This is a genomic window from Allobosea sp. GW821-FHT10B12 (genome assembly GCF_059415545.1).
Genome location: NZ_JBWKNL010000005.1, coordinates 1 through 223,348, shown reverse-complemented (window position 1 = coordinate 223,348; position 223,348 = coordinate 1). Strand labels below are relative to the sequence as shown.

The window sequence follows — 223,348 nt, the reverse complement described above, 5'->3', positions numbered from 1 at the left end:
GCCCGCCAGACGTGGAGATCCCGGGTTCGTTCGCCGCGGAAGGTGGGGGCGATCCGGGGCCATGGGCCGGAGGACGGCGTCCTGGACGCGGCCTTCCGGCGATCTGCTAAATCGAAAGGGATCCCATCCATGGGTAAAGTTATTGGTATCGACCTCGGAACCACCAATTCCTGCGTTGCAGTGATGGAAGGGTCGACGCCGAAGGTCATCGAGAATTCCGAGGGCGCCCGCACCACGCCTTCGATCGTCGCCATCACGGATGACGGCGAGCGTCTGGTCGGCCAGCCGGCGAAGCGCCAGGCGGTCACCAATCCGGAGCGCACCTTCTTCGCCATCAAGCGCCTGATCGGGCGCACCTTCGACGATCCGATGACCAAGAAGGACATCGATCTCGTCCCCTACAAGATCAAGAAGGCTCCGTCTGGCGACGCCTGGGTCGAGGCCGACGGCAAGGATTACTCGCCCTCGCAGATCTCCGCCTTCACGCTGACGAAGATGAAGGAGACCGCGGAGGCCTATCTCGGCCAGCCGGTCACGCAGGCTGTCATCACCGTCCCGGCCTATTTCAATGACGCCCAGCGCCAGGCCACCAAGGATGCCGGCCGCATCGCCGGCCTCGAGGTGTTGCGCATCATCAACGAGCCGACCGCGGCCGCGCTCGCCTACGGCCTCGACAAGAAGTCGACCGGCACCATCGCGGTCTATGACCTCGGCGGCGGCACCTTCGACGTCTCGGTCCTCGAGATCGGCGACGGCGTCTTCGAGGTGAAGTCGACCAATGGCGACACCTTCCTCGGCGGCGAGGACTTCGACATGCGCCTGGTCGAGTACCTGGCGGATGAGTTCAAGCGCGAGCAGGGCATCGACCTGAAGAAGGACAAGCTCGCTCTCCAGCGCCTGAAGGAAGCGGCCGAGAAGGCCAAGATCGAACTGTCGAGCGCCTCGCAGACCGAGATCAACCTGCCTTACATCACGGCGGATGCTTCTGGTCCGAAGCACCTCGCCATCAAGCTCTCGCGCGCCAAGTTCGAGAGCCTGGTCGACGACCTGATCCAGCGCACCATCGAGCCCTGCCGCAAGGCGCTCAAGGATGCCGGCCTGTCCGCGGGCCAGATCGACGAAGTCGTCCTGGTCGGCGGCATGACCCGCATGCCGAAGGTCCAGGAGGTGGTGAAGCAGTTCTTCGGCAAGGAGCCGCACAAGGGCGTCAACCCGGACGAGGTCGTCGCCATCGGCGCCGCAATCCAGGCCGGCGTGCTGCAGGGCGACGTCAAGGACGTGCTGCTGCTCGACGTGACCCCGCTGTCGCTCGGCATCGAGACGCTGGGTGGTGTCTTCACGCGCCTGATCGACCGCAACACCACGATCCCGACCAAGAAGAGCCAGGTCTTCTCCACCGCCGAGGACAACCAGGGCGCGGTGACGATCCGGGTCTTCCAGGGCGAGCGCGAGATGGCGGCCGACAACAAGCTGCTCGGCCAGTTCGACCTGATGGGCATTCCGCCGGCGCCGCGCGGCATGCCGCAGATCGAGGTGACCTTCGACATCGACGCCAACGGCATCGTCTCGGTGACGGCGAAGGACAAGGCCACCAACAAGGAACAGCAGATCCGCATCCAGGCTTCCGGCGGTCTCTCCGAGGCCGAGATCCAGAAGATGGTCAAGGACGCCGAGGCCAACGCCGCCGAGGACAAGAAGCGTCGCGAGCTCGTCGAGGCCAAGAATCAGGGCGAGAGCCTCGTGCATTCGACCGAGAAGTCGCTGAAGGACTATGGCGACAAGGTTTCGGCCGCCGACAAGGGCGCGATCGAGACCGCGCTCGAGGCGCTTCGGACCGCGCTGACCGGCGAGGATGCCGAGGCGATCTCCTCGCGCACCAACGAGCTGATGCAGGCTTCGATGAAGCTCGGCGAGGCGATGTATGCCGCCAGCCAGGCCGAAGCGAATGCTCCCGAAGGCGCCGCTGCCGAGGAGCCGAAGAAGGACGACGTCATCGACGCCGACTTCAAGGACGTCAGCGACGACAAGGGCGACAAGAAGAAGAGCGCGTAAAGCGCGCTCGTCATCGGTCGTGACGGGATGGCCGGGCTTGACCCGGCCATTCCATTAAGGCGATGGCGTCGGCAGGACATGACTCGCTGGCCCGCGCAGGAAGCGCGGGGCGGCGCAGGGGCAGCTGGTTGAATGTCGAAGCGCGACTATTACGAGATCCTCGGGGTCTCCCGGACTGTGACGGAAGTCGAGCTCAAGGGCTCCTTCCGCAAGCTCGCCATGCAGCATCACCCGGACAAGAATCCGGGCGACAAGCAGGCCGAGATCAAGTTCAAGGAAATCAACGAGGCCTATCAGGTCCTCTCCGACGGCCAGAAGCGCGCCGCCTATGACCGCTATGGCCACCAGGCCTTCGACAATGGCGGTGGAGGCGGTGGTCCGGCCGACATGTCGGACTTCATGTCCGACATCTTCGAATCCTTCTTCGGCGAAGGCCGCGGCCGTGGCCCGCGCGGCGCCAATTCACGCGAGCGCGGTGCCGATCTGCGCTATAATCTCGAGATCGGGCTCGAAGAGGCCTATGCCGGCAAGAACGAGACCATCCGGGTCCCAACCTCGGTGACCTGCGAGGTCTGCTCCGGCACCGGCGCCAAGGCCGGCTCGAAGTCGCGCCAGTGTCCGACCTGCGGCGGCCATGGCCGCGTCCGCGCCAGCCAGGGCTTCTTCTCGGTCGAGCGCACCTGCCCGACCTGCAACGGCCGCGGCGAGATCATTGACGATCCCTGCACCGGCTGCCAGGGCGCCGGCCGCGTCACCCGCGAGCGCACGCTCTCGGTCAACATCCCGGCCGGTGTCGAGGACGGCACCCGCATCCGCCTCGCCGGCGAGGGCGAGGCCGGCCTGCGCGGCGGCCCGGCGGGCGATCTCTACATCTTCCTCTCGATCAAGCCGCACGCCATCTTCCAGCGCGACGGCGCCGACCTGTTCTGCCGCGTGCCGATCGGCCTGACTTCGGCCGCGCTCGGCGGCGAAATCGAGGTGCCGACGCTGAACGGTGAAAAGGCCCGGGTGAAAATCCCCGAGGGCACCCAGACCGGCAAGCAGTTCCGCCTCAAGGCCAAGGGCATGAGCGTGCTGCGCTCGCGCGAGATGGGCGATCTCTACATCCAGGTCCTGGTCGAGACGCCGCAGAAGCTGACCGCTCGCCAGCGCGAACTGCTGATGGAGTTCGAGCGCGAGAGCTCGGGCGCAACCCACCCCGAGACCGCCGGCTTCTTCGGCCGGGTCAAGGATTTCCTCGGCGGCCTCGGCGGTTCCGCCTGAGACGAAAAACGGGCGCCTCGCGGCGCCCGTTCTGTTTGATCGGAGCCGACCTGCAGGTCAGGCCTTGTCGATCACTTTCTTGACCGCGTCCTTGGCCTTGCCGACCGCCTGCTGGGCCTCGCCCTTGCGCTCCTGCGCGATGCCCTCGGCCTGAAGCCCGGGCTTGTTCAGCGCCTTGCCGGCGGCCTGCTTGACGTTGCCGGCGGCCTCGTTGGCCAGGCCCTTGATCTTGTCGGTCGTGCTGCCCATGGACGTTTTCCTTTCAGAGTGATCCGTGATCGGCGCCTCGGCGCCGGTTCGGATGGGAGAACGTCACGGCCGGGCTTTGGTTCCGTCCGTCAGGAGGTGGGCGCAACGCTCGCCGCGATCGCCCGCAGCGCCTGGCCTGTCGCTTCGTCGGCCGGAAAGAAGGTCTCCAGCGCCAGCTCGGACAGGGTGACGTCGACCGGCGTGCCGAACACGGTCGTGGTCGAGATCAGCGACAGCACGGTCTCGCCCAGCCGCAGCTCCAGAGGCACGACGATCGGCGGCTCCGCCTCCTCCTGCGCTTTGCCCTTGGCCATGGGCGTAGCCGGAACGGGATAGCTCAACAATTCCATCAGGAGCTCGGCGAGCAGCGGATCGGCGGTGGCGCGGATCTGCTGGCGCAGCCGGGCGATGAGATGGCCGCGCCATTCGGTGAGATTGAGGATCGCCGGCGCGATTCCGCGTGGATGCAGGCTGAGCCGGAGCACATTGACCGGCGGGCGCAGCAGGTCGGCATCCTCGACCCCTGCCAGCAGCGGCGCAATCATCGCGTTCGCCGCCAGCAGGGTCCAATGCCGGTCGACGGCGACGGCCGGGTAGGGCTCGTGCCCCTTGAGCAGGAGGTCGATCGCGCTGCGCGCCGCCTGGAGGCTCGGATCCTCCAGCGAGCGTTCGAGATAGACCGGTGCGTACCCGGCGGCGAGCAGGAGCGCGTTGCGCTCGCGCAGCGGCACGCCGAGATGCTCGGCGAGCAGCAGGACCATGTCACGGCTCGGGACCGAGCGGCCACTCTCGACGAAGCTGAGATGCTTCTGCGAGATCTCGGCTTCGAGCGCGAGGTCGAGCTGGCTGAGCCGGCGCAGCTGGCGCCAGTCGCGGATGAGATGCCCGATCGCGGGCTGCTGGTGCTTGTTCATGGCAGGCAAGCTAGCCGCGGCCGGGCTGTCTTCCAATTACCTCGCACTTAATCGACCAGCCGCCTGAGCTTCGTCAGCATGGCCTCCATCAGCAACCGCCCCGGACAAGACGGGGCCTGAACCGGAGAACGACCATGGCCTTCATCCAGTCCTCGCGTTTCCTGCGCAATGCTCTCGCCCTCGATGCCGCTGCCTGCGCCGCGACCGGTCTGCTGCTCAGCGTCGGCGCCGGCGCGCTCTCCGGGCTTCTCGGTTTTCCGGCGGAATTCCTGCGCGGCGCCGGCCTCGTGCTGCTGCCTTGCGCTGCCGTGCTGGCGTTCTTCGCCAGCCGGGCGCGCCTGCCGCGGCTCGCAATCTACGCGGTGATCGGCGTCAACATCCTCTGGATCGCCGATAGCGTGCTGATCCTGGTCGCCGGCTGGTTTGCGCCGACCACGCTCGGCATCGCCTTCGTCCTGGCCCAGGCCGCGGCAGTCGCCGTCGTTACCGAGCTCGAAGTGATCGGCCTGAAGAAGTCGGTTTCCGACACCGCCGGAGCCGAAGCCACGCTGCGCTGACCAGCCCCTTTCTCCAATCACGCCGCTGCGGCTCCCCCGCGGCGGTGTTCGCTTTGCGACGGCTTGTCACGAAACTGTCGCCTGTGCTCACTAGCCGGAAGGCCTGCCTCCTCACCCTGCGGAACAGGACCGTCCCATGCGCAAACCCCTCGTCCTTGCGGCTCTCGCGACGCTCCTCGCCGGCGGCACGGCGCTGGCCGAGCCGAACTTCAACCGCATCGCCACCTTCCAGGTGCCGCTGAACCTCCCGTCTGATCGCGATCCGTCGAAGAAGACGGTGTCCGAGATCATCGCCGCCAACGAGGCCGGGACCCTGCTCGCCTATACTGACGCTGAGCAGAAGGCGATTGGCCTGATCGACATCACCACCGCCAACGCGCCCAAGCCCGCCGGCTTCGTCCCGGTCGGCGGCGAGCCGACCTCGGTGGTCATCCTCGGCGAGCGCGCCTTCGCCGTCGTCGTCAGCTCCGGCGACAACTTCAAGGAGCCGGCCGGCCACCTCGCCACCATCGATCTGAAGACGAAGCAGGTCGTGGCCAAATGCGAGCTCGGTGGCCAGCCCGATTCGATCACGCTGACCAAGGACAAGGGCAAGCTCGCCATCGTCATCGAGAACGAGCGCGACGAGAAGCTGAACAAGGGCGACCTGCCGCAGCTTCCGGGCGGCAATCTCACGCTGATCGGTCTCAAGGATGGGCAGGCCGATTGCGCCACGAAGCAGGTCGTCGACCTCACCGGCATCGCCGCCGTCGAGCCGACCGATCCGGAGCCGGAATTCGTCGATGTCAACCTCGACGGCCTCGCTGTGGTGACGCTGCAGGAGAACAATCACATCGCCGTGGTCGATACGAAGACCGGCAAACTCGTCGCGCATTTCCCGGCCGGCACCGTCGACCTCAAGGGCATCGACAAGACCCGGGACGGTGAGATCAAGCCGGTCGAGGAGCTGAAGGGCCTGGCGCGAGAACCCGACGCGGTGCGCTGGCTCGACAATGATCGCTTCGTCACCGCCAATGAGGGTGACTGGAAGGGCGGCTCGCGCGGCTTCACGATCTTCCGCAAGGACGGCACCGTCGAATTCGACTCCGGCAATATGGTCGACCACATCGCCATCCGTCTCGGCCACTATCCCGAGCGCCGTTCGGCCGCCAAGGGCAGCGAGCCAGAGGGCATCGAGGTCGGCACCTATAATGGCGAGCGCCTGCTCTTCGTCGGGCTGGAGCGCGCCTCGCTCGTGCTCGTCTTCAAGGATGAGGGGCCGGGCCGGCCACCGCGCTATCTGCAGGCGCTGCCGGGCGGCATCGCGCCCGAAGGCCTGCTCGCCATCCCGCAGCGCAATCTCTTCGTCTCCGCCTCGGAAGCCGATCTAGGGGACAAGGGCGGCGCGCGCTCGGCCGTGACGATCTATGAGCGTAGCGAAGCTCCGGCCAGCTATCCGACCATCGCCTCGGCCGATGTCGACGGCGTTCCGCTCGGCTGGGGCGCGCTCTCGGGCCTTGCCGCCCATCCGGAGCTGCCGGGCCGGCTCTTCAGCATCACCGACAGCGCCTATACGCCCTCGCGCATCCTCGAGATCGACGCGACCAAGAAGCCGGCGACGATCACCGGCGCGATCACCGTGACCAAGGACGGCAAGCCCGCTTCGTATGACCTCGAGGGGATCGCGACCCGTCCGGGCGGCGGTTTCTGGCTGGCTTCGGAAGGCGCGCCGGAACGCAAGGAGAAGCCGACGGGGAACCTCCTGCTGCGCGCCTCGGCCAAAGGCGAGATCGAGGAGGAGATCGCCCTGCCGGAGGAGTTCGCCGCCAAGGCGACCAACCAGGGCTATGAGGGCGTCGCCGTCACCGGCACCGGCCAGGACGAGACGGTCTGGATCGCCGTGCAGCGCGAGTGGAAGGACGACCCCAAGGGCAAGGTCAAGATCCTGACCTACAAGCCTTTCACCAAGAGCTGGGGCATTCTCTACTACCCGCTGACGACGCCCGCCGCCGGCGCCTGGATGGGCCTCTCCGAACTGACCTATCTCGGCGACGACAGCTTCGCCGTGATCGAGCGCGACAATCAGTTCGGCGCCAAGGCGGTGAAGACGCTCGCGACCTTCTCGGTCAAGGGTCTGAAGCCGGCGCCGTTCGGCTCTTCGGAGATCCCGACCGTCGAGAAGAAGCTGCTGCGCGACCTGACGCCGGAGCTGATGAAGCTCGGCGGCTACGGGCTCGACAAGGTCGAGGGCATGGCGGTCGACAAGGAAGGCAGCCTCTTCGTCGTCACCGATAATGACGGCGTCGACGATTCCTCCGGCGAGACCCAGTTCTTCGCCTTCGGGAAGCTTGCGAAGTAAGACGACGCAACAAGAGGCCGGCGAGTGCTCCTCGCCGGCCTGTCGACCTCTTTGGGTATTTCTGCTCCGCAGCGTAATCCCGCTGCTCCAGCCTTGCTGTCGCTGCCGCTGCGTGCCCTACTCCTGCAAAAGGGGAGGCGGCGCATGACCCAAGGGGTTCTGTCACAGAGCAGCTCGCCCTCTCATGGCGAGCACCATGGCTCCATCCCGGCTTTGACGCTCGGCGCCCTCGGCGTCGTCTACGGCGACATCGGCACCAGCCCGCTCTATGCACTCAAGGAAGCGGTCCGGGCTGCGAGCGCTGGGGGCACCTTGCAGCCAGGAGCTGTGGTCGGCTGCGTCTCGATGATCCTGTGGGCTTTGATCCTGATCATCTCGATCAAATATTCGCTGCTGATCATGCGGGCCGACAATCGCGGCGAAGGCGGCATCATGGCGATGCTGGCTCTGCTCAAGGCGCGTCACGCGAAGCCCGGCACACCACGCGCCTATGTCCTCGTCGTCGGGCTCGTCGGCGCCGCCTTGCTCTATGGCGACGGCGCCATCACGCCGGCGATTTCCGTGCTCAGCGCCATCGAAGGCCTCAAGGTCGATGCACCGTTCCTGGCGCCGGCGGTCGTTCCGTTGACTGCCGCGATCCTGTTCTGCCTCTTCCTGGTCCAGAGCAAGGGCACCGGCTTCATCGGCCGGCTGTTCGGGCCGATCATGCTGCTCTGGTTCCTCGCTCTGGCGCTGCTCGGCATCCGGGGCATCCTGATGGCGCCGGGCATCCTGTCTGCGATCAATCCGTTCAACGCCCTCTATTTCATCACCCATACTGCGCCGGTCGTCGGTTTCGCCGTGCTCGGGGCGACCTTCCTGGCCGTGACCGGTGGCGAGGCGATGTATGCGGATATGGGCCATTTCGGCCCGAAGACGATCCGCCTCGCCTGGTTCGCAGTCGTGCTGCCGGCGCTGATGCTGAATTATTTCGGCCAGGGCGCTCTGCTGCTGATCCATCCGGAGGCAATCGAGAATCCGTTCTATCAGCTCGCCCCGGACTGGGCGCACTATCCGCTGATCGTCTTCGCCACAGCGGCCGCCGTCATCGCCTCGCAGTCGATCCTGACGGGCGCCTTTTCGCTGACCCGTCAGGCCGTGCAGCTTGGGCTGTTCCCGGCCGTCCGCATCAAGCACACGGCCCATGACCAGCAGGGCCAGATCTACATCCCGATCGTCAACTGGCTGATTTGCCTCGCGACCCTGACGTCGGTCTTCGCCTTCCGCTCGTCCGAGGCCCTGGCCGGCGCCTATGGCATCGCCGTTTCCCTGCTGATGGCCATCACCACCGGGCTGGCGGCGCTGATCGCGTTGAAATGGGGCTTCAATCCGATCCTCGTCGTAGCGGTCAACGGCTTCTTCCTGCTCATCGATCTCACCTTCTTCGCGGCGAACCTGCCGAAGCTGCACGAAGGCGGCTGGTATCCGCTGGTCCTGGCACTGGCGCTGACGGTGATCATGCTGACCTGGCGGCGTGGCCTCGCTTTGGTGGAGGCGGCGCGCGCTCGCCAGCGCGAGCCGGAGAAGGAGTTCCTGGACATGCTGGCGACGAAGCCGCCACTACGCCTGCCGGGAACGGCCGCCTTCCTGGCCTCGGCCGCGCGCGGGCTCCCGCTCTCGCTCACGCATTTCGTCCGTCACAACCACGCTTTGCACGAGCGCATTCTTCTGGTGACCGGCAAGCTGGAAGAGATTCCGCGCGTACCCGATGAGGACCGGGTCGAGGTGATCGAGCTCGCGCCCAGCGTTACGCGCGTCATCCTGCATTTCGGCTTCATGGAGACGCCGCACATCCCGAACGGCCTGCGTTGCGGTGTCGAGCGCGGCCTGCTGCCGGGCGTCGATCTCGGTGAGATGTCGTATTATATCGGGCGCGAGACCGTCATCCCGCGCGAGGAGATTGCGGGAATGGCGATGTGGCGCGAGGCGCTCTTCGCCTTCATGCAGCGCAACGCCGAGCGTTCCGCCGCCCATTTCCATATCCCGGCCAAGCAGGTCGTGGAGGTCGGGGTGGAGATCGAGATCTGATCGCTGCAGAAGCGGCCGGTGATCATCACCGGTCGGATCGGGACGTCTCGTCATTCCAGCCGAACGCCGGAATGACGAGGCGACACCGGAAGGTCGAGCCTTACAGTCCCAGCTTCTTCTTGCGCTGGCCGAGCGTGCGCAGGCGCAGCGCGTTGAGCTTGATGAAGCCGGCGGCGTCGCGATGGTCGTAGGCGACGGCGCCTTCCTCGAAGGTGACGAGGTCCTGATCGTAGAGCGAATAGGGGCTGGAGCGGCCGATGACGTGGACGCCGCCCTTGTAGAGCTTGAGCCGCACCTGGCCGGCGACGAACTCCTGGCTCTTGTCGATCAGCGCCTGCAGCATCTCGCGCTCCGGCGAGAACCAGAAGCCGTTATAGATCAGCTCGGCATATTGCGGCATGAGCTGATCCTTGAGATGGGCGGCGCCGCGGTCGAGCGTGATCGACTCGATGGCGCGGTGCGCGACGGCGAGGATCGTGCCGCCGGGCGTCTCGTACATGCCGCGGCTCTTCATGCCGACGAAGCGGTTCTCGACCAGATCGAGCCGGCCGATGCCGTTGTCGCGGCCGAGTTCGTTGAGCCTGGTGAGCAGCTTGGCCGGCGAGAGCTGGACGCCGTCGATCGCGACCGCATCGCCCTTGGCGAAGTCGATCGAGATCACGGTCGGCTTGTCCGGCGCGTCCTCGGGCGAGACGGTGCGCGAGAAGACGTAGTCCGGAACCTCCTGCGCCGGGTCTTCCAGCACCTTCCCCTCCGAGGAGACGTGCAGCAGGTTGGCGTCGATCGAGAACGGCGCCTCGCCGCGCTTGTCCTTGGCGATCGGGATCTGGTGCTGCTCGGCGAAGGCGATCAATTGCTCGCGCGAGCGCAGATCCCATTCACGCCAGGGCGCGATCACGTGCACGTCGGGCTTCAGCGCATAGGCGGTCAGTTCGAAGCGGACCTGGTCGTTGCCCTTGCCGGTCGCGCCATGCGAGACGGCGTCGCCGCCGACCTTCTCGGCGATCTCGATCAGCTTCTTGGCGATCAGCGGGCGGGCGATCGAGGTGCCGAGCAGATAGACGCCCTCATAGACGGCGTTGGCCCGGAACATCGGGAAGACATAGTCGCGGACGAATTCCTCGCGCAGGTCCTCGATGAAGATGTTCTCCGGCTTGATGCCGAGCAGCAGCGCCTTCTGGCGGGCCGGCTCCAGCTCTTCGCCCTGGCCGAGATCGGCGGTGAAGGTCACGACCTCGCAATTATAGGTGGTCTGCAGCCACTTCAGGATGATCGAGGTGTCGAGCCCGCCGGAATAGGCGAGCACGACCTTGTTCACGCGCTTGTCGGCCATGGACTGGTCTTCCTGCAGTGGCGGCACGGGGGCTCGTGCCTGGAGTAGAGAATGCGATCTTGCCGGCCGCATTTCGGACGTAACCGGGCACTATCGCAGGGTTCGGGGCGACGCAATCGGAACCTTCTGATCGATCTGGCGTCTTCCGCTGATGGGTTGCCGCCCGCACTGCGGGCGGAGTGATGTGTTGCTGGTTGGGGGTCAGATGCCGAATCGTCCTGTTCTGGATTTCTGGTACGAGTTCGCGTCGACCTATTCCTGCCTCAGCGCCCTGCGGATCGAAGAGATGGCGGACGCTGCCGGCGTGGCGGTGCGCTGGCGGCCCTTCCTGCTCGGGCCGATCTTCGCCGCCCAGGGCTGGACCAGCTCCCCCTTCAATCTTTACCCGAACAAGGGCCGCTATATGTGGCGTGACGTGGCGCGCCGTGCCGGCCGCAACGGCTTCGCCATCGTCCGCCCCGAGGTCTTCCCGCAGAACTCCCTCGTTGCCGCGCGGCTCGCTCTGGCCGGGCGCGAGGCCGGCTGGCTGCCGGTCTTCTCCAAGGCGCTGTTTCGTGCCCAATTCTGCGAAGGGCGCAATATCGCCGAGGAGGCGGTGCTGAGCGCGGCCCTGCGCGAAGCCGGGGCCGATCCTGCGAGTGCTTTTCCCGCCTCGCGCAGCGAGGAGGTCAAGGGCCGGCTCAAGGCCGAGACCGAGCTGGCCAAATCGCTGGGGATCTTCGGCGCGCCGACCTTCGTCACCGGCGACGGCGAATTGTTCTGGGGCGATGACCGGCTGGAAGAGGCGCTCACCTGGGCCCGAGACGGGCGCTAGCCGCCCGCCGGTGGCGCCGGCCGCGACCATGGCCCGTGTGCGGCGGAGGTCTCGGCGATCTCGGGCAATGTCTGGCGCTCGCTGATCTTCGGAGGGCCGGGCGGCGCTTCCGGCGGCAGGCGCCCGCCGGCGGTTTGCACCAGTGCCTGCACGCGCTTGGTGACGGAAGGGTGGGTCGAGAACAGGTCGGCGAAATCGTCCGGGTCGTTCTCGAAGCACATGTCCATCACGCCCGACGGGACATTGTCGATGTCGGCTCGTCCCGAGATCTTGAGCAGCGCCGAGATCATCGCGTCCGGGTTCTTGGTCAGCTCCACCGCACCGGCATCGGCGAGGTATTCGCGGGCCCGCGACAGCGACAATCGGATCAGCACGGCGAGCAGCCAGGCGACGGCGATCACCGCGAAGCCGAGGATGATCGCGAAGACGCTGCCCTTCTTGTCGCCGTCCGAGGAGATCCGCACCCGCCCGAGATTGCGGAACAGCACCTCGCCGACGAAGGAGATGATGCCGGCGATCACTACGGCGATCACCATCAGCCTGACGTCGCCATTGCGGATATGGGTCAGCTCATGGGCGATGACAGCTTCGATCTCGGCGTCGTTGAGCTGCTCGATCAGCCCGGTGGTCAGCGTCACCGTGAACTGCTTGTCGTTGACGCCGCTGGCGAAGGCGTTGAGCGCGTCGCTCTGGATGATGGCGAGCTTCGGCGTGACCATGCCCCGCGAGATGCAGAGGTTCTCCAGCATCCGGTAGAGCTTGGGCTGGGCTTCCCGCGTCACGCCCTCGGCGCCCGAGACCGCCTCGATCAGCGCGACGTTGATCCTGAAGCCGATGAAGACCCAGGCCGCCGTGCCGAGCGTGATGAAGGGCAGCCAGGACCAGAAGCGCTGGTTGACGAAGCTCAGTACCGTGCGCCCGCGCGGCACGCCGACATAGCCGTAGCCGACCAGCATCATGCCCCAGGCGGTCAGATAGACCATCAGGAAGAGCCCGATGATCAGGGCGATCGACCGGGTCCGGTTGTTGCGCTGATGGGTGTAGAGCCCGAAGGCTTCCCCCGGCATCGCCGCAGCTCCGTTATGACGCCCGTTGCGGGCGTGCTCAGAACTTCACGGTCGGTGCGACTTCGATCTGCGCCCGCGTCTCTTCGCCGACATCGAAGAATTCGCGCGGGCTGAAGCCCATTTGCGGCGCGAAGAACACGGCCGGGAAGGCCTGGATCGCCGCGTTGAACTCGCTGACCGCGTTGTTGAAGAAGCGCCGCGCTGCCGCCAGCTTGTCCTCGACATTGCCGAGATCCTGCTGGAGCTGCTGGAAGTTCGCGCTCGCCTTCAGGTCCGGATAGGCCTCGCCCAGCGCCAGCAGGCGGCCGACCGCACCCGTTAATTGCTGCTCGGCCACGGCCTGGTCGTGCGGTCCGGCGGCAGCCTGGGCCTGATTGCGCGCCTTGATCACCGCGTCGAAGGTCTCCTTCTCGTGGCTGGCATAGCCCTTCACGGTCTCGACCAGGTTCGGGATCAGGTCGTGGCGCTGCTTCAATTGCACGTCGATGTCGGCGAAGGCCTGGTTGACGCGCTGGCGCATCGCGACGAGGCCGTTATAGGTCATGATCAGCCAGACCACGACGACGACGATCAATCCAAGGACGACCCAACCCATGGCGTTCTCCTTCGGCTTAGGCGATCTCGCCGGCAACCTCGCATGAAGGGCGACGGTAGGGAAGGTGCTCGACGCGGTCTGTTTGGGCCGAGCGCATGCTTTGCGCCTGTGATCAGAACCGGATCGATCCCTCGTCTTTGAGCAGGATGGCGGGCCGCGCGCGGAGATTCGATTCCGGGGCTGCCGCTCCGGTTGACGACCGCAACGGGTCCCATGCTTCCACGGTTCCGAAATCCAGGCCCGTCAACGTCGTCAACCGAGCGACGGGCACCTGGGCAGCCTCGAAGTCCGCAAGCTCGGCGGGTGCGAAGCGCTCGGTCACCAGAGTGCTCAGCTGTTCGGCCTGGCTCAGCATGAAGGCGAGGGCGTGCGGCTTCTTATCGTCGCCCTTGACGATGATCACCTTCCAGAACGCCGCCGGTATGAAGAAGTCCTGTCCATACGGCTTGTCCTCGTCGTTGAAGATCGGGCCGTTGAAGACGTTCAGCTTGGAGCCGTATCCAGGGGCGAGCGCACTGACCGCATTCTCGAGGGTTCCCCACAGCTTCAGCCCGCGGCTCTTGGCGAGCGACGACTGATTGAAGATCTCGTGCTGCGGAGAGCAATTGGTCCAGTGGAAGGTATCATCGTTGGCGAGCTTCGCCTCGGCGGCGCTGGCTCCCCAGGCCGTGTCGTCGCGGCGGACGAGATGGCCCCTGTCGAGGGGGTTGGAGGCGTAATAGACGCCGCCGGCCTGCAGCCGTTGCTGGATGCGTGGGTCGAAGAACCAGTTTTCCGAGCCCTTTTCGCGCTTGTGCTGAAATGGCGCCGAGGCGTCGAGATTGCCGGCGGCGACATAGGCCAGGCGGCGCCTTGCGTTCATCAGCACGCTGAAATGATGATATCTCAGCTCGCCGGTGGGATCGTTGCCGACGGCGAGCAGAGGTCCGTGCCGGGCGTCGACGAGCTGCGGCAGCGGCACCTCGAAGCCGAGGAAGTCGCGGATATAGCCTGGCCGGTGGCGATAGTCCGGGTCGCCCGGGTCGGGGCGCGCCGATTCCATGAAATTGGCGGCGGGACCGACGCTCGACGATGTCTCCTTGGCATAGCCGTCGATCGAGATATCGATCCTGAGCGGCAGCACGATCGAGGCCGCCAAGGTCATGGGCGCCTCGCGTGAAGCCGGTGGCGGTTCGGGCGGCGGCGGGCGGCGGGGCGCCACCGGTGCTGCGTATGGCGGAGCCGGTGGCGGGTTCGGCGGCGGAGGCGGCGCCGATTCCGCCGCCCCCGACTCCGAGCCCGGCGGGCTCTGCGCCAGCCAAAGCGCCAGCAGGTCCTTGCGCCGCTGATCCTGCTGTGCGCTGGCGACCGGGAGCGCGCCGATCGTCTTGACCAGGCGGGAGGTCCTGATCCCCTCATTGCCGATCCAGACGATCCTGTCCTCGTCGTTGGCGCTGAGCACCTTGCCCTTCTCATCGACGAGCTTGCCGTCGGGGTTGGTCTTCGGCACCGACTGATGATGCAGCGCCACGACCTCCCATTGATCGTTGAACACCGGGCTGCCCGACGAGCCTTTCTCGGTGTCGGCATCATAGTGGAAGAAGCGCGTGTCGGCGGCGCCTTCGAACAGGTCGAGCAGCCGTGAGTTGCGGATTGCGATCTGCTTGAAGCGGCCCTTCGGATGCTGGATCACATTGACGGGTTCGCCGATCGTGATCTTGCCCTCCTCGGCGATCAGCGCGAGGTGGCCATAACTAGCCAGGGCCTTGCCGTTCTGCGAGGTGCCTTTGACCGCGCAGAGCGCGAAGTCATGTTCCTCGTCCACCATGAAGAACTCGTCCGGATCGAGGTCGAAGCCCTGCGCGATCTTCGGCGTGCCAAAGGTGTTGGCTTCGTAATCGAGCTCGAAATAGCTGCGCTTCGCGGTCTTGGCGTCCCCGAGCACATGCCAATTGGTGAGTATTATCCCAGGGCCGACGAGAAAGCCGGTTCCGTTGATCGCGCCGTCGGTCATGACCCGCCCGACGCAGGCCGCGGCCTGCAGGCCACGTTCGAAATATTCGATCGACAGGAAGTCGCGCGTCTCGCCGATCACGCGTTCGACGGCTTCGTCGGTGACATCGGCTGCCGTCAGCGCCGGCACCGAGATCGCCTCGCGGGCACTCTCGTCGTCGGCGGCGGCGCCGCGTTGCATGCGGGCTGCGACGAGCGCTTTCAGCCGCTCCATCCGTCGCTTCAGTCGCTCGGCGGTATCCGCCTTGGTATATTTGCCTTGCTCGGCAGCCTCGACCTGACGTTTGCGGGGCGTTGCGCGCTCGCGCCAGCGCGTGGCAGCTTCCAGCGCGGACTTCTGCTCTTCTTTCGACAGCATTTGGCGCCCCCTCCCGGCCATGGGAAGCTCAGCTTCCAGCAAGCATGCTTATGCAATTATTCTTATGCGATAGTAGGATGTGCAATTAATGATATATGTATGACGCAAGGGAAGGAAGAGCGCCATGGCCAAAATCTCGTATGAGGAGTTTCGCGCCAAGCTGATGGATCCGGCTGTTCCGGATCATGAAATCGCCCGCTACCTCAAGGCCGTGCCCGCTGACAGCGGCCCGTTCGATCCCGCCATCAGGCCGAATCCGACGGCCGTGGAGCTTGGTCCCGAGGCACGCTTCGAGATCGAGAGCGCGCTCAACTGGGCCAATGGTGTCGCCCGCTGGCGGCGCGAGCAGACCTTTCGGCAAAGGGTCGAGACCGAGAAGCTGCCGGTCCTGGTGTCCGAGGGCGACAGCTGGTTCCAGTTTCCCTTCCTGCTCGCGGATGTCATCGACCAGCTCGGCAGCGACCATCTGATCTGGAGCCTGGATGCGGCCGGCGATACCGCCCAGAACATGGTCTATGGCGATGCCGAGTACATGAAGAACGGTCTTCTGCGCATGAAGAAGCGCAAGGTCCGGGCTTTCCTGTTCTCCGCCGCCGGCAATGATGTGATCGGCGAGGATGAGCTGGGTAATCCGGTGCTGGCGACGCTGCTGAAGCCGTACAAGAAGGGGCAGGGTGCTGCCTGGCACATCGATCAGGCGCGCCTGTCGAAGATCCTGCAATTCCTCGAGCAGGCCTACCGCTCCGTCGTCGCCACGGTGCGGAAGGATTCGGATTTCGCGAAACTGCCGATCATCATCCACGGCTACGACTATGCGATTCCGGGCGGCTTCGACGGCGACAAGCGCGATCCGATCTGGGCGAAGCAGGACAAATGGCTCGGCAGCGCCATGAAGGCGAAGAAGATCCTCGACGTCGACCTGCAGCGCGAGATCATCCGTATCCTGATCGATGCGCTCTACGACATGCTGCTGCGTGTCGCTGGCGATTCCACAAAGACGTTCGTCCACGTCGCCGATGTCAGGAACACATTGAAGCTGCCAGATTGGGCGGATGAGATTCATCCGACCGATGCCGGCTTCAAGAAGGTGGCGAAGGTCTTCAGAGCGACCCTGGCCAAAGCCGGCGTGTGAGGTCCTGCGCCCGCAATTACGTTCAGGCAGCTTTTCCTGGTGCGATGGCTCCGGCCTGTGCGATCATCCTGACGGTCGCGATCACCGCGACCGCCGAGATCGCGGTGGCAAGCGAGAACAGCGCGCCGTAGCCCAACGTATCGGCGAGCTTGCCGGCCAGCATCGAGCCGGCGAGATAGACCAGCAATTGCGCGCAGGCGAGGATGGTGAAGTCGGTGCCCGGCTGGTCCGAGGTCGTCACCGCCATGAACAGCGAATAGAGCGCGACGATCTCCATATAGCGGATCAGCGTCTGGAAGCCGGCGGCGCCGAACAAGGGCCAGGCGCCGACGACGGCTCCGAGCGCATGGCAGGCGAAGAGCAGGAAGCAGAGCGTGCGCGCCGCCCCGAGCAGCGCCAGCACGAAGGCGATGCCCCGGCGCTTGACCAGCCAGGCGGCGATGGCCGAGCCGGCGAGGCCCGCCGTCGTCGCCGATATCCCGGAGAGATAGCCGATCTGGTTGAGCGGCACGCCGGCGTCGACGAGGTAGGAGCCCTCCATCGCCTTCACCAGGCCCTCGCTGGCCCGGTAGATCAGTGCGATCCAGAGGATCTGCCGTGCTTCCGGCCGACGGAGGAAGGCGCGGATCGAGGGGCGTTTCGCCGCCTCGCCCGGCGTCGGATCGCCCTCGCGCATCATCGCCGCCGCGACGAGCGGCAAGAGCGAGATCGCGGCGATGGTGACAAGCATGCCGGTCCAGCCGATATGATGGTGCAGGACGAGGCCGAGCGTGCCGCCGATGACGACGCCGAAGGCGATCGAGCCGCCCTGGATGGCGTTGCCGATGGCGCGGTCGGCTTCAGGCAGGTATTTCGCGGCATAGCCGTCGGTGGCGATGTCCTGCGTCGAGATCAGCAGCGAGGCGGCGAAGCCGATCGCGATGATCTTGCCGACATCGAGCGGCCCGACCGCGATCAAAGCGAGGATGCACAGGATCGTGCCGGTCTGGGTGATGAAGACCCAGCCGGCGCGGTGCGCCCGCGCGAACGGCCTGATCCGGTCGATCCAGGGAGCCCAGACGAATTTGATCACCAGCGGCAGGAGCAGAATGCTCATAGAACCGATGGCAGTGCGCGAGACGCCGGCCTCGCGCATGATCGGCGGCAGCGCCGCGACGAAGAGATAGGACGGGATCGCCTGCGCGAGATACAGGCCGCCGAGCACCGCGAAGAGCCGGTAGCGTGCCGCATTGCTCGCCGGTGCCGCGCCGATCGTCGCCTCGCTCGCGCTCATGCCGCTCTCCGGTGCTTCAGCAGGAAGGCGCGCCCCGCCGCCTCGTCGGTCTCCAGGCTGATCGGGAAGGGCCAGAGCCGGCGGAAGACATCGGCCATCGCCTCAGTCGCGCCCGGGCGCACGATGGCGCAGGCGCCGCAGAGCGTGCCGAACTGGGCCCGTGTCCGCTTGAACCAGAGCGCCTGCTCGCGCTCGCCGGCCTGCGACAGCTTGCGGCCGCCGCCGAAGACGGTGAGCAGGAGGAAAGGCTCCTGCCGCCGGCCGAGCTCGGCCAGCGCATCGAGATAGGCGCGCTCGTCATCGTCGGCATAGGGCGGCGCGAAACGCAGCGTCACGATGCCGTCGGCGTCGCTGTCGAGGCTGACCATGGTCAGAAGGTCTTGCGGAAGCCGAGCGTCACGGTGCGGCCCCAGGCATAGTTGGCGAGGTTGCGCACCGAGGTCGCGGTCGGATTCTGGTAGTTGCGATCGAACAGGTTGTTGACCGCGACATAGGCCTCGCCCTCGAGCACCGGCGCGGTGAAGGCGACGTTCATGGTCGCCGCGCCCTTCAGCCTGTTGCGGGTGCCGCGCAGATCGGTCGCGACGTCGCGGTCGGAGAAGGCCTCGCCCTCGAGGCGGAGCTGCATGCCGTTGGTGAAGCGGTAGCTGCCATAGAGCATGCCGCGATAGGGCGAGCCGATCCGGTTGTTCGGCAGGGCGCTGTCGAGCTTGCGGTCGCCATTGGTGTCGTAGCGGCCCTCGCGATAGGAGAGGACTGTACCGAGGGTGAACTGCTCGGTGACGGCGACGTCGCCGGTCGCCTCGACGCCCCAGATCCGCTCCTTTTGCTGCGAGATCGTGTTGCTCGCCTGGTCGAAGGTCACGCCCTTGCCGGAGGTGCTGATGAAGCCGGTCAGCGAGCCCTTGAAGATGCCGTGGCTGCCGCGGATGCCGAGTTCGTAATTGTTGACGATCTGGGCTTCCGGCGCGATCGAGGCATAGCTGATGCTGAGTCGGCTCGCTGGCAGGCAGTTCGGGGCCGCGACCGGGCAGGCGAAGGCGGTCGAGATGCCGGCGCGCCGGGTGAAGGCGCCGACATCCGGCAATGCGAAGCCCTGCGAGAAGCCGCCGAAGACCTCGCTGCTCTCGGAGAGCTTGACCGTCGCGCCGAGATTGCCGGTCCAGGCCTTGTAGTCGAACTTGCCGCCGGTGACGTTGAGCGCCGGCAGCACGAAGCTCTGGAAGCCCTGGGCGTTGTTGGCGGCGACGGCGGCATAGGCGGCCGGGCGGACATAATCGCTGACATCCAGTGAGAAGTACTCGTAGCGCAGGCCGCCACGCAGGGTGATCCGCTCGCCGATCGGGATCTGCAATTGGCCGAAGGCGGCACTCGTCGTCTGCTTCAGCGGCGTGAACACGTCCTGGCCATTGGTCAGCGTCTGCCAGGTCTTCTCCTGGCTGAGATCGCCACCCCAGGTGAATTTGGCGCCGGGCAGAATGCGATCGAGCGGCGTGTCGATCGTAAGGTTCACGCCGCCGCGCTGCGAATAGAGCGTGGTCTGGTTGTCCGGACTCGTCGGCGAAGCCGGGTTGAAGGAGTAGTAGACTTGGCTGTTGTAGGGGTAGGAGAAGGTCGAGTAATTGAAGCGCTTCTTGATGTCGTTGTAGTAGCCGAGCACACTGAGCTTGCCGAGGGCGAAGTCACTGTCGCTGTAGCGCAGCGAGACCGACTTGGTGTCCTCGATGACGTTCTGGCCAGTATAGAGCTGCGTCCGGTCCGGCCGGGCGAAGGGCGCGGCGTAGTTGGTCAGGTATTTCGGATCCTGGTCGAAGGCGATCAGCGAGCCCTGCAATTCGATGCGCTTGCTGGCGTCGAAATCGTAGCCGAGCTTGGCGAGCAGGTTGCCGGCCTTGTAGCGGTCGCCGCCGCCCTGGCCGAGCAGGCCGTCCGAGGGTAGTTCGCGCCCGGCGCCATCATAGGTGCGGCCGGCGCCGCGGGCGCTGCCGGAGATTAGGTAATCGATGCCGTTCGGGATCTTGCCGGAGACGGTGAGCGAGGCTTCAGGCGCCAGCGAGCGGCCGAGCGCCTGGGTGAAGCCGCGCACGGCGGTGTTGACCGTCACCCGCGGCTTGCTGCCGTCGGCTGGCGTCTTGGTGATGAAGTTGACCGTGCCGCCGGTCGCTCCGGCGCCGTACAGGCTGGAGGCGCCGGCGACGACCTCGATGCGTTCGACCGTGTTGAGGTCGATCAGCGAGAGGATGCGCGAGACGTCGCGCAGCGGCGTGTTCATCGGCACGCCGTCGATCAGCACCAGGAGGTCGCGGCCGCGATAATTCTCCGAGGCGCTCGACACCGTCTGCGTCGACATCGAGTAGCCCGGCACCAGCTTGCCGAGCGCCGCCGCGGCGTTCGGGCTGAACTTCAGTTGCTCCTCGATCTGCGCCCGGTCGAGCACCTGGATCGATTGCGGCGTCTCGGCCGTGCTGCGCTCGGTGCGCGCCGCCGTGACGGTGATCGTGTCGAGATCGATCACATTGGACTGCGACTGGGACGACTGCGCCACCGCTGCCGAGGCGCAAAGCAGAGCCGGCAGGCTGATGGCGAGGGAAGCGCGCTTGCTCATGAAGACACCTGTCGTCGTCGGTCCGGACCGGTCTCCCGAGCGAGAGCGTATCGCCTGGGGTCTTTCGATCTGAAGTTGTGGTGCCGTTTCGATCTTAATTTAGAACTAGAATAAACTAGCTTTATTCATTGACCTCTACGGCGAAAAACTCTCGATGCGTTGTGTTCTTGCGATCTCTAAAGTTATATCGAAAGCATCATCTTGGACTTGCGCGAACGCGCCATGGGACAAAAGCGAACTCCGATGCGCGACGATGTGGCTGTGGCAGCGCTGCAACGGTCTGCCGGCGCGAAAGTCGCCGAGGGCGAGACCTTCGCGCCGTTCTGGCTGGTCTCGGGCGAGGCCGCGCCCGAGGAAGTCCGGGCGATGGCGCACAGGGTCTTCGGGCATGTGCCTGATGGCGATGACATCCGCGCCGAGGCTGCCCTGCCTTTTGCCGCCCGCAGCATGCTGACGACGCGGCCCGACATCGGACTGATGTCGTGCTTTTCGCCGGCGACGCCGTGGATCTGGCCGGCGCGTCAAGGCGGGCACGAGCCGCGCTATGTCCTCGTCCGCCCCTCCGATGGCCGTTGCGTGATCGAACAGGCGGGCCGCCGCATCTCGCTGCGGGCCCGCGATGCCGCGGTCGTCGATCTCGCGCAGGAGACGCGCTTCACCCTGGTCGAACTCGGCCGCATCGATCTGATTGCGCTCGATCCGCAGCGTTTACCGGCGCTGGCGAAGCTCGCTCACGATGAGCTGATGCAGGCGATCCCGCGGGGCAATCGCGGCCTGCAGGTGCTGGCGCATTACGGCGCGCTGCTGCTGCGCGGCCTCTTCCCGCTCAACTCGGCGCCGCTGCGCGATCTCGCCATCGGCCATGTCCACGACCTGATCGGCGTAATGCTGGCCGACCGCAGCGCCCCGCCGGTGACAGCGACGCCGCGCCGTGGCGGCCGGCTCGCCGCGATCAAAGCCGATATCGAGACCAGGCTGGAGCGGCGCGAACTCTCGATCGACATGATCGCCGGGCTCTACGGTGTGACCCCACGCGCCATCCAGAAGGCCTTCGGCGCGGAGGGGCGTACCTTCTCCGACTATGTGCTCGAGCGCCGGCTCGAGCGCGCCTGGCTCAAGCTGATGTCGGCCGAGGACGACGCCATCACGATCAGCAGCGTCGCCTTCGAGGTCGGCTTCGGCGATCTCTCCTATTTCAACCGCAGCTTCCGCAAGCGCTTCGGCCGCTCGCCCTCGCAGGTCAGGGCCGGCTGACAGTCTCTACTTAGGCGAGACCGGCGCATTCTCGGCGAAGGCTGGAACGGCGCGGCAATGGCCGGCGATCTCGGCAATGTTCGGCCATTGCGCGGCATCGAGCCCGATGCGGGTGGCGCCGACCGTCTGCGGGAACAGCACGACATCGGCGATGGACGGCCGGTCGCCGACGACGAAGCGGCCGGTGCGCCGCCGCGCGATCAGCGCTTCGACGGCAGAGAGCCCCTCGCTGACCCAGTGCCGGTTCCAGCTCGCGATCTCCTCGGGTCCGACGCCGGGAAGGCTCCTCAGGCGGGCGCCGACGCGCGGCGGCAGCAGCGCGTGGATCTCGGCTGCGATGGCGAGAGCGACCGAGCGGGCGAAGGCCCGCTGCTCCGGCTCAGCAGGCAGCAGCGGCGGCTCCGGAGCGATCTGGTCGAGATAGTCGATGATCGCCAATGACTGCGTGATCAGCCAGCCATTGTCGGTGAGCAGTGCCGGCACCAGCCCCTGTGGATTGAGCGCGCGGTACTCGGGCGTCCGGCTGGTCGCTTCGTCGCCGAAGATGGTGATGCGCTCCTCCTCGACCTTGAGACCCTTGAGGGCGAGCGCGATGCGTACTCGCGCAGTCGCCGACGAGACTTCGTTGACATAAAGCTTCATGGTTTCCTCCCGTTCTTGTCTGGATTGGCGGCTGGGTCAGCCGAAGGTGAAGGCGTAGGCGCGCACGCCGGGATCGAGGAACTCGATGCTGAAGTCGCGGGGCTTCACCGGCCCGTCCTGGCGGACCAGCTGGTAGAGCCGCTCGTCGCTGATCGTGCCGTAGCCGTCGGCGTCGATATCGGCGCCATGGGCGCTGCCGGGCGCGGCACCGTCGATGGTGACGCGGAAGCGGACCGGCGGGCCGCCGGGCGCGCGGCCCATCACCAGATGCAGGTCGCGGGCATGGAAACGATGGTTGATCCGCGCGCCCGCCTGCTGCGACGCCGCGAACTCGCCTGCAACGGTCCAAGTGCCCGAGAGGCTCCACTGGTTGAGGCGCGGCGAGGTGGCCGCTTCATAGCTGGCCGGCGCATCGGCCCTGATGCCGCCCGGCGAGGCGAAGCCGTTGCTGCGGGCATGGCCGAGATAGGTCTCGGGCGAGCGCAGATTGGCGAAGTCGGGCGCTCCCTGCGCGCCTTCGGCCGAGACCTTGGCGACGCCAGGCTCGACCTTGCCGCCGGCCTCGGCGAGCAGCGACTGGATCACCTTTTCGGAAGCGGCGTAGTCGCCCTCGCCGAACTCGTGATGCCGGGTGCGGCCCTGCGCGTCGATGAAGTAGCGGGCGGGCCAGGCGCGGTTGCTGAAGGCGCGCCAGACCGCATAGTCGTTGTCGATCACGACCGGATAGCTCACGCCGAGCGCGGCGACGGCCTTGCGCACATTGCTCGGGTCCTTCTCGAAGGCGAATTCGGGCGTGTGCACGCCGACCACGACGAGGCCGCGATCGCGATACTTCTCGGCCCAGGCCCGGACGTAAGGCAGCGAGCGCAGGCAGTTGATGCAGGAATAGGTCCAGAAATTCACCAGCACGACCTTGCCGCGCACGCTTTCGGCGGTGAGCGGCTCGCGGTCGAGCCATTGCTTCGCACCGAAGAGCGGCTTGGCGGCCGGCTGTGCCTGCGCGGTCGTGACCAGGCCGGGCATGCTCGGCGAGGCCAGGTCGATCAATCGCTGCTCAAGCGCGACGGTGGTTGGTGCCGAGAGGCGGGTGAGGACGCTGGTGTCGAGGCCGAAGGCGATCGCGACGCTGCTCGCGACCACCGCAAGACCTAGGCCGCGCCTCACGGGTTCGAGAAAAGCAGCCGGTCGCCGGGCCCGCGCCAGCAGCCGGTTGCCGAGCAGCAGCACGGTGGCGAGTGCGGTGACTGCGCCGGCGGCATAGGCGAAGAGCAGCAGCGCGGTGCTGAGGCTCGGCCCGCCAAGGGCGGCGCCGGCCAGGATCAGCCCCAGCACCGGCCCGGCGCAGGGCGTCCAGAGCAGGCCGGTCGCGACGCCGAGCAGAGCGGAGGACGCTGGCCGCAGATCGGTGCGGCTTTCCGCGCCCGCCAGGCGCGTCAGCTTCTCGCCAAGCGCAGTCAGCGGCGCGGCGAGGCGCGCTGCCAGCGCTGGGAACAGCAAAGCGAGCCCGAACAGGGCGACGAAGCCGAGCGCGATGCTGCGCCCATGGCTGTTGAGCGCGATCGCCCAATTGCCGGCGACGGCGGCGAGGCTTGCGACGCCTGCGAACGCCAGGGCCATGCCAAGCAGCATCGGCAAGGTGCTGCTACGGAAAGGCTGGCCGGCGCGCGTCAGCACGAAGGGAAGGACCGGCAGGATGCAGGGGCTGGCGATGGTCAGAATGCCGGCGAGATAGGCCAGAACGAAGTTCACGGATGCGTCTCCTCGACAGGCGATTGTCAGGAACGGGCTGCGCCGCGCCGGGGCGGCGGGTTCGACGACACGACCGGGGCGGAGCCGTAGCTGCGCGGGCCGGTGAAGGCGCTGCAGGCCATGGCGAAGCTCGTCGCTGCAGCCAGCATTGCCGCCAGGAGCAAGCGGCGCGGGGCGGGAACTGTCTCGGCCTGCGCTTGTGCGAGCGCCTTGGCGGCCGATGGGCCGGTGCGGGTCATGGCGTGCTCCATCAGTTAACTATCGAGCGATTAGATCGCTCGACAAATAAACCAGCACAAAGCGCCGCTCAATCGCTTGAAAATAAATCGTGCGTCAAATATCTGTGAGCGATCCTTTGCCGGGAGGCTTGCGTGATGGGCGATTCAGGACAGGCGGCTGAGCAGGCCGGCGCCGACAGGCTGCCCGGGCTCGACGAGTTCCTCTGCTTTGCGGTCTATTCGACCAATCTGGCCTTCAACCGCGTCTACAAGCCGCTGCTCGACGAGCTCGGGATCACCTATCCGCAATATATCGCGCTGGTCGCGCTCTATAAGGAGGCGGACCAGACAGTCGGCCAGCTCGGCGAAAAACTCTTCCTCGATTCCAGCACGCTGACGCCGCTGCTGAAACGGTTGGAGGCGATGGGCGCCGTGACGCGCCAGCGCGACCCGCAGGACGAGCGCCAGGTCCGCCTCAACCTGACGGCGCAGGGAAAGGCCCTGCGCGAGCGGGGCAGGGCGGTCCGGGTCAGCATGCAGCGCGCGACGGGTCTGGCTCCTGAGGAGCAGCGCCATCTGCGCGAAGCGATGGTGCGGCTGCGGGGAAATCTTACCGCAGCCGAGCATGACGGCCGTTCCTGACCGGCATTGACGTCAGGCGGCGACGGCAGCCAGGCCGAGCGCCGGCTGGATTTCGGCCAGGATCTCGTAGGAGCGCTTGCGGGCGGCATGGTCGAAGATCGCCGAGGCGACGATCAGCTCATCCGCCTTGGTTTTCTCGATGAAGGCCTGCAATTGCGCCCGCACGCTCTCGCGCGAGCCGACGAAGGAGCAGGCCAGCATGCGCTGCGCCTGCGCCTTCTCCGGGCCGGACCAGTAATCCTCGATGTCGTCGATCGGCCTCGGCAGCAGGCCGCGCCGGCCGCGCAGCATGTCGGCGAAGCGCTGCTGCACCGAGGTGAAGAGGTGCTGCGCCTCGGCGTCGGTCTCGGCGGCGATGACGTTGCAGCCGACCATGGCATAGGGCCTGTCGAGCTGTGCCGAGGACTGGAAGCGCTCGCGATAGACGGCAAGCGCATCCATCAGCGCGTCCGGCGAGAAATGCGAGGCGAAGGCATAGGGCAGGCCGAGCACGGCGGCGAGCTGCGAGCCGAACAGGCTGGAGCCGAGGATCCAGAGCGGGACATTGGTGTTGGTGCCCGGCACCGCCTGGATCACCTGGTCCGGCTGCAATGGCCCGAGCAGCGCCTGCAATTCGAGCACGTCCTGCGGGAAGCGTTCGGACGCGTCGGCCTCGCGCCGCAGTGCCCGCCATGTCCGCTGGTCGGTGCCGGGCGCACGGCCGAGCCCGAGGTCGATCCGGCCAGGATAGAGCGTCTCCAGCGTGCCGAACTGCTCGGCGATCACGATCGGCGAATGATTCGGCAGCATGATCCCGCCGGCGCCGACGCGGATCGTCTTGGTCCCTTCGGCGACATAGCCGATCGCGACCGAGGTCGCGGCGCTGGCGATGCCGGTCATGTTGTGGTGCTCGGCCAGCCAGAAGCGGGTGTAGCCGAGTTTCTCGGCATGCTGGGCGAGGTCGCGGCTGTTGTGGAGGGCGTCTGCTGCGGTCGAACCCTCGGCGATGAAGGCGAGGTCGAGGATGGAAAGCGGGAACATCAGGCTTTTCCCTTGCATCGCGCCGGCTTGGCGCCGGGCTTCGCCGCGAAAGATCGGCAGCCTTCCGGCGGCTCGCAAGGCCGCTGCGCGCATGCACGACCGGCTTTTGGCGACGTGAGGTTCCGTACGCTCGCCCGTATCGTCCGAGAGGAGAGCAGCGATTTTGGTTGCGCAACTTGCAACTGGCAGCGGAAATCGCTAGGTCAGCCTCGTCCGAAGGGCCGTGATCGATCACAGCCGGGGGCGGCCGAAATGGCCGGCTCCCGTTTCGTGTTTGGAAAACGGCCTATTGGATGCGGATCGGCCCCTGCGGCCAGGCGCCGCCGTCCACGGGACGGCAAGCTCCATGAGTGGAGCACCGCGCGGATCGATCCGGTGTGCAGCACCAACCCAATCGGCGCCATGCCGGACATCCGCGGGATACGCGGCCGGCGTTCAGGAGCACATATGTCAGCTGTCGAAAGCTATAGCGCGGGTCGCGAGGATTTCGCCGCCCTTCTCGAGGAATCGTTCACCCGGAACGAGGCCCTCGAAGGTACCGTCATCAAGGGCAAGGTCGTTGCCATTGAGAAGGACATGGCGATCATCGACGTCGGTCTGAAGACCGAAGGTCGCGTCGCTCTCAAGGAATTCACCGGCCCGGGCCGGGAGGAAGAGCTCAAGGTCGGCGACGAGGTCGAGGTCTATCTCGACCGGATCGAGAACGCGCTCGGCGAAGCCGTCATCTCGCGCGACAAGGCCCGCCGCGAAGAGAGCTGGGTCAAGCTCGAGAAGGCGTTCGAGGCCCGCGAGAAGGTCATGGGCAACATCTTCAACACGGTCAAGGGTGGCTACACCGTCGATCTCGACGGCGCCGTCGCCTTCCTGCCGCGTTCGCAGGTGGACATCCGCCCGATCCGCGACGTCGGCCCGCTGATGGGCCAGCCGCAGCCCTTCGAGATCCTCAAGATGGATCGTCGCCGCGGCAACATCGTCGTCTCGCGCCGCACCGTGCTCGAAGAGACCCGCGCCGAGGCTCGCTCCGAGCTGGTCGCCTCGCTCGAAGAGGGCCAGGTCATCGACGGCGTCGTCAAGAACATCACCGAATACGGTGCGTTCGTTGATCTCGGCGGCATTGACGGCCTCCTGCACGTCACCGACATGGCCTGGCGCCGCGTCAACCATCCGTCCGAGGTCGTGACCATCGGCCAGACGGTCAAGGTCAAGATCATCAAGATCAACCAGGAGACGCACCGCATCTCGCTGGGCATCAAGCAGCTGCTGGCCGATCCGTGGGATGGCATCGCCGCCCGCTACCCGGTCGGTACCCGCCTGAAGGGTCGCGTCACCAACATCACGGACTACGGCGCGTTCGTCGAAGTGGAGCCGGGCATCGAAGGCCTCATCCACGTCTCCGAGATGTCCTGGACCAAGAAGAACGTCCACCCCGGCAAGATCGTCTCGACCTCGCAGGAAGTCGACGTCGCGATCCTCGAGGTCGATCAGGTCAAGCGCCGCATCTCGCTCGGCCTCAAGCAGACCCTCCGCAATCCGTGGGAGGTCTTCGCCGAGCAGCATCCGAGCGGTTCGGTGGTCGAGGGCGAGGTCAAGAACAAGACCGAGTTCGGTCTGTTCCTCGGCCTGGAAGGCGACATCGACGGCATGATCCATCTGTCGGACCTGGACTGGAACCGTCCGGGCGAGCAGGTGATCGAGGAGTACAAGAAGGGCGACATGCTCCAGGCGGTCGTTCTCGATGTCGACGTCGAGAAGGAGCGCATCTCGCTCGGCCTGAAGCAGCTCGGCGGCGATCCCTTCGTGGATGCCGGCGAGTTCAAGAAGGGCCAGGTCGTGACCTGCGAGATCGTCGACGTCAAGGAAGGCGGTCTCGATGTCAAGATCGCCGGCACGGACATGACGACCTTCATCAAGCGCGCCGAAATCGCGCGTGATCGTGCCGAGCAGCGCCCCGAGCGCTTCGCGGCCGGCGAGAAGGTCGACGCCCGCGTCATTCTCTTCGACAAGAAGGCCCGCAAGATCCAGGTCTCGATCAAGGCCCTGGAAGTGGCCGAGGAGCGCGAGGCGATGGCCCAGTACGGCTCGGCCGACTCGGGTGCTTCGCTCGGCGACATCCTGGGCGCCGCCCTCAAGAAGGCGACGACCGACAAGAAGTGATCATCAGGCCGCGCAAGGCGGCCTGAGCAACCATCGGCCCGCGCGGAGCAATCCGCGCGGGCTTTTGTTTCGGCCGAGGTCGTCATTCTCGGACGGAGCGAAGCGTAGATCCGAGAATCTCGGGACCAGAGTGCGCTGGTTTCCGAGATGGTCGGGTCAAGCCCGACCATGACGAGATGAGTTGGAGACGGACATGCAGGACGCAGCGATCGGGATCGATTTCGGCACCACCAACAGCGTGGTCGCGCTCGCACGTCCGGACGGCTCGGTGACGACCCGCAGTTTCGCCACCAGGCAGGGCGCCGTCGACGCCTACCGCTCGGCGCTGATGTTCTGGCGCGAGGGCCGGCCGCCCCACGCCCATGTCACGCATGTCAGCGGCCCCGATGCGCTCGACATGGCGCTCGGCATGACCACCGAGCACCGCTTCCTGCAATCGCTCAAGACGCATCTGTCGAGCCGCGCCTTCCAGGAGACGCGCCTGTTCGGCAAGCTCTTCCGCCTGGAGGACCTGATCGCGGTCTTCCTGAGCGACCTCTCAGCCGGGCTCGACGATCTCGGCGAGCGCGCCGTCCTCTCCGGCCGCCCGGTGGTCTTCGCCGGTGACCGGCCGGACGAGACGCTGGCGCTCTCGCGCCTCTCGGCCGCCTATGGCAAGGCCGGCATGACCAAGGTCGACTTTGCCTATGAGCCGCTCGGCGCCGCCTACTGGTATGCCCGCGAGCTCAAGACGCCGCAGACCATGCTGGTCGCCGATTTCGGCGGCGGCACCAGCGACTTCTCGGTGATGCGCTTCGAGCCCGGCGCGAGCGGGACCTTGCAGGCGATCCCGCTCTCCCATGCCGGTGTCGGCGTCGCCGGCGACACCTTCGACTACCGCATCATCGAGCACGCGGTCTCGCCGCTGCTCGGCAAGGGCTCGGACTATCTCTCCTTCGGCAAACGCCTGCCGATCCCGGCGCATTACCACGCCGCCTTCGCGCAATGGCACCGGCTCTCGCTGATGAAGAGCAGGGAGACCATGACCGAGCTCAAGGCGCTGATCCGCGACGCGGTCGAGCCCGAGCGGCTCGAGGATCTGATGACGGTGATCGAATACGATCTCGGCTACGAACTCTACCGCGCCGTCTCGGCGACCAAGATCGCGCTGTCTTCGCAAGCGGAAGCGCAGCTCGCCTTCGACCAGATGGGCGTGCGCATCGATCGTACGGTGACGCGGCCCCTGTTCGAGCGCTGGATCGCCGAGGATGTCGCGGCGATCGAAGGCGCGCTCGACGAGGCGTTGGCCGCCGCCGGGGTCGATGGCGACGGCATCGAGGCGGTGTTCATGACCGGCGGCACCTCCTATGTGCCGGCGGTGCGCGCCCTGTTCGACCGCCGCTTCAGCCCGCAGCGCATCCATATCGGCGACGCCTTCCGTTCGGTCGCGAGCGGCCTTGCCCTGCTCGCGCTCGATCGCCAGCGGGCGCTGGCTGAGGCCTGAGCCGGCTCAGATCCAGTGATCGTTCTGCGCAGTGCGCTCGCCGCCCTCATGGCCGGTGTTGAGCGTGCCGCGCGGCTCGATCAGCAGCATGCAGACCTCCTTTTCGGCGAAGGGCTTGTGCTCCTTGCCCTTGGGCACGACGAATATCTCGCCGGGGCCGACGGTGACCGAGCCGTCGCGGAAATCGATCCTGAGTGAGCCGTCCAGCACGAGGAAGGCCTCGTCGGTTTCGGGATGGTCGTGCCAGATGAAGTCGCCTTCGATCTTCACGATTTTGATCTGGTAGTCGTTGAGTTCGGCGAGGACGCGCGGCTGCCATTGGTCGTGAATGCGGCCGAGCTTCTCGGCGAAGTTGATGGCGCGATAGGCTTTCTCGGGCATTTCGACATTTCTCCGATCTAATGGCGCGATGGTTGCGAGCGATCGCCGCCGGCGTCTTGAACGATTGTGCGGCGCCTGCGGCGGTCTCACGCAGTGGCAACTGCCGCCTTGCCCCTCTGGCACCGCGGAGCTACATCACAGGGCCCCGCCCAACGGAGCCGCCGACATGTCGTCCGATGCCGATCTGCTTGCCGATCGTCGCAGCCTGCGGCGCAAGCTGTCGCTCTGGCGGCTGCTCGCACTCGCCGGCGTCGTCGTGATGGTCGTCGCCGGGGCATTGGCCTGGAGCGGGCGCCTGCCGGGCAGCACCTCGCAGGCGCATATCGCCCGCGTCACCATTTCCGGCTTCATCTCCGGTGACCGCCGCACGCTCGACTTGATCAAGTCGCTGGAGGAGAGCCGCGCCAGCGCAGTGCTGCTCAGCATTGATAGCCCTGGCGGCACGGTGACCGGCTCGGAAGCCCTGTACGATGCGGTCCGCAGGCTCGCCGCGAAGAAGCCGGTCGTCGCGGTGGTCGACGGGGTCGCCGCTTCGGGTGGCTACATCGTCGCGCTCGGTGGCGAGCGGATCGTCGCGCGCCAGACCTCGCCGGTCGGCTCGATCGGCGTGATCGCCCAGATCCCCAATGTCGCGAGGCTGCTCGACACGATCGGCGTCAAGTTCGAGATCACCCGGTCGAGCCCGCTCAAGGCCGCCCCGAGTGGACTGGAGCCGACCTCGCCCGAGGCGGCCGCCGAGACGGCGCGCGTCATCGCCGACAATTACGACTGGTTCAAGCGGCTGGTCGGCGAGCGCCGCAAGCTCGCCGATCCCGAGGTCGTCGCGGTGTCCGACGGCCGTGTCCATTCGGGCCGTCAGGCGGTCAAGCTCAAGCTCATCGACGAGGTCGGCGGCGAGCCGGAGGCGATCGCCTGGCTCGAGCGCGAGAAGGGCGTTGCCAAGTCGTTGCCGGTTCGCGACTGGCGCCGCCGCAGCGAATCCTCCTCCTACGGGCTGTGGAGCGCGGGCGAGGCGATGGCGCGCGCTGCCGGTCTGGAGCCGCTTGCGGCGCTGCTGGCGCGCGCGGCCGAAGTTCCGGTCGGGCTGCGGCTTGACGCGCCCTTGGCGCTCTGGCAGCCTGCCGTCGAAAAGTGACGATGTTACAAGCGGTTATATTGCACCCATGATAAAATCAGAACTCGTCCAGCGCATTGCCGAGCGCAATACCCATCTCTACCAGCGGGATATCGAGAACATCGTCGGCTCGATCCTCGATGAAGTCGTCAAGGCGCTGGCGCGCGGCGACCGCGTCGAGCTGCGCGGCTTCGGCGCCTTCTCGACCAAGGAGCGCGCCGCCCGCGTCGGCCGCAACCCGCGCACGGGCGATTCCGTCAAGGTCGAGCAGAAGTTCGTGCCGGTCTTCAAGACCGGCAAGGAGCTGCGCATGCGGCTGAACGGCAAGGCCTGAGCGGGCCGGAGGAGCGGGATGAAGGCTTTCTTCAAGGCGCTGGTGCTCGTTCCGGTCGCACTGCTCGTGGTGTTGTTCTCGGTGGCGAATCGCGCGCCGGTCCGGGTCTCGCTCGATCCGATCAGCCGCGATGCGCCGGCGTTCACGCTTGACCTGCCGCTCTTCGCCGTGATCCTCGCTGCCATCGCCGTCGGCATCCTGATCGGCGGCTTCGCCTCCTGGCTGGCGCAGGGCAAGCATCGCAAGGCCGCGCGGGTCAATCGCCGCGAGGCCGACAAGCTGCGTAACGAGGCGCAGTCGCTGCGCGCCGCCGTGCCGGATTCGGCGCTGCCCGCCTTGACCAACCGCGTCTGAAGATCCCGCCATGCGTTTCTTCTCCGCGGCCGAGATCGACGGCCTGCTGAATTTCCCCGCGCTGATCGATGCGCTTGGCGCAGCCTTCCGCGGCGACATCGTCACGCCGGTGCGCCATCACCATGAGATCGAGCGGCCCGATGCGGCCGCGACCTTGCTGCTGATGCCGGCCTGGACCGCGCCGGAGGCGGGACCCGCCTTTCTTGGCACCAAGGTCGTCACGGTGTTCCCCGGCAACGCCGCGCTCAGTCTGCCGAGCGTGATGGGCACCTATCTATTGATGGACGGCGCCACCGGCGCGCCGCTGGCAGCATTGGACGGCGCCCGCCTGACGCTGTGGCGCACCGCGGCGGCCTCTGCGCTCGCCTCGCGCATGCTGGAGCGTCCGGACACCAAGCGGATGCTGATGGTTGGAGCCGGCGCGCTCTCGCCTTTCCTGATCAAGGCGCATCGCAGCGTCCGCAGCTTCGAGGATATCGCGGTCTGGGCGCGCCGGCCCGATGCCGCTGCCGAAGTGGTCGCCGAACTGGCGCGTGAGGGCATCGAGGCGCGTGTCGCGGAGAACCTGGAGGCCGAGGCGCGGCAGGCCGATCTCATCTCCTGCGCGACGCTGTCGCGCGAGCCGCTGATCCACGGCCGCTGGTTGAAGCGCACCGCCCATCTCGATCTGGTCGGCGCCTTCAACCAGTCGATGCGTGAGGCGGATGACGAGGCGCTGCAGCGCGCCCACGTCTTCGTCGACACCGAAGCCGCGCTGCACGAGGGCGGCGATGTCGCCGTCGCGATCAAGGCGGGCGTCTATACGGCGGAACAGGTCTGCGGCACGCTGGCCGGCCTCTGCCGCGGGCAATACGACCCAGCAGTCGAGCGCGACGACGTCACCTTGTTCAAGTCGGTCGGCACCGCACTCGAGGACCTCGCCGCGGCCATGCTGGTCTGGAAGCTGGCGAACTGAAGCGCAACGCTGACCTTGCGTCTACTGCGACATTAGACCCTGACCACCGGGCCGCCGAGCGCTCCGAGCAGCCATAGGACGATCACGATCACCAGCACGAGGCCGACCACGCCGCCGAGCCCGGCGCCGCCATAGCTGCGGTGGCCGTAATATCCGCCGCCGCCGAGCAGGATGATGAGCAGGATGATGATGAGCAGGGTGGACATGGCTCGCGCCCCTTCTTCCGTCCGCCCGCCTCGCCACTCATCGGCGAGCGGGCGTTCCAAGAACGTCGGGCGCGAAAGGTAGGTTCCCTGAGGTCACTCCGCCTTGATGCCGACTTCGCGGATCAGCCCGACCCATTTCGTCTGCTCGGCCCGGACGAAGGCTGCGAGCTCGGATGGCGTATTGCCGACCGGCTGGGCCGCGAGCTGGTCCATCTTGCCGCGCACGATCGGGTCGGCGATCGCGGCCTTGGTCTCGGCCTGGAGCCGGTCGATGATCGCCTGCGGCGTCTTCGCCGGCGCGAACAACGCAAACCAGGAGGAGACGTCGAAGCCCGGCACGAGGTCGTTGATCGGCGGAAATTCGGAGGCGGTCGGCGCGCGCTGTGCCGTGGTGACGCCGAAGGCGCGAACCGTGCCGGCGCGGACCTGCGGCAGCGCCGGCGTGATGTTGTCGAACATCAGGTCGACGCGCCCGCCGATCAGGTCCTGCATCGCCTGGGCCGAGCCGCGATAGGGCACATGCACCATCTTGATCCCGGTCAGCTTCTGGAAGAGTTCGCCGGCGAGGTGGATCGAGGTGCCGACGCCGGAGGAGGCATAGGTCAGCTTGCCTGGATTGGCCTTGCCATAGGCGATCAGCTCGGCGGTATCCTTGACCTTGAGGGTCGGGCTGACGACGAGCAGGTTCGGCACCAGCGCGACCATGGTGATCGGCGCAAAATCGGTGAGCGGATCGTAGTTGACCTTGGCGTAGAGCGCCGGATTGGCGACGAGACCGACCGAGACGATCAGCAGCGTATCGCCGTTTGGTTCGGAGCGCGCCACTGCCTCGACGCCGATATTGCCGCCGGCGCCGGCCCGGTTCTCGACCACGAAGGTCGCCCCGAGTGCCTGCCCGACCTTCTCGGCGACCAGCCGGCCGAGGATGTCGGTGGCGCCGCCGGGCGTGAACGGCACGACCAGCTTTGGTGTGCGCCCCTGCGGCCAGGCGCCTTGCGCGTGACCGGCGGCCGGCAGGGCGAGCGAGGCGCCGAGGCCGCCGAGCAGCGCGCGGCGATCAAGGGTAAAACGGTTCATCATCCGGTGTCTCCTCCGCTATTCGTCTGGCTTGCCGCCCGTTCTTTGCGCTGCAACATGCCGGCTGAGCCTGTTCCCGTCCAGCCCGGCCGCTGCGCACCGGCTTGACCTGCCGGCGGGCTGCCTGCGATTCTTCCTCCATGCAGCTGCTTCGCCGCTTCGTCCCCCTGATTCTCCTGCCGATGCTGGCCGCAGCCGGGGCCGCGCATGCGCAGTCCACTGCCGAGGCGGAGGCGAAGACCCGCGCCGCCAATATCGCAGCCTATCCCGATGCGGCCCGCGCGCTGTTCGGCCAGAAGACCACGCCTTCGGCCTTGAAAGCGCGCGCTATCGGCTCTTATGCGAAGGGCTGCCTGGCGGGCGCGACCGCTCTGCCGGTCGATGGCGAGAACTGGCAGGTCATGCGGCTCGCCCGCAACCGCAACTGGGGCCACCCCGAGCTGATCTCCTTCCTCGAGCGCTTTGCCCGCGAGGTACCGAAGATCACCGGCTGGTCCGGGCTTCTCGTCGGCGATCTCTCGCAGCCGCGCGGCGGCCCGATGCTGACGGGCCACGCCTCGCATCAGATCGGTCTCGATGCCGATGTCTGGCTGACTCCGATGCCGCGCAAGCGCGTCGACAGCGACGACCGCGAGAACATGGCCGCGACCAACATGGCCCGCGCCGACTGGCGCGACGTCGACCCGAAGAACTGGACGCCGGCCCATACCCGCCTGATCAAGGCAGCGGCGAGCGAGCCGCGCGTTGAGCGCATCTTCGTCAACCCGGCACTCAAGGTCGCGCTCTGCCGTGAGGCCGGCTCCGACCGGAGCTGGCTCGGCAAGGTCCGGCCGATGTGGGGGCACAACTATCATTTCCACATCAGGATGAGCTGCCCACCCGGCGTCGAGGGCTGCGCCGGCCAGGAGCCTCCCAATTTCGGCGATGGCTGCGGCGAGGAGCTCTCCGGCTGGATCGAGCGCCAGCATCAGGCGATCTTCAACCCACCCAAGCCGAAGCCTGGCCCGAAGCCGAAACCCAAGCCGCCCATGTCGCTCGACGCCTTGCCAGCGGAGTGCCGGCAGGTGCTGGTGTCACGCTAGAGCGATAGTGCGGCCCACATTTCCTCTGTCATAGTGGTTCTTCAGCTTGGCCGTACGCGACGCATGTTGCGTCGCGTACGGCCAAGCTGGTGATCAGGGGAGAGCGCAATGAGTGGTAATCCGACCATCGTACTCGTCCACGGCTTCTGGGGTGGGGCCGCGCATTGGAGCAAGGTCATCGTCGAACTGGCCCGTAAGGGCCATGCCGATTTGCGCGCCGTCGAGATGCCGCTGACCTCGCTCGCCGATGATGCCGAGCGCACCCGCAAGATGGTGAAGCAGCAGGCGGGGCCGGTCCTGCTCGTCGGCCACTCCTATGGCGGCGCCGTCATCACCGAGGCGGGCGACCTGCCGAATGTCGTGGGTCTCGTCTATATCGCCGCCTTCGCGCCGGATGCCGGAGAGAGCCCCGGCGGTATCAGCCAGCAGACTCCGCCGGCTGCGATCGCCAATCTGGCGCCGGACAGCGATGGCTATCTCTGGATCAACTACGACAGGTTCCACGAGAGCTTCTGCCAGGACCTGAGCGCCGACGAGGCCCTCGCCATGTCGGTCGCCCAGAAGGCGCCGCTGGCCAGCACCTTCGGCGATACGATCACGGTTCCGGCCTGGAAGAAGAAGCCTTGCTGGTACCAGCTCTCGACCGACGACCGGATGATCCATCCGGACAACCAGTACCGCATGTCCGAGCGGATGAAGCCGCGGCGCATCCTGACGCTCGATGCCAGCCACGCCTCCCTGGCCTCGCGGGCGGGAGAAGTGGCCGGGCTGATCGACGAGGCCGCCCGGGAGGTCGCCAAGGCCTGAGAGGCAAGCAGCTTGAAAGGCGGTGGCGGGGCTCCTCTGCGGATTCCCGCCATTTTCTTACCGCCGGATCGATCCGGTCTGCTGGCCTTGCGGCCGATAGGCGAACGGGTCGTTGCGCGGGTTGATCGGCGGCTCGGATTCGCCCGGCTGCGCGCCGTCGAGGATGCCGTTGCCCTCCTCGTCGCCGACGATCAGCTCCTCGGTCGGCGGCACCGAGCCCGGCAGCTGCAACGGCCCGCGCATGTCGCTCGGCATCGGCTGCGGCTGATAGCGCGGGCTTGTTTGCTGCGGCGCCTCTTCGAGATAGCGCCGCTGGCCTTCCAGTCCGCCTTGGCCGGCGCGATGGGCGACGGAGTAGCCGCCATCGACGGCGCCCGGCGGACGCAGGCCGCCGCTCGGCTGGCGCAGCAGCCCGCCCGAGCCGCCCGCCACCATCGGCGGTGGCAGGCCCTGGCGCGTCGCCGGCTCATGTTGTTGCAGCGCCATGCTGTTTGGCCGCGCCGGGTCCGGCGGCGGCAGGTTGTAGTTGGGCTCGTATTTGATCACCGGCTTGCAGATGTGCCGGCCTTTCGAGTGGCGCGCCAGGTCGATGTGGAAATGGTCGTAGTGGAAGGCGTCGGCGCCGGGGCCGAGCACCGTCGAGAAATGCTCGCAGGCGCCGACGAAGATCTCGCGCAGGAAGGCCTGCTCCTCGGGCGAGCCGCGCCAGCCGTCCTTGACGGTGACGACGCGATTGTCGTTCAGCCGGAAGGAGAACACGTCGACGGCATTGCCGAAGGCATGTTCGGAGGTGCGGCTGGTGCCGGTGCCGTTGTTCATGGCGCGGCAGGAATAGGAGCCGGCACGGATTTCGATCACCTGGGCGCCGAGCACGTTCATCGCTGCCGGCTGCACCACCTCGGTGAACCATTTGTCGGTGGTCGCGACGACGGGGCAGGCCAGTGTCGCATTGCTGGTCAGGGCGACGCTGCCATTGGCGAAGGCCGCGACGCGCAGCGGCTTCTCCATGCCGCAGGTGCCGGGACCGTCGATCGCCTTCTCGCGCAGACTGACATAGGCCGAGAGCTGTACCTGGCGCGAGGCCAGGCACTGGGCTTCGGCCTGATCACGCCAGGCGGCGCGCTGCGGCTTCTGGAACTTGCCGCAGCCGGCAAGGCCGACGCCGATGACGCCGAGCGCGATGAGAGTGAGATGAACGCGACGCATGACAGATCAAATGCGAGGCGTTGGGTGAACGGTTTGTTGACCGGCTGCGTCCTGGAAGCCACGACGGGATTAACTTTGCCGATGGCGTTAAGCCGGGGTTAACGCTGCCGGTGCGGCGTTAAGGTGTTGCCGCCGCGACGGTGCCGAAGGCGACCTTGTTCATCACGCGGCCCGGCATCAGGGTGAAGGCGCCGGCCACGGCCAGTCCGGCGAAGAGCCAGAGCATGGCGGAGCGATGGGCGACGATGTTGCCGCGCCGGCGCATGATGATGGCATAGGGCAGGTTGACGATCGTCAGCACGCTGAGCAGATGGATCGCGCTGTAGCGGCCATTGCTGGTGATGAAAGCCGAGCTCGCCGCTGTCACGGCCATCCCGATCACGAAGATCCAGCCGACGAGACGATGGCGCGCCGTGCCCTTGCGCATGGCGAGGACGGTGAGGCCCGCCGCAAGCGAGATCAGCGCCGCCAGCGCGTGTAGCTGCATGATGGCCGGCGCGGCGAACAAGGGGGCGAGCGTCATCGCGATGTCCTCGCGGGGGGACTACGATGTCGAGCATAGCGTCGAGATGTGAATCCTGCGTAAGCCAGTTGGCGTTTGCGCAAGGTCCGCGCAGTTGCGCCGATGGGAGCTGCACTCCAACTTACGCCGCAACGTCATGGCCCCGCGCCATCGGCGTCCCGCCGACAGGGCACGCCAGGCAACGCCGGCTTCACGCCCGCCATCCGAGGAAGTCTCTCGATGTCCGATCTCTCCGCTTTCGCGATTACACAGCGCTGGCCGGCCCAGCATCCCGACCGGCTGCAGCTCTATTCGCTGCCGACGCCCAATGGCGTGAAAGTCTCGATCATGCTGGAGGAGACCGGCATCCCCTATGAGCCGCACCTGATCGATATCGGCAAGAATGAGAGCTGGACGCCGGAATTCCTCTCGCTCAACCCGAATGGCAAGATCCCGGCGATCATCGATCCCAACGGCCCCGGCGGCAAGCCTTTCGGCCTGTTCGAATCCGGTGCGATCCTGGTCTATCTCGCCGACAAGGCCGGCAAGTTCCTGCCGACCGATCCGGCCCGCCGCTACGAGACCCTGCAATGGGTCTTCTTCCAGATGGCGGCGATCGGCCCGATGTTCGGCCAGGTCGGCTTCTTCCATAAGTTCGCCGGTCGCGAATACGAGGACAAGCGCCCGCGCGACCGCTACGCCAACGAGAGCAAGCGCCTGCTCGGCGTGCTCGAGACCCGGCTTGCCGGGGGCGACTGGCTGATGGGCGACGAGTTCACCATCGCCGACATCGCGACGCTCGGCTGGGTCCGCAATCTCGTCGGCTTCTACGGCGCCGGCGAACTGGTCGACTACGACAAGCTCAAGCTCGTTCCGAAATGGCTGGAGCGCGGCCTGGCGCGTCCGGCCGTGCAGCGCGGGCTGGACATCCCGAAGCGGCCGGGTTGAGGGCGCTACATCGTCATGGTCGGGCTTGTCCCGACCATCCACGTCTTCCTTCACCAAGCAGGGTGTTCAAGACGTGGATGCTCGCCACAACGGCGAGCATGACGGTGCGGTCAATACTTGATCACCCCAAACCGCCTGAACGCATCGTGGATGCGGTCGGCATAGGCGTTGAAGCTCGGATAGTCGCCGAGATGCGCCGGCCGCGGCCGTGGCAACTCGATCTTGATCTCGTCGACGACCCTGCCCGGTGTCGGCGACATCACCAGCACCCGGTCGGAGAGGCCGATCGCCTCTTCGATCGAATGGGTGATGAAGACCACTGTCTTGGCCGTCTCCAGCCAGAGCATTTCGAGATCGTGCCGGATCTGCGTGCGCGTGATCGCATCGAGCGCGCCGAAGGGCTCGTCCATCATCAGCACCGACGGGTTGTGGATCAGCGCGCGGGCGATCGAGACGCGCTGGCGCATGCCGCCGGAGAGCTGCTTCGGATAGCGGTCGGCGGCATGGCTGATGCCGAGCTTGGCGAAGAGCTCAAGCGCCCGCTCCCTGGCCGGCGCCAGCGGCAGGCCACGGATCTCGGCCTGCAGCATGACGTTTTCGAGTGCTGTTCGGAATTCCAGCAGCAGGTGGTCCTGGAAGACGATGCCGATATCGGTCAGCGGCTCGGTCAGCCTCTTGCCGTTGACCAGCAGCTCGCCGCCGCTGGTCGGGATCAGCCCCGCCGCCATCAGCATGAACGTGCTCTTGCCGCAGCCGGAGGGGCCGATCAGGCTGACGAACTCGCCGCTCCGGATGTCGAGTGTCAAACCGTCGACGGCCGTGAAGCCGCCGAAGCTCTTGACGATGCCGCGCCCCTCGATCGAGGCAGCGGCGCTGGCGGCCATGGCGCTCACGAGCAGGCCGGCGCCGAGGCCGGCAGCAGCTCGGTGGTGTAGTAGTCGCTGATCGGTTTGTCCTTGGGCAGGCCGAGATACTGCGTCAGCAGGTCGAAGCTCACGCTCCAGTTCTTCTCAGGCACCTTGCCGAGCGAGGCGGCGCCGGGGGCGCAGAGCAGCTTGTTGACCACGTCGAACTGCGCCAGCACCTGCGCCTTCTTCACCGAGGGAAACTGCGCGACGACTGCGTCGGCGGCCGCGTCGGGGTTCTTGCGGGCGGCGTCCCAACCCTGCAGGCTCGCCTCGATGAACTTCTTGTAGAGCTCGGCATCGGCCTTGATCTTGTCGTCGCGGGCGATGATCGAGAGCCCGACGGTCGGCACGCCGACATCGCGGTAGAAGATGTCGCGCACCTTGAAGCCGCGCTCGCGGATCTGCACCGAGTGGAAGTCGGCGCCGCCGAGGATGGCGTCGACCTTCTTCTCCAGCAGCGCGCCGACAAAGGCGCCGGGATCGATGTTGATGACGTCGACCTTGCCCTTGTCGATGCCGTTGCTGGCGAGGATCGCGTCGAGCAGCGTGGTCTGGGCCGTGCCGGGCTGGACCGCGAGCTTCTTGCCGATGAGATCCTTGGGCGAGGCGATGCCGCTGTCCTCGAGCGCGATGATGGCAAAGCCGTTGGTCTGCAGCACCGGCGCGACGATCTTCACCGGGGCGCCCTTGGTGCGCAGCTGCATCGCGGCGGGCGCATCGGCGAAGCCGACATCGGTCTGCCCGGTCGCGACCATCTGCGCGGTCGTGCCCGAGCCCTTGCCTTCCTCGATCGTCAGGTTGATGCCGGCCTTCTCGTAGAGGCCCATCTGCTTGGCCATCATGAAGCCGGCATTGGGCGCGGCGGCGAGGAAGTTCAGCGTGATCTTCATCGGCTTGCCGCCAGCCTGGGCGAGCGCGCCACTCGTACCGAGCGCCAGTATCGCTGCTGCGGTGAGCAATGTCCTTCTCAGCATGGTCGTTCTCCCTGTGGTTCCGGTTTGCCCGGATTGACGGTCGCGTCTTTGGTCTTCAGCCCTTGCGCTGCCAGGGCATCAGCAGCATTTCGAGCCCGTCGACGAGGTAGCTGAACAGGATGCCGACGGCCGAAAGCGCCACCAGGCAGGCGAAGATCAGCGGCATGTCGAGGAAGCTCGTTCCGCGCAGCAGGAGATAGCCGAGGCCGGCATTGGCGCCGACGAACTCGCCGACGATGGCGCCCGTCGCTGCGAACACGGCCGAGACCTTGAGGCCGGAGAAGATATAGGTCAGCGCCGCCGGCACCCGGACATAGCGGAAGGTCTGCCAGGCCGAGGCACCCATCGAGCGGGTCAGATAGAGCACGCGCTCGTCCAGCGCCCGGAAGCCCGTCATGCTCGCAACCAGCGTCGGGAAGAAGCAGAGCAGGAAGGTCAGCAGCACCTTCGGGAACAGGCCGAAGCCGAACCAGACGACGAAGAGCGGCGCGATCGCGATCTTCGGCACGAGCTGGAAGAAGACGATCACCGGATAGATCGCCTTCTCCAGCAGTTTGACCGAGACGATGATGTAGCCGAGCGGGATCGAGATCACCGCCGCCATCAGGAAGCCGAGCACGATCTCGTTCGCCGTCACCAGCGTGTGTCGGAAGATGTCGGCGCGATCGAGCCAGAGGCGCTCGAAGAAGGCGCTCGGCACCGGCAGGATGTATTCGGGGATGCCCGCCATCGGCACCAGCAGCTGCCAGGCGATCAGCAGCACCGCGAAGCTCGCCAGCGGCCAGGCGATGGCCGAGACCCAGGCGGCGGCCTTGCCGGAGGCTGACGGCGTGGCCGCGGTGGTTGCAGTGTCGCTGCTCATGCTGATGTCTCTGTCGGCGCCACCCGTGCGGGCGCCTCGGTCGAAACGGCGGGGCGGGCGCCGATCTGTCGCCGCCTCAGCGGCCAGATCGCCGCCATCTCCCTTGCAGCGGTGGCGAGCGCCGCTGCGACCTCGCTCCGGCGCGCCTCATGCATGCGTGGCAATGGCCCGGCGACGCTGAGGGTGCCGGCGATCGGTGCGCCCGCATCGGGCCCGGCGCGGAAGGTCGTCGCCATGGCAACGGTGCCAATCTCTCCCTCTTCGACAGCGAGCGCGTAACCGCGGCTGCGCGTCTCGCCGAGATGCCGGCGCAGGGCGTCGACGTCGCCCAGTGCGTTCGGGCCGGTCTGGCCCTCCGCGTCGAAGCCGCGCGCGCAGACGATGCGCAGCGCTTCCTGCTCCGGCAGCGAGGCGAGCCAGGCCTTGCCGGTGGCGGTGGCGTGCAGGACGATGCCCATCCCCATCGGCGGTTCATAGCGCAGCCCGGCGGTGGCGCCCTGCGCACGGGCGATCCAAGTCAGGCTCTCGCCCTCGACCACGGCGAGGCGGCAATATTCGCGAGTAGCGCGGGCGAGCGCGTCAAGGACGATCTGTCCGGCATCGGGCAGGCCGCGCAAATCGAGATTGCGGAAGGCGAGCTGCGACAGCTTCAGCGTCAGCCCATAGGCGCCCGATTGCGGGTCCTGCGTGACGAAGCCGCGTTCGGCGAGGCTTGCGAGCAGCCGATGGGTCGCGCTGACCGGCAGGTCGAGCCGCTCGGCGAGCACGGTCAGGTCGGCGCCGTCGGCCTCGCCGGCCAGCGCCTCCAGCAGCTTGAATGCACGCTCGACCGCCGCGATCGTCACTCGTTCCGCCCTGTCTCGATTAGAATTGGAAATCATTTCCAATTTGGATTTCATTTTCGTATAGAGATAGGGCGAGGCCGAGTCAACGCGCCGCGCTGGATGAGCCTGGTGGAGGGGACGATGAGCCTGGCAGGTGAGGGTGCGGTCGCGATCTGGCACGACATCGCGCCGGAAGGCAGGGCGGAGTTCTATGCCTGGCATGGCGAGGAGCACATGCCGGAGCGGGTCGGCATTCCCGGTTTCCTGCGCGGGCGTCGCTATGTCGCGATCGACGCCGATCTCGAATTCTTCAACCTCTATGAGGCGCAGACCGTCGAGGTCCTGAAAGGGCAGGACTATACGGCCAGGGTCAACGCGCCGACGCCCTGGACGGTTTCGGCCGTGAAGCATTTCCGCTCGGTGGCGCGCGCGATCTGCCGCGTCGCCCACACCAGCGGGCCGGCCCAGGGTGGGCTGATCGCGACCCTGCGCTATGATGTGCCTGACAACATCGCTTCGGCCCATCAGGCGGCACTGCTGCGCGGGCTGGTGCCGGATCTGCTCGCCATGCGTGGCGTCGCCGGCGTCCATCTGCTGGTGTCGGATCCGCAGGCTAGTGGCGTCGCGACCGCCGAGCAGAAGGTGCGCGGCGTCGCCAACGCCGTGCCGCGCTGGGTGCTGCTGGTCGAAGGCTGGGGTGACGAGGCAGACTTCATCGCCCTGGCCAAGGCGGAACTCGACGCCGCGGAGCTCAAGGCTCTCGGCGGAGAGGGGCCGTTCTCGCTCGGCCTCTACCGCCACCAGGTCACCCGGACCAAGACCGCCTGGAGTGCCGGCTGATGAGCACGCGTTACGATCTCTCCGGCCGCCATGCGGTGATCACCGGCGGTGCCGGTGGTCTCGGCCGCGGCATTGCCAATGCGTTGATTGGGGCCGGCGCCAGTGTCGAGCTCTGGGACCAGGATGCCGATGGCCTGGCGCAGACCGTGGCCGAGCTCGGGCGCCGGGCCAGCCAGCGCCAGCTCGATATTCGCGACCTCAACGCCGTCGAGGCGGCGTCCGATGCTGCGATCTCGGCCCATGGCCGCATCGACATCCTGATCAACAACGCTGGCGTGCTCGGAGAGGTGAAGCCGATCTGGGAGACGACGCCGGAGAATTTCCAGCGCGTGCTGCAGGTCAACCTGTTCGGCGCCTATCTGGTCACACGGGCCGTCGTCGGCCGGATGCTGCGCCAGGAGCCACGACGCTCGCCAGACGGTCACCCGCTGCGCGGTCATGTCGTCAACATCGCCTCGATCCAGGGCAAGGAAGGCATGGCGATGGCCGCCGCCTATTCCGCCTCGAAGGCCGGGCTGATCGCGCTGACCAAGAGCGTCGCCAAGGAGACGGCGAAGGAGGGTATCATCGTCACCGCGGTGACGCCGGCCGCTGCCGAGACGGCGATGGCGAGGGAAATCTCGGCCGAGCGTCGCGCCGATATCCTGTCGCGCATCCCGATGGGACGCTTCGTCGAGGTGCCGGAGTTGGCCCGGCTGGTGCTCTGGCTGTCCTCCGACGACTGCTCCTTCTCGACCGGCGGCATCTTCGACCTTTCGGGCGGCCGCGCGACCTATTGAGTTGCGCGCCGTCGCGGCGCGCCGGCTGCATACCCCGCCTGCAACGGCCTGTTCCCGGCTTCCTTCATACGCAGGGCCTGTGCCAGCATGGCCGCATCGGCCGCTCGGCCAGGCATTCCAGGGACAGGCTCATGCTTTCGGTTCGCGATATCGCTCGCCGCGTCGCCAATGGCGAGGTATCCGCCCTGGCTGCCCTTGCCGACAGTGAGCGGCGAATCGACGAGCGGGATGGCGATCTTCAGGCCTTCGCCGCTCGGCCCGAGAGGCTCACGGCCGGCGAGGGCCCGCTCTCCGGCGTGGCCGTCGGCGTCAAGGACATCATCGACACCGCCGATCTGCCGACCGGCATGGGCTCGGCAATCTATGACGACTATCAACCGAAGACCGATGCGCCGGTCGTCATGGCGCTGAAGGCGGCGGGCGCGACCGTTGCGGGCAAGACCCAGACCACGGCCTTCGCCTTCCTCGATCCTGCGCCGACCCGTAACCCGCACGATCCCTCGGCCAGCCCCGGCGGCTCCTCGGCCGGCTCAGCGGCGGCGGTTGCAGCCAGTCTCGTCCCGCTCGCGATAGGAACACAGACCGGCGGCTCGGTGATCCGGCCCGCCGCTTATTGCGGCGTCGCCGCGATCAAGCCGTCCTACGGACTTCTGCCGACAGTCGGGGTGAAGCCCTTCTCCTGGTCGCTCGACACGCTCGGCCTGATGGCGGCGAGCGCCGACGATCTCGGCTTCGCTTTGGCGGCCTTGACCGGGCGCGCCGATCTCGACGCGCCCGAGGCTGCGCTGGAGGGGCTGAAGCTCGGCCTGTGCCGGCAGGAATTCACCGACAAGCCGGAGCCGTCCTGCGAGGGAGCGCTGCAGCGTATCGCCGATTTCGCCCGCAAGGGCGGAGCGACCGTTCTGGACGTTGCGGCGCCGGCCGAACTCGCCGAGACCTTCCACGCTCATGGGCCGCTACAGAACTGGGAGGCGACGCAGGCGCTCGCCTGGGAATATGCCCGTCATCGCGACGACCTGCCGCCGAAGCTACGCGCCTATCTCGACGAGGCCCGCGCCACCACGCCGCAGGACTATGACGTAGCCCGCGCCAACGCCCGGCGTGGACGGCAGGTCGCGGAGCGCTGGCTCGGCGAGGTCGATCTGGTGCTGACCTATGCCGCTCCGGGCGAGGCGCCGGAGACGCTCGCCTCCACCGGCGATTCCAAGTTCAACCGGCTCTGGACGCTGCTCGGCACGCCCTGTCTGACCGTGCCGTTGATGCGTGGTCCGCGTGGGCTGCCGGTCTCCTTTCAGCTGGTCGGGCGTTTCGGGGACGATGCCCGCGTCATCGCCGTGGCGCGTGCGCTCGAGCGCCTGATCCTGATGCCGGCATGACGACAACTCGGCAAGATCTGGGCGCTGGTCCCGCGTGGGACAATATTGCGCTGCAACAACTCCGACTTGATTGTGGCGGCAAGGATTTATACTGCACTTTGGAATACTAATAACCTCTGTCGAGAAGGTCTTGTTCGGGACTATCCACAAAGCAGTTCAATGCTTTAACCGCTGATTAAGTACGCTTCTCTGGTGTGGTGCCGGCTGCGGCGACGCAGCCACTTGCAGCGGCCGCCGTTTCTGCTAGCTTCCATGTCAGGTCAATGACAAAGGAGGGTTCACATGAACCTCGCGCTAAGTCTCGACCGGTTGGCCATGGGTGCGGCATTTGCGCTGGTTCTGGCGATCGTGATCGGAGCGTTCTGACGGGGAAGTCAGTCTCAAGTCGAAGGACCACAAGCCAATTGGGAAGCGTCGCGGGAGAGGCCCTGCGGCGCTTTTCCTTTAGAGCCCCCAGGATCGCTCAGCTTTCGGGGCAGGGGTTCTCGGTCACTTCCCAGGACATCATGTTGATGACGCGCCCGCAGGTGGCCAGGCGGCGGCCTTGGGTGGTGCGGATGCAGGCCATGCTGCCCTCCGCGATCTTCTTGCCGTCGTTCCAGCAGAAGCAGTAGGGCTCGGGCGCCTGTGCCAGACGCGGCTTGTCGAAGGCGACAGCCCGCTCCTGCGCCAGGGCGGGGGGCGAGGACAGTAATAGCATCGTCGTAGAGAGAACCGACAACAGCAGTGTTGCGGCACCAGAGCAGGGTAGCCTCCGAGGGCATCGGACCATGGCTTGCTCCTGTCGTTCGCCTGATCAGCGTAACGATGCGGAAACGATAGCATATTGAAGCCGGCAACCCAATATTGTCAGGGCGCGTTCGTCGAAGGTTGGAGGCTGCCCCCTCCTTGCGAAAGTCGTACGACCCGACCATATTCCGGGTCCAGTGAGCCGATCCCGGCTCCGGGAGGAACCATGTCACTGATTTCGCTCGCCCGTCGTGGCCGTGCAATCGCCCTCATCGCTGGCGCTCTTCTGCTGGTGCCGATCATCGCCGAGGCCGCCCCGGGCGGCCGCAGCATGGGTAGCCGCGGCTCGCGCAGCCAGTCGCAGGTCGCTCCGACGCCGACCGCGCCGGGCTCCTCGTTCCAGCGCAGCCCGACCCAGGCGCCCGGCCCGTCGGCCGCCACGCCGGCTGCTGGCGCTGCGGCGGGTGCCGCCGCGCAGGCGGCTCGCCCGTCCATGGCGCGCAGCCTGATGATGGGCGTCGCCGGCGGTCTGCTCGGCGCGGGCCTGTTCGGCCTGCTCTCGGGCGCCGGTTTCGGCGGTCTCGCCGGCATGCTCGGCCTGCTCTTCCAGGTCGCGCTGATCGGTGGCCTGATCTGGCTGGCGCTGCGCCTGTTCCGTCGCCGCAGCGAGCCGCAACTCGCCAGCGCCGGTGGCCCGCTCGGTCGCGAGGCCTATCAGCCGCAGCCGGCTGCTTCGGCCATGGGCGGTCTCGGCGGCGGTGCTGCCGCGGCTGCTGCCGCCAAGCCGGTCGAGTTCGAGCTGCAGGGAGCCGACTACGGCGCCTTCGAGCGCCTGCTCTCCGAGGTCCAGGCCGCGATCTCCGACGAGAACATCGCGCGCCTGCGCCAGATCACCACGCCGGAAATCTCGGGCGCGCTCGAAGACGAGTTCGCCGATAACGCCCGCAAGGGCCTGATCGAGAAGGCTGCCGAGGTCAAGCTCCTGCAGGGCGACCTCGCCGAATCCTGGCGCGAGGACGGCTACGAATACGCCACCGTCGCGATGCGCTTCAGTCTGCTCACCGCCATGGTCGAGCGCAATGGCGGCAAGGTCGTCGAAGGCCATGCCACCATCCCGCGCGAGGTCACCGAGCACTGGACCTTCGTGCGCTCGCGCGGCGGCGAGTGGAAGGTCGCTGCGATCCAGCCGGTCGACTAAGCCGGCGACGACACCCGAAATCTGCACGGCCGGGCTTTGCCCGGCCGTTTTTCGTTTCGGCCGGCTTAGAAGCGCCCTATAGGCATTTCTAGCGTCGGCGTCCGGCGCCTGCCTTGGCTATCTGGAGCTTCACCATGAGCGACATGCGTCTCGTCGTCGTCGGCGCCGCCGGCCGGATGGGCCGCACGCTGGTCAAAGCGATCCACGATACGCCCGGCTGCGTGCTCTCCGCTGCGATCGAGCGCCCGGGCTCACCTGCGCTCGGCCAGGATGCCGCCGTGCTCGCCGGCCTGCCCGCCAGCGGTGTTCTGGTCAGCGACGATGCGCTCGCCGCCTTCGTCGAGGCCGAGGGCGTGCTCGACTTCACAACGCCCGAGGCCACCGTCGCCTTCGCCGGCCTCGCCGCCCAGGCCCGCATCGTCCACGTTGCCGGCACCACCGGCATGGAGCCGCAGCATCTGGCCAAGCTCGAGGCCGCCTCGCGCCATGCCGCGATCATCCGCTCCGGCAATATGAGCCTCGGCGTCAACCTGCTGGCGGCGCTGGTGCGCAAGGTCGCGGCGACGCTCGGCACCGACTGGGACATCGAGATCGTCGAGATGCACCATCGCATGAAGGTCGACGCGCCCTCGGGCACCGCCGTCCTGCTCGGCGAGGCAGCGGCTCAGGGCCGTGCCGTCGATCTCGCCGAGTCCCGCGTCGCGGTGCGCGACGGCCAGGTCGGCGCCCGCCAGCCCGGCACGATCGGTTTCGCAGCCTTGCGCGGCGGTACCGTCGTCGGCGACCACAAGGTGATCTTCGCCGGCGCCGGCGAGCGGCTCGAGCTCGCCCATGTCGCCGAGGATCGCAGCCTGTTCGCGCAGGGCGCGGTCAAGGCGGCGCTCTGGGGCCGTGGCCGCAAGCCCGGGCTGTATTCGATGGCCGATGTGCTCGGCCTCGACAAGTTCTGAGCACGGCGATGGCTGCGCTCGCCGTCGCGCCGGGCGTGACGCATTGGCCGGGCTATCTCGATCCGGCCGAGCAGGCGGCGCTGGTCATCGAGCTGCGCGAGGCGGCGCGGCGGGCGCCGTTCTATGTGCCGCGCATGCCGAAGACCGGAAAACCATTCTCCGTCAAAATGACCAATTGCGGCACGCTCGGCTGGGTCTCGGACGAGCGCGGCTATCGCTACCAGCCGCTGCACCCCGAGACCGGTTCCCCCTGGCCGCCGATCCCCGCCCGGCTGTTGCGCGCCTGGGAGGAGCTCGCGGGCTATCCGCACCCGCCTGAAGCCTGCCTGGTCAATTTCTACGAGCCGACCGCGAAGATGGGCCTCCACCAGGACCGCGACGAGGACGAATTCGAGGCGCCGGTGCTGTCGCTCTCGCTCGGCGATACCGCCGTCTTCCGCATCGGCGGTACCAGTCGTGGCGGCAAGACGGTCTCGCTGAAGCTGGCTTCGGGCGATGCGCTCGCCTTCGGCGGCGAGGCGCGGCTCGCTTTTCACGGCATCGATCGCATCCTCGCGGGCTCGTCGAACCTGCTGCCGCAGGCCGGGCGGATCAACTTGACCTTGCGGCGGGTGACCATAGCATCGGACCGAAAAGTGGAATCCACTTTTCGGAAGAATCCGATGCGATAACAATGTGATAGATCATCGTAGCCGCGTCCGTTTGGACGCGCGATGATCTAGGCCGTCAGGCTGACGGGGACGACGCGTCGTCGCCCGGCAGCCTCGGGAACGACCAGCCGAACAGGAGCGAGCCGGCGCGCAGGCCAAAACCGGCGGCGAGCCCGCCGAGCATCGTCAACAGGGGGACGACGCCCAAATGCGCCAGTAGCGCAGTCGTCGCCGCGCCGGTAGCAGCGGCTGTCACGTAGAAGTCGCGGCTCCACAGGACCATTGGCCGATCACCGGCGAGAATGTCGCGCAGGATGCCGCCGAAGGTCGCGGTCATCGCTCCCAGCGCGATCGCCGATAGTGGCGGAACACCTGCCGCAAGGCCCTTCTGGGTGCCGACGACCGCAAAGAGTGCGAGGCCCGCAGCATCAGCCCAGAGCAACAGTCGCTTGGCCCCCCAGCCGTCGAGCCGGCCGGGCTGCAGATAGGCGATGCTCCACGCCAGGAGTGCAACTGCGGTGCAGATGAACACGTCACCTGGCGCCTGCACCCAGCCGACGCCGCGGCTGAGCAGGAGGTCGCGAAGCGTGCCGCCACCGACACCGGTGACGGTGGCGAGCAGGATGAAGCCGAACGGATCCATCCGCTTGCGGGCGGCGACGAGCGCCCCGGTCAGGGCGAAGACGACGACGCCCGCAGCTTCGAGCACCTGTCAGTTCGCCGGCTTGTCGCCGGCATCCGCGGCCGGGTTCTCCGAGCCGTTGGTGGCGGGCTTGGGCGCGCCGGCCGAGACGCCGACCAGCGCCGGGCGCAGCACGCGCTCGCCGATCTTGTAGCCGGTCTGTACCACCTTCGAGACGAGCCCCTTGGCGATCGCAGCATCGGGCGCCTCGAACATCGCCTGATGCAGGTTCGGATCGAACTTCTCGCCCTGCGGGTCGATCTTGCGCACGCCGTGACGCTCGAGCGTCTTCAGCAGCTCGCGCTCGGTCAGCTCGACGCCCTCGACCACCGCATTCAGCGCAGTGTCGGCGGTGGCGCGGGCCGTCTCCGGCACGCTTTCGAGCGCACGGCGCAGATTATCGGCCGAGCCGAGCAGGTCGCGGGCGAAGCTGGTCACCGCATAGGCCTTGGCGTCGGCGATCTCGCGCTCGGTGCGCCGGCGCAGATTCTCCATCTCGGCGAGGGTGCGCAGCAGCTTGTCCTTGAGGTCGTCGCGCTCGGCTTCGACCAGGGCGAGCGGATCGGGCGCCTGCGTCTCGCTCGCAGTCGTCTCGGCCACGTCCTGGTTCTCGGTTTCCGGCTTCGGATCGTCCTTCGCAGGGTTCTGCGTCATTCCATCATCCCAATCGTTGATCGTCATGCATCATTGCGGCGTCACCTCTGGGGCACACCGGCTTCGCCGCCGATATCGGGCTTCGGCGGGGCGAAATCAAGCACGAGCCAAGGCTTTGCTCTTGCCGGGGGCGGGCTTGTCGAGCTCCAGATTGAACACGGCGAGCAGCGCCTGGCGGACCAGCAACTGCCGTCCGGTCGAGGTGATCTTGGCCCCGGTGAGGTCGGTGACGTAGAAGACGTCGACCGCCTTCTCGCCGAAGGTCGCGATATGGGCCGAGGCGATGTTGAGGTTGAGCTTCCCGATCGCGGTGGTGAGATCGTAGAGCAGGCCGGGTCGATCGAGGCCCGAGACCTCCAGCACCGTGTGCCGTGACGACAGCACATTGTCGATGATGACCTCGGGCGCGACCTGGAAAGTCCCGCCGCGCGGCGGCGGGGCGCGGCGCTGGGCGACGAGATCGGCGATCTTGATCTCGCCCTTGAGTGCGCGCTCGATCGCGGCGGCGATCCGCTCGGCCCGGCGCAGTTCATCATCGTCGCGCTCGAAGGCGCGCGAGACGAAGATCGTGTCGAGCACCAGCCCGTCCGTGGTGGTGAAGATCTGCGCGTCGACGATATTGCCGCCGGCTGCGGCACAGGCGCCGGTGACGATGGCGAGCAGGCGCGGATGGTCGGGCGCCAGCACGGTGAGCTCGGTCACGCCGCGGAACTGGTCGGTCTCGACCCGTGTCGCGGTGGTGCGGCCGGCGATCTCGGCCTCGCGCAGGAAGCGGGCATGCTGCTCCTGCCGCTCGGGCTCGACCTTGAGCCAGTAGGCCGGATAGTGCCGGGCGAGATAGGCGGCCCGCTCTTCCTCAGTCCAATCGCCGAGGCGTAGCTCCAGCGCCTCCTGCTTGCGCTCGACCCTGGCCTTGCGCTCGATGCCGGAATGGCCGCCGGCGAGCACGACCTCGGTCTCGTAATAGAGCGTGCGCAGCAACTGGCCTTTCCAGCCGTTCCAGACGCCGGGTCCGACCGCCTTGATGTCGGCGACGGTGAGCACCAGCAAGAGCTTCAGCCGCTCCAGCGTCTGAACGATGGCGGCGAAGCTCTCGATCGTCTTGGGGTCGCCGAGATCGCGGCTCTGGGCGACGGTCGACATCACCAGATGGTTCTCGATCAGCCAGACCACCGTCTCAGTCTGCGCATCGGTGAGGCCGAGCCGCGGGCAGAGCTTGCGGGCGATGCGGGCGCCGGCGACCGAGTGGTCCTCCGGCCGGCCCTTGGCGATGTCGTGCAGAAAGAGCGCGACATAGAGCGCGCGCCGGTTGGTGATCGTCGCGAAGATCGAGTTCGCCAGGGGATGCTCGGCTTCGAGCTTGCCGCCGTCGATCTCGGCGAGGATGCCGATCGAGCGGAGCAGATGCTCGTCGACCGTGTAGTGATGATACATGTTGAACTGCATCATCGCGACGACGCGGCCGAAATCCGGGATGAAGCGGCCGAGCAATCCGGATTCGTTCATCCGGCGCAGCACCGCTTCCGGCGAGCGCCGTGCCGTCAGGATCTCCAGGAAGATGCGGTTGGCCTCGCGGTCCTGCCGCAATTGCGGCGTGACGAGCCGGAGCGACTGCGTCACCAGCCGGCTGGTGTCGGGGTGGATGGCGAGGTCGTCGCGGCTGGCGATCTCGTAGAGCCGCAGGAGGTTGACCGGATCGCGCTTGAAGGCCTCGTCGTCGATCACGGCGAGACGCTGGCCCTGCAGGGTGAAATCGGGATGGCCGAGCGCCCGCACGCGCCGCCGCTTGGTGAAGGTGCCGATCAGGTTGGTCAGGCTGGCGCGCGGCTTCTGCTGGCGCGCCTCCAGCGCGGCGCAGACGATGGCGGTGAGGTCGCCGACATCCTTGGCGACGAGGAAATAGGCCTTCATGAAGCGCTCGACCGGCGCCTGGCCGCTGCGGCCGGCATAGCCGATCGCGGCCGCGACCTGGCGCTGCAGATCGAAGGAGAGCCGCTCCTCGGCCCGCCCGGTGATGAAATGCAGCCAGCAGCGCACCCGCCAGAGGAATTCCTCCGAGCGCTGGAACATCGCGAACTCGCGCGCATCGAACAGCCCGGCCTCGACCAGCTCGGCGGAATCGTCGACGCGGTAGGAGTACTTGGCGATCCAGAACAGCGTGTTGAGGTCGCGCAGGCCGCCCTTGCCGTCCTTGACGTTTGGCTCGACCAGATAGCGCGAGGAGCCGGCGCGGGCGACGCGGGTCTCGCGCTCGGCGAGCTTGGCCTCAGTGAAGACGGCGGCCGTGCCCTCGGCGATCTCTGTGCCGTAGCGCCGCTGCAACTCGGCGAACAGCGCTGCGTCGCCGCAGATCAGACGTGCCTCCAGCAGCGCGGTGCGGATCGTCATGTCCGCCCGGCCCTCGCGGATGCAGTCGTCGACCGAGCGCACGGAATGCCCGACCTTCAGCTTCAGGTCCCAGAGCGGGTAGAGCATCGCCTCGACCACGCTCTCGCCCCAGGCGGTCTGCTTGTCCGGGAAGAGGAAGAGCAGGTCGACGTCGGAGCCCGGCGCCAGCGTGCCGCGGCCATAGCCGCCGACAGCGATGACGGCGATGCGCTCGCCGGCGGATGGGTTGTCGACCGGGTAGAAGTGCCGCGTCGCCGCTGCATGCAGGCTGGCGACCACGCTGTCCATCACGCCGGACAACCGCTTGGCGCAAGACAAGCCGTTGCGGGTGCGAGCTAGGATCTCTCGTGCCGACTGGCGCCCTTCTTCGAGGCTGTCGCGCAGGGCACTGATCAGGGCGCTTCGTAGGCCGTCGCGATCCCCTTTGCCGAACGGCCGCGCCAACCTGCCGACCGCAGCTGTGGGATTATCGATGAACTCGGCGAGGCGGGGTGCTGGCTTGTCAGGGGAGGGCGGCACTGAACGAGGCTCTTCGAGACTTTCGGCAGACGCGGCGATCAGCGATCCCTAGCACGAACGGGGCCAGGCGCGGAAACATAATTCAACATACAAGAATTGTGAAAATGAGCATCTCACAGCAGTAGACGTCTTGTTTGACAAAGAGAACGATCGAACCTATCAATCGGACACGCGCCGATTTGAGCCAGCAGCTTGCGGGCGCGAAACAAGTGCAGCTAAAGCGGGGGCGCTGGAGGCTGATTGCCTCCTCATCCCTTCGCGCAAAGTCTTCGAAGGGGAACGCCATGCCGATCATCTCATTTCCGACCCGCCGTGCCGTGCTCGCCGGCCTCGCTGCCGCCTTGCTCGCCTTCGGCAGCGCGCAGGCGCAGGCGCCGAAGGAAATCCGCGTCGACTACGCCACCTACAATCCGGTCAGCCTGGTTCTGAAGGATCGCGGCATCCTCGAGAAGGCTTTGGAGGCCGATGGCATCAAGGTGCGCTGGGTGTTCTCGGCCGGCTCGAACAAGGCGCTCGAATTCCTCAATGCCGGCTCGCTCGATTTCGGCTCGACCGCTGGCGCCGCCGCGCTGATCGCCAAGATCAACGGCAATCCGATCAAGTCGATCTATGTCTATTCGCGGCCGGAATGGACGGCTTTGGTCACCGGCGCCAAGAGCGAGGTCACCAAGGTCGCCGATCTCAAGGGCAAGCGCGTCGCCGTCACCCGCGGCACCGATCCGCATATCTTCCTGGTCCGCTCGCTGGCCGAGGCCGGCCTGACCGAGAAGGACGTCAAGCTCGTGCTGCTGCAGCATGCCGACGGCCGGCTCGCTTTGGAGCGCGGCGATGTCGAGGCTTGGGCCGGGCTCGACCCGATGATGGCCGCTGCCGAGGTCGAGGCGGGCGCCAGGCTCTTCCATCGCAAGGCTGCCGACAACACCTGGGGCGTGCTCAATGTCCGCGAGGAGTTTTCCGAGAAGAACCCCGAGCTCGTCCGCAAGGTGCTCAAGGCCTATGAGGAGGCCCGCGCCATCGCCCTCGCCAACCCGGCCGAGGTCCGGAAGGCGCTGGTCGAGGCGACCAAGCTCTCCGACGCGGTGATCGAGCGCCAGCTCACCCGCACCGAACTGACCCACAGCACGATCGGTGCGGGGCAAGCCGAAACGATCCTCGCCGCGGGCCTGGCCCTGCAGCAGGCCGGCGTCCTGCCTGCCACTGCCGACGTCAAGGCGACGGTCGATGCGCTGATCGACAAGCGCTTTGCCGCGACCAACTGAGCGGGCATGATCCCGTCGCAATGACTTCGATCGAGATCGCAGACACCATCGACGAGAAGCCGGCCGCGCCGTCTGCGCGGCCGGCTTCTCGCGTCGGCCTGCGGCTCGCCGGTTTTCTGCTGCCGGTCGTCCTCGCGATCCTCTGGGAAATCCTCGTCCGGGCCGGGCTCGCCAATGGCCGATTGATGCCGCCGCCCAGCGTGGTCGGCAAAACACTCTGGCAGCTCGCCGTCAGCGGTGAGCTCTGGACCCATGCGGCGGCGACCCTCTGGCGCGTCAGCGCCGGCTTCGGCATCGGCGCCGCCGTCGGCACGGCTTTGGGAGCCTTGACCGGCGCCCTGCCGCTGGCGCGCGGCCTGCTCGACCCGACCTTGCAGGCCCTGCGCGCCATCCCCTCGATCGCCTGGGTGCCGCTCTTCATCCTCTGGTTCGGTATCTTCGAGGCCTCGAAGGTGGCGCTGATCGCGGTCGGCGTCTTCTTCCCGGTCTATCTCGGCGTCGCCGCCGCGATCCTCTCGATCGACCGCAAGATCGTCGAGGTCGGCCGCGTCTTCCGCCTCGGCCGGCTCGCCATGGTCCGGCGCGTGCTGCTGCCGGCGATCCTGCCCGACTGGTTCACGGCATTGCGTGGCGGCCTCGGCCTCGGCTTCATGTTCGTCGTCGCCGCCGAGATCATGGGCGCGAGCGAGGGCCTCGGCTACCTCCTGGTCGACGGCCAGCAGCTCGGCCGGCCCGACACCATCATCGCCGCAATCATCGCTTTCGCCGTGCTCGGCAAGCTGGCCGACGGCTTGCTGCTCGCGCTGACGCGCCCCTTCCTCGCCTGGCAGGACACCGCCAGGGACAGGCTCTGAGGGCGCGATGCTGACCTTCGACGATCTCTCCAAGACCTATGCCGACGGCACCCGTGCCCTCTCCGGCATCGACATCTCCGTCGCTGCCGGCGAGATCCTGGCGCTGGTCGGCGGCTCCGGCTGCGGCAAGACCACCTTGCTGCGCCTCGTCGCCGGGCTCGACCGACCGAGCGAAGGCCGCATCCTCCTCGACGATGCCGCCATCACCGAGCCGCGCGCCGATGTCGGCGTGATCTTCCAGGAGCCGCGCTTGCTGCCCTGGCTCTCCGTCGCCGACAATGCCGGCTTCGGCCTGAGCCATCTGCCCGCGGCGGAACGCGCACGTCTCGTCACTGGGGCGCTTGTCCGCGTCGGCCTTGCCGGTTACGAAGCGCGCTGGCCGCGCGAGCTCTCCGGCGGCCAGCAGCAGCGCGTCGCCATCGCCCGCGCCCTCGTCACCCGGCCGAAACTCCTGCTGATGGACGAGCCCTTCTCGGCGCTCGACGCCACCACGCGCGCCAGCCTGCACGGCCATCTCCTCGCGCTCTGGGAGGAGAGCCGGCCGACCGTGGTGATGGTGACGCACGATGTCGAGGAGGCCGTGACGCTGGCCGACCGTATCGTGGTGATGCAGCCCAGGCCCGGCCGCATCTTCGACGAGCTCGACAACCCGCTGGCCCGCCCGCGCGACCGGCTCTCCCCGGCCTTCGAGGCGACCAAGCGCGAGGCGTTGCGTACCCTCGACCGCTCGCTCACCGACAGCGAGCCGCGCCAGCACAAGAGCGCCGAGAGCGCCGGCATGTGGTGGTAAGCGCTGCGGGGAACAAGCGCCGCAGGTCGTAGTTCAACCAGGATGATCGACCACACCGGTATCGTTGTCACCAACCTCGCCAAGGCGCGCCGCTTCTACGATGCGATCGCCCGGCCTCTCGGTCTCGCCACCGCCTCCAACAGCCCGGAATCCTTCCTGTTCGGACGCAGCGCCGAAGAGCCGATCCCCTATCTCTGGATCGGCACGATCCGCCCGTCCTATTGGGTCGAAGGCTCGCGCGCCGGGCTGAACCAGGCCCATATCGCCTTCATCGCGCCGGACAAGGCAGCGGTCGATGCGTTCTACCAAGCGGCGCTTTCGGCCGGCGGCCGCGACAACGGCCCGCCTGGCCCGCGCGAGGGCGCCGGCGACTATTACGGCGCCTTCGTGCTCGACCCCGACGGCAACAATATCGAGGCCTGCGTGCGCGGCGCTGCGGCGCGCTGACTGGCAGTTCCGCCCGCCCGCGCTTCGTGCCAGCCTGTGCCGGTTTGCAGCTGCCCGACCTCGAGATGATCACCACCAAGCGTCTTCACTTGCGCCCGTCGACAGTGGCCGACGCGCAACGCGCCTTCGAGATCCAGTCCGACCGGGCCGTCACGCGCATGCTGCGGATGGCCTCGTTCCCGCCTGACCAGGCTGAGATCCAGATCTGGTTCGCCGACCACTGGCGCGAATGGACGGCAGGGGAGGCCCATCGTTTTGCCGTGATGCTGGACGGCCGGATGATCGGACTGGTCGACATCGACGAAATCGCCGGCGGCGAGGGTGAGCTCGGCTATTGGTTCGAGCACGCGGCCTGGGGCCAAGGTTTTGCCTCCGAGGCGGCGAGGGCGGTCGTGCGGTTCGCCTTCACTGACGCGGGCCTGTCGGCGCTCCGCTCGGGTCACGCCGCCGACAATGCTGCATCGGAACGGATTCTGGCCAGGCTGGGTTTCCGCTTGCTCGACCAGGTCGAGCGTACCTCGCGATCGCGCGGAGAGATCGTGCTGCAATGCAGCTACCGACTGATGCGGGACGAGTTCGTTGAGCGAGATCGTCTGTTTGACAAAACGGACGCTCAGACCTTATGAAAGGACACGCGCCGATTTGAGCCTCAGCTTGCGGGCGCGAAACAAATGCAGCTAAAGCGCGGGACGACGGGATGGCTTGATGCCGTCCGCGCTCCCTCCGCCTTGTTATGGAAGGAGCCAGTTGATGTCGGCCGCTCTTCACGATCCCTCCCATTCGTCCGACGACTTTCTGCCTCGCCCTGCGGCCGGCCAGGTCGTCGCCTTGCTTGGCACCCCGGAGGCGCGCTCCGCGGCGCTTCGTGCACTCGCTGGCCCGGCCGGCGAGGAGGGAACGGTGCCGACCGCCGAGCTCGGCCTGCTTTGCGCCCGGCCGCGCTTCTTCCCCTGGCTCAGCCTCGCCGAGAACCTCGCCTTCGCTTTGCCGAAAGCGACGCCGTTCGAGCGCGAGGGCCTGATCGCCAATGTGCTGGTCCGCGTCGGCCTCGCCGCGCAGGCGACGCAGCGTCCGGAAGCGCTCTCGCCCGAAGGGCTGCTGCGGCTCGCCATCGCCCGTCTCCTACTGTTGAGGCCGCGTCTGCTGCTGATCGACGAGCCCTTCGCGGCGCTCGATGTCGAGGCGCGTGGACGGCTCGCCGCCTTCCTGCCGGAGCTCTGTACGCAAGGGCGTCCCGCGGTCGTCATCGCCACCGGCTCGGTTGAGGAGGCCGTGCGCCTGGCCGACCGCATCCTCGTCCTGCCGCAGCACCCGGGCCCGGTCGCCTTCAGCCTCGACAATCTGCTCGCCCGCCCGCGCCAGGAGGGGTCCGTCGGCTTCGTCGCTCTGCGCCGCGAATTGCGCCGGGTGCTCGAAAAGGAAAGCCGGCATGTCCTGCCGGAGGTGGAGGCGGCGGCCTGAAGCGGCTAGACAGGCCGCGACCCGTTTCTGGCCGAGGATCACGATCATGGACGTCACCGCGCTGCGCGCTCTGCAGGCCCCGCTCAAGGACAAGTATCGTGAGGCGCCCGATGCGGCGGTGATCACGCTGAAAGCCAAAGGCGAGCTCGACGACCAGCACATCGCCTGCAAGGTCGAGACCGGCCGGGCGATCGCGCTCGCCGGCCTGCACCCGGCGACCGGTGGCTCCGGCGCCGAGCTCTGCTCCGGCGACATGCTGCTGGAGGCGCTCGTCGCCTGCGCCGGGGTCACGCTGAAGGCGGTCGCGACCGCGCTCGAGATCGAGCTGAAGAAGGGCACGGTTCGGGCCGAGGGCGATCTCGATTTCCGCGGCACGCTCGGCGTTGCCAAGGACGCCGCCGTCGGCTTCAAGGCGATCCGCCTCTTCTTCGACGTCGAGACCGATGCGCCGCAGGACAAGCTCGACACGCTGCTCAAGCTGACCGAGCGCTATTGCGTCGTCTTCCAGACGCTGAACGTGAAGCCGGAACTCTCGGCCAACCTCGCGCGGGCCTGATCAGACGGGCATCGGGCGCGGTGAGCCATCCGCCTCCGTCGCCTCCGGTTCCTGCGAGATCGGTGCTGTCATCGGGTCGATGATCGCGAAGGGGCGCTCGGACATCTGTTCGGGCGCGGCGCGCTGCCGGATGCGCAATGCGGCGAGGGCGGCGAGCAGGGCGCTGATCGCGGCCATGAAGTAGAGCAGGCCGTTGATGTCGAGCCGCGCCATCACCTGCGCGCCGAGGATCGGGCCGAGCGCCGAGCCGAAACCACTCACCAGGATCAGCCGGCCGCTGACGGCGACGACGCGGTCCTGCGGCATGCGGTCGAGCGCATGCGCGACGCAGACCGGATAGAGCGTCGACATGAAGCCGCCGAGGAGAGCCGCGACCGGCAGAACGGCGCCAAGATGGCGCGGTACGAGGTCGAGCGCGACGGCAGCGACCGAAAAGCCGAGCGCCAGCCCCGCCAGCACGATCCGGCGGTCGCCGCGGTCCGAAAAACGGCCGACCGGAACCTGGAAGGCGAAGCCGCCGAGCACTGCGACCAGCATGAACAGCGCGATCGTCTCCTGCGGAACGGCATTGCGCGCCATCCAGGCCGGGAACAGCGCGTAGAAGGCGCTGCTGATCATGCCGGCGATCACGCAGCCGATCACCGAGATCGGCGCTTGCCGCGTCAGCTCGCCATAGGGCAGCGAGGCTTCCGGGTTGAGCGTCGGCGCTTCTGCGCGCGTGGTGCTGACCATCACCAGCGCCAGTGCGAACAGCGCCACGATGATGTTGAACGGCATGGCGGTTTCGACCGGCAGCTTGCCGATCAGCAATTGGCCGGCGGCGAGGGCCAGGAAGGTGCCGACCATGTAGATCGAGAAGATGCGGCCGCGCTGGTCCGCCGGAGCCTTGGCGTTGAGCCAGCTCTCGGTGGTGATGAACAGGCCGACGCAGCCGATTCCGATCGCCATCCGGCATGCGATCCAGCCCATGGGCGAGACGAAGAGCGGCATCGCCGCCGTCCCGACCACGACCATCCCCGCGAAGGCGGCATAGGCCCGGATATGGCCGATGCGCTGGATCACCAGCCCGCACCAGACGGCGCCGATGGTGAAGCCGACGAAATAGGCACTCAGCACGATGCCGGTCAGCGTCGCCCCGAAACCCTCGCTCGTCAGCCGCAGCGACAGGAACGTGTTGAAGAAGCCGTTGGCGAGCTGCACGAGGCTCGTCGCGGCGATGAGCGTTCCGATCTGAACGAGCAAGGTTCACGGCCTCCGGCGCAGTCTGGGAAGACCCGCAACTCAACCCCGGAATGTGATCTCGCCATGGCGGCGGGCCCGATTTGGACAATAGGCCGCGCCCGCAGTGATACGAGGCTGAGAGCGGCGGGTTTCGTCACAAAACTGGCTCTGCAACTGCGATACATGCCCTGATCGGGCCAAGATCGGGCCGTCCTGCATTGCTCGCTCCGATCGCAGGCGCCGCGACAGGAGATTTGCATGCCGGTTCTCGCAGCCATCGTCGGCGCCATCACCACCGGCGTGATCTATTGGATGATCTGGGGCGGCGGCATGGAATATGTCAGCCAGCGACTCAGCGCCGGCAGCGAGCAGAAGCGCCGCGATTTGCTGAGCCGGCGCCGCGCCGAGTCGGAAGCCGAAGCGCGCCGCACGGCCTTGAAGACGCTGCCGGAAAGCCGCGACGGCGCCGTGGCACTGATGTGCCTCGTCGCTCGCGAGCGTGGTGAGCCGACGACCGAGCAGCTCGACCTGATCCGCAGCGAGATGCGCGTCATGCTGGAATACGGCGCGGATCTCGATGAGCGCCTCGTGCTGGCGCAGCACGCCGTCAAGGCCTCGCCTTCGAAGACGATCGCGCTGATGGATCTGCGCGACCTGCTGCGACCGCATCTCACGCGGGCGGAGTTCGAGGAGCTTTTCGGGATGCTGCGCCGGGTCGCCGCGCTGCATGGCGGGCCGACCGATGGTCAGGATAGCCTGATCGGCGAGGCCGAGCGGCAATTGCCCCGGCCGCGCTGAGGTTAGGCGCAGCGTTCACTCCGCCGCCTTCAGCTTCACCTCTTTGGCGAAGGGCAGCGCCGGCTCATTCGGGCGGGCATCGTCGAATTCGAGCGCGCCGATCTTCTCGGCCCGGCCGGTGACCTTGCCGGCCGAAGTCTTGATCTGGGCGACGTCGTCCTGGGCCTGGCGGAAATGGTTGTCGAGCTTGTCGACGCGATCGCCGAGCCGGCGGACGTCGTCGAGCAATTTGCCGACCTCCGACTGGATGACCTGCGCCTCCTCGCGCATGCGGGCATCGCGCACCAGCGACTGCATCAGCTGGATCGCCAGCGCCAGCAGCGAGGGCGAGACGATCATCACCCGCGCCCGGTGCGCCTTCTGGATGACGTCGTCAAAATGCTCATGCAGGTCGGCATAGATCGCTTCCGACGGCACGAAGAGCAGCGCCATGTCCTGCGTCTCGCCCGGCAGGAAATAGCGCTCGGCGATATCCTTGACGTGCTGGCCGACATCGGCGCGCACCCTGGCCGAGGCCTGCTTCTTGGCGTCGTCGCCGCGCGCCTCGCGCAGCAGGGTGAAGCTCTCCAGCGGGAACTTGGCGTCGATGACGAGGCCGCGCCCGTCGCCCGGCAGGGTGACGAGGCAGTCCGGCCGCTTGCCGGTCGAAAGCGTCGGCTGGAAGGTGAAGAACGCCGCCGGAAGCCCATCGCGGATGATCGCTTCCATCCGGCCCTGGCCATAGGCGCCGCGCGCCTGCTTGTTGGCGAGTACGTCCTTCAGCGTCACCACCTCGCCGGTGAGCTCGGTCAGGTTCTTCTGCGCGTTGTCGATGACGGCAAGCCGCTCCTGCAGCTTGCCGAGGCTCTCATTGGTCTGGCGGACATTCTGCTCCAGCCCGGCGCCGACCTGCTGGCGCAAGCCGTCCATCCGCTCGGCCATGATGCGGGCAAGGTCACCCTGCCGGGTCGAGAGGATCTCGGCCATGGTCTGCATCCGGCCGGTGAGCTCGGCCTGCAGCCGGTTCATCTCGGCGACCTTGTCGTCCATCTCGCGGGCGCGCTCGGCCGCCATCGCCGCTTCCAGCTCGCGCCGGCGCGAGCCGCGCCAGGACGAGAGCAATGCCAGCACCAGCAGGATGAGCGTCAATCCGGCGAAGCCGAAGGCGGCCTCGGCCCAGCTCACGGGGCGTTCCAGCAGGACGAAGGCGATCTGGTTCATCCTGGGAGCCTACACGATTCGGGTGGCAATTCTAGAACGAAAGCGGAACAGTTTGACCGCTTCCCCACAAGAGCTTATGTCGCCGCAACTTCCGACAATCGTTTCAGAGCGCCCTATGGCTATCCGCCCCCTCGTCATCCTGCCCGATTCGATGCTGCGCAAGGTTTCCGCGCCGATCGGCGACATCACGCCGGAGATCCGCAAGCTTGCCGATGACATGCTGGAGACGATGTACGACGCGCCGGGAATCGGCCTCGCCGCGATCCAGATCGGCGAGCCGGTCCGCCTCATCACGCTCGACGTCTCGAAGCAGGCGGCGGAAGGCGAGGAGCAGAAGCGCGAGCCGAGGGTCTTCATCAACCCGGAAGTGACCTGGCGCTCGGAGGAGCTCAGCTCCTATGAGGAGGGCTGTCTCTCGATCCCCGAATATTACGAGGAGGTCGAGCGGCCGGCGCGGGTCAAGGTCGCCTATCGCGATCTCGACGGCAATGCGCATGAGATCGAGGCGGACGGCCTGCTCGCCACCTGCCTGCAGCACGAGATCGACCATCTCAACGGCGTGCTCTTCATCGATTACCTGTCGCGGCTGAAGCGCGACCGGGTGAACAAGCGCTTCGCCAAGGCGGCGAAACGGGATAGCGCGGCCTGAGCGGCTGGAGCGTCAGAGCATGAGCTTGCGCGTCATCTTCATGGGCACGCCGGATTTCGCCGTGCCCACCCTGACCGAGATCATCGGTCAGGGCCACGAGGTCGTCTCGGTCTACACCCGCGCCCCGGCGCCGGCCGGGCGCGGCATGGAGCTGCGGCCCTCGCCGGTCCAGGTGACGGCCGAGCGCTTCGGCATCCCGGTGTTCTCGCCGAAGACGCTGAAGAACGCCGAGGCGGCCGAGATCATGGCCTCGCATCAGGCCGATGTCGCCGTCGTCGTCGCCTATGGCCTGATCCTGCCCAAGGCGATCCTGGAGGTACCGGAGCTCGGCTGCCTCAATCTGCATGCCTCGCTGCTGCCGCGCTGGCGCGGCGCCGCGCCGATCCAGCGCGCCATCATGGCCGGCGATGCCGAGACCGGCGTCTGCGTGATGAAGATGGAGGAGGGGCTCGATACTGGCCCGGTCGCCATGGTCGAGACGCTGGCGATCGACGGCAACGCCACCGCCGGCGACATGCATGACCGGCTCGCCAGCCTCGGTTCCGACCTGATGGTGCGGGCGCTCGCCGCGCTGAGCCGTGGCGGCCTGCGCTTCACGCCGCAGCCCGAAGAGGGCGTCACCTATGCCAGCAAGATCGGCAATGACGAGGCCAAGCTGAGCTGGAATCGGCCGGCACAGCAGGTTCATGATGTCGTACGCGGCCTCTCGCCCTTCCCGGGCGCCTTCATCGAGGTCGACCTCGGCAAGGGTCCTGAGCGGCTGAAGCTCCTGCGTACCGCTCGCGCCGGCGGTGCGGCCGAGCCGGGCACGCTGCTCGACGACGAGGGCACGGTCGCCTGCGCGGTCGGGGCGGTGAAGCTGCTCCAGGTCCAGCGCGCCGGCAAGGGGCCGATGAGCGCCCAGGAATTCCTGCGCGGCGCGAGGCTGTCTGCCGGCGCGAAACTGTAGCGATGCCTCGGTACAAGCTCGTCATCGAATATGACGGCACGCCCTTCTCGGGCTGGCAGCGCCAGCTCAACGGGCCGTCGGTACAGCAGAGCGTCGAGGAGGCGATCGAGGCCTTCTGCGGCCATGCCGTGCGCCTGCATTGCGCCGGGCGGACCGATGCCGGCGTTCATGCCACCCATCAGGTTGTCCATGTCGATCTCGACAAGGGCTGGCGCGCCGATGTCGTGCGCGACGCCAGCAATGCCCGGCTGAAACGCCTGCCGGTGGCGGTGCTGAGCGCCGAGGCGGTGCCGGATAGCTTCGACGCTCGCATCTCGGCGACGCGCCGCTATTACATCTATCGCATCCTCGACCGTCGGGCTCAGCCTGCGCTCGACAAGAACCGGGTCTGGCATGTCCCGGTCAAGCTCGACCACGAGGCGATGGACCGCGCCGCCAAGGCGCTCATCGGCCATCACGACTTCACCACCTTCCGTGCCGCCGAATGCCAGGCCAACAGCCCGTTGCGCACGCTCGACCGCTTCGACTGCCGGCGCGAGGGGGCCGAGATCGTCGCCTATGTCCATGCCCGCTCCTTCCTCCACCATCAGGTCCGCTCCATGGTCGGCTGCCTGAAGATGGTCGGGATGGGGCGCTGGCCGGAGAACAAGGTCGGCAAGGTGCTGGCGGCGCGTGACCGCTCGCAATGCGCAGCGCTGGCGCCGCCCTGCGGGCTCTATCTCGCCGGCGTGGATTATTGAGGCCAGATTGCTGAGTTGAAGTCAGAACCCGGCCAGCCCAAAGGCCTGGATGACGGAGTAATCCGCCAGCAGGCTGGCGCAAGTGATCGCGCCGGCGATCCCGGCGTCGGCGCCGAAGGCGGCGCGCGCCACGCAATAGCGCAGCCTCAGCACGATCGTCGCGAAGGCGAGGGTTTGAAAGGTCGCGATGCCCGGGTTCGACCAGCCCAGCGCGAAGACCGTCGCCGGCACCGCCATCAGCGCCGCCGAAACGATGCCGGCCCAGTTCCAGGCGATGATGAAGCCGGTGAAGCGCGGATTGTGGGCGAGGTTCGGGGCGATCCCGATCAGCAGCGCCGGCACGGCTAGCACCGCCAGCATCTCGGCGGTGACGACCGCCGCGAGCAGCCCGGGGGCATCGAAGAGGCCGCCGCTGTTCGAGAGGCCCGCGAGCGTCCGTTCGGCCGCCAGCACCGGGATCATCGATGGAATGGTGAGGATGAGCGCGAGATAGGAGCGCCAGAAGCCGTCGCGGCTGAGATCGAGATCAGGCAGGGCCTTCGCGTCGGCCCATAGCAGGCGCCAGGAAGCGGCGAGCGATCGCGTCACATCGTCGGCAGCAAGCCTCATGGCCCAACCCTCCGGACGTCACGGCATTAGACTTTTGTCTAATGTGAGCGTCAGGGTCGATTCCGTCAAGCGCGCTGCGCCGCGGCAAAATAATCCGTTAGTAAACGATGCGTGATCCGCTCCAACGTTATCAAGTCGGCCGTGGCGACGCGCTCGTCGATCTGGTGCATGGTCTGGCCGACGACGCCGTATTCGACGACAGGGCAGTAGTTCTTGATGAAGCGGGCGTCGGAGGTGCCCCCGGTCGTCGACAGCGCCGGGCGCTTGCCGGTCTCGGCTTCGACGGCGTCCGCGACCATCGCGACGAACGGTCCGGGCTGGGTCAGGAAGGCGACTGCATTGGTCGGCTCGAAGCTGGTCTCGTAGCGCACGGCATTGCCGGCCGCCTCGCGCAGGCGGCGCTCGATCTCGGCGGCGAGCGTCTCCGGCGCCCAGAGATCGTTGAAGCGGATGTTGAACACGGCCCTGGCCTGCGCCGGAATCACGTTGGTCGCGGGGTTGCCGACATCGAGCGTCGTCAGCTCGAGATTGCTCGGGCCGAAATGCTCGGTGCCGGCGTCGAGCGGTGTCGCCTCGAGCCCGGCGAGCAACCGCACCATGCCGCGGATCGGATTCTGGGCCAGATGCGGATAGCCGACATGGCCCTGCACGCCCTGGACTGTGAGCTTGCCGGTCAGCGAGCCGCGCCGGCCAATCTTGATCATGTCGCTCATCGCAGCCGGGTTGGTCGGCTCGCCGAGCAGGCAATGGTCGAAGCGTTCGCCGCGCTGGTCGGCCCAGGCGAGGAGCTTGACGGTGCCGTTGACCGCCGGGCCTTCCTCGTCCCCGGTGACCAGGAAGGCGATCGAGCCCGGTGCATCCGGATTCTCGCGGCGATAACGGATCGCTGCTGACGCCATGGCAGCGAGCCCGCCCTTCATGTCGCAGGCGCCGCGGCCATAGAGCGCGCCGTCGACGATGTCCGCCGCGAACGGATCATGCGTCCAGGCAGCGAGGTCGCCGGGCGGGACGACGTCGGTATGGCCGGCGATGACGAGGACCGGCCCCTCGCTGCCGATGCGGGCATAGAGGTTCTCGATATCCGGCATGCCCGGCTCGGAGAACACCGGCCGCTCGACGCTGAAGCCCTCGGCGCTCAGCACGGCGCTGAGCAGCGAGAGCGCGCCGCCTTCGGCGGGCGTCACTGAAGGACAGCGCACCAAGGCTTGGGTGAGGGCGATCGGATCGGTGGGGTCGAAGTCGAAGGGGGCGGGTGTGTTGGGGCTCATCGAGCCCGTTTAGCAGTCCCTAGGTGCTCTGCAAGCGGCGCATCGCGGTCGACGCCCGGCATCAGCCCGAGATCGACTAGCGCGACCAGCCAGGCCATCGTCGAGATCGCGATTAGCGACGGGGCCCAGGCATAGCCGAGCAATGGCTGCACTTCTCGCGGCAGCACGATCGCACAGACCAGCATGATGCCGAAAAGCGACGAGCCGCCCCGGTCGGTCGCGCGCTTGGCGGCTAGCGCAGCCCAGGGGAACAGGGCGAAGGCGTTGGCGAAAGCAACGGCCATCGCCGCTGATTGTCGGTCCACCAGGCGCGGGGCGCCCCATTGGATCGCCAGCAGGCAGAATGCGAGCGCGATGCTGCCGAGCCAGAGCTGGCGCAGCCCGATTCGGCCGTCGAGATCGGTGAACAAGCGGATTGCGGACATGCGTCAAGCTCCGATTCCGTATCCTTGCACGCCTGGGCGCGCGAATGAAGCACATGGTGAATAAAAGGTTAATGCCTCCGAACCGGTTGTATCGCCAGAGAAAATGCTTGAATGCGGCCGGGCGCGCCGCTAGCTGCGAAGCGTTCTCCGGATTTTCAGGAAGGCCACTCGGCTTGATCGGTGGGTGGCAGGTTGACTGAGCGGCGTGGCTGCGCTGCCGAGCGAGGTTTTGGGTATGACAATTCGTCTGCACCGCGGCGATCTTCCCGATGGGTTCGAGCCGGGGCCGGTCCTGGCGATCGACACTGAGACGCTGGGCCTCAATCCGCAGCGCGACCGGCTTTGCGTGGTGCAGCTCTCGCGTGGCGACGGCACCGCTGACGTCGTGCAGATCCCGAAGGGCAGCCCGGTGCCGGCCAATCTCTGCCGCATCCTCGCCGATGCGAGCGTGTTGAAGCTCTTCCACTTCGCCCGCTTCGACATCGCGGCGCTGGAGAACGCCTTCGGCGTCGTCACCACGCCGGTCTACTGCACCAAGATCGCCTCCAAGCTGGTGCGTACCTATACCGACCGGCACGGGCTGAAGGACCTCGTCCGCGAACTCCTCGGCGTCGAGCTCTCGAAGCAGCAGCAATCCTCGGACTGGGGTGCCGACACGCTGACCGAGGCCCAGCTCGGCTATGCCGCCTCCGACGTGCTGCATCTGCACGCACTAAAAGCGAAGCTCGACGTGCTGCTGGAGCGCGAGGGGCGCATGCATCTCGCCAAGGCCTGCTTCGACTTCCTGCCGACGCGCGCCGAACTCGATCTCGCCGGCTGGCCCGAAGTCGACATCTTCGCGCATACGTAAAGTTGATGTATTTGAGCTAGGTCATCCGTCTGGCGGTCGCCGGACCGGTCGCTGTTGCCTGTCGACATGCGCCGGTTCGACATGAAAAAGCCGCTGGTGGCTGGCAATGGGCGGGCATGAGCTTGGCGATCACATCTCCTGAAACGCGCAGTCCGACGGCGATTCGGGCGCAGATGCGGCAGAGCGCCTTCCGGGCGGCTCGCCGGCATTCCGCGCTCGTGCGCCTGTTGCGGCGCCTGATTCCGGTCGGAGCGATCGTCGCGGTGGTGGGGCTGATCATCGTCCCCTTCCTCAATCCGCTGCGCCAGGCTGGCAATTTCTCGCTCGGCGGGATCAGCCTGTCCGGCGGCAAGGTGGTGATGGAAGCGCCGAAACTCGCCGGCTATCGCAAGGACAACAGTCCCTATGAGGTCACGGCCGACTCGGCCCTGCAGGATGTGCGCAACCCGACGCAGATCGAGCTGGTCAAGATGACGGCGCGCGTGCTGATGAAGTCGGAAGGCTGGATCAACATCAACGCCCGGAGCGGCCATTTCGACCAGCAGAAGGAAAGGCTGAAGCTGGTCGACGATGTGAAGATCCGCACCGAGTCGGGCTATGATGTCAGCATGCGCACGGCCGATGTCGACTTCAAGGGCGGGACCGTCAACTCGCGCGAGCCGGTCAAGGTCAATCTCGGCACGACCACAATCGACGCCGACACGCTCGATGTGAAGGACAATGGTGCGCTCATCACCTTCGAGGGGCGCGTCCACGTCCTGATCGAGAATGCGCCGGCGCGCAGCCTGGCCGGGCCGGAGCGCGAGGGCAGCACGCCCAATGTCGAAGCCCTTCGCCCGGCGTCCAAGCCGTGAGATCATCGTACCCAACCATGCAGGTCAGCCACAGGTCGCCGATGAAACCCTTCGCTCTCGCTCTTGCTGTCCTGGTCGCGCCGGCCCTGTCAGTCGCCGCGCTGGCGCAGCAACAGCCCGCGCGGCCCGGCTCGCCCCCTGCCGCAGCGCCAGCTGCTGCGAGCGCGGCGCCGGCCAAGCCGGCCAAGCCCCGGGGCGGCGCGCCAGGCTCGCCTTTCGGCGGCATGGGCGGCGACAGCAAGGAGCCGATCAAGATCGACGCGAACAAGCTCGACGTGCTCGACAAGGACAACAAGGCGATCTTTTCCGGCAACGTCGTCGCCGTGCAGGGCGAGACCACCGTGCGTTGCTCGGTGATGACCGTGTTCTACGAGGGCCGTGGCCAGGGCGGGGCGGCGAAGCCCGCGCAACCGGCTGCTGCGCAAGGCCAGGGGGGCAATGACGGCGCGATCAAGCGGATCGAGTGCACCGGCCCGGTCACCGTCGTCTCGAAGACCCAGGCTGCGACCTCGGACAACGCCGTCTTCGACCGCGCCAACAACAAAGTGATCATGACCGGCAACGTCGCCTTGAACGACGGCCCGAACATCACCCGCGGCGATCAGCTCGTCTACGACACCCAGACCGGCGTCGCCAACGTGACCTCGAAAGGGCGCGTCCAGGGCTTCTTCGTGCCGAACCAGGGCGAGGAAGGCAAAGACAAGAAGGACGGCAAGGACAACAAGGCGGGCGCCAAGCCGGCGGCCACGCCGACCAATTGAGCTTTCCCTTGCGGCAGGGGTGGCTGCAAGAAGGCGTTGCCAGTTCGGCGCGCCTCGCATACCAGAGCGGACCCATGTCGAACGTCAGCAGCGCGCGCTTCCTCCTGTGACGGTATCCATCTCTCCTCCGCCTGAGGCTGCCCAGCAGGCGCAGCCCAATCCGACGCGGCCGGCCAAGGCGCCGGCGGCGCGCCCCGGCCTGTTCAGCAGGCTCGGCGGGCTCTTCGGCAGGGGCAAGCAGGCGGTTGAGGACGACGTGCAGCCCGGTCCCATCGCGAGCGCCGTCGGTGGCGCCGGCATCCTTGCCGTCAGTGGCCTGCGCAAGACCTATGGCGCCCGCAATGTCGTCAGCGAGGCCTCGCTCTATGTCCGCAATGGCGAGGCTGTCGGCCTGCTTGGGCCGAACGGCGCCGGCAAGACCACGATCTTCTATATGATCACCGGCCTGGTCAGCGCCGATCTGGGTGTGATCTCGCTCGAGGGGAACGACATCACCAACCTGCCGATGTACCAGCGCGCCCGGCTCGGCATCGGCTACCTGCCGCAGGAGGCCTCGATCTTCCGCGGCCTCTCGGTCGAGGACAATATCCGCGCCGTGCTCGAAGTGGTCGAGCCGAACCGCAAGAAGCGCGAGCGCGAGCTCGACAAGCTGCTAGACGAGTTCAACATCACCCGTCTGCGCAAGGCGCCCTCGATCGCGCTCTCGGGCGGCGAGCGCCGCCGCTGCGAGATCGCCCGCGCCCTTGCCGGCCGCCCCTCCTTCATCCTGCTCGACGAGCCCTTCGCCGGCATCGATCCGATCGCGGTCGGCGATATCCAGGAACTGGTCCGGCAATTGACCGACCGCGGCATCGGCGTGCTGATCACCGACCACAATGTCCGCGAGACGCTGGGGCTGGTCGACCGTGCCTACATCATCCATTCCGGCCGCGTGCTGACCGAGGGCTCGCCGGCCGAGATCATCGCCAATGCCGATGTCCGCCGTGTGTATCTCGGCGAGGATTTCCGCCTCTGAGCAGGCTGGCGCTGCAGCTGTTCGGGATTGCGGATGCTGCAGTGCATTAACTTCCCGAGGCGAAAGCCCGCATGGGGCTTTGACGCCGCTGCACCGCACAGCTAGTCTGGCTCACAGGCAAGAACCGTGCCGAGTTGTCGCAGGCTAAGGAGTCGGGATCGCGATGGCGATGATGCCACGCATGGAGCTGCGCCAGGGCCAGTCCCTGGTGATGACGCCGCAATTGCTGCAGGCGATCAAGCTGCTCCAGCTCTCCCATCTCGAACTGCAGAGCTTCGTCGAGGGCGAGCTGGAGCGCAATCCGCTGCTCGAGCGCAGTGACGAGGCTCCGGAGCCGGGTTCGCCGAACGGTGCGGGGGAAAGTCCGCACACCGCCGACGCAGAGACCTATGCTCGCGCCGAAAGTCTCAACACCCAGGAAGGCATGGAGGGCAGGCTCGGCACCGGCCTCGACAACGTCTTCCAGAACGAGCAGCCGCAGGCGGCGAGGCTCGAGACGCAAGGAGCCGACAGCCTGCCGATCATCGGCGGGAGCTATGGCGGCTCCGGCGGCTCCTTCGAGGAGGGGCCGGAAGGCTTCGAAAGTGGCCTGACCAGCGAGCTCTCGCTGCACGAGCATCTCAGCGCCCAGCTCGATCTGGCCGTGACCGCGCCGGCCGAGCGGCTGATCGGCCGCCACATCATCGATGGCGTCGACGATTCGGGCTATCTGACCGAGCCGCTGGCTGACATCGCCGAACGCCTCGGCGTCGACCTCGCCAAGGTCGAGCAGGTCCTCGCCATCGTCCAGGGCTTTGATCCCAGCGGTGTCGCCGCCCGCGATGTCAGTGAGTGCCTGGCGATCCAGTTGCGCGATCGCAATCGCTACGATCCGGCCATGCAGGCCCTGATCGCCAACCTGCCACTCCTCGCCAGGCGCGACTACGCCGCCCTCAAGCGCGTCTGCGGCGTCGATGACGAGGACATCGCCGACATGGTCGCCGAGATCCGGCGGCTCGACCCCAAACCCGGGCGCGCCTTCGGCGGCTCGGCGGCCGAGACGGTGGTGCCGGACGTCTTCATCCGTGCCGCGCCGGACGGTTCCTGGCTGGTCGATCTCAACCCCGACACATTGCCGCGGGTGCTGATCAACCAGACCTATCACGCCCGTGTCTCGAAGGCGGCCCGCAGCGATACGGAGAAGGCTTTCATCGCTGAATGCCTGCAGACCGCGAACTGGTTGACGCGCTCGCTCGAGCAGCGCGCCCGCACCATCCTCAAGGTCGCAAGCGAGATCGTGCGCCAGCAGGACGGCTTCTTCGCTTACGGCGTCGAGCATCTGCGTCCGCTCAATCTGAAGACCGTCGCCGATGCCATCGGCATGCATGAGTCGACCGTCTCACGCGTCACCTCGAACAAGTACCTCGCCTGCTCGCGCGGGGTCTTCGAGATGAAATACTTCTTTTCCGCCGCGATTGCCGCGACCGGTTACGGCGAGGCGCATTCGGCCGAGGCCGTGCGCTATCGCATCAAGCAGATGATCGACGACGAGCCGCCAAAGGATGTGCTCTCGGATGACGCGATCGTCACCAGGTTGAAGGAGAGCGGCATCGACATCGCCCGCCGCACCGTGGCGAAGTACAGGGAATCGCTGCGCATTCCCTCCTCGATGGAACGCCGTCGCGAGAAGGCGGCGATGGCGCTGGCCGGGCGCTGACGAATACGCCGCGTCAGGTTGATTTTGCGCTGCAGCGCGAAACGATCATCGGACCATGAGCCGCTTGCAGCCTCGCCCTGCCACTCGTGCAACTGCGCCGCTCCGCACATTGACAACCCCATGAGGCCGTTCTTACCTCCTTGGGATGGTCGGCTACTGGCCATGGCGACAAGAAGGGGAAGCACTCCATGAGCTTGCGAATCTCCGGCAAGAATCTCGACGTGGGCGCAGCCCTGCGTGGGCAAGCCGAGACCAGGGTCGCCGCAGCGTTGAGCAAGTACTACGAGGGCGGCTATCAGGGACACATCACCGTCGGCAAGGACGGTACCGCTTTCAAGACCGATGGCGTCCTGCACCTGTCCTCCGGCATCACGCTCGAAGCCTCCGCCACCGCGCATGATCCCTATGCCAGCCTCGACAAGATGGCCGAGCGCATCGAGAAGCGCCTGCGCCGCTACAAGCGCCGACTGAAGGATCGCGCCGCCGCTGCGGCCAATGGGCGTGAGCCGTTGATGGAAATCCCCAGCTATGTGATCGCCGCTCCGGACGACGACATCGAGGAGCACGAGGCCGATCACGCTGGCGAGAATCCGGTAATCGTGGCGGAATCGACCAAATCCCTGCATCAGATGACGGTCGTCGATGCGGTTGCCGAGCTCGATCTGACCGGCGCGCCTGTGGTTATCTTCCGCCATGCTGGCAATGGCCGCATGAACGTCGTATACCGCCGCCGCGACGGCAATATCGGCTGGATCGATCCGCCGGCTTCTCTTTCTTGAAGTCCCGCCGCTGATGGGGTTCGGGTGCCGGCCGGGATGCGGGCGGCGCCCGCGTTCCGGCACGGGACATGCATGGATTGGCCTATGACGCTGACCGATCTTCTCCGGCCCGATGCGGTGATCTCGCCGTTGCGCGCCAACAGCAAGAAACAAGCCCTGCAGGAACTGGCGCAGCACGCTGCCCTCCTCACCGGCCTGCCCGAGCGCGAGCTGTTCGAAGCCCTGCTCCAGCGCGAGCGCCTCGGCTCGACCGGCATCGGCGATGGCATCGCGATCCCGCATGGCCGCATGGCCGGGATCGACCGGCTCGTCGGCCTGTTCGCCCGCGCCGAGAAGGCGATCGATTTCGAGGCGCTGGACGGCCAGCCGGTCGACATCATCTTCGTGCTGATCGCGCCGGAAGGGGCGGGGGCCGACCACCTCAAGGCACTGGCCCGCGTCGCCCGCGTGCTGCGCAACCAGGCGGTGCTGGAGCAGGTGCGCCACGCGCATGACCCGGCGGCGATCTATGCCATTCTGGCGGAGACCGCTGCCAAGGCAGCCTGAACGGGCCGCGTCGCCGTCGCGACTTGGAATGATTTCAGTCTGGGCTTGGAGGCGTTGCCCCGAGGGGCTATGACGCGGCGAAAGAGGCGCCCCGCGCGGCGCCGTCGAACCGCGGAGCCCCGCCGATGGCCTATACCCATGTCGATCTCTTCCCCCTCGGCGAGGACAAGACGCCCTACCGCTCGCTCGGCAACGAGGGTGTCTCGGTCGAGACGGTCGGCGGGCGCGAGGTCCTGAGCGTCTCGCGCGAGGCGATCAAGCGGCTCTCCGAGCAGGCCTTCATCGACATCAATCACCTGCTGCGTCCGGGCCATCTCGCCCAGCTCGCCAAGATCCTCGACGATCCCGAGGCGACCGGAAACGACCGCTTCGTCGCCTACGACCTGCTCAAGAACGCCAATATCGCCGCCGGCGGTGTGCTGCCGATGTGCCAGGATACCGGCACCGCGATCATCATGGGCAAGAAGGGCCGCAAGGTCTGGACCGAAGGCGACGACGAGGCGGCGCTCGGCGAGGGTGTCTACGACGCTTATCTCAAGCGCAATCTGCGCTATTCGCAGGTGGCACCGCTCTCCATGTTCGAGGAGAAGAACACCGCGACCAACCTGCCGGCGCAGATCGACATCTATGCCGAGGGTGAGGACGCCTACAAATTCCTCTTCGTCGCCAAGGGCGGCGGCTCGGCCAACAAGACCTTCCTCTTCCAGGCGACGCCATCGCTCCTGACCAAGGATCGCATGATCGCGTTCCTGAAGGAGAAGATCCTGACGCTGGGCACCGCCGCCTGCCCGCCTTATCACCTCGCCATCGTCATCGGCGGCACCTCGGCCGAGCAGAATCTCAAGACGGTCAAGCTCGCCTCGACCAAATATCTCGACGCGCTGCCGACCAAGGGATCGCCCTCCGGTCATGCCTTCCGCGACCTCGAGATGGAGGAGGAGGTCCACAAGCTGACGCAGGCGCTCGGCGTCGGCGCCCAGTTCGGCGGCAAGTATTTCTGCCATGACGTGCGCGTCATCCGCCTGCCGCGCCACGGTGCCTCGCTGCCGATCGGCCTCGGCGTCTCCTGCTCGGCCGATCGCCAGGCGAAGGGCAAGATCACCAGGGACGGCATCTTCCTGGAGGCGCTCGAGACCGATCCGTCGAAGTACCTGCCCGAGATCGACGAGGCCAAGCTCGGCGGCGACGTCGTCAAGATCGATCTCAACCGGCCGATGAGCGAGATTCTCGCCACATTGACGAAATACCCGGTGAAGACCCGGCTCTCGCTGACCGGGACGATCATCGTCGCGCGCGACTCGGCCCATGCCAAGATCCGCGAGCGGCTGGAGAACGGCCAGGGCATGCCGGACTATCTGAAGAACCACCCGGTCTATTATGCCGGCCCGGCCAAGACGCCGCAGGGCTTCGCCTCCGGCTCCTTCGGCCCGACCACGGCCGGCCGGATGGATTCCTTCGTCGACCAGTTCCAGTCCTTCGGCGGCTCGATGGTGATGCTGGCCAAGGGCAACCGCTCGGCCCAAGTCCGCGAGGCCTGCAAGGCCCATGGCGGCTTCTATCTCGGCTCGATCGGCGGCCCGGCTGCGCGCCTCGCCCAGGACTGCATCCGCAAGGTCGAGGTGCTCGAATATCCCGAGCTCGGCATGGAGGCGGTCTGGCGCATCGAGGTCGAGGATTTTCCGGCCTTCATCGTCATCGACGACAAGGGCAACGACTTCTTCAAGGAGCTGAATCTCGGATGATCGTTCGTGCCGCTGCCGCCATCCTGCTGACCCTGGTTCCGACTCTCGCTTTGGCGCAGCCCCGTCCCGTTCCGGCGACGTGCACGCGCGACCTGTTCCAGAACGAGGCGGCGATGCGCCAGCGGCAATATCGCATGCAGCAGGTCGCCACGGCCGACCAGGCGACGCAATGCGCCGCCTGGCGTGACCATGTCGCCTTCGTGCAGAAGGCGCGTTCCGTCTTCGCCACCTGTCAGACCGGTCGTGAGCGCGAGGAGAACGTCGCCCAGATGGACCAGTCGCTCGCCGATTACCGCGTACTGCTCGCCAATCGCTGCGGGCGGCGCTGACTATCTGATCTCTGGCGGCTGGCCGAGCTGCGCCCTGAAGAAGGCGAGCACGCGCGCGTTGAAATCGGCATGGAACGCGGCCCGGTCGAAACCGGGCTGATCGCTGCAGAGCTCGCCGGCCGATTGGGCCATCTCGGCCGGGCAGGGCGGCAGGAAGGAAAAATGCTGCGAGCCAGGTGCGACGCGAAAATCGGGCTTCGTCGGCAGCCAGCCTGCTATGTCCACGACACTCTCCGGAGTGACGCCGTCGCCGCCGCGTTCGGAGCCCCAGAGCTGAAGCGGAACTCGCACGTTTTTGAAGCTCTCCTGCGTGAAGAAGACGCTCAGCGGGTCGACGATAACCGCCGCCTTGATGCGGGCATCATGGCTGAGTTCGGGGAGCGCTCCCATGCGGACCTGCTCGCAGAGCGGGTCGCTCTTGCCCTCGCAGAGCCTGAGGCGCTTGCCGAACTGAGGGTTGGCGCCGATGGCGACGAGCCCGGTATAGCCGCCGCGAGAGAAGCCGAAGAAGCCGACGCGCCCGGCATCGATCATGGCCGCATCGGGCCATGAGCCGAGCATGTAGTCGATCGCGCGCTTGATGTCGGCCGGCCGTTCGACAAAGACCGAGAACTCGCGCGTCCGGCTCTGGTCCAGGCTGGTGTCGCCGGGATGATTGATCGCGACGACGATGAAGCCGGCATCGGCCAGAACCTCAGCCGTATCGCGATGTCCGAGGAAGCTGCCGGTCCTGCCATGCGAGACCACGATGAGCGGGCGCTTCTCGCCAGCGAGCGGGCAATTCATGCTGACGGACATGGCGAAAGGGCCTAGCCGTACCTCGCTTTTTGGCTGGGTGCATGGATACCAGACGGCTCCCTTGAGTGGCTGGTGTCCTTCTTCGGCAGGAATTTCGACGGGCTTGAACCCGGCAGCCTGCGTCAGCGAGGCTGCAACGCAAAATGCTATGCAGGAGACAAGACGACGGAGGTTCATGGCGGGCTCGCGTTGCGGATGGGGATGAACAGGTCGGTGCGCAGGGCGGCGGGCGTGATCCCGCGCGACGATGTATCGAGATAGTGCTCCAGCGTCGGCCGATCGTCCGGCTCATAGCCACTGGCCGGCATCCATCTCGTATAGATGGCCTGTGCCGCGGCGTTGATCCGGGTGTATGGGCCGACCAAGCGGTGCACGGCATAGCGGCCGCCGGGGATCTCCAGCGTCTCGATGTCCGAGTTCTCTGGCCAGGGATCGGGCGAGGCGATGGCGGCGTAGTATCTGAAGCGGCCGGCGTGTTGTGGACTGCCGAATGAGGCGCCCCATTTCTCCGAGATGACGCGTGGGCCGGCGCGCAGGCGCAACTGTCGGTGCGTATGGGGGATGGTCGCGAACGATCCGACGTGCCGCAATGCGCGCAGTTGTCGCTCCGGTCGCTCGACGATCGCGACCGCCGGCAGGGTTGGGTCGCCCGGGAGCAGCGGCGTCATTTCGGCAGCAACGAAGGCCTGCTTCATCTGTTGTCGGAATGCGCGGGGCGACTGCCCGGTGAACTCGCGAAAGGCGCGTGTGAAGGCTTGCGGGCTGTCATAGCCGACCGCCAGCGCCACTTGCGTGACGCTTTCATGGGAGCCGGTCAGAAGGCGGGTCGCAAAGGCCAGTCGGACGCGGCGAATCGTGGCGGCCACAGTCTCGCCGACGACACCGGCATAGACGCGGTGAAAGTGGAAGGGCGAGAAATTGGCGAGGCGCGCGAGAGCGTCGAGGCTGAACTCGGCCATCGGATCGGCGATGATGGCTGCGACCACGCGAGCCACCCGGGCACGATAATCCTGTTCTGTTCGATCGCTGACCATGGCTGACAGCCTGCCCTATCGCTGCGCCGAAAACTTAGCTGCTTTTGCTAAAGTGCCCGGATGCGGGTCGGTCCATTGCCGCATCCTGCATCCCAAATTGCCTCGCGGATGTGAATGCCGTCGTCTCCTGGCTTCGAAGACCAGCCGGCCAAACGGGTTTGGGCGAGCAGGCGTTTGGAGTATGGCAGTCACGCAAGTGCCCTGCCGTTTGCACTGCCGGGTTCGATTTGAACGACTACGGGATGATGGAATGACTGACGACATGACCTCCCCGCTCGGCATCGCCGTCGTGCCGGTGACACCCTTCCAGCAGAACTGCTCGATCGTCTGGTGCACGCGCACCAAGGAGGCGGCGGTCGTCGATCCCGGCGGCGATGTCGAGCGCATCCGCAGCGCGCTGACGGAGCTCGGCGTCACGCCGGTCGCGGTCTGGCTGACCCATGGCCATATCGACCATGCCGGTGGCGCGAGCGAACTCGCCGGCGTGCTCAACCTGCCGATCATCGGTCCGCACCAGGCCGACAAGTTCCTGCTCGACGCCCTGCCGCAGCAGGGGCTGATGTTCGAGATGCGCGGTGTGCAGGCGGTGACGCCGACGCGCTGGCTCGCTGAGGGCGACAGCGTCTCGGTCGGCGATATCGAATTCTCCGTCCAGCATGTGCCGGGGCATACGCCCGGACACGTCACGCTGTTCCAGAAGGACCTGCGCTTCCTGCTTGCCGGCGACACGATCTTCGCCGGCTCGGTCGGGCGCACCGATTTCCCCTATGGCAATCACAAGGACCTGATCGGCGGGATCAAGGGCAAGTTGCTGCCGCTCGGCGACGACGTCCAGTTCCTGCCCGGCCACGGCCCGGCCAGCACGCTCGGCGAGGAGCGCCAGACCAATCCGTTCCTGCAGGGGAATTCGCAGTAAGACTGCGGTGCCCAGAAACGCCAACGGCCATGTCCGGAAGGGCGCGCGTACATCCGGCGTCGCTACCTTCGGGCTCATGGCCGTCTTCAACGGGACGGAGGGCTGTGGAACGCCCTCGACATCACCGTGACCCGGATATGGGATTATGATCCTGCCTTTACAAGGGGCAGCGCGGTGAACGTCCGAATGTGCGTCCGGCGCCGCCTGCATTGCCGCTGACGTTTCCCATGCGATAGTCGCTGATATGTGGGAGATTCTCTCCGCCTATTGGCCGCATATCCTCGGCTTCGCCTCGCTGGTGCTAACCGTGGTCGCCGCCAGCCATGCAGCGATGACGAAGGACGAGGTCCGCGCCGCCATTGGCTGGGTCGGCGTCATCGTGCTCTCGCCGATCATCGGTCCGCTGGTCTATGCGGTTGGCGGCATCAACCGCATCCGCCGCGCCTCGATCGTCTCGCAGCGCAGGCAGAAACTCGGCGCCTATCCGCTTGCGCAGACATTCGAGGTCTCGGATGCCGAGGTCGCCGGCGATGTCGGGCGCCGGTTCGCCGCTCTGAAGACCCTGGGCGACAAGGCGACGCTTCGCCATCTCAAGACCGGCAATGCCATCGCGGTGCTCAGGACCGGTGACGAGGCCTATGCCGCGATGATCGCGGCGATCGCGGCGGCCGAGCGCTCGATCATCCTCGAAACCTACATTTTCGATCGCGACCCGCTCGGCCTGCGCATCGCCGACGCGCTGATCGCGGCTCACGGGCGCGGTGTCGCGGTGCGCGTGCTGATCGATGCCGTCGGCGCGCGCTATTCGGTGCCGAGCATCGTTGGCCACCTGCAGAAGGGCGGCGTGCCGGTCGATGTCTTCAACGGCAATATCATCGTCGGCCTGAGATTGCCCTATGCGAACCTGCGCACGCACCGCAAGCTGCTGGTCGTCGACGGGCGCATCGCCTTCGCCGGCGGCATGAACATCCGCCAGGGCTTCACCACCGAATTCGCCGGCGAAGCTGCTGCGCACGATACGCATTTCCGCGTCGAGGGCCCGGTCGTCGAGGATCTGTTCGGCGTCGCAGCCGAGGATTGGCGTTTCGCCTCGGGCGAGGAGCTCGCCGGCGATGCCTGGGCGGTCACGCCTCAAGCGGCGTCAAATGGACCGCACGTCCTGATGCGTGCGGTGGCCTCGGGGCCGGATGCCAGCCTGGAGACCAACCACAAGCTGCTGATCGGCGCCTTCTCGGTGGCACGGACTTCGATCCGGATCATGTCGCCCTATTTCCTGCCGGATCGCGAGCTGATCAGCGCGCTGGTCACGGCGGCGCGGCGGGGCGTCGCCATCGACATCGTCGTGCCCGACGTCAACAATCTCGTCCTGGTCGATCGCGCCATGCGGGCGCAGTTCGACCAGGTGCTGAAGGATGGCTGCAGGATCTGGCGCGCTACCGGCTCTTTCGACCACTCCAAGCTGCTCGCGATCGACGGCGCCTGGGCCTATGTCGGCTCATCCAATCTCGATGCGCGTTCGCTCAGGCTGAATTTCGAGATCGACCTCGAAGTGCTCGACGAAAGCTTCGCCCGCGGTATCGAAGAGCGCGTCGATGCCGCGATCGCAAGGGCGCGCCCGGTCACGCTGAAGGGGCTGCGCTCGCGGCCCTTCCCCTTGCGCCTGCTCGACCGGATGCTCTGGCTCTGCTCGCCCTATTTGTGAGGGCTGGCGGCTGTCTGGGGCAGGCCCCATGCCGTCATGGTCGGGCTTGTCCCGACCATCCACGTCTTCCTTCGGGAAATGCGGTGTTCAAGACGTGGATGCTCGCCACAAGGGCGAGCATGACGGTGCGGTGCGGGTCTCAGCCCTCGAACACGCCCTTCAAGAAGTCCTGCTTGCCGATCTGGAAGGCGTTCTCGCGCAGGATGTCGTAGGCGGTCGTGGCGTGGAAATAGAAGTTCGGCACGGCGAAGCGGATGAGGTAGTCGGCGCCCTTCATGGTCACGGTGGCCGAGGGGCCACGCGGGAAGGTCACGTCCTTGGCGAGCCCGGCATCGAGCGCCGCCTTGTCGACCGAGGCGATGAAGGCGAGGGTTTTCGCGATGCGCGCCTTCAGCTCCTCGAAGCTCTTCTCCTCGTCGGGGAAGCGCGGATTCTCGGTCCCGCTCACCCGCGCCGCAGCGTTCTTGGCGAAATCCGACATCAATTGGATCTGGCGGGTGAAGGACAGCATGTCCGGGGCGAGCCGGCTCGACAGCAGCACCTCGGCCTGGATCCTGCGCTCGGACGCCTCGGTGACCGCCTTGTCGAGGATGGCGTCGAGCGCCTTCAGGGTCTGCACGAAACCGGGAAAAACGGCGTCATAGGCGGAAAGCGGCATCGAGGATTCCTCACCAACGAAAACGGGCCCGGAAAGGGCCCGCTGCGTTCGTCGATATAAGCCTTTTGCCGCCGATGTCAGCGGGTGTCGGCGTCAGTCCTTGGCGCGCTCGACATAGGAGCCGTCGGCGGTCATCACCACGATGCGGGTGCCAGCGCCGATATGCGGCGGCACGGCGGTGCGCACGCCATTGGTAAGGATCGCCGGCTTGTAGGAGGAGGAGGCCGTCTGGCCCTTGGTCACCGGCTCGGTCTCGGCGACCTCGACCGTGACGCGCTGCGGCAGTTCGATCGCGACGGCCCGGTCCTCGAACACCGAGAGCGTGACCTTCATGCCTTCCTGGAGATAGGGCGCCATGTCGCCGACCACGTCGCCATCGACCGGGATCTGGTCGTAGGTCTCGGGGTTCATGAAGACGTATTGCTCGCCGTCCTGATAGAGATAGGTGAAGTCGCGATCCTCGACATAGGCGCGCTCGACCTGCTCGGTCGTCTTGTAGCGCTGGGTCATCTTCACACCGTCGGCGATGCGGCGCATGTCGATTTGCGTCGTCGGCGTGCCCTTGCCCGGGAAGAAGCTCTCGGCCGAGATGACTGTGCAGAGATGCCCGTCGAGCTCGAGGACGTTGCCCTTGCGGACGGAGGAGGCGATGACCTTGACCACGTGGATTTTCCTTGGCTGGCGCGGGCTTCATCCGCGCGCTATGCGAATTCCTGTGTCGCGCCACTACCGCATTCGGGACGTAAACGGAAGCGCGCAGGCCGGTTTGCACGGCTTTCGCCGCAGAGAGATGTGATGAGCCAGACCCACCCGCCCTTCTGGCGGCCGGACGTCCATGCCGACCGGCGCCCCGCGCTTCTGGCGCGGGGGCGGATCAAGGCGGCGCTGCGGCGCTGGTTCGAGGCGCGCGATTTCATCGAGGTCGAAGCCGCGATCCTGCAAGTCTCGCCCGGCAATGAGACGCATCTGCACGGCTTTTCGACCACGCTGATCGACGATGCCGGCGTTGGCCATCCCTATTATCTACACACCTCGCCGGAATTCGCCGCCAAGAAGCTGCTGGCCGCCGGCGAGTCGCGCCTGTTCGATTTCGCCCGCGTCTTCCGCAATCGCGAGCGCACGGCGCTGCACCATCCCGAATTCACCATGCTGGAATGGTATCGCGCCGGCGAAGGCTATGAGGCGCTGATGCGGGACTGTGCCGATCTGCTGGCCGAGGCCGCGCGTGCCGCCGGTACGACTCTCCTGCGCTGGCGCGATAGCGAGGTCGATCCCTTCGCCGAGCCCGAGCGCGTGACCTTGCACGAGGCCTTCGCCCGCCATGCCGGCATCGACCTGATGGCGACCATTGCCGGTGACGGTGCAACCGACCGCGCGGCGCTGGCCGCGCAGGCACAAGCCGCGGGCATCCGCCTCGCCGAAGACGACAGCTGGTCCGACATCTTCAGCCGTATCCTCTCCGAGAAAATCGAGCCGCAGCTCGGCCGCGGCCGCGCCACCATCCTGTGCGAATACCCGATCTCGGAGGCGGCGCTCGCCCGGCCCAAGCCCGGCGATCCGCGCGTCGCCGAACGCTTCGAGCTCTATGCCTGCGGCGTCGAGCTGGCCAATGCCTTTGGCGAATTGACCGACCCGGACGAGCAGCGCCGGCGTTTCGAGGCTGATATGGAGGAGAAGCAGCGCATCTATGGCGAGCGCTATCCGATCGACGAGGATTTCCTCGCCGCGCTGGCGGCGATGCCGCAAGCTTCGGGCATCGCGCTCGGCTTCGACCGGCTGGTCATGCTCGCCACCGGCGCGCGCCGGATCGAGGACGTGCTCTGGACGCCGGTCGCGGAACCGGGCAGGGGAGGGCGATGACGATCCACCAGCCGCCCGGCCAGCCGCTCAGGACGCTCGACGCCCTCGTCGAGCGCGGCCTCGTCGCGCCCGAAAGGCATGCGGCGCTGGCTGAGGTGGCGAAGCGCTATGCCGTCTCGGTGACTCCGGCGATCGCGGCGCTGATTGATCCCACCGACGACGCCGACCCGATCGCCCGCCAGTTCATTCCCGCCGCGGCCGAGCTGACGACCCTGCCGGAAGAACTCGCCGATCCGATCGGCGACGAGGCGCATTCGCCGGTCGAGGGCGTGGTCCATCGCTATCCGGATCGGGCCCTGCTCAAGCTGGTCCATGCCTGCCCGGTCTATTGCCGCTTCTGCTTCCGCCGCGAGATGGTCGGCCCCGGCGGCGATGCGCTGACGGGTGAAAAACTCGACGCTGCGCTCATCTATCTCGCCTCCCGCCCGCAGATCTGGGAGGTGATCATGACCGGCGGCGACCCGCTTATCCTCTCGGCAAGGCGGGTGCGCGAGGTGGCGAAGCGCCTCGCCGCGATCCCTCATATCAAGGTGGCGCGCTGGCATACGCGCGTGCCGATGGTCCAGCCCGAGCGCATCACCGAAGACTATGCCCGTGCCCTGCGCATCCCGGGCAAGGCGAGCTACATCGCCGTCCATGCCAACCATCCGCGCGAGTTCACTGCGGACTCGCAGGCCGCGCTGGCGCGGCTCGCTGATGCCGGCCATGTCCTGATCAGCCAGAGCGTGCTGCTCAAGGGCGTCAATGCCGATGTCGGGACGCTGTCGGCGCTGATGCGCGCCTTCGTCGAGAACCGGGTTAAGCCCTATTACCTGCACCATCCCGATCTCGCGCCGGGGACGAGCCAGTTCCGGCTGTCGCTGGCGGAAGGGCAGGCGCTGGTCAAAAGCCTGCGCGGCAACCTTTCCGGCCTGTGCCAGCCGACCTATATCCTCGACATCCCTGGCGGGGCCGGCAAGATTCCGGTCGGACCCGCCTTCCTTTCGGGCTGCGAGACGCCCGGCGCGCAAGGCTTCGCGGAGGATCGCCATGGCGATCTCCACGCCTATCCGCCGGCCTGACGCTGCCCCGCCGCGGCGCTCCGCGAAGGATTGAAGGCCATGCTGACCCCCTCCGCGCCCGACAAGCTGCCGCTCGCGATCGTCTCTGACATCGCCTGCCCCTGGTGCTTCATCGGCAAGACCCGGCTCGAAACCGCGCTCGCCAATCACAATCTCACCGAGCGTGTGGCCATCACTTGGCTGCCCTATGAGCTCAATCCGGAGATGCCGGCTGACGGCATGGACCGCACCGCCTATCTCGACGCCAAGTTCGGCCCCGGCAAGCGCCGCGAGATCGAGTTGCGCCTGTCCGAGGCGGCGCTGGAGAGCGGCGTCACCTTCAACTGGGCGAAGGTCACGAAGAGCGTCAACACGCGCATGGCGCATATGCTCGTCGCTGCCGCCGCGACCGTGCAGCGCGGCGGCGAGATGACCGCGGCGCTGTTCAAGGCCTATTGGCAGGACGGGCGCGACATCGGCGATCTCGAGACGCTGGTCGCCATCGCCGGCGAGCAGGGGTTCGACGAGCAGGCGGCGCGCGACGAGCTCGCCAATGACGAATTGCGCGAGACCGTGATCGGGCTTGAGGCGCATGCCCAGAAGGTCGGCGTCACCGGCGTGCCCTTCTTCATCGTCGACGGCAAGCTCGCGGTCTCGGGCGCCCAGCCGCCGGAAGTCTGGACCCAGGTTTTCGCGCAGGTGCTGGCGGCGAAGCCTCATGACGAGGATGATTGACGCGTTCCGCGGCACGCCTTTGCGCTCAGATCGAAAAGAAGATCTGTCTCAAAAATGAGATAATTCTTGCGCGGCAACTCGAATCGTGCCTTTCACCTCGGGAGCAGGTGGAGGGCAAGGCGATGACGCAGAAGATCAATGATCTCCGGGACCGCATGATCGTCGCGCTCGACGTGCCGACGGTCTGGGATGCCTACCGCATCGTCTCGACGCTGGGCGACGGGGCGAGCTTCTACAAGATCGGCTACCGGCTCGCTTTCGCCGGCGGGCTCGACCTCGCCCGTCAGCTCGTGACCGAGGGCAAGAAGGTCTTCCTCGACCTCAAGCTGCACGACATCGGCAACACCGTCACCGAAGGCGTGGAATCGCTGACCAAGCTCGGCGTCACCTTCCTGACCGTGCACGCCTATCCGCAGACCATGCGCGGCGCGGTCGAGGGGCGCGGCGAGGCGGCGCTGAAGCTGCTCGCCGTCACCGCCCTGACCTCTTATGACGATGGCGACCTGAAGGATGCCGGCTACGGCCTCGCGGTGCGCGATCTCGTGCGGATGCGCGCCCAGCAGGCCCGCACTGCCGGCGTCGACGGCATCGTCTGCTCTGCCGCCGAGACCGAGATCGTGCGTGGCGTCATCGGCCCAGACATGGCCATCGTAACACCTGGCATCCGGCCTGCCGGCAGCGCCGTCGGCGACCAGAAGCGCACGCTCACTCCGGCCGAGGCGATCCGCGCCGGCGCCGACCATCTCGTCATCGGGCGTCCCATCATCCGCGCGGCTGACCCGCGTGCAGCGGCGGCGGCGGTCATGGACGAGATCGCGGGCGCCGCCTAGATCATCGCGCGTCCGAACGGACGCGATCACGATGATCTATCATAGTGTTGTCGCATCGGAGCCTTCCGAAAAGTGGGGTCCACTTTTCGGTCCGATGCGATAGTCTGCCGCTCCTTTCCACCGGATACGGAAGCGGCAAATGCCCAAGGGATATGTGATCGGTCGCGCCAAGGTGACCAATGCGACGCAATGGGCGGTCTATGCCGCAAAGGCCTCCGAGGCGATCAAGCAATATGGCGGCACGCCGCTGGTTCGCGGCGGCCAGATGACGGTCGGCGAGGGCGTGGGCGTGGCCCGCAATGTCGTCCTCGAATTCCCCGACTACGCCACGGCCAAGGCCTATTTGTTCTCGGCCGAATATGCCGAGGCGCGCAAGCTGCGCGAGGGCGCCGGCGAGATCGACCTGATCGCGGTCGAGGGGGCCTGACTATGGCCAAAGGCTACTGGATCGCCCGCCTCGACGTGCAGAACGAGTCGGAATACGCCACCTATCGCTCGCTCAACGCGATCGCCTTCGCCAAATACGGCGCCAAGTTCATCGTCCGCGGCGGCGAGTACAAGCTCGCCCGCGGCGAGGGCCGCAAGCACAATGTCGTCATCGAGTTCAAGGACATCGAGACGGCGCGCGCCTGCTATGAGTCGCCGGAATACCAGGCGGCGGTGCAGCACCTCGCCAAGGTCGGCCCGGTCGATCTCGTCATCATCGAGGGTTACGAGGGTGCGCAGCCGGGCGATTGAGCCCGGCCTTCTCGCGTTGTTCCGAGGCAGTCCGTAGGGCTGAGCCCGAAACCCATGAACATTGCCGTCTTCGTCATGGTCGGGCTTGTCCCGACCATCCACGTCTTTCGTCGGCGAGCGCGGTGTTCAAGACGTGGATGCTCGCCACAAGGGCGAGCATGACGAACTGGAACGGCGTCGTGGTCATGGGTTCCGGGCTCGACGCTGACGCGTCGCCCCGGAATGACGGCCCGCCCTCAGCTCTCGAACAGCGTCCGGAACCGGCTCGGCTGCGAGCGCAGATACTGTTTTGGCGCCTTGACGCTGGCGCCGAGATGGGCGGCGGCATGCCAGGGCCAGCGCGGCTCGTAGAGGATGCCGCGGGCGAGCGCGACCATGTCGGCATCGCCGCCGGCGACGACAGCCTCGGCATGCTCGTAATCGGTGATCAGCCCGACGGCGATGGTCGGCACGCCCGTTGCCGCCTTCACCGCCCGGGCCAGTGGCACCTGATAGCCCGGCGACAGCGCGATCTTTTGAGCGGCCGAGACGCCGCCGCTGGAGACATGGACGAAGCTGACACCGCGGGCCTTCAGCGCCTCTGAGAAGGCGATAGTCTGGGCGACATCCCAGCCGCCCTCGACCCAGTCGGTCCCGGAGACGCGCACGCCGACCGGGATCGCGGTCGGGACCGCCTCGCGCACCGCGTCGAAGACCTCGAGCGGGAACCGCATGCGGTTTTCCAGCGAGCCGCCATAGCCGTCGTCGCGCTGGTTGGCCAGCGGCGACAGGAACTGGTGCAGCAGATAGCCATGGGCGCAGTGCAGCTCGATCGCCTGCAGGCCGAGTCGTACCGCCCGGCGCGCCGTTGCGACGAAGGCCTCGCGGATCCGCTTCAGCCCGGCGGCGTCGAGCGGCAGTGGCGGCCGGTCCTTGGCCTGCATCGGCAGGGCGGAGGGAGCGAGTGTCTGCCAGCCGCGATCCTCGAGCGGGCGCTGGCCACCGCCGGTCCAGGGCGAATAGACCGAGGCCTTGCGGCCGGCATGGCCGAGCTGGATGCCGATCGGCATGTCGGAATGGCGGCGGACCGCGTCGAGCACGCGCGCCAGCGCCGCCTCGTTCGCATCGCTCCACAGGCCGAGATCGTCCGGGCTGATCCGCCCGTCGGGCTCGACAGCGGTCGCCTCGATGATCAGGAGCCCGGCGCCCGACAGGGAGAGGTTGCCGAGATGGATCAGATGCCAGTCCGTTGCCGAGCCGTCTTCGGCCGAATACTGGCACATCGGCGCGATGACGATCCGGTTCGTCAGATGAAGGCCGCCGAGATCGAAGGGCTGGAAGAGCTGGCTGGGCATGGGCGTCTCCGGACAGGCGGTTGGCGGCTCAGGGCGAGATCAGCCAGATCGCGAGGGGGAAGGTGAGGGCGGCCGCAGCGGTCGAGATCACGATCGCCGCCGCGATCGGGCGGCTGTCGGTGTCGAAGCGTTCGGAAATGACGAAAACATTGGCTGCGATCGGCAGCGCCGCATAGAGCACGCCGGCCTGGACCCAGAACGGGTCGAGCTTCAGGACCAGCGCCAGCACCGCCCAGGTCAGCAGGGGATGCAGGACGAGCTTGCCGATGACCAGCGGCAGGACGCCGCGCAGGGGCAGCCTGCCCTCGCGGCTCCACTGGAAGGCGGCGATCCCCAGCGCGAAGACGCCAACCGGCGCCGCCGAGGCGCCGAGGAAGAGCAGGAAACGGTCGACCGGCTCCGGCAGCGCGACCCCGCTCAGCGACAGCGCGATCCCGGCCAGGATCGAGAGCATGAACGGGTTGACGATCGTGCCGCGGACGAGCTTGAGCGCGATCACAAGCGGCGAACCCTGTCCGCGCCCGGCCTCGATCAGCCCGATCGAGAGCGGCACGATCAGGGCGGTATCGCAGATCAGGCCGATCGCGATCGGCGCCGCGGCACTGTCGCCGAGGAAGGCGAGCATCAGCGGGATGCCGAGGAAGGCGAAATTGCCGCCGACCAGAGCTTGGCCCCGCGATACGGCGTTCGGGAAAGGCAGGCCGAGCAGACGCCGTTGCAGCGCGATGGCGAGGGCGAGCACCGCGACCCCGATCAATGCAAGCGCGGCGAAGAAGACGCCGTTCCAGAGTTCCGCGATCGGCTGGCGCGACATCACCCGCAGCACCATCGCCGGCGTCGCCACCATGAAGGCGAAGGTGTTGAACACCCTGACCGCATCGGCGCTGAACAGGCCGCGCCAGGCGGTGAAGGCGCCGAGCCCGATCACCGCGAAGAAGGGCGTGCTGGTGGCGAGGAATTGCAGCATGGGCGGACCGAGCGCCCGCGCGGCGGGCTTGTATTACCGCGCTAGCAGATTTCGGCGGCTATCGCGGCTGTCACAGACGCATGGGGCCTGCGCTTGGGCGTGTTAGTGCCGCTCCGTCTCCGCGGCTGCAGTCTTCGCGCCACTGCCGCGCCGGGCCTTCAGCACCGGCTCGACGATGAAGTGCATGCCGACGAGGCAGAGCCCGCCGACGACGAGACCTAACACCGCGGAAGCGGCTGCGGTCGTCAGCCATTCGAGCACGCCCGTGAGCGCCGGCCAGGCGCGCCCGACCACAACGGCGACATCGTGGATGGCATGCTCGATCCCGGCGAGCCCGTAGCCGGCGAGGCCGTGGATGATGATGCCGCCGCCGACCCAGAGCATCGCCGCCGTGCCGACCGCGCTCAGCACCTTGAGGAAGGGTGGCATGCCGGCAACAAGGCCCCGTCCCAGCAGCCGGACCGGAAGGATGCCGCTGCGCGACAGGGCGACGCCGGCATCGTCAGCCTTCACGATCAAAGCGACGACGCCATAGACCAGCACGGTCATGCCGAGGCCGACCACTGCCAGCACCAGCGCCTGCATCCAGAAGGACGAGGCGGTGATGGTCGAGAGCGTGATCGCCATGATCTCGGCCGAGAGGATGAAGTCGGTCTTGATCGCGCCGGCGATCTTCTGCTCCTCGAGCTGCTTGGCGTCGAGGATGTCGGTGCCACCCTCGCCGGCGCCCTCGTCATGATGGGCATGCGGCACGACGAGCTCGTAGACCTTCTCGAAGCCTTCGAAGCAGAGATAGGCGCCGCCGATCATCAGCAGCGGCGTGATCGCCCAGGGCGCGACGAGCGTCAGCACCAGCGCCGCTGGCAGCAGGAAGAGCAGCTTGTTCTTGAGCGAGCCGAGCGCGATCTTCCAGATGATCGGCAATTCCCGTTCCGCTGCGAAGCCTACGGCATAGCGCGGCGTCACGGCCGCATCGTCGATGACGATGCCGGCTGCCTTGGCGCCGGCCTTGGTCGCTTGCGCCGCGGCATCGTCGAGCGTGGCCGCGGCGACCTTGGCCAGGGCTGCGACGTCGTCGAGAAGGGCGAACAGTCCCGAACTCATGGCGGTCTCCAGGCGAGGCCGCGGGCTGGGCGGCGCGCAGCTGATAAGCGATCCGGTTTGCCTTGATATGACAGCAGCGAGCTGCCCGCAGGCAAGCGCGAGCGGATGCGGGCTTGACTCCAGAGCGGTTTGGAGTCGCTTTATGCTTGGAACAAAAAGTGAACACTTACCCCAATGGCAGACGCTTCCACCCGATCCCTGGCTACCTTGCGGCAGAGCCTCGCTCTGGCGGGGCTGGCGCGCGAGCTTTCGCCGGTGGAGCGGGTCGCCTTCGGATCGCCCTTGCTGGACGAGCCGCTGGGTGGTGGCCTCGCGCGCGCCGCTTTGCATGAGGTCTATGCCTCGGCCGGGGCAGACCTTCCTGCCGCGACGGGCTTCGCCGCGGCGCTGGCTTTGCGCGCTGCCGGCTCGCGGCCCGTGCTCTGGGTCCGGCAGGATTTCCTCGATGCCGAGGCCGGGCGCCTGCACCCGCCGGGCCTGGCCGAGCTCGGGCTCGATCCCGCGCAGATCCTCTTGGTCAGGGTCCGGGACGGCGAGGGGGCGCTGCGGGCAGGGGCGGAAGCAGCCCGTTGTGCTGCGCTCGGGGCGACGCTGATCGAGCCTTGGGGCGCGCCGCGCCAGTTCGACCTGACGGCCAGCCGCCGCCTGGCGCTGGCGGCTGAGACCTCCGGCGTTCTGACCCTGCTGCTGCGGGTGGCGGCCGAGCCGCAGCCCAGCGCCGCGAGTACGCGCTGGCAGGTGCGCGCTTTGCCGTCGCGAGCGCGGGAGGCGGAGGCTCCGGGCGATCCCGCCTTCGGATTGCGGCTGCTGCGCCACCGCGGCGGCCTTGGTGAGCGTGAGTGGCGTGTGGAGTGGAACCGTGACGAACGATGTTTCCGGGACAGGATCGGGAGCGAGGGAGGCAAAAGGGATGCAGCGCCGCTATCTCGCCCTCTGGTTTCCCTATCTGGCGAGCGAGCGCCTGCGCCGGCGGGCTTGCGCCGGACCGGATGAGCGCCCGCTCGTCCTGGTCGAGAAGGATCGCGGCGCGCTGCGCCTCGCCGATTGCGACCAGCGCGCCGTCGCGCTCGGCCTGACCCGTGGCCTGACCCTGGCCGATGCCCGCGCCCGTATCCCGGAACTGACGGTGGTCGAGGCCGATCCCGCCGCGGACCAGCGCCTGATCGAATGGCTCGCCGCGCTCTGCGACCGCTTCACCCCGCTCGTCGCGCTCGATCCACCGCATGGCCTGGTGCTCGACATCACCGGCTGCGCCCATCTCTTCGGCGGCGAGGCGGCCCTGCGCCAGCGCGTCGGCCGCAGCATGGATTGGCTCGGTCTCACCGTCTTCGCCAGCATCGCCGGCACGCCGGAGGCGGCCCGCGCGCTCTCCCGCTTCGGCCGCTGCGCCATCTCGCTGCCGGGCGAGGATGAGCAGCGGACACTGCCGCTGCCGGTCGCGGCATTGGAGGCTTCGCCCGAGACGGTGATCGCCCTGTCGCGCGCCGGGCTGAAGACATTGGGCGATCTCGCCGGCCGGCCCTCGCACACGCTCGCCGCCCGCTTCGGCGAGGCGCTCGTCACCAAGCTGCGCCGCATCCGCGGCCATGAGGATGCGCGCATCACGCCCTTGCGGCCGCCACCCGATTGCGTGGTCGAGCGGCATTTCCCCGATCCGCTGCAGGATACCGACGGGCTTGAGCAGATCGTTGCCCGCCTGCTCGGCGAGGCCGGGCGTCTGCTCGAGGCGCGCGGCGAGGGCGGGCGCGCCTTCGAGGTCAGCTTCTTCCGCAGCGATGGCGCGGTGCGCCGGCTTCAGCTGGAGACAGGCCGGCCCTCGCGCGACGCCGCGGCGATCCTGCGGCTCTATCGCGAGCGCATCGACAGTCTGGCCGACCCGCTCGATCCCGGCTTCGGCTATGACGCGATCAGGCTTGCCGTTCCGGTCTGCGAGCCGCTCGGCACGCCGCAAGCGAGCCTCGACGGGCGTGCCGTCGAGGAGGAGGCGGTGGCCGATCTGGTCGACCGGCTTGTCGCCCGCTTCGGCCGCGAGCGCGTGCTGCGCTTCGTCGCGCAGGACAGCCACCAACCCGAGCGCGAGGCGGCGCTGGTGCCGGCAGCCGCCGGCAAGACGGAGGAAACGCCTTGGCCGACCTCACAGCCGGACGAGCCGCCGGCCCGCCCGCTCCAGCTCTTCGAGCCGCCACAGCCTGTCGAGACCCTGGCCGAGGTACCCGATGGGCCGCCCTTGCGCTTCCGCTGGCGGCGCGTGCTGCACGAGATCGCCCGCGCCGAGGGCCCGGAGCGGATCGCGCCGGACTGGTGGCGCGACGGGCCCGGCGAACATACGCGCGATTATTACCGCGTCGAGGACGCGCAGGGGCGCCGCTTCTGGCTCTTCCGCGCCGGCCTCTATGGCCGCGAGACGACCTCCCCGCGCTGGTATCTGCACGGGCTGTTCGCATGACCGCCTACGCCGAACCCGTCGCTGCGAGCAATTTCTCTTTCCTGCGTGGCGCCTCGCCCGGGCCGAACCTGGTGATGACCGCGCTGCTGCTCGGCCAGACCGGTCTCGGCATCGCCGACCGCAACACGGTCGCCGGCGTGGTGCGGGCCTGGAGTGTGCTGCGCGATCTGCGCGAAGACGGCGTGCGGGCTCCCGAAAAGATCCGCGAGGGCGGCAGCCCCGGCGAATACATCTGGGTCGAGAACCCGGCCTTCGCCGATCTGCCCTTCACCTTGCCGCAACTCCAGGCGATGGCGAAGGGCTTCAAGCTCGCCACCGGCAGCCGTCTCGTCTTTGCCGATGGCACGCCCGACATCGTCGCCTATCCCGCCAACCGCGCCGGCTGGGGTCGCCTCTGCCGCCTGCTCACGACAGGCAATCTGCGCGGCGCCAAGGGCGAGTGCATCCTCACCCTCGACGACCTGCTGAACGATGCCCGCGACCTCCTGCTGATCGTCCTGCCGGAACGCCGGCTCGACGGCCTCTCCGACATCCTCGTCCGGCTAGATGCTGCCGCCCCCGGTGCGGTCTGGCTCGCCGCCAGCATGTCGCGCCGCGGCGACGATCGCCGCCGCCTCGCCCGGCTGAAAAGTATCGCGGCGCCGACCCGCACGCCGCTGATCGCCACCAACGACGTGCTCTACGATGCACCCGAGCAGCGCGACCTGCAGGATCTGCTGACCTGCATCCGCGAGGGCACCACGATCGACAAAGCCGGCCGCTTGCTCGAAGCCAATGCCGAGCGCCATCTCAAGCCGCCGCAGGAGATGGCGAGGCTCTTCAAGGAGGCGCCGGAAGCGATCGAGGAGACGCAGCACCTGCTCGGCCGCATCGAATTCGACCTTGGCGAGCTGGAATATGAATACCCTGACGAACCCATCCCGCCCGGCTGGACACCGCAGCGTTGGTTGGAGGAACTCGTCCGCCGCTGCTGCGAAATTCGTTATCCCAATGGTGTGCCGGAGAAGGTGCAGAGGCTGCTGCTGCAGGAGCTCACGCTGATCGCGAAGCTCGATTACGCCCGTTACTTCCTCACCATCCGTCAGATCGTCGAATTCGCCGAGAGCCGGGGTATCCTCTGCCAGGGGCGTGGCTCGGCGGCGAATTCAGCCGTCTGCTACGTGCTCGGTATCACCGCCGTGGATCCGGCCGAAAGCGATGTGTTGTTCGAGCGCTTCATTTCGACCGAACGGCGTGAACCTCCCGATATCGATGTCGACTTCGAACATGAGCGGCGCGAGGAAGTGATCCAGTGGATCTACAAGACCTATGGCCGCGAACGTGCCGGCATCGCCGCGACAGTGATCCATTACCGGCCGCGCAGCGCCATGCGCGAAGCCGGCAAGGCGCTGGGGCTGACCGAGGACGTCACCGCCCGCCTCGCCTCGACGCAATGGGGCAGCTGGGGCTCCGACATCACCCGCAACCAGATCCGTCAGGCCGGGCTCGATCCCGACAATCCAGTGATCGCGCGGGCCGTGCGCTTCGCCGTGCGCTTGCTCGGCTTTCCGCGTCATCTCTCGCAGCATGTCGGCGGTTTCGTCCTGATGCGCGGTCGCCTCGACGAGACCGTGCCGATCGGCAATGCCGCGATGGACAAGCGCACCTTCATCGAATGGGATCGCGACGACATCGATGCGTTGCGCTTGATGAAGGTCGATGTGCTCGCATTGGGCATGCTGACCTGCATCCGCAAGGCGTTTGACTTGCTGCGCCAGCATGAGGGCGAGGATTTCGGACTGGCCGACGTTCCCCAAAACGACAAGGCAACCTACGACATGCTCTGCGAGGGCAAGTCCCTCGGCGTCTTCCAGGTCGAGAGCCGGGCGCAGATCAACATGCTGCCGCGGCTGAAGCCCCGAAAACTCTATGATCTCGTCATCCAGGTCGCGATCGTCCGGCCCGGCCCGATCCAGGGCAATATGGTGCACCCCTATCTGAAGCGGCGTGCCGGGATCGAGGACGTCACCTATCCGTCGCCCTCGCCGGAGCACGGTCAGCATGACGAACTCTTCGAGGTCCTCAACAAGACGGAAGGCGTGCCGCTCTTTCAGGAGCAGGCCATGCGTCTGGCCATGGTCGCGGCAAAATTCAGCGACATCGAGGCCAACGGACTGCGCAAGGCGATGGCGACCTTTCGCAATGCTGGGACCATCGGCCAATACGAAGAGAAGATGGTCGAGCGCATGGTGGCGCGCGGCTATGAGCGCGACTTCGCCCAGCGCTGCTTCGAGCAGATCAAGGGCTTCGGCAGCTATGGCTTCCCCGAGAGCCACGCCGCCTCCTTCGCCAAGCTGGTCTATGTCTCCTCCTGGCTGAAATGCCACCACCCGGCGATCTTCGCCGCGGCGCTGCTGAACTCGCAGCCCATGGGTTTCTACGCTCCGGCCCAGATCGTCCGCGAGGCGCAGGAGAATGGCGGCGTCGAGCCACGCCCGATCGACGTCAATTCCAGCGCCTGGGACAATCTGCTGGAGCCGGGAGCGCCGGGCTGGAAAAGCCGCTGGGCGCTGCGCCTCGGCCTGCGCCAGCTCGACGGCTTCAAGGAAGATTGGGCGAAGCGCCTCGCCGAAGCTCGTACTGAGCCCTATCGCGATGTCGAGGAACTCGCTCGCCGCGCCCGGTTGCCGGCGCGCGCCATGCGCCTGCTCGCCGATGCTGACGCCTTCCGCTCGCTCGGGCTCGATCGGCGCGAAGCGCTCTGGGCGGTGCGCCGCCTGCCGGACGATGAGGCGCTACCGCTGTTCGAGGCGGCGCAGGCGCGCGAACTCGGGGCTGAGTGGATCATGGCGCTGCCGACCATGCCGCTCGCCGAGCATGTCGTTGCCGACTATCAGACGGCGCGGCTCTCGCTGAAGGGCCATCCGATGGGCCTGCTGCGCGCCCGTTTCGCCCGCGAGCGCGTCGCCAGCTGCGCGCAGATTTCAGCGACGCGCGACGGAACCTGGGCCAGCGTCGCCGGCGTCGTGCTGGTGCGCCAGCGCCCCGGCAAGGGCAATGCCATCTTCATCACGCTGGAGGACGAGACTGGCATCACCAATGTCGTGCTCTGGGCCCGCGATTTCGAGCGCTTCCGCCGCGAGGTCATGGCGGCGCGGCTGCTCCTGGTCGAGGGCAGGGTGCAGAAGAGCCCGGAGGGTGTTGTCCATCTGATGGCGAAGCGCGTCGTCGATCGCTCGGCTGAGTTGCTGGGCCTCTCCGATACCCATCGCGCCGAGATCGTGCTGACCCGCGCCGACGAGTTCCAGCATCCGCAGATCCCGCGGGCGCGCCATCCCCGCAATGTCCGGATCCTGCCGAAATCGCGCGATTTCCATTGAGGCTGCCTGCCCATTCAATCCAGATATGGGCGTGACTAGATTGTCGGTCTCGCTTTCAGTGCGACTGCAGGCCCCAGGAGACAGCCCATGGACATCATCCGCGCCGGAACCCGGCCATCGGCGAAAGGGCCGGGCGACTGGTTCAGCGGCACTGTCCGCATCGATCCGCTGTTCAATCCGCATGCGCCCGAGCGCGTGCAGGGCGCCAGCGTCACCTTCGAACCGGGCGCCCGCACCGCCTGGCACACCCATCCGCTCGGCCAGACGCTGGTCGTGACAGCCGGCTTTGGCCGGGTGCAGCGCTGGGGCGGGCCGGTCGAGGAGATCAGGCCGGGCGACGTGGTCTGGTTCCCGCCGGGCGAGAAGCACTGGCATGGCGCGGGGCCTGAGACGGCGATGACCCATATCGCCGTGCAGGAAGCGCAGGATGGCAAAGTGGTCGACTGGTTGGAGAAGGTCTCCGACGCCCAGTATGGCGGCTGAGAACGGCAGCTATCTTGCAGCGCCAATGACAGGTTGGCGCTGCCGGGCAGCAATAACGGTGTCATGAGAAAGGCTGGTGCTGCGAGAGAGGATTGAACTCTCGACCTCTCCATTACCAATGGAGTGCTCTACCACTGAGCTACCGCAGCAGGACCGTGCTTATGCTGGCGTTTCGGGTCGATCGAGGACCCGTAAAGGCGCCGCGCCGTTCCGAAGCGGCGTCCTGATGCCACAAGCCCTGCCCCGACGCAACCTGTTACGCACATATCCCTGCACATGAAAATGAAGGGCGCTCGACCTCTCCATTACCAATGGAGTGCTCGACCTTGCTGCGACCGTTCGTTTCAGTCCGGCAGCAGCAGGCGCTGGTCGATGCGGAACAGCCGGCCGTCGCCGAGGAGATGGGCGCAAAAGCCCAGGCCGAACAGCGGCCGAAAGGCGGCGTCACGGACATTGAGGCCGCCGGCATAGGCGCCCATCGCCGGCATGACGCAGCGGCTCGGCGAGAGCGCAAAGCAGCGCCGGCGCAGCGCCCGGCCGCGCATCCGGACCTTGGCGGCGGGGTGCAGATGCCCGGCGATCTCCGGCAGTGCACCTGAGGGGCTCGGCTCGTGCCGCAGCCTGACGCCGCGCAGATCGAGCTCGTCGAGCACCGTGCCGCCCATTGCGGCCGAGATCGCGGGGTCGTGGTTGCCACTGATCCAGAGCCAGTCGCGGCCAGCCTGAAAGGCGCGCAGGGTCGCAAGGCAGCCCTCGTCGATCCGCGCCTCGGCGCCGCGATCATGGAAGCTATCGCCGAGCGCGATCACGCGCGCCGGCTGGTAGCGCAGGATCGCGGCGCCGAGCAGCCGCAGCGTCGCAGCAGAATCATAAGGCGGCAGCAGGACGCCGCGCGCCGCATAGGCCGAGCCCTTCTCCAGATGCAGGTCGGCGACGACGAGCGTGCGCTCATCCGGCATATAGAGCGCGCCGGAGAGATCGGGCACGACAGCGAGCCGGCCGAGCATGAAGGCTTCGGCCGCCACGTCTCCCGTCTCCTTCGCCGCCAGGTTCACGCCATCGCCTCTTCGAGCATCTGCGCTTCCGCCTCGGCCAGGATCTCGTCGGCCGCTTCGCCATGGACCGCCTCGCGCCCGATCTCCAGCATGACCGAGACCGAGAGCGGCGAGACGTGATCGAGCGGCTGATGCACGATTCGCCCGCTGATCCGTGTCAGCATTTGACCCAGTCGGCCGATGTCGAGCAAGCCGGTCGCGGCATCGGCGCGTGCGGCGCGTAGCAGCACATGGTCGGGTTGGTGCCGGCGCAATACGTCGTAGACGAGATCGGTCGAGATCGTCACCTGCCGCCCGCTCTTCTCCTGGCCGGGAAAGCGGCGCTCGATCAGCCCGCCGATCACGGCGCAGGAGCGGAAGGTGCGCTTCATCAGCGCCGATTCGGCCAGCCAGTCCTCGAGATCGTCGCCGAGCATGTCCTGCGCGAAGAGCTCGTCGAGCGAGAGCGCCCCACGCGCGATCGCTGCGCCCATGTCGCCGAGCGTCCAGACGCCCAGGCCATAATCGTTGCAAACGAAGCCGAGCGGCTTCAGGCGCGCCCGCTCCAGCCGGCGGGTCAGCAGCATGCCGAGTGTCTGGTGGGCGAGGCGGCCCTCGAACGGATAGGCGACGAGGAAGAACCGTCCCGCTCGCGGAAAGGTTTCGACCAGGAGCTCGCCCGGCTTGGGCAGGCGCGATTTCAGCCGCTGCGCATGCAGCCAGGACGAGACCTCATCCGGCAGCTTCGTCCATTCCTTCGGTGTCGCCAGGATGGCGCGCACCCGCGCGGCAAGGAAGGTCGAGAGCGGGAACTTGCCGCCGGCATAGGACGGGATTTTCGGGTCGGTGCCGGCACTGGTGCGCGAGCAGACCACCTCGTTCTCGACGATGCCCTCGAAGCGCAGCACCTCGCCGGCGAAGATGAAAGTGTCGCCCGCCGTCATCGTCTCGGCGAAATACTCCTCCAGCTCGCCGAGCACGCGCCCGCCGCGGCTGAGCATGGGCTGGCTGCCGGGCCGGGCTGGCCTGGAGCGGCCGAGCCGAACCTTGAGCATGGTCGATTCGACGATGGTGCCGACATTCATCCGGTATTGCTGGATCACGCGGGCATTGCTGGCGCGGTAGACGCCGTCCTTGCTCTGCCGAAGCTTGGCGAAGCGCTCATAGCTCTTCAGCGCATAGCCGCCGGTCGCGACGAAATCGACGACCGCGTCGAAATCGGCGCGGGCGAGCTCGGCATAGGGCGAGGCGGTCAGGACTTCCCGATAGAGCGCATCGGGCTCGAATCCATCCGAGCAGGCGACCCCCAGCACATGCTGGGCGAGCACGTCGAGTGCCCCGATCCGCGGTGGCGGGGTATCCTGCGCCGCCTCCGCCACCGCATCGAGCGCGGCGCGGCATTCGAGCAGTTCGAAGCGATTCGATGGCACCAGCAGCGCCTGCGAAGGCTCGTCCATGCGGTGATTGGAACGGCCGATGCGCTGCATCAGGCGGCTCGCGCCCTTGGGCGCGCCGACATTGATGACGAGGTCGACATCGCCCCAGTCGATGCCGAGATCGAGCGTCGCGGTGCAGACGACGGCCTTGAGCCTGCCCGCCGCCATCGCCGCCTCGACCTTGCGGCGCTGGCCGACATCGAGCGAGCCGTGATGCAGCGCGATCGGTAGCGTCTCCTCGTTCACGCTCCACAGCGCCTGGAACATGAACTCGGCCTGCATGCGCGTGTTGACGAAAACCAGCGTCAGTTTGTGGGCCTGGATTGCGGCGTAGATGTCGCCGACGGCGTGGGCGGTGACATGGCCCGCCAGTGGCAGCCGGCGGCTTGTCGCCATGATGCCGATCTGCGCCTTTGCCCCACCCTTGACGGTGACGAGGCCGGATGGCGTGCCGGCGCCGCCGAGATAGGCTTGCAGGTCGGCCGGCTCGCGCACCGTCGCCGAGAGGCCGACCGCGCTCATCTCAGGCGCCAGCTCACGCAGCCGGGCAAGGTCGAGCGAGAGCAGGTCGCCGCGCTTCGAGGTGACGAGCGCGTGCAACTCGTCGAGCACGACACGGCGCAAGCCAGCGAAGAACGGCCTGGCATCGCGGTGCGAGACCAGCAGCGCGAGCTGCTCTGGCGTCGTCAGCAGAATATCCGGCGGGCGTTCGATCTGGCGGGCGCGCTTGGCCGGCGAAGTGTCGCCGGTGCGGGTCTCGACCTTCACCGAGAGCCCCATTTCCCTGATCGGCGTCTCCAGATTGCGGGCGATGTCGACCGCGAGCGCCTTCAGCGGCGAGACATAGAGCGTGTGCAACCCGTCGCGCTCGCCGCCGCGCTGGGTGAGTTCGACCAGTGAGGGCAGGAAGCCGGCGAGGGTCTTGCCGGCGCCCGTCGGCGCGACCAGCAGGGTCGAACGCCCGGCCCGGGCTTCCTCCAGCAGAGCGAGCTGATGCGCCCGCACGCTCCACCCGCGGCTGGCGAACCAGGCGGAGAAGGCGAGGGGAAGAGGCGAGGGCGCATCCATCGAGCGACAGAGATAGGCTCTGTCGAACGAAAAGGGAACGGTGGTCTCTCGCCTTTCAGACGGCCGTGCCGGTGCCCGATCCCAGCACGACCACCCTGCTGCCGACGGGGACGCGTCGATAGAGGTCCAGGATGTCCTGGTTGAGCAGCCGGATGCAGCCGGACGAGACCATCGTCCCGATCGTCCACGGCTCGACGGTGCCGTGCAGCCGGTAGAGCGTGTCGCGCCCGTCGCGATAAAGGTAGAGCGCGCGTGGGCCTAGCGGATTGCCGGCGCCGCCGGCGAGGCCGCCGGCGTGGCGGCCATAGCGCTGCGGCTCGCGGCGTATCATGTCCGGTGTCGGCGTCCAGCGCGGCCATTGCGCCTTGCGCGCGATTGTCGCGGCGCCGCGGAAGTTGAAGCCTTCCTCCTTGCCGACGCCGATGCCGTAGCGGATCGCGCGCCCGCGCTCGCCGACGAGATGGGCATAGCGTTCGCCGGGATCGACGACGACGGTTCCCGGCGGCTCGGCCGTGCGATAGCCGACCTCGCGCCGCAGGAACTCAGGCCCTATCTCGGCGAGGTCGATGGCCGGTATCGGAAAGGGCTCGCCGTCGATGGCGGCGTAGATCGAAGCGTAGTCGGCCTCGACCATGTCGGGACGACTGGGGGACGCCTGGCTGGACTCGGGCGCGGGCCTAGTGACGCAGCCGGACAAAAGGAATGGGCTGCCGAGCAGCAGGCGGCGTCTGTCGATGGGCATTCGGCTATTGCTCGTGGGAGGGACTGGTGAGGCGATAGAGCAATTTGCCGCGGCAGCGTCGATCAGTTATGGGGTGATGGTTGTCATAACCAATGGCTATGCATGGATATCGCTGCCGCCTTGAGGGCTTTCGTGCACACCGTCGAGCGCGGCTCGGTCACGGCCGCGGCCCGCGATCTCTCCGTGTCGCAACCAGCCGTCACCAAGCACCTGCGCAATCTCGAGCGGCATGTCGGCGCGCGGCTGCTGGAACGCTCGGCCCGCACGGTTCGGCCGACCGCGCAGGGCAAGGCGCTCTACGAAGCTAGCCGCAGCGCGCTGTCCACCATCGATGCCGCGCTGGAGGGCGTTCGCCACGAGATGGGCGCAATCGAAGGGCTGCTGCGCGTGCATGCGCCGTCCTGCATCGGCGCCAGGCATCTCCACCCGATCGCGCTGGCTTTCCAGGAACGCCATCCCGGCGTGACCATCGATCTCGTACTGGAGAACCGTGCGGTCGACCTGGTCTATGAGGGGTTCGACCTCGCGCTCCTCTATGGCCGCCCGGCCGCTCAGGAACTGATCGTCAGGCGCCTCGGCCTGGTGCGCCGCATCCTCGTGGCAGCCCCGCAATTCCTCGCCCGATCGGGGCCGATCGAGACGCCGGCGCAACTGTCCGAGATCGATGTCGTGACGACGCCGACGCTGCTGGCGCCACATGATGTGTTGCCGTTGCGTCGAGGAAGCGAGAGCGTCGACGTGCCGGTGCGTCCGATCATGCGCACGAACGCCGCCGAGACGATCGTCGCGACCTTGCTGTCGGGACGCGCCGCCGGGCCGGTGCAGCGTCTCCTCGTTTCGGATGAACTCGCGACAGGGCGGCTCGTGAGGATCCTGCCGGACTACGAGGTCAGGCCGACGGAGGCCTTCTGGATATTTCCCTCGGTGCGCTTCATGCGCCCGGTTGTACGTGCCTTCACCGATTTCGCGATTCCGGCCTTGCGCGCCGTGGAGGGCGTCGATGCCGGCGATATGCGTTCGGAGGCGGCTTAGGCTATGGCCGGCCTTAGCGCCCTCAATGGCGCTCGGCGAGGATCAGTAGCCCCGGCACCGGCTGACCGCGGTCGATCCTTGTGCTCCTTGGCTCGACCAGTGCGGGTTTCAGCCCGGCCTCGACGAGTGTCTCCCTGACCCAGGCCTCGGCATGGGCGAAGCGTCGATCCTGGCCGACCGCGATGCCCTCGCCTTGATGGCTCTGCACGGTGAAGGCGAAGAGGCCGCCTGCTTTGAGCACGCGCGTGCTCTGATGGAAGCTCGGGGCGAGGTCGCCGAGATAGACGAAGACGTCGGCGGCGATGACGAGATCGGCCGAGGCGTCGGGCCGGCTCGCCAGGAAGGCGGTGAGGCCGGCGGTGGCGAGCTTGTCGTAAAGCGGGCCGCCGCCCTCGCGCGTCTTGGCCTGCGCCTTGGCGATCATCCGCGGCGAGAGATCGCAGCCGGCGAGGAACTCTGTCTCGGCGCGGATTGCTTCGCCCATCAGCCCCGTGCCGCAGCCGAGATCATAGGCCGTCTCGAAGTGAAAGGGTCGGCCGGCTTGGGCGCAATGGCGTGCGAGCGCCTCTCTCAGCAGCGCCGGCGCCTGGTATTGCAGCGTGCCGACGAGGTGGCTGTCGAAGCGCTCGGCATAGCCGTCGAACAGCGCGCCCGAAAAATTCTCCGAGGTCGCCTGCTCGGCCGCGAGTGCGCCGATGCGGGCGAGGTCGAGCTTGGCGCCGACATGGTCGTTCGGGTCGAGGTCGAGGCATTGCCGCCAGGCGGTGGCGGCCTCCTCATTGTGTCCGAGCGCCTCCTGCGCCAGCCCATAGAGATGCCAGGCAGCGGTGAAACCGTAATTCTCCGCGAGCGTTTGATCGAGGATGTCGATCGTCGCCTGCGGATCGCCGTCCTTCAGTGCCGCCTCGGCCCAGGCATAGCGACGGTCGAGACGCTCGTCCCCGGAACTGGCGGAGTACACGCTGCTGCCCTTTTCGATCATGCTGCGGGTTTAACGAAGGCAGATGACACTGGCCAGACGATGAAGCCTTCCGATCTGCTGACGCCGACCCCGGCCGGGCTTATTGCCCGCCGGCCAATATCTACATCGACCCGGTCCGCCCGGTGGCGCGGGCGCTGATCACCCATGGCCATTCCGATCATGCGCGCGCCGGCCATGGCGCCGTGTTGGCGACGCGTGAGACGCTGGCGATCATGGCGCTGCGCTATGGCGAGGCCTTCACCGGCTCGCAGCAGGTCGCGGCACCTGGCGAAACCGTCCGTATCGGCGCGGTCGATTTCCGCTTCGTCCCGGCCGGCCATGTCCTCGGCTCGGCCCAGATCGTGGTCGAGCACAAGGGCCTGCGCATCGTTGTCTCCGGTGACTACAAGCGCGAGCGCGATCCGACCTGCGCACCCTTCGAGCCGGTCACCTGCGACATCTTCATAACCGAGGCGACCTTCGGCCTGCCGGTGTTCCGTCATCCGCCGGCCGATGCCGAGACGGCCAAGCTGCTCGATTCCGTCCGGCTCTTTCCCGATCGCACCCACATCGTCGGCGCCTATTCGCTGGGGAAGGCGCAGCGGTTGATGGCGCTGATCCGCGAGGCCGGCTACGAGCGGCCGATCTACATCCATGGCGCGGTCGAAAAAATCACCGAGCTCTACCAGGCCGAGGGCATCCCGCTCGGTGAGATCCGCAAGGTCGAGCCCGGCGAGCGCAAAGCCGAGGGACGCAAGGCATTTGCCGGCGAGATCGTCATCTGCCCGCCGAGCGCGATCCAGGACCTGTGGTCGCGCCGCTTTCCCGATCCGGTCACCGCTTTCGCCTCGGGCTGGATGCGGGTCAGGGCGCGGGCCCGCCAGAAGGGCGTCGAGCTGCCACTGATCATCTCCGACCATGCCGATTGGGACGACCTCCAGGCGACGATCCGCGAGGTCCAGGCCAACGAGATCTGGATCACCCATGGCGAGGCCGAGGCGCTGGCGCATTGGTGCGGCACGGTCGGCCTCAAGGGCATGCCGCTGCATCTCGTCGGCTATGGCGACGAGGGCGAGGCCGAGCCCGAAGCCAAGCCGGAAGAGACCAAGCCGGTGGAGGCGTCGCCATGAATCGCTTCGCCTGGCTGCTCGACCGTCTCGCCTATGAGCCGCGCCGCAACGGCAAGCTCGCCCTGATCGCCGATTACCTGCGCACCACGCCCGATCCCGATCGCGGCTATGCGCTGGCGGCGATGACCGGCGGGCTGGTGTTCCAGAACGCCAAGCCCGGTCTGATCCGGGCACTCATCGCCGAGCGCACCGACCCCGTTCTGTTCGCACTCTCCTACGATTATGTCGGCGACCTCTCCGAGACAGTCGCGCTGATGTGGCCGGCTCCGTTTCATGAAGGGCGCGCCACAAAGCCCTCCCTCCTTGTGGGGGAGGGTTGGGAGGGGGGTATCGAGGGCGCAGAACAAGAGGAGCCTGGCTGGTCTGTTGTCGAGCGCGGCATACCCCCCTCTCTATCTCTCCCCCACAAGGGGGGAGAGAAGAGCCAGGCTGGTTCGGCCGCCCCGCCCGGCCACAACCGCGCCCCGCTCACGCTTCCCGATGTCGTCGCTGGCCTGCGCAACTCAGGCAAGACCGAGATGCCGCGCCTGATCGCCTCCTGGCTCGACGCGCTCGACGAGACCGGCCGCTGGGCCCTGCTCAAGCTGATCACCGGCGCCCTGCGCATCGGTGTCTCCGCCCGCTTGGCCAAGACCGCAGCCGCGAGCCTCGGCCGCGTCGCACCCGACGAGGTCGAGCAGGTCTGGCACGGCATCGAGCCGCCCTATGTCCCGCTCTTCGCCTGGTTGGAGGGCAGGGCGCCGCGGCCGGAGGCGACAGATCCTGCACCGTTCCGCCCGGTCATGCTCTCGCATGCGATCGAGGATGGCGATTTCGACAAGCTCGACGCGGGTGAATTCGCCGCCGAATGGAAATGGGACGGGATCCGCGTCCAGGCCGTCGCCGGCACGCGCGCCGATGGCAGCCGCATCGTCCGGCTCTATTCCCGCACTGGCGAGGAGATCGGCGGCGCCTTTCCCGACCTCACCCAAGCGTTGACGCAGGACGGCGCGATCGACGGCGAATTGCTGGTGATGCGCGATGGCATTGTCCAGAGCTTCAACACGCTGCAGCAGCGGCTCAACCGCAAGCAGGTCACGGCCAAGATGCTGGCCGAATTCCCGGCCCATATCCGCGCCTACGACCTCCTGGCCGAGGCTGATGATGATCTGCGTGCCCACCCGTACACCGAGCGGCGTACCAGGTTGGAGGCCTTCCTCGGCAGGCTCGACAGCACGCGTTTCGATCTCTCGCCACGCATCGCCTTTGCGAGTTGGGACGAGCTGACCGAGGCCCGCGCCGACCCGGCTTCTGCCGGGGCTGGCGCCGATGCCGAGGCGGTCGAGGGCTGCATGCTGAAGCGGCTCGACTCGCCCTATCTGCCGGGCCGCCCGAAGGGCTACTGGTACAAGTGGAAGCGCGATGCCCGGCTGGTCGACTGCGTGCTGATGTATGCCCAGCGCGGCCATGGCAAGCGCTCCTCCTTCTATTCCGACTACACCTTCGGCGTCTGGCGGGTCGGGGAAGGGGGGGCGGACGAGCTCGTGCCGGTCGGCAAGGCCTATTTCGGCTTCACCGACGAGGAATTGCTCGAGATCGATCGCTATGTCCGCAAGAACACGCTGAACCGCTTCGGCCCGGTGCGCGAGGTGACGCATACGCTGTCAAGCGGCCTCGTCTTCGAAGTGGCGTTCGAGGGCCTGCAGCGCTCGACCCGGCACAAATCCGGCATCGCCATGCGCTTTCCCCGCATCAACCGCATCCGCTGGGACAAGCCGCCGGGCGAGGCCGATCGGATCGAGACGCTGGAGGCGCTGCTGCCGGCTACTTGACCACGCCGAGCATCGCCGTCCCGAGAAGCAGGGCTGCCGCCAGCGCGTGATAGCCGGCGAAGCGCAGGAACGCCTCGCGGCGAACCTGCGCGAACAACATCTGCGCATAGGCCTCGGGCGGCCGCTCGGCCTGGTCGAGCATCAGCCAGATCTCGGTGCGCTTATAGGGTCGCAGCGGCGCCTGCTGCGCCAGCATCAGCAGCACCGCGACGACGAGGAGTGCGCAATAACCGCCGGCCTTCAGTGCGGCCGGCGGGCTGCCGGAGAGGCCCACCATCAGGCAGAAAGTGGCGAGGCCGGCAAAGCCGCAGGCGCGCGCCGTCGATATCTCCGCCAGCGTCCGCAGGCGGCGCAACGGATCGGCCTTGTCCGGATCGCCAGGTCCTGTCATGCGGCTTCCAATCTAGGAGAGCCGCGCGGGTTCCGCTCAGAGGCCCGTCACCGCCGGCAGCGCCAGAATAATCACGCCGGCCAGCCAGATGCCAAGCGAGGCCGCATCACTATTTCGTCGGCCGGTCACGCGCTCGAAGACTGCGGCCGGGACGCCGGCGATGATCAGGCAGGACACCGAGACGAAGAGCGAGGTGAAGTAGAACAGCAGGATCGGCGAGGACAGGAAGAACGCCGGCGCCAGCAGGAACTTCACCAGGATGAAGGCCGGGTCGAAATAGGGCGAGAAGTGCATGCCGGCGAGCAGGGAGAAGCCGGCGATGCCGACGAGCAGCCCGTCCTGCCGCACCAGCCTGTCGCGATCATCGCCATTGTCGGTGGTCTGGTTCATCGGCGTCATCCCGAGGCGGTGGGCAGGAGCCCGAGCATGCGGACGATGTAGAACAGGAGAAAGCGCAGCAGGAACAGCCAGACGATGGCGAACAGATTGAGCAATGGCGGCGGCACCAGCGCCGGCGTCACCAGCCGGACCAGGTTCAGGATCGGGTCTGTAATCTGGCAGAAGACGCGCCAGATCACCTTGTCGCTGTCGGGCGGGAAGAAGAGGGAGAGGATATAGCGTCCCAGCAGCGTGTAGATCAGCGCCGCCAGCGCGAGATTGGGCAGGTGGAAGACCCAGAACCCGGCGGATTCGGTCAAGCGATTCGTCTCCTGTGGCCGGGTTGTCGGCAGTGTGAAGAAGAAGGGGCGGGAAGCAAATCCCGCCCCTCGATACCTGTCGTGAGAGCCCGGCGAGCTCAGCTCGCCTTTTCCTCCATCAGCGTGCCGCCGCGCGGGCGCCGGCAGGCGTCGACGAAGTCCATCATCGCCTTGGAGGGCGCGGCGGTCAGCATCGACACGACATACATCGCCAGGAAGCCGGCCGGCAGGCCGAACAGCGCCGAGGAGATGTTGTTGATGTTGAACCAGCCGACCTTGGAGGCGAGCGGGTTGCTGACCAGCGCCGGGCCGCTGGCGATCGCCGGGTCGGCCAGGAACTTCGTCATGTTCTCCGCCGAGATCAGCGGCGCGCCGGAGACCGGATTGAGCAGCGAGCTCATGCCGAAATACTGCACGCCGAGATGCGGGTAGTAGCGGCTGACCACCAGATAGAACAGCGTCAGGCCGAAGCCGACCGTGATGCCGGCGATGGCGCCCGCCGAATTGGCGCGCTTCCACCAGATGCCGAGCACCAGGGCCGGGAACAGGCCGCCCGCCGCCAGCGAGAAGGCCCAGGACACCATGGCGAGGATGTCCGAGGGTCTGGTCGAGGCGGTGTAGGCCGCTAGCACCGCCACCAGCACCAGCAGCACGCGCGAGACGACCAGCCGCCGGGCCGTCGGCGCGTTCTTGTCGATCATCTTGTAGTAGATGTCGTGCGAGAGCGCGTTGGCGATGGCGAGCAGAAGGCCGTCCGCGGTCGAGAGCGCGGCGGCGAGGCCGCCGGCCGCGACGAGGCCGGTGATGACATAGGGCAGGCCGGCGATCTCAGGCGTCGAGATCACCACCACGTCGGTGTTGATGCCGAAATCCTGCAGGCGCAGCACGCCGGTATGGCCGCTGACGGCGCCGCAGGCGGCCGTGATCGCCTGCACGCTTTCGGCTGCCTTGCCGCAGATCGTCACCAGGCCGAGCTTGCCCCAGCTGAAGACCCATTGCGGCATGTCGGCGAGGTTCTTGCCGATCAGGGTCGAGTAGACCTCGAGCTTCGAGAACGCCGCATAGGCCGGTGCGGTGAAGTAGAGCAGGAAAATGAACAGCAGCGACCAGGCGACCGAGATGCGCGCATCACGCACGGACGGCGTGGTGAAGTAGCGCATCAGCACATGCGGCAGCGAGGCGGTGCCGACCATCAGGCACAGGATCAGGGCGAAATAGTTCGCCGGGCTGTAGTTGAGGAACGGTGTCGTGTGCGGCTTGAGCGTCGCCGCCGTGGCAAGGTTGTTCTGCAGGAAGCTCTGCTCGAGCGCGGTGATCTCCTGCAGGGCCTGGCCATAGGTGAGCTGCGGCAGAGGCAGCCCATATTTCTGCGCCGACAGGATCACGACCGGTACCAGATAGGCGACGATCAGCACAATGTATTGCGCGACCTGCGTCCAGGTCACCGCCCGCATGCCGCCGAGCATCGAGCAGACCAGGATGCCGGCGAGGCCGACATAGACCGCGACGGTGAAGTCCATGTCGAGGAAGCGCTGCGCGATCAGGCCGGTGCCGAAGATCTGCGCCACCACATAGGTGAAGGAGCAGGCCAGCAGCACGATGACGCCGAGGAAGCGCGCGACGTTGCCGCCATAGCGCGCCGACAGGAAGTCGGGCACGGTATAGGCGCCGAACTTGCGCAGGAACGGCGCAATCAGCACCGCGACCAGCACATAGCCGCCGGTCCAGCCGAGCACGAAGGCGAGGCCGTCATAGCCGAGCAGGAAGAGCGAGCCGGCCATGCCGATGAAGGACGCCGCCGACATCCAGTCGGCGCCTGTCGCCATGCCGTTGTAGAAGGCCGGCACCGAGCGTCCGGCAACGTAATACTCCGAGACCTGCACCGTTCTGGAGATGATGCCGATGAAGGCATAGACCAGGATGGTGAAGCCGACGAACATGTAGCCGAGGATCTTGTTCGGGACGCCGGCCCTTTCGAGGATGGCGACCAGGATGATGAAGGCGACGAAGCCGCCCGTATAGATGCCGTAGATGCGGCCGAGGCTCGAGGTGAAGCCGTTCGAGCTGGTTTGCTCTTGGCTGGACATGATCGCAGCCCCCCGCTCAATCGTCTTCGGCCACGCCTGCGTCGCGATCGATCTTGTCCTGCGCCTTGGCGAACCAGAACAGCATCACGACGAAAGCGATGAGAGACCCCTGGGCAGCCATGTAGAAACCCAGAGGAAAGCCGAAGAGCTTGATGCCGTTGAGCGGCGTCACGAACATGTGGACGACGTAGCTGAAGAACAGCCATAGTGCCATCATCACGAGCATCAACTTACTTGTTCTTTGCCAGTGGTGGCCTTCCTTTTGCGAATCCATGAAACGTTTCTCCCGAGAGATCTATTGTTTCTTCTTTCGCAGTTCTGGCTGTTGTCGGATTCTCGTGATTCGCGCCTGTCCGGTCCCCAACCGCCTAACGATAGGTTAATTGAAGTGGGTCGACGAAAGAATGTGTACTAAAGACGTAAGTCCCCATCGAAAGACCAAGTCGCGACTGTGTTGCAGCCGCAGTCGATCTGCGCGACATCGCGATGGTCCGTCATCGTCCCCGCTGAAACCGGCGGCGGCGCTTGAGATCACGACCGCGCAGGGCCAGACTGCGCGGTGATGGATGGGAGGAATGCCAGCGATGAGTCGTCAGCCGTCGACCAGGATCGTGATCGCGGACGATCATCCGCTCTTTCGCGGCGCGTTGCGCCAGGCGGTCTCGCACGCCCTGGCCGGCTCGGAGGTCAGCGAGGTCGGCTCGCTCGAGGCGCTCGGTCAGGCTTTGGTCGAGACCGCCGACACCGACCTCATCCTGCTCGATCTCTCCATGCCCGGCGTGCAGGGTTTTTCCGGCCTGCTCTTCCTGCGCGCCTCCTATCCCGAGATTCCGGTGATCGTCGTCTCGGCCAATGACGATCCGGCCGTGATCCGCCGCTGTATCGAGTTCGGCGCGCTCGGCTTCCTGCCCAAGACCGCCGAGGTCGCGCAGATGGGCGAGGCGATCCAGGCCGTGCTCGATGGCGGTGTCTGGACACCGCCCGGCGTCGACCTCTCAGCCCCGGTCGACCATGAGACCGCCGACATGGTCCGCCGCCTGGCGACGCTGACGCCGCAGCAGGTGCGCGTGCTGATGATGCTGTCGGAGGGACTGCTCAACAAGCAGATCGCCTATGAGCTCGGCGTCTCCGAGGCGACGGTCAAGGCGCATGTCTCGGCGATTCTGACCAAGCTCAACGTCGACAGCCGCACCCAGGCGGTGATCGCCGCCGCCAAGATCGCCGGTGCCGGCTGGGCGGCGCAGGGTGCCTCGGCGACGAGCTGAGGTCGGCGGCGGTTGACGGCAGCGTTCAGGCTCGGTTCAAGCTGGGTCTGATTTGTTTCGCACGTCGATCCGAAGGGGATTTCCATGGCCAATGGCGGTGGCACCGAGCGCTTTCTGGGCGGTTCCGTCCTCAGCGTCCTCGTGCGCCTGTTCTTTATCTCGCTGCTGGTCGGCGCGGCCATGGCGTTCCTTGGCCTGTCGCCGCGCGGTCTCTTCGACTCGGCGCTGCGCTTCGTTCGTTCGCTCACCGACATGGGCTTCGATGCAGTCCGCGAAGTTGGTGGCTGGGCCCTCGCCGGCGCGCTGGTCGTCGTGCCGCTCTGGCTGATCAGCCGGCTTTTCGCCTCGAAGCGCTAGCGCGGGCGAGACGCGGAGCCGGCTTTCGGCCCTTCGCCGGTTTCCCGACAGCTCGGCGCCAAGCCGCCAAGCGCACCCGCCGTATGGCGCCGGCGTGCCGGCGACCCCATATCCGTGCGAGCTGATCGCAACCACGGACCATCCCATGGCCTCCATTGCTGTCCGTTCCGCAACCCGCAGCGAGGAAAGTGCCGTTTCGGCGGTCATCGGCCTCGCTTTCGCGACCGATCCGATGGCGCGCTGGTCATTGAGAGACGCGCAGACCTATCTCACCGTGATGCCCGACCTGATCCGTGCATTCGGCGCCGCTGCCTATGACAGCGACAGCGCCTATGTCAGCGATGATCTCGGCGGTGCAGCATTGTGGCTGCCGCCGGGCGTGGAGCCGGATATCGAGGCGCTCGACCGCCTGATCACGGCAAACGCCGATCCGGCGATCCTGCCCGATGTCGAAGCGGTGTTCGATTCGATGGCGCGCTATCATCCGGAGGTCCCGCACTGGTATCTGCCGCTGATCGGCGCCGATCCGGCGCGGCAGGGGCAGGGAATCGGAAGCGCGCTCATGACCCATGCGCTCGCGCGCTGCGACCGCGACGGCGTCGCGGCTTATCTGGAATCGTCGAACCCGCGGAATATCCCACTCTATCAGCGACACGGGTTCGAAATACTCGGAACCATCCAGCACGGATCGTCGCCGGTCCTGACGCCGATGCTGCGTCCGGCGCAGCCTGATCGAAACGGAGTCTTGCGTGCCGGTCTCGCGCTGTCGCCCCATGGCAGCGGCGGCTGAACGCGCGGTCAGCCCATCTCCCCGCGCGCGATCGCCTCGGCATCGCGCCCGACCAGCGCGTCGAGGCGCGGCAGCCCGGCCTTGCGCACCTGCATGTCGAGCCCGCGCTTGACCTCGCCGACCAGCCCCGGCCCCTTGAACACCATCGCCGAATAGAATTGTACCAGGCTCGCCCCGGCCCGGATCTTGGCGAAGGCGGTCTGCGCGGAATCGATGCCGCCGACGCCGATCAGCGGGAACTGACGTTCCACCCGCAGGAAGGTCTCGGCGAGAATGCGCGTCGAGGCCGTAAAGAGCGGCTTGCCCGAGAGACCGCCGGTCTCGGCCTTGTTGGCGCTGCGCAGGCTCTCCGGCCGGGCGACCGTCGTGTTCGAGACGATCATGCCGTCGACCTTGCGGCGGCGGGCGACCGCGACCATGCCGTCGAGCTCGGGCATGGAGAGGTCGGGCGCGATCTTGATCAGCACCGGCGTCGGCTTGGCTCCGGCGGTAGCCTCGTCGCGGGCGGCGAGCGTGCGGGCGATCAGGTCGTCGAGCGCGTCCTCGGCCTGCAAATCGCGCAGGCCGGGCGTATTTGGCGAGGAGACGTTGACGGTGAGAAAATCGGCGAGCGGCGCGAGCCGGCGCGCCAGCACCGCATAATCGGCGCTGCGATCGGCCGAGTCCTTGTTGGCGCCGAGGTTGACGCCAACGATGCCGCCCTTCTTGCGGCGGGCGGCCAGCCGCGCCGCGACCGCCTCCATGCCCTCGCTGTTGAGGCCGTAGCGATTGATCACCGCCTCGTCCTCCGGCAGGCGGAAGACGCGTGGGGGCGCATTGCCCGGCTGCGGCAACGGCGTCACCCCGCCGATCTCGACGAAACCGAAGCCGAGGCCGAGCGCGCCATCGATCGCCTCGGCATGCTTGTCGAAGCCGGCGGCGAGCCCGACCGGGTTGGCAAAGCGCAGGCCGAAAGCCTCGACCGCGAGCGAGGGCGGATCGGCCGCCGGCCGCAGCGGCGGCGCGGCGGCGAGCGCCGCGATCGTCAACCGGTGCGCCTGCTCGGCGTCGAGCTTGTGGATCAGCGGCCGGGCCAGGCCGAACAGCGCTCCGATCACGCGACACCCTCCGGGAAGACATGGCCGGCCTTGCCCGACGGCAGCGGTGCGATCCAGCGCGCCTGCTTCGGGTCGAGCGTGGCATAGAGATGCGGGAACAGCGCCCCGCCGCGCGAGGGCTCGTAGCGCAGGGCCTCGCCGAGCTTGGCGTCGTCGAAGGCGATCAGCAGCAGATCATCCTGGCCGGCGAAATGCCTGGCTGCGGTCTCGCGGACCTGCGCCCCGGTCGAGAAATGGATGAAGCCGTCGGCGAGGTCGACCGGCGCTCCCCGGAAGAGGTCTGCGGCCTCGGCTTCGCGCCAGAGCGCTTCGGGACAGATCTTGTAGATGAGCGGCATGACGCCGGACATATCGTCTGACGGCCTTCGGCAAAAGCGGAAACCGTGCCGCACCCGGCCGGCTCCCGGATTTCTTCAGCCCGCGGCTGATTGCAAGCGCGAATCAGATTGAATTCTTATTGAATAGGGGATATTTCCTATCTCGATCCCCGCTTTGCACCGGCACCATCAGGAACGAGGCCTCTCCGCGATGCTGTCCCATGACCAGATCTGGAGCGCGATCGACACGCTCGCCCAGCGCTATGGCCTGACGCCCTCGGGCCTCGCTCGCAAGGCCGGGCTCGATGCCACCACCTTCAACCGCTCGAAGCGCATCGGCGTCGACGGCCGCGAGCGCTGGCCCTCGACCGAGTCGATCGCCAAGATCCTCTCGGCCACCGGCGCCTCCTTCGACGAGTTCATGAATGTGGTGCGGCGCGGCGCGGCGCCGGCCCGCACGATCCCGCTGATCGGCTTCGCCCAGGCAGGGTCGGGCGGCTTCTTCGACGATGGCGGCTTCCCGGTCGGTTCCGGCTGGGATGAGGTCGCTTTTCCGGGCCTGCAGGACGAGAAGGCCTATGCGCTCGAGATCGCCGGCGATTCGATGCTGCCGCTCTATCGCGACGGCGACACCATCATCGTCTCGCCCGGCGCTGCGATCCGCCGTGGCGACCGGGTCGTGGTCAAGACCGTCGACGGCGAAGTCCTGGCCAAGCAGCTCAGGCGCCAGACCGCCAAGACGATCGAGCTCGCCTCGCTCAATCCCGAACATGCCGACCGAGTGCTGGCGCTCACCGAGATCGCCTTCATGGCCCGCGTGATCTGGGCGAGCCAGTAAAGCATCGGGCCGAAAAGTGGGAACCGGTTTTCGGGCAAAGCCGATGCTCGGACGTCTCAGGCAGCTACGCGCTGCGCCGGCAGCGATACCGTGAAAACGGCGCCGATCTCGGACGGTTCGAGCGCGATCATGCCGCCGTGCAGCCGCACCAGCTCGGCGGCGATGGCGAGGCCGAGCCCGGTGCCGCCGGGATTGACCGAGCCGCGGAAGGCCTGGAACAGGTTGTCGCGCGCCCGCGGCGGTACGCCCGGCCCGTTGTCGGCGATGCGCAGGACGATCTCCTCATGGCGCCGGCCGGCGCTGATCCTGAGCATCGGCGTGCGTTCGCCGGCCTCCGTGACGCTGTCGAGCGCCTGGATCGCGTTGCGCATCAGGTTGGAGAGTACCCGCGCCATCTGGTCTGGATCGCATGGCGCGATCACTTCGGCCGGGACTTCGTTGGCGAAGCCGATCGTGCCGTTGTCGCCGAGGCCGAGCAACTCGGCCTGCTCGGCGACGAGCTGGCGGAGCACAACATTGCGCAACGCCGGCGTCGCCTCGGCGGCGCGGCCGTAAGCGAGCGTCGCCTGGCAGAAATCGATGGCGCGCCCCAGTGTCGCGATCAGGCGCGGCGCGAAGCGCCGGATCTTGGGATCGCGCGTCTCGGTCAGCCGGTCGGACATCAATTGCGCCGCTGCCAGCATGTTGCGCAGGTCGTGATTGATCTTGCTGACGGCTAGGCCGAGCTCGGCGAGGTGCTTCTTGGCTCTCAGGTCGTCGGCGAGCGTCGCCTGCATACGCGCCAGTGCCCGCTGTGCCTCGCCGATCTCGTCGGCGCGCTCTGTCGGCTCGATGATCCGGCGCGGATTCTCCGGATCGTGCTCGAACTCCATCACATTGGCGGCGAGGTGCCGGATCGGCTGTACGATCAGCCAGTTAAGCGAAAGGTAGACCAGCCCCGCGGTCAGGATCGAGATGACCAGCGTGACCAGCGTCAGGTTGACCGAGAACTTCAACATGGCGTGGCGCAGCGGGCGTTCGTCGATCACGATCTCGACGAAATCGGCAGCGCCCACTGCCTGCCCGACGACCCGGATCGGCATCTCGTGCGAGGGACTGACCAGCGTCGCCACCGATTCGACGATCGATTGCATCCAGCTCTGGTCGCGCAGATCGACGGTCCTGGCGACCTCGTGCGGCATCGAATCGAGGCTGAGCAGCCGGCGCGCCCCGCCGACACGTGCAGCGATCGCGGAGGCGCCGACACCGGCCAGCAACCGCTCCTCACTGCCTTCCGGCAGGCCTTCGGCCGGGGCGCCTTCGAGCACCAGCACGGCGATCTGCGCCGCCGCAAGCCGGTCGTTCAGCCAGTTGCGCCGGAAATTCGCGACCGAGGGCAGGTAGATCAGCACCTCGGCCAGCATCACGAACAGGATGGTGAGCACGAGCAACTTGGCCGACAGGCCGAGCTGCGTCGGGCCGCGCGGGACGCTGATCGACAGTGTATTGGGATCGAACCGTCTTACTGACATCAACAGCCAGTCTATCCGAAACGGCGCAGGAAGCCGATGAGGCGGCGGATACCCGGTTTTGCCGCGAGCGGCGCCTGGAAGGAGAGGGCGGCTTTTTGCGACAGCTCCGACAGGCTCTGGGATGGCACGATGAGCCCGGCCATCTCCTTGACGTTCATCCGCTTCTGCAAGGCGAGGCTCCAGGGCACGATCAGCTCGGCCGCCTGCGCCCCGGCGATGACGGCGCCGAGGATGCCGCCTTTGTGGTCGGTCATCAGCTTGATCAGCCCTTCGCTTCGCCGCTCGGCCTGGGCGCGCCCGCTTTCGGCATAGGGAAAGCGCAGAACCCGGATATCGCCCTGCGCCCGCGCCTGCGCTTCGCTCAGGCCGATGCTGGCCAGCTCCGGCTTGCCATGGACGGTGCGCGGCACCAGCTCGCGCTTGAAGCGGACCGGCTGGCGGAAGAGGGCGTTGCGGAGCACGAGCCCGGCCTGATGCTGGGCGGCATGGCTGGACACCATCCCGCTTGCGGCTCCACCGGCGCAATCGCCGACGGCGTAGATGCTGCGGTTGGCGGTGCGCAGTGAGGCGTCGACGATGATGCCGGTATCGTCGCTGCGGACGCCGGCGAGGTCGAGCTCGAGGCCGGCGATGTTCGGCCTGCGCCCATTCGCGACCAGCAGATGCGTGCCGTCGATCCTGATGTCGCCGTCGAGCATGAGGCAGGGCCGCTGGCGATGGCTCTCGGCGCGCAGGATCACCCGGCCCTCGTGCAAGACGATGCCGTCGCCGAGCAGGCCGCGCCGGAGCACACCGACCGCTTCCGGGTCCTCCTCCGGCAGGAGGCCTTCCCGGGCGATCAGAGCGACGTCGCTGCCGAGCCCGCGCATCGCCTGCGCCAGCTCGACGGCAGCCGCCGTTCCGCCAAGCACGATCAGTCGGTCCGGCCGCTTCGCCAGCTCGAAGATGCTGTCCTCGGTCAGGCAGGGCAGGTCGGCGAGGCCGGTAATGTCGGGCATCGCCGGCAAGGACCCGGTCGCGATGACGAAGCGACGTGCCTTGACCGCTGTTTCGCCGATCGTGATCTGATGGCGGTTCTGGAAGCGCGCCTCGCCTCTGAGCACGAGGATGCCGAGGGCGGTGAGGCGCTCATCCGATTCGTTTGCGGCCCGTTTCGCTGCAACCTGGTCGAGATGAGCCCGAATGCGCCCATAGTCGATCTCGCCCATATCGCGTGGAAGACCGAAGGACGCGGCGTTCGCGATGGTCCGCCTGTGCTCGGCGACGGCGCGCAAAGCCTGGCCGCGCGCTCCCTCGTTGTGGGAAAGCGCGCTTCCGCTCTGCCTGACCAGCACGGTCCGGACACCGAACAATCCGGCGGCGGTCGCGACCGCGAGCCCGCCCGGCCCATCGCCGATGACACAGATATCCGGCGTCAGCGGCTCCTTGCTGGCCGATGGGCTGGCGGTTTGGCTCACGCCGCGTCTCCCGGTCGCTGTCCTGCTCGTGCAGATGCGTTGCCGCTGCGGCGGAATCAAGTTCGCTGAGACGATAGTAGGCTGGAAGCAGCCGAGGCCGACAGAGGGGGAGACTGTCCTCAGGCGATCTTGCGCGGTTCGTCGCCCTTGCTGAATTCCGACACCGGCTGCGGCCGCCCGAACAGATAGCCCTGCGCCCGCTGGGCGCCGAGCAATTGCACCGCCATGCGCTGCGCCTCGGTCTCGATACCCTCGACGACCACGTTCATCGACAGGCGTCGGGCGAGCTGGCAGACCGCCTCGATCACCGCCTTGGAGGCCTCGTCGCTGTTGACGTCGCGGCTGAAGCTCTGGTCGATCTTCACCTGCGAGAACGGGTAGGTCGAGAGATAGGCGAGGGAGGAATAGCCCGTCCCGAAATCGTCGAGCGCGAACTTCACCCCGATCGCACGCAGCTCGTTGATCACGTCGAGCGTTGTCTTGTTGTCCTCGATCAGCAGCGATTCCGTCACCTCGAGCGTCAGGCGGCCGGGCGCGAGATGGGCGAGCAGCAGCGCGTTCTTGACGGTCTCGACGATGCGTCCCGGCTCGCGGAACTGCAGCGGCGAAATATTGACGGAGACGCCGATGCCATCAGGCCATTTTGTCGCGTCGCGGCAGGCCTGGCGGATCGCCCAGTCGCCCATGCCGGCGATCAAGCCGGATTGTTCGGCGATCGGGATGAAGACGCCGGGCGGCACCATGCCGCGTGTCGGGTGCCGCCAGCGCATCAGCGCCTCGCGCGTCACGATCTCCTGCGTGCGCAGGTCGATGATCGGCTGGTAGTACAGCTCGAGCGTGCCCTCGGCGGTGGCCTGGCGCAGGTCGACCTCGATCTCGTGGCGCTCGAGCATCTCTTCGGCCATGGCCGGATCGAAGAAGGTCGCGGTGTTGCGGCCGGCGGCCTTGGCCTTGTAGAGCGCCGTGTCGGCATGGCGCAGCAGGTCGGCGGGCGTCATACCGTCGGTCGGCGCGAGCGCGATGCCGATGCTGGCGGTGACGTAGACGGTCTTGGTCTCGAGCTCGAAGGCGCGGTCCATCGTCTCGATCATGCGCTGCGCGATCATCCGCACCGTCGCGACATCGGTTGCCGGCAGGATCAGCACGAACTCGTCGCCGCCGAAGCGCGCCAGCAGATCGTTATGGCGGATCGCGCTCTTCAGACGCGCCGCCGTCTGGATCAGCACACGATCGCCGATGTCGTGGCCGAGATTGTCGTTGACCTGCTTGAAGCCGTCGAGGTCGATATAGAGCAGGGCGAAAGTCTCGCCGGTCCGCTCATGCCGACGGAAGGCGTCGGCAAGCTGCGTATTGAACTCGAAGCGGTTGGCCAGACCCGTCAGTTCGTCGAAACGGGCCATCTGCTCGATCCGCGCTTCGGTTGCCTTCCGCTCGGTCGCGTCCTCGGTCAGCATCAGGACGCCGCCTTCAGCCGCTGGCGCGATGGTGACGACCAGCATCCGGCCGTTGCGGGACTGCAATTCATAGACGGCCGCCTGCTGCGTCGCCTGCACGCCGTCGAGCGCCGCCTTGATGTCGCGCACCTGCTCGGGGGTCATCACCTGTCGTTCGACGAGGAAGCGCGCGATCGCGCTGATCGGCGTGCCCGATAGCGCCAGCGTCTCTGGAATCCCGTAGAGGGCGGCATGCGGCGCGTTCGAGACCGCAAGGTCGAGCTTGCGATCGAACATCGCCAGCCCATGGATCATGGTGTTGAGTGCGGCGTCGAGCGTCAGGTTCTGCGAGCGCAGGGCGGTTGCCAGCGCCTTGGATTGCTTCATCGCATCGCTCAGCGCCAAGAGGTTGCGGTGCAGCGAATTGGTGATCGCGATATTGGCGACGACATAGAGGAAGGCGAAATAGCCGATGTACTGATAGTAGGGGTTGTGCGCCTGGATCAGGCCGATCGCCATCGGTACGCAGAAGGTCAGCAGCTGAACGGCGACGAATTTCGGCCGTCCGGCATTGCGCGCGACATAGCCGGAGGCAAGCGCGATCGTCGACGACACCGAGGTGATGTGGGCGGCGGGATCGTCGGTCCAGGCAAGCGCGGCATAGCAGCTGAAACCGAGCACGGCGCTGAACACGGTCGCCCCGAGAAAATACTCCCGGTCCCAGCGTCTGGTCTGGGCGAGCGTATCCTCGGAATGGTCGAGCCGGCGATAGCAGACGACCGTCACGATCCGCATGAGGACGACGAGCGCGACGCAGACCGTCAGCGTCATGAACAGGTCGATCCTGGTGGAGATCCAGCACAGGAGGGGCGTGAGAATGCCGGCGATGCCGCCGGGGATGATCGAGCCGGGCGAGGAGAACAGCGAGGAGACGAGCAGGCGATAATCGGCAAGGTCGACCGCGTGCCGGCCATCGTGCTCGACCGGCTGCTCCGCGATCGCCCTGTCTGCGCTGGCGTTGCGCAACCGGTTCGGCACTCCCGCCATCCACTCCTGCCTTGTGACGGTCTCTGGAGAGGCGGCTGAAAAACCTGACCTTTTGCCGCGTCACCTAACGGCTCTAAGAGGAAAAGGTAAAAGTTTCATGAGAGTTACGCGGTAGAGTCGCGCAATCGGCTGAAATGCCGGTCCCGCGGGCCCTGGCGAGGCCTGTCTAGGCCGCGCCGGCGCCGGCGAGCCGCTCCTCGCTTTCCCGCTGATAGACGCGCGAGAGCATGCGGTCCTGTGTCTGGGCAATGCGCTGCAGCTTGGAGATCGCGCTCGGGTGCAGGCGCAGCATGCAGTCGGTCCAGAGCTCGCCGAGATATTCGAGCTCCTCGCGCAGATTGCCGGCCCGGCGGTTGAAAGCCGAGAACAGCGCGGTGCGGGCGGCGTGGATCGGCAGCGAGTCGGCGGCGTATTTGCGGATCCAGTCCTCGCCGGTGCCGGTCGGCACCACCGCTTCCAGCCCACCCGCCGCCAGAAACTCGGCGGCGCTCATCTCCTCGCCGGACTGCAGCATGTGCTCGGCGGCGCGCTGGCCCATCCGGCGCGACAGGAGCCCGACGGCGGTGATCGGGAAATGGTTGAACTTGATCTCGGGGTAGACGAACGAGGCCTGCTCCTCGGCGATCATGATGTTGCATGAGCGCGGCGCGTCGATGCCGCCGCCGATCGCCTTGGCGTGGATCGTCGACAGGGTGACGGCCAGGCCGTTGAGGCCGCTGGCGTTGCGCAGCGCGTCCTCGACCGAGAGGCGCGCGTATTCGGCCAGCGCCGGGCGGTCGTTCTTGGCCAGGCAGTCCAGGTAGAAGTCGAGATCGCCGCCGAGGGTGAAGAACGGTCCGGTGCCGCGGAAGGCGAGGAAGCGTACCGGGGCGTTGTGATACTGCTCGGGCGCGCCCCAGAGATCCATGACGGCCTGCTGCACCTTGCCCAGGCTCTCGAGCAGCTGCAGCGTGAAGACCGGCTTCAGCTCCGGCTTGATCGTGACCCAGAGCAGCCGCAGCTGCGGCTCATAGGCGAGCTGCACTTCCGGCAGGAAGCCGGCCTGATGGCGGATGGCTTCGATCACCTCGCCATTGGCGAGCTCGGCAACGGCCTGCTCGCCCGTCGTCGGTGCATAGCTCTGAAACATCGTCTCGTCTCCGCCTCGTATCGCACCCCTCGACGCCGCCGAGGGTAGAGAAAGTTAATAATCTGTAAACGCAAACCGCTGGAAATGGTTAATTTCGTTAGGCTTTATTCGTTACGCTCGAAGCTGGCTCAGAACTGGAGAACGCATCTGTCGGTTGTCCCGTTGGTGCCGCTGTCGTTGGCGTCGATGCACGCAATGGGCGTGCCAGCATAACACCGGTCGGTCAGGGTTGCCGAGATAGTGAAATTTTTACCAATCGGGCGACGCTTTGCGGCCGCCATGGCTGATTGCCGGGCTCTGATCGCGACAATGCGGTTCCCGCCCCGGTGCGAAGGGCAGAACGCTTGAAACAGGGCTGTCTCAGGCAGGGACTGATTGCGCCGCAGTTGTGCCGCAATCGGTCGCGTTAAGGGGAGGCACTTCCGCTTGTCCAGGTCAGGCCAAGCGGCTAACCATGAACCAACGCCTGTGGCCCACTGCCGCAGACATTCCGACGAGCTGACGCTTTGAGCCGCCAGACCGAAGCCGAGGATGAGAGAAGGGCGCGCCTTGCTGCCGCCCTCCGCGAGAATCTCAAGCGCCGCAAGGCGCAGGCAAGGGCTAGGCGCGCCTCGGATACGGCGGCCGAGGACCAGCTACCGCCCGCCCAGGCCGACTCCCCCCGGTCCTGATTCCCCCTTTCCGGCCGGCATCACTGCCGGTCGTCCTGCAGGACGAGCCCGATGGACCGTATCCGCATCACCGGCGGCCAGCGCCTCAATGGCGTGATCCCGATCTCAGGCGCGAAGAACGCGGCACTGCCGCTGATGATCGCGAGCCTCCTCACCGACGAGACGCTGACGCTGACCAATGTCCCGCGTCTCTCCGACGTCAGTGCGCTCTCGCGCATCCTGTCCAATCACGGCGTCGACCGCTCGGTTGCCGGCAAGCGCGTCGGCCAGAGCGCCGAGACCGGTCAGACCGTCGCGCTGACCGCCCGCCAGATCGTCGATACCTGCGCGCCCTACGAGCTGGTCTCGACCATGCGGGCGAGTTTCTGGGTGATCGCGCCGATCCTGGCCCGCATGGGCGAGGCCAAGGTCTCGCTGCCGGGCGGCTGCGCCATCGGCACGCGCCCGGTCGATCTCCTGCTGATGGCGCTGGAACGCCTCGGCGCCACTATCACCATCGAGGGCGGCTATGCGCTGGCCCGCGCGCCGAAGGGGCTGAAGGGCGCCGAAATCGTCTTCCCGAAGGTGACGGTCGGCGGCACTCACACTGCATTGATGGCCGCCGTCCTGGCCGAGGGCACCACGGTGATCGAGAACGCCGCGCGCGAGCCGGAGGTGGTCGATCTCGCCGTTTGCCTCGAGAAGATGGGCGCGAAGATCGAGGGCGCCGGTACCTCCACCATCACCGTCCGCGGCGTCTCGCGCCTTGGCGGGGCGCATCATGCCGTCCTGCCCGACCGGATCGAGACCGGCACCTATGCCATGGCGGTGGCGATGACCGGCGGCGATGTCCTGCTCGAAGGCGCGCGCGCCGATCTGCTGCAGGCGGCGCTGGACGTGATGAGCCAGGCCGGCGTCGACGTCTCCGAGACCAATGAGGGCATCCGCGTCCGTCGCAACGGCGCCGCGCTGGAGCCGGTCGACGTCACCACCGATCCCTTCCCGGGCTTCCCGACCGATCTCCAGGCCCAGCTCATGGCGCTGATGACCAAGGCCAAGGGCACCTCGCGCATTCGCGAGACGATCTTCGAGAACCGCTTCATGCACGTGCAGGAACTCGCCCGGCTCGGCGCCAAGATCCGGCTCGACGGCGATGCGGCCTATGTCGACGGCGTCGAGAAGCTCACCGGCGCGCCGGTGATGGCGACCGATCTTCGCGCCTCGGTCTCGCTGGTCATCGGCGGCCTCGTCGCCGAGGGCGAGACCATGATCAACCGCGTCTACCATCTCGACCGCGGTTTCGAGGCGCTGGAGGCCAAGCTCGGCCGTTGCGGCGCCCAGGTCGAGCGTATCAGCGGTTGACGATAGGCGACGCCCCCGCCAGATAGGGCCGAGAGCATTTTCGAGCGAAGTGGACCCCGGTTCGCGTGAAGAAAATGCGATAAACCAGAGTCTCTATGTCCGATCCCGCCGCCGAGCCGCTGAAACTGATCGCCCTGGACGCCGACGATCTGTCGGTGATCTCGGCACATCTGCAGGATGCGGTGCTGAAGCGCGGTGATATCGCCTATCTCCCGGCCGAGAAGCGCTTCGCCCTGGCGCTGCGCCGCTTCGACTGGGAGGGCGCAGCCCAGGGCCAGAAGCGCCGGCGGCTTGCCGCGCTCCACTTTGAGCGCGTCACGGCCGCGCGCAGCACCGGGGTCGCGGCCGGAGAGGCTGTGCTCAGCCTGCTCGCGGTCACCTTCGATGAGAGCGACGGTCCGGCCGGGCAGGTGACCCTGCATTTTTCGGACGGTGCCGCCATCCGCCTCGATGTCGAATGCATCGAGGCGCAGATGAAGGATCTCGGTCCGATCTGGGAAGCCGTCGCGACGCCGGCCCACCCGGACGCCGGCTGATCCCCCTTCGGTCAGGATCTCCGATGCCGATCAGGCTTGATGCACGCAATGCCGGTTTCGAGCGGGAATTCACGGCCCTGCTCGCGATGAAGCGCGAGGTTTCGGAGGATGTCGACCAGGTCGCGGCGGCGATCATCGCCGATGTCCGCACCCGCGGCGACGCGGCGCTGATCGACTACACCGAACGCTTCGACAAGCTCGCTTTGACGCCGCAGACATTGCGCGTCACGCAGAGCGAGATCGAGGCAGCGCTCGCCGCCTGCACCCGCGAGCAGCTCGCCGCGCTGGAGACGGCCCGTGCCCGGATCGAAGCCTATCATCTGCGCCAGAAGCCGGCCGATTCCTGGTCGCGCGATGCACTCGGGGTCGAGAGCGGCTGGCGCTGGAGCGCGGTCGAGGCTGTCGGCCTTTATGTGCCGGGCGGCACGGCGAGCTATCCCTCCTCGGTGCTGATGAACGCCGTGCCGGCCAAGGTCGCCGGCGTCGAGCGTCTCGTCATGGTCGCGCCGACGCCGCGCGGCGAGGGCAACCCGCTCGTGCTCGCTGCAGCGAAGCTCGCCGGCATCGACGAGATCTACAAGGTCGGCGGCGCGCAGGCGGTTGCCGCGTTGGCCTATGGCACTGCGACGATCGCCCCCGTGGCCAAGATCGTCGGCCCCGGCAATGCCTATGTCGCCGCCGCCAAGCGCCGCGTCTTCGGCACGGTCGGCATCGACATGATCGCCGGTCCGTCCGAGGTCCTGGTGCTGGCCGATGCGAGCGCCAATCCCGACTGGATCGCCGCCGACCTGCTCGCCCAGGCCGAGCACGACACCGCCGCCCAGTCGATCCTGATCACCGACGATGCCGCGCTGGCGGATGCCGTCGAGCGCGCGGTCGAGGGTCAGCTCAAGACGCTCCCGCGCGCCGAGATCGCAGGGGCGAGCTGGCGCGAGTTCGGTGCCGTCATCCTGGTGGGAGCGCTCGACAATGCGATCCCGCTGGTCGATCGGCTTGCGCCGGAGCATCTCGAGATCATCGCCGACGGTGCCGAGGGCCTGGCGGCGCGCATCCGCAATGCCGGCGCGATCTTCCTGGGCGGGTATACGCCCGAGGCGATCGGCGACTATGTCGGCGGTTCGAACCATGTCCTGCCGACGGCCCGTTCGGCCCGCTTCTCCTCGGGCCTCGGCGTGCCCGATTTCATGAAGCGTACCTCCCTGCTGAAATGCGATCCTGAAGCGCTGCGGGCGCTCGCCGGCGCCGCGACCGAACTTGCCGAGGCCGAGGGCTTGCAGGCTCACGCACGTTCCGTGACGATCCGGCTCAACGGCTGACATCGGCGCGGCGATTCTGCGCCGACATCTGCCTGCGCCGGAGGGGACATGTCGGAACGCAACCATCTGGTCGCCGTCACGCTCGACGAAGCCTCGCTCGGGCGCGGCAGCGCCGACCAGGAGCATGAGCGCGCCGTCGCGATCTACGACCTGATCGAGCGCAACCACTTCGCTCTGCCGGATTTCGACGGCGGGCCCTATGCCGTTCATCTCGCTCTGGTCGAGCGCCGCCTCGCCTTCGAGGTCAGGAGCGCAGAGGGTGCACCGGTCGTCACCCATCACCTCTCGCTGACCCCGCTCAAGCGCATCATCAAGGACTACGAGCTGGTCTGCGACAGCTACTACGCCGCCATCCGCACCGCGACGCCCTCGCAGATCGAGGCGATCGACATGGGCCGACGCGGCCTGCACGACGAAGCGGCCGTGCTGCTGGTCGAGCGGTTGGCGAACAAGGTCGAGATCGACCGCGAGACGGCCCGCCGGCTCTTCACCCTGATCTACGCGCTGCACTGGAAGGGCTGAGCGTTTGGAGCCGCCCGTACCGCGCAAGCTCCAGAGCGTGCTGTTCATGTGCGCGTACAATGCGGTGCGCTCGCCGATGGCCGAGGCCATGGCCAAGCACTTCTTCGGCAAATCGGTCTATGTCCAGTCTGCCGGAGCGCGCAAGGGCGAGGTCGACTCCTTCGCTTTGGAGGTTCTCGACGAGATCGGCATCGATGCGCGCAAGCACAGGCCCAAATCGCTCGAAGAGCTCGAGGAGTGGGAAGGCCTCAACTTCGACCTGATCGTCTCGCTCTCGCCTGAGGCGCACCACAAGGCCCTCGACCTGACCCGCACGGTCGCCGCCGAGGTCGAGTACTGGCCGACGCCTGATCCGACGATCGTTCAAGGTTCGCGAGAGCAGGTGCTCGACGCCTATCGTTCCGTCCGCGACGGGCTGATGCAGCGCATCAAGGTGCGGCTGCGGTCCTGATATCCGCTACTGGATCAGCACCGCGCCGCCGCAGCGCACGCCGCTGACCCAGCTGTCGGCCTGCCCCAGCCCGATACCGAGCGTGTTGAGCAGGCTCGTCAGGACCTGGTCGAGCGGTGCCGCGGCGCCGGCGATGACGTTGGAAACGGCGCCATCGAGCCCGGGCAGGGGAAGCCCGAGCCCCAGCAGCTCGACGCGCAGCTGGAGGTCGCCGACCAGCCGTGACAGCAGGCTCGCCACGAAGTTCTGGGTCGAGGTCGTCTTCTTGTCGACGCGCTGGATCTCGGCATAGCTGAAGCTGACCGGGGTTTCGCTGGTGTTGCTGATCGTGACATGGGCCCGGCCTGTGACTTTGGCGAGGCCGAGCAGGTCGAGCAGCGTCGCGGCCGGCGGGTTCGGCCTCGTGCTGAAATTGCTGAACTCGGCATTGGAGACCTGCCCGATCCAGGCATCCACCACGGCCGGCGTCACGCCGAGCGTCACCCGCGCGCTAGTGATGTCGCCGGCGCCGCAGGAGACCGAGCTCAGGCGGGCTGTCGCTGCGGCGAGTTCCAGGTAGAGCGGCAGCTTGACCAGCGAGGCCTGGCCGCTGCCGACGAGGGTGAGTGTCAGCAGCAGGCGCGTCTGGGCGGTGTGGACGGTTGCGCCAGTACGGCCGACGCGCACGAGGCTGGTCCCGACCGGGCGCTCGCCGATGCCGAGCTTCAGCGAGACCGAGGCGAGGCCGGGCACATTGACCGCAAGACCGAGATCGAGCTGGCGCGCGCCATTGGCGATCTGGGCCGTGGCTGAAACGAGGTCGAGCGCCGACAGCGACGCCTTGAGCGGTATCTCCTCGTTCAGCTGGCGGCCGCCATAGGTGCCGAACGAGACGAGGCCCTGCAGGTTGAGGCGCTGGCCCGAGCCGGCGGTGGCCGCCGCCAGACGGCCCAGTGCTGCGATTGCGTCGCTGCCCGCGCCCTGGTCGCGTGCCGCATCCTGGGCAGCCAGGATGACATCTCCGATGCGGACATTGGCGCGGACGACCTCATCGAAGGTCAATGCGGAGATCGCGGCGCGCGTCGCCAGCCGCTTGGCGAAGCCGAACAGGTCGATCCGGGCACGCGCCAGCCCCTCATAGTCCATGACCGAGAGCGACAGGCTCGTGCCGAGCAGGCCACCGAGCAGGCCGTTGAGAGCGCCGCCCTCCACCCGGGCCAGCCGTGAGCCGATGGCGAAGGAGGCCTGGGCGTCCTGGGCGGCGGTGGCCCGCGTCAGGATGGCGACGTCGCCGGTTGGGGTGGTGTTGGGCAGCACGGCACCGGCCGTGAGCACACGGCCCAGGATCATTGGCGTCGTTGCGCGCATCTCGATTCGGGCGGCATTGGCCGTGGCCACGGAACTTGGCCGGAAGCGCGCCTCGGGCGCGATACTCGCGTCGGGTGTATAGGTTCCGGCCTGGACCGTCTCGATCGCGGCCGGATCAAAGCCGTTCCGGCCGGCACTCGCGCGTGCTGCGTTCGTGGCGCGCTCGAGATCCACCGCTGCGGCGAGTGCGGCGAGATCCGTCGCCGTCTGCTGCCGCCGCTTCTGGTAGTAGAAGCTGCCGACATCGACCGCCATCGCTCCGAAGCCGAAGAGGACGATCGAGGCGCCTGCAAACACGATGGACGACAAGCCGCGGCGGTCGGCGAAGAAGTCCCGGATCAGGCTCATTGTGGCAGCCCCCCTTCCAGGCCCGCGCAGAGCGGGTGTTAGTAGCCACCGCGCTGGACGACGGCGCGGCGCTCGACCACAGGCATCGGCAGCGCGACGATCGAGCCGAGCCGATTGAAGATGCTGTCCGAGTAGTCGTAGACGACCGTGACCTCGAAGCTCGGTGCCGGCGCTCCGAAGGCAGTCGTCCGCACAGTCAGCTTGCTCGGGTTGAGGAAGGCGTATGAGCCGACGCTGCGCGTGACGAAGGCGCGCGCCAGCCGTTCGCGTTCGGCGTCATCGAGGCCCGCGACGGAGGCACGGGCCGCTTCCGCAGCGAGCTGCTGAACGCCGTTATACACGCTGAAGGTGTATCCATAGCCGATGATGCCGAACAGAAGAAGCATCAGTATCGGCGCGATGAAGGCAAATTCCACGGCAGTAGCGCCGGAGAGATCAGTCCGCAGGCGATGAATGAACGAGCGCATGGCATGTCCACTCCACGGATGTAACAACTATAGAGTGTGGACCTCGGGCCTTTACGAAACGTAAAAGGCATTCCCGAAACCGGGGGCTATGGTGGGAATGGAGTTGGCTGATTAATCGAAATTTAAGCGAGACGGCCCAGGAGCTTCACTGAGGGCAACGTTGCGTTAGCCAAGCCGAGAGTCGAACTGGATGGGGCCGACCGCAACACTGACCGCTCCCCGCTTTGCGCGGCTCCGGTGGTGGCGCGACATTGGTTTGATCGCGGGATTGGCCATCTGCTCCGGCTTCATCGCCCTCGCGAGCCTGCCCGGGCCGGTAGCCGGTCCGTCAGCTCCGTTGGCGGCCATCTTTCCGCCCTGGATCTCCGGGGAGGAGGCAGTGGCGCGCAGCCTGGCGGCCGGCGGCAGGATCCTGCGGCAAGGGGCTGTCCCCTTCGTCGTCGTTCTCGCTCCGGAAACCGCGGAAAGGCCGGTCGGCGCCCTGCTGGTGCTGCGCCTTGACGGGCTGGCCGGTTGCATCATCTCACCAGAGGCCGAAGCGAGCAGCCTATGACTTTGACTTTGCCCGGCCTTCGCGATCTCGTCGCGCGCTGCCTCATCGGCCTTGCCTTCCTTCATGTCCCCCTGCTGGCGCTGGCATCGCTGGCCCAGACTGGCGATGGGCTGATACCCGCGCTCGGCGCCCTGATGCTGGCGCTCGCTGCGCTGATTGCCTATCGCAGCGTCGGTGCGACGATCACGGCGCAATGTGCGATCGCGGTCGCCCTGATCGGTCAGGTCTCGATCCTGGTCGCGGTCTTCTCGGGGCATCCCTGGCAGCCCGACATGCACATGTACTACTTTGCCGTGCTGGCGCTGCTCGCCGGCTTCTGCGACTGGCGGCCGATCATCCTGGGCGCGGCGCTCACGGCGGCGCATCATCTGGTTCTGCAGTTCGTCCTGCCCGCCGCCGTCTTCTACCAGGGCGGCAACCTGCTGCGGGTCCTGCTGCACGCGGTCATCGTGGTGGTCGAGACCGCTTTCCTCGCGGTGATCGCGGTGATGACCGCACGCATCTTCGCGCAGACGGAGGCCAATCTGCACCGCGCCGAAGAGGTTGCCGAGCGTGAGCGCCTGGCGAGCGAGCGTGAGCGGGCCCTCGCCGACGACGCGGAAGCGCGCGCCCAGCGCCTGCGTGCCATGGTCGCGAACTTCCGCGACGAGATGGACGGCGCCATGGCTATTCTCGACAAGGCGTCCGAGGCGATGCAGGTCGACGCTCGCGGCCTCACCGGCGCGTCCGAACGGGCGCGGCACCAGATCGCGCTCGTCTCGCGCAGTTCGAACGAGATGACGACCAGCATTGAGCAGACTGCGGCCGCCAGCCAGGAGCTCGCCTCCTCGATCGCCGAGATTGGCCGCAACGTCTCGCAGACCGCCGACAGCTCGCAATCGGCGGCAAAGCTGGCGCGGGTCGCCAGTACGGAGATCGAGGCGCTGGCGCGCACCGGCGAAAGTGTCGGGGCAGTGGTCGAGATCATCCGCGGCATTGCCGCACAGACCAGCATGCTGGCACTGAATGCGACCATCGAAGCGGCGCGGGCCGGCGCCATGGGTAAGGGCTTTGCCGTTGTCGCCAGCGAGGTGAAGACGCTCTCGGCCCAGACCGCGAGTGCGACCGACGAGGTGGCGCGCTCGATCGAGGCGATCCAGACCGCCTCGCAGCGCTCGCTCAAGTCGATCCGCGAGATCGTCGCGGCGATCGGCGAGGTCGAGACCGTCTCGGTTGCCATCGCCTATGCGGTCGGGGAGCAGGACCGTGCCACGGCGGAGATCGCCAAGGAGGTCCAGATCTCCTCCGACGGCGTCAGCCGCAGCGCCCAGAGCCTGCAGAGCTTCGAGACGGTGACGGAGCGCACCTATGCCGCGGCCGGCAGCCTGCAGAGCTCCTCGGATGATCTGGCGAGCCAGGCGCAGCGCATCCGCCGCGAGGTCGCCGAGTTCTGCGAACGGGTCGCCGCCGCCTAGAGCATCTTCGAGCGAAGTGGGTACCGGTTCGCGTGAAGAAAATGCGACAAACCGGCAGCTCTTACTGCCAGGCGCGGCCGGGACCGATCGCGCCGAGCTTCAGCCAATCTCCGAGCGTCGCCGCAATGTCGGCGAAGCTCTCGCGGCGCCCGATCGATGTGGCTGCCACGTCCGGTCCAAAGGCCAGGATCGGCACATGCTCGCGCGTATGGTCTGAGCCCGGCCAGCTCGGATCGTTGCCATGGTCGGCGGTGATGACGGCGAGGTCGCCTGGCCGCAGCAGGGCCTCGAGCCTGGGCAGATCGCGATCGAAGGCTTCCAGTGCGGCCGCATAGCCGGGAATATCGCGGCGATGGCCGTATTCGGTGTCGAAGTCGACGAGGTTGACGAAGCAGAAGCCGCCATCCGGCAGCTGCTCGAACGCCTCCAACGCCGCTGCCCACATGGCGGCATTGCCGAAGGGTTTGATCTCCTGGCCGGTGTTCCGGTGGGCGAAGATGTCGCCGATCTTGCCGACGGTGACGACGGGCCGGCCTTTGGCCGCGAGCCGGTCGAGGATGGTCTCGTCCGGCGGCGGGATCGCGAAGTCCTTGCGGTTGCCGGTGCGGGTGAAGCCGGTCTCCGTCGTTCCCACGAAAGGCCGGGCGATGACGCGGCCGATCCGCAGCGGGTCGACCAGCACCCGGACCTTCCTGCAGAGCGCATAGAGCCGCTCCAGGCCGAAATGCTCCTCATGCGCCGCGATCTGCAGCACCGAGTCGACCGAGGTGTAGCAGATCGGCTTGCCGGTCCGGATATGCTCCTCGGCAAGTTCGTCGATCACTGCAGTGCCCGAGGCATGTTTGTTGCCGAGGATGCCGGGCAGGGCGCCTTCGCGGATGATCGCCTCAATCAGATCGGGCGGGAACGTGTTCTCCAGCGCGGTGAAATAGCCCCATTTGAACGGCACCGGGCAGCCGGCGATCTCCCAGTGGCCGGAGGGAGTGTCTTTGCCCTGGCTGACCTCGACACCGTAGCCGTATTGGCCCTGCGGCGCGTCCGGCCGCGTCACGCCGGCGAGCGGCTTACCCGTCGAGGCCTCGCAGGCATGGCTGAGGCCGAGTCGGGCGAGGTTGGGGGTGTGCAGCGGACCGCGGCGTAGGCCCTCGCGGTCGCCGCGTCCCTCGGCGCAAGCTTCAGCGATATGGCCGAGCGTATCGGAGCCCTCGTCGCCATAGGCGACCGCATCCTCGGCGCCGCCGCAGCCGACGGAATCGAGCACGATCAGGATGGCGCGCGCCATCAGTCGCGCACCGCGGCGCTGTTCGCCGGTTCGAGGTTGAGGGCGGCGGCGAGCAGCGCCTGCGTATAGGCCTCGCGCGGGCGCTGGAAGATCTCCTCCGCCGGCCCTTCCTCGACCACCTTGCCGTTCTGCATCACCACCACCCGGTGCGACAGTGCCCTGACCACTTTGAGGTCGTGGCTGATGAAGAGATAGCCGAGCTTGCGCCGGACCTGCAGCCCGCGCAGCACCTCGACGATCTGCACCTGGACGGACATGTCGAGCGCCGAGGTCGGCTCGTCGAGCACGACGAATTTCGGATCGAGCGCCATGGCGCGGGCGATCGCGATGCGCTGGCGCTGGCCACCCGAGAATTCGTGCGGATAGCGGTCCATGGTCGCAGGATCCAAGCCCACATCGGCGAGCGCTTGCGCCACGATCTCGCGCTGGCGCTGATAGCTCAGCCCCTTCTGCTGGACGCTCAAGCCCTCGGCGACGATGTCGGCGACCGACATGCGCGGCGAGAGCGAGCCATAGGGGTCCTGGAAGACGACCTGCAGATCCTTGCGCTTCGGCCGGACGGCCTTGCTCTTCAGCCCGTCGATCCGGTCGCCGAGGAAGACGATCGGCCCCTCCGAGGCGATCAGTTTGAGGATGGCGAGGCCGAGTGTGGTCTTGCCCGAGCCGGATTCGCCGACGATGCCGAGCGTCTCGCCTTCGCGCACCTTGACCGAGATGCCGTCGACCGCCTTCACATGGCTGGTCGTTCGGCGCAGCAGCCCGGTCTTGATCGGGAACCAGACCTTGACCGGCCCGGCCTCCAGCAGGATCGGCGCACCCTCCGGCACCGGCTCCGGCCGGCCCTTCGGTTCGGCCGCGAGCAGGCGCTGCGTATAGGCGTGCTGTGGAGCGCCGAAGATCTCGGCGACCGGGCCTTGTTCGACGATCTTGCCCTTCAGCATCACGCAGACCCTGTCGGCGATGCGCCGGACGATGCCGAGATCATGGGTGATGAACAGGATCGCCATGCCGAGCCGTGCCTGCAGCTCCTTGAGCAGCGTCAGGATCTGCGCCTGCACGGTGACGTCGAGCGCCGTGGTCGGCTCGTCCGCGATCAGGAGGTCGGGCTCGTTGGCGAGCGCCATCGCGATCATCACGCGCTGGCGCTGGCCGCCGGAGAGCTGGTGCGGATAGGCGTCGAGCCGGCTTGCCGCATCGCGGATGCCGACCAGGGACAGCAGTTCGAGCGTCCGCTCGCGCGCCTTCTCGCCGCGCAGGCCCTTGTGCAGTTCGAGGATCTCGCCGATCTGCCGCGCAATGGTGTGCAGCGGGTTGAGCGAGGTCATCGGTTCCTGGAACACCATGGTGATGTCGTTGCCGCGGACCTTGCGCATCGCGTCCTCGTCGGCGGCGATCAGGTCCTGGCCGTTGAACAGCACCTTGCCGGAGGGATGATACGCCGCCGGGTAGTTCAGGAGCTTCAGGATCGACAGCGCCGAGACCGATTTGCCCGAACCGGATTCGCCGACCAGCGCCAGCGTCTCGCCCTTGGCGATCTCGAACGAGACCTTGTCGACCGCGAGCGTCTCCTGCCCGCCCTGGCGGAAGGCGACGGAGAGGTCATGGACGGAGAGGAGGGGGGCGCTCACGCGAAGGTCTTCCTCGGATCGAAGGCATCGCGGACGGCTTCGCCGATGAAGATCAACAGCGACAGCATCAGCGCGATCACGAAGAAGCCGGAAAGACCGAGCCAGGGCGCCTGCAGGTTCGCCTTGCCCTGCGCCAGTAGTTCGCCGAGCGAGGGCGAGCCCGGTGGCAGGCCGAAGCCGAGGAAGTCGAGCGAGGTCAGCGTGGTGATCGAGCCGTTGAGGATGAAGGGCAGGAAGGTCAGCGTCGCCACCATGGCGTTGGGTAAGAGGTGCTTGACCATGATCGCCCGGTTGGAGAGGCCGAGCGCGCGCGCCGCCCGGACATACTCGAAATTGCGTGCCCGCAGGAATTCGGCGCGGACGACGCCGACCAGCGCCACCCAGGAGAACAATAGCAGGATGCCGAGCAGCACGAAGAAGCCGGGCGTGATGATCGCGGCGACGATGATTAGCAGGTACAGCGCCGGGATCGAGGTCCAGATCTCGATGACGCGCTGGAAGATCAGGTCGGTCCAGCCGCCGAAATAGCCCTGGATCGCCCCCGCCGCGATGCCGATCACCGAGGAGATCGAAGCCAGGATCAACCCGAACAGCACGGAGATGCGGAAGCCGTAGATCAGCCGTGCCACCACATCGCGGCCCTGGTCGTCGGTGCCGAGCCAGTTCCATTCGAGCTCGCGGCAGGTCATGCCGCCGGTTCGCTCGGCGATTCCGCGGCACTGCTCGTCCTTCAGCATCCAGGTCGGCGGGGCAGGGGCCGGCACCGGCAGGTCGAGATTATGCGTGCGGTACGAATAGCGGATCGGCGGCCACAGCGCCCAGCCATTCGCCGCGATCTCCCTGGCGATGGTCGGGTCGCGATAATCGGTGGTGGCGAGGAAGCCGCCGAATTTCTCCTCGGGATAGTTCACCGCGACCGGGAACAGCGTCTCGCCCTTGTAGCGGACGATCAGCGGCCGGTCGTTGGCGATGAACTCGGCGAAGAGCGAGAGCACGAACAGCGCCAGGAAGATCCAGAACGACCACCAGCCGCGCTTGTTGGCCTTGAAGCTGTCGAGACGGCGCCGGTTGATCGGCGAGAGCTTGAGCCAGCCCTGTTTCATCTGCGGGGGAGCGGCAGCAGGTGCGGCGGAGCGCAAGGCCGGCGGCGGTGCGTCGAGAAGCGTGTCGCTCACCTCAGGCCTCCCGCGATTCGAAGTCGATGCGCGGGTCGACCCAGGCATAGGTCAGGTCGGTGATCAGGTGCACGAGGAGGCCGATCAGCGAGAAGATGTAGAGATTGGCGAAGACGACGGGGTAGTCGCGATTGACGATAGCCTCGAAGGACAGGAGCCCGAGCCCGTCGAGCGAGAAGATCGTCTCGATCAGCAGCGATCCCGCGAAGAGCGCATGCACGAAGGCGCCGGGGAAACCGGCGATGACGATGAGCATCGCGTTGCGGAAGACATGGCCGTAGAGCACGCCACGCTCCGACAGCCCCTTCATTCGCGCCGTCAGCACGTACTGCTTCCTGATCTCGTCGAGGAAGGAGTTCTTGGTCAGCAGCGTCGAGGTCGCGAAGGCGCCCAGCGCCATCGCCAGTACCGGCAGGGCGATGTGCCAGAGATAGTCACCGATCTTGCCGAGCAGGCTGAGCTGCGCCCAGTTTTCCGAGGTCAGGCCGCGCAGGGGGAAGATCTGCCAGAACGAGCCGCCGGCGAAGAGCACGATCAGCAGGATCGCGAACAGGAAGCTCGGAATGGCGTAGCCGATGATCACGACCGCGCTGGTCCAGGTGTCGAAGCGCGAGCCGTCCTTGACCGCCTTGCGGATGCCGAGCGGGATCGAGATCGCATAGGAGAGCAGGGTCATCCACAGCCCGAGCGTGATCGAGACCGGCAGCTTCTCCTTGATCAACTGCAGCACCGGCGCATCGCGGAAATAGCTGCGGCCGAAATCGAAGGTCGCATAGTCCTTGAGCATCTTGAGGAAGCGCTCATGCGCCGGCTTGTCGAAGCCGAACTGCTTTTCCAGCTCCTTGATGAAGGCCGGGTCGAGCCCCTGCGCGCCGCGATAGGCCGAGCCTGAATCCATCGCCTGCGCCCCGGCATCGCCGCCCGAGCCGCCGCCGACGCGCTCGGCCGCGCCGCTATTGGGATTGTTGAGCTGCGAGATGATCCGCTCGACCGGCCCGCCCGGGGCGAACTGCACGATGACGAAGGAGATCAGCAGAATGCCGAACAGGGTCGGCACCATCAGCGCCAGACGCCGGGCGATGTAATTCAGCATTCCAGCTTATGCCTTCCCGATCCGCTTTGCTTTTTCCGGATCGTACCACCAGGTTCCCGGCGCTCCGGAGCCGTATTTCGGTTTGGTCTGCGGGCGCTCATACATGTCCCAATAAGCCAGCCATTCGCTGGCGTTCCACCACATCGGGATCCAGTAGCGTCCGGCGCGCAGCAGCCTGTCGAGGCATTTGGCCGCCACCACGACGTCGGCGTAACTTTCGGCCTTGCCGACCTTTTCGATCATCGCGTCGATCGCGGGATCGGCGATGCCGCCGACATTGCGCGAGCCGCGTGTCTTGGCCGCTTCGGAGCCGTAGAGGATGCGCATCGTATCGCTCGGGATGACGCTGCCGGTCATCGCCCGGCTGATCATGTCGAAGTCGAACTCGTCGAGCCGGCGCTGGTATTGCGCGCCGTCGACGATGCGCGAGGTCGCGTTGATGCCGAGCCGCTTGAGATTGGCCTGGAAGGGCTGGGTGTGCGGCTGCAGCGAGGGCGTCGAATCGAGGAACTCGATTTCGAAGGGCTGGCCGTTCGGCAGTTTCAGCACATTGCCGTCGCGCTTGCAGCCGGCGGCGCGCAGCATCTCGTCGGCGCGGCGCAGCAAGGCGCGGTCGCTGCCCGAGCCGTCCGAAACCGGCGGCAGATAGGGCTCTCCGAAGACTTCGTCCGGCACCTTGCCGCGGAACGGCTCCAGCAGCGCGAGCTCTTCCGGCGAGGGCTTGCCCTCTGCCTTCGAATCCGAGTTCTCGAAATAGGAGGTCGCCCGCGAGAAGGACGAGAACATGATGTTCTTGTTGGTCCACTCGAAGTCGAAGGCGAGGCCGAGCGCCTCGCGGATGCGCGGATCGGTGAACTTCTCGCGGCGCAGATTGTAGATCCAGCCCTGCGAGCCGATCGGCTCGGTCTTCGGCAGGGCCTCCTTCTTGACCTTGCCCTCCTTGATCGCCGGGAAATCGTAGCCCGTTGCCCAGATGCGCGAAGTGAATTCCTCCTGGAAGGTGATCACGCCGCTCTTGAAGGCCTCGAACGCCACCTGCCGGTCGCGGAAATACTCCCAGCGCACGCGGTCGAAATTGTTCTGGCCGACATTCACCGGCAGGTCTTTGGCCCAGTAGTCCGGCACCCGGTCGAACTCGATGAAGCGGCCCTGCTCGAAGCGGCCGACCTTGTAGGCGCCCGAGCCGAGCGGCGGCTCCAGTGTCGAGGCCTCGAAATTGCGGGTCGACCAGTACTTCTCCGAGAAGACCGGCAGGCCGGAGACGACAAGATGCAGGTCGCGGTCGCGCTTCGGCGAGAGCTTGACCACGAGGAGGTCGTCGCTCTCGGCAACTGCCGATACCATCTCGGCGAGGATCAGCCGGTAGGTCGGATGGCCCTTGCTCTTGAGCAGGTTGAACGAGAAGGCGGCATCGCCAGCAGTGACGCGCGAACCGTCATGGAATTTCGCCTCCGGCCGCAGGCGGAAACGGTAAGTCAGCTTGTCCTGCGAGACCGCGACGCTTTTCGCCAGCAAGCCGTAGACCGTGTTGGGCTCGTCAGCCGAGCCGTACATCAGGCTGTCGAAGCAGGCGTCCATGCCGGCGGCGCCGTCGCCCTGCAGCACGAAGGTATTGAGCGTGTTGAAGGTGTCGAAGCTCTGATTGCCGCCGGCGCGCTTGATCTGGATGGTGATCGAGCCGCCCTTCGGCGCCTTCGGGTTGACATAGGCGAAATGCGGGAAGTCCGGCGGCAGCGCCAGTTCGCCGAAGGTCGAGAGGCCGTGGACCTCGTTCTCCTGCGCGAGCGCCGTCGTGAGCGAGCCCGGCAGCGCGGCCGCGCCTGCGAGCGCGCCGCCGCCTTCGAGCAGCCTGCGGCGGGTGATCCGGATCGCCATGCGAAGCCCCTTGCGATTCGTTGTCGATTATGTCGTCAAGCCCGGCCAAAGCCAGAGCAACCGGCATTCCCCGTCATGGTGACGGCAATTGCATGGCGCCGACAAGCAAAAGCCGGGCTTGCGCCCGGCTTGCGAGGTCACGTTGCTGCGAAAGGCGCCGCTGGCTCAGGGCTTCGGCAGCGGCTTGGGCGAATCGGCGAGGCTGTTGAGATAGGCGACGACGTCGGCGCGGGCTTCGGGCCGGCTGATGCCGGCGAAGGCCATGATCGTGCCCGGCACATAGGCCTTCGGGTTCTTCAGGAAATGGTCGAGCGCGTCGGCGTCCCAGCTCTTGTCGCCGCGGCCCTTCATCGCGGCCGAATAGCCGAAGCCGGCGACCGAGCCCTCGTTGCGGCCATAGACGTCATAGAGATGCGGACCGACCTTGTTGGCGCCGCCCTTCTCGAAGGTGTGGCAGGCCTTGCAGGCGGCGACGGCCTTCTCGCCCTTGGCCACGTCGGCCTTGGCGAGGCGCACGGCGATCGGTTCCTCGGCCGCTGCCGCGGCACCTGCGCCGCCGGCCGCAGCCGCCGGCTCAAGGCTCGGCAGGTCGTAGCCCGGCACAGCCGGCTTCTTCGGGGCGAAGACGATGCCGGCGGTCATGTTCAGGGCCATCACGACGAGCAGGGTCGAGAGACCCGCGCCAGCGATCTTGTTCAGTTCGATATTCATCGTCTCTCACAACCCCCGGCCCGCCCGTCGGCGAAGCAAGACAGCGCTGCGGCCGGACCCTCGCAGGCACCGGCACGTCAGCGCTGCTTAACCGCTTTGCGCGCTGCATTGCAACTCGTATAAGCACGCACCGCTTTGAGACCTTTTGCCGCCCTGCGAGCTTTCCCCAGCCAATGCCCAATCCGCTGATCCTGATCCCGGCCCGCATGCAGGCGACGCGCCTGCCGGGCAAGCCGCTGGCCGACATCCTGGGCGAGCCGATGATCGTCCGTGTCTGGCGCCGCGCCATCGAGGCGCGCATCGGCGAGGTCGTGGTCGCGACCGATGACGAGCGCATCCTGGCGGCGATCGAGCAGGCCGGCGGCCGGGCGGTGATGACCAGCCCGGCGCACCAGACCGGTTCCGACCGGATCAAGGAGGCCGCCGACATCGTCGACCCCGAGGGCCGGCACGATATCATCGTCAACGTCCAGGGCGACTTCCCCACCTTGGCGCCGACTGCGATCGCGGCAGCGATCGAGCCGCTGGCCGATCCGGCCGTCGACATCGCGACGCTTGCCGGGGAGATCACCGACGAGGAGGAGAAGACGGCGCCGAGCGTGGTCAAGCTGATCGGCAGCGAGGTTTCTCCCGGCCGGATGCGGGCGCTCTACTTCACCCGTGCGACCGCGCCTTATGGCGATGGCCCGCTCTATCACCATGTCGGCCTCTATGCTTACCGCCGCCGCGCGCTCGACCGCTTCGTCTCGCTGCCGCAGTCGCCGCTCGAACTGCGCGAGAAGCTCGAGCAGCTGCGGGCGCTCGAGGACGGCATGCGCATCGACGCCATGATCATCGATCACGTCCCGCGCGGCGTCGACACGCCCCCTGATCTGGACCGCGCCCGCGCGTTCCTGACTTCCAGCGCCGGAGCCTGAAGACCAAAATGTCAGTCGTCGTTTCCTATCAGGGCGAGCCCGGAGCCTTCTCCTCGCAGGCCGCCCTCCAGGTTTTCCCGGATTGCGAACTCCTGCCTTGCCGGACCTTCGAGGACGCGCTCGCTGCGGTCTCGGACGGCGCCGCCCGCTACGGCATGATCCCGATCGACAATTCGATCGCCGGTCGCGTCGCTGATATCCATCATCTGCTGCCGCGCTCCGGCCTGCACATCATCGGCGAGCACTTCCTGCCGATCCGCTTCCATCTGATGGCGGTCGAGGGCGCGACGCTGGCGACCCTGAAGACCGTGCAAAGCCACATCCACGCGCTCGGTCAGTGCCGCAAGATCATCCGCAAGCTCGGCCTCAAGGCCGAGGTCGCGGCCGACACCGCCGGCTCCGCAAGGCAGGTGGCCGAGGCCGGCGATCCGACGCGCGCCGCGATCGCGCCGCATATCGCCGCCGAGGTCTACGGCCTCAAGATTCTGATGGAGGATATCGAGGACGAGAAGCACAACACCACGCGCTTCGTCGTGCTCTCGAAATATCCGGAGTTCGCCCGCCAGGGCTCGGCCAAGACGGTCACCACGCTGATCTTCCAGGTCCGCAACCTGCCGGCGGCGCTCTACAAGGCGCTTGGTGGCTTCGCCACCAACGGCATCAACATGACCAAGCTCGAGAGCTACATGGTCGACGGCCATTTCTCGGCGACGATGTTCTACAGCGATGTCGAGGGCCATCCTGACGACCCGGCGCTGAAGCGGGCGCTCGACGAGCTCGCCTTCTTCTCCAAGGAGCTGAAGATCCTCGGCGTCTACCCCGCCCACGAATTCCGCGACAGCTTCCCCGAGCCGGGGGAGTAGCACGCTTCCTTCTCCCCTCGGGGGAGAAGGTGCCGGCAGGCGGATGAGGGCGGTTCGACCGGGTGAGACAAGCGCAGGTAGCACCTGACGTCCCTCATCCGTCTCGGCTTCGCCGAGCCACCTTCTTCCCCGAGGGGAGAAGGTAATCCGGTGCTTCACCAGGGGCGTGGCCCCTCCATCGTCGAGACATGGGCCGAGACCACTTTCCAGCCCAGATCCGGGAAACGCACCCAGGTCTGGCTCTGGCGGCCGATGATCTCGCGCCCGCGCACCTTGAACTCCAGGTTCACCGTGGCGAAGTCGCGGCCGAGCGTCAGGATTTCCAGACGGATCCGCTTCTCCTTGATGCCCGGGCCCGGCGGGCGGGCGACGCGATGGGCATGGATTTCGTCGAAGCCGTAGCCGTTCTCGCCGAGCGCGTAGCGGATCGTGTGGGGGCTGTTCCAGAACGAGCCGTCGAGCACATCGACATCCTTGTCGATCAGCGCCTGCTCATAGCGCTCGAACAGGGCGCTGATCTCGGCGACGACATCGGGCAGGTTCGGGGTCTGGTCGCTCACGAGAGGGCCTCCATGGCTTGGGCGACGGTGATCAGGCTGGCGTCGGTGCCGCGTCCGCCGATGATCGAGAGACCGACCGGCGCGCCGTTCACGGTGGCGCCGGGCAGGTTGAGCTGGGGCGAGCCGGTGAGGCCGCCCTGGGCGCAGAGGCAGGTGATGCGGTCGCGCAAGGGCTGCAGCTCCGGTGTCGGCAGGCCGCGCAGCGGCGCCGGGAATGGCGTCGTCGGCAGGCAGAGGATCGTGCCGGGCGGTAGCAGATAGTGTAGCCGCGCCCGCGCTTCCTCGCGCATCAGCGCTGCCCAGTTGCGCTCGCTCGCAGGAACCTGCGAGCCGGCGATCAACCCGGCAGCGACGCTGAAGGCCATGCGCGGATTATGCCGCTCGATCCAGGGCCTGAAGGTCTGCCAGGCCTCGACCGGCTGCAGGCTGCGCTGTGCCCGCGCCCAGACCGAAAGCCCTTGCGGCGCCATGATCTCCTCGCGTGCCGGGCCGATGATCCGCTCCAGCTTCCGCATCATCGGCTGCAGGGCCGCGGCGACCTCGGGATCGGCGAAGCCGAAGGCATCGACCGCGATCAGGAGCCTGGTCGGCAGCGGGCCCGGCGCTTCGCCGAGCAGCACGGCGCCGACCTTCGCGAAGGTCCCGGCGTCGCGGGCGAACCAACCGGCGGTGTCCGAGCTCGGCGCTTGCGGCATCAGCCCGGTGACGTCGAGCCGGCCATGCGTCGGCCGGATGCCGTAGATCCCGCAAAAACTCGACGGCACCCGCATGGAGCCGCCAGTATCGGTGCCCAGCGCGATATCGCAGAGCCCGGCGGCGACGGCTGCCGCCGAGCCCGAGGAGGAGCCGCCGGGCACGCGCTCGGGAGCGGCGCTGTTGATCGGCGTGCCGTCGAAGGCGTTCTCGCCGAGAATGCCGAGCGAAACCTCGTCGGTGATGGTCTTGCCGACGCAATGGGCCCCGGCATCCAGCAAGGTCTGCACCGCCCAGGCATGGCGCGTCGGAACGGGGTTCGCCTTGGCCCAGTCATGATTGCCGCCACCGGTCGGCAGGCCGGCGACATCGAACAGGTCCTTGACCGCGAAGCTCAGCCCCGAGAGCGGTCCGCCCGGATGGCCGGCGATATGGGCGCGCGGCCCGGGGACGAAGGCGTTGACCGGGTCCGTCATCCAGGGCTCCGCAAAGAGGTCTTCGTCAGGATGAGGCGAGGCGCGTCAGGGCTCCTCGCCGTCGACTGCCCACGCCTTCAGGATGGTGTTGGCGATCGCCATATGCGGCGGGCAGAACAGCTCGGCGGGGTGCTTGCCCTCCAGCATCTGCAGCGCCTCGGCGCGGCTGAACCAGCGGCCGGCTTCAAGCTCGGTGCCGTCGAGCACGATGTCGTCGTTCAGCGCCTCGGCGATGCAGCCGATCATCAGCGAACCCGGGAAGGGCCAGGGCTGCGAGGCGATGTAGCGCACGGTGCCGGTACGCAGGCCCGCTTCCTCCCAGGTCTCGCGGCGGACCGCATCCTCGAAGGTCTCGCCCGGCTCGACGAAGCCGGCGATGCAGGAATACATGCCGGGCGCAAAGCGCGCCTGGCGCGCCATGAGGCACTTGTCCCCGCGCACCGCCAGCATGATCACGACCGGATCGGTGCGCGGGAAGTGCTGGGCGCCGCAGGCCTCGCATTGCCGCTTCCAACCTGCCGAGCCGAGCTTGGTCGGCGCGCCGCACTGGGCGCAGCAGCGATGGCGGGCATGCCAGTCGAGCAGGGCCTTGGCCTCGCCGAGCGGGCCGAGTTCCTCCTTCGGCACCAGCCGCTTCAGCGCGACGCTGCGCAGATCGGTGACGACGAGTACCGCCTGCTCGCGCAGGCCGTCGAGCAGTTCGCGGTCGATCAGCCGGCCGAAGCGCGGCGCACCCTCGGGATCGAGCCCGAGGAAGACCTCTTCCTGTGCCGGGCCCAGGCCATCGGCGCCGCTCTCGTCGAACCAGACGCTCTGGCTCTCGGCGCCCGTCCGCAGCAGGATCGGGGTCTCGCCGGCGACGACGGTGAAGCGCGCACCGCCGCGTGCCCGCAAGTCCGCGACCTCGTCCGGACGGTCGCGCAGATCGGCACGTCGGTCGAGCGAGCTGGTGGCGAAGCCGGTCTGGGCTGAGCGTTCTTTGCGGCGGGAGGCGTCGTTCATGCCTCCCGTCCTACTCCCCTTTCGTCCCGACCGGAACGGGTCGAAAGCAGAATTATACGTATACGAATGTTCGCCGGCAGCGGAGCCGCCTGCTCACTCCTTCCCACGCCCGCGCAGGAGGTGGATGATGCCGGAGAAGTCGGTGCCGCCTTCGCCCCAGGCGTTGTGCATGCCGTAAACCTGCGCCGCCGCAGCGCCGAGCGGGGTGGAGGCGCCGGCGGCCTGCGCCGCCTCCTGGGCGAGCTTAAGGTCCTTCAGCATCAGCGCGGAGGCGAAGCCGGGCTTGTAGTCGTTGTTGGCCGGCGAGGTCGGCACCGGGCCCGGCACCGGGCAATAGGTCGTCAGCGACCAGCACTGGCCCGAGGAGGTCGAGGCGACGTCGAACAGCGCCTGATGCGACAGACCGAGCTTCTCGGCCAGCACGAAGGCTTCCGAGACGCCGATCATCGAGATGCCGAGGATCATGTTGTTGCAGATCTTCGCCGCCTGGCCGTTGCCGGCGTCGCCGCAATGCACGACCTTCTTGCCCATCGCCGACAGGACCGGCTCGCCGTGCTTGAAAGCGTCCGCGCTGCCGCCGACCATGAAGGTCAGGGTCGCGCCCTGGGCGCCGCCGACGCCGCCGGAAACCGGCGCGTCGAGCGAGAGGCAGCCGCGCTCGGCGGCGAGCGCATGGGCCTTGCGGGCGCTCTCGACATCGATGGTCGAGGAGTCGATCAGCAGCGTGCCCGGCTTCACCGCGGGGAGGATGTCGGCCCAGACGCCCAGTACATGCTTGCCGGCCGGCAGCATGGTGACGACGATCTCGGCTTCAGCGACCGCTTCCTTGGCCGAAGAGGCGATGCCGACGCCGAGCGCGGCAGCCGCATCCTTCGAGGCCTGGGAGAGGTCGAAGGCGGAGACCTTGTGCCCGGCCTTGACCAGGTTGCCGGCCATCGGCCCGCCCATATTGCCGAGCCCGATGAAGGCGATGGTGCTCATGGTCGTGTCCTTCCCGCTATCGTTGGCGTCATGCTCGGGCCTGACCCGAGCATCTCTTTCAGGAGATTCTCGGGTCTGCGCTTCGCTTCGCCCGAGAATGACGGCTTCTCGTCAATTTCCCTTGGCCCGCCCGACCAGCGAGCGCGCCACGATCATCCGCATCACCTCGTTGGTCCCTTCCAGGATCTGGTGGACCCTCAGGTCACGGACGATCTTCTCGATGCCGTAATCGGCGAGATAGCCATAGCCGCCATGGATCTGCAGTGCCTGGTTGGCGACCTCGAAGCCGGTGTCGGTGGCGACGCGCTTGGCCATGGCGCAGAGCTTGGTTGCATCCGGCGTCTTCTCGTCGAGCGCCGCCGCGGCGCGCCAGAGGAAGGTGCGGGCTGCTTCCAGTTCGATCGCCATGTCGGCGAGCTTGAATTGCAGCGCCTGGAAATCGGCGATGCGCGAGCCGAAGGCCTTGCGCTCCTGGGCATAGGCCAGCGCCTTGTCGAGCGCGCCCTGCGCTCCGCCGATCGAGCAGGCGCCGATATTGAGCCGCCCACCATCGAGCCCGGCCATGGCGATCTTGAAGCCGATGCCTTCCGGGCCGATCCGGTTGGCGACGGGCACGCGGCAGTTCTCGAAGATCACGGCGCGCGTTGGCTGGGCGTTCCAGCCCATCTTCTTCTCATTGGCGCCGAAGGAGAGGCCGGGTGTATCTTTCTCGACCACGATGGTCGAGATACCGGAGGGACCGGCCTCGCCGGTGCGGACCATCACCACATAGACGTCGGAGACGCCGGCGCCGGAGATGAACTGCTTCTGGCCGTCGAGCACGTAATGGTCGCCGTCGAGCACCGCCCTGGTCTTCAAGGCGGCAGCGTCGGAACCGGCGCCCGGCTCGGTCAGGCAATAGCTCGCCAGATGCTCCATGGTGCAGAGCTTCGGCAGGAACTTATGGCGCTGCTCGTCCGACCCGTAGCGGTCGATCATCCAGGCGCACATATTGTGGATCGAGATATAGGCGGCGACCGTCGGGCAGGCGGTCGAGAGCGCCTCGAAGATCAGCGTCGCGTCGAGCCTGGTCAGGCCGGAGCCGCCGACATCCTCGGCGATATAGACCCCGCCCATGCCGAGCGCGGCGGCCTGGCGCATTTCCTCGACCGGGAAATGCTTTTCCTCGTCCCAGCGCACAGCGTGCGGCGCCAGGGTTTCGGCAGCGAAACCCTGGGCCATGTCGCGGATAGCGATCTGGTCTTCGGTGAGGGAGAAGGCGCTCATGGCTTCCAGTCCGCGCTATGGATCAGCCTAGAGGCGATCGCAGTCGAGGCGAATTTCCGGATCATGCGCTGGTCGGCCGAAACGAGCACCGTATCGAGCTGCCGGGCCAGGGCGATGTAGTAGCAATCATAGACGGAGTGGTCGAATTCCAGGGCCATCGACCACGCCATCTCGGTAATGTCGGCCATTGGAAAATAGCCTGCCATGATCTTGTCGATCGTCGCGACCATTGCCATGGCCTGCTCGCGATCGAGCTCCTTCTTGCGGATATGGACCAGCGCCGTGTTCCGTACTTCCGCGAGGAAGAGATCGGGGGCGACGAGCGGCTGGTCCGTTGCCGGTAGTGGATAGGTCGATGCGGTCGTGGACGCTGGAATGAACCAGCGCAGGGCCGCGCTCGCATCGATGACGATCATCGTCCTTCGCGCTCGTCGCGAAGGATATCTTCCGGCGGCGTCGCTGGCTTGATCGGGCCATATTGGCGCCTGAACTCTTCGATCAGCGAGATTTTCTCGCTGCCGGAGAGTGGCGCGGCCGCTCGCAGAGTGTCGCGGACGAAGGCCTCGAACGGAACGCCCGCAAGGCGCGCCTTGACCTTCAGCCCGGCGATCACGTGATCTTCGATGCTGCGGACGACGAACTGACCCATGGTTCAACTCCCTCGTCGATATCATCACTGATATCATCGAGGGTGCTGCCCCTCAACCCATCGTCGGGATGACGAAGCTCGCACCGTCCTTGATGCCAGACGGCCAACGCGCCGTCACCGTCTTGGTCTTGGTGTAGAAGCGGATCGAGTCCGGGCCGTGCTGGTTGAGGTCGCCGAACACGGAGCGCTTCCAGCCGCCGAAGGTGTAGTAGGCCAGCGGAACCGGGATCGGCACGTTGATGCCGACCATGCCGACCTGCACCTTCGAGGCGAAGTCGCGGGCAGCGTCGCCGTCGCGGGTGTAGATCGCGGTGCCGTTGCCGTACTCGTGGTCGTTGGTCAGCTTCAGCGCCTCGTCATAGCTCTCGGTGCGCAGCACGGAGAGGACAGGTCCGAAGATCTCCTCCTTGTAGATGCGCATGTCCTTGGTGACGTTGTCGAACAGGCAGCCGCCGACATAGAAGCCGTTCTCGTAGCCCTGCATCTTGAAGTCGCGGCCGTCGACGACGAGCTTGGCGCCTTCGCCGATGCCGATGTCGACATAGGACTTGATCTTCTCCATCGCCGCTTTGGTGACGACCGGGCCGTAATCGGCCGAGGTGTCGGTCGAGGGGCCGATCTTCAGGCTCTCGACGCGGGGAATGAGCCGCTTGACCAGCTCGTCGGCGGTGGCCTTGCCGACGGGCACCGCGACCGAGATCGCCATGCAGCGCTCGCCGGCCGAACCGTAGCCGGCGCCGATCAGCGCATCGACCGCCTGGTCCATGTCGGCGTCGGGCATGATGATCATGTGGTTCTTGGCGCCACCGAAGCACTGCACCCGCTTACCGTTGGCGCAGCCGCGGGCGTAGATGTACTCGGCAATCGGGGTCGAGCCGACGAAGCCGACGGCCTTGATGTCATGGTCGTCGAGGATAGCGTCGACCGCTTCCTTGTCGCCGTTGACGACGTTGAGGATGCCGGGAGGGCCGCCCGCTTCGATGAACAGCTCGGCCAGGCGCATCGGCACGCCGGGGTCACGCTCGGACGGCTTCAGGATGAAGGCGTTGCCGCAGGCGATGGCGGGGCCGAGCTTCCAGAGCGGGATCATCGCCGGGAAGTTGAACGGGGTGATGCCGGCGACGACGCCGAGCGGCTGGCGCAGCGAATAGATGTCGATGCCCGGGCCGGCGCCGTCGGTGAATTCGCCCTTCATCAGGTTAGGCACGCCGAGCGAGAACTCGACGACCTCGACGCCGCGCTGGATGTCGCCCTTGGCGTCGGGAATGGTCTTGCCGTGCTCGCGGGCGAGCAGCTCGGCGAGCTCGTCATTGTTCTGCGCGATCAGGTCGAGGAACTTCATCAGCACGCGGGCGCGGCGCTGCGGATTGACCGCCGCCCATTTCGGCTGGGCTTCGAGCGCATTCTCGACCGCGGAGCGCAATTCCTGCTGCGAGGCGAGGGCGACCTTGCCGATCACCGAGCCGTCCATCGGCTGGTAGACATCGGCCGTGCGGCCGGAGGTGCCCGCGACGTGCTTGCCGCCGATGAAGTGACCGATCTGACGCATGGCGTCCTCCCCTAAAGTCGTGTGACGCTGATTTGAGCTACCCCTATCATTATCGTTTGTGCACGGCTATAGGCAGATATCGGCCGGCGTCGTGCAAAAACACAGATACGGGAGGAGCGCCATGGAACGGTTCGACTGGGACGACCTGCGTTTCTTTCTCGCCGTTGCCCGTTCGGGCCGGCTCACCGCCGCTGCACGCCGGCTTGGCGCCGATCACGCCACCGTCTCGCGCCGCATCACCTCGCTAGAGGAATCGCTCAAGGCGAAGCTGTTCGAGCGGCGCCCGCAGGGCTATGCGCTGACCGGTCATGGCGAGCAGCTTCTGGCCAAGGCCGAGAGCATGGAGACCGAGGCGCTGGCGATCCAGAGCGAGATCGGCGGCGCCGACATGGCGCTCTCCGGCACGGTCCGGATCGGCGCGCCCGACGGCTTCGGCTCGACCTTCCTGGCGCCGCGCTTCGCCGGCTTCGCCAAGGCCTATCCGGGGCTCGAGCTGCAGCTCATCGCCATGCCGCGCCTGCTTTCGCTGTCGAAGCGCGAGGCCGATGTCGCGATTACGCTGGCCCCGCCCAAGGAGGGCAAGGTCGTCGCCCGCAAGCTCTGCGACTACCGGCTCGGCCTCTACGCCTCGCAGGACTATCTCGACGCCATGCCGCCGATCACCGCTGCCGAGGACCTCTTCAACCATCGCGTCGTCGGCTATATCGACGACCTGATCTTCACCCCCGAGCTCGACTATCTCGACGAGGTCGCCAAGGGCCTGCGCGCGCAGATCCAGAGTTCGAGCGTGCTGGCGCAGATGAATGCGGTCGCGGCTGGCGCCGGCATCGGTGTCATCCACCATTTCATGGCGGTCGACGAGCCCCGGCTCGTCCCCGTGCTGCCCGATAGCGTCTCGATCACCCGCTCCTTCTGGCTGCTCGTCCACGCCGATCTCAAGGACGTTGCCCGGGTCCGGGCGGTCGTCGACTTCATCGTGCGCGAGTCGAAGGCCCACCGTGCGCTGCTGATGGGTGAACTGCCGGCGGCCGGAGGCCCGCGTCTGGCCGCGGCAGGCTAAAGGCTCCGCCCGTTCAGGCGGCGACGCGGACGCAGTTGCGCCCCTCATGCTTGGCTGCGTAGAGCGCGCGGTCGGCGGCGATCAGATGCTGATCGAAGCTGCCTTTCCCGTCGATTCCGGCAATCCCGATCGAGACTGTGAACGTGATCTGCCGGTCATCGACGAGCAGCGTCTCATGCGAGATGTCGAGGCGGATATGATCGCTCAGGCGCAGCGCCGCCTTAGTGTCGAGGCCGGGGAACAGGATGGCGAATTCCTCGCCGCCGATGCGGGCGAGCAGGTGGCCGTTACCCTCGACTGACTGGGCTAGATAGCGCGCCACCTTCGCCAGCGCCTGATCGCCGAAATCATGGCCGTAGCTGTCGTTCAGCTGCTTGAAGTCGTCGATGTCGAGGATGGCGATCGTGCTGGCGAGCCCTTTGGCGCTCGCCTCCTCGACCAGGCGGCCGGCGTTGGCGAAGAAGTGACGGCGGTTGAACAGGCCCGTCAGCGCGTCGCGCGAAGCGAGATTGTGCAGCTGCTCGATCTGCTCCAGCGTCTCGACATTGCTGGCGATCCGGCATTGCAGCTCTTCCGGAATGAACGGCATGGAGATGAAGTCGTTCGCCCCCGCCTTGAGGAAGCCGACCGAGACCATCCGATCGCTCGAGGAGGAGACCCCGATCACGCGCATTCGATTGGAACCGAATTGCCGCCGGATGCGCCGCGTCAGCTCGTATCCGTCCATGTCCGGCATGTAGTAGTCGCTCACCACCAGCCGAAGATCGGGGTTCGCCTCCAGCAGGGACAGCGCCTCGGCTCCCGAGCCGGCCTCGACCACCTCGTACTGCTGCACCTTGAGCATATGGCCGAGCAGCCTGCGGGTCGCCGTGACGTCGTCGACGACCAGAATGCGGGTCCCTCGGTTGGCGAGCGCGCGCTTGGCGGTTGCGACCACGGTCTCGAGCGTGAAGGCGCTGTCCTTGGGGACATAGTCGATCACGTCGCGCTCCATGATCCGGTTGCGCGTCTCGAGATCGTAGGTGCCGGTATGGACGATGGTCGGGATGCCGCGCTGCACGGTGAAGTCGATCGCCTCGCCCCGCGGCGCGTCCGGCAAGTTCAGGTCGACCACGGCCATGGTGTAGGCGGCGCGGTCCTCGGTGACGACCTCGTGCAGTTCGTTGAGCGACTGGCAGACGACGATCGGCAGCTGAAGCTCGGCTTCGAGGCGGCGCGACAGTGCCATCGCGTAGGTCCGCGAATCCTCGACGAGAAGGATCTTCATCTCCTTGGGAATCGGCTCGCTCTGGCGACGGTTCTGCATGCGGTAAGCCATCGAGCTCACTGGTCCCCAGTCGGTGCCGCCCTGCCGCGCGGCCGGTAATGAGCTCTGCTTTGCAACGAAAGACGAACTCTATGAGGCGACCATCCTGCCGTTACGTTAATTTCGGCTTAACTATGTCTCTCGCTCTGCACGCTTGCTAAGGGCTGCTGCGCTGGCGGCGAGATCGCCGCTCAGATCCGCCAGGGCAGGATGTTGGCCGGCAGCTTGCGGCCGAGTGCGTCGAGTCCGAGCATTACCGCAAGGATCACCGCGCAGGCGCTGATCGCCACTGCGGCGGCTTCGCCGGCGAGCCCGGCCTCCTTCAGGCTGAACAGCACGACGCCGAGCGTCTCGGTGCCGGAGGACCAGAGCAGGGCCGAGACAGTGAGCTCGTTGAAGGCGACGAGGAAGACCATCAGCCCGCTGACCGCGGCGGCCGGTGCGAGGATCGGCGCTACGATGAAGCGCAGCATCTGCCAGAGCGTCACGCCGTCGAGCTTGGCGGCTTCCTCGTGATGCGCCTCGATCTGCGCCATCGCCGCGACCGGCGCCTTCAGCGCCAGCGGCAGGAAGCGCGCCATATACGCGAACAGGATGATGAAGGGCGTGGCGTAGATGCTGACGCCGATCAGCGGCAGCGGCTTCAGGAACATCAGGATGCAGGCGATGGCGAGCACGACGCCGGGCAGGGCGTAGGGCAGTTCGATCACCACATCGACGACGCGCCGGAGCTTGCCCATGCGCCGTTCGAGGCCATAGGCGAAGGCGATCGAGAGGAGCGCCAGCAGCACCGCGGCTGAGCCGGCGAACAGGAAGGAGTTGCGGAAGGCGCGCACCGTCACGTCCTGCCGCAGCAGCACCTCCGCGAACTTGTCGAAGGTGAGATTCTGCCAGGTGAGCGCGACGCCGAGCGCCGGCGTCAGCGCCTCGCCGATCAGCGCCAGCAGCGGCAGGCCGAGCTTGAGCGCGATCAGCAGCCAGAGGCCGGCAGCGACGAAGGGGCGTGCGATGCCGAGCTGCCAGAACGGCTGCAGCGGCCGCTCGATCTCGACCTTGCCGCCGCCGCGGCGCGTCGCGATCAGGCCGGCGATGATGCCGAGGCTGGCGACGAGCGCGACCAGCAGCGAGAGAGCCGCCGCATCCGGCAAGCCGGCCGGGCCGAAGCTCGACAGCCGGCGATAGATCAGCGTCGGCAGGGTGAGGTAGTTGACCGGCAGGCCGAGCAGGGCCGGGATGCCGAAATTGCCGATGCCGGCGACGAAGGCGAGCAGCGCCGCGGCGATGATCTGCGGCCGCAGCACCGGCAGCAGGATGCGCCCGACGATGGTGGCGGGAGCCGCGCCTTCCATCTGTGCCGCCTCGACCAGCGCCTGCGGCACGCTGCGCAAACCGGTCCAGAGCGTGATCGCCACCAGCGGCGCATGATGCAGCGCCATCACCAGGATGATGCCACCGCGCCCGAGCAGCGGATTGGGCGTGCCCGGCGCCGGCGCGAGCCCGACCATGCCGAGCAGGGCCGAGTTCGGCGCGAACAGGCTGAGGAAAGCCAGCGCCGCCACCTGCGGCGCGATCATCATCGAGAAGACCAGCGCGAAGGCGAGCGGACGCTTGCCGCGGACATCGGTGACTGCGAGCAGGATCGCCGCCGTCCCGCCGATCAGGAGCGCGCCGAAAGCCGAAAGGCCGGCCGTCTCGAAGGTGTGCAGGGTCGCGTTGACCGCGGCGCGGCTGGTGATCTCCGCCAGCGCACCCTCAGGTGCGAACTGCCAGCCCGGTGCAAAGGCGGCAGCGAGCAGGCGCAGGAAGGGCAGGGCGCCGAACAGCGTGGCGCACAGCAGCACCAATGCCGGCAGGCCAAGGCCTGTCGGCAAGGCGAACTTCGGCAGGACCGGCCGGATGCCGGTCTGCCGGAGTTCTGCGGGGGCTGCGAGCGTCATCGCGTCGGCGCCGATGCTGGCCTGTCGGAACTCAGCCTTCGAAGATCGCGCTGAAGCGCTTGCGGGCGGCCGGCTCGTCGGCCAGCGCCTTGGCGGCGTCGAACAGCATCAGCTTGATCGCGCCGCGCGCCGGATAGCCGGCCGGCAGGGCGACGTCTGGGTGAGCCGAGACATAGCCCTGCTTCAGGGCGAGTTCCTGACCGTCCTTCGAGATCAGGAAATCGACCAGGGCCTTGGCGGCTTCCGGGTTCTTGCTGCTCTTCAGGATCGCGACCGGCTCGCTCACCGCCGAGACGCCCTCCTTCGGGAAGACGAACTCGACCGGCGCGCCCTTGGCCTTCTCGCGGATCGGCATGAAGTCGACGATCATGCCGTAGAGCTTCTCGCCGGTGGCGACCTGGCGCAGGATGTCGCCATTGGCGCCGGCGGCGAGCGTGCCGTTCTTCTTCAGTTCCTCGTAGAAGCTCCAGCCACCCGGCAGGTTGCCGGTCAGGGTGATCGTGTGGATCATCGCCGCGCCCGAGTTCAGCGGGCTCGGCATGGCGAGCTGGTTCTTGACCTCCGGCTTGGCGAGGTCGAGCCAGCTCTCCGGTTTCAGCGCGGCCTTGGTGTTGTAGACGATGCCGGTGGTGATCAGCTTGGTCGCGAACCACATCTTGGCCGGATCATGCACGCCGGCCGGGAAAGCCGAGACATCGGCCTTGTCGTGGGCGAGCAGGCGGCCTTCCTTCTTCAGGCCTTCCATGGTCACCGCATCGGCGATCAGCAGCACGTCGGCCTGCGGCGCGCCGGCCTCGATCTCGGCCCGCAGCTTGGCCATCACGCGCGGCGTGCCGTCGCGGACAAAGCTGATCTCGACCTTGGGATACTTCGCCTTGAAGGCGTCGATCGTCTGCTGGGCGTCGGTGTTGGGCTGGCTGGTATAGAGCACGAGCTTGCCTTCGACCGCGCCGGCGGCGTCGATCGCCGGCAGGGCCAGGCCGAGCGCAAGGATGGCGGTTGCGAGGGCGCGCATGGGAAACTCCGATTGAATTTGCCACGAAGCCGCAAGGGCATCGCGAGCATCAGGACATGGGGTCGTGCGGCGCGGGGTAAGCCGTGTCGATGACACATCCGTGACAGCTTCTCTTTGACGCGGCTGCGCCGCGCCGTCAAAGCTGATCCGCCGGGCGTGGGCAGAGGGGGAGCGGTGAAAACTCCCGGCGAACTCTGCATGAAATCTACGCAGCCCTGCCGCTTGTGAGTTGCATGGCTCATCGACTAGTGTTTATGAGGAGGCGGCGAAAAAAGCCCAATCTAAACGTTTTAAATGGGAGGTTTCGATGAAATCCATGCGCTCTCTGGCTGCCGGCGCAGCCTTGGCAGCCATCGCCGCCGGATGGTCCGGAGCTGCGCTCGCGCAGGAGACGGTGACGGTCTGGTTCACCAAGGGCTTCTACAAGGGCGAGGACGACGCGCTGCTGTCCGTCGTAGACAAGTTCCAGAAGGCCACGGGCGTCAAGGTCGATCTCTCCCTCTACGCCACCGAGGACTGCGTCACCAAGTCGGTCGGCGCGGTCCAGGCCGGCACGCCGCCGGATGTCGGCTTCTGCACCACCTATGATTTCCGCACCACCGGCCAGTGGGCCTTCGAGGGCAAGCTCGAAGATGTCAGCGACGTGCTCGAGCCGCTGAAGGCGCAGATCCAGCCGCAGGCGCTGGCGACGACCCTGCTGATGAACGACAAGACCAAGAAGAAGGCCTACTACGCCTTCCCGGTCCAGCAGCAGATGATGCACATCACCTACTGGAAGGACATGCTGGAAGAGGCCGGCTTCAAGGAAAGCGACATCCCGAAGGGTTGGGACGGCTATTGGGATTTCTGGTGCGACAAGGTCCAGGGCGCGCTGCGCTCCAAGGGCAAGCGCATCTACGCCGTCGGCCACCCGATGGGCGTTGCCGCCTCCGACACCTTCTACTCCTTCCTGACCTTCGCCAATGCGCACAACGCCAAGGTCGTCGACGAGAACGGCAAGATCGTGCTCGACGAGCCGGCCAACAAGGCGGCGATGGTCAAGGCGGTGAAGGACTATTCCAACATCTCCCAGCGCGGCTGCACTCCGCCGTCCTCGGTCAACTGGCTCGACCCCGACAACAACGTCGCCTTCCACAACCGCACGACGGTGCTGACCCACAACGCCACGATCTCGATCGCGGCCAAGCACCTCGACGACATGAACAACCAGGCCCTGACGCAGGAACAGCGCGACCAGGCCAAGAAGAACTATTACGACAACATCCGCACGGCCGAATTCCCGAACAAGCCGGACGGTTCGCCGATGACCAACCTCGCCGCGGTCAAGACGGCGGTCGTCTTCGCCGATGGCAAGAACAAGAAGCGCGGCAAGGAGTTCATGGCCTTCATGATGAAGGACGAGAACCTGCGTCCCTTCGTCGAGGGCTCGGTCGGCCGCTGGTTCCCGACCACGGTCGAAGCCGCTAAGGCCGAGTTCTGGACGGGCGCGGATCCGCACCGCAAGATCGTCTACAAGCAGTACACGGACGGCACCGTGCCGTTCCAGTTCGTCTATAACTACAAGTTCACCACGGTGAATGCCGAGAACGTCTGGGCCAAGGCGGTCAACCGCGTTCTGGTCGACAAGGTCACGCCGGAGCAGGCCGTCGACGAGATGATCGCCCGCATCAAGCAGATCGCCGGCTGACGCCGGTATCGCCTGAGCCGACAAGAAGCGCATCCCGCGGCAAGCTTCGCCGCGGGATGCCGGCCCGTCTCGACCGGCGGGGTGTAGCGAGGGAGATAAGAACATGACGGCCGCAACGATGGCGCCCCCCACCACGATTCCGAGCAGCGCGACCTCCGGACAGACGCGCGACCGCGCCCTGTGGGGCGTGATCATGCTCGCGCCCTATATCCTCGTCTTCGCGGTGATGGTGGTCTATCCCGTCGCCTACGGCCTTTGGCTCGGCCTCAACTGGCAGTCCTACAAGGCGCTGTTCGCCGATCCGATCTTCGTCCGCACGCTGGTCAACACCGTCGTCTTCCTGTTCATCGCGGTGAACCTGAAGTTCATCATCGCGCTGTTCCTGTCGGGTTTCTTCGTGCAGCAGCGCGCCTGGGTGCGCATCATCCTGGTGCTGTTCATCCTGCCCTGGGCGGTGCCCTCGATCCCGACCATCCTGTCCTTCCGGGTCATGCTCAACCCGGAGAACGGCATGATCAACCAGCAGCTCTTCCAGTGGTTCGGCATCGTCGAGGGGCCGGGCTGGCTGACCGACCCGACGCTCGCCTTCGCCTGCTCGATCCTCGTCCACATCTGGAAATCGCTGCCGTTCTGGACCCTGATCCTGGTTACCGGCCGGCTCGCCATCGCGCAGGACCTCTATGAGGCCGCCAGCGTTGACGGCGCCAACAGATGGCAGCAGTTCCGCTTCATCACCTGGCCCTCGCTGGCGACGCTCTATGTCACCTCGACCTTGCTCTCGATGATCTGGACGCTCGGCGACTTCAACAGCGTCTACCTGCTCACCGGCGGTGGCCCGGGCGACCTTAACCACGTGCTGGCGACGCTCGGCATTCGCTATATGCGCAACAACAATCTCGACCTCGGCATCGCCTCGATCATCTGCGCCATGCCGCTGATCCTGCCTATGGTCTGGTTCATGGTGAAGCGTCTGTCGAAGGGAGCCGAGTGATGAAAAAGGTTCTCGACGAGGGCAAGCTGATCCTGATCGCCATTCCCGTCCTGATCTGGACGCTGCTGCCGATCTACCACCTCTTTGTGCTGTCGATCTCGACGCAGGAATCGATGCTCGCCGGCAAGCTCTGGCCGGACAAGCCGACGCTGCAGAACTTCCAGATCGTCTTCAACCAGCAGCACTACTATCTCAACAACTTCTGGTTGCAGCTGTTCAACAGCTTCCTGATCGCGATCGCGACCGGACTGCTCACGCTGTTCATCGCGACCTGCGCCGCCTTCGCCATCTCGCGGCTGAAGGCGCCGGGCGGCCGCTCGATCATGAACTTCGCCCTGGCGACCTATCTGATCCCGGCCGCCTTCCTCGCCATCCCCATGTACAAGGCGATGGGCACCTTCGGACTGCTCAACACCCGCGTCGCGCTGATCCTCGCCATGGTGGCATTGGCTTCGCCCTATGCGATCTGGGTGCTGAAGCAGGCCTCGGACAAGCTGCCCAAGGAGCTCGACGAAGCTGCGATCATGGACGGCGCCAACTCGCTGCAGCTCTTCCGGCTGGTCTATCTGCCGCTGATGAAGCCTTCCATGGTGGTGATCGGCATCTACGCGCTGCTGCTCGCCTGGAACGAGTATCTCTATGCGTTCCTGCTGCTCTCCAGCGAAAAGGCGGTGCCGCTCGCCGTCGGGCTCGGCCTCTTCCTCTCGGCCGACGATGCGCCCTGGAACCTCCTGATGACGGCGGGCCTGATCTACGCCATCCCGCCGGCGGTGATCTATTACGGCTTCCGCAAGAACATGGTCTCCGGCCTGACCGCCGGGGCGGTGAAGAGCTGACGAAAGCATCGATGAAGTGACCCGGCTGGCGCTGATGCAGAGCCGGGCTGCTTCGCTTTCGCTCGCAATGACGGCCGGTACGCCGCATATTGGCGTTGGACGCCGCAACAACATTTACGGATGACGTGATGACCGCCTCAAAGCTCGACCAGCTTCGCGCCATGACCACCGTCGTCGCCGACACCGGCGACATCGAGGCCGTGCGCCGCCTCAAGCCGGTCGACTGCACCACCAATCCGACGCTGCTGCTGAAAGCGGTGGAGACGCCCGCCTATGCTGGCCTCGTCGAGGAGGCGATCGCCTGGGGCAAGCGCCAGGGTGGCGCCGGCGCGGTCGAGGCGGTCTGTGACCGGCTCGCCGTCACCTTCGGCACAGAGTTGGCCAAGATCGTCCCGGGCCGGGTCTCGACCGAGGTCGATGCTGACCTTTCGTTCGACACGGCGGCGACCCTCGACAAGGCCCGCGCCATCATCGCCGCCTACAAGGAGCGCGGCGTTGGGCGCGAGCGGATCCTGATCAAGATCGCCTCGACCTGGGAGGGCCTGCAGGCCGCCCGCGTGCTGCAAGGCGAAGGCATCGACTGCAATCTGACCCTGCTCTTCGCCATGCCACAGGCCATCGCGGCGGCGGATGCCAAGGCGTTCCTGATCTCGCCCTTCGTCGGCCGCATTCTCGACTGGCACGTCAAGGCCGGCGGCGGCCCCTACACGGCGGAGACCGACCCCGGCGTCGTCTCGGTGAAGAGCATCTACGCCTATTACAAGGCGTTCGGGATCAAGACGGTTGTCATGGGAGCGTCCTTCCGCAACACCGGCGAGATCGAGGAACTGGCCGGTTGCGATCGCTTGACGATCGGCCCCGGCCTGCTTGACGAGTTGGCTGCCGCCACTGGTGATCTGCCGCGCAAATTGTCGCCGGCCGCCTCGCCGCAGGTCGCGGCCCCCGGAGGGGCAAAGAGGATCACGCTCGACGAGAAGGCCTTCCGCTTCACCATGAATGAGGACGCGATGGCGACCGAGAAGCTCGCCGAGGGCATTCGCGGCTTCGTCAAGGACCTGCGCAGCCTGCGCAAGCTCGTCGCCGCCAAGCTCGACGAGGCCAAGGCGGCGTGAGCGCTGCGGTTTCGGCGAAGGTCGCCGTCGTCACCGGCGGCGCCAGGGGCATCGGCCGCGCCGTCTGCGAACGGCTGGCGCAGGATGGCTTCGTCCCGGTCGTCTGGGATCTCGGGGAAGGCGAGGGCGGCCACGCCTTCGTCGCCTGCGATGTCACGGACGAGGCGCAGGTCGCTGCGGCGCTTGATAGAACCGAGCGCGAGCATGGGCCGATAGCCGTCCTGATCAACAACGCCGGTCTGACTGGCCCGTCCACGACGGTTGCCGAGACGCCGCTGGCGCAATGGCAGATGATCCAGGCCGTCAACCTGACCGGTACCTTCCTGTGCTCGCGCGCGATTGCGACAGCAATGGTGCCGCACGGTCATGGCCGCATCGTCAACATCGCCTCGCTCGCCGGCAAGGAGGGCACGCCGACGCTCTCGGCCTACAGCGCCGCCAAGGCCGGCGTGATCGCGCTGACCAAGGCCCATGGCAAGGAACTCGCGGGCACCGGCATTTTGGTCAATGCAGTGGCGCCGGCTGCGATCGAAACCGAATTGCTGCAGCAGATGAGCGCCGAGACGGTTTCAACCATGATCGGCAAGAGCCCGCTGAAGCGGCTCGGCACGGTCGACGAACTGGCCGAGCTGGTCGCCTGGCTCGCCAGCGAGAAATGCAGCTTCTCGACCGGCGCCGTCTTCGACCTGTCAGGCGGCCGCGCGACTTACTGAGCCTGCGCGGTGGCGTTGGGGTCGACCTTCGTCTCCATCACAGGGACGACAGGGGCGGTGGCCGACGGCGTGAAATAGGCCCGTCCGCGCGCTGCCGCCGCTTCGAGTGTCTGCTGCTGAGCCTTCGGCAGGCGCTTGGTGTCTTCGAGCGCGGTGAAGTCGCTGCTCGCATGGCCCGACGCGCGCTGACCGTCGAAGACGACCACGCCGTTGCGGGTGACGACGATGTCGCCCTTCCGCAGCGTAGGGTCGCGCAGATACCAATAGCTGTCGCTGGCCGGGTCGAGCTTGGCCGCCGGTTCCGCGGGCTTCGTGTTCACCTGGCGCGGCTTGCCGGGCTTCGGCTTGATCGCCGGACTGTCGGGAATGCCGATCGCGGCCGGTGGCGTCGGATTGCCGAAGATCGCCCGGGTGAGGTCGTCGAGGAAGCCCGCAGCTTGCGCCGGCGAAGCCATGGCGAGGCCGAAGCTGCCGGCAATGCCAATCGCCAGGATTATCCGTCGTGTCATGGCCGAACCTCCTGTTCGTGCATTGCCCGGTTGCGTCGCGCTTGTTCGCGTCAGCGCCGCAATCGACTGGAGCAGGCGCCCGCTCCTCTCAAACGAGGCACAAGCGGGAAAGTTCGATATCTCCGTTGCATCACCATTGCGCCGGGCCGCATCCGGCTACGGCGAACACGATTGCGCGCGCGCTCTGGCGGGCCTTGCGGTGCGGGTCTAAACATCCGTTCTCGTCCAAGCAGACCGGGCGGGCTGTCATGGCGATCCGTTCGCTCCTCGCACTATTCCTGTCTGCTGCGCTTGCGACGGCGGCTTCCGGACAAGCGCCGGGCTCGCTTCGGCAAGGAGCGAGCGAGGTCTCCTTCACGGCCAAGCGCTTCGGCGTACCGACAGCTTCGGGCATCTTCGACCGTGTCGATGGCGCGATCTCGCTCGATTTCGAGCGTCCCGAGCGCAGTCGTGTCAGGATGACGATCGGGACTGCCTCGCTCCGCACCGGCACGACACTGGTCGATGGCTTCATCAAGGGCGAAAGCATGCTCGATGTCGGCCGCTATCCGACGGCGACGTTCGTGTCCGAACAGATCAACCGCGTCGACGAACGCAGCCTCGTCATCCGTGGCCGGTTGACGATCCGCGCCATCACGCAGCGGGTGAATGTCAGTGCGGTCGCCGAGCGCGACCCGGCGGGCTTACGCTCCGGCGAGCGACTGGCTTTCCGCGCGACCACCGCCTTCTCGCGCAACGCCTTCGATATCGGGCGCGACGTCAACGTCGTCGACGATCAGGTCGACCTTTCGATTCGCGGCGAGGTTCTGCGCTGAACAGCGCGTTCTTGACAGATGACGACCTGGGATTTTGGCGATGCGTCCGAGACGCTGGCATCCCCTGATCATCGCCCTGCACTGGCTGACGCTGGTGCTGATCCTCGTGCAGTTCGGGCTCGCACAAGTGATGCGCGACGAGACGCGCGACCTGATCAGCCGCTTCCCGCTCTACCAATGGCACAAATCCATCGGGCTCAGCGTCGCGGCGCTCGTCTTCCTGCGCCTTGCGTTGCGGCTGGCCTTGCCGGAGCCGCAGTCGCTCGCCATACCTGCTTGGCAGGCGTTCGTTGCGGCAAGTGTCCGGGCCGGGCTCTATCTTTGCCTGCTCGCGCTGCCGCTGACCGGCCTGCTGATGGTCTCGGCCGCGCCGATCCAGATCCCGACGCTGCTCTATGGCTGGATCGCCGTGCCGCATCCGATCAGCCCGGACAAGGCGATCTACGAGGCGATGCTGCGCCTGCACGAGGCGCTCTTCACCACGCTGGCCACGCTCGCAGCGATCCATGCCGGCGCGGCCCTGTTCCATCAGTTCGTGCTGAAGGACGGGCTGATGCGCCGGATCTGGTTTGGCCGCGATCAGCCCTTGCCTTGAGAGGCCAGCGCCTCGGCGCGGATGGTCGAGAGCGACTTCGCCGGCGTGATCGCCTCGGGATCGAGCAGGCAATGGATGATCGCCGGCTTGCCGCTGCTCAGCGCGCGCTCGAAGGCCGGCGCGAATTCCTCGGTCGTCTCGACCCGCTCGCCATGGCCGCCGAAGGCCTTGGCATAGGCGGCGAAGTCGGGGTTCTTCAGCGTCGTCGCCGAGACCCGGCCGGGATAGTGCTTCTCTTGGTGCATGCGGATCGTGCCGTACATGCCGTTGTCGACGACGATGACGATCACCGGCAAGTCGTATTGCACCGCCGTCGCGAAATCCTGGCCGTTCATCAGGAAGCAGCCATCGCCGGCGAAGGCGATCACCGTCCGGTCCGGAAAGAGACGCTTGGCCCCGATCGCGGCCGGCACGCCATAGCCCATCGAGCCCGAGGTCGGCGCGAGCTGCGTCGCGAACTTGGTGAAGCGGTGGAAGCGATGCACCCAGGTCGCGTAATTGCCTGCACCGTTGCATAGGATCGCGTCGGCCGGGATGTTGCGGCGCAGCCAGGTCACCATCTCGCCGGGATGGAACTTGCCAGGCACCGGTGCCGGCTGCTCGCTCCAGGCGAGATAGGCGTCATGGGCTTCCGCCGCCGCACCGGCCCACGGGATCACCTGCGGCGGATGCACCGTCTCGAGCGCTGCGCAGAAGGCGGTCGGCGAGGCGTTGATCGCCAGCTCCGGCCGGTAGACGCGGCCGAGCTCTTCCGGATCGGGATGGACATGCACCAGCGGCCGGCCCGGATTGGGAATGCCGAATAGCGTGTAGGACTGGCTCGGCATTTCCGACAGGCGCCCACCGACCAGCAGCACGAGGTCGCTGTCCTGGATGCGCTTCAGCAGCTTCGGATTGGGGCCGATGCCGAGATCGCCGGCGAAGTTTGCATGGTGGGCCGGGAAGACCATCTGTCGGCGGAACGAGACCGCGACCGGCAGGTCGAAGCGCTCGGCGAAGCGCTGGAAGCGCGCGATCGCCTGTGGGTCCCAGCGCGAACCGCCGAGGATGGCGATCGGCGCCTTCGCCGCCCAGAGCCGCTTCTGCAGGTCGATCGTCTGCAGAAGCGAGGGATGCGTCTCGGTGACCTGATAGGGCGCTGCGTCCGGCACGTCGGCGAGGTCGGTCAGCACATCCTCGGGCAGCGCGATCACCACCGGGCCGGGGCGGCCGGCGGTGGCGACATGGAAGGCGCGGCTGATGATCTCGGGGATGCGCGCAGCATCGTCGATCTCGGTCGCCCATTTCGTCATCGTGCCGAAGACGGCGCGGTAGTCGAGCTCCTGGAAGGCCTCGCGCTCGCGCATGCCGCGCTCGATCTGGCCCACGAACAGGATCATCGGCGTCGAGTCTTGGTCGGCGATATGGATGCCGGGCGAGGCATTGGTCGCGCCGGGGCCGCGCGTCACGAAGCAGATGCCGGGCTTGCCGGTGAGCTTGCCGGCGGCCTCCGCCATCATCGCCGCGCCGCCCTCGGCCCGGCAGATGGTGACCTTCATCTCGGCGTCGTGCAGCGCATCGAGCACGGCAAGATAGCTCTCGCCCGGCACGCAGAAGGCGTCGGTCGCGCCGTGGATCAGGAGTTGGTCGACGAGGATCTGCCCGCCAGTGCGCTCAGCCATTGTGCGGCCCTCCCCAGGCCGGGTCGTTCAGGATCTCGTCGGCGTGTTCGCCAAGGCGTGGGCTCGGCCGGCCCGCGACCTGCCTGACACCGTCGAGCACGATCGGCGAGGCGACGGTCGGGGTCGAGCCGGCCCTGGCCGCCGGATTCTCGAGGTCGACGCGTACGCCGCGGGCCTTGACCTGCGGGTCGGCGAAGACCTCCTCGATCGTGTTGATCGGGCCCGCCGGCACGCCGACGGCCTCCAGTTTTGCCAGCAGGTCGAGCTTGGCAAAGCGGCTGGTCAGTGCGTTGAGGCGCGCAGTCAACGCGACGCGGTTGGCGACGCGCGAGCGGTTGTCGATATAGTCGGGCTCAGCCGCGAAGCCGGCATCGCCGACGGCTTCGCAGAGCTTGCGCCACTGCCCGTCATTGCCGGTGGCGATGATGATGTGCCCGTCCGCCACCGGAAAGACGTCATAGGGCACGATGTTGGGATGGGCGTTGCCGAGGCGCTGCGGCGCCTTGCCGGAAGTGAGATAGTTCATCGCCTGGTTGCCGAGCACGGCGACCTGCGCATCGAGCAGCGCCATGTCGAGGACAGCGCCTTCACCGGTCGCATCGCGCCGGCGCAATGCGGCGAGGATGCCGGTCGTGGCGTAGAGGCCGGTATAGATGTCGGCGACGGCATAGCCCGCCTTCATCGGTGCGCCCTGCGGTTCGCCGGTGACCGACATCGGCCCGCCCATGCCCTGGACCAGGAAGTCGTAGCCAGCGCGCGGCGCATAGGGGCCGTCCTGGCCGAAACCGGTGACCGAGCAGTAGATCAGCCGCGGATAGACCTTGCGCATCGACGCCGCGTCGAGCCCGTATTTGACGAGCCCGCCGACCTTGAAGTTCTCGATCACCACATCGGCATGAGACGCGAGGCGATGCACCAGCGCCTGGCCCTCGGCCGTACGAAAATCGGCCGTGATCGAGCGCTTGCCGCGATTGGCCGAGTGGAAATAGGCGGCTGAGAGATGTTCGTCGCCAGTGCCCTCGACGAAGGGTGGGCCCCATTTGCGGGTGTCGTCGCCCTCGGGCGCCTCGACCTTGACGACGTCGGCGCCGAGATCGGCAAGGAGCTGGCCGATCCAGGGGCCTGCGAGGATGCGCGCCAGTTCGAGAACGCGCAGGCCGGCGAGGGGAGGGGCTGAAGTCATATGCGAATCCACGCCGTCGTCCCGGCCGCAGCGAAGCGGAGAGCCGGGACCCATGCCGGAACGGTTCAGGCATGGGTCCCGGGTCGAGCTGCGCTCGCCCGGGACGACCCGAGAGGGAGGATCAGAAGAACGCCTGCAGCCCGGTGACGGCCCGGCCGAGGATCAGCGCATGGACGTCGTGCGTGCCCTCATAGGTGTTGACCGTCTCGAGGTTCGCCGCATGGCGCATGACATGGTACTCGATCGAGATGCCGTTGCCGCCGTGCATGTCGCGGGCCTGGCGGGCGATGTCGAGCGCCTTGCCGCAATTGTTGCGCTTGACGAGCGAGATCATCTCCGGCGCCATCTTGCCTTCGTCGAGCAGGCGGCCGACCCGGAGCGAGCCCTGCAAACCGAGGGTGATCTCGGTGACCATGTCGGCGAGCTTCTTCTGGTAGAGCTGCGTCTGGGCCAGCGGCTTGTTGAACTGCTTGCGGTCGAGCCCGTATTGGCGGGCGCGGTGGAAGCAGTCTTCGGCGGCGCCCATCGCGCCCCAGGAGATGCCGTAGCGGGCGCGGTTGAGGCAGCCGAACGGGCCCTTCAGTCCCGAGACGTTCGGCAAGAGGTTCTCTTCCGGCACGATCACGCCGTCCATGACGACTTCGCCGGTGATCGAGGCGCGCAAGCTGAGCTTGCCGCCGACCTTCGGCGCGGAGAGACCCTTCATGCCCTTTTCGAGGATGAAGCCGCGGATCTGGTTGTCATGCGCGGCCGACTTGGCCCAGATGACGAAGACATCGGCGATCGGCGAGTTCGAGATCCACATCTTCGATCCCGTCAGCTTGTAGCCGTCGGCGACCTTCTCGGCCCGGGTCTTCATCCCGGCCGGATCGGAGCCGGCATCCGGCTCGGTCAGGCCGAAGCAGCCGACCCATTCGCCCGAGCCGAGCTTGGGCAGGTACTTCTTGCGCTGGTTCTCGTCGCCATAGGCGTAGATCGGGTACATCACCAGCGAGGACTGCACCGACATCATTGAGCGATAGCCGGAGTCGACGCGCTCGACCTCGCGGGCGACGAGGCCATAGGAGACGTAGTTGGCGCCGGCGCAGCCATATTCTTCCGGGACCGTCACGCCGAGCAGGCCGAGCTCGCCCATCTCGTTGAAGATGCCGCGCTCGGTCTTCTCCTCGAGATAGGCCTCGGCGACGCGCGGCTGCAGCTTTTCCTGAGCGTATTGGCGGGCCGTGTCGCGGATCAGCCGCTCGTCCTCGGAGAGCTGCTCGTCGATCAGGAACGGATCTTCCCAGTTGAACTCAGCCAGCTTGTGGCTATGAGCGGTCTTGCGCGCGGCTTCGGCCATGATGCTCTCCCTCGATTTCTTGTCAGGCGTCGACGTCGAAGCTGACGCCCTGCGCCAGCGGCAGCGTGGTGCCGTAGTTCAGCGTATTGGTGGCGCGGCGCATATAGGCCTTCCAGGCATCCGAGCCGGCCTCGCGACCGCCGCCCGTCTCCTTCTCGCCACCGAAGGCGCCGCCGATCTCGGCCCCGGACGGGCCGATATTGACGTTGGCGATGCCGCAGTCCGAGCCTTCGTCGGAGACGAACAGCTCGGCCTCGCGCATGTTGAGCGTGAAGATCGACGAGGACAGGCCGGCGCCGACCGCGTTCTGAATGGCGATCGCTTCCTCGACCGACTTGTACTTCATCACATAGAGGATCGGCGCGAAGGTCTCGCGCTCGACCGGGCCGCACTGGCTGGGCATCTCGACCAGGGCCGGGCGGACATAGAAGCCGCCTGAGCCGACATCGACCTTCTCGCCGCCATGGACCTTGCCGCCCTCGGCCTTGGCCTCGGACAGCGCCTTCTGCATGCCCTGATAGGCGGCCTCGTCGACCAGCGGCCCGACCAGAACGCCGGCCTCGCGCGGGTCGCCGATCTTCACGGAGCCGTAGACCTTGGCGAGCTTCGGCACGAGCTGGTCGTAGACGCTCTCATGCACGATCAGGCGACGCAACGTGGTGCAGCGCTGGCCGGCGGTGCCCATCGCCGCGAAGGCGATGCCGCGCAAAGCGAGGTCGAGATCGGCCGACGGCGCCACGATCGCGGCATTGTTGCCGCCGAGCTCGAGGATGGCGCGGGCGAAGCGCGCGGCGAGCTTCTGGCCGACTTCCTTGCCCATCCGGGTCGAGCCGGTGGCGGAGAGGATGGGGACGCGATGGTCCTGCACCAGGATGTCGCCGATCTCGCGGCCGCCGATCAGGATCTCCGAGAGGCCGACGGGCGCCTCGGGGCCGAAGCGCTTCATCGTCTTCTCGACGATGGCCTGCACGGCGAGCGCGGTCAGCGGGGTCTTCTCGGAGGGCTTCCAGACGACGCTGTCACCGCAGACGAAGGCGAGCGCAGCATTCCAAGACCAGACCGCGACCGGGAAGTTGAAGGCCGAGATCACGCCGCAGACGCCGAGCGGATGCCAAGTCTCCATCATGCGATGGTTCGGCCGCTCCGTCGCGATGGTCAGGCCATAGAGCTGGCGTGACAGGCCGACGGCGAAGTCGCAGATGTCGATCATCTCCTGGACCTCGCCGAGGCCCTCGGAGGTGACCTTGCCGGCTTCCAGCGTCACCAGCAGGCCGAGATCGGCCTTGTGCGTGCGCAATTCTTCACCGAGCAGGCGGACGAACTCGCCGCGCCGCGGCGCCGGTACCTTGCGCCAGGCGAGAAATGCAGACTGGGCCCGGCCGATCGCGGCCTCGGCTTCCGCCGGCGAAGTCTCGCGCAGCGTCGCGACCGTCTCGCCGGTGATCGGCGAACGGGCGGAGAGGCCGGCGCCGGCATAGGCGCTGTCGGTCACGCCGAGGCGCTTCAGCAAGGCGAGGGCGTCGTTCGGAAGGGAGGTCGTCATGGTTCGCCTATGCTCCTGCCGCCATCGGGCCATCGCGCAGCATCAGCAACGCAAATGAACCCGGATGCCGGTCCATCCAGGGATGGCGGCTTGCCGGAAGCCTGCCAGTTCGGCTGCACAATGCCCTCTTCCGGTCGCTCTCCGCAATCGATATGTTCTCACGACTTGATGAGATGAGATCATGAACTCGGAGATCGTTCCCGGCCGCCTGTCCGTACCCTCGCTCTCGGCGCTTGCCGCCTTCGAGGCAGCGGCGCGCCATGGCAGCTTCACCCGCGCCGCCGAGGAGCTCAACCTGACGCAAGGGGCGGTCAGCCGCCAGATCGCGCTGCTGGAGCAGAATCTCGGCCTGAAGCTGTTCGAGCGGGTGAAGAAGCGCGTCAGCCTGACGCCGGCTGGCGGCGCCTATGCCGCCGAGGTGCGTGACGGACTCTCGCGGCTTGCTGCAGCGACACTGTCTGCCATGGCCTTCCGGGGCGGCGCCGGCCTGCTCCATCTCGCCATCCTGCCGACCTTCGGCACGCGCTGGCTGATCCCGCGCCTGCCGCGGTTCACCGAGGCACATCCCGGTGTCACCATCAATTTCTCGACCAAGCTCGTGCCCTTCGATTTCGCCCATGACGAGGCGGATGCGGCCATCCATTTCGGCCACCCGGTCTGGCCCGGCGCGCGACTGCATCGGCTGATGGGCGAGGAAGTCGTGCCGGTTGCGGCGCCGGCGCTGGTCACGCGGGCCGGCATCCGCGAGGCGGCCGACCTGCTGCGCCAGCCCTTGCTGCAGCAATCGACCCGCCCGCGCGCCTGGGCCAATTGGCTGGAGCAGCAGGGCCTGCCGCCGGAGCGGGCGCTGATGGGCCCGCGCTTCGAGCAGTTCGCCATGGTGGCGCAGGCGGCGGTGGCGGGGCTCGGCGTCGCCATCGTGCCGCGCTTCCTGATCGAGGAGGAATTGCGTTCGGGCGCCCTCGTCATTCCCGTCGACCGGCCGGTGCGCGGGCCCGAGGGCTACTACCTCGTCTATCCCGAAGCCAAGGCGAGCCTGCCGGCCGTGATCGCCTTCCGCGATTGGCTGCTCGGCGAATGCGGAGAGACGAGCTAGCCTCTCGACAAGCGCTGGTTGAGGCGTCATTCATGCGCTGAGATCACGAACCATCGCTTGCGCAGGTCACTCATGTCTTCCGCTACAGGCTCGGCCGACATCGTCATCGTGGGGGGCGCCGCGATCGGCTCCTCCGTCGCCTATCACCTCGCCAGCGATCCCGGCTTCAAGGGCAAGGTGATCGTCGTCGAGAAGGATCCAACCTATCGGCTCTCGGCCTCGGCGCTCTCGGCCGCCTCGATCCGCCAGCAATTCTCCAGCGCCGTGAACATCCGCGTCTCGCTCTTCGGCATCGAGTTTTTGCGCAATATCGGCCAGCACCTCTCGGTCGATGGTGAGGCGCCGTCGATCGACCTGCACGAGGGCGGCTATCTCTATGTCGCCGGTGATGAAGGGCGTAGCGTTCTTCAGCAGAATCAAGCGCTTCAGCAGCAGGAAGGCGCCGACGTCGCGCTTTATGCTGCAGAAATGCTGCGCAGCAAATTCAGCTGGCTAAATACCTCTGATCTCCTCTGCGGCACCTATGGCGTCAGCGGCGAGGGCTGGTTCGACGGCTGGGCCCTGCTGCAGGCCTTCCGCAAGAAGGCGCGCGCGCTCGGCGTCGAATATCGCCAGGGTGAGGTCGCCGGCTACGTCGTCGAAGGCGGCCGTGTCACCGGCGTCGAGTTGGCCGATGGCAGCCGTATCGCTTGCGCCGCTGCGGTCAACGCCTCTGGCACGCATGGCGCCAAGCTCGCCGCGACCGCCGGTGTCGCCATCCCCGTCAAGTCGATGAAGCGCTATGTCTATAGTTTCACCTGCAAGGGCGAGGTCGAGAACTGCCCGCTGCTGATCGACACCTCCGGCGCCTATGTCCGCCCGGAAGGCAAGCGGGGCTCGGATGGGCAGATGTTCATCTGCGGCTCCTCGCCGCCGGCCGAGCTCGATCGCGAATGGGTCGAGACCGATGCCGATGTCGAGGATGTCGACTGGTCCTTCTTCGAGGAATATGTCTGGGCGCCGCTCGCCCATCGCGTGCCCGCCTTCGAGGCGATCAAGCCCGGCCGCGCCTGGGCCGGCCCCTATGACATGAACGGCCTCGACGGCAACGCCATCCTCGGGCCGGCGGTCGGCGTGCCCAATCTCTATCTCGCCAACGGCTTCTCCGGCCACGGCCTGCAGCAATCGCCGGCGGTCGGCCGCGGCCTCGCCGAGCACATCGTCAACGGCCGTTACCTCTCGCTCGATCTCGCCGATCTCGGCCATGAGCGGATCGTCGCAGGCAAGCCGCTGCGAGAGGCGAACATCATCTGAAGGGGAGTGCGCGCCATGATCGACACGGCCTATGTCACGACCATGGCGCGCTATAATCGCTGGCAGAACCGCAGCCTTTACGAGGCGGCGGACACGCTCACCGACGAGCGCCGCAGGCTCGATCGCGGCGCCTTCTTCCGTTCGATCCACGGCACCTTCTGCCATCTGCTCTGGGCCGACCAGACCTGGCTGTCGCGCTTTGCCGGAACGCCGAAGCCGAGCGTGCCCAATCGCGAGTCTTCGAGGATGATCGAGGACTGGCAGGAGCTGATGGCGGCGCGGCGCACCTTCGACGAGACGATCCTGCACTGGGCGGAAGGCCTCTCGCCGGAATGGCTTTCAGAGAACGTGACCTGGTTCTCCGGCCTGAACGGGCGCGAGATGACGATGCAGGCGCCGGTGCTCGTCATGCATTTCTTCAATCACCAGACCCATCACCGCGGCCAGGTTCATGCGATGCTGACGGCTGCGGGGGCGAAGCCTGACGAAACCGACCTGATGCTGGTCGATCTGCGGGGTTGAGGCGCCAGCCTCAAGCTAGGCTTTTGCCTCTTCCGCACGTCGTGGCGGCCTTCGCGACGTCTGCTTGGCCGTCTTGTCCGGCTCTTCCTCGCTATCATCGACATCGTCGGGGATCGCCGCCGTCGTATGCTGGCTGAGCTTCTGGAACAGGCCGAGCCCGACCAGCGCCGCGACCGCGACCAGCATGAGGAGCGCCGGGAACAGGATGTCGGCCGGCTTGTCGCGCGCCGCCTTGGTGATCAGCACCAGCGATTCCAGGCTGAGCGCGACGATGATGATCGTCATGAACTTGGTCAGCGACCCACGTGCTTCCGCAGGCCGGCGCAGTTCACGGTCAGCGATGACCTCCTCCTCGAACAGGAACTTGCCGACATCGGCGACGGCGACCGCGATGATCACCAGCCCGATGCCGTCGAGCATGGTGTCGAGCGCGCCTTCGCCAGTTCGGAAGCCGGTGAAGGTGCGTGAGATCGCGACCGCCATCAGCAGTAAGGATGCCAGCAGCAAGGAGCCGGCGATGCCGGAATAGAGCAGGCGGCTGAACAAGGTCATGGCGCGGATCCCCCCGAGATGCTGCGCCATGAACCCGGCAGGCGGCGACTCGTTCCCGCCACCTGCTGCCAGGGACGTCCGGTGCGGGATGGCGGCGATGCAGCAGCGTCATGCTCCGCGCCTTGCGGTCGTTTCGCCGGCAATGCCATGGTCCTGCACCTAGAGCCGGATGATTTCAGATGGAATCGCTTTGCGTTTTCATCTGAAATCTGAATCCGTCTCTCATCAAAAAGTTAGAGCAGGATTCTTGCGAAAAACCGGTTCCCACTTTTTCGCATCCTGCTCTAGCCGCCGGAGCGCGCCATGATCGACACGACCAATCTGATCGCCTTCATCCTGCTCGCGTTCGGCATGGTGCTGACGCCCGGGCCGAACATGATCTACCTGATCTCGCGTTCGATCTCGCAGGGGCCGGCCTCCGGACTGATCTCACTCGGCGGCATCGCGCTCGGCTTCGTCTTCTATGTTGTCTGCGCCGCCTTCGGCATCACCGCGCTGCTTTTCGCCGTGCCCTTCGCCTATGATGCGCTGCGGCTCGCCGGTGCCGCCTATCTGCTCTGGCTCGCCTGGCAGGCGGTCCGGCCCGGCGGCAGCTCGCCCTTCCATGTTCGCGAGCTCAAGCATGACGGCCCGCGCAAGCTTTTTGCGATGGGCTTCCTCACCAGCCTGCTCAATCCGAAGATCGCGATGTTCTATCTCGCGCTGCTGCCGCAGTTCATCGATCCGGCCGCCGGCAGCGTGCTGGCGCAGTCGATCATCCTCGGCTTCATCCAGATCATCGTTTCGGTCAGCGTCAACACGCTGATCACCTTCGCCGCTGGCGGCATCGCCATCTTCCTGCGCACCCGTCCGTTCTGGTCGCTGGTGCAGCGCTGGCTGATGGCGACGATGCTCGCCGGCTTTGCCGTCCGCATGGCGGCCGAAGCGCGCCGCTGAGCGGTCGCGGGCAAGGATTTCTGCACTGTTAGCAAGGTTTGTGCATCGCGGCGTCGGGCTGCCGGCTCATCGTGATCGGCGCAGCGCATAAAGCGGGAGTTTTCCATGAGTGTCGCCAATGGCCGGGCCCTGCTCGCGATGCCGGGCCCGACCAATGTTCCCGATCGTGTGCTGCAGGCGATGATGCGGCCCGCCGAGGAGCTCTCCTCGAAGACGATCGTCGATCTGACCGAGACCTTGCTGGGCGATCTCAGGGCGATCTTCCGCACGACGGGCGAAACTTTCCTCTACGCCGCCAACGGCCATGGCGGCTGGGAGGCGGCGCTCACCAATGTCCTCGCGCGCGGCGACAAGATCCTGGTGCTCGCCAGCGGCCGCTTCGCCGTTGGCTGGGGCGAAACGGCAAGGTTCATGGGGGCCGATGTCGAGGTGCTCGCCGGTTCCTGGCGCGCGGCGGTCGACCCCGCTGCGGTCGAGGAGCGCCTGCGCCGGGACACGGGCCATGAGATCAAGGCGATCCTGACCGTCCAGATCGACACCGCTTCGGGCGTGGTCAACGATATCCCCGCGATCCGCCGTGCCATCGATGCGGCCGGCCACCCGGCGCTCTACATGGTCGACGGTGTCGCCTCGATCGGCTGCATGCCGTTCGAGATGGATGCCTGGGGTGTCGATATCGCGATGTCTGCCTCGCAAAAGGGCCTGATGACGCCGCCCGGCCTCGCCTTCGTCGCCGCCAACGGCAAGGCGCTGCATGCGCATCAGCGCGCCACGATGCGCACGCCCTATTGGGACTGGACTGCGCGCCTGAACCCACTGCTCTACATGAAGCATTGCGGCACGCCGCCCGAGCATCTGATGTTCGGCCTGCGCGCTGCCCTCGACATGATCCTCACCGAGGGCCTCGATGCTGTCTGGCGGCGCCACGCCTTGCTGGCGGCTGCGACGCAGGCCGCCATGTCGAAATGGGCGGAAGGCCAGGTGCTGAGCTTCAATGTCGTCGAGCCGGCGCAGCGCGCCCCTTCGGTCACCACGATCCTCGTCGACGGCGATCCGGCCGCCATCACCGATCATGCGCAGCAAATCTGCGGCGTGACCCTCGGCATCGCCATCGGCGATCTCGCCGGCAAGGCTTTCCGCATCGCGCATATGGGCCATGTCAATGCGCCGATGGTGCTGGGCAGCCTGAGCGCGGTCGAGATGGCGCTGCAGGCGAAGGGCATTCCGCATGGCAATGGCGGCGTCGCGGCTGCCATCGCCTATCTCGGAGCCCATGCAAGCGAAGTGCCTGCCTAAAGGGGCGGGTTCTACTCGGAACGACTTCGTCATCCTGGACAAGCGGCGAAGCCGCGCAGCTCCGGGATCCATCGTAGGGCTCCAACGCCCTACGATGGATCCCGGGCCGAGCTTCGCTCGCCCAGGATGACGGCGGTGGTTCCTCGTGAAATCAGTACGCTCTAGGCGCTGATCAGGCGGCGGAGACGCGCTGCAGGAACTGGTGCACCGTCGTCTCGAGTTCCTCGGCCTTGCCCTCGAGCGCCGTGGCCGAGTTCAAGACGGCACCGGCGACCTCATGGGTCTGATTGGCTGAACCACGGATATTGTTGGTGGTCTGCGCCAGATATTCGGTGCCGGTCGCGACCTCGGCGATGCTGCGGCTGATGACATGCGTCATCTGCCCCTGCTCCTCCAGCGCCGCGGCGATCGACAGCGTGCGCTCGTCCATATCGGCCATGCCAGCGGTCAGCCTGGCGATCGTCTCGACCACGCCGGCCGTCGCCTGCTTGATCTCGGCGATCTGCCCGGCGATGTCCTGGGTCGCAAGCGCGGTCTGGTGCGACAGGCTCTTCACCTCGCCGGCGACGACCGCGAAGCCCTTGCCGGCATCCCCGGCACGAGCGGCCTCGATCGTCGCGTTGAGCGCCAGCAGGTTGGTCTGTGCGGCGATGCCGCGGATCAGGGCGACGATGCCGTCGATGCGCTGCACCGCCTGGTCGAGCACATTGACCGAGCCGGCGGTGGTGCGTGCGCTGTCATTCATGTCGGCGACCAGCGCCTGCGTGGTGGCGAGCTGGTGATCGATCGATGTGATGGCGGTCGAGAGCTGCTCGGTCGCGGTGGCGACGTCCGAGACGTTGCGTGAGGATTCCTCCGAGGTCGAGGCCACGGCGGTGACTTCGCCATTGGCGATATTGGCGATCTCGTTCAGGGCGGCGGCGCGCTCCTTCAGATCGCGGATGTTCTGCAGCACGGTCTCGAGCGTGGCGAGGAACTGCGTGTTGAAGCTGGCGACGATGTTCTGGGTTGCCTTGCGGCGAGCCGCCTCGCGCTCCATGTCGTGCAATTGCGCCTGGTGCAGTTCTTCGGCCTGTGCCGTGGCGTCCCGGCGTGCATCTGCGGCCATGTCTCCAGCAGTTGCGAGCGTCCTGACCTGTTGCCGTGTGATCCAGAGCAGCAGGCAGAGCTGGATGACAACGCAGGCAAAGAAGAGGCTGTCGTCTTGAAGGGAGATGCCGGCTTGCGGCGATGTGGTCTCGATGACGGCCACGTGCCCTAGCGCCATGACCGTGACAGCCACGAGTGGCTGCCAGGCGCACCAGCCGGCCGACAGCGTCAGCATGATCAGCAGCACCGCATGGCCTGCCTCGTGCCACTCCGCTCCTTCCAGCACATGGGTGAGGGCGAGCGCGCTGCCGGTCGCGGCGAGCGACAGGATGATCTGCGTTGCCGTGCCGGTCGGGTCGCGCCGCCACGCCAGGGTTGCGAAGGCCGCCAGCCCAAGCGTGATCAGCAGAGGCGGAAGCGGTTCGGTCCTGCCTGCCGCGAAGGAGGCCAGTGCCGTTGCCGGCACCAAAAGCCAGAGCAGCAAGGTCAGAGCGCCGCCGACGCGCAAACGCAGCTGCGTCAGATAGGTGGCGGCAGAATCTGTCTGCATGCGGATGATGGCCTGTGAGCACGCGGTCCGGAGACGGCCAGCGGCAGTCGATAGGCCAATCCCCCGCGTGCAGCCTGTCGCCTCCCGCTGAATTTTCGCTTAACCAGGCCTGCTTGGATGCGGAGATCCCTGCATGTGGTCTGTGCCGCGCCGGAGGTCTGCCGGGTTTGCGCGCCTCTTCTATCGTCGCCGGGACAGCTTGGCTAAGCTCGTCGATGCCACTCGATCCCGGAAGCGACCATGACCGACACGACACAGGAAGAAGCCCGCATCCTCGCCTGGCTCGGCGAGCGCAAGCAGGCGATGATCGATCTGCTGCGCGAGATGGTCGACACCGACTCTGGCTCTTACGACAAGGCTGGCGTCGACCGGGCCGGGCAAGTCCTGGCGCGGTTCCACGAGGCGAACGGGCTCTCCGTTGAGATCGTGCCGGATGCCCGCTATGGCGATGCGGTCAAGGCGCGCCTGCCCAACCCGACCGCCAACGACCAGCGGCCGGTGCTGCTCCTCGGCCATCGCGATACCGTCTTCCCCGAGGGCGAGCCGACGCGCCGGCCCTTCACGATCCGCGACGGCCGCGCCTATGGGCCAGGGGTTGCCGACATGAAGGCCGGCCTCGTCATCGAGGCCTTCGTCGCCGCCGCCTTCGCCGCCAATGGCGGCCTCAAGGCACCGCTACTGATGCTGACCACCAGTGATGAGGAAATCGCCTCGCCGTCCTCGCGTCCGGTGATCGAGGCTGCTGCCCGCGAGTCGCGTTGCGTCTTCAATGCCGAGCCGAGCCGGCTGCCCACGGGCACAGACTATGGCCGCGACCACAGGCAGTCGATCACATCGGGTCGCAAGGGTGGTGTCTTCATGCGCGCCGAGTTCTTGGGCAAGGCGGCCCATTCCGGCGCGAACTACGAGAAGGGCGTCTCGGCCATCGTCGACCTCGGCCACAAGATCCCGCAGCTGCAGGGGCTGACCGACCTCACAGCCGGCGTCACCGTGAATGTTGGCCTGATCGGCGGCGGCCAGACCGTCAACACGATCGCTCCCTCGGCCTGGTGCGAGATCGACCTGCGCTACAAGACGCCGACGCAGCGCGAGCAACTGGTGGCAGCGATCCGCGAGATCGTCGAGACGCCGGTGGTCGAGGGCACTTCGGCGAAGCTGATCATCAAGGGCGAGTTCCACCCGCTGGAGCAGACGCCGGATTCGCTCCTGCTCTACGATACCTATCGCGAAGCGGCTGCGGGTTTGGGGATCGCGGTGACGGCCGAATACACCGGCGGCTGCGCCGATTCCGGCTTCACTGCGGCGCAGGGCTGCCCGACTTTGTGCAGCGTCGGCCCGGTCGGCGGCATGGCCCATACGCCGGACGAGTTCCTCGAGGTCGAGAGCATCGTCCCGGCGGCGCAGACGCTGGCGCTGGCGGTGATGCGCACTGCGGCCAGGATGGAGTGAGCGGGCACGTCATGCTCGGGCTTGACCCGAGCATCTCAGGCCGGATGAGGCCGTGATCGGCGCCTTCTCGTCCCGAGATTCTCGGCTCTGCGCTGCGCTCCGGCCGAGAATGACGCCTAAAAAGGGCGCCGCGTGAGCGGCGCCCTTCGTGTTTCATGACCGAGCAAAAGTTCAGTTCAGCGCGACGCCCGCCGGCCGGCTCTCGCTCGCCGCGGTGAACTCGCCGAGCATAAGCCCGGTCGGCCCGACCGTGACCGGCACGGTCTCGCCGTCGCGGATCGCACCCGAGAGCAAGAGCTCCGCCAGCGGGTCCTGCACCGACTTCTGGATCACGCGCTTCAGCGGGCGCGCGCCATAGGCGGGGTCGTAGCCCTTCTCCGCCAGCCAGTCGCGTCCGTCCTCGGACAGGTCGAGCGCGATCTTGCGATCGACGAGCAGCTTGCCGAGGCGAGCCATCTGGATGTCGACGATCGCGCCCATGTCGGCCCGCCGCAGGCGGTGGAACAGGATGATGTCGTCGATCCGGTTCAGGAACTCCGGCCGGAAGGCGTGGCGCACCACGCCCATGACCTCGTCGCGCACGACGTCGCTGTCCTGCCCTTCCGGCTGGTTCACCAGATACTCCGAACCGAGGTTCGAGGTCATGATGATCAAGACGTTGCGGAAGTCGACCGTGCGGCCTTGGCCGTCGGTCAGCCGCCCGTCATCAAGCACCTGCAGCAGGACGTTGAACACGTCCGGATGCGCCTTCTCGACCTCGTCGAACAGCACGACCTGATAGGGCCGGCGCCGGACCGCCTCGGTCAGCGCACCGCCCTCCTCATAGCCGACATAGCCGGGAGGAGCACCGATCAGCCGGCTGACCGAGTGCTTCTCCATGTATTCGGACATGTCGAGCCGGACCATCGCCGTCTCGTCGTCGAACAGGAACGACGCCAGCGCCTTGGTCAGCTCGGTCTTGCCGACGCCGGTCGGCCCGAGGAACATGAACGAGCCGATCGGCCGGTTCGGGTCCTGCAAACCGGCGCGAGCGCGCCTGACCGCCTTGGAAACGGCCTCGACCGCTTCCGCCTGGCCGACGACGCGGTTGGCGAGGCTCTGCTCCATATGCAGGAGCTTTTCCTTCTCGCCCTCCAGCATCTTGTCGACCGGCACGCCGGTCCAGCGCGAAACGACCTGCGCGACATGGTCCGGCGTCACCGCCTCCTCGACCATGCCGGAGGTGTCGCCCTTGGCCTCGATCTCGGCGAGTGCCTTTTCGAGCTGCGGGATCTCGCCATAAGCGAGCTCGCCGGCGCGCTGGTACTCGCCCTTGCGCTGGGCCTGGGCGAGCTCATTGCGGGCGTTGTCGAGCTTGGTCTTGATCTCCGCCGCCTGGCCGAGCTTGTCCTTCTCGGCCTTCCAGGTCGCGGTGATCGCGGCCGAGCGTGCCTCGAGCTCGGTAAGCTCTGACTCCAGCCGCTTCAGCCGCTCCTTCGAGCCGGCATCGCTCTCCTTCTTCAGCGCCTCCTGCTCGATCTTCAGCCTGACGATCTCGCGGTCGATCGAGTCGAGCTCTTCCGGCTTGGAATCGACCTGCATGCGCAGGCGCGCCGAGGCCTCGTCGACGAGGTCGATCGCCTTGTCGGGCAGGAAGCGGTCGGTGATGTAGCGGTTCGACAGCGTCGCCGCCGAGACCAGCGCCGAGTCGGTGATGCGCACGCGGTGGTGCTGCTCGTACTTCTCCTTCAGGCCGCGCAGGATCGAGATCGTATCCTCGACCGTCGGCTCGTCGACGAAGACGGGCTGGAAACGCCGGGCCAGCGCCGCATCCTTCTCGACATATTTGCGGTACTCGTCGAGCGTGGTCGCGCCGACGCAGTGCAGCTCGCCGCGGGACAGCGCAGGCTTCAGCAGGTTGGACGCATCCATGGCGCCGTCGGTCTTGCCGGCGCCGACCAGGGTGTGCATCTCGTCGATGAACAGGATGACGCCGCCCGCCGCAGCCGAGACCTCCGAGAGCACGGCCTTCAGCCGCTCCTCGAACTCGCCGCGATATTTCGCGCCGGCGATCAGCGAGCCCATGTCGAGGGCGAGCAGTTCCTTGTCCTTCAGGCTCTCGGGCACGTCGCCATTGACGATGCGCAGCGCCAGCCCTTCCGCGATCGCGGTCTTGCCGACACCAGGCTCGCCGATCAGCACGGGATTGTTCTTGGTGCGCCGGCTCAGTACCTGGATGGTGCGGCGGATTTCCTCGTCGCGGCCGATCACCGGGTCGAGCTTGCCGTCCCGCGCCGCGGCGGTGAGATCGCGTGCGTATTTCTTCAGCGCGTCATAGCCCTGCTCGGCCGAAGCGGAATCGGCGGTGCGCCCTTTGCGGATCGCCTCGATCGCGGCATTGAGGCCCTGCGGCGTGACGCCGGCCTTGGCCAGGATCTTGCCAGCCTCGCCGTCCTTCTCGATCGCCAGCGCGAGCAGCAGCCGCTCGACCGTGACGAAGGAGTCGCCGGCCTTGTCGGCAGCCTTCTCGGCGGTATCGAAGACCCGCGCCAACGCCGGCGTCAGGTGCAGGCTCGACGCACCGGCGCCGCTCACCTTGGGGAGCTTGGCGATGGCCGCGTCGACCAGCTGCCTGGCCTGCCGCGACTGCCCGCCAGCCCGATCGATCAAGCCTGCGGCCATGCCCTCGCTGTCGTCGAGCAGTGCCTTCAGCAGGTGCTCGGGCGTGAACTGCTGATGGCCCTCGCGCATCGCGATCGTCTGCGCGGCCTGCAGGAACCCCTTCGCCCGGTCGGTATATTTCTCGATGTTCATTCAATTGCCTCCGCCCGCCGGTCGCGCCCCGAAGCGGCGGAGCCGGCTGCTTTCATCAGGATAGGGCCCCCTGACGGGCAGCCCTTCGCCCCAAGAGATAGTGTTGCTTTCGCGCAACGGAAGGGGGAAGGCGCTGCTTTGGCGTTGACCTTTGTCAAAGGCTGCGCCCAGCCTGCTTCCATGGTCGGCACCAAGCGGCAACAGGCGATTCGCAAGGCCCTGCGGGCACTCGCGCCCGGCATCCCGTTGCTCGATGCCGAAACGGTATTGGCGCTCGCTGGCCGGGCCCAGATGAAGGCGCTGCCGCCTTCGACCGCGCTTTGGCTCGCCCTCGGCAGCCATGTCCGCCACAGCCATACCGACTACGACCGCCTGCTTGCCGAGGGCTATGAGCGCGATGCGGCCCGCTTCTTCGTCGCCGACGCGATCGACGACGTGCTCTCGGGCTGGGGCTGCCAACGCTCCATTCTGGATGAGGAAGCGGAGGAGGGTGCAGAGCAGTCGCATTGATCGGATCGATGCAATCTTTCACCGAATGTGATGGCGGCGGCGGTAGCATCTCGGAATCCGGCATGGCAGGTTCCGCCCCCTCGAAATCGGAAGGGCAGGGCCCATGCGCGTCGCTTCGCTGTATCGCTACCCGGTCAAGGGCCTGTCGCCGGAGCGGCTGAGCCGGGCCGAATTGCCGACCGGTGGCTATTTTCCCGGTGATCGGCTCTTCGCCATCGAGAACGGCCCCTCCGGCTTCGATTCAGCCGAGCCGGTGCATCAGCCCAAGATCAAGTACCTGATGCTGATGCGCAACGAATCACTGGCGCGCCTGCGCACGCGCTACGACGACGGCAGCGGCGACCTCGTCATCGGCCATGACGGCGGGGAGACCCGGGTCGCCACCGAAACGGAAGCAGGCCGGGAGAGCCTCACTGCCTTCTTCAAGGCCTTCATGCCGGACGAATTGCGCGGCGAACCGCGCCTGCTTGCGGCGCCGGAGGGCTACCGTTTCACCGATTCGCGCTCGGGCTTCGTCTCGATCATCAACCTCGCCAGCGTCGCAGATCTCGAGAGCCGCCTCGGCGTGCCGGTCGATCCGCTGCGCTTCCGCGGCAACGTCATGGTCGAGGACCTGCCGGCCTGGGCCGAGCTCGATCTGGCGGATCGCGAACTCGTCGCGCCGTCAGGCCTGCGGCTCCAGGTGATCAAGCGGATCGAGCGCTGCGCCGCGACCAACGTCGACCCGGTGACAGGCGCGCGCGACCTGCAGATCCCCAAGGCGCTGATGAAGGGCTATGGCCATGTCGATTGCGGCATCTATTGCCGGATCATCACCGGCGGAACGCTCAGCGAGGGCGAGCGGCTGACCCTGGTCGAGGCGAGCGAGCCGGCGGCGCTCGGCGTCGCCTGAAACAGCAGGAGGGCCCTTGCGGGCCCTCTCGATCAGTCTCGTTGTTCGGCGAGATTACTCCGCCGGGGTCTCGCCGGCATCGTTGCCGAGCGCGTCCATCACTTCGCGCGGCGAACGCCGGCGGGCGCGGGGGCGCTTGGGCTTCTCGGCCGTTTCGGTCGATGCTTCCTCGGCGGCGTCCACTGGAGCAGCGGCAGCGACCGGAGCCGGAGCATCGGTTTCCTCGGCGATCGCGATCGGCACGCGGGTCGGAGTGGTCAGGAAGGCCGGCAATCCTGCCGGGGCGTCCTGCTCTTCATTGCTGTTGCTGGCACGCGCCTCGTCGCGGTCACGGCGCGAAGGACGCTCGCCGCGCGGCGGCCTGTCCTGGCGTTCCGGCCGCTCGAAGCGACGCTCGCTCTGCTGCTGGACCGGTGCGATGTCGGGCTGCTCGGCTCCGGGCTGGGCCTCGGGGCGCGGCACGTAGGAACCATTCTGGCCATCATGCCGTTCGAAGCGGCGCTCACCGCGATCCTGGCGCTCGCCCCGGTCCTGACGGTCGCCACGATCCTGACGGTCGTTACGATCGAAACGGCGCGGGCCGTTGCCGTTGCGGTCGAAATTGCGATCCTGCCGGTCCTGGCGCTGCGGTCGGTCGAAGCGCTGGCCATTGTTCTGGCCGCCTTCACCGTCCTCGCCTTGGCCGCCATGGCCGTTGATGCCGTTGTGCTGGCGCTCGCCCTGAGGCAGGCCGCCCTGGAAGCCGGCTTCCTCGTCGCCCTCTTCTTCCTGCTCGTCGGCATCTTCGACGAAGGCGCGGTTGGGCTGGAAGGTGTGGCCGAACTGCTGGGTCATCTGCTCCTGCGCAGCGAGCAGGATGCGATAGTAATGCTCAGCGTGCTGGAAATAGTTCTCGGCTGCAACCGGGTCGCCGGAAGACTGGGCGTCGCGGGCAAGCTGCAGGTATTTCTCGGCGACATGCTGAGCCGTACCCCGGACCTTAACGTCCGGACCGTTCGACTCGTAGCTCCGCTGCAATGGGTTCGGAGATTTCCGGTTGCCGTTGTTATTGTTGTTATTGTTGTTGTTACGGCCGCGCATGCGCCGGTTCTGACCTGGTCTCATTCGCGTCTGTCTCGCGTTCTGTTCATTCTAAGCAACCGTGAGGCCGTCATGCGCGCCGTGACGCGCGGCGGGTTGCGACGCCGTGCGTAAGAAACTCGACCTGAAAGGGCTCTGCGCCGATATGGGTCTTCACGCGCTCTTTCCAAAGAAGCCTTGTCGGCTCCGCCTCCGAACGGCTGTCTCGCCCATTCGAAGCCTCGGTCTCGCTATGTCAGTAACGTCGATTCTGGCAGTGATCCGAGGGCCTAGTCCGCTTTGCGCACCCTGGCCAAGGGTCATGTGCTGTCGACACTGTCTTCAAGACCATGCGTGCATAGCTGGTTTTGTGGCTTCTTCCAAGCGAATTCGCGCAGCTTGCTGTGCACCGTTCATGGACTATGCCCGAAGACGAGGGCGCGAATATGGCCGCCGAGATCGCGCCGGGACTCCTGATGACGCAGGCCGACCTGCGTCATCAGCGCGACGACCGCTTCCTCCTGTCCGGCCCCGATCTCTAGGATGGCGAGGCCACCGGGCTTCAGATGGTGGGGCAGGGCGGCGGCGAGAGCGCGATAGGCGGTAAGCCCGTCCGGGCCGCCATCGAGGGCGAGAAGCGGATCGTGCTCTCGTACGTTCCGGTCGAGATCAGCGATGTCGTCGCTGCCGATATAGGGCGGGTTCGACAGGATGAGATCGAAACGCTCTGACATGCCGTCGGTCCAGTCGCCATGGGCGAAGGTGACACGCCGGGCGACGCCATTGCGCGCGGCGTTGCCGGTTGCGGTCGCGACTGCATCGGGCGACAGGTCGATTCCAAGCCCGGTCGCCTGAGGAAACTCGCGCAGCGTCGCGATCAGCAGGCAACCGGTACCGGTGCCGAGATCGAGAACGCGCAGCGCCTCGTGCCGGCGTGCGGCGAGATGGCTGATTGCCGCCTCGATCAGGGTTTCGCTGTCAGGGCGCGGCTCCAGCGTTCCCTGCGAGAGCGAAAAGCTCAGGCCCCAGAACTCGCGGGCGCCGAGGATGCGCCAGAGCGGCTCGCCGGCGAGGCGGCGTGCGAGGGCATCGCTCAGCCGCGCGGCGGCTGCGGCATCGAGGGTGGCACCGTTTCCGGCGAGGTCATCGATCAGGATACGGGCCTCGAAGGTGAAGTCGGCGATGCCGGCACGCTTCAAGGCCAGCGCGATCGCTTTCCTGGCAGCGGACAGAGCTTCGCCCGCTGCCGGCAAAGCAACGGGCGGGTTCTCGTCGGTCGGTCTGGCTATACCGGTCAAGCGTGTCCTTGGCCGGCACGCGGCCGGTCAGTTGCCCTGCATGCCTTCCTGGACGCAGGCGTTGATCTTGATCCGCAGCGCGGACTTGCTCTCCCTAGCGCCGCGATACTGGCGCTGGCAATCGCGCCGCGCCTGCGATTCGGTCTTGGCCTTCTGCAGCGTTGCGGGCTGGCCGCTGAGGATCTTCTTGGCGGTCCGCTCCTGCGCGCCGACGGATGCCGGCACGAAGGCGACGGCGGCGGCAAGGGCGATGGCGCTGAACAGGGCTTTCATCTCTCTATCCTCCCCATGGGAACGGTCAGTGCGTCCAGAACGCGCGAGAGGGACGAAGGTTTCACACGCTGCCTTGCTCGGCCAGCAGCTCGGCCTGGCGCTGCGCCGTCAGCGCGTCGATGACCTCGTCGAGGACGAGCCCCTGCATCATCTCGTCGAGCTTGTAGAGGGTCAGGTTGATGCGGTGGTCGGTCACACGCCCCTGCGGGAAATTGTAGGTGCGGATGCGTTCCGAGCGGTCGCCCGAACCGACCTGGGAGCGCCGGGCGGCAGAACGCTCGGCATCGGCACGGCTGCGTTCCATGTCGTAGAGCTTGGCGCGCATCAGATCGTAGGCGCGCGCCTTGTTCTTGTGCTGCGAGCGCTCGTCCTGGACGAGGACGACGATGCCGGTCGGGATATGTGTCAGGCGCACGGCCGACTCGGTCTTGTTGACGTGCTGGCCGCCGGCGCCCTGGGCTCGCATCGTGTCGATGCGCAGGTCCTTCTCGTCGAGGGTGACGTCGACCTCGCCGGCGAGCGGCAGCATGGCGACGGTGGCTGCGGAGGTGTGGATGCGCCCGCTCGCCTCGGTGTCCGGCACGCGCTGCACACGATGCACCCCGGATTCGTATTTCAGCCTGGCATAGACGCCCTTGCCGGCGATCTCGGCGATGACTTCCTTGAAGCCGCCGACCGTGCCCTCGCTCTCGGTCAGGATGTCGACGCTCCAGCCCTTGCCGGCGGCGTAGCGCTGATACATCCGCAACAGATCGCCGGCGAAGAGCGAGGCTTCGTCGCCGCCGGTGCCGGCCCGGATTTCGAGGATGACGCCGCGCTCGTCGGCCGCGTCTTTCGGCAATAGCGCGATCAGGATCTCGCGGGCGCGCTCTTCGATCTCGGCTCTGGCCGCGTCGCGTTCCTCATAGGCGAGATCACGCATCTCGGCGTCGGTCGCGGGATCGTCGATCAGCGCCAGCGCCTCCTCCAACCCGGTCTGCGCCTTGCGCCAGGCCGTGATCGCCGCGACCACCGGGTCGAGCTCGGCCAGCTCCTTCGCCAATTCGACGACGCGGGCCGCCTCGGTCGCATGGTTGATGGCGTCGCTCGCCGCGGCGTGGCGGGCAACGATCGAGTCGAGGCGGTCTTGCGGGAGCTGGAGCGACATGATGCGGCAACGATCTGAACGGGAAAAGGAGGCGTGCGTGGGCGGCGAGCAAAGCGTCGCTAGACCGGCACCTTCATCTCGGCGGCGAGTGCTGCGAGCAGCGGACGCAGGCTGGCCGCGCCGTCGGAAGAGGATATCCAGGCATCGAGGCGCTGGCGCGCCTTGCCGACGTCGAGCGCGCGCAGCATCGCCTTCACCGGGCCGATCGAGGCTGACGACATCGAGAAGGAGCGATAGCCGAGGGCGATCAGCGCCAGCGTCTCGATCGGCTTGCCGCCCATCTCGCCGCAGACGGTGACCGGGCAGTCGGCCTTGCCGGCTTCGTCGACGATGTTGCGCAGCGCCCTGAGACCGGCGGCGGAGAGCGGGTCGAAGCGCTCGGAGACGCGCTTGTTCTCGCGATCGGCGGCGAACAGGAACTGCATCAGGTCGTTGGTGCCGATCGAGAGGAAGTCCGCCTCGCGGGCGATCTCCGGCAGCTCGAACAGCAGCGAGGGCACCTCGACCATGACGCCGAGCTTCAGGCTCGCCGGCGCCGGGCGGCCGTCACGCTCCAGCATGGCGAGCTCGCGCCGCACCAGCATGCGCGCCCGCAGGAACTCGTTCACCGTCGCGACCATGGGCAGCATGATCTTCATGTCGGAGCCGGCGCCGGCGCGCAGCAGTGCCCTGACCTGTGCGCGCAGCAAACGCGGCCGATCGAGGCCAATGCGGATGGCGCGCCAGCCCAGGGCCGGGTTCTCCTCCTCCAGCCGCTCCATATAGGGCAGCACCTTGTCGCCACCGATGTCGAGCGTCCGGAAGGTCACCGGCCGGCCGTTCGCGACCTTGAGCACGGCGTCGTAAAGCGCCTGCTGCTCGGCCGTGGTCGGCATGTGCTGCGCCACCATGAATTGCAGCTCGGTGCGGAAGAGGCCGACGCCGGAGGCATTGGTCTCCTCGAGATTGGCCATGTCGACGAGCAGGCCGGCATTGATCTGCAGCTGAATCTCGACGCCGTCCTTCGTCACCGAGGCTTGCGTCTTGAGCTTGCGATACTGCTCCTGCTTGCGGGCGCGCAGGCGCGCCTTGTCCTTGTAGGCGTTCTCGACGTCGGGCTGCGGCCGGATCTGCACCTCGCCGGCCTGGCCGTCGACGATGACGGCGTCACCGGCCTGGATCAGCGCCGTCGCATTGGCGATCTCGCCGACGGCGGGGATGCCGAGCGCCCGGGCCACGATGGCGATATGGCTGGTCGGTCCGCCTTCCTCGAGGATGACGCCGCGCAAGTGCCGGCGATCATAGTCGAGCAGCGCCGCCGGCCCCATCGAGCGCGCGATCAGGATGGCGTTCTCGGGCAATTCCTCGCGCGTCACGCCGTTCGACTTGCCGACCAGCGTCCGCAGCAGCCGGTTGGCGAGGTCGTCGAGATCGTGCAGGCGCTCGCGCAGATAGGGGTCGGTCTGGCGCAGCATCTTGGCGCGGGTGTCCGACTGGACGCGCTCGACTGCCGCCTCGGCGGTGAGGCCGGTCATCACCACCTCGCGCATGCGCCGGAGCCAGCCCTGGTCGTGCGCGAACATGCGGAAGGTCTCGAGCACGTCGCGATGCTCGCCGGTATGGGCGACGTCGCCACGCTCGATCAGTTCGTCGATGGCGAGCCGCATCGTCGCGATCGCTGCCTCCAGCCGCTGCACCTCGCGGCCCGGATCCTCGGCGATCAGGTTGGTGATCGCGACGCGCGGCTCGTGCAGCACGGCATGGCCGAGACCGACGCCGTCGGCGAGCGTGGTGCCGATACTGTGGATCGGCCGGTCGAGGCCGATGGTCGCGCCAGGCTTCGACAGGGCCTTCAGGCCGCCGGCCGCGATCATCTCGGCCATGATCATGGCCGTGGTCTGGAGCGATTCGACCTCGTCCTCGCTATAGAGCCGCGAGGCGCGGTTCTGCACGACGAGCACGCCCATCACCGCGCCGCCGCGCAGGATCGGCACGCCGAGGAAGGAGCGGTAGATTTCTTCGCCGGTCTCCGGGCGGTAGGAGAAGGATGGATGCGACTGCGCGTCGGAGAGCGCGAGCGGTTCCGCCTCGCTGGCGATCAGGCCGACAAGACCCTCGCCGGCGCGCATCGTGGTCAGGTGGACGGCCTCGCGATTGAGGCCTTCGGTGGCGTAGAGTTCGAGCGAGCCATCTTCACGCAGGACATAGACCGAGCAGACCTCGGCCACGAGGTTGCCGGCGATCACGACAACGAGCCTGTCGAGCCGCTCCTGCGGGCTGACCGGCGCCGCCATCACCTCGCGGAGACGGCGCAGCAGCACGCCCGATCCCCCGAGTGCGCCTCGCATCAACAAAGCCCTCCGCCCGCCTCCACGGCTGTTCAGCCGGATACCCCCAGCAGACCTGACACCGCAACGGCTGAGTCGCAAGCGCAAGCTGGGTTAACTGCCCCTGGCGAGCAGCTTCTAGCCAGCTGAGGGAGCGTTCGGCAAGACCTTCGCGCGCGCGGGGGCACTCCTGCTGTGCGCCGGCCGGGAGGCTTGGGGAGGAGTATTCAGGCGTGCGGGCCCATTCTCTGCGCCCGATTTGCGTGTGCTGCGCAGCGGTTTCGGCCGTCCCGGCGGCACGATGTCGCCGCTGGGGATATCGAGCCCTGAGAGCGCGGCGAGATAGCGCGATGTCCACCAGTCGATATCCGTCGAGGAGATCGTCGCATAGAGCCGCTCGAAGCGGCGCTGTCGCTCGGATCTCGGCATGGCGAGCGCCGTCCGGATCGCTTCGGCGACCTCGTGGGTGTCGAACGGGTTGACGATCAGCGCTTCACCGAGCTGCTGCGCCGCGCCGGCGAAGCGCGACAGCACCAGAACCCCGGGATCGTCGGGATTCTGCGCCGCGACGTATTCCTTGGCGACGAGGTTCATGCCGTCGCGCATCGGTGTCACCAGCCCGACCTGCGCGCGCCGGTAGAGGCCGGCGAGGGCGCTGCGCGAATAGGCCTTCTTCACCACGCGGATCGGCGTCCAGTCGAATTCGCCGAGCGCGGCGTTGAGCCGGCCCGCGACCTCGTCCGACATGCGGTCGAGCTCGGCATACTCGGGCACGTCGCTGCGTGAGGGCGGCGCAATCTGCAACAGGCCGACCTTGCTGCGGTGCTCCGGGTGGTTGCGCAGGAAGGCACCGAAGGCCTCCAGCCGCTGAACGATGCCCTTGGAGTAGTCGAGCCGGTCGACGCCGATCACCAGCTTGCGGTCGCCGAGCGGTGCGGTCGTCGCCCGCACCGGCTGAGTCGCCGCCCGCACGGACGCCGCGGCGAGCTTGCGGAAGGCCTCGACATCGATGCCGATCGGGAAGGCCTGCACCACCGCTTCGCGCTGGCCGGTCTTGACCCGGTTGCCGTCGCGGCGGGCACCGCAGAGCGCAACCAGGCCACCGATCAGGTTGGCGACGTCGTTCTGGGTCTGCAGGCCGATGAGGTCATAGGCCGTCATCGTGCTGATCAAGGTCGACGAGAAGGGCAGGGAGCCGAACACTTCGGCCGGCGGCCAGGGAATGTGATGGAAATAGCCGATGCGGTTGGTGACGCCGCGCCGGCGTAGCTCGGCCGCGAGCGGAATCAGATGATAGTCGTGGATCCAGATGATGTCGTCCGGCTTCAGCAGCGGGATCAGCAGCCGGGCGAAGCGGCGGTTGACGCCGAGATAGCCGGCATAGTCGGCGCGGCTGAACTCGGTCAGGCCGAGCCGGTAGTGCATCAATGGCCAGAGCGCCCGGTTGGCGAAGCCGAGATAGTAGCTTTGGCGTTCGCCCTCGGTCAGGTCGGTGACGGCGTAGCTGACCTTGCCGTGCCGCACGGGCTCGACGCTGGTCGCCGGTTCAGCCTTGGTCGCCCCGCTCCAGCCGAACCAGAGGCCGCCATGCTGTTCGAGCGCCGAGCGTAGTGCGACCGCCAATCCACCTGCCGCCACCTTTTCGCCGCGCTCGGGCATGGTGACGCGGTTGGACACGACGACAAGACGCATGATGCCTCACTTTTTGCTGACGCTTGCCACAAGGGCGCGGGAACAGAACGCGCGGGCAGGCGTAATGTTTCGTGTGCAGGCCGGCGCCCCGGCCGGATCGCGTCGCCGCCGTGACCGGATCATGGCGACCTCGCGCCAAACTGAACCTCGAATGTGGCGATGAGGGGACCGCCTGTCGTCCTTTCGCCCGCTTCGCCCTCTAACCAGACCGCCATGTCAGAGATGCTGAGCCCCGAAATCGCCGACCCCCCCGTAAAAGCTGCTGCTCGCACTGGGCAGATCGCGCTGTTCCTGGATTTCGACGGAACCCTCGTCGAGATCGCGCCTTCGCCGGAGGATGTGAAGATCGACCGGCGCCTGCCGGCTGCGCTGGAAGCGCTGCGCATCAGGCTCGGCGGTGCGCTTGCACTGGTTTCGGGACGGCCCGTCGCTCTGCTCGACGAGATGATGACACCCTACCGTTTCGACGCGGCCGGTCTGCATGGAGCGCAGATCCGTCTGAATGGCGAGGACGCGCCGCTCGCCGCCCCCTCGGAGGCGCTGCATGCCGCGACGCGCAAGATGGTCCGCTTTGCCAATGCCCATGTCGGTATCATCGTCGAGGATAAGCGCCAGTCGGTGGCGTTGCACTGGCGGCTGGCGCCATCCCTGGCGGACGAGGCGCTGACGTTGATGGAGGCTGTCGCCGCCGAGATCGGGCCGACCATGCGCCTGCAGCACGGCAAGGCTGTCGCCGAGCTCGTTCCGGCGACCGCGAGCAAGGGCGGTGCGATCAACTGGCTGCTACAGCAGGACGGCTATGCCGGCCGCATGCCGGTCTTCATCGGCGACGACATCACCGACGAGGACGGTTTCGCTGCGGTCAACGCCGCCGATGGCCTGTCGATCCGGATTGGAGGCGGCGACACTTGCGCCCGCCATCGTCTGGCCTCGCCGACGGCCTTGCATCATGTTCTGCTGGCCGCCGTCGAAGGCGGCGACCTCACGCTCGAAACCTTCCTCCAGAGCTGACTTCAGGGACAGGCATGACTGTGACGACCACCGCCTCGCCGCGCGTCGCTTCGCTCGATCTCGGCGTCATCGGCAATTGCACGATCGCCGCGTTGATCGACCGGCAGGCGCGCATTGTCTGGAGCTGCTTTCCGCGCTTCGATCGCGACCCGGTCTTCTGCTCGCTGATCGACAACCAGATCGATGACGGCGACGCCATGCCGAAGAAGGGCGTCTTCGCCATCGAGATGGTCGGGATGACCCGCTGCGAGCAGAGCTATCTCGATAACACCGCGATCCTCTCCTCGGTGCTCTCGGACGACCAGGGCAATGCGCTGGAGATCCTCGACTTTGCGCCGCGCTTCGTCCGCTATGAGCGCTTCTTTCGGCCGCCGCAGCTGGTGCGCCGCGTCCGTCGCATCTCCGGGCGCCCGCGCATCCGCGTCGTGGTCAGGCCTTGCCTCGGCCTCGGCGAGGAGCCGGACGAGATCACCCGCGGCTCCAACCATGTCCGCTTCGTCGGCGCCGATCAGACGATCCGGCTGACCACTGACGCGCCGGTCTCCTATGTGCTGGAGAGCATTCCCTTCGCGGTCGAGAAGCCGTTCTCCTTCTTCATCGGCTCGGATGAGGCCCTGCGCGCCGAGATCGAAACGACCTCGCGCGAATTCCTCGACAAGACCACCGATTACTGGCGCGACTGGGTCCGCTCGCTCTCGATCCCGTTCGAATGGCAGCGCGAGGTCATCCGCGCCGCGATCACGCTGAAGCTCTGCTCCTTCGAGGAAAGCGGCGCCATCGTCGCGGCGCTGACGACCTCGATTCCCGAGGCGCCGGGCACGCAGCGCAACTGGGACTACCGCTTCTGCTGGCTGCGCGACGCCTATTTCGTCGTCCATGCCCTCAATCGCCTCGGCACGACGCGGACGATGGAGGACTATCTCGGCTTCATCACCAACATCGTCGACACCTATTCGGAAAGCGGCGCCGAGCATCTGCCGCCGCTTTATCCGATCACGCGCGGCGGCGAACTGCGCGAGTTCGAGGTGCCGAACCTCGCTGGCTATCGCGGCCATCAGCCGGTCCGCGTCGGCAACGGTGCGGCGACGCAGATCCAGAACGACGGCTACGGCGCTGTCGTGCTCGCCGCGACCCAGTCCTTCTTCGATCGCCGCCTGATCCAGCCCGGCAAGGAGGCGCTCTTCGCCCAGCTCGAACGCATGGGCGAGCGCGCCATCGAGCTCTTCGACAAGCCCGATGCCGGCCCCTGGGAGCTGCGCGAGAAGCAGGTCGTCCACTCCTTCTCCAGCGTGATGTGCTGGGCGGCCTGCGACCGGCTCGCCCGCATCGCCGGCACGCTCGGCCGCGCCGACCGCAAGGAGTATTGGCGCGGCGAGGCCAAGCGCCTGAAGGGCATCATCAACGATCGGATCTGGAACCAGGAAAAGGGCCATTTCGTCTCGACCTTCGACGGGACCGACCTCGACGCGACGCTGCTGCTCATCGCCGAACTCGGCTTCGTCACGCCCGATGATCCGCGCTACATCGCGACGGTCGAGGCGATCGGCCGCGAGCTCGGGCGTGGCGACCTGATCCTGCGCTATGGCACCGAGGACGATTTCGGCTTCATGCACACCGGCTTCCTGATCTGCGCCTTCTGGTATGTCGATGCGCTGCACGCGATCGGCCGCAAGGACGAGGCCAAGGAGCTGTTCAGCCGCATCCTGACGCGGCGCAACAGCTTCGGCCTACTCTCGGAGGATGCCGATTTCGAGACCGGCGAGCTCTGGGGTAACTTCCCGCAGACCTATTCGATGGTCGGGCTGATCAATTCGGCGATGCGGCTGAGCCGCAATTGGGAAGAGGCTTTCTGAGGGAGGCCTCGTCTTTCCGGGGCAGGCCGCAGGCCTGAGCCCGGAACCCATGAACACCATGGTTGCCGGAATGACCGAGGCGGCTCGCCTCGATTTGACGCGTCGTGTTCATGGGTTCCGGGCTCTTCGCTGCGCGAAGCCCCGGAAAGACGGCGGCGCTACCCCCGTTTCAGCAAAAACACCGCCTGCGCACCAAACAGATTCCAGAACCACCAGGGCGCGCTGACGCCGACCCTGCCGCCGGCGACGTCGAGTGCGACCGCGCGCTCCTTCTCCGCGCCGATCGTGTCGCAGAGCGCGACGAAATCGCGGATCGTGCAGAAATGGATATTGGGCGTGTCCCACCAGGCATAGGGCAGGGAGTCGGTCACCGGCATGCGCCCCATGAAGAAGACCTGGGTGCGCATGCGCCAGTGCCCGAAGTTCGGGAAGGAGACGATGGCGCGCCGGCCGATGCGCAGCATGTGCTCGAGCACATGGCGCGGATTGCGGGTCGCCTGGATGGTCTGCGAGAGGATGACGTAGTCGAAGCTGTCGTCGGGATAGTCGGCGAGGTCGGTGTCGGCGTCGCCCTGGATCACCGAGAGTCCGCGCGCGACGCAGCCGGCGACGCCCTCGCGCGACAATTCGATGCCGCGCCCGTCGACGCCGCGGGTCTCGGCGAGCAGCGACAGCAATTCGCCGTCGCCGCAGCCGACATCGAGCACGCGCGAGCCCGGCGTCACCATCTCGGCGACGAGGCGCAGATCGATGCGGTTGGTCTGGTTGTCGGCCAGCGCCATCGTCAGATCCCCCTGGCCCGCGCCGCGGCGCCGATGAAGCCGCGCGTCGTCGCGAACAGGTTGGGCTCCTCCAGCAGGAAGGCGTCGTGCCCCTTGTCGCTTTCAAGCTCGACGAAGGAGACCGAGGCGCCGGCGGCGTTGAGTGCATGCACGATGGCGCGCGAATCGCTGGTCGGGAACAGCCAGTCCGAGGTGAAGGACGCGACGCAGAAGCGTGTCCGCGTTCCGGCAAAGGCCTTGGCCAGCACGCCGTCATGGTCGGCGGCGAGGTCGAAGTAATCCATCGCCCGCGTCACATAGAGATAGGAATTGGCGTCGAAGCGCTCGACGAAGCTGATGCCCTGATAGCGCAGGTAACTCTCGACCTGGAAGTCCGCGTCGAAGGTGAAGGTCGGGGCGCTGCGCTCCTGCAGCTTGCGGCCGAACTTGCGGTGCAGCGCCGGCTCCGAGAGATAGGTGATGTGCGCGCCCATGCGCGCCACCGAAAGCCCTTTCGAAGGCCGCGTGCCCTCGTCGAGATAGCGCCCCTGGCGCCAGTCCGGATCGGCCATCACCGCCTGGCGGCCGACCTCGTGGAAGGCGATGTTCTGGGCCGAATGCTTGGCGGCGGTGGCGAGCGGCAGCGCCGAGAACACCCGCGTCGGATAGCTCGCCGCCCATTGCAGCACCTGCATCCCGCCCATCGAGCCGCCGGCGACGCAGAACAGGCTGTCGATGCCGAGCGCGTCGATCAGGTGCGCCTGCGCCCGCACCATGTCGCGGATCGTCACCATCGGGAAGGACAGGCCCCAGGGCTTGCCTGTGGCAGGATCGGTCGAGGCCGGGCCGGTCGTGCCCATGCAGCCGCCGAGCACATTGGCGCAGATCACGAAGAAGCGGTCGGTGTCGACAGGCTTGCCCGGCCCGATCATCGCCGTCCACCAGCCGCCCTTGCCGGTGACCGGGTTGCGGCTCGCGACATACTGGTCGCCGGTCAGGGCATGGCAGACGAGGACGGCGTTGGACCGAGCCTCGTTCAACGACCCATAAGTCTGGTAGGCGATCTGCCAGTGCTCCAGCGTCGCGCCGGAATCGAGCTGCAGCGCCTTGTCCGGCCCGAACCGGGCGAGCAGGCTCGATGGCTGGTTGGCTTCGGCCAGCGGGTCGGCGAGGAGTTCGGGAGCTTGCGTCCGGTTCGGCATTCGGATTTGTCTTGTCGCCCGGTCCGTTCGTAATAGCGGACTTTACCGATGGCGCGGCTGTTCCCGCCTGTCAACGCGGCGATGCGTTGCGAGCGCTTTGCCAAGCCCTTCGGCGACCGCTAAGAGACCGGCACGATTAAAGAAGTCTGGCCATCATGACAGAAGCCGCACCGACCACGCTCGCCGACCTGCGCAGCGAGATCGACCGCATCGATGCGGCGATGCACGGCCTGTTGATGGAGCGCTCGCAGATCATCGAGACGCTGATCGCGATCAAGAAGACGCAGGTCTCCGGATCGGCCTTCCGCCCCGGCCGCGAGGCCGACATGATGAAGCGGCTGGCGCTGCGCCATCAGGGCCTGCTGCCGCTCGACACGGTCGAGAGCATCTGGCGCATCATCATCGCGACCTTCACTTTCGTGCAGGCGAACTATTCTGTTCATGCCGACATTTCCGGCGGCGATGCGCCGATGCGCGACAGCGCCCGCTTCCATTTCGGCTTCACCGTGCCCTTCGTCACCCATGAGGACGCCCGCGCCGTGATCACGGCGGTGGCGGAATCGGCCGGCGATCTCGGTATCTTCCGCATGGATCTCGGCGCCAGCGCCGGCGTCTGGTGGCGTGACCTGATCGGCCCCCACCAGCCCAAGATCATCGCGCGCCTGCCTTTCATCGAGCGGCCCGATCATCCGGCCGGCACGCCGGTCTATTGCATCGCCAAGCCGCTGACCGATGCCGCCGTGCGCGAGATCGTGCTCTACGCCGCCCGCGTCGAGCGCTGGTCGGAGCAGTTGCGCCACGGCCTCGCCCAGCATCTCGCCGAGGTCTCGGCCAGCGCTGCCGACGGCTCGCATCTGGCGCTGCTGGTGGCGGCCTCCGGCGAGACGCAGGTCGAGGCCATCCGCAGCGCGCTTGAGCCTGCCGGCCTCAAGGAGCTGACCGAGATCGGCAGCCACGCCGCCCGCTTCGCCTTCAAATCCGCCCGTTGATCGACAGCCCTTCCTCTCCAAGGTCCAGCCCCATGGCTCTGCCCGCCTCCCGCCCCGTCCCGCGTCCCGGCGTCCTCGACATCGAGGCCTATGTCCCCGGCAAGTCCTCGGCCCCGGCCGGCGTCAAGCTGCACAAGCTCTCCTCCAATGAAACCCCGCTCGGTCCGAGCCCGAAGGCAGTCGCCGCCTATGGCAACCTCGCCGGCAAGCTCGAGCTCTATCCGGATGGCTCGGCGACGAAGCTGCGCGAGGCGATCGCCGGCCGCTATGGGCTCGATGCCGGCCGCATCGTCTGCGGCACCGGCTCGGACGAATTGCTGCAGCTGATCACCAAGGTCTATCTCGGCGATGGCGACGAGGGCGTCTTCACCGAGCACGGCTTCCTCGTCTACAAGATCGCGATCCTCGCCGCCGGCGGCAAGCCGGTGGTCGTGCGGGAAAAGAATCTCACCGCCGATATCGACGCGATCCTCGCCGCGGTGACGCCGCGGACCAAGATCGTCTTCCTCGCCAACCCCAACAACCCGACCGGCACCTATCTGCCCTTCGACGAGGTCAAGCGCCTGCAGGCCGGCCTGCCGCCGCATGTCCTGCTGGTGCTCGATGCGGCCTATGCCGAATATGTCCGCCGCAACGACTATGCCTCCGGCCTCGAACTGGTCGCGACCAGCGAGAACGTCGTGATGACGCGCACCTTCTCGAAGATCTACGGCCTGGCGAACCTGCGCCTCGGCTGGGCCTATGGTCCCGCCCACATCATCGACGCGCTGAACCGCACCCGCGGCCCGTTCAACGTCAACGGCGCCGCGATCGAGGCCGGCGTCGCCGCGATCGCCGACGAGTCGCATATTGCCTCGGCGATCGAGCACAACGACAAATGGCTGGCCTGGACCACGGCCGAGCTGGAGAAGCTCGGCCTTACCGTGACGCCGTCGGTCGGCAATTTCATCCTGATCCATTTCCCGGCAGCCGCCGGCAAGACCGCCAAGGAGGCCGATGACTTCCTGAGCCAGCGCGGGCTGATCCTGCGTTCGGTCGCTTCCTACGGCCTTCCCGATGCGCTGCGCATGACCATCGGCAGCGAGGAGGCCAATCGCCTCGTCGTGGCGGCCCTGGCCGAATTCCTGGGCAAGGCCGCGTGAGCACGCCTGACAGCTTCGCGCCGCGTCGCGACGAGCCGCTCTTCGAGCGGCTCGTCATCATCGGCATCGGCCTGATCGGCTCCTCGATCGCGCATGCGGCCAAGGAGCTCAATCTCGCCCGCCATATCGTGCTGAGCGACGCCGATGCCGATGTCCGCCGCCGCGCTCGCGAGCTCGACCTCGGCCACGAAATCGCCGAAAGCGCGGTCGAGGCCGCCCGCGATGCCGACCATATCGTGCTCTGCGTGCCGGTCGGCGCCTGCGGCGCGGTCGCCGAAGAGATCGCCGGCGTGCTGAAGGTCGGCGCGATCCTCTCCGATGTCGGCTCGGTCAAGCATGCGGTGGTCGAAGCGGTCAGCCCGCATCTGCCCGAGGGCGTACACTTCGTCCCGGCCCATCCGGTCGCCGGCACCGAGAATTCCGGCCCCGATGCCGGTTTCCCCAGCCTCTTCCTCAATCGCTGGTGCATCCTGACGCCGCCGCCCGGCACCGATGAAGCCGCGATCGCCCGCACCCGCCAGTTCTGGGAGGGCATGGCGGCGATCGTCGAGGTGATGGGCTCGCAGCACCACGACCTCGTCCTCGCCATCACCAGCCATCTGCCGCATCTGATCGCCTACAACATCGTCGGCACCGCTGAGGATCTGGCGGCGGTGACGCAGTCGGAGGTGATCAAGTTCTCGGCCGGCGGCTTCCGCGATTTCACCCGCATCGCGGCTAGCGACCCGACGATGTGGCGCGACGTCTTCCTCGCCAACAAGGAGGCGGTGCTGGAGATGCTCGGCCGCTTCAACGAGGACCTGGCCCTGCTCACCCGCGCCATCCGCTATGGCGACGGCGAGACGCTGCATAAGCACTTCACCCGCACGCGCACCATCCGCCGCGGCATCGTCGCGCTCGGCCAGGAGAAGGCCGAGACGGAGAAGCTGAAGAAGGGGTGAGGGCAGGGGGGCTCTTCGAGCCTCGCAGGCTTCCACAGGCCGGTGCGAATTCCGTGTGCCTTGTGACCTCCATCTGCCTTGTCAAAATGGGGTCGGGCTGATACAGCCCCACCCGTCGCCGCAATAGCTCAGCTGGTAGAGCACCTCATTCGTAATGAGGGGGTCGGGGGTTCGAATCCCTCTTGCGGCACCATTCCCATTTTCAGTGACGTTCGCAGCCGCCCCGAAAGGGCGGCTTTTTTGTTGATGTTTCGGCAGTTTCGGCCAGAATCTCTTCGCCGGTGTTCAGCCGCGTCCGCCAGCTACCAGTCAGAATGTTGGTATGTCGGTTGGTATGTTCGGCGGTACGGGAAGGGCGATACCAACATGCCGCTGACCAACGTCGCGATCACGAATGCAAAGCCTGCGTCCGGAATCACGAAGCTTTCCGACGGCGAAGGCTTGCAGCTTTGGATCATGCCGAACGGTTCGAAGCTCTGGCGCTTGGCCTATCGTTTCGCAGGCAAGCAAAAGCTGATGGCCCTTGGCTCTTACCCTGCGGTGACGCTTGCCGATGCCCGTGACCGTCGGAAGGCAGCCCGCTCCTTGCTCGCGACTGACCGCGATCCGTCCGCACAGAAGCGCCTAGACAGGCAGGCAGCGCTGACGAGCAATGCAACCACATTCGCTCTTGTGGCGGCTGAGTTGCTTGAGAAGAAGCGGCGGGAGAGAAAGGCCGAGAACACGCTTGCCAAGCTCGAATGGCTGCATGGGCTCGCGAACGAAGGGCTTGGTCAGCGCCCGATCGCCGCGATCGCAGCGCCCGAAATCCTGGACATCCTCAAGAAGGTGGAGCGGAAGGGCCGGCTTGAAACCGCCAAGCGCTTGCGCGCCGTGATCGGCGAGGTGTTCCGCTATGCCATCGCGACCGCTCGGGCTTCGAACGATCCGACTTTCGCGCTTCGCGGGGCCATATCCGCGCCTGTCGTCAAGCATCGCGCCGCGATCACTGATCCCGCCGGCTTGGGTGGGTTGATGCGCACCAGCGACCTTTCCAGACATCACCGATCTCTACCCAAGAGCTCGAATACCGGGCTTCTTCGTTGCGTCGACGTCGTCGTCCACGGGTATCCGGCGCAAGTCATCGTGCCGCAAACCCGCTCGGTACCCGGCGAGCGACCCGCTACCGACAGTTCGCGCGGCACCGCACGGCACTCACCGTGTTCTCGCTCTCGCCGACGGTGATGACCTCGATCAGCATGTCGCGCTTCGACTTCCAGACGAACAGACAGTGGCCGAGCCCGGTTCCCGAACATGAGGCCATCTCCGGCCGCCCCTGGCAGCGCTCGTCGCTCTTCGAGCATTTGTCTGCGTCGGGCAGCGTCACTGGCGCATAGCCGAGGCCGATCAGGCTGCGCCGCGCTTCCCGGTAGGACGTGCCCTTCGGAAAGCTGGGTAGCTGCTCGGCTGCAATCGATCCGGCCGCTGCGACAAGGGTGGCGATTACAATGGCGATCCGGATCATCGTATCCATCCCTGGCAACGGCAGCCTCGCCGTGGACGTGTCTGATACCCGGTAAGCCTCGACCATTGAAGATGGCTTCGCGCCATCCTCCTGCGCTGCGATCCGCGACCATGCCGAAGCCGGTGGCTCGATCTTCAGTCCGCCTTCGCTGCTTGCCGCTTTTCCGCGGCATGCATCTCTTCCGAGAGGCCGGCGCGCCAGTAGCTGACGACGAGATGCTCGTCGATGCCGGGTTGCAGGCGCTGCTTTGCCGCTGCCCGGATCTCACGAAAGGCCGCATGCTCGCTCGCCGCCCAGAGATAGACGCGGTCATCGACCTCAGACCAGTCCAGTGCCGCAAAGGCATCCTGAAGCGATCTCGTGCTGCCCGGCGCTGCGCCGTCGCGGTGGAGCCAGCGCAGCGTGAAGCCGTCCGGCATGGCGAGCGGTTGCTGCTCGCCGGCATCGGCGACCTCGATGAAGGCGAGGCCGCGGGCATTGGCCGGCAGGCTTTCCAGCATGCGGGCCAGCGCCGGCAGCCCGGTTTCATCGGCGAGGAAGACGTAGCGGTCGGCCTGCTTCAGTCCGCGCCCGCCCGGTCCTGCCATGCCGATGCGGTCGCCGGTGCGCGCGCTGGCGGCGAAGGCCGAGCCAGGCCCGGCATCGTCATGCAGCACGAAATCGATGGCGAGCGTGCCGGCCGCCACGTCGATCTCGCGGATCGTGTATTTGCGGATCGCCGGCCGCTGCTCCGGTGGTGGGGATTGCAGCAGGCCATCGGCGCCGATCATCGGCCAGGCTGGCTCCGCCAGTCCCGGCGGCGGGATGAAGAGGCGCACATGCAGCGCTTCCAGCGAGTCGTAGCGGGTAAGGTCCTCGCCCTGGAAGCGGATGCGGCGCATATGCGGCGTCAATTGCTCGACGCCGGTCACGGTCAACACCCGAAAGTCCGGCGGCAGCATCGGCTCGGAGCCGTCGCCGCTCCAGAAGATCGCGGGCACTGCTCCTTCCGGTGCGAACTCGACGATATGGTTCGCGATCGCGAATTTGCTGCCCTGCAGCCGGGCTAGATCGGGAGCCTCGACGACAACGGACAATTCGCCCGGCTCCGAGCGCAGTTCCGCCCTGCTGCCGTCGAGCCTGATCGTGGTCACGCCCCCGGCCTCGCTCACTTCGGCCTCATGTTCGAGGAGGTGCCCGCAGAGCGGGCGCAGAACGGCGACGGGGTCGGGCAGGGCGATGCGCGTTTCGGCGCGAAGCATGGTCATGGGGCGGTATCCTGTCGCTGCCCGGAGAGTCAGGGCCTGGCCTGGCCGGCGCCTTCGATCCAGAGTGCGCCGTCGAGCGGGATCGCCGAGAAGCGGCGGGAGATCTCGTTCAGCGTCGCCTGCGGGTCGACATCGGCGAAGCGGCCGGGGTGGAACCATGCCGCCAGCCGTTCGATGGCGACGATATGGAGCGGGGTGTCGTTGAAGAGGTGCCAGAGCCCGTAACCACGGCCATTGCGGACCGCAGCGAGCGCGGCGATGCCCGGCTGGCCCAGCAGGGCGGTGAAGCTCTGCGCCGCAGTCTCGCGCGAGACGCCGAGCCCGAGGACGAGGCCACCGCGCTTGCTCAGATGCGTGCCGCCGGTCGCGACATAAATCGCAGGGTCGGCGGCAAGGAGCTGCTCGAGGCTGATCTGACCGCTCGCGCCGGGCAGGATCGCGGCGGCGATGTTGCGCCCGCCGGCCGCGTTGATGAAGTCGTCCAACGTGCCCTTGCCCGGCGTCTGGCAGCAATCGAAGCCGCCGGCATGGGCATGCATGAAGACGGCAGGGCGCTCTGCGCCGCGCAGGCGTTCCTCGATCAGGCGCCGGCGCTCCTCATAGAAGCGGATATAGGCTTCCGCCTGCGCTTCGCGCCCGATCAGCTTCCCCAGGATGCGCAGGCTCGGCAGCGTGTCGCGCATCGGCTGCAGGTAGAAGTCGATGACGACAACCTTGATGCCGGCGGCTTCGAAGCGCTGGACGAGATCGCCCGCTCCAAGCCGCGTGCCCGCCAGCGACAGGCTCAGGATCACGAGGTCCGGCGACAGCGACACCGCCTTCTCGAAGGAGAATCCGTCCTGCGTGCCGCCGTCGCCGACGGTTGGCACGGTCGCGATCGCCGGGAATTTGGCGAGGTAGCGTTCATAGGCGTCCGGATTCTGGCGGCGATGGTCGGCGCCCCAACCGGCCAGCAGGCTGATCGGATCGGGATGGACGAGGCCGAGCGCGTTGAGCTGGCGCCCTTGCGCCAGCACGATCCGCTTCGCCGGAGCGGGCAGGGTGACGCTGCGCCCGAGCAGGTCGGTCACGGTGATCGGCTCGGCGCTGGCTGGAAGCGAACCGGCCCGAAGCAGCACGATCACGACGAAGAGCAGCCGCGCCAGCAGCCACAATGGCGAGGCGATCATGGCGAGACCTTTCCCGATTCATCATAACCGAGCGTGAAGGCGATCGCGCGCGACAGCATGGCCGGAACGACCGAGATGTGATTCTCGCCGGTGAAGACGAGATGCCTGCAATCGACTCGTCCTGACGCCGTCAGCGCCTCGGCCATCTCCGCGGCATTGTCGACCATGCGGGCCATGCGTAGGCGTTCGGCGCGCTGGCGATCGCGCTCTTCGTCACCGTTCTGCTCCTCACCGCCGACGGCGATCAGCAGACGCGGTGGCTGCGCGGCGGCAGGTCCAAGCAGGAACCGATCACGCATTGCGAGGATGGAGCGCTCCTCCCACCAGATCGACGGGCTGCCGGCGACATGGCTGCGAAAAAGGCCCGGTCGCGTGAACAGCGCGTACAGAGCGAACAGCCCGCCGAAGGAATGGCCGACCAGCGACAGGCGCGCCGGATCGGTTGGCGCGAGTCGCTCGATCAAAGGCAGGATTTTGCCGCTGATGAAATCGAGGAAGCGGTCGGCTCCGCCATTGGCCGGCAGGAGGTCCTGCCGGCGCCGCTCGGCATCGAAAGGGGCTGCGCCCGGATAGCCGATGCCGAGGATGATGGCCGGGCCGACGCCGGTCACCTCGGGGCGCGCCGCCTGCAGCCGGGCTGTGGACAGCGCGGTGGGGAACAGCGCATCGCCGTCGACCAGGATCACGACCGGAAAGCCCTCGGCCGGCGCCGGCTCGGGCGGGATCGCGAGCAATAGCCGATAATCGCTCCCTTCCGGCGAGGCGAAGGCGAGGCTCTGCGCATGCGGCAGCTCGAGCGGCCGGAGGGCCGAGGCCAGCTGCCCCTCGCATGCAACCCGCTCTGCCCGCGACATCGCGCCTGACCTCACCAGCGATAGGACAGGGTGGCGAGCACGGTGCGGCGCAGGCCGAAGGAGCAGCCGGTCGTGGAATAGCAGCCGGAGATGTACTCCTTGTCGAACAGGTTGTGGGCGTTGACCTGCAGTTTCCAGCCCTTCATCGCGGTGTTCGCCAGGCCGAGGTCGTAGCTGATCGCGGCATCGACCAGCGTGTAGTCGTCGGTGAAGAAGGTGTTGCCGGGGTCGCCTGCTCCCTTGCCGACATAGCGCACGCCGGCTCCGAGGCCGAGGCCCGCGAAGAGCCCGGTCTTGAAGGTATAGTGCGCCCAGAGCGAGGCCATGTGGCGCGGTACGACCGGCGGCCGCCTGTGGAGGTCCACGCCATTGCTCTTCGTCACCTCGGCGTCGGTGTAGGCATAGGCCGCGGTCAGGTCGAAGCTGTCGAACAGCGTGGCGCGTGCCTCGAGCTCGACACCGCGCGCCGTGACCTCGCCGGTCTGGGTCTGGAAGCCCGGATTGGTAACGTCGGTCGTCGTGACGTTGGTCTGCCTGATCTGATAGACCGCCGCCTGGAAGAAGGCGTTGGCGCCCGGCGGTTCGTATTTGAAGCCGGCCTCGTATTGCTCGCCTTCCGTCGGCTTGAAGGGCCTGCCGCCGAACGCCGTGCCCGCCACCGGCTCGAACGAGGTCGAGTAGCTGGCATAGGGCGCAAAGCCGTTGTCGAAATTGTACATCGCCGCGACGCGGCCGGTGCGGGCGGTGTCGTTCTGCTTCGTCAGCACGCCGGTGGCGAAGTCGCGGGTTCGGGCCTCGGCGCGGTCGAAGCGGCCGCCGACCAGGAGCGAGAGACGGTCGAGCTTGATCTGGTCCTGGACGTAGACGCCGTACTGGGCGGTGGTCTGCGTCGTCAGCGTCTTCGGCGAGAGCGCGAACGGTGAGCGGCCATAGATCGGGTTGGTGAAGTCGAGCGTCTGGACAACGCCGGGGAAGCCACCGTTCGAGGAGGCATCGGTCCAGGATGCGTCGAGCCCGACCAGCACCTTGTGGGTGAGCGGCCCGGTGCGGAAATCCGCCTGGAGCTGCGTGTCGACCGCCGCGGTGCGCGCCTTCTCGTCATAGGCGGTGACGCGGCGGTTCAACGTCTTCTGATCGGCCTGGATGCCCGCGACGGACACGGTCCGGAAATGCGACTTCAGATCTGACAGCCGCAGGTTCTGCCGCACGGTGAAGACGTCGTCGAAACGGTGCTCGAAGGCGTAGCCCGCATTGGCCTGGTTGCGGCTGTAGCCCTCGAAGTTCGGCTCGCCGGGGAAGAAGTCGCTGCGGATGCGGCCGGCGCGGCTGGGCAATGCCGTCCCGATGGCGGGGATGAAGCCGTAGAAGCCGGTCTCGGGATCGCGCTGGAACGAGGTCAGCACGGTGAAGCTCGTGGCGGCGCTCGGCTGCCAGGTCAGGGACGGCGCGATGAACAGGCGCTCCTCCCGGGTGTGGTCGACCTGGGTGTCGGCGGCCCGGCCGAGGCCGACGATGCGGTAGAGCAGCGTCTTGTCCGGCGTCACCGGCCCGCCGATGTCGAAGGCGAACTGGGCGCGCTCATAGCTGCCGAACTGGAGCTGGACCTCGCCATGCGCCTCCTCGCGCGGACGCTTGCTGACGAGGTTGATCACACCGCCGGGCTTGACCTGCCCGAAGACGACGGACGAAGGCCCGCGCAGGACCTCGACGCGCTCCAGCCCCCATGGCTCGTAGGCCGGCACGAGATAGTTGACGCCGCGCAGATAGCGCAGCCCGTCGAGATTGCTGACGAAGCCGGCATTGCCGCCCGAGCCTCCGAAGCCGCGAATGAAGGCGCTGTCGTAGCGCCCGGCCGAGAGGCGCGTTTCGGCCAGCACGCCGGCCGAGTAGCGCAGCGCTTGCCCGACGCTCTGGGCGGCCTGATCGGTCATCTGGTCCCGCGTCACCACCGAGATCGACTGCGGCGTCTCGATGATCGGCGTATCGGTCTTTGTCGCCGTCGCGCTGCGCCGGGCGACATAGCCGTTCACCGGTCCGTTGGCCCGCTCGCCCTGGACATCGATGGTGTCGAGGCCGATCGCGTCGCCCGACTGCGCGAGCGCGGCGCCCGGCCAGGCCGCGACGATGGCGCCGAAGGCGACGCCGGCAGCCAGTGCTGCGCGATTGATGAGAACCCCGTTCATGCCAACGCCCTTGCCCCTTCGCCGGTTCGGCGACCCGTTGGCAGGGTTCTTTCAGGAAGCATGCTCGGCCGGCAACGCCATCGGCTTTCGATCGCGGCAGTATTTCTTTCGGCGCAGTTTCGAGCCGTTCCAGCTCTGAAAAGCGCGCCTGCGTCAGCGCAATGCGCTCGGCGACAGGCCGAAACGCTTGCGGAACAGGCCCGAGAAATGCGCCGGCGTATAGCCGACGCGAAACGCGGCTTCGGCGACGCTGGCGTGCCCGCCCGCGATCATCGCGTGCGCCTGCTGCAGGCGTTGCTCTTGCAGATAGGCGTAGACGCTGGTGCCGAACTCGGCCCGGAAGGCCGCGGTGAGCTTGGTCGGATTGAGGCCCGTTATCCGGGCGAGCTCGGCCAGGCTCGGCGGCTCCTGCATTGCGGCGACGAGCATGTCCCGCGCTGCGAGGACCTGCTCGCGAGTCCGGGTCGGTAGTCGCGCGGGACGCAGCGGCGCCTTTCCGACGATCTCGTTCAACGCCACCGCCGCCAGTTCCAGGGCTTTCCCGGCGAGATAGAGCTGCCGGAGCGGCTCGGCCACCGGGCACTCGGCGATCTGGAGCGCCAGCGAGCGAAGGCGGGCATCGGCCGGCCGCACCCAGACTCCCGCGCCCTCGGCACCGACCAGCGCGAACAGCTTCTTCATCGGCGCGGCGAACTCGCGCTCGACGAAATCGAGGTCGAACTGCATCAGGACGCAGCGGATCGTCCCGCCGCTGAGGCTGGTGCGTTGCTGGAGGTGATCGCCGCTGTTCGCCGCGACTAGCAGGGCCGGCCCGTCGATCATGACAGCCGGACGGTCGTCGAGCTCGAGCGACTGGCGGCCGTCCAGCAGGATGGCGATCTTCAGACCTCGCCGCATCGGCCCGGCGGTCCGCTTTCCGGTCGCTGCGGGAAAGCGCCCGGCGGACAGCGACAGCTGACCGGAGAACAGCTTGAGATCTATCAGGGCGTCTGGGTCGGAAGGGGATGGCACGGACATGGGCGCGCAATCCTAGCCCGATGCGAAGACAGATCGAAACTGCAATTCAAAGCTATAGCTTGGTATAATCCTGATGTTGAATGCCTTCGTGCCGACGAGCGCGGCGGCGTTGCCTGCTTAGACCGGGCGCATAGTCGAGAGCCGTGCCGTGCGGCATGTCCCGATGCTTGGTCCGGAAGGTCATCAGGTGTCTCTGGCGCCCACCGTCCCTGTCGCCGTCGGAGCGGCACGAGGGCTGCGCATGCCCGGCCGGAACCGATGGCAAGATGACGCAGGACCTCACACGATGCGGCCTTGCGGTGCGGGTCCGGTCAGGTCGCAATCCGCCGCCCCAGCTCGTCGATAGCCTGCTGCAGCGCGTTCGCCACGAGCCTGTCCGTCACCGAGTTGTAGCGGATCGACGGCAGGGCGACATTGATCGACGCCAGCGGCTCGCGCTCGTCGGAAAGAACGGCCATGGCCATGCCGATGATTCCGGGGGTGAACTCCTCGAAGGAATAGGCGATGCCTCTGCGCCGGACTTCATCGAGCTCGCGGCGCAGGGCCTCGGTCGAGGTGAGGGTCTTGGGCGTGATCGCCTCGAACGAGACCGTGCCGAGATAGGCGTCGAGCTGGGGCTGCGCCATCTGGGCGAGCAGGATTTTGCCGCCCGACGTGGCGTAGAGCGGCGCGCGGTCGCCCAGTCGCATATGCGAGACGAGCCGCTGCGGGCCGTTCACGGCCGCGACGACCTCGGCTTCGCCGTCCTTCAGCAGGTTGAGCGCGGACGATTCCCGGGTTCGCGCGGTGATCTCTTCGAGCAGCGGTTGCGCCAGCGTGACGAGATCCTGTCCCCGCGAGGTCTGCCGCGCCAGCCGCGCCAGGCCTTCGCCGAGCCGATAATGTCTGTCTGCTGCGGTATAGGTGACGTAGCCGCGTCCCATCGCCGTCTTCAGCAGCTGCGTCAGGCTGCCCTTCGGGATCTCCAGCGCAGCGGCGATCTCCATATGGGGGAGGCCGTCGCTCCGGCGCGCCAGGAGCTCGAACAGATCGAGGATGCGCTCTGCGGATTTTACGGCTGTGGGCGCATCGTCGGGCATTGGTGAGTTCCGATATGTAAACTCACCCTTGGCACAGGTGGCGTCGCTGTCAATGCGTCGGCGCCTCGCCCTCGCCCTCACCCTCCTGGCCGCCGTGCCGGTGCAGGAGCTCGCGGGTAGCATCTCCGGCGCGGCGGGCCCGCATGGCCGGTGGCAGGCCGGCAAGGGCGATGTTCGGCGCTTCCACTCCGATCGGCGTTTCCGGTGGAAAGGCGTCCAGGAATGCGCCGAGCCAGAGCTGCCCTTCGCCAGGATAGGCTCGTCCGCCGCGCGCCTCGCTCCTGAGCTGCTCGGTCGGCGGGGCCGCGGCGGGGGCGTCGCAGAGATGGATGTAGGAGAAGAGCGCCGGATCATATCCGGCGATGTCGCGAGGATGGCCGCCGGCGCGGCTGAGATGCAGCGCGTCGACCAGGAGACCGGCATTGGCCGGGCGCGCCTCCAGCAGCAGGTCGTGCGCCGCCCCCAGCGTACCGATCGTGGCATAGGGAATGAATTCGAGCATGGTGCGCAGGCCGCAATCATGAGCGAGCGCGCAGAAGGCACCGAAGCGATCGACAAGACGATTATGCTCCGCGTCGAAGCCGACGGTGAGGACATGGCGGGCGCCGAGCTCCGCACCCAGCTCGAGCGCCGGTCGCAGCGCGTCGACATCGGTCTGCGGCTGCAGCCAGACGGCTTCGATGTCGAGAACGCTCAGGCCCGTTGCGGCGAGCGCTTGCTTGATGCGGCGCTGCAGTGGTGCATCCCCCACGATCTCGGTGATCGTGTCGGTGGCCAGCGGCGGGATCACCCGCAGGCCGACGGCATCGAAACCGCCTGCCTGTGCCGCCTCGATCAGGCCGACCGGATCCGCATCGAGCACGGTGAGATGGGCCAGGGAGATCGGGCGCATGGCGTTTCCTGATTGGGAATGAGTTTACAAGGTAAAACAGTTTCTATATGAGAACAACCAGGAGGAAACACCATGGACGCATCCATCGAGCAGGCCGAACGGCTGGCGATCCGGGAGTTGATCGAGAACTGGGCGGTCTGGCGCGATGCCGCCGACTGGGCGCGCTTCCGGACGGTCTGGCATGATGATGGGCGCATGATGGCGACCTGGTTCCAGGGCAGCGCCGACGCGTTCATCAAGGTGAGCCGCGAGGGCTTCGAGCGCGGCGTGCGGATCCTGCATTTCCTCGGCGGTTCCTCGGTCGATCTCGCCGGCACGCGCGCTATCGCGCAGACCAAGATGACGATCAGCCAGCGCGCTGCGGTCGAGGGCGTCGAATGCGACGTCGTCTGCACCGGGCGCTTCTATGATTTCCTCGAGAAGCGGGCCGGCCGCTGGGGTGTGGTCCTGCGCCAGCCGATCTACGAGAAGGATCGGATCGATCCGGTCGATCCGGCCGCCACGCCCATGCTCGACCGCGAACGGCTGATGGGTTTCCCGATCGGCTATCGTCATCTTGCCTATCTGCAGGTCGGCATCGGCTATCCGGTGAAGCGCGACATGCCCGGCCTGGTCGGGCCGGAGGTCGAGGCGCTCTATGTGCGCGGCGCCGGCTGGCTGAAGGGCGGGCCGGCCGACTAGCCTGCTGTCCTGGTCGGGCAAGACCCGAGCCTGAGTTGGCGAGCGAGCACGATGCAGCCCTTTGTCTATGAAGCTCTCACCGCGCGTGTCCTTTTTGGGCACGGCACGATCGTGCGCCTCGGCGAGGAGATCGAGCGGCTGGGCCTCGAGCGCGTTCTTGTGCTGTCGACGCCGGGCCATCGCGGCATGGCCGAGCGGATCGCCGCTACGCTCGGGACCTGCGCCGCCGGTGTCTTCGCCGGGGCGGCGATGCACACGCCGGTCGAGGTGACCGAACGCGCCATGGCCGAGGTCGCTGCGCTCGCAGTCGATGGCGTCGTCGCCATTGGCGGCGGCTCGACCATCGGACTCGGCAAGGCCATCGCCCTGCGCAGCGACCTGCCGCAGGTCGTCGTTCCCACCACCTATGCCGGCTCGGAGATGACGCCCATCCTCGGAGAGACGCGCGATGGGCTGAAGACGACGCAGCGCAACCCGAGGATCATGCCGGAGACGGTGATCTATGATGTCGATCTGACGCTATCCTTGCCGCCGCAGCTCTCGGCGACCTCCGGCATCAATGCGATCGCCCACGCGGTCGAGGCGCTCTATGCGCCGGACGGCAATCCCATCGTCTCGCTGATGGCGGAGGAGGGGATCGCGGCACTGGCGCGCGCTCTGCCGGCGATCACCCGCGATCCCTCCCGGCGCGAGGCACGCTCGGACGCCCTCTACGGCGCCTGGCTCTGCGGAACCTGCCTCGGGGCGGTCGGCATGGCGCTGCATCACAAGCTCTGTCACGTGCTGGGTGGCACCTTCGACTTGCCGCACGCCGAGACCCACACCGTCATTCTGCCGCATGCGATCGCCTACAATGCGGCGAGCGCTCCCGAAGCGATGAGGCGCATCGCGCGCGCTTTCGGCGCCGACGATGCAGTGGCGGGCATCGACGATCTCGCGCGGCGGCTTGGCGCGCCGCGTGCACTCCGCGATCTCGGCATGCCCGAGAGCGGCATCGAGCAGGCGGTCGAGATCGCGACCCGCAACCCGTACCCGAACCCACGCCCTGTCGAACGTGACGCCATTCGCGGGCTGATCGCGCGCGCCTGGGCCGGGGAGCCGCCACGAGGCTGACCACCAAGCCTAAAAGGGGCGGGCGATGAGATCAGGGAGGACGGAATGAGGAATTTCGACGAGCGCTCGATCACCGCCGCGGTCCGCGAGCGGGTCGGGCAGGCGACCGATCCGCGCACTCGCCAGATCGGCGATGCGCTGGTGCGCCATCTCCATGATTTCGTGCGCGAGATCGAGCCGACCCAGGAGGAATGGTCGCAAGCGATAGCCTTCCTCACCCGCACGGGCCAGATGTGCGACGCCACCCGGCAGGAGTTCATCCTGCTCTCGGACACGCTCGGCGTCTCCATGCTCGTCGACGCGATCAATCACCGCCTGCCGGGTAGCGCGACGGAAACCACCGTGCTCGGCCCCTTCTATGTGCAGGAGCCGCCGGAAAAGCCGCTCGGCGCCAACATCTCGCCGGGGCTGGAGGGCGTGCCTCTGCTCGTCACCGGCTCGGTCAGCGCGGCCGATGGTTCGCCGCTGGCCGGTGCGACGGTCGATGTCTGGCACTCCGATGGCGACGGCTATTACGATGTTCAGCAGCTCGACGACGAGCACGGCCTCGCCATGCGCGCTCGGCTCAGGACGGCAGAAGGCGGCGCCTTCCACTTCTGGACGATCATGCCGGCCGCCTATCCGATCCCCAATGACGGCCCGGTCGGCGAGATGCTGGCGGCGCAGGGGCGCCACCCCTACCGGCCGGCCCATGTCCATTTCATGATCGCGGCGCCGGAGCATGAGCAACTCGTCACCCATGTCTTCGTCGAGGGCGACACCTATCTCGATTCCGACGTCGTCTTCGGGGTCAAGGATTCTCTGATCCGCCCCTTCGTCGAGAAGCCGGCGGGTACGGCCCCCGACGGCAGCTCGGTCGACCGGCCCTATCGCCATCTTCACTACGACTTCGTGCTGGCGTCTCAGCGGCGCACGGCTTGAGCCAGTTTATTTGCCGGCAATACGTTGCTGCGACGCATCCGGGAGAGAGATGTTCATGCCGCTCAGGGGCAAGGCCTTCATGATCGTCTGGCACGATATCAGGGCGGAAGGGGAACGCGACTACCATCTCTGGCATACGCGCGAGCACATGCCGGAACGGCTCGCCGTGCCGGGCTTCCTGCGCGGCCGCCGCGGCGTCGATTGGAACCGCGACCGGCACCGCTACCTGACGCTCTACGAGGGCGAGAGCCTCGCGACCTTCGGCGCGCCGGACTATCTCGCGCGCCTCAACAACCCGACCCCGTGGACGCTCAGGACGCAGCCGACCTTCTACAATTTCATCCGTTGTGCCTGCGACATTGCCGCCTCGGCCGGGCGCGGCGTCGGCGGCGCCATGGCAACCTTCCGCGTGCCGTTCGAGGGCGCCGGCGCGGATGTGTTCCAGGCGCTGGCCCCGGCGCTTGCCGACGAGCTCCTGACGCTGGAGGGCGTCAATGCCGTCCATCTCGGCGTTGCGCGGCCAGATGTGACCGGCGCCAGGACCCGCGAGACCGAGCTGCGCGGCATGATGAGGGACGATGTCTTCGACGCCGTCGTCCTGGTCGATGCGGTCGGGCGCCGTGAGCTCGAGGCATTGATGCCGGAGATCGCAGCGCGGCTCGCGGCGCATCGGCTCGCGATCGATCCGGCGGAAACCGCGGTCTACGACATGGCCTTCTGCCTCGAACCGACCGGCTGACCGACGCCATGACGGAGGACATCGTCACCATGAGCAGGCGCCCTGTCATCGATGGCGCAACCCGCCTTCTGGGCATCGTCGGCCATCCGATCACGCAGGTGCGCGCTCCGGAAGTCTGGACCGGCCTGTTCCACCTGCACGGCCTCAACATGGTGTGTGCGCCGTACCATGTCCTGCCGGCCGATCTTGCGGCCTTCTTCACCGGAACGCGCCGTATGCGGAACCTCGCCGGCATGATCGTCACCATCCCGCACAAGCCGGCGAGCGTCGACCTCGTCGACGAGCTGACGGAGCGCGCCCGCATCGTCCGCTCGGCCAACTTCATCGTCGTGCAAGCTGACGGCAGCTGGCTCGGCGACATCGTCGACGGCATCGGCTTCCTCGCGAATCTCAAGGCGAATGGTGCCGATCCGGCAGGCAAGCGGGCGCTGCTGGTCGGCACCGGCGGCGTCGGCACCGCGATCGCCTTCGCGCTGGCGGAAGCGGGAGTGGCCGAGCTCGTCCTCTATGATCGCGACACCGCGCGCAGCGAGGGGCTGGCGGAACGGCTTGGCGCGCTCGGCTGGCCGGCGCGGGCCGGCACGCCCGATCCCGAGGGGTTCGATCTCGTCGTCAACGCTTCGCCCGTCGGCATGAGGGAGGACGATCCGCTCCCGATCGATCCCGCCCGCATCAGGCCCGGCAGCATCGTCGCCGATGTCATTGTGCACGAGACCGAATTGCTGCGCCGTGTTGCGAAGCTCGGTTGCCGGGCGATCGGCGGGTCCGGGATGATGGACCATCAGCTGGCGGCGATGGCTACGCATCTGGGCCTCGGCGAGCACGATTTCAGTGCGGCGGCGGCCAGGCGCGTCGCCTCCGCGCTCCGCGGTTAGCCTTGGCGAAGGAGGGGGGCGATGGGCATCAGGCTGGGCGGGACGACCTTTTCCTTCATGTGGAGCGAGCCGGCGCAGGCGACGATGCGGCGCATCGGCGAGCTCGGCTTGAGGGAATTCGACGTCATCCTGGCGCCAGGCCATCTATGGCCGGATGAACTCGTCACGGCGGCACGCCGCCAGATGCGGCAGGAGCTGGCGCGAGACGGGTTGCGGGTCGAGACCACCAATCTTCCCGCGCTCGACTTCAACCTCGGCAGCTGCCTTGCCGAGGTAAGGACCTATGCGGTCGGCCAGTACATCGAGGCGCTCAGGCTTTCGGCCGATCTCGGCGGCCGCGGCGTGGTCGTCGTCCCCGGCCGCGTCTCCGGCCTGTTGCCGCCGCGTCGCGACGATACCCTCGCCTGGCTCGGCGACAGCATCGCGGCCCTGTTGAAGACCGCCGACGAGATCGGGCAGGACCTGCTGCTGGAGACGCACCCCCAGACCGCGATCGCCTCGGCTGAGGCGATGGCGACCTTCGTCGAAGCCTTCGGCCATGCCCGCCTGCTCGTCGCCTATGATGTCGCCAATGCCGAGTTCATCGGCGAGGACCAGGGCGAGGCGATCAGGCGGCTGCGCGCCAGCCTGGGACTGGTCCATCTCTCCGATGCGACCCGGGCGTCCTGGAAGCACGATCGGGCCGGCCTCGGCACGGTCCGCTTCGACCGCGTCAGGCAGGCGCTCGAAGAGATCGCGTTCGGCGGCGTCGCCATCGTCGAGGTGATCTCGGCCGACCCGCTGGCCGATACGAAGGCCACGCTCGACACTTGGACGGCCACGAGCCCGGCGGTCTCGGCGATCTAGCCGCTGCGCACATAGCGCCAGAGCACCTCGGCGATCTCCGTGCGCCGCTGCGCTCTGGCTGCCGGCGAGGTCATGTCCCAGTCGAACTGCGGCTCGAATGTGTGCCGGTTCGCCACCGAGAAGATGCAGAGCGCGTTCAGCGTCATATGCAGTTCGAGCGGTTTGATGCCCGGACGGATCGCCCCCAGGCGCTCACCCTTGGCCAGCACCCGCGCGATCTGGTCGATGACCGGCCGGACCATGTCCTTGAGCTTCTGGCTGCCATCCATATGGCGGCCGCGATGGATGTTCTCGATTGTCACCAGCCGCACATATTGCGGATTGTCCTGGTGGAAGTCGAAGGTGAACTCCACCAGCCGGCGGATCGCCGCTTCCGGCTCCAGCGTGTCGAGATGCAGGTTGCCCTCGGCGGTGCGCATTCTGCCATAGGCCATTTCGAGCACAGCGGTGAACAGCTCTTCCTTCGTGTTGAAGTAGTAGAAGATCAGCCGCTTGGTGATCTTGGCCCGAGCCGCGATCGCGTCCGTGTTGGCGCCCAGCAACCCGTTCTCGGCGAACTCCTCGAAGGCGATCTCCAGGATCTCGCGTTTCGTCCGCTCGCGGTCGCGCCGCCTTGGGGGCGCGCGCTCGGACTTTGCTTCACGCTGGTTGGCATCCGTCATCAGGCAGCTCGCCCCTCGTTCCGGCGGTCCTTGTCTCCTCGATCTTAGCGCATGGGAAGCCAGTTGACAGTAATTATCCAGTTGGATAATTAGAAGATAACTAACCCGTGGGTTAATTAAGCGAAGGGGAGACGCGTTCATGGTCCTGGCATGCCGTCGGCCGGCCTCGGCGCTTGATGTCCTCTCCTGCACTGCCGCTTGTGTCTCGGGGCGCGAGAGGGCGCTGCCGTGACCGCGCTCGGCCTCGCCCATCTCACCGCGCTGGAGCTGGCGCCGCGTGCGCTGATCACCGAGGCGGCGCGCTGCGGTTTCCGCTCCGTCGGGCTGCGCGTCCATCCCGCCACCGTCGGCGGCGCGGCCTATCCGACGCGGGTCGGCACCTGGAGCCACCGCGAACTCGCCCATGTGCTGCGCTCGGAAGGCATGCGCCTGAACGAGATCGAGTTCATCCAGATCACTCCCGGAATCGCGATCGGGTCCTATGAGTCCCTGTTCGAGGCCGGCAGCGATCTTGGAGCCGCATCGGTGACCGTCTCCGGCGACGATCCCGACACTGCCCGCCTGACGGCCAACTTCGCCGCGCTATGCGAGCTCGCCGGCCGCTATGGGCTGCGCGTCGACCTCGAATTCATGCGCTGGCGGGCGGTCGCTACGGTGGGGCAGGCTGAGGCCGTGGTGCGCGGCGCCGGCTGTAGCAATGGCGCCATCCTCGTCGACGCGCTCCATCTCAGCCGCTCGGGCGGTCAGCCCCAGGATCTGCATGCCATGCCGGCGAGCATGCTGCGTGCCGCACAGCTCTGCGATGCCGGCGACGTCATGCCGAAGCTGGACGAGGAGGTCATTGCCGAGGCCCGCGAAGGGCGCCTGCCGCCTGGAGAGGGCACCTTGCCGTTGCCCGAATTGCTCGCGGCTTTGCCGGCCGACACGACCCTGAGCGTCGAGATGCCGTCCCGAGACGGCGATGCCAAGGCGCGGATCGCAACGGCCTATGCCGCGACGCAACGTCTGCTCGACCGTTGCGGCCGGTCGACCGGGCGCGTTCGCTCTGCCCATTAATGAAGGATCGGAACGGCATGACGATTTCAATCGGGCTCATCGGCGCCGGCCTGATCGGGCGCAAGCATCTGCGGACGATCGCCGCGCATCCGGACTTCACTTTGGCCGGCATTGCCGACGTGAATGCTCAAGCGGTCGCCGCGGAATATCCCGATGCGCGCGTTTTCGCCGACTACCGGCAGCTTCTCGACCAGGCCCGGCCGGACGCGGTGATCATCGCCTCGCCCAATCAGCTTCATGCCGAGAACGGCATCGAATGCGCGCGGCGCGGCATCCATATCCTGATCGAGAAGCCGGTGACCGATACGCTCGAGGCGGCTGCGGCACTGATCGCCGAGGTCGACCGGGCCGGGATCAAGTCGCTGGTCGGCCATCACCGGCGCCATCATCAGCAGGTCAGGACGCTGCGTGCTCTGCTGGGCGAGCGCCGGATCGGCGCTCTCGTCGGCGTGTCCGCGATCTGGGCGACCTACAAGCCGGACAGCTACTTCGCGGCCGCACCCTGGCGGACGCAGGCCGGGGGCGGGCCGATCCTGATCAACCTGATCCACGAGATCGACTTCCTGCGCTTCGTCGCCGGCGAGATCGTCGCAGTCGGGGCCGTCGCCTCCAATCGTCAGCGCAGCTTCCCGGTGGAGGATGCGGCGGCTGCGCTGATCGAGTTCGAGAGCGGAGCGCTCGGCTCCTTCTTCGCCAGCGACAGCGCCGTCTCGCCCTGGACCACCGAGCAGGGTGTCGGCGAATCCGTCGAGTTCCCGTTCAGCGGGGAAAGCAGCTACCGCTTCATGGGCAGCCGCGGCGCGCTCGAATTCCCGAACCTGGTGCATTGGTCGCAAGCCAACGGCGCGCAGGACTGGAATCAGCCGATCCAGGCGCAGCGCCTGCACGCGACGACGATCGATCCCTATCACGCCCAGCTCGACCATTTCCGCGACGTGATCCGCGGCGTGACGCCGTCGCTGCAGACCGTGGAAGACGGCGCCCGGACCCTGATTGCCACGCTCGCGGTGACGGAGGCGGCTGCGACGGGCCGCCGTGTCGATCTTCGCGATCGCTACGACGCCATGCTCGGCACCTCGCAAGGTCGGCTCAAGGCGTCCTGAGCATGAAGAGACATGGCCGGGCCTGACGGAGGGGAGCGAGCGGCCGCCCGAGACGACACGACGAAAACGCCAATTGGGCCCGTGAAGAGGTCCGGGGAGGGGAGATGACGCCGTGAACTACAAATTCGACTTCGGCCCTGTCGTCGAAGGCCTGCCCGACCTCCTGTGGAGCTGCCTCGGCACGCTGGCCCTGGCGCTGGCTGGCATGGCGTTGGCGCTCGTCATCGGCATTGGCGGCGTCGCCTTGCGCGATTCCCGCCATCGCAGCCTGCGCTGGCTCGTCATCGGCTTCGTCGAGCTGATCCGCAACACGCCCTTCCTGGTGCAGATCTACTTCATCTACTTCGCCTTGCCGCTCGCTGGCCTGCGCCTCGATCCGACCCCGACGGCCATCATCGCGCTCGGCGTCAACGGCGGCGCCTATGCGATCGAGATCATCCGGGGCGGGGTCCAGTCGATCGGCAAGGGCCAGATCGAGGCCGGCCTGGCGCTTGGCCTGCACAAGGCCCAGGTCTTCCGGCTGATCGTGCTGAAGCCGGCCCTGCGCGCGATCTTCCCGTCGCTGACCAGCCAGTTCGTGCTGCTGACCCTGACGACCAGCATCGCTTCGGCGATCTCGGCCTATGAGCTGACCTCGGTCGCGCAGGTCATCGAGAACAATACCTTCCGCAGCTTCGAGATCTACGGCGCGGTCACTGCGCTCTACCTGCTGATGTCGTGGGGGATGATGCAGATGTTCGCTCGGGTCAACGCCCGTTACTTCAGCTACCCGGTGAAGTGAGGCCGGCCATGAACGGACCCGAATTCCTGTTCCTTCTCAACGGCCTGAAATGGACCATCGCGCTCTCGGCGATCGGCTTTGTCCTGGGCTCGGTCTCCGGTCTCGGCGTCGCCCTGGCGCGGACCTCCGGCATCTCGATCCTGGAGCGCTGCACCGCCGGCTATATCGCGCTTTTCCAGGGCACACCGCTGCTGATGCAGCTCTTCGTGGTCTATTACGGGCTCGCCCTCGCCGGGCTGAAGCTCGATGCCTGGGTCGCGGTCGCGATCGGCTTCACCCTGCATGCCAGCGCCTTTCTCGGCGAGATCTGGCGCGGCTCGATCGAGGCAGTGCCGAAGGGCCAGACCGAGGCCGCCAGGGCGCTGAGCCTCGGCTATGTCTCGCGGATGCGCGACGTGATCCTGCCGCAGGCGATCCGCATCTCGCTGCCGGCGACCATCGGCTTCCTGGTCCAGCTCATCAAGGGCACCTCGCTCGCCGCGATCATTGGCTTCACCGAGCTGGCCCGGGCCGGAACCATCATCTCCAACCAGATCTTCAAGCCCCTGCTCGTCTTCGCGGTCGTGGGCGCCCTCTATTTCGCGATCTGCTGGCCGCTCTCGCTCTACGGGGCGCGGCTGGAGCGCAAGCTCGCCGCGGCTGCGCATTGAGACCGGCGGCACCCCAAGAAGCGCCTCGAGAACAGGCAAGCCACCACGGAGGAGACCATGACACGCATCGACAAGACCGGACTTGACCGCCGCCAGATTTTGGCCGCGGGAGCGGCTGCACTGGCCGCGCCGATGATCATGACGAGGCCGGCTCTGGCCGTCACGCCGGCGGAGATCAAGAGCCGCGGCAAGGTCATCATCGGCATTCAGGGCGACAATCCGCCCTGGGGCTTCGTGAACTCGGCCGGCAAGCAGGAGGGGCTCGATTCCGACATGTCCGAGCTCTTCGCCAAGGAGCTGGGCGTCGCGATCGAATACGTCCAGCTCACCGTCGCCAACCGCATTCCGGCCCTGACCTCCGGCCGGGTCGATCTGCTCTTCGCCACCATGGCGATGCTGCCGGAGCGCGCCAAGGTCGTGCAGTTCAGCAAGCCCTATGCGGCCAACATCATCACGCTGGTCGCGCCCAAGACGACCGAGATCAAGACCCATGCCGACATGGGCAAGTACACGATCGGGGTCGCGCGCGGCAGCGTCCAGGACACCGACATCACGCGCACCGCCCCTCCCGGCACGACGATCCGGCGCTATGACGGCGACGCACCGGCGATCCAGGCGCTGCTCTCCGGCCAGGTCCAGGCCGTCGGCGGCAACATCTTCTACATTCCGCGCCTGAGCGAGGCGAAGCCCGGCTTCTACGAGAACAAGCTCGAATTCACCAAGCTCTACAACGGCGCCTGCACCCGGCTCGGCGAGAAGGAGATCAACGCCTTCGTCAACGGCTTCATCGACAAGATCAAGGCGAATGGCGAGCTCGCGCGCATCTATCCCAAATGGATGAGCAACCCGCTGCCGAGCTTCCCCGACAGCGTTCCCGACATCTCCTTCGTCGCCAGCTGAACGTCACGCCAGGCCTGGAGCCCGACCATGACCGACATTGCCGCCTCGTCTCCGCCGATGATCGCGATGCGAGGCGTCGGCAAATGGTTCGGGTCCTTCCAGGTCCTGGCCGATATCGACCTGAGCGTCCGCACCGGCGAGAAGATCGTCCTGTGCGGGCCCTCCGGTTCCGGCAAATCGACGCTGATCCGCTGCATCAATCGCCTCGAAGGCTATCAGCGCGGCGAGATCGTCGTCGACGGTGTCCGGTTGGGCGAAGACCGCCGCAGCACCGACGCCGCCCGGCGCGAGGTCGGCATGGTGTTCCAGCACTTCAACCTGTTCCCGCACCTGACCGTGCTGGAGAACTGCATCCTGGCGCCGATGCGCTCGCGCGGCATCGTCCGCGCAGAGGCCGAGGCGACGGCGAGGCGACTGCTCGACCGCGTCAAGATCCTGGAGCAGGCGCAGAAATACCCGACCCAGCTCTCGGGCGGTCAGCAGCAGCGCGTCGCGATCACCCGGGCGCTGTGCATGGAGCCGAAAGTCATGCTGTTCGACGAGCCCACCTCGGCGCTCGACCCGGAGATGGTCAAGGAGGTGCTCGACACCATGATCGCGCTGGCCGAGGAGGGCATGACGATGATTTGCGTCACGCACGAGATGGGCTTCGCCCGTCAGGTGGCGGACCGCGTGATCTTCATGGCGGGCGGCCAGATCGTCGAGGAGGCGCCGCCTGCGGAATTCTTCGCCGCGCCCCGGCACGAACGCACCAGGAAGTTCCTGGGCGAGATCCTGCCGCGGCACTGATTGCCGCCGGGCCGCGCCGCGCGCCGATTTCCACTCGGCTGGAATCGATCGAGCGTTTAGGATTCGCGTCAGATCATGATTGTACGCGTGATCCATCGCCGTTCGATTCAGCAAAGGCATTTGGCTCATGCGTGTAAGTCTTCTCGGCGCCGGCGCCACCGCCTATGGCGCGGCGGTCCAGCTTTCGCTCGGCGGTCACGATCCGATGCTGTGGTCTCCGTCCGGCGGCAGCACGGCTGAACTGGCGGCTGGCGCTCCCCTGCAGGCGATCGGCGCCGTCGAGGCGAGCATCCGCCCGCGCATCGCGCGCGATGTGCAGGAGGCTGTAACGGCCAGCGATGTCGTCATGCTCTTGATGCCCGGCAACGCGCACAAGATGGCGCTGGAGGCGACGGCCGCGCATCTGCGCGAAGGCCAGCCGGTGATCATCAGCTCGCACGCCTCCTTCGGCGCGCTCTATCTGTCGCGGCTCCTGGCCGAGCGCGGCGTGCGCGCGCCGATCATCGCCTGGGGCACGACCGTCACCACCGGCCGCCGGACCTCGTCGACGCAGGTCATGGTCAACACGCTTCGCTCCAAGATCGACATCGCGACCGTGCCGCAAGCGGCGCTCGAGGAGGGGCACGCGCTCTGCACGGCCCTTTTCGGTGATCGCTTCGTCAGGCGCGACGGCCTCCTCGCCATCGCGCTCAGCAACCTCAACCCGCAGAACCATCTCGCCATCACGCTGTTCAATCTCACCCGCATGGAGCGCGGCGAGAGCTGGAAGCAGGCCGAGAACATCACGCCCGCGGTCGGGCGGGTGATGGAGGCGCTCGACGCCGAGCGCCTCGCGATCGCCGAGGCCTTCGGCGTCAGCGTGCGGACGATCCGGGAGCACTACGCCTTTTCCTATCAGCTGCCGGTCGCCAGCATCGCCGAGATGAACGCGGCGCTGCATGCGCGCGGCACCGCCACCCTCGGCCCGGCGACGCTGGCCAGCCGCTATGTGCTCGAGGACGCGCCTTTCGGCCTGCTGCCGACGGTCCTGCTCGGCCGGCTCGCCGGACGGCCCGCGGCCTTGCACAAGGCCGGGCTGACCATGCTGTCGGCGGCCTATGGCCGGGACTTCGCCGCTGACAACGATCTTCTACCCGCGCTCGGCTTCGAGCGGATGACGAGCGAAGAGCTGCGGGAGCGGGCCCGCCTTGGCTTCTAGACCCGGCAGGCGCCCCGTGAGTTTTCCCGCGAGCCGGCCCTGGATCAGCGGACGAACTTGATCCCGCCCGGCACCGCGAAGAGCGAGGCCGGCTGCGGGCCGACCACGACATTGCTGTCGCGGATCACCAGCGTGCCCTTCGAGTTGCCCTGCTCGTCCGGAATGGTGTGACGCGCCTCGACGAGCACACCGTCCTTGCGGCAGGTCACCTGCGAGATCTGCTGTTGCTGGCCGTTGACGTCAGCTGTGATGATCACCACCACCGTTCCGTCGCCGCGATCCTGCGTGGAGGCCTTGATGTCCTTGCGCCGGGCGCTCGGCGGCGGCGGCAGGCGGATGCCGACCTGGGTTTCCGGATTGAACACCGCCGTGCCGCTGGTCGGGCTCGCGGTGATCTTCACCTCCGGACCGGCCTGGCTGGGACCTTCCTCACGCCGCTTGCCGCCGGAGACGAAGATCTTCGTCTGATGCGAGCCGTCCGGGCCTGAGAAGCTCCGCGTTGCGCTGTAGGAGCCGGGGGCGACCCGCACGCATTCATTGGCCGCAGCCGGCGCCAGAAGGGCCAGCCAGGCAAGGGCGAGGGCGGAACCATATCGATATTGCATCGCAAACCTCATCGCAGGGCCGGAGGCAGGCGCTCGAAGCCTCGCAGCATGACATCGCCGACGATACGCGAAACCGAGGTGCCGTCGCGAACCGCTTCCAGAGCCGAGCCCGTCACCAGATCGGCTTTGCGCTTTGCGATCGCCATGGCCTTGCCGGTGTATTGCGAGCGCAGATCGCTCTGTGTCAGCACGATCTGGCCGACGATCGAGTCGGCCATGTAGAAGACATCGGCGGCCGCTTTGCGGAGCACGCTGAAATGCTGGAACTTGCCCTTGTCGAGATGCAGGATCACCGGTGCTGCGAGCTTCGGCAGATCCTCGATCGGGATCTCGGCACCCGTCGCTTCGAAACCGAGCTTCTTCGCCGCGAAGACCAGATCGTCGAAGGAGACGCCGTTGCCTTCCCGGTTCTTCCACTGCTCGTCGCTATAGCGCGAGCGGATGATGCCCAGCACCTCGGTCTCGCCGGTCGGGCGGTTCCAGTAATAGGTCAGGATGGTCGCGACCGAGGCCGCACCGCAGGTGAAGTCGGCCGTCTGGCCGACGACGCCGTCGAACTTGCGCGCCGAGTAGGATTTCGGCCGCCTGACCGAGCTTTCCTGGGCTGGCTCCTGCGCCCGTCCCGGCACTGCGGCTGCGAGCGAAAGGCCGACCAGCGCGATGCCCTTGCCCAGAATGTCGCGGCGGCCGAGCAGGCGCATCGTGACCTCCGTCAGAAGCGCTTGCGCAGCGAGAGCGAGACGGCCGCGTCGGGCGCGTCGTCGGTCAGGCCAACCGTGATCGACGGTTCGAGCCAGAAATCCTGGCCGACGCGCTGGATCAGGGTGAAGCGCGCCGACAGCATTTCCGTGACCGAGTTGGCGATCGGTACGCCGCCGACCTTGAGTCGCTCGGAGATCGCACCGTTGACGGAGACACCGAGCGTGGAGCGCTCGGACAAGGCGAAGCCGAAGCCCATATTATAGGTATAGCGGAAGCCCGGCTCGACCTTGATGTCGCCGAAGCTGCGCGGAATCGCATAGTCGACGCCGACGCCGAAGAACAGGATCAGCGGATCGGTCGATTTGAAGAACTGGATCGCGGCGCGCGGCACCCAGTGTCCGCTCGCCTGGTTCAGGGAGAGCGGATCGCTCGGGGCGACGCCGGCCTGGAGATTGCCGAGATCATAGGGATGGTCGCCGGTCGGCATGGAAAGGCCGACGGTGAGTGCCGCGCCTGGATACCAGTCGCCTTCCTTCCAGAGATTGCCGGACGCCTGGACCGCGATGTCGCCGAGGCCGGAGACGTTGCGGACGATCGTGTCGGCGAAGGCGTTGGTGCGACGCTGCGACGAGAAATAGGGGATCGACAGCGCCAGCTCGACGTCATTGGCGATACCGTAGCGGAAGGTCGTGGTCGCGCGGAAGCTGCGGTCGTTCTGGATGAAGCTCGTGCCGCGGCCATAGTCGAAGCTCTGCGACACCTCGAACTTGTTGCTCTGCAGGGTCGGAATATTGTCGCGCGCGATGAAGGCTTCCTGCGGCGCGGTGCTCGTCTGCTGGGTGCTTGGGCCCGAGGCGCCGGGAGGGCCGCCGGAACCAGGCGCGCTCGCGGCGGCCTGCTGCCGCCCCGCCGGATCGAAGCCCTGGCCCTTGCCGGCTGCCCGGCTGTCGCGTGGACGCTTGCTGACCTCACCCTCGAGCGCCTTCAGACGCGCTTCGAGCTGCTGGATCCGGCGTTCGAGCAATTCCTCGCGTGATTGCGCCGAGGCAGAAACGCTGACGGCCATGGTGGCCGTCAGCGTCAGACCTGTGAGACGAAGGGCGCCGAACGCCTTCGCGAATGTCAGACAACGCAACAACGTCTTCCTTCTTCACCGGCAGGCCGGAAGGTCAGGTTCGGCCTGAGCTTACACGAAATTCCGGGGCGCCGGCGATCGATCAGGAATTGTAATACTGATAGACGTAAGCGGAGTAGAGGTACTGATAGGCGTAGTAGGCGTAGACGTGGCCATCGTAATAGTAGCCAGCGTTCTTGTAATAATAGCCGTAATAGCCGTAGTAGTAAGCGTAATACGCGTAGACGTAGCCGTAATAGCCGTACAAGTCGGCATAATAGCCCTTGCCGACGACCTTCTTGTTGGCTTCCGGCGTCAGCACCTTGGCGCTGGCATTGCCAAAAATCTTCGTCGTGTCAGCGGCGGCCGGCGCGGCGCTGAGCGCGAGCGCTGCCGCAGAAGCGAGCAACAACTTCTTCATCGAAAACCCCCTGCGTGTCCCCGTGAGGCAAGCCTAGTCCACCATACAGGAGCGGATTACACCGATGACGTTGCGGCGTCAAACATTAATTCCGAAAATGAAAGTTTAAAATCAGGGTGAGGATGGCAAAATCGGGCTATAGCTCTAAATATTTAGCTCAGGTCAAATATCGCTGCGAAACTTTAAAGAGGAAAAGTGCTGCCTGCGGCCGATCGGCGAGAACATCCGGTGAGGCGCCTTGTCCTGCCGGCAGTTCCGAGGTTGCGGCGCGCTGGTCCGGCCCTGCCGATTTGGTCTTGACCCGCTCCCGGCGCAGGCTCGCGACGTCGCTGTGCTTGCCTGCCCTCCTTCCTGAGCAACGGTTTGAGGGCGTGACCGGAAGCATGATACGACGTGCGGAAACGCCTGCTCGAGGAAGTTATTCACAAGTAATTCTTCGGTGGAGCGAAGATCTGTGCTGCCGCCCTTTGGCTCTGTACCGATTGCCGCCCTGGCAAAGCTGCACCGGCAGAGGCTGTTTTGCGCACCGATCGCACGTTGCCGCAGCCCCGCGCGCGCCCTATCCCTGATCGTTGCGGGACAGGAGGGCAGGCGTTCATGGCCGACGAGATCAGCATCGGCACCTTCGATTATGTCGTCATCGGCGCCGGCTCGGCCGGTTGCGTGCTGGCCAACCGGCTCTCCGCCGATCCGCGCCACAAAGTCCTGATCGTCGAGGCCGGCGGCAAGGACGACTGGATCTGGTTCCACATCCCGGTCGGCTATCTCTACGCCATCGGCAATCCACGGGCCGACTGGCTGTTCCAGACCGAGGTCGAGGCCGGGCTCGGCGGTCGCGCGCTCGCTTATCCGCGCGGCAAGGTCGTCGGCGGCTGCTCGGCGATCAACGCGATGATCTACATGCGCGGCCAGGCCGCCGACTATGATGGCTGGCGCCAGCAGGGCCTGACCGGCTGGGGCTGGGACGATGTCCTGCCGCTCTTCCTCAAGCACGAGGACCATATCGCCCCGGATGGCCGTTTCCATCGTTCCGGCGGCGAAATGCGCGTCGAGCATCCGCGCGTGCGCTGGGACATTCTCGACGCCGTCCGCGATGCGGCCGAGGCGGCCGGCATCCGCAAGATCGACGACTTCAATACCGGCGACAATGAGGGCTCCTCCTATTTCCAGGTCACCCAGAAGCGCGGCCGGCGTTTCAGCGCGGCGCGCGCCTTCCTGGAGCCGGCGCTCGACCGCGACAACCTGCGCGTCGAGCTCGGCTGCATGGTCGAGCGCATCGTCGTGGAGGAGGGGCGGGCGACGGGCGTGATCCTGTCGCGGGCCGGTGAGCGCTGCCTGGCGAAGGTCTCGGGCGAGGTGCTGCTCAGCGCCGGCGCCGTCGGCTCGCCCGCCATCCTCGAGCGTTCCGGCATCGGCGACGGTGAGCGCCTGCGCGGGCTCGGCATCGAGACGGTGCGGCACGCTCCTGGCGTCGGCGAGAACCTGCAGGATCACCTGCAACTGCGACCGATCTACAAGGTCGAGGGCGTGAAGACGCTCAATACCGACTATGCCAAGCTCTGGCGCCGGCCGCTGATGGCGCTGGAATATGCGGCGCGTCGCACCGGCCCCCTGACCATGGCGCCTTCGCAGATGGGCGCCTTCGCCAGATCGGCACCGCATTACGCCAGCGCCAATCTCGAATTCCACTTCCAGCCGCTGTCGCTCGACAAATGGGGCGACGGCCTGCACCCGTTCGGTGCCTTCACGGCGAGCGTCTGCAATCTGCGCCCATCGAGCCGCGGCAGCGTCCATCTCAAATCGGCCGATCCCGCCGCCGCTCCCGCCATCGCGCCGAACTATCTCTCGACGGATGAAGACCGGCAGGTCGCGGTCGATGCCCTGAAGCTCGCCCGCCACATCGTGGCGCAGCCGCCGCTCGCCCGCTTCAAGCCGCAGGAATATCTGCCCGGGCCGGGCCATGACAGCGACGAGGCGCTGGCCGAGGCCGCCGGCCGGATCGCCACCACGATCTTCCATCCGGTCGGGACGGTGAAGATGGGGCGCGACGACGACGCCATGGCCGTGCTCGACGAGCGGCTGCGCGTCCGGGGCATCGCGGGCCTGCGGGTGATCGACGCCTCGGTAATGCCGGCGATCACCTCCGGCAACACCGCCGCGCCCAGCATGATGATCGGCGAGAAGGGCGCGCAGATGGTGCGCGAGGATGCGCGCTAGCTAAGCCAATAGCCTCGCCGGCTTCCGCCGCGAGGGTTTGAAAGGCGAGCGCAAGCCCAAGAGGGGCGCGGGGTCCGGCTGCGGCAGCGTTCCGCCGCTGTGTCGATGTCGATGTCGAGATGTCGAAGCGGCTGATGCTCGCCGCTGCCGAACCCCGCGCGCGGTTCTCTTCTGGTGCCTCGCCGTGCTTTCAGGTCGGGCAGGACCGGGCGCACCCGGACGACGAAGCCCCTCCGCCATTCCAGCCCGCGACGGCTGTTCAAAGCGGACACCGCTCTCCCGCCCAGCCGCACGATGCCTCGCGACAGCCCCCTTGGTCGGGCGGGACGGGGGAAGAATACGACAGGTTTCGGGAGCGGGGATTGATTGCGGAGTTATCCCCGCACACTGCTGAGCCAGACTTGCCGTCGGCGCCTGCCCTTGGGACGGCGGGGCCGTAGTTCACCGGGGATGAGCATCATGACGGAACGCTTTTCTGCGTGAAAAGCCGTGTGAAATTGTTGCAACTTGACGTTGAGGCAGTATGGCTGTGTTCTTTGAGGGGGCGAACAAAACCATGAGGGGATCGCTGCGGCTTCAGCGTCCGTGACATTCGGCGATTGCGTCCGAAGGCGATGGACCCTTGCGCTGCGGCAAGTCTGCAACACAGCGCCGTCGACAACGGATGTGAACGGTGGTTCATGGCTTGCCGGGGTGCTGCGCGGTAGATTGCGGTTTGGTTGGGGGGATTTCGTGAGATTCGCGCGCTTTGCCGAAGCTGAGGAGCCGTGCTGCGTACGGCTTGCTGCGCGCCTGCGCGCCGGCACAGCGCTCGTCCTGCTCGCCATGGTGCTCGCCGGCCCGGTGCTGGCCAATGGCGGTGCCGGCGGCAGTGCGTGGGACAGCGGGCTAAGCCCAGCAGCGGGCGGAGCTGGTGGCGCCGACAACCCGAGTACCCCCGGTGATCCCGGCGCGGCCGGCAGCGACACCGGCATTGGCGCCAGCGGCGGTGGCGGTGGCGGTGCCGGCGCCGGAACGGGAGGGGCCGGCGGTGCTGGGGTCTCCACTATTTTCGGCACCTCCGGCAGCGGCGGCGCCGGCGGCGCTCACGGCGAAGTCGGTGCGGGTCTTCCGGCTGGCAGTGCGGCCGGTAGCGACGGCGGCAATGGCGGCGACGGCGTCTATAATGCCGGCGCGCCGAATGTCGGCGGTGGCGGTGGCGGTGCAGGCGGCTATGGCGCCGTCGTCACGGGAGCCGGCGCCTCCGGGAGCCTGTCAGGCGTCGTCGCCGGCGGCCGCGGTGGCGACGGCGGCAATGCTGGTGCCGGCTCCGGTGGCAGCATGGATTTCGGCTCCGGCGGCTCCGGTGGCTCCGGCGGCACAGGGCTTCTCTTCACGAGCGGCAGCGCGACGCTGACGATCACCGGCACGGTCCGGGGTGGCGATGGCGGGGCAGCAGGCGCGAGCGGGCCCTCAAGCGGCGGAGCCTCGGCCGGTGCGGGCGGCGAAGGCATCGTCGGCTCGAACCTGACCATCACCACGTCGGGCACGATCGAAGGGGGTATGTCGGGCAACGGCGCGACCCAGGCCGCGGCGATCCACTTCACGGGCGGCAACAATACGCTCACCTTCCTCAACGCCAGCAGCGGCCTCTCCGGCGGCATCGTCGTCGACAGCGGCTCGCTGAGCTTCAATCAGCCGACTGCGGTCACGGTCGGCAACGTCATCAGCGGCGGCGGCAGCGTGACCAAGGATGGCGCCGGCACGCTGACGCTGACGGGCGCCAATACCTACACCGGCGGCACGACCTTCAATCAGGGCACGCTCTCTGTCTCCTCCGACGCCAATCTCGGCCATGCGTCAGGCGGGCTGACCTTTGGCGGCGCCAGCACCTTGCAGGTGACCGGGAGCTTCACGACGACGCGGGGGGTAGTGCTCCTCGCCAACGCCACGATCGAGGTGACCCCCGGCCAGAATTTCACCATGGGCGGCGTCATCATCGGTACGGGTGGCCTGGTCAAGACCGGCAGCGGGACGCTGACGCTGACCGGCACAAGCTTCTACACGGGCGGCACAGAGATTTCCCAGGGCACGGTTTCGATCTCGTCCGACGCCAATCTCGGCGGCGGCGGCGCGATCACCCTGTCGAACGCGACCATCGTTGGCGGGGCTGGGACCGGCGCCGATGCGGTGCTGCGCACGACCGCGACCTTCTCCAGCAACCGCGATATCGCCTTCACCAATGGCGGCGGCCGGATCGAGACCGATGGCGGCACGACGCTGACGCTGACCGGTTCGATCACGACCACCGGCAGCGCCAGCTTCATCAAGCAGGGCGCCGGTACGCTGGTGCTGACCGGCGACAGTTCGGCCGGCTATAACGGCCGGACCTGGGTCAACGAGGGCACGCTGCGGATCGAGGGCGGCGGCAAGCTCGGCAGCAACGCTGCCGGCGGGCAGGCCTATATCAGCAATGGCGCGACCGTGATCGTCACCGGCGCCGGCTCGAGCTGGGAGACCTTCGGCCAGATGCGGGTCGGCGAGCACGGCTCGGGTACGCTGCGCATCGAGAACGGCGGTTCGGTGACGACCGGCGGCGGCGCGGGCACGGTCGGCATCGTCGGTGGCGGCGGCGACAGCTCGGTGACGATCACTGGCTCGGGCTCGCAATGGGTCGGCAATGGCACGCAGGTCTATATCGGTCATTCCAATGCCGGCTCGCTGACACTCGCGGATGGCGGCAAATTCGAGCTCACCGGCGCCAATTCGACCCTGCAGGCCGGTCTCGTCGGCGGCAGTGCCGGCGGTACGATCAATATCGGCGCGGCCGAGGGCAGCGCTGCTGCGGCGGCCGGCACTCTCGTCGTCGACACCGTCTCCCTGAATACGAGCGCGAGCAAGGTCGTCTTCAACCACACCGATGTCGGCTATGGCTTCGCTGCTGCGATCACCGGCGCCGGCTCGGTGCGCCAGCTCGCCGGCACCACGGTCCTGACCGGCAACAACGATTATTCCGGTGCGACGCAGGTTCTCGGCGGCCGCCTGATCGCCGGCAGCTCCGGCGGCTTCTCGGCGAATTCCGATTACACGGTCGCATCAGGCGCCGTGCTCGAAGTGGCCGGTGGCTTCGGTACCACTGCGACGATCGGCTCGCTGTCGGGGGCCGGCTTCGTCCGGATCGGCGTCGACGAGATGCTGGTCACCGGGACCACCAACCAGACCGTCACCTTCTCCGGCACCTTCCTCGGCGATGGCTCGCTCGGCTTCGACGGGTCCGGCACGCAGATCATCACAGGCACCGGCACGCTCGGCGGCGATCTCAGCATCTGCAGCTGCAGCACCGGCTCCTTCATCATCCGCGGCGGTTCGCTGAGCTTCGGCGGCGGCGTTCAGGTCGACGCCGGCACGCTCGTCCTCGACCAGGGAGCCTCGCTGACGGCCGGCAGCAATATCGAGGTCGTCGGCGGCACGCTGGTGGTCAGCGAGGGCAGCCGGCTCGACAACGGCCCCGCCACCTTCTTCGTGGTTTCGACCGTCCGCATCGACGGCGCCGGCACGCTGGTGACGACCGGCAACCTCTTGGTCATGGGAGCTTTTGCTCCGGCTTCGGTTACGGTCTCGGGCGGCGCGGTCTTGGATGGCGGCGCCGGTGCCGCCGTCGGCGGCTTCGGTGCCACGGCCTCGGTGCTGGTGACCGGCACGGGCTCGCAATGGAAGGTCGGTGGCGGCGGCCTGGGGATCGGCGGCTCCGGCTCGACCGATGCTGCTTCGGTGACGGTCGCCGATGGCGGCGCGCTCGTCGTCACCGCTGGCGATCTCGGCATCGGGTCGCTCGGCACGCTCAATATCGGCACCGGCGGCAAGGCGGGCTCGGTCACGCTCGCCGCCGGCGCGATCTTCAACGACGGTGCGATCATCGCCGACTTCACCGATACGGCGACGCTGGCCATGGCGATCGACGGCACGGGCACGCTCACCAAGCGCGGCAGCGGCACGCTGACGCTGACCGGCACCAGCACCTATACCGGTGCGACCAAGGTGACGTCCGGCAAGCTGGTGGTGAACGGCTCGATCACGAGCAATGTCACGCTCGACGGCGGCACGCTCGGCGGCTCCGGCACGGTCGGGGCGGTGAGCGTCGGCAGTGGCGCGACGGTCGCGCCCGGCAACTCGATCGGCACGCTCACCGTCTCCGGCAATGTCTCGTTCGCCGCGGGCTCGACCTATCAGGTCGAGGTCAATGCCGCCGGCCAGGGCGACAAGGTCGTGGCATCGGGCTCGGCGACGCTTGCCGGTGGCACGGTGCAGGTGCTGGCCGCGAGCGGCAACTACGCGGCGGCGACCAACTACACCATCCTGACCGCCACGGGCGGGGTGACGGGCCGGTTCAGCACGGTGACCTCGAACCTCGCCTTCCTGACGCCCTCGCTCGGCTATGACGCGAACAACGTCACGCTGACCATGACGCGTAACGACACCGGCTTCGGGCCGGATGGCGGTGGCGGCGGCACGTCGGGCGGTGGCAGCACATCCAGCAACTACATCGCCCAGACCCGCAACCAGGGCTTCATCGCCAACGCCGCCGAGGCGCTCGGCGTCGGCAACCCGGTCTATGACGCGCTGATCTCCGCGACGGCGGCCGAGGCGCGGGCTGGCTTCGACCTGCTCTCGGGCGAGGCCCATGCCCAGGCGGTCAGCGTGATGATCGACGAGAGCCGGCTGGTGCGCGAGAGCATCCTCTCTCGTCTGCGCGGGCCGCTGCTCACGCCGGCTCCGGGGCAGGTCGCAGCTTCGTTCAGCGCCGATCTTCCGGGGCGCAAGGGTGCGGTCGCGATGGCTGCTCCGCTGCCGCAGCCGCGCTACACGCT

Annotated in this window: 209 protein-coding genes, 2 tRNA genes and 2 pseudogenes; 110 read left to right on the top strand and 103 right to left on the bottom strand. The window is 67.0% G+C overall.

What is annotated here, in order from left to right; genetic code table 11:
* Positions 1-129 precede the first annotated feature (129 nt).
* Positions 130-2,052 (top strand): molecular chaperone DnaK, encoded by a 1,923-nt coding sequence (gene dnaK, locus AC07O0_RS18725; RefSeq protein ID WP_494625187.1) that lies wholly within the window; start codon positions 130-132, stop codon positions 2,050-2,052.
* A 132-nt stretch (positions 2,053-2,184) separates the two neighbouring features.
* Entirely contained in the window at positions 2,185-3,315 is a 1,131-nt protein-coding gene (gene dnaJ / locus AC07O0_RS18720) for a molecular chaperone DnaJ (protein WP_494625186.1), read from the top strand.
* Positions 3,316-3,372: 57 nt separating this feature from the next.
* Here dnaJ and AC07O0_RS18715 read toward each other — a convergent pair whose 3' ends face one another.
* Together AC07O0_RS18715 and AC07O0_RS18710 are read right to left on the bottom strand one after the other, a co-directional pair.
* Positions 3,373-3,564 carry a CsbD family protein gene (locus tag AC07O0_RS18715; RefSeq protein WP_137881965.1) on the bottom strand — a complete coding sequence of 64 codons (192 nt, stop codon included), beginning with the start codon at positions 3,562-3,564 and terminating at the stop codon, positions 3,373-3,375.
* 89 nt (positions 3,565-3,653) lie between these two features.
* The gene (locus AC07O0_RS18710) at positions 3,654-4,478 is read right to left on the bottom strand and encodes a helix-turn-helix domain-containing protein (RefSeq protein ID WP_494625185.1); all 825 of its coding nucleotides are present in this window, start codon (positions 4,476-4,478) and stop codon (positions 3,654-3,656) included.
* A 134-nt stretch (positions 4,479-4,612) separates the two neighbouring features.
* Here AC07O0_RS18710 and AC07O0_RS18705 point away from each other — a divergent pair, with 134 nt between their 5' ends.
* From AC07O0_RS18705 to AC07O0_RS18695, 3 genes are all read left to right on the top strand, one after another.
* A complete protein-coding gene (locus tag AC07O0_RS18705; RefSeq protein WP_494625184.1) occupies positions 4,613-5,035 on the top strand; it encodes a hypothetical protein in 423 nt (140 codons plus the stop codon).
* Between the two features lie 136 nt (positions 5,036-5,171).
* Complete coding sequence (locus AC07O0_RS18700; protein ID WP_494625183.1) at positions 5,172-7,373, top strand: esterase-like activity of phytase family protein; 2,202 nt, start codon at positions 5,172-5,174, stop codon at positions 7,371-7,373.
* A 213-nt stretch (positions 7,374-7,586) separates the two neighbouring features.
* Positions 7,587-9,440, top strand: a complete 1,854-nt coding sequence (locus tag AC07O0_RS18695; protein WP_494625454.1) for a potassium transporter Kup — start codon at positions 7,587-7,589, stop codon at positions 9,438-9,440.
* Positions 9,441-9,540: 100 nt separating this feature from the next.
* On the opposite strand, the gene AC07O0_RS18690 is transcribed toward AC07O0_RS18695, so the two are convergent.
* Positions 9,541-10,773: an argininosuccinate synthase gene (locus tag AC07O0_RS18690; protein ID WP_494625182.1), complete on the bottom strand. Its 1,233-nt coding sequence runs from the start codon at positions 10,771-10,773 to the stop codon at positions 9,541-9,543.
* A gap of 205 nt (positions 10,774-10,978) precedes the next feature.
* On the opposite strand from AC07O0_RS18690, the gene AC07O0_RS18685 reads away from it, so the two are divergent.
* Complete coding sequence (locus tag AC07O0_RS18685) at positions 10,979-11,587, top strand: 2-hydroxychromene-2-carboxylate isomerase (RefSeq protein WP_494625181.1); 609 nt, start codon at positions 10,979-10,981, stop codon at positions 11,585-11,587.
* Here the strand turns inward: AC07O0_RS18685 and AC07O0_RS18680 are convergent.
* The 3 genes from AC07O0_RS18680 to AC07O0_RS18670 all read right to left on the bottom strand — a co-directional run bounded on the left by AC07O0_RS18680 (position 11,584) and on the right by AC07O0_RS18670 (position 15,641).
* Positions 11,584-12,654 carry a M48 family metallopeptidase gene (locus AC07O0_RS18680; RefSeq protein WP_494625180.1) on the bottom strand — a complete coding sequence of 357 codons (1,071 nt, stop codon included), beginning with the start codon at positions 12,652-12,654 and terminating at the stop codon, positions 11,584-11,586. The genes AC07O0_RS18685 and AC07O0_RS18680 overlap by 4 nt on opposite strands.
* A 37-nt stretch (positions 12,655-12,691) precedes the next feature.
* Positions 12,692-13,249 (bottom strand): LemA family protein, encoded by a 558-nt coding sequence (locus AC07O0_RS18675; RefSeq protein WP_494625179.1) that lies wholly within the window; start codon positions 13,247-13,249, stop codon positions 12,692-12,694.
* 112 nt (positions 13,250-13,361) lie between these two features.
* Complete coding sequence (locus AC07O0_RS18670) at positions 13,362-15,641, bottom strand: DNA/RNA non-specific endonuclease (RefSeq protein ID WP_494625178.1); 2,280 nt, start codon at positions 15,639-15,641, stop codon at positions 13,362-13,364.
* Between the two features lie 82 nt (positions 15,642-15,723).
* Here AC07O0_RS18670 and AC07O0_RS18665 point away from each other — a divergent pair, with 82 nt between their 5' ends.
* Positions 15,724-16,731, top strand: a complete 1,008-nt coding sequence (locus AC07O0_RS18665) for a hypothetical protein (RefSeq protein WP_494625177.1) — start codon at positions 15,724-15,726, stop codon at positions 16,729-16,731.
* Between the two features lie 22 nt (positions 16,732-16,753).
* On the opposite strand, the gene AC07O0_RS18660 is transcribed toward AC07O0_RS18665, so the two are convergent.
* Genes AC07O0_RS18660 through AC07O0_RS18650 form a run of 3 tightly spaced genes read right to left on the bottom strand, consistent with a single transcriptional unit; the run spans position 16,754 to position 20,609 of the window.
* Complete coding sequence (locus AC07O0_RS18660; protein ID WP_494625176.1) at positions 16,754-18,004, bottom strand: MFS transporter; 1,251 nt, start codon at positions 18,002-18,004, stop codon at positions 16,754-16,756.
* Positions 18,001-18,372, bottom strand: a complete 372-nt coding sequence (locus AC07O0_RS18655; RefSeq protein ID WP_494625175.1) for a hypothetical protein — start codon at positions 18,370-18,372, stop codon at positions 18,001-18,003. The genes AC07O0_RS18660 and AC07O0_RS18655 overlap by 4 nt, the downstream gene beginning before the upstream one ends.
* A gap of 2 nt (positions 18,373-18,374) precedes the next feature.
* Entirely contained in the window at positions 18,375-20,609 is a 2,235-nt protein-coding gene (locus AC07O0_RS18650) for a TonB-dependent receptor (protein ID WP_494625174.1), read from the bottom strand.
* A gap of 243 nt (positions 20,610-20,852) precedes the next feature.
* Between AC07O0_RS18650 and AC07O0_RS18645 the strand changes: the two genes are divergently transcribed.
* The gene (locus AC07O0_RS18645; protein ID WP_494625173.1) at positions 20,853-21,863 is read left to right on the top strand and encodes a helix-turn-helix transcriptional regulator; all 1,011 of its coding nucleotides are present in this window, start codon (positions 20,853-20,855) and stop codon (positions 21,861-21,863) included.
* A gap of 6 nt (positions 21,864-21,869) precedes the next feature.
* Here the strand turns inward: AC07O0_RS18645 and maiA are convergent, their stop codons facing one another.
* From maiA to AC07O0_RS18630, 3 genes are read right to left on the bottom strand one after another with little or no spacing between them, the layout of a single operon-like run.
* Positions 21,870-22,505 carry a maleylacetoacetate isomerase gene (gene maiA, locus AC07O0_RS18640; RefSeq protein ID WP_494625172.1) on the bottom strand — a complete coding sequence of 212 codons (636 nt, stop codon included), beginning with the start codon at positions 22,503-22,505 and terminating at the stop codon, positions 21,870-21,872.
* A 36-nt stretch (positions 22,506-22,541) separates the two neighbouring features.
* On the bottom strand, positions 22,542-24,254 hold the full coding sequence (locus tag AC07O0_RS18635; protein WP_494625171.1) for a cytochrome c biogenesis protein DipZ: 1,713 nt from the start codon (positions 24,252-24,254) through the stop codon (positions 22,542-22,544).
* 26 nt (positions 24,255-24,280) lie between these two features.
* Positions 24,281-24,493 carry a hypothetical protein gene (locus AC07O0_RS18630; RefSeq protein ID WP_494625170.1) on the bottom strand — a complete coding sequence of 71 codons (213 nt, stop codon included), beginning with the start codon at positions 24,491-24,493 and terminating at the stop codon, positions 24,281-24,283.
* A 135-nt stretch (positions 24,494-24,628) separates the two neighbouring features.
* Here AC07O0_RS18630 and AC07O0_RS18625 point away from each other — a divergent pair, with 135 nt between their 5' ends.
* Positions 24,629-25,114 (top strand): MarR family winged helix-turn-helix transcriptional regulator, encoded by a 486-nt coding sequence (locus AC07O0_RS18625; protein WP_494625169.1) that lies wholly within the window; start codon positions 24,629-24,631, stop codon positions 25,112-25,114.
* A 12-nt stretch (positions 25,115-25,126) separates the two neighbouring features.
* Here AC07O0_RS18625 and AC07O0_RS18620 read toward each other — a convergent pair whose 3' ends face one another.
* Positions 25,127-26,134 carry an LLM class flavin-dependent oxidoreductase gene (locus AC07O0_RS18620; protein ID WP_494625168.1) on the bottom strand — a complete coding sequence of 336 codons (1,008 nt, stop codon included), beginning with the start codon at positions 26,132-26,134 and terminating at the stop codon, positions 25,127-25,129.
* 447 nt (positions 26,135-26,581) lie between these two features.
* Between AC07O0_RS18620 and rpsA the strand changes: the two genes are divergently transcribed.
* Together rpsA and AC07O0_RS18610 are read left to right on the top strand one after the other, a co-directional pair.
* Positions 26,582-28,288 (top strand): 30S ribosomal protein S1, encoded by a 1,707-nt coding sequence (gene rpsA / locus AC07O0_RS18615; RefSeq protein WP_494625167.1) that lies wholly within the window; start codon positions 26,582-26,584, stop codon positions 28,286-28,288.
* Positions 28,289-28,481: 193 nt separating this feature from the next.
* Entirely contained in the window at positions 28,482-29,771 is a 1,290-nt protein-coding gene (locus tag AC07O0_RS18610) for an Hsp70 family protein (protein WP_494625166.1), read from the top strand.
* 6 nt (positions 29,772-29,777) lie between these two features.
* Here AC07O0_RS18610 and AC07O0_RS18605 read toward each other — a convergent pair whose 3' ends face one another.
* Positions 29,778-30,152: a cupin domain-containing protein gene (locus AC07O0_RS18605; protein ID WP_494625165.1), complete on the bottom strand. Its 375-nt coding sequence runs from the start codon at positions 30,150-30,152 to the stop codon at positions 29,778-29,780.
* A 166-nt stretch (positions 30,153-30,318) separates the two neighbouring features.
* Here AC07O0_RS18605 and sppA point away from each other — a divergent pair, with 166 nt between their 5' ends.
* Genes sppA through lhpI form a run of 4 tightly spaced genes read left to right on the top strand, consistent with a single transcriptional unit; the run spans position 30,319 to position 32,909 of the window.
* Positions 30,319-31,287: a signal peptide peptidase SppA gene (gene sppA, locus AC07O0_RS18600; protein ID WP_494625164.1), complete on the top strand. Its 969-nt coding sequence runs from the start codon at positions 30,319-30,321 to the stop codon at positions 31,285-31,287.
* A gap of 28 nt (positions 31,288-31,315) precedes the next feature.
* Positions 31,316-31,600 carry an integration host factor subunit beta gene (ihfB, locus tag AC07O0_RS18595; protein ID WP_092155113.1) on the top strand — a complete coding sequence of 95 codons (285 nt, stop codon included), beginning with the start codon at positions 31,316-31,318 and terminating at the stop codon, positions 31,598-31,600.
* Positions 31,601-31,618: 18 nt separating this feature from the next.
* The gene (locus AC07O0_RS18590; RefSeq protein ID WP_454026752.1) at positions 31,619-31,954 is read left to right on the top strand and encodes a LapA family protein; all 336 of its coding nucleotides are present in this window, start codon (positions 31,619-31,621) and stop codon (positions 31,952-31,954) included.
* Between the two features lie 10 nt (positions 31,955-31,964).
* Positions 31,965-32,909 carry a bifunctional Delta(1)-pyrroline-2-carboxylate/Delta(1)-piperideine-2-carboxylate reductase gene (gene lhpI / locus AC07O0_RS18585; RefSeq protein WP_494625163.1) on the top strand — a complete coding sequence of 315 codons (945 nt, stop codon included), beginning with the start codon at positions 31,965-31,967 and terminating at the stop codon, positions 32,907-32,909.
* Positions 32,910-32,941: 32 nt separating this feature from the next.
* Here lhpI and AC07O0_RS18580 read toward each other — a convergent pair whose 3' ends face one another.
* The gene (locus AC07O0_RS18580; RefSeq protein WP_436096777.1) at positions 32,942-33,115 is read right to left on the bottom strand and encodes a DUF3309 family protein; all 174 of its coding nucleotides are present in this window, start codon (positions 33,113-33,115) and stop codon (positions 32,942-32,944) included.
* 93 nt (positions 33,116-33,208) lie between these two features.
* A complete protein-coding gene (locus AC07O0_RS18575) occupies positions 33,209-34,192 on the bottom strand; it encodes a Bug family tripartite tricarboxylate transporter substrate binding protein (protein WP_494625162.1) in 984 nt (327 codons plus the stop codon).
* Between the two features lie 140 nt (positions 34,193-34,332).
* Here AC07O0_RS18575 and mepA point away from each other — a divergent pair, with 140 nt between their 5' ends.
* Together mepA and AC07O0_RS18565 are read left to right on the top strand one after the other, a co-directional pair.
* The gene (gene mepA, locus AC07O0_RS18570; protein ID WP_494625161.1) at positions 34,333-35,274 is read left to right on the top strand and encodes a penicillin-insensitive murein endopeptidase; all 942 of its coding nucleotides are present in this window, start codon (positions 34,333-34,335) and stop codon (positions 35,272-35,274) included.
* A gap of 108 nt (positions 35,275-35,382) precedes the next feature.
* Positions 35,383-36,081 (top strand): alpha/beta hydrolase, encoded by a 699-nt coding sequence (locus AC07O0_RS18565; RefSeq protein WP_494625160.1) that lies wholly within the window; start codon positions 35,383-35,385, stop codon positions 36,079-36,081.
* Positions 36,082-36,138: 57 nt separating this feature from the next.
* Here the strand turns inward: AC07O0_RS18565 and AC07O0_RS18560 are convergent, their stop codons facing one another.
* Both AC07O0_RS18560 and AC07O0_RS18555 read right to left on the bottom strand, forming a co-directional pair.
* Positions 36,139-37,287: an extensin-like domain-containing protein gene (locus AC07O0_RS18560; RefSeq protein ID WP_494625159.1), complete on the bottom strand. Its 1,149-nt coding sequence runs from the start codon at positions 37,285-37,287 to the stop codon at positions 36,139-36,141.
* Positions 37,288-37,405: 118 nt separating this feature from the next.
* Positions 37,406-37,810 (bottom strand): DUF2306 domain-containing protein, encoded by a 405-nt coding sequence (locus AC07O0_RS18555; protein WP_494625158.1) that lies wholly within the window; start codon positions 37,808-37,810, stop codon positions 37,406-37,408.
* Positions 37,811-38,029: 219 nt separating this feature from the next.
* On the opposite strand from AC07O0_RS18555, the gene AC07O0_RS18550 reads away from it, so the two are divergent.
* Positions 38,030-38,737 (top strand): glutathione S-transferase N-terminal domain-containing protein, encoded by a 708-nt coding sequence (locus AC07O0_RS18550; RefSeq protein WP_494625157.1) that lies wholly within the window; start codon positions 38,030-38,032, stop codon positions 38,735-38,737.
* Positions 38,738-38,847: 110 nt separating this feature from the next.
* Here AC07O0_RS18550 and AC07O0_RS18545 read toward each other — a convergent pair whose 3' ends face one another.
* From AC07O0_RS18545 to AC07O0_RS18530, 4 genes are read right to left on the bottom strand one after another with little or no spacing between them, the layout of a single operon-like run.
* Entirely contained in the window at positions 38,848-39,621 is a 774-nt protein-coding gene (locus AC07O0_RS18545) for an ABC transporter ATP-binding protein (RefSeq protein WP_494625156.1), read from the bottom strand.
* Positions 39,622-39,626: 5 nt separating this feature from the next.
* Positions 39,627-40,619, bottom strand: coding sequence for an ABC transporter substrate-binding protein (locus AC07O0_RS18540; protein WP_494625155.1), 993 nt, complete (start codon positions 40,617-40,619; stop codon positions 39,627-39,629).
* A gap of 55 nt (positions 40,620-40,674) precedes the next feature.
* Complete coding sequence (locus AC07O0_RS18535) at positions 40,675-41,481, bottom strand: ABC transporter permease (protein ID WP_494625154.1); 807 nt, start codon at positions 41,479-41,481, stop codon at positions 40,675-40,677.
* Positions 41,478-42,326 carry an IclR family transcriptional regulator gene (locus AC07O0_RS18530; RefSeq protein WP_494625153.1) on the bottom strand — a complete coding sequence of 283 codons (849 nt, stop codon included), beginning with the start codon at positions 42,324-42,326 and terminating at the stop codon, positions 41,478-41,480. The genes AC07O0_RS18535 and AC07O0_RS18530 overlap by 4 nt, the downstream gene beginning before the upstream one ends.
* A gap of 120 nt (positions 42,327-42,446) precedes the next feature.
* Between AC07O0_RS18530 and AC07O0_RS18525 the strand changes: the two genes are divergently transcribed.
* The 3 genes from AC07O0_RS18525 to AC07O0_RS18515 all read left to right on the top strand — a co-directional run bounded on the left by AC07O0_RS18525 (position 42,447) and on the right by AC07O0_RS18515 (position 45,300).
* Complete coding sequence (locus AC07O0_RS18525; protein ID WP_494625152.1) at positions 42,447-43,145, top strand: hypothetical protein; 699 nt, start codon at positions 42,447-42,449, stop codon at positions 43,143-43,145.
* Entirely contained in the window at positions 43,145-43,924 is a 780-nt protein-coding gene (locus tag AC07O0_RS18520; protein WP_494625151.1) for an SDR family NAD(P)-dependent oxidoreductase, read from the top strand. Before AC07O0_RS18525 ends, AC07O0_RS18520 begins: the two co-directional genes overlap by 1 nt.
* A 131-nt stretch (positions 43,925-44,055) precedes the next feature.
* Complete coding sequence (locus AC07O0_RS18515) at positions 44,056-45,300, top strand: amidase (protein WP_494625150.1); 1,245 nt, start codon at positions 44,056-44,058, stop codon at positions 45,298-45,300.
* A 463-nt stretch (positions 45,301-45,763) separates the two neighbouring features.
* On the opposite strand, the gene AC07O0_RS18510 is transcribed toward AC07O0_RS18515, so the two are convergent.
* Positions 45,764-46,021, bottom strand: coding sequence for a hypothetical protein (locus tag AC07O0_RS18510; RefSeq protein WP_494625149.1), 258 nt, complete (start codon positions 46,019-46,021; stop codon positions 45,764-45,766).
* A gap of 234 nt (positions 46,022-46,255) precedes the next feature.
* Between AC07O0_RS18510 and AC07O0_RS18505 the strand changes: the two genes are divergently transcribed.
* The 3 genes from AC07O0_RS18505 to AC07O0_RS18495 all read left to right on the top strand — a co-directional run bounded on the left by AC07O0_RS18505 (position 46,256) and on the right by AC07O0_RS18495 (position 48,848).
* Complete coding sequence (locus AC07O0_RS18505) at positions 46,256-47,227, top strand: TIM44-like domain-containing protein (RefSeq protein ID WP_494625148.1); 972 nt, start codon at positions 46,256-46,258, stop codon at positions 47,225-47,227.
* Positions 47,228-47,370: 143 nt separating this feature from the next.
* Complete coding sequence (dapB, locus tag AC07O0_RS18500) at positions 47,371-48,177, top strand: 4-hydroxy-tetrahydrodipicolinate reductase (RefSeq protein WP_494625453.1); 807 nt, start codon at positions 47,371-47,373, stop codon at positions 48,175-48,177.
* Between the two features lie 8 nt (positions 48,178-48,185).
* Positions 48,186-48,848, top strand: a complete 663-nt coding sequence (locus tag AC07O0_RS18495; RefSeq protein WP_494625147.1) for an alpha-ketoglutarate-dependent dioxygenase AlkB family protein — start codon at positions 48,186-48,188, stop codon at positions 48,846-48,848.
* Positions 48,849-48,903: 55 nt separating this feature from the next.
* On the opposite strand, the gene AC07O0_RS18490 is transcribed toward AC07O0_RS18495, so the two are convergent.
* From AC07O0_RS18490 to AC07O0_RS18480, 3 genes are all read right to left on the bottom strand, one after another.
* The gene (locus AC07O0_RS18490) at positions 48,904-49,536 is read right to left on the bottom strand and encodes a trimeric intracellular cation channel family protein (protein ID WP_494625146.1); all 633 of its coding nucleotides are present in this window, start codon (positions 49,534-49,536) and stop codon (positions 48,904-48,906) included.
* A gap of 3 nt (positions 49,537-49,539) precedes the next feature.
* A complete protein-coding gene (gene grpE / locus AC07O0_RS18485) occupies positions 49,540-50,163 on the bottom strand; it encodes a nucleotide exchange factor GrpE (RefSeq protein WP_494625145.1) in 624 nt (207 codons plus the stop codon).
* 96 nt (positions 50,164-50,259) lie between these two features.
* On the bottom strand, positions 50,260-53,025 hold the full coding sequence (locus tag AC07O0_RS18480; RefSeq protein ID WP_494625452.1) for a [protein-PII] uridylyltransferase: 2,766 nt from the start codon (positions 53,023-53,025) through the stop codon (positions 50,260-50,262).
* 329 nt (positions 53,026-53,354) lie between these two features.
* On the opposite strand from AC07O0_RS18480, the gene AC07O0_RS18475 reads away from it, so the two are divergent.
* The 7 genes from AC07O0_RS18475 to AC07O0_RS18445 all read left to right on the top strand — a co-directional run bounded on the left by AC07O0_RS18475 (position 53,355) and on the right by AC07O0_RS18445 (position 58,437).
* On the top strand, positions 53,355-54,329 hold the full coding sequence (locus AC07O0_RS18475) for an aliphatic sulfonate ABC transporter substrate-binding protein (RefSeq protein ID WP_494625144.1): 975 nt from the start codon (positions 53,355-53,357) through the stop codon (positions 54,327-54,329).
* A gap of 20 nt (positions 54,330-54,349) precedes the next feature.
* The gene (locus tag AC07O0_RS18470; RefSeq protein WP_494625143.1) at positions 54,350-55,183 is read left to right on the top strand and encodes an ABC transporter permease; all 834 of its coding nucleotides are present in this window, start codon (positions 54,350-54,352) and stop codon (positions 55,181-55,183) included.
* A gap of 7 nt (positions 55,184-55,190) precedes the next feature.
* Positions 55,191-55,973 carry an ABC transporter ATP-binding protein gene (locus tag AC07O0_RS18465; protein WP_494625142.1) on the top strand — a complete coding sequence of 261 codons (783 nt, stop codon included), beginning with the start codon at positions 55,191-55,193 and terminating at the stop codon, positions 55,971-55,973.
* A 42-nt stretch (positions 55,974-56,015) separates the two neighbouring features.
* A complete protein-coding gene (locus AC07O0_RS18460; protein WP_494625141.1) occupies positions 56,016-56,420 on the top strand; it encodes a VOC family protein in 405 nt (134 codons plus the stop codon).
* A gap of 65 nt (positions 56,421-56,485) precedes the next feature.
* Positions 56,486-57,046, top strand: a complete 561-nt coding sequence (locus AC07O0_RS18455) for a GNAT family N-acetyltransferase (protein ID WP_494625140.1) — start codon at positions 56,486-56,488, stop codon at positions 57,044-57,046.
* Positions 57,047-57,170: 124 nt separating this feature from the next.
* Positions 57,171-57,881, top strand: coding sequence for an ATP-binding cassette domain-containing protein (locus AC07O0_RS18450; protein ID WP_494625139.1), 711 nt, complete (start codon positions 57,171-57,173; stop codon positions 57,879-57,881).
* A gap of 46 nt (positions 57,882-57,927) precedes the next feature.
* Positions 57,928-58,437, top strand: coding sequence for an OsmC family protein (locus tag AC07O0_RS18445; protein WP_494625138.1), 510 nt, complete (start codon positions 57,928-57,930; stop codon positions 58,435-58,437).
* Here the strand turns inward: AC07O0_RS18445 and AC07O0_RS18440 are convergent, their stop codons facing one another.
* Entirely contained in the window at positions 58,438-59,679 is a 1,242-nt protein-coding gene (locus AC07O0_RS18440; RefSeq protein ID WP_494625137.1) for an MFS transporter, read from the bottom strand. It lies immediately after the preceding gene.
* Between the two features lie 237 nt (positions 59,680-59,916).
* On the opposite strand from AC07O0_RS18440, the gene AC07O0_RS18435 reads away from it, so the two are divergent.
* Positions 59,917-60,456 (top strand): hypothetical protein, encoded by a 540-nt coding sequence (locus AC07O0_RS18435; RefSeq protein ID WP_494625136.1) that lies wholly within the window; start codon positions 59,917-59,919, stop codon positions 60,454-60,456.
* 15 nt (positions 60,457-60,471) lie between these two features.
* Here AC07O0_RS18435 and AC07O0_RS18430 read toward each other — a convergent pair whose 3' ends face one another.
* A complete protein-coding gene (locus AC07O0_RS18430; RefSeq protein WP_494625135.1) occupies positions 60,472-61,656 on the bottom strand; it encodes a DNA recombination protein RmuC in 1,185 nt (394 codons plus the stop codon).
* 115 nt (positions 61,657-61,771) lie between these two features.
* On the opposite strand from AC07O0_RS18430, the gene def reads away from it, so the two are divergent.
* From def to truA, 3 genes are read left to right on the top strand one after another with little or no spacing between them, the layout of a single operon-like run.
* Positions 61,772-62,305: a peptide deformylase gene (gene def / locus AC07O0_RS18425; protein ID WP_494625134.1), complete on the top strand. Its 534-nt coding sequence runs from the start codon at positions 61,772-61,774 to the stop codon at positions 62,303-62,305.
* Between the two features lie 19 nt (positions 62,306-62,324).
* The gene (gene fmt / locus AC07O0_RS18420) at positions 62,325-63,254 is read left to right on the top strand and encodes a methionyl-tRNA formyltransferase (RefSeq protein WP_494625133.1); all 930 of its coding nucleotides are present in this window, start codon (positions 62,325-62,327) and stop codon (positions 63,252-63,254) included.
* Positions 63,255-63,256: 2 nt separating this feature from the next.
* Positions 63,257-63,994 (top strand): tRNA pseudouridine(38-40) synthase TruA, encoded by a 738-nt coding sequence (truA, locus tag AC07O0_RS18415; RefSeq protein WP_494625132.1) that lies wholly within the window; start codon positions 63,257-63,259, stop codon positions 63,992-63,994.
* Between the two features lie 21 nt (positions 63,995-64,015).
* Here the strand turns inward: truA and AC07O0_RS18410 are convergent, their stop codons facing one another.
* The 3 genes from AC07O0_RS18410 to AC07O0_RS18400 all read right to left on the bottom strand — a co-directional run bounded on the left by AC07O0_RS18410 (position 64,016) and on the right by AC07O0_RS18400 (position 66,296).
* The gene (locus AC07O0_RS18410; protein ID WP_494625131.1) at positions 64,016-64,603 is read right to left on the bottom strand and encodes a hypothetical protein; all 588 of its coding nucleotides are present in this window, start codon (positions 64,601-64,603) and stop codon (positions 64,016-64,018) included.
* A 65-nt stretch (positions 64,604-64,668) separates the two neighbouring features.
* Positions 64,669-65,871 (bottom strand): succinyl-diaminopimelate desuccinylase, encoded by a 1,203-nt coding sequence (gene dapE, locus AC07O0_RS18405; protein ID WP_494625130.1) that lies wholly within the window; start codon positions 65,869-65,871, stop codon positions 64,669-64,671.
* Positions 65,868-66,296 (bottom strand): hypothetical protein, encoded by a 429-nt coding sequence (locus AC07O0_RS18400; RefSeq protein WP_494625129.1) that lies wholly within the window; start codon positions 66,294-66,296, stop codon positions 65,868-65,870. The genes dapE and AC07O0_RS18400 overlap by 4 nt, the downstream gene beginning before the upstream one ends.
* 235 nt (positions 66,297-66,531) lie before the next feature.
* Here AC07O0_RS18400 and AC07O0_RS18395 point away from each other — a divergent pair, with 235 nt between their 5' ends.
* From AC07O0_RS18395 to AC07O0_RS18355, 9 genes are all read left to right on the top strand, one after another.
* Positions 66,532-67,146, top strand: a complete 615-nt coding sequence (locus tag AC07O0_RS18395) for a ribonuclease D (RefSeq protein ID WP_494625128.1) — start codon at positions 66,532-66,534, stop codon at positions 67,144-67,146.
* A gap of 173 nt (positions 67,147-67,319) precedes the next feature.
* Positions 67,320-68,000: an LPS export ABC transporter periplasmic protein LptC gene (gene lptC / locus AC07O0_RS18390; protein WP_494625127.1), complete on the top strand. Its 681-nt coding sequence runs from the start codon at positions 67,320-67,322 to the stop codon at positions 67,998-68,000.
* A 41-nt stretch (positions 68,001-68,041) separates the two neighbouring features.
* Entirely contained in the window at positions 68,042-68,761 is a 720-nt protein-coding gene (locus AC07O0_RS18385; RefSeq protein ID WP_494625126.1) for an LptA/OstA family protein, read from the top strand.
* Between the two features lie 199 nt (positions 68,762-68,960).
* Positions 68,961-69,776: an LPS export ABC transporter ATP-binding protein gene (gene lptB / locus AC07O0_RS18380; protein ID WP_494625451.1), complete on the top strand. Its 816-nt coding sequence runs from the start codon at positions 68,961-68,963 to the stop codon at positions 69,774-69,776.
* A gap of 163 nt (positions 69,777-69,939) precedes the next feature.
* Positions 69,940-71,472 (top strand): RNA polymerase factor sigma-54, encoded by a 1,533-nt coding sequence (rpoN, locus tag AC07O0_RS18375; protein ID WP_494625125.1) that lies wholly within the window; start codon positions 69,940-69,942, stop codon positions 71,470-71,472.
* Between the two features lie 188 nt (positions 71,473-71,660).
* Positions 71,661-72,251, top strand: coding sequence for a ribosome hibernation-promoting factor, HPF/YfiA family (gene hpf / locus AC07O0_RS18370; protein WP_494625124.1), 591 nt, complete (start codon positions 71,661-71,663; stop codon positions 72,249-72,251).
* Between the two features lie 84 nt (positions 72,252-72,335).
* The gene (ptsN, locus tag AC07O0_RS18365) at positions 72,336-72,797 is read left to right on the top strand and encodes a PTS IIA-like nitrogen regulatory protein PtsN (protein ID WP_091833628.1); all 462 of its coding nucleotides are present in this window, start codon (positions 72,336-72,338) and stop codon (positions 72,795-72,797) included.
* Positions 72,798-72,922: 125 nt separating this feature from the next.
* Positions 72,923-74,539 carry a fumarate hydratase gene (locus AC07O0_RS18360; protein WP_494625123.1) on the top strand — a complete coding sequence of 539 codons (1,617 nt, stop codon included), beginning with the start codon at positions 72,923-72,925 and terminating at the stop codon, positions 74,537-74,539.
* A complete protein-coding gene (locus tag AC07O0_RS18355) occupies positions 74,536-74,868 on the top strand; it encodes a hypothetical protein (RefSeq protein WP_494625122.1) in 333 nt (110 codons plus the stop codon). The genes AC07O0_RS18360 and AC07O0_RS18355 overlap by 4 nt, the downstream gene beginning before the upstream one ends.
* Here AC07O0_RS18355 and AC07O0_RS18350 read toward each other — a convergent pair whose 3' ends face one another.
* Positions 74,869-75,666, bottom strand: a complete 798-nt coding sequence (locus AC07O0_RS18350) for an alpha/beta hydrolase family protein (RefSeq protein ID WP_494625121.1) — start codon at positions 75,664-75,666, stop codon at positions 74,869-74,871.
* 173 nt (positions 75,667-75,839) lie between these two features.
* Positions 75,840-76,652, bottom strand: coding sequence for an AraC family transcriptional regulator (locus AC07O0_RS18345; RefSeq protein ID WP_494625120.1), 813 nt, complete (start codon positions 76,650-76,652; stop codon positions 75,840-75,842).
* Positions 76,653-76,950: 298 nt separating this feature from the next.
* On the opposite strand from AC07O0_RS18345, the gene AC07O0_RS18340 reads away from it, so the two are divergent.
* Both AC07O0_RS18340 and AC07O0_RS18335 read left to right on the top strand, forming a co-directional pair.
* The gene (locus AC07O0_RS18340; protein WP_494625119.1) at positions 76,951-77,616 is read left to right on the top strand and encodes an MBL fold metallo-hydrolase; all 666 of its coding nucleotides are present in this window, start codon (positions 76,951-76,953) and stop codon (positions 77,614-77,616) included.
* A 244-nt stretch (positions 77,617-77,860) separates the two neighbouring features.
* The gene (locus AC07O0_RS18335) at positions 77,861-79,318 is read left to right on the top strand and encodes a phospholipase D-like domain-containing protein (RefSeq protein WP_494625118.1); all 1,458 of its coding nucleotides are present in this window, start codon (positions 77,861-77,863) and stop codon (positions 79,316-79,318) included.
* 139 nt (positions 79,319-79,457) lie between these two features.
* On the opposite strand, the gene AC07O0_RS18330 is transcribed toward AC07O0_RS18335, so the two are convergent.
* Together AC07O0_RS18330 and efp are read right to left on the bottom strand one after the other, a co-directional pair.
* Positions 79,458-79,976 carry a DUF1993 domain-containing protein gene (locus AC07O0_RS18330; RefSeq protein ID WP_494625117.1) on the bottom strand — a complete coding sequence of 173 codons (519 nt, stop codon included), beginning with the start codon at positions 79,974-79,976 and terminating at the stop codon, positions 79,458-79,460.
* A gap of 93 nt (positions 79,977-80,069) precedes the next feature.
* On the bottom strand, positions 80,070-80,639 hold the full coding sequence (gene efp, locus AC07O0_RS18325) for an elongation factor P (RefSeq protein WP_454026705.1): 570 nt from the start codon (positions 80,637-80,639) through the stop codon (positions 80,070-80,072).
* A 132-nt stretch (positions 80,640-80,771) separates the two neighbouring features.
* Between efp and epmA the strand changes: the two genes are divergently transcribed.
* From epmA to AC07O0_RS18295, 6 genes are all read left to right on the top strand, one after another.
* Complete coding sequence (epmA, locus tag AC07O0_RS18320; protein ID WP_494625116.1) at positions 80,772-81,836, top strand: EF-P lysine aminoacylase EpmA; 1,065 nt, start codon at positions 80,772-80,774, stop codon at positions 81,834-81,836.
* Positions 81,833-82,897 carry a lysine-2,3-aminomutase-like protein gene (locus AC07O0_RS18315; protein ID WP_494625115.1) on the top strand — a complete coding sequence of 355 codons (1,065 nt, stop codon included), beginning with the start codon at positions 81,833-81,835 and terminating at the stop codon, positions 82,895-82,897. Before epmA ends, AC07O0_RS18315 begins: the two co-directional genes overlap by 4 nt.
* 39 nt (positions 82,898-82,936) lie before the next feature.
* Positions 82,937-83,611, top strand: a complete 675-nt coding sequence (locus AC07O0_RS18310) for a DsbA family oxidoreductase (RefSeq protein ID WP_494625114.1) — start codon at positions 82,937-82,939, stop codon at positions 83,609-83,611.
* A gap of 122 nt (positions 83,612-83,733) precedes the next feature.
* Positions 83,734-84,441, top strand: coding sequence for an orotidine-5'-phosphate decarboxylase (gene pyrF, locus AC07O0_RS18305; protein ID WP_494625113.1), 708 nt, complete (start codon positions 83,734-83,736; stop codon positions 84,439-84,441).
* Positions 84,442-84,580: 139 nt separating this feature from the next.
* A complete protein-coding gene (locus AC07O0_RS18300; RefSeq protein ID WP_092155005.1) occupies positions 84,581-84,868 on the top strand; it encodes a DUF1330 domain-containing protein in 288 nt (95 codons plus the stop codon).
* Positions 84,869-84,870: 2 nt separating this feature from the next.
* Positions 84,871-85,179 (top strand): DUF1330 domain-containing protein, encoded by a 309-nt coding sequence (locus tag AC07O0_RS18295; RefSeq protein WP_284172982.1) that lies wholly within the window; start codon positions 84,871-84,873, stop codon positions 85,177-85,179.
* Between the two features lie 236 nt (positions 85,180-85,415).
* Here the strand turns inward: AC07O0_RS18295 and AC07O0_RS18290 are convergent, their stop codons facing one another.
* The 3 genes from AC07O0_RS18290 to AC07O0_RS18280 all read right to left on the bottom strand — a co-directional run bounded on the left by AC07O0_RS18290 (position 85,416) and on the right by AC07O0_RS18280 (position 88,584).
* Positions 85,416-86,513, bottom strand: a complete 1,098-nt coding sequence (locus tag AC07O0_RS18290) for an NADH:flavin oxidoreductase/NADH oxidase (RefSeq protein ID WP_494625112.1) — start codon at positions 86,511-86,513, stop codon at positions 85,416-85,418.
* A gap of 28 nt (positions 86,514-86,541) precedes the next feature.
* Entirely contained in the window at positions 86,542-87,480 is a 939-nt protein-coding gene (locus AC07O0_RS18285; protein ID WP_494625111.1) for an AEC family transporter, read from the bottom strand.
* A gap of 102 nt (positions 87,481-87,582) precedes the next feature.
* The gene (locus tag AC07O0_RS18280; RefSeq protein ID WP_494625110.1) at positions 87,583-88,584 is read right to left on the bottom strand and encodes a DUF808 domain-containing protein; all 1,002 of its coding nucleotides are present in this window, start codon (positions 88,582-88,584) and stop codon (positions 87,583-87,585) included.
* A 174-nt stretch (positions 88,585-88,758) separates the two neighbouring features.
* On the opposite strand from AC07O0_RS18280, the gene AC07O0_RS18275 reads away from it, so the two are divergent.
* From AC07O0_RS18275 to AC07O0_RS18260, 4 genes are all read left to right on the top strand, one after another.
* Positions 88,759-89,577, top strand: coding sequence for an ImuA family protein (locus AC07O0_RS18275; protein WP_494625109.1), 819 nt, complete (start codon positions 88,759-88,761; stop codon positions 89,575-89,577).
* Positions 89,495-91,030, top strand: coding sequence for a Y-family DNA polymerase (locus tag AC07O0_RS18270; RefSeq protein WP_494625108.1), 1,536 nt, complete (start codon positions 89,495-89,497; stop codon positions 91,028-91,030). Before AC07O0_RS18275 ends, AC07O0_RS18270 begins: the two co-directional genes overlap by 83 nt.
* Positions 91,027-94,389: an error-prone DNA polymerase gene (locus tag AC07O0_RS18265; RefSeq protein ID WP_494625107.1), complete on the top strand. Its 3,363-nt coding sequence runs from the start codon at positions 91,027-91,029 to the stop codon at positions 94,387-94,389. The genes AC07O0_RS18270 and AC07O0_RS18265 overlap by 4 nt, the downstream gene beginning before the upstream one ends.
* 87 nt (positions 94,390-94,476) lie before the next feature.
* Positions 94,477-94,872, top strand: a complete 396-nt coding sequence (locus tag AC07O0_RS18260; protein ID WP_494625106.1) for a (R)-mandelonitrile lyase — start codon at positions 94,477-94,479, stop codon at positions 94,870-94,872.
* A 74-nt stretch (positions 94,873-94,946) separates the two neighbouring features.
* On the opposite strand, the gene AC07O0_RS18255 is transcribed toward AC07O0_RS18260, so the two are convergent.
* The 4 genes from AC07O0_RS18255 to AC07O0_RS18240 all read right to left on the bottom strand — a co-directional run bounded on the left by AC07O0_RS18255 (position 94,947) and on the right by AC07O0_RS18240 (position 99,152).
* A tRNA-Thr gene (locus AC07O0_RS18255) sits at positions 94,947-95,021 on the bottom strand.
* A 195-nt stretch (positions 95,022-95,216) separates the two neighbouring features.
* Positions 95,217-95,879: a ligase-associated DNA damage response endonuclease PdeM gene (gene pdeM, locus AC07O0_RS18250; RefSeq protein ID WP_494625450.1), complete on the bottom strand. Its 663-nt coding sequence runs from the start codon at positions 95,877-95,879 to the stop codon at positions 95,217-95,219.
* A 44-nt stretch (positions 95,880-95,923) separates the two neighbouring features.
* Entirely contained in the window at positions 95,924-98,410 is a 2,487-nt protein-coding gene (locus tag AC07O0_RS18245) for a ligase-associated DNA damage response DEXH box helicase (protein ID WP_494625105.1), read from the bottom strand.
* 55 nt (positions 98,411-98,465) lie between these two features.
* Positions 98,466-99,152: a L,D-transpeptidase gene (locus AC07O0_RS18240; protein WP_494625104.1), complete on the bottom strand. Its 687-nt coding sequence runs from the start codon at positions 99,150-99,152 to the stop codon at positions 98,466-98,468.
* 102 nt (positions 99,153-99,254) lie between these two features.
* Between AC07O0_RS18240 and AC07O0_RS18235 the strand changes: the two genes are divergently transcribed.
* Complete coding sequence (locus tag AC07O0_RS18235; RefSeq protein WP_494625103.1) at positions 99,255-100,184, top strand: LysR family transcriptional regulator; 930 nt, start codon at positions 99,255-99,257, stop codon at positions 100,182-100,184.
* A gap of 22 nt (positions 100,185-100,206) precedes the next feature.
* Here the strand turns inward: AC07O0_RS18235 and AC07O0_RS18230 are convergent, their stop codons facing one another.
* On the bottom strand, positions 100,207-101,145 hold the full coding sequence (locus AC07O0_RS18230; protein WP_494625102.1) for a class I SAM-dependent methyltransferase: 939 nt from the start codon (positions 101,143-101,145) through the stop codon (positions 100,207-100,209).
* A 60-nt stretch (positions 101,146-101,205) separates the two neighbouring features.
* On the opposite strand from AC07O0_RS18230, the pseudogene AC07O0_RS18225 reads away from it, so the two are divergent.
* Together AC07O0_RS18225 and AC07O0_RS18220 are read left to right on the top strand one after the other, a co-directional pair.
* A pseudogene (locus AC07O0_RS18225) lies at positions 101,206-102,275 on the top strand (ligase-associated DNA damage response exonuclease).
* Complete coding sequence (locus AC07O0_RS18220; protein ID WP_494625101.1) at positions 102,272-104,086, top strand: cisplatin damage response ATP-dependent DNA ligase; 1,815 nt, start codon at positions 102,272-102,274, stop codon at positions 104,084-104,086. The pseudogene AC07O0_RS18225 and the gene AC07O0_RS18220 overlap by 4 nt, the downstream one beginning before the upstream one ends.
* Here the strand turns inward: AC07O0_RS18220 and AC07O0_RS18215 are convergent.
* From AC07O0_RS18215 to AC07O0_RS18195, 5 genes are all read right to left on the bottom strand, one after another.
* Positions 104,079-104,477 (bottom strand): hypothetical protein, encoded by a 399-nt coding sequence (locus tag AC07O0_RS18215; protein WP_494625100.1) that lies wholly within the window; start codon positions 104,475-104,477, stop codon positions 104,079-104,081. The two genes, AC07O0_RS18220 and AC07O0_RS18215, sit on opposite strands and share 8 nt — an antisense overlap.
* A gap of 36 nt (positions 104,478-104,513) precedes the next feature.
* Positions 104,514-104,867: a hypothetical protein gene (locus tag AC07O0_RS18210; RefSeq protein WP_494625099.1), complete on the bottom strand. Its 354-nt coding sequence runs from the start codon at positions 104,865-104,867 to the stop codon at positions 104,514-104,516.
* Between the two features lie 5 nt (positions 104,868-104,872).
* The gene (locus AC07O0_RS18205) at positions 104,873-105,175 is read right to left on the bottom strand and encodes a YggT family protein (RefSeq protein ID WP_494625098.1); all 303 of its coding nucleotides are present in this window, start codon (positions 105,173-105,175) and stop codon (positions 104,873-104,875) included.
* 98 nt (positions 105,176-105,273) lie between these two features.
* Complete coding sequence (locus AC07O0_RS18200; protein WP_494625097.1) at positions 105,274-107,262, bottom strand: sodium:solute symporter family protein; 1,989 nt, start codon at positions 107,260-107,262, stop codon at positions 105,274-105,276.
* 16 nt (positions 107,263-107,278) lie between these two features.
* Positions 107,279-107,536 (bottom strand): DUF4212 domain-containing protein, encoded by a 258-nt coding sequence (locus AC07O0_RS18195; RefSeq protein ID WP_494625096.1) that lies wholly within the window; start codon positions 107,534-107,536, stop codon positions 107,279-107,281.
* Between the two features lie 310 nt (positions 107,537-107,846).
* Between AC07O0_RS18195 and AC07O0_RS18190 the strand changes: the two genes are divergently transcribed.
* The 3 genes from AC07O0_RS18190 (at position 107,847) to AC07O0_RS18180 (ending at position 109,674) form a co-directional block, all read left to right on the top strand.
* Complete coding sequence (locus tag AC07O0_RS18190) at positions 107,847-108,527, top strand: response regulator (protein WP_494625095.1); 681 nt, start codon at positions 107,847-107,849, stop codon at positions 108,525-108,527.
* 84 nt (positions 108,528-108,611) lie between these two features.
* The gene (locus tag AC07O0_RS18185; protein WP_100961135.1) at positions 108,612-108,884 is read left to right on the top strand and encodes a DUF6460 domain-containing protein; all 273 of its coding nucleotides are present in this window, start codon (positions 108,612-108,614) and stop codon (positions 108,882-108,884) included.
* Between the two features lie 145 nt (positions 108,885-109,029).
* Positions 109,030-109,674: a GNAT family N-acetyltransferase gene (locus AC07O0_RS18180; RefSeq protein WP_494625094.1), complete on the top strand. Its 645-nt coding sequence runs from the start codon at positions 109,030-109,032 to the stop codon at positions 109,672-109,674.
* 8 nt (positions 109,675-109,682) lie between these two features.
* Here the strand turns inward: AC07O0_RS18180 and AC07O0_RS18175 are convergent, their stop codons facing one another.
* A complete protein-coding gene (locus tag AC07O0_RS18175) occupies positions 109,683-110,771 on the bottom strand; it encodes a quinone-dependent dihydroorotate dehydrogenase (RefSeq protein ID WP_494625093.1) in 1,089 nt (362 codons plus the stop codon).
* Entirely contained in the window at positions 110,768-111,109 is a 342-nt protein-coding gene (locus AC07O0_RS18170) for a DUF952 domain-containing protein (protein WP_494625092.1), read from the bottom strand. Before AC07O0_RS18170 ends, AC07O0_RS18175 begins: the two co-directional genes overlap by 4 nt.
* Positions 111,110-111,299: 190 nt before the next feature.
* Between AC07O0_RS18170 and AC07O0_RS18165 the strand changes: the two genes are divergently transcribed.
* Positions 111,300-111,926 carry a S24 family peptidase gene (locus AC07O0_RS18165; RefSeq protein ID WP_494625091.1) on the top strand — a complete coding sequence of 209 codons (627 nt, stop codon included), beginning with the start codon at positions 111,300-111,302 and terminating at the stop codon, positions 111,924-111,926.
* A gap of 56 nt (positions 111,927-111,982) precedes the next feature.
* Here AC07O0_RS18165 and AC07O0_RS18160 read toward each other — a convergent pair whose 3' ends face one another.
* The 4 genes from AC07O0_RS18160 to AC07O0_RS18145 form a co-directional block, all read right to left on the bottom strand.
* Positions 111,983-113,437 carry a sensor histidine kinase gene (locus tag AC07O0_RS18160; protein WP_494625090.1) on the bottom strand — a complete coding sequence of 485 codons (1,455 nt, stop codon included), beginning with the start codon at positions 113,435-113,437 and terminating at the stop codon, positions 111,983-111,985.
* Between the two features lie 11 nt (positions 113,438-113,448).
* Positions 113,449-114,894 (bottom strand): dihydrolipoyl dehydrogenase family protein, encoded by a 1,446-nt coding sequence (locus AC07O0_RS18155; RefSeq protein ID WP_494625089.1) that lies wholly within the window; start codon positions 114,892-114,894, stop codon positions 113,449-113,451.
* A 119-nt stretch (positions 114,895-115,013) separates the two neighbouring features.
* Positions 115,014-117,365 carry a putative bifunctional diguanylate cyclase/phosphodiesterase gene (locus AC07O0_RS18150; protein ID WP_494625088.1) on the bottom strand — a complete coding sequence of 784 codons (2,352 nt, stop codon included), beginning with the start codon at positions 117,363-117,365 and terminating at the stop codon, positions 115,014-115,016.
* Positions 117,366-117,540: 175 nt separating this feature from the next.
* A complete protein-coding gene (locus AC07O0_RS18145) occupies positions 117,541-118,503 on the bottom strand; it encodes an enoyl-CoA hydratase-related protein (RefSeq protein WP_494625087.1) in 963 nt (320 codons plus the stop codon).
* A gap of 722 nt (positions 118,504-119,225) precedes the next feature.
* Between AC07O0_RS18145 and murA the strand changes: the two genes are divergently transcribed.
* The 5 genes from murA to AC07O0_RS18120 all read left to right on the top strand — a co-directional run bounded on the left by murA (position 119,226) and on the right by AC07O0_RS18120 (position 123,340).
* Positions 119,226-120,515: a UDP-N-acetylglucosamine 1-carboxyvinyltransferase gene (gene murA / locus AC07O0_RS18140; protein ID WP_494625086.1), complete on the top strand. Its 1,290-nt coding sequence runs from the start codon at positions 119,226-119,228 to the stop codon at positions 120,513-120,515.
* Positions 120,516-120,610: 95 nt separating this feature from the next.
* The gene (locus AC07O0_RS18135; protein WP_494625085.1) at positions 120,611-121,051 is read left to right on the top strand and encodes a DUF2948 family protein; all 441 of its coding nucleotides are present in this window, start codon (positions 120,611-120,613) and stop codon (positions 121,049-121,051) included.
* Between the two features lie 23 nt (positions 121,052-121,074).
* Positions 121,075-122,367, top strand: a complete 1,293-nt coding sequence (gene hisD / locus AC07O0_RS18130) for a histidinol dehydrogenase (protein WP_494625084.1) — start codon at positions 121,075-121,077, stop codon at positions 122,365-122,367.
* Between the two features lie 48 nt (positions 122,368-122,415).
* On the top strand, positions 122,416-122,889 hold the full coding sequence (locus AC07O0_RS18125; protein WP_494625083.1) for a UPF0262 family protein: 474 nt from the start codon (positions 122,416-122,418) through the stop codon (positions 122,887-122,889).
* Between the two features lie 46 nt (positions 122,890-122,935).
* A complete protein-coding gene (locus tag AC07O0_RS18120) occupies positions 122,936-123,340 on the top strand; it encodes an arsenate reductase/protein-tyrosine-phosphatase family protein (protein WP_494625082.1) in 405 nt (134 codons plus the stop codon).
* 6 nt (positions 123,341-123,346) lie between these two features.
* On the opposite strand, the gene AC07O0_RS18115 is transcribed toward AC07O0_RS18120, so the two are convergent.
* Positions 123,347-125,035, bottom strand: a complete 1,689-nt coding sequence (locus AC07O0_RS18115; RefSeq protein ID WP_494625081.1) for a pilus assembly protein TadG-related protein — start codon at positions 125,033-125,035, stop codon at positions 123,347-123,349.
* Between the two features lie 38 nt (positions 125,036-125,073).
* On the bottom strand, positions 125,074-125,502 hold the full coding sequence (locus AC07O0_RS18110) for a TadE/TadG family type IV pilus assembly protein (RefSeq protein WP_494625080.1): 429 nt from the start codon (positions 125,500-125,502) through the stop codon (positions 125,074-125,076).
* Positions 125,503-125,692: 190 nt separating this feature from the next.
* On the opposite strand from AC07O0_RS18110, the gene AC07O0_RS18105 reads away from it, so the two are divergent.
* Together AC07O0_RS18105 and AC07O0_RS18100 are read left to right on the top strand one after the other, a co-directional pair.
* On the top strand, positions 125,693-126,055 hold the full coding sequence (locus AC07O0_RS18105) for a hypothetical protein (RefSeq protein ID WP_494625079.1): 363 nt from the start codon (positions 125,693-125,695) through the stop codon (positions 126,053-126,055).
* Complete coding sequence (locus AC07O0_RS18100; RefSeq protein ID WP_494625078.1) at positions 126,052-127,509, top strand: methyl-accepting chemotaxis protein; 1,458 nt, start codon at positions 126,052-126,054, stop codon at positions 127,507-127,509. Before AC07O0_RS18105 ends, AC07O0_RS18100 begins: the two co-directional genes overlap by 4 nt.
* A 61-nt stretch (positions 127,510-127,570) precedes the next feature.
* On the opposite strand, the gene AC07O0_RS18095 is transcribed toward AC07O0_RS18100, so the two are convergent.
* The 6 genes from AC07O0_RS18095 to AC07O0_RS18070 form a co-directional block, all read right to left on the bottom strand.
* Complete coding sequence (locus AC07O0_RS18095; protein ID WP_494625077.1) at positions 127,571-128,791, bottom strand: phosphopentomutase; 1,221 nt, start codon at positions 128,789-128,791, stop codon at positions 127,571-127,573.
* A complete protein-coding gene (locus tag AC07O0_RS18090; RefSeq protein ID WP_494625076.1) occupies positions 128,791-130,419 on the bottom strand; it encodes an ABC transporter ATP-binding protein in 1,629 nt (542 codons plus the stop codon). Before AC07O0_RS18090 ends, AC07O0_RS18095 begins: the two co-directional genes overlap by 1 nt.
* A complete protein-coding gene (locus tag AC07O0_RS18085; RefSeq protein ID WP_494625449.1) occupies positions 130,416-131,522 on the bottom strand; it encodes an ABC transporter permease in 1,107 nt (368 codons plus the stop codon). Before AC07O0_RS18085 ends, AC07O0_RS18090 begins: the two co-directional genes overlap by 4 nt.
* A gap of 73 nt (positions 131,523-131,595) precedes the next feature.
* Positions 131,596-132,687: a microcin C ABC transporter permease YejB gene (locus AC07O0_RS18080; RefSeq protein WP_494625075.1), complete on the bottom strand. Its 1,092-nt coding sequence runs from the start codon at positions 132,685-132,687 to the stop codon at positions 131,596-131,598.
* Positions 132,688-132,693: 6 nt separating this feature from the next.
* Positions 132,694-134,562, bottom strand: a complete 1,869-nt coding sequence (locus AC07O0_RS18075; protein ID WP_494625074.1) for an extracellular solute-binding protein — start codon at positions 134,560-134,562, stop codon at positions 132,694-132,696.
* Between the two features lie 165 nt (positions 134,563-134,727).
* Positions 134,728-135,273 (bottom strand): c-type cytochrome, encoded by a 546-nt coding sequence (locus AC07O0_RS18070; RefSeq protein ID WP_494625073.1) that lies wholly within the window; start codon positions 135,271-135,273, stop codon positions 134,728-134,730.
* 173 nt (positions 135,274-135,446) lie between these two features.
* Between AC07O0_RS18070 and AC07O0_RS18065 the strand changes: the two genes are divergently transcribed.
* Positions 135,447-136,190 carry a 3-deoxy-manno-octulosonate cytidylyltransferase gene (locus tag AC07O0_RS18065; protein WP_494625072.1) on the top strand — a complete coding sequence of 248 codons (744 nt, stop codon included), beginning with the start codon at positions 135,447-135,449 and terminating at the stop codon, positions 136,188-136,190.
* Positions 136,191-136,198: 8 nt separating this feature from the next.
* Positions 136,199-137,053: a prephenate dehydratase gene (locus AC07O0_RS18060; RefSeq protein ID WP_494625071.1), complete on the top strand. Its 855-nt coding sequence runs from the start codon at positions 136,199-136,201 to the stop codon at positions 137,051-137,053.
* Between the two features lie 155 nt (positions 137,054-137,208).
* Here the strand turns inward: AC07O0_RS18060 and hpxZ are convergent, their stop codons facing one another.
* From hpxZ to AC07O0_RS18020, 8 genes are all read right to left on the bottom strand, one after another.
* Positions 137,209-137,613, bottom strand: a complete 405-nt coding sequence (hpxZ, locus tag AC07O0_RS18055) for an oxalurate catabolism protein HpxZ (protein WP_494625070.1) — start codon at positions 137,611-137,613, stop codon at positions 137,209-137,211.
* A complete protein-coding gene (locus AC07O0_RS18050; protein ID WP_494625069.1) occupies positions 137,610-138,782 on the bottom strand; it encodes an amidase in 1,173 nt (390 codons plus the stop codon). Before AC07O0_RS18050 ends, hpxZ begins: the two co-directional genes overlap by 4 nt.
* 45 nt (positions 138,783-138,827) lie before the next feature.
* The gene (nudC, locus tag AC07O0_RS18045) at positions 138,828-139,784 is read right to left on the bottom strand and encodes an NAD(+) diphosphatase (protein WP_494625068.1); all 957 of its coding nucleotides are present in this window, start codon (positions 139,782-139,784) and stop codon (positions 138,828-138,830) included.
* Positions 139,785-139,877: 93 nt separating this feature from the next.
* Positions 139,878-140,864 (bottom strand): 3-hydroxyisobutyrate dehydrogenase, encoded by a 987-nt coding sequence (mmsB, locus tag AC07O0_RS18040; protein ID WP_494625448.1) that lies wholly within the window; start codon positions 140,862-140,864, stop codon positions 139,878-139,880.
* A 12-nt stretch (positions 140,865-140,876) separates the two neighbouring features.
* Entirely contained in the window at positions 140,877-142,031 is a 1,155-nt protein-coding gene (locus AC07O0_RS18035) for an isobutyryl-CoA dehydrogenase (RefSeq protein ID WP_494625067.1), read from the bottom strand.
* The gene (locus AC07O0_RS18030; protein ID WP_494625066.1) at positions 142,028-142,447 is read right to left on the bottom strand and encodes a type II toxin-antitoxin system VapC family toxin; all 420 of its coding nucleotides are present in this window, start codon (positions 142,445-142,447) and stop codon (positions 142,028-142,030) included. The genes AC07O0_RS18035 and AC07O0_RS18030 overlap by 4 nt, the downstream gene beginning before the upstream one ends.
* Positions 142,444-142,680 carry a hypothetical protein gene (locus AC07O0_RS18025; RefSeq protein ID WP_494625065.1) on the bottom strand — a complete coding sequence of 79 codons (237 nt, stop codon included), beginning with the start codon at positions 142,678-142,680 and terminating at the stop codon, positions 142,444-142,446. Before AC07O0_RS18025 ends, AC07O0_RS18030 begins: the two co-directional genes overlap by 4 nt.
* A 52-nt stretch (positions 142,681-142,732) precedes the next feature.
* Positions 142,733-144,229 carry a CoA-acylating methylmalonate-semialdehyde dehydrogenase gene (locus AC07O0_RS18020; RefSeq protein WP_494625064.1) on the bottom strand — a complete coding sequence of 499 codons (1,497 nt, stop codon included), beginning with the start codon at positions 144,227-144,229 and terminating at the stop codon, positions 142,733-142,735.
* Positions 144,230-144,350: 121 nt separating this feature from the next.
* On the opposite strand from AC07O0_RS18020, the gene AC07O0_RS18015 reads away from it, so the two are divergent.
* Positions 144,351-145,289 carry a LysR family transcriptional regulator gene (locus AC07O0_RS18015; protein ID WP_494625063.1) on the top strand — a complete coding sequence of 313 codons (939 nt, stop codon included), beginning with the start codon at positions 144,351-144,353 and terminating at the stop codon, positions 145,287-145,289.
* 13 nt (positions 145,290-145,302) lie between these two features.
* Here the strand turns inward: AC07O0_RS18015 and AC07O0_RS18010 are convergent, their stop codons facing one another.
* The 3 genes from AC07O0_RS18010 to AC07O0_RS18000 form a co-directional block, all read right to left on the bottom strand.
* Positions 145,303-146,595: a GGDEF domain-containing response regulator gene (locus AC07O0_RS18010; RefSeq protein WP_494625062.1), complete on the bottom strand. Its 1,293-nt coding sequence runs from the start codon at positions 146,593-146,595 to the stop codon at positions 145,303-145,305.
* A gap of 191 nt (positions 146,596-146,786) precedes the next feature.
* The gene (locus tag AC07O0_RS18005; protein WP_494625061.1) at positions 146,787-148,532 is read right to left on the bottom strand and encodes an ABC transporter permease; all 1,746 of its coding nucleotides are present in this window, start codon (positions 148,530-148,532) and stop codon (positions 146,787-146,789) included.
* 31 nt (positions 148,533-148,563) lie between these two features.
* Positions 148,564-149,547, bottom strand: a complete 984-nt coding sequence (locus tag AC07O0_RS18000; RefSeq protein ID WP_494625060.1) for an ABC transporter substrate-binding protein — start codon at positions 149,545-149,547, stop codon at positions 148,564-148,566.
* A gap of 316 nt (positions 149,548-149,863) precedes the next feature.
* On the opposite strand from AC07O0_RS18000, the gene AC07O0_RS17995 reads away from it, so the two are divergent.
* From AC07O0_RS17995 to AC07O0_RS17975, 5 genes are all read left to right on the top strand, one after another.
* Complete coding sequence (locus AC07O0_RS17995; protein ID WP_494625447.1) at positions 149,864-151,234, top strand: ABC transporter substrate-binding protein; 1,371 nt, start codon at positions 149,864-149,866, stop codon at positions 151,232-151,234.
* 118 nt (positions 151,235-151,352) lie between these two features.
* Positions 151,353-152,225 carry a carbohydrate ABC transporter permease gene (locus tag AC07O0_RS17990; RefSeq protein ID WP_494625446.1) on the top strand — a complete coding sequence of 291 codons (873 nt, stop codon included), beginning with the start codon at positions 151,353-151,355 and terminating at the stop codon, positions 152,223-152,225.
* Positions 152,225-153,061, top strand: coding sequence for a carbohydrate ABC transporter permease (locus AC07O0_RS17985; protein ID WP_494625059.1), 837 nt, complete (start codon positions 152,225-152,227; stop codon positions 153,059-153,061). Before AC07O0_RS17990 ends, AC07O0_RS17985 begins: the two co-directional genes overlap by 1 nt.
* A gap of 128 nt (positions 153,062-153,189) precedes the next feature.
* Complete coding sequence (gene tal, locus AC07O0_RS17980) at positions 153,190-154,173, top strand: transaldolase (protein ID WP_494625058.1); 984 nt, start codon at positions 153,190-153,192, stop codon at positions 154,171-154,173.
* The gene (locus AC07O0_RS17975; RefSeq protein WP_494625057.1) at positions 154,170-154,886 is read left to right on the top strand and encodes an SDR family NAD(P)-dependent oxidoreductase; all 717 of its coding nucleotides are present in this window, start codon (positions 154,170-154,172) and stop codon (positions 154,884-154,886) included. The genes tal and AC07O0_RS17975 overlap by 4 nt, the downstream gene beginning before the upstream one ends.
* Here AC07O0_RS17975 and AC07O0_RS17970 read toward each other — a convergent pair.
* On the bottom strand, positions 154,880-155,395 hold the full coding sequence (locus AC07O0_RS17970) for a hypothetical protein (protein WP_494625056.1): 516 nt from the start codon (positions 155,393-155,395) through the stop codon (positions 154,880-154,882). The genes AC07O0_RS17975 and AC07O0_RS17970 overlap by 7 nt on opposite strands.
* 248 nt (positions 155,396-155,643) lie before the next feature.
* Between AC07O0_RS17970 and AC07O0_RS17965 the strand changes: the two genes are divergently transcribed.
* On the top strand, positions 155,644-156,210 hold the full coding sequence (locus tag AC07O0_RS17965; RefSeq protein WP_494625055.1) for a YceI family protein: 567 nt from the start codon (positions 155,644-155,646) through the stop codon (positions 156,208-156,210).
* A 40-nt stretch (positions 156,211-156,250) separates the two neighbouring features.
* Entirely contained in the window at positions 156,251-156,805 is a 555-nt protein-coding gene (locus tag AC07O0_RS17960; protein ID WP_494625054.1) for a cytochrome b, read from the top strand.
* On the opposite strand, the gene AC07O0_RS17955 is transcribed toward AC07O0_RS17960, so the two are convergent.
* The 4 genes from AC07O0_RS17955 to amaB form a co-directional block, all read right to left on the bottom strand.
* A complete protein-coding gene (locus tag AC07O0_RS17955; protein WP_494625053.1) occupies positions 156,790-158,466 on the bottom strand; it encodes a thiamine pyrophosphate-binding protein in 1,677 nt (558 codons plus the stop codon). The genes AC07O0_RS17960 and AC07O0_RS17955 overlap by 16 nt on opposite strands.
* Positions 158,459-159,649, bottom strand: a complete 1,191-nt coding sequence (locus AC07O0_RS17950) for a CaiB/BaiF CoA transferase family protein (protein ID WP_494625052.1) — start codon at positions 159,647-159,649, stop codon at positions 158,459-158,461. The genes AC07O0_RS17955 and AC07O0_RS17950 overlap by 8 nt, the downstream gene beginning before the upstream one ends.
* Before the next feature lie 121 nt (positions 159,650-159,770).
* On the bottom strand, positions 159,771-160,988 hold the full coding sequence (locus AC07O0_RS17945; protein WP_494625051.1) for an acyl-CoA dehydrogenase: 1,218 nt from the start codon (positions 160,986-160,988) through the stop codon (positions 159,771-159,773).
* Between the two features lie 22 nt (positions 160,989-161,010).
* Positions 161,011-162,531: an L-piperidine-6-carboxylate dehydrogenase gene (gene amaB, locus AC07O0_RS17940; RefSeq protein WP_494625050.1), complete on the bottom strand. Its 1,521-nt coding sequence runs from the start codon at positions 162,529-162,531 to the stop codon at positions 161,011-161,013.
* Between the two features lie 181 nt (positions 162,532-162,712).
* Between amaB and AC07O0_RS17935 the strand changes: the two genes are divergently transcribed.
* The 3 genes from AC07O0_RS17935 (at position 162,713) to AC07O0_RS17925 (ending at position 165,442) form a co-directional block, all read left to right on the top strand.
* A complete protein-coding gene (locus AC07O0_RS17935; protein ID WP_494625049.1) occupies positions 162,713-163,627 on the top strand; it encodes a LysR family transcriptional regulator in 915 nt (304 codons plus the stop codon).
* Positions 163,628-163,699: 72 nt separating this feature from the next.
* Complete coding sequence (locus tag AC07O0_RS17930; protein ID WP_494625048.1) at positions 163,700-164,920, top strand: NAD(P)/FAD-dependent oxidoreductase; 1,221 nt, start codon at positions 163,700-163,702, stop codon at positions 164,918-164,920.
* Positions 164,921-164,935: 15 nt separating this feature from the next.
* Positions 164,936-165,442 (top strand): DinB family protein, encoded by a 507-nt coding sequence (locus AC07O0_RS17925; RefSeq protein WP_494625047.1) that lies wholly within the window; start codon positions 164,936-164,938, stop codon positions 165,440-165,442.
* 15 nt (positions 165,443-165,457) lie between these two features.
* Here the strand turns inward: AC07O0_RS17925 and AC07O0_RS17920 are convergent, their stop codons facing one another.
* Complete coding sequence (locus AC07O0_RS17920; protein WP_494625046.1) at positions 165,458-165,994, bottom strand: GNAT family acetyltransferase; 537 nt, start codon at positions 165,992-165,994, stop codon at positions 165,458-165,460.
* Between the two features lie 303 nt (positions 165,995-166,297).
* On the opposite strand from AC07O0_RS17920, the gene AC07O0_RS17915 reads away from it, so the two are divergent.
* Positions 166,298-166,930, top strand: a complete 633-nt coding sequence (locus tag AC07O0_RS17915; RefSeq protein ID WP_494625045.1) for a LysE family translocator — start codon at positions 166,298-166,300, stop codon at positions 166,928-166,930.
* A gap of 105 nt (positions 166,931-167,035) precedes the next feature.
* Positions 167,036-168,226 (top strand): pyridoxal-phosphate-dependent aminotransferase family protein, encoded by a 1,191-nt coding sequence (locus AC07O0_RS17910; RefSeq protein ID WP_494625044.1) that lies wholly within the window; start codon positions 167,036-167,038, stop codon positions 168,224-168,226.
* 172 nt (positions 168,227-168,398) lie between these two features.
* Here the strand turns inward: AC07O0_RS17910 and AC07O0_RS17905 are convergent, their stop codons facing one another.
* Positions 168,399-169,865, bottom strand: coding sequence for a methyl-accepting chemotaxis protein (locus AC07O0_RS17905; protein WP_494625043.1), 1,467 nt, complete (start codon positions 169,863-169,865; stop codon positions 168,399-168,401).
* Positions 169,866-170,105: 240 nt separating this feature from the next.
* On the opposite strand from AC07O0_RS17905, the gene AC07O0_RS17900 reads away from it, so the two are divergent.
* Positions 170,106-171,314, top strand: a complete 1,209-nt coding sequence (locus AC07O0_RS17900) for a M20 family metallopeptidase (protein ID WP_494625042.1) — start codon at positions 170,106-170,108, stop codon at positions 171,312-171,314.
* A gap of 171 nt (positions 171,315-171,485) precedes the next feature.
* On the opposite strand, the gene clpB is transcribed toward AC07O0_RS17900, so the two are convergent.
* Entirely contained in the window at positions 171,486-174,107 is a 2,622-nt protein-coding gene (gene clpB, locus AC07O0_RS17895) for an ATP-dependent chaperone ClpB (RefSeq protein WP_494625041.1), read from the bottom strand.
* 138 nt (positions 174,108-174,245) lie between these two features.
* Here clpB and AC07O0_RS17890 point away from each other — a divergent pair, with 138 nt between their 5' ends.
* Positions 174,246-174,617, top strand: a complete 372-nt coding sequence (locus AC07O0_RS17890; RefSeq protein WP_494625040.1) for a DUF2293 domain-containing protein — start codon at positions 174,246-174,248, stop codon at positions 174,615-174,617.
* A 103-nt stretch (positions 174,618-174,720) separates the two neighbouring features.
* Positions 174,721-175,509 carry an MOSC domain-containing protein gene (locus AC07O0_RS17885; RefSeq protein WP_494625039.1) on the top strand — a complete coding sequence of 263 codons (789 nt, stop codon included), beginning with the start codon at positions 174,721-174,723 and terminating at the stop codon, positions 175,507-175,509.
* A 54-nt stretch (positions 175,510-175,563) separates the two neighbouring features.
* Here the strand turns inward: AC07O0_RS17885 and AC07O0_RS17880 are convergent, their stop codons facing one another.
* From AC07O0_RS17880 to AC07O0_RS17850, 7 genes and pseudogenes are all read right to left on the bottom strand, one after another.
* Positions 175,564-175,971 carry a hypothetical protein gene (locus AC07O0_RS17880; protein WP_494625466.1) on the bottom strand — a complete coding sequence of 136 codons (408 nt, stop codon included), beginning with the start codon at positions 175,969-175,971 and terminating at the stop codon, positions 175,564-175,566.
* 432 nt (positions 175,972-176,403) lie between these two features.
* Positions 176,404-176,589: pseudogene (locus AC07O0_RS17875) on the bottom strand (DUF4167 domain-containing protein); the annotation flags it as partial.
* Between the two features lie 392 nt (positions 176,590-176,981).
* Positions 176,982-177,866, bottom strand: a complete 885-nt coding sequence (prmC, locus tag AC07O0_RS17870) for a peptide chain release factor N(5)-glutamine methyltransferase (protein ID WP_494625038.1) — start codon at positions 177,864-177,866, stop codon at positions 176,982-176,984.
* A gap of 27 nt (positions 177,867-177,893) precedes the next feature.
* A complete protein-coding gene (locus AC07O0_RS17865) occupies positions 177,894-178,139 on the bottom strand; it encodes a hypothetical protein (protein ID WP_494625037.1) in 246 nt (81 codons plus the stop codon).
* A gap of 61 nt (positions 178,140-178,200) precedes the next feature.
* Complete coding sequence (gene prfA, locus AC07O0_RS17860; RefSeq protein ID WP_494625036.1) at positions 178,201-179,286, bottom strand: peptide chain release factor 1; 1,086 nt, start codon at positions 179,284-179,286, stop codon at positions 178,201-178,203.
* A gap of 59 nt (positions 179,287-179,345) precedes the next feature.
* The gene (ptsP, locus tag AC07O0_RS17855) at positions 179,346-181,613 is read right to left on the bottom strand and encodes a phosphoenolpyruvate--protein phosphotransferase (RefSeq protein ID WP_494625035.1); all 2,268 of its coding nucleotides are present in this window, start codon (positions 181,611-181,613) and stop codon (positions 179,346-179,348) included.
* A gap of 117 nt (positions 181,614-181,730) precedes the next feature.
* On the bottom strand, positions 181,731-183,287 hold the full coding sequence (locus tag AC07O0_RS17850) for an alpha,alpha-trehalose-phosphate synthase (UDP-forming) (RefSeq protein WP_494625445.1): 1,557 nt from the start codon (positions 183,285-183,287) through the stop codon (positions 181,731-181,733).
* A gap of 210 nt (positions 183,288-183,497) precedes the next feature.
* Here AC07O0_RS17850 and otsB point away from each other — a divergent pair, with 210 nt between their 5' ends.
* Together otsB and AC07O0_RS17840 are read left to right on the top strand one after the other, a co-directional pair.
* Positions 183,498-184,295 carry a trehalose-phosphatase gene (otsB, locus tag AC07O0_RS17845; RefSeq protein ID WP_494625034.1) on the top strand — a complete coding sequence of 266 codons (798 nt, stop codon included), beginning with the start codon at positions 183,498-183,500 and terminating at the stop codon, positions 184,293-184,295.
* A 14-nt stretch (positions 184,296-184,309) separates the two neighbouring features.
* The gene (locus tag AC07O0_RS17840) at positions 184,310-186,148 is read left to right on the top strand and encodes a glycoside hydrolase family 15 protein (protein WP_494625033.1); all 1,839 of its coding nucleotides are present in this window, start codon (positions 184,310-184,312) and stop codon (positions 186,146-186,148) included.
* 158 nt (positions 186,149-186,306) lie between these two features.
* Here AC07O0_RS17840 and metW read toward each other — a convergent pair whose 3' ends face one another.
* On the bottom strand, positions 186,307-186,930 hold the full coding sequence (metW, locus tag AC07O0_RS17835) for a methionine biosynthesis protein MetW (RefSeq protein WP_494625032.1): 624 nt from the start codon (positions 186,928-186,930) through the stop codon (positions 186,307-186,309).
* Positions 186,931-186,932: 2 nt separating this feature from the next.
* The gene (gene metX / locus AC07O0_RS17830) at positions 186,933-188,111 is read right to left on the bottom strand and encodes a homoserine O-acetyltransferase MetX (protein WP_494625031.1); all 1,179 of its coding nucleotides are present in this window, start codon (positions 188,109-188,111) and stop codon (positions 186,933-186,935) included.
* Positions 188,112-188,266: 155 nt separating this feature from the next.
* Between metX and AC07O0_RS17825 the strand changes: the two genes are divergently transcribed.
* The 5 genes from AC07O0_RS17825 (at position 188,267) to AC07O0_RS17805 (ending at position 192,407) form a co-directional block, all read left to right on the top strand.
* A complete protein-coding gene (locus AC07O0_RS17825; protein ID WP_494625030.1) occupies positions 188,267-189,100 on the top strand; it encodes a chorismate mutase in 834 nt (277 codons plus the stop codon).
* 32 nt (positions 189,101-189,132) lie between these two features.
* Complete coding sequence (gene hisC, locus AC07O0_RS17820) at positions 189,133-190,242, top strand: histidinol-phosphate transaminase (RefSeq protein WP_494625029.1); 1,110 nt, start codon at positions 189,133-189,135, stop codon at positions 190,240-190,242.
* Entirely contained in the window at positions 190,239-191,183 is a 945-nt protein-coding gene (locus AC07O0_RS17815) for a prephenate/arogenate dehydrogenase family protein (protein WP_494625028.1), read from the top strand. The genes hisC and AC07O0_RS17815 overlap by 4 nt, the downstream gene beginning before the upstream one ends.
* A 117-nt stretch (positions 191,184-191,300) precedes the next feature.
* A tRNA-Thr gene (locus AC07O0_RS17810) sits at positions 191,301-191,376 on the top strand.
* 173 nt (positions 191,377-191,549) lie between these two features.
* Entirely contained in the window at positions 191,550-192,407 is an 858-nt protein-coding gene (locus AC07O0_RS17805; RefSeq protein WP_494625027.1) for a tyrosine-type recombinase/integrase, read from the top strand.
* On the opposite strand, the gene AC07O0_RS17800 is transcribed toward AC07O0_RS17805, so the two are convergent.
* The 8 genes from AC07O0_RS17800 to AC07O0_RS17765 all read right to left on the bottom strand — a co-directional run bounded on the left by AC07O0_RS17800 (position 192,346) and on the right by AC07O0_RS17765 (position 201,128).
* On the bottom strand, positions 192,346-192,687 hold the full coding sequence (locus AC07O0_RS17800; protein WP_494625026.1) for a hypothetical protein: 342 nt from the start codon (positions 192,685-192,687) through the stop codon (positions 192,346-192,348). The genes AC07O0_RS17805 and AC07O0_RS17800 overlap by 62 nt on opposite strands.
* Positions 192,688-192,821: 134 nt before the next feature.
* Entirely contained in the window at positions 192,822-193,934 is a 1,113-nt protein-coding gene (locus AC07O0_RS17795; protein WP_494625025.1) for a DUF2218 domain-containing protein, read from the bottom strand.
* Between the two features lie 29 nt (positions 193,935-193,963).
* Positions 193,964-195,103, bottom strand: a complete 1,140-nt coding sequence (locus AC07O0_RS17790) for an ABC transporter substrate-binding protein (protein ID WP_494625024.1) — start codon at positions 195,101-195,103, stop codon at positions 193,964-193,966.
* Positions 195,100-195,957 carry an alpha/beta hydrolase gene (locus tag AC07O0_RS17785; protein ID WP_494625023.1) on the bottom strand — a complete coding sequence of 286 codons (858 nt, stop codon included), beginning with the start codon at positions 195,955-195,957 and terminating at the stop codon, positions 195,100-195,102. The genes AC07O0_RS17790 and AC07O0_RS17785 overlap by 4 nt, the downstream gene beginning before the upstream one ends.
* An 11-nt stretch (positions 195,958-195,968) precedes the next feature.
* Positions 195,969-198,140: a TonB-dependent siderophore receptor gene (locus AC07O0_RS17780; protein WP_494625022.1), complete on the bottom strand. Its 2,172-nt coding sequence runs from the start codon at positions 198,138-198,140 to the stop codon at positions 195,969-195,971.
* 153 nt (positions 198,141-198,293) lie between these two features.
* Complete coding sequence (locus tag AC07O0_RS17775; protein WP_494625021.1) at positions 198,294-199,157, bottom strand: helix-turn-helix transcriptional regulator; 864 nt, start codon at positions 199,155-199,157, stop codon at positions 198,294-198,296.
* Positions 199,158-199,468: 311 nt separating this feature from the next.
* Positions 199,469-200,236 (bottom strand): IclR family transcriptional regulator, encoded by a 768-nt coding sequence (locus AC07O0_RS17770; protein WP_494625020.1) that lies wholly within the window; start codon positions 200,234-200,236, stop codon positions 199,469-199,471.
* A 49-nt stretch (positions 200,237-200,285) separates the two neighbouring features.
* Positions 200,286-201,128, bottom strand: coding sequence for a sugar phosphate isomerase/epimerase family protein (locus AC07O0_RS17765; RefSeq protein WP_494625019.1), 843 nt, complete (start codon positions 201,126-201,128; stop codon positions 200,286-200,288).
* A gap of 72 nt (positions 201,129-201,200) precedes the next feature.
* Between AC07O0_RS17765 and AC07O0_RS17760 the strand changes: the two genes are divergently transcribed.
* The 6 genes from AC07O0_RS17760 to AC07O0_RS17735 are packed head-to-tail and all read left to right on the top strand — an operon-like array spanning position 201,201 to position 206,303.
* Positions 201,201-201,809, top strand: a complete 609-nt coding sequence (locus tag AC07O0_RS17760; RefSeq protein WP_494625018.1) for a nuclear transport factor 2 family protein — start codon at positions 201,201-201,203, stop codon at positions 201,807-201,809.
* A 51-nt stretch (positions 201,810-201,860) separates the two neighbouring features.
* A complete protein-coding gene (locus tag AC07O0_RS17755) occupies positions 201,861-202,922 on the top strand; it encodes a maleylacetate reductase (RefSeq protein ID WP_494625017.1) in 1,062 nt (353 codons plus the stop codon).
* Positions 202,923-202,967: 45 nt separating this feature from the next.
* Positions 202,968-203,843 (top strand): intradiol ring-cleavage dioxygenase, encoded by an 876-nt coding sequence (locus AC07O0_RS17750; RefSeq protein WP_494625016.1) that lies wholly within the window; start codon positions 202,968-202,970, stop codon positions 203,841-203,843.
* Positions 203,844-203,898: 55 nt separating this feature from the next.
* A complete protein-coding gene (locus AC07O0_RS17745) occupies positions 203,899-204,582 on the top strand; it encodes a hypothetical protein (RefSeq protein ID WP_494625015.1) in 684 nt (227 codons plus the stop codon).
* 29 nt (positions 204,583-204,611) lie between these two features.
* Positions 204,612-205,457, top strand: coding sequence for a shikimate dehydrogenase family protein (locus tag AC07O0_RS17740; RefSeq protein WP_494625014.1), 846 nt, complete (start codon positions 204,612-204,614; stop codon positions 205,455-205,457).
* Between the two features lie 21 nt (positions 205,458-205,478).
* Positions 205,479-206,303 carry a sugar phosphate isomerase/epimerase family protein gene (locus AC07O0_RS17735; protein ID WP_494625013.1) on the top strand — a complete coding sequence of 275 codons (825 nt, stop codon included), beginning with the start codon at positions 205,479-205,481 and terminating at the stop codon, positions 206,301-206,303.
* Here AC07O0_RS17735 and AC07O0_RS17730 read toward each other — a convergent pair.
* The gene (locus AC07O0_RS17730) at positions 206,300-206,965 is read right to left on the bottom strand and encodes a TetR/AcrR family transcriptional regulator (RefSeq protein WP_494625012.1); all 666 of its coding nucleotides are present in this window, start codon (positions 206,963-206,965) and stop codon (positions 206,300-206,302) included. The genes AC07O0_RS17735 and AC07O0_RS17730 overlap by 4 nt on opposite strands.
* Positions 206,966-207,193: 228 nt before the next feature.
* Here AC07O0_RS17730 and AC07O0_RS17725 point away from each other — a divergent pair, with 228 nt between their 5' ends.
* The 7 genes from AC07O0_RS17725 (at position 207,194) to AC07O0_RS17695 (ending at position 213,442) form a co-directional block, all read left to right on the top strand.
* A complete protein-coding gene (locus tag AC07O0_RS17725; RefSeq protein ID WP_494625011.1) occupies positions 207,194-208,021 on the top strand; it encodes a sugar phosphate isomerase/epimerase family protein in 828 nt (275 codons plus the stop codon).
* 17 nt (positions 208,022-208,038) lie between these two features.
* Positions 208,039-209,124, top strand: a complete 1,086-nt coding sequence (locus AC07O0_RS17720; RefSeq protein ID WP_494625010.1) for a Gfo/Idh/MocA family protein — start codon at positions 208,039-208,041, stop codon at positions 209,122-209,124.
* Between the two features lie 112 nt (positions 209,125-209,236).
* On the top strand, positions 209,237-209,905 hold the full coding sequence (locus tag AC07O0_RS17715; protein ID WP_494625009.1) for an amino acid ABC transporter permease: 669 nt from the start codon (positions 209,237-209,239) through the stop codon (positions 209,903-209,905).
* An 8-nt stretch (positions 209,906-209,913) separates the two neighbouring features.
* Complete coding sequence (locus AC07O0_RS17710) at positions 209,914-210,555, top strand: amino acid ABC transporter permease (RefSeq protein WP_494625008.1); 642 nt, start codon at positions 209,914-209,916, stop codon at positions 210,553-210,555.
* Positions 210,556-210,621: 66 nt separating this feature from the next.
* Positions 210,622-211,455: a transporter substrate-binding domain-containing protein gene (locus AC07O0_RS17705; RefSeq protein WP_494625444.1), complete on the top strand. Its 834-nt coding sequence runs from the start codon at positions 210,622-210,624 to the stop codon at positions 211,453-211,455.
* Positions 211,456-211,512: 57 nt separating this feature from the next.
* Complete coding sequence (locus tag AC07O0_RS17700; protein ID WP_494625443.1) at positions 211,513-212,244, top strand: amino acid ABC transporter ATP-binding protein; 732 nt, start codon at positions 211,513-211,515, stop codon at positions 212,242-212,244.
* Between the two features lie 127 nt (positions 212,245-212,371).
* Positions 212,372-213,442: an NAD/NADP octopine/nopaline dehydrogenase family protein gene (locus AC07O0_RS17695; RefSeq protein WP_494625007.1), complete on the top strand. Its 1,071-nt coding sequence runs from the start codon at positions 212,372-212,374 to the stop codon at positions 213,440-213,442.
* Between the two features lie 44 nt (positions 213,443-213,486).
* Here AC07O0_RS17695 and AC07O0_RS17690 read toward each other — a convergent pair whose 3' ends face one another.
* The 4 genes from AC07O0_RS17690 to AC07O0_RS17675 all read right to left on the bottom strand — a co-directional run bounded on the left by AC07O0_RS17690 (position 213,487) and on the right by AC07O0_RS17675 (position 216,284).
* Positions 213,487-214,047, bottom strand: a complete 561-nt coding sequence (locus AC07O0_RS17690) for a hypothetical protein (RefSeq protein ID WP_494625006.1) — start codon at positions 214,045-214,047, stop codon at positions 213,487-213,489.
* Positions 214,048-214,055: 8 nt separating this feature from the next.
* On the bottom strand, positions 214,056-214,748 hold the full coding sequence (locus AC07O0_RS17685; RefSeq protein ID WP_494625005.1) for a C39 family peptidase: 693 nt from the start codon (positions 214,746-214,748) through the stop codon (positions 214,056-214,058).
* 11 nt (positions 214,749-214,759) lie between these two features.
* Entirely contained in the window at positions 214,760-215,815 is a 1,056-nt protein-coding gene (locus AC07O0_RS17680; protein ID WP_494625004.1) for a hypothetical protein, read from the bottom strand.
* A gap of 151 nt (positions 215,816-215,966) precedes the next feature.
* Positions 215,967-216,284 carry a hypothetical protein gene (locus AC07O0_RS17675; RefSeq protein WP_494625003.1) on the bottom strand — a complete coding sequence of 106 codons (318 nt, stop codon included), beginning with the start codon at positions 216,282-216,284 and terminating at the stop codon, positions 215,967-215,969.
* Between the two features lie 597 nt (positions 216,285-216,881).
* Between AC07O0_RS17675 and AC07O0_RS17670 the strand changes: the two genes are divergently transcribed.
* Entirely contained in the window at positions 216,882-218,501 is a 1,620-nt protein-coding gene (locus AC07O0_RS17670) for a GMC family oxidoreductase (RefSeq protein ID WP_494625002.1), read from the top strand.
* A gap of 732 nt (positions 218,502-219,233) precedes the next feature.
* Positions 219,234-223,348, top strand: a 4,115-nt coding sequence (locus AC07O0_RS17665; protein WP_494625001.1) for a beta strand repeat-containing protein, incomplete at its 3' end; no start/stop codon positions are given.

Coding starts and splice junctions, on each gene's coding strand:
- dnaK (WP_494625187.1), top strand. CDS start 130: ATGGGTAAAGTTATTGGTATCGACCTCGGAACCACCAATTCCTGCGTT.
- dnaJ (WP_494625186.1), top strand. CDS start 2,185: ATGTCGAAGCGCGACTATTACGAGATCCTCGGGGTCTCCCGGACTGTG.
- AC07O0_RS18715 (WP_137881965.1), bottom strand. CDS start 3,564: ATGGGCAGCACGACCGACAAGATCAAGGGCCTGGCCAACGAGGCCGCC.
- AC07O0_RS18710 (WP_494625185.1), bottom strand. CDS start 4,478: ATGAACAAGCACCAGCAGCCCGCGATCGGGCATCTCATCCGCGACTGG.
- AC07O0_RS18705 (WP_494625184.1), top strand. CDS start 4,613: ATGGCCTTCATCCAGTCCTCGCGTTTCCTGCGCAATGCTCTCGCCCTC.
- AC07O0_RS18700 (WP_494625183.1), top strand. CDS start 5,172: ATGCGCAAACCCCTCGTCCTTGCGGCTCTCGCGACGCTCCTCGCCGGC.
- AC07O0_RS18690 (WP_494625182.1), bottom strand. CDS start 10,773: ATGGCCGACAAGCGCGTGAACAAGGTCGTGCTCGCCTATTCCGGCGGG.
- AC07O0_RS18685 (WP_494625181.1), top strand. CDS start 10,979: ATGCCGAATCGTCCTGTTCTGGATTTCTGGTACGAGTTCGCGTCGACC.
- AC07O0_RS18680 (WP_494625180.1), bottom strand. CDS start 12,654: ATGCCGGGGGAAGCCTTCGGGCTCTACACCCATCAGCGCAACAACCGG.
- AC07O0_RS18675 (WP_494625179.1), bottom strand. CDS start 13,249: ATGGGTTGGGTCGTCCTTGGATTGATCGTCGTCGTCGTGGTCTGGCTG.
- AC07O0_RS18665 (WP_494625177.1), top strand. CDS start 15,724: ATGGCCAAAATCTCGTATGAGGAGTTTCGCGCCAAGCTGATGGATCCG.
- AC07O0_RS18660 (WP_494625176.1), bottom strand. CDS start 18,004: ATGAGCGCGAGCGAGGCGACGATCGGCGCGGCACCGGCGAGCAATGCG.
- AC07O0_RS18655 (WP_494625175.1), bottom strand. CDS start 18,372: ATGGTCAGCCTCGACAGCGACGCCGACGGCATCGTGACGCTGCGTTTC.
- AC07O0_RS18650 (WP_494625174.1), bottom strand. CDS start 20,609: ATGAGCAAGCGCGCTTCCCTCGCCATCAGCCTGCCGGCTCTGCTTTGC.
- AC07O0_RS18645 (WP_494625173.1), top strand. CDS start 20,853: ATGCGCGACGATGTGGCTGTGGCAGCGCTGCAACGGTCTGCCGGCGCG.
- maiA (WP_494625172.1), bottom strand. CDS start 22,505: ATGAAGCTTTATGTCAACGAAGTCTCGTCGGCGACTGCGCGAGTACGC.
- AC07O0_RS18630 (WP_494625170.1), bottom strand. CDS start 24,493: ATGACCCGCACCGGCCCATCGGCCGCCAAGGCGCTCGCACAAGCGCAG.
- AC07O0_RS18625 (WP_494625169.1), top strand. CDS start 24,629: ATGGGCGATTCAGGACAGGCGGCTGAGCAGGCCGGCGCCGACAGGCTG.
- AC07O0_RS18620 (WP_494625168.1), bottom strand. CDS start 26,134: ATGTTCCCGCTTTCCATCCTCGACCTCGCCTTCATCGCCGAGGGTTCG.
- rpsA (WP_494625167.1), top strand. CDS start 26,582: ATGTCAGCTGTCGAAAGCTATAGCGCGGGTCGCGAGGATTTCGCCGCC.
- AC07O0_RS18610 (WP_494625166.1), top strand. CDS start 28,482: ATGCAGGACGCAGCGATCGGGATCGATTTCGGCACCACCAACAGCGTG.
- AC07O0_RS18605 (WP_494625165.1), bottom strand. CDS start 30,152: ATGCCCGAGAAAGCCTATCGCGCCATCAACTTCGCCGAGAAGCTCGGC.
- sppA (WP_494625164.1), top strand. CDS start 30,319: ATGTCGTCCGATGCCGATCTGCTTGCCGATCGTCGCAGCCTGCGGCGC.
- ihfB (WP_092155113.1), top strand. CDS start 31,316: ATGATAAAATCAGAACTCGTCCAGCGCATTGCCGAGCGCAATACCCAT.
- AC07O0_RS18590 (WP_454026752.1), top strand. CDS start 31,619: ATGAAGGCTTTCTTCAAGGCGCTGGTGCTCGTTCCGGTCGCACTGCTC.
- lhpI (WP_494625163.1), top strand. CDS start 31,965: ATGCGTTTCTTCTCCGCGGCCGAGATCGACGGCCTGCTGAATTTCCCC.
- AC07O0_RS18580 (WP_436096777.1), bottom strand. CDS start 33,115: ATGTCCACCCTGCTCATCATCATCCTGCTCATCATCCTGCTCGGCGGC.
- AC07O0_RS18575 (WP_494625162.1), bottom strand. CDS start 34,192: ATGAACCGTTTTACCCTTGATCGCCGCGCGCTGCTCGGCGGCCTCGGC.
- mepA (WP_494625161.1), top strand. CDS start 34,333: ATGCAGCTGCTTCGCCGCTTCGTCCCCCTGATTCTCCTGCCGATGCTG.
- AC07O0_RS18565 (WP_494625160.1), top strand. CDS start 35,383: ATGAGTGGTAATCCGACCATCGTACTCGTCCACGGCTTCTGGGGTGGG.
- AC07O0_RS18560 (WP_494625159.1), bottom strand. CDS start 37,287: ATGCGTCGCGTTCATCTCACTCTCATCGCGCTCGGCGTCATCGGCGTC.
- AC07O0_RS18555 (WP_494625158.1), bottom strand. CDS start 37,810: ATGACGCTCGCCCCCTTGTTCGCCGCGCCGGCCATCATGCAGCTACAC.
- AC07O0_RS18550 (WP_494625157.1), top strand. CDS start 38,030: ATGTCCGATCTCTCCGCTTTCGCGATTACACAGCGCTGGCCGGCCCAG.
- AC07O0_RS18545 (WP_494625156.1), bottom strand. CDS start 39,621: ATGGCCGCCAGCGCCGCTGCCTCGATCGAGGGGCGCGGCATCGTCAAG.
- AC07O0_RS18540 (WP_494625155.1), bottom strand. CDS start 40,619: ATGCTGAGAAGGACATTGCTCACCGCAGCAGCGATACTGGCGCTCGGT.
- AC07O0_RS18535 (WP_494625154.1), bottom strand. CDS start 41,481: ATGAGCAGCGACACTGCAACCACCGCGGCCACGCCGTCAGCCTCCGGC.
- AC07O0_RS18525 (WP_494625152.1), top strand. CDS start 42,447: ATGAGCCTGGCAGGTGAGGGTGCGGTCGCGATCTGGCACGACATCGCG.
- AC07O0_RS18520 (WP_494625151.1), top strand. CDS start 43,145: ATGAGCACGCGTTACGATCTCTCCGGCCGCCATGCGGTGATCACCGGC.
- AC07O0_RS18515 (WP_494625150.1), top strand. CDS start 44,056: ATGCTTTCGGTTCGCGATATCGCTCGCCGCGTCGCCAATGGCGAGGTA.
- AC07O0_RS18505 (WP_494625148.1), top strand. CDS start 46,256: ATGTCACTGATTTCGCTCGCCCGTCGTGGCCGTGCAATCGCCCTCATC.
- dapB (WP_494625453.1), top strand. CDS start 47,371: ATGCGTCTCGTCGTCGTCGGCGCCGCCGGCCGGATGGGCCGCACGCTG.
- AC07O0_RS18495 (WP_494625147.1), top strand. CDS start 48,186: ATGGCTGCGCTCGCCGTCGCGCCGGGCGTGACGCATTGGCCGGGCTAT.
- grpE (WP_494625145.1), bottom strand. CDS start 50,163: ATGACGCAGAACCCTGCGAAGGACGATCCGAAGCCGGAAACCGAGAAC.
- AC07O0_RS18475 (WP_494625144.1), top strand. CDS start 53,355: ATGCCGATCATCTCATTTCCGACCCGCCGTGCCGTGCTCGCCGGCCTC.
- AC07O0_RS18470 (WP_494625143.1), top strand. CDS start 54,350: ATGACTTCGATCGAGATCGCAGACACCATCGACGAGAAGCCGGCCGCG.
- AC07O0_RS18465 (WP_494625142.1), top strand. CDS start 55,191: ATGCTGACCTTCGACGATCTCTCCAAGACCTATGCCGACGGCACCCGT.
- AC07O0_RS18460 (WP_494625141.1), top strand. CDS start 56,016: ATGATCGACCACACCGGTATCGTTGTCACCAACCTCGCCAAGGCGCGC.
- AC07O0_RS18455 (WP_494625140.1), top strand. CDS start 56,486: ATGATCACCACCAAGCGTCTTCACTTGCGCCCGTCGACAGTGGCCGAC.
- AC07O0_RS18450 (WP_494625139.1), top strand. CDS start 57,171: ATGTCGGCCGCTCTTCACGATCCCTCCCATTCGTCCGACGACTTTCTG.
- AC07O0_RS18445 (WP_494625138.1), top strand. CDS start 57,928: ATGGACGTCACCGCGCTGCGCGCTCTGCAGGCCCCGCTCAAGGACAAG.
- AC07O0_RS18435 (WP_494625136.1), top strand. CDS start 59,917: ATGCCGGTTCTCGCAGCCATCGTCGGCGCCATCACCACCGGCGTGATC.
- AC07O0_RS18430 (WP_494625135.1), bottom strand. CDS start 61,656: ATGAACCAGATCGCCTTCGTCCTGCTGGAACGCCCCGTGAGCTGGGCC.
- def (WP_494625134.1), top strand. CDS start 61,772: ATGGCTATCCGCCCCCTCGTCATCCTGCCCGATTCGATGCTGCGCAAG.
- fmt (WP_494625133.1), top strand. CDS start 62,325: ATGAGCTTGCGCGTCATCTTCATGGGCACGCCGGATTTCGCCGTGCCC.
- truA (WP_494625132.1), top strand. CDS start 63,257: ATGCCTCGGTACAAGCTCGTCATCGAATATGACGGCACGCCCTTCTCG.
- AC07O0_RS18410 (WP_494625131.1), bottom strand. CDS start 64,603: ATGAGGCTTGCTGCCGACGATGTGACGCGATCGCTCGCCGCTTCCTGG.
- dapE (WP_494625130.1), bottom strand. CDS start 65,871: ATGAGCCCCAACACACCCGCCCCCTTCGACTTCGACCCCACCGATCCG.
- AC07O0_RS18400 (WP_494625129.1), bottom strand. CDS start 66,296: ATGTCCGCAATCCGCTTGTTCACCGATCTCGACGGCCGAATCGGGCTG.
- AC07O0_RS18395 (WP_494625128.1), top strand. CDS start 66,532: ATGACAATTCGTCTGCACCGCGGCGATCTTCCCGATGGGTTCGAGCCG.
- lptC (WP_494625127.1), top strand. CDS start 67,320: ATGCGGCAGAGCGCCTTCCGGGCGGCTCGCCGGCATTCCGCGCTCGTG.
- AC07O0_RS18385 (WP_494625126.1), top strand. CDS start 68,042: ATGAAACCCTTCGCTCTCGCTCTTGCTGTCCTGGTCGCGCCGGCCCTG.
- rpoN (WP_494625125.1), top strand. CDS start 69,940: ATGGCGATGATGCCACGCATGGAGCTGCGCCAGGGCCAGTCCCTGGTG.
- hpf (WP_494625124.1), top strand. CDS start 71,661: ATGAGCTTGCGAATCTCCGGCAAGAATCTCGACGTGGGCGCAGCCCTG.
- ptsN (WP_091833628.1), top strand. CDS start 72,336: ATGACGCTGACCGATCTTCTCCGGCCCGATGCGGTGATCTCGCCGTTG.
- AC07O0_RS18360 (WP_494625123.1), top strand. CDS start 72,923: ATGGCCTATACCCATGTCGATCTCTTCCCCCTCGGCGAGGACAAGACG.
- AC07O0_RS18355 (WP_494625122.1), top strand. CDS start 74,536: ATGATCGTTCGTGCCGCTGCCGCCATCCTGCTGACCCTGGTTCCGACT.
- AC07O0_RS18350 (WP_494625121.1), bottom strand. CDS start 75,666: ATGTCCGTCAGCATGAATTGCCCGCTCGCTGGCGAGAAGCGCCCGCTC.
- AC07O0_RS18340 (WP_494625119.1), top strand. CDS start 76,951: ATGACTGACGACATGACCTCCCCGCTCGGCATCGCCGTCGTGCCGGTG.
- AC07O0_RS18335 (WP_494625118.1), top strand. CDS start 77,861: ATGTGGGAGATTCTCTCCGCCTATTGGCCGCATATCCTCGGCTTCGCC.
- AC07O0_RS18330 (WP_494625117.1), bottom strand. CDS start 79,976: ATGCCGCTTTCCGCCTATGACGCCGTTTTTCCCGGTTTCGTGCAGACC.
- epmA (WP_494625116.1), top strand. CDS start 80,772: ATGAGCCAGACCCACCCGCCCTTCTGGCGGCCGGACGTCCATGCCGAC.
- AC07O0_RS18315 (WP_494625115.1), top strand. CDS start 81,833: ATGACGATCCACCAGCCGCCCGGCCAGCCGCTCAGGACGCTCGACGCC.
- AC07O0_RS18310 (WP_494625114.1), top strand. CDS start 82,937: ATGCTGACCCCCTCCGCGCCCGACAAGCTGCCGCTCGCGATCGTCTCT.
- pyrF (WP_494625113.1), top strand. CDS start 83,734: ATGACGCAGAAGATCAATGATCTCCGGGACCGCATGATCGTCGCGCTC.
- AC07O0_RS18300 (WP_092155005.1), top strand. CDS start 84,581: ATGCCCAAGGGATATGTGATCGGTCGCGCCAAGGTGACCAATGCGACG.
- AC07O0_RS18295 (WP_284172982.1), top strand. CDS start 84,871: ATGGCCAAAGGCTACTGGATCGCCCGCCTCGACGTGCAGAACGAGTCG.
- AC07O0_RS18290 (WP_494625112.1), bottom strand. CDS start 86,513: ATGCCCAGCCAGCTCTTCCAGCCCTTCGATCTCGGCGGCCTTCATCTG.
- AC07O0_RS18285 (WP_494625111.1), bottom strand. CDS start 87,480: ATGCTGCAATTCCTCGCCACCAGCACGCCCTTCTTCGCGGTGATCGGG.
- AC07O0_RS18280 (WP_494625110.1), bottom strand. CDS start 88,584: ATGAGTTCGGGACTGTTCGCCCTTCTCGACGACGTCGCAGCCCTGGCC.
- AC07O0_RS18275 (WP_494625109.1), top strand. CDS start 88,759: ATGGCAGACGCTTCCACCCGATCCCTGGCTACCTTGCGGCAGAGCCTC.
- AC07O0_RS18270 (WP_494625108.1), top strand. CDS start 89,495: ATGCAGCGCCGCTATCTCGCCCTCTGGTTTCCCTATCTGGCGAGCGAG.
- AC07O0_RS18265 (WP_494625107.1), top strand. CDS start 91,027: ATGACCGCCTACGCCGAACCCGTCGCTGCGAGCAATTTCTCTTTCCTG.
- AC07O0_RS18260 (WP_494625106.1), top strand. CDS start 94,477: ATGGACATCATCCGCGCCGGAACCCGGCCATCGGCGAAAGGGCCGGGC.
- pdeM (WP_494625450.1), bottom strand. CDS start 95,879: ATGCTCGGCCGGCTCGCTGTCGTGCCCGATCTCTCCGGCGCGCTCTAT.
- AC07O0_RS18245 (WP_494625105.1), bottom strand. CDS start 98,410: ATGGATGCGCCCTCGCCTCTTCCCCTCGCCTTCTCCGCCTGGTTCGCC.
- AC07O0_RS18240 (WP_494625104.1), bottom strand. CDS start 99,152: ATGCCCATCGACAGACGCCGCCTGCTGCTCGGCAGCCCATTCCTTTTG.
- AC07O0_RS18235 (WP_494625103.1), top strand. CDS start 99,255: ATGGATATCGCTGCCGCCTTGAGGGCTTTCGTGCACACCGTCGAGCGC.
- AC07O0_RS18220 (WP_494625101.1), top strand. CDS start 102,272: ATGAATCGCTTCGCCTGGCTGCTCGACCGTCTCGCCTATGAGCCGCGC.
- AC07O0_RS18215 (WP_494625100.1), bottom strand. CDS start 104,477: ATGACAGGACCTGGCGATCCGGACAAGGCCGATCCGTTGCGCCGCCTG.
- AC07O0_RS18210 (WP_494625099.1), bottom strand. CDS start 104,867: ATGAACCAGACCACCGACAATGGCGATGATCGCGACAGGCTGGTGCGG.
- AC07O0_RS18200 (WP_494625097.1), bottom strand. CDS start 107,262: ATGTCCAGCCAAGAGCAAACCAGCTCGAACGGCTTCACCTCGAGCCTC.
- AC07O0_RS18195 (WP_494625096.1), bottom strand. CDS start 107,536: ATGGATTCGCAAAAGGAAGGCCACCACTGGCAAAGAACAAGTAAGTTG.
- AC07O0_RS18190 (WP_494625095.1), top strand. CDS start 107,847: ATGAGTCGTCAGCCGTCGACCAGGATCGTGATCGCGGACGATCATCCG.
- AC07O0_RS18185 (WP_100961135.1), top strand. CDS start 108,612: ATGGCCAATGGCGGTGGCACCGAGCGCTTTCTGGGCGGTTCCGTCCTC.
- AC07O0_RS18180 (WP_494625094.1), top strand. CDS start 109,030: ATGGCCTCCATTGCTGTCCGTTCCGCAACCCGCAGCGAGGAAAGTGCC.
- AC07O0_RS18170 (WP_494625092.1), bottom strand. CDS start 111,109: ATGCCGCTCATCTACAAGATCTGTCCCGAAGCGCTCTGGCGCGAAGCC.
- AC07O0_RS18165 (WP_494625091.1), top strand. CDS start 111,300: ATGCTGTCCCATGACCAGATCTGGAGCGCGATCGACACGCTCGCCCAG.
- AC07O0_RS18160 (WP_494625090.1), bottom strand. CDS start 113,437: ATGTCAGTAAGACGGTTCGATCCCAATACACTGTCGATCAGCGTCCCG.
- AC07O0_RS18145 (WP_494625087.1), bottom strand. CDS start 118,503: ATGTTTCAGAGCTATGCACCGACGACGGGCGAGCAGGCCGTTGCCGAG.
- murA (WP_494625086.1), top strand. CDS start 119,226: ATGGACCGTATCCGCATCACCGGCGGCCAGCGCCTCAATGGCGTGATC.
- AC07O0_RS18135 (WP_494625085.1), top strand. CDS start 120,611: ATGTCCGATCCCGCCGCCGAGCCGCTGAAACTGATCGCCCTGGACGCC.
- hisD (WP_494625084.1), top strand. CDS start 121,075: ATGCCGATCAGGCTTGATGCACGCAATGCCGGTTTCGAGCGGGAATTC.
- AC07O0_RS18125 (WP_494625083.1), top strand. CDS start 122,416: ATGTCGGAACGCAACCATCTGGTCGCCGTCACGCTCGACGAAGCCTCG.
- AC07O0_RS18120 (WP_494625082.1), top strand. CDS start 122,936: ATGTGCGCGTACAATGCGGTGCGCTCGCCGATGGCCGAGGCCATGGCC.
- AC07O0_RS18115 (WP_494625081.1), bottom strand. CDS start 125,035: ATGAGCCTGATCCGGGACTTCTTCGCCGACCGCCGCGGCTTGTCGTCC.
- AC07O0_RS18110 (WP_494625080.1), bottom strand. CDS start 125,502: ATGCGCTCGTTCATTCATCGCCTGCGGACTGATCTCTCCGGCGCTACT.
- AC07O0_RS18105 (WP_494625079.1), top strand. CDS start 125,693: ATGGGGCCGACCGCAACACTGACCGCTCCCCGCTTTGCGCGGCTCCGG.
- AC07O0_RS18100 (WP_494625078.1), top strand. CDS start 126,052: ATGACTTTGACTTTGCCCGGCCTTCGCGATCTCGTCGCGCGCTGCCTC.
- AC07O0_RS18095 (WP_494625077.1), bottom strand. CDS start 128,791: ATGGCGCGCGCCATCCTGATCGTGCTCGATTCCGTCGGCTGCGGCGGC.
- AC07O0_RS18085 (WP_494625449.1), bottom strand. CDS start 131,522: ATGAAACAGGGCTGGCTCAAGCTCTCGCCGATCAACCGGCGCCGTCTC.
- AC07O0_RS18080 (WP_494625075.1), bottom strand. CDS start 132,687: ATGCTGAATTACATCGCCCGGCGTCTGGCGCTGATGGTGCCGACCCTG.
- AC07O0_RS18075 (WP_494625074.1), bottom strand. CDS start 134,562: ATGGCGATCCGGATCACCCGCCGCAGGCTGCTCGAAGGCGGCGGCGCG.
- AC07O0_RS18070 (WP_494625073.1), bottom strand. CDS start 135,273: ATGAATATCGAACTGAACAAGATCGCTGGCGCGGGTCTCTCGACCCTG.
- AC07O0_RS18065 (WP_494625072.1), top strand. CDS start 135,447: ATGCCCAATCCGCTGATCCTGATCCCGGCCCGCATGCAGGCGACGCGC.
- AC07O0_RS18060 (WP_494625071.1), top strand. CDS start 136,199: ATGTCAGTCGTCGTTTCCTATCAGGGCGAGCCCGGAGCCTTCTCCTCG.
- AC07O0_RS18050 (WP_494625069.1), bottom strand. CDS start 138,782: ATGACGGACCCGGTCAACGCCTTCGTCCCCGGGCCGCGCGCCCATATC.
- nudC (WP_494625068.1), bottom strand. CDS start 139,784: ATGAACGACGCCTCCCGCCGCAAAGAACGCTCAGCCCAGACCGGCTTC.
- AC07O0_RS18035 (WP_494625067.1), bottom strand. CDS start 142,031: ATGAGCGCCTTCTCCCTCACCGAAGACCAGATCGCTATCCGCGACATG.
- AC07O0_RS18030 (WP_494625066.1), bottom strand. CDS start 142,447: ATGATCGTCATCGATGCGAGCGCGGCCCTGCGCTGGTTCATTCCAGCG.
- AC07O0_RS18025 (WP_494625065.1), bottom strand. CDS start 142,680: ATGGGTCAGTTCGTCGTCCGCAGCATCGAAGATCACGTGATCGCCGGG.
- AC07O0_RS18020 (WP_494625064.1), bottom strand. CDS start 144,229: ATGCGTCAGATCGGTCACTTCATCGGCGGCAAGCACGTCGCGGGCACC.
- AC07O0_RS18015 (WP_494625063.1), top strand. CDS start 144,351: ATGGAACGGTTCGACTGGGACGACCTGCGTTTCTTTCTCGCCGTTGCC.
- AC07O0_RS18010 (WP_494625062.1), bottom strand. CDS start 146,595: ATGCAGAACCGTCGCCAGAGCGAGCCGATTCCCAAGGAGATGAAGATC.
- AC07O0_RS18005 (WP_494625061.1), bottom strand. CDS start 148,532: ATGACGCTCGCAGCCCCCGCAGAACTCCGGCAGACCGGCATCCGGCCG.
- AC07O0_RS18000 (WP_494625060.1), bottom strand. CDS start 149,547: ATGCGCGCCCTCGCAACCGCCATCCTTGCGCTCGGCCTGGCCCTGCCG.
- AC07O0_RS17995 (WP_494625447.1), top strand. CDS start 149,864: ATGCGCTCTCTGGCTGCCGGCGCAGCCTTGGCAGCCATCGCCGCCGGA.
- AC07O0_RS17990 (WP_494625446.1), top strand. CDS start 151,353: ATGGCGCCCCCCACCACGATTCCGAGCAGCGCGACCTCCGGACAGACG.
- AC07O0_RS17985 (WP_494625059.1), top strand. CDS start 152,225: ATGAAAAAGGTTCTCGACGAGGGCAAGCTGATCCTGATCGCCATTCCC.
- tal (WP_494625058.1), top strand. CDS start 153,190: ATGACCGCCTCAAAGCTCGACCAGCTTCGCGCCATGACCACCGTCGTC.
- AC07O0_RS17970 (WP_494625056.1), bottom strand. CDS start 155,395: ATGACACGACGGATAATCCTGGCGATTGGCATTGCCGGCAGCTTCGGC.
- AC07O0_RS17965 (WP_494625055.1), top strand. CDS start 155,644: ATGGCGATCCGTTCGCTCCTCGCACTATTCCTGTCTGCTGCGCTTGCG.
- AC07O0_RS17960 (WP_494625054.1), top strand. CDS start 156,251: ATGCGTCCGAGACGCTGGCATCCCCTGATCATCGCCCTGCACTGGCTG.
- AC07O0_RS17955 (WP_494625053.1), bottom strand. CDS start 158,466: ATGGCTGAGCGCACTGGCGGGCAGATCCTCGTCGACCAACTCCTGATC.
- AC07O0_RS17950 (WP_494625052.1), bottom strand. CDS start 159,649: ATGACTTCAGCCCCTCCCCTCGCCGGCCTGCGCGTTCTCGAACTGGCG.
- AC07O0_RS17945 (WP_494625051.1), bottom strand. CDS start 160,988: ATGGCCGAAGCCGCGCGCAAGACCGCTCATAGCCACAAGCTGGCTGAG.
- amaB (WP_494625050.1), bottom strand. CDS start 162,531: ATGACGACCTCCCTTCCGAACGACGCCCTCGCCTTGCTGAAGCGCCTC.
- AC07O0_RS17935 (WP_494625049.1), top strand. CDS start 162,713: ATGAACTCGGAGATCGTTCCCGGCCGCCTGTCCGTACCCTCGCTCTCG.
- AC07O0_RS17930 (WP_494625048.1), top strand. CDS start 163,700: ATGTCTTCCGCTACAGGCTCGGCCGACATCGTCATCGTGGGGGGCGCC.
- AC07O0_RS17925 (WP_494625047.1), top strand. CDS start 164,936: ATGATCGACACGGCCTATGTCACGACCATGGCGCGCTATAATCGCTGG.
- AC07O0_RS17920 (WP_494625046.1), bottom strand. CDS start 165,994: ATGACCTTGTTCAGCCGCCTGCTCTATTCCGGCATCGCCGGCTCCTTG.
- AC07O0_RS17915 (WP_494625045.1), top strand. CDS start 166,298: ATGATCGACACGACCAATCTGATCGCCTTCATCCTGCTCGCGTTCGGC.
- AC07O0_RS17910 (WP_494625044.1), top strand. CDS start 167,036: ATGAGTGTCGCCAATGGCCGGGCCCTGCTCGCGATGCCGGGCCCGACC.
- AC07O0_RS17905 (WP_494625043.1), bottom strand. CDS start 169,865: ATGCAGACAGATTCTGCCGCCACCTATCTGACGCAGCTGCGTTTGCGC.
- AC07O0_RS17900 (WP_494625042.1), top strand. CDS start 170,106: ATGACCGACACGACACAGGAAGAAGCCCGCATCCTCGCCTGGCTCGGC.
- clpB (WP_494625041.1), bottom strand. CDS start 174,107: ATGAACATCGAGAAATATACCGACCGGGCGAAGGGGTTCCTGCAGGCC.
- AC07O0_RS17885 (WP_494625039.1), top strand. CDS start 174,721: ATGCGCGTCGCTTCGCTGTATCGCTACCCGGTCAAGGGCCTGTCGCCG.
- AC07O0_RS17865 (WP_494625037.1), bottom strand. CDS start 178,139: ATGAAAGCCCTGTTCAGCGCCATCGCCCTTGCCGCCGCCGTCGCCTTC.
- prfA (WP_494625036.1), bottom strand. CDS start 179,286: ATGTCGCTCCAGCTCCCGCAAGACCGCCTCGACTCGATCGTTGCCCGC.
- ptsP (WP_494625035.1), bottom strand. CDS start 181,613: ATGCGAGGCGCACTCGGGGGATCGGGCGTGCTGCTGCGCCGTCTCCGC.
- otsB (WP_494625034.1), top strand. CDS start 183,498: ATGTCAGAGATGCTGAGCCCCGAAATCGCCGACCCCCCCGTAAAAGCT.
- AC07O0_RS17840 (WP_494625033.1), top strand. CDS start 184,310: ATGACTGTGACGACCACCGCCTCGCCGCGCGTCGCTTCGCTCGATCTC.
- metW (WP_494625032.1), bottom strand. CDS start 186,930: ATGGCGCTGGCCGACAACCAGACCAACCGCATCGATCTGCGCCTCGTC.
- metX (WP_494625031.1), bottom strand. CDS start 188,111: ATGCCGAACCGGACGCAAGCTCCCGAACTCCTCGCCGACCCGCTGGCC.
- AC07O0_RS17825 (WP_494625030.1), top strand. CDS start 188,267: ATGACAGAAGCCGCACCGACCACGCTCGCCGACCTGCGCAGCGAGATC.
- hisC (WP_494625029.1), top strand. CDS start 189,133: ATGGCTCTGCCCGCCTCCCGCCCCGTCCCGCGTCCCGGCGTCCTCGAC.
- AC07O0_RS17805 (WP_494625027.1), top strand. CDS start 191,550: ATGCCGCTGACCAACGTCGCGATCACGAATGCAAAGCCTGCGTCCGGA.
- AC07O0_RS17800 (WP_494625026.1), bottom strand. CDS start 192,687: ATGATCCGGATCGCCATTGTAATCGCCACCCTTGTCGCAGCGGCCGGA.
- AC07O0_RS17795 (WP_494625025.1), bottom strand. CDS start 193,934: ATGACCATGCTTCGCGCCGAAACGCGCATCGCCCTGCCCGACCCCGTC.
- AC07O0_RS17790 (WP_494625024.1), bottom strand. CDS start 195,103: ATGATCGCCTCGCCATTGTGGCTGCTGGCGCGGCTGCTCTTCGTCGTG.
- AC07O0_RS17785 (WP_494625023.1), bottom strand. CDS start 195,957: ATGTCGCGGGCAGAGCGGGTTGCATGCGAGGGGCAGCTGGCCTCGGCC.
- AC07O0_RS17780 (WP_494625022.1), bottom strand. CDS start 198,140: ATGAACGGGGTTCTCATCAATCGCGCAGCACTGGCTGCCGGCGTCGCC.
- AC07O0_RS17775 (WP_494625021.1), bottom strand. CDS start 199,157: ATGTCCGTGCCATCCCCTTCCGACCCAGACGCCCTGATAGATCTCAAG.
- AC07O0_RS17770 (WP_494625020.1), bottom strand. CDS start 200,236: ATGCCCGACGATGCGCCCACAGCCGTAAAATCCGCAGAGCGCATCCTC.
- AC07O0_RS17765 (WP_494625019.1), bottom strand. CDS start 201,128: ATGCGCCCGATCTCCCTGGCCCATCTCACCGTGCTCGATGCGGATCCG.
- AC07O0_RS17760 (WP_494625018.1), top strand. CDS start 201,201: ATGGACGCATCCATCGAGCAGGCCGAACGGCTGGCGATCCGGGAGTTG.
- AC07O0_RS17755 (WP_494625017.1), top strand. CDS start 201,861: ATGCAGCCCTTTGTCTATGAAGCTCTCACCGCGCGTGTCCTTTTTGGG.
- AC07O0_RS17750 (WP_494625016.1), top strand. CDS start 202,968: ATGAGGAATTTCGACGAGCGCTCGATCACCGCCGCGGTCCGCGAGCGG.
- AC07O0_RS17745 (WP_494625015.1), top strand. CDS start 203,899: ATGCCGCTCAGGGGCAAGGCCTTCATGATCGTCTGGCACGATATCAGG.
- AC07O0_RS17740 (WP_494625014.1), top strand. CDS start 204,612: ATGAGCAGGCGCCCTGTCATCGATGGCGCAACCCGCCTTCTGGGCATC.
- AC07O0_RS17735 (WP_494625013.1), top strand. CDS start 205,479: ATGGGCATCAGGCTGGGCGGGACGACCTTTTCCTTCATGTGGAGCGAG.
- AC07O0_RS17730 (WP_494625012.1), bottom strand. CDS start 206,965: ATGACGGATGCCAACCAGCGTGAAGCAAAGTCCGAGCGCGCGCCCCCA.
- AC07O0_RS17720 (WP_494625010.1), top strand. CDS start 208,039: ATGACGATTTCAATCGGGCTCATCGGCGCCGGCCTGATCGGGCGCAAG.
- AC07O0_RS17710 (WP_494625008.1), top strand. CDS start 209,914: ATGAACGGACCCGAATTCCTGTTCCTTCTCAACGGCCTGAAATGGACC.
- AC07O0_RS17700 (WP_494625443.1), top strand. CDS start 211,513: ATGATCGCGATGCGAGGCGTCGGCAAATGGTTCGGGTCCTTCCAGGTC.
- AC07O0_RS17695 (WP_494625007.1), top strand. CDS start 212,372: ATGCGTGTAAGTCTTCTCGGCGCCGGCGCCACCGCCTATGGCGCGGCG.
- AC07O0_RS17690 (WP_494625006.1), bottom strand. CDS start 214,047: ATGCAATATCGATATGGTTCCGCCCTCGCCCTTGCCTGGCTGGCCCTT.
- AC07O0_RS17685 (WP_494625005.1), bottom strand. CDS start 214,748: ATGCGCCTGCTCGGCCGCCGCGACATTCTGGGCAAGGGCATCGCGCTG.
- AC07O0_RS17680 (WP_494625004.1), bottom strand. CDS start 215,815: ATGGCCGTCAGCGTTTCTGCCTCGGCGCAATCACGCGAGGAATTGCTC.
- AC07O0_RS17675 (WP_494625003.1), bottom strand. CDS start 216,284: ATGAAGAAGTTGTTGCTCGCTTCTGCGGCAGCGCTCGCGCTCAGCGCC.
- AC07O0_RS17670 (WP_494625002.1), top strand. CDS start 216,882: ATGGCCGACGAGATCAGCATCGGCACCTTCGATTATGTCGTCATCGGC.